The sequence below is a fragment of the Serratia sp. LACPHL-BACT-2024-00286 genome, from assembly GCF_043109535.1.
GTDB classification, from domain to species: Bacteria; Pseudomonadota; Gammaproteobacteria; order Enterobacterales; family Enterobacteriaceae; genus Serratia; species Serratia sarumanii.
This window is the reverse complement of record NZ_JBICNA010000004.1, coordinates 402260-620786: the sequence shown is the minus strand read 5'-3', so window position 1 is coordinate 620786 and position 218527 is coordinate 402260. Positions and strand designations below refer to the sequence as shown.

The window sequence follows — 218527 nt, the reverse complement described above, 5'->3', positions numbered from 1 at the left end:
AGCCCAGAAAAATTTGGAAACCAGAACCTCGCTTAGAGACTGTGTCCACATTACCTAGGTAGGCTCAAGTCGCATTGCTTGATGTGGCGTAGCCACTTGATAGTTTGTGAGCATATCCACAATCTGGCGAAGTCTAAATTGTATAAAGGCCAGAGTTTCTGTTTGAATACCAATTCTTATAGTCTATTGCTGGTATATTGGGCTGTGTCTTTATAGGTAACTTATTATGCGAATAAAAAAGGTCATTATTAATAACTATCGGAGCTTTCGTTATTTTGAAGCCGAGCTACAAAACCTGACTGTTGTTATTGGTGAAAATGATACTGGTAAAACGAATTTCTTTACTGCACTTTCGTTACCATTGAGTGGCAACCAAATAGATTTCAACCAGAAGCGTTTGGGTATTTCTGATATCAATAAAGATGCTGTTATTGATTTCTTGACATCAGTAATTAAAAACGATGCAGATCTGCTTCATAAGATCCCAAAAGTGTCAGTGACTATAGAGTTTTCAGATCCAAAAGATAGCTATGAAACCGCATTGCTTGCTAAGTGGCTAGTTTCTGAAGGTACTGAAGAAACCTATAAAATCAGATATGACTTCAAACCCAAAAACGACAACGACTTGCTTGAGGTCGTGAAAAAAACTCTTAATGGTAAAACTATCGATGACATTAGCTGGTTCACTCTACCAGTCGAACTATATGACTACCAAATTGTGTCTGTGAATAACGAAAAACCTATTTCATATAGTGACCTAAAAAATGTCAGTATTCATAGTATTAATGCTGAGCGAGACGATTTCTCCGAGAGTAGTTCAATGAAGTCTAATAGCATTTTTACAAAGCTACTTATGAACACTCTAGACGATGATGATAAAAGCCAAATCAACGCTGCATACTCCGAATTCTTTAATGCTATTGAGGAAACAGAAACATTCGAAAAAATCATCGGAACCAATCCAGACTTTGACAACTACGGTAGTATTATAAAACAGCTAGAATGTACTCCTAACCTGCCTAACTTAAAGAATATCTTGTCCAATATCACTCTTAAGTACGGTAATGAATTCCTTTATCAAAAAGGTTTGGGACAAAGAAATCTTATCTATATACTGATCCTTTTTGCTTACTACAAATCTTGCAGCGATACTTTTAACTTATGTTGTATAGAGGAACCGGAAGCACATCTGAGTGTAAACAATCTTCGTTTGATTAGAGACTTTATTGAGAAAAGTGCAATTAACAGTGGCTCGTTAGTACAAACCATTATTTCGACTCATAATCCGTCAATAATCAACAAGCTCAAGATATCTAATGTGCTGGCTTTCACTGGTGATAAAGCAATTAGTTTATCCGATACTCCCACTCAGTTAGTAGATTATCTAAGAAAGAGACCAAATTTCGATATCCTTAAGCTTTTGTTCGCCAATAAAGTCATTCTTGTTGAGGGGCCAACAGAAGAAATGTTGATTAGTACTTATCTTTCTAAACAAACAACCCTGAATGACATTGATATTATTGCTGTTGGCCAGCGCGGTTACGCTATATTCTTAGATATATGGCTTATGCTAAATAAAGATAACCCAAACAAAAAAATCGGTATTATTCGTGATTTTGACAATTCAGAGCCAGCAAAAGCAAGGCATGACGCTTACGATGCAGAACATGGAAATGTCACAGTAAGAACAACAACGAATTACACACTTGAGATTGACTTAGTAGAAGCGGGGAATAATTTGGCTTTACTAAATGGTTTGTTCGATATGACGGGAGACGTAGAAGCAGTATCTGGTCATATGATCAATGGAAAAACAGCAAGAATGTTGGATGTGTGTGATGCGATGGTGGACGAGGACAACCCACTGGACATCAAGTTGCCAGCTCACATCGCTGAGGTTATTGAGGCTTTATCATGATTGAAGTACAGATTGCTGGAGCTGGCGCGGGGAAAACATATGGGTTGGCTGCGACCTTGATAACTCACATCAAGGCTTGCACTAATCATAAAAAGACGTTTGCTTTGACTTACACAAACTCAGCGACAGCAAAGATTGAAAAAGAGATAATCAAACAACATGGATTTATCCCGTCAAATCTATGCATACAGACAGTACATAGCTTCTTATTGAACGAAATTATCTACCCATTTTCTTCATTTTCTCTCGGTGATGTTTATAATGATACTTCCATTATGATATTGCCAAGTGACCCTAGATATAAAAATAATGTTTTTGCACGATTGAAAAATAGAAATGTTATTCACGCAGAAAAAGTCTACAATATCGCTAAACAAGTCGTTGATGAAAAAGTAAGTAAGCACAACACGATAGCTAAGAAGGCTAAAGTCCAACGACTCTTAGCTATTCTTGAGAGCTGCTTTGACAAGATATTCATTGACGAAGTTCAAGACTTAGACAGCGATGCGTTGAGAGTATTTGAGGTGTTAGGTAGTAATGGTATTGGCGTATATATGATTGGGGATCCTAAGCAAGCTATCAAATATCCAAAAGCACTTGATGATTTCGTTAAAATGGTATCAAAAAGAGAATATGCAAAAATATTAGAAATCAATAATCAAACTAGACGAGTGCCAAAGGAAATTCTAGTGCTATCGAATAGCTTCTGCTATGAGAACCAGCAGCAAGAATCATTGTCTGAAATTGTTGGTGAGTTAATGTACATTGAATCAGTTGAGGCTCGGTACGACGTTCTAATAAATGACTACATAGAAACGAAACAGATTGTTTGTATCGACAAGAAAGCTGGGCGCTATTCAACATCATCCAGACATAAGTATTCATTTCCTAGAGAGATAGAGGATATGATTCGCGAATCAAACCACAAGAAAGACAAGGAGTTATTTGTTAAGGCTGCTTTTACTGAGTTTATAGATGATATTGCTAGAACTAATGAAAAAAGAGCAATTGGCAGACTAATAGATAGGCATTCACTGATGCTAGAGAAAAATCATTTTGCTCAACTATATGAACTGTGCGGAAAGTTTAAAGAAGATAAGGTGCAGTTTATTGTCAAAAGCATTGATTCAGTTAAAGGACTGGATGCTGATACGTGTGTGTTCATACTAAGCACTAATACACTGAAATATTTGACTAAAAATGGTATAGCCGCAACTAGCCATTTCAACAAAGAGTGGAAGAAAATTTATGTTGCTCTGACTCGAGCTAAGCAACGGCTTGTTTTGGCTTTAGATCATGATCTATTGAATGGTGCGGATATGGCAGCGGTTAGAGATTCTATCAGAGCATTGGGATTCGTCAATCACGATTGATTTAAATGCAAATATCCGATGAGTCCGATTTTCTGTTGAAGTGTTTAAGCAGGAACTTCTTAGCTTTACATAGAGTTTTATAATCAATCACTAGCATATAATAAGCTAGGGTTGCTTCTGATCGAAAGTTAACCACTGCAAGTGTTGTATTTTATGGCAAGTTAGTTGATTTTAATAAAATATAAAAACAGTGTTTCACCCAGTGCTGGGTTTTACATAAAGTTAATAAATTTGATGATTTAACAGAAGATTACAATATCTATATTAACAGAGTCTAGTAATTGCGTAGGTTGTTGGTCGGGCGAGCTTGATGTTTTAAAAGTCGTGAGCCTTCCTCATTATTATATCCGGCCGTTTGCAGCCAACAAAAAAGCCCCTTCACGGGGCTTTTGCATTTCAGGGGCAGTTACGCCGAGAAGCCGCCGTCGATGCTCAGGCTGGCGCCGGTGATATAACCCGCCTGCGGGCCGGCGAGGTAGGCGACGAAGCCGGCGATCTCTTCATCTTTGCCGTAGCGGCCGATCGCCATCAGCTGCTTGAGCCGATCGGCGAACTCGCCGGCATCCGGGTTCATTTCGGTGTCCACCGGGCCGGGCTGCACGTTATTGACGGTGATGCCGCGCGGGCCGAGATCGCGCGCCATGCCTTTGGTCAGGCCGACCAGCGCCGATTTGCTCATCGCATACACCGCCGCGCCGCCGAACGGCACGCGCTCGGCGTTGGTGCTGCCGATGTGGATGATGCGGCCACCGTCGTTCATGTGGCGCGCCGCCTCCTGGCTGGCGACGAACACGCTGCGCACGTTGACCGCCAGCATGCGATCCAGGTCTTCCAACGCCAGTTCCTCGGTGCTGCCCAGCGTAAACACCCCGGCGTTGTTCACCAGAATATCCAGATTGCCGAACTGGCTGACCGCCTGGCGCACCGCCTGCTGCAGCGCCGCCGCATCGGCGCTGTCGGCCTTGATGGCGAGGGCTTTGCCACCGGCGGCGGTGATGGTGCTTGCCACCGCTTCGGCGCGATCGGCCGAGGCGGCGTAGGTAAAGGCGACCGCGGCGCCTTCACTCGCCAACCGTTTAACGATGGCGGCGCCGATGCCGCGTGAACCGCCTTGAACGAACGCGACTTTGCCTTGCAGAGGGTGTGCTGTGGTCATGTTATTTCTCCAAAGTGGGTGAGGGTAAAGTAAAGTGCCGGCATTCAGTATCGGAGATCGCCGGCACGGCCACTAGCCACAAAGAGCTATAATCAGTTCAAACCATTAGTTTGAAATCCATAGAGGAAAAGTATGCTGGGACATCTGGAATGCTTCGTCAGCAGCGCGGAAAACGGCAGCTTTTCCGCCGCCGGCCGCAAGCTGGGCCTCAGCCCGGCGGCGGTGGGCAAAAACGTCACCCGGCTGGAGACGCTGGTTGGCGTGCGCCTGTTCCAGCGCAACACTCGCCAGCTGATCCTGACCGAAGAGGGCGAGCGTTTTTTGCAGGAAGTCAGCGGTGGCCTGCAGTCGATTCAGTGCGCGTTGAAGGGCCTGAGCAGCAGCGGCGGCGTGGCGGCCGGCAGCCTGAGGATCAGCATGGGCACCGCTTTCGGTCTGAATTTCGTGTTGCCGATGTTGCCGGATTTTCTGGCGCGTTATCCGGCGATCGTGCCGGACTGGCATTTCGATAATCGCCAGGTGGATCTGATCGGCGAGCACTTCGACGCCGCGTTGGGCGGCGGCATCGAACTGGCTCAGGGGATGATTGCGCGCGAGCTGGCGCCCGCACACGGCGTGTTGGTGGCTTCGGCGGATTATCTGCGGCAACGGCCGCCGCTGCGGCAGCCGGAACAGCTGGCGCAACACACCGGGATTTTCATCCGTTCGCCACAGACCGGGCGCATCCGCCATCAGCCGCTGCGCAATGCGGAAAACGAGCAGCATGCGCCGGCGATGGCGATCGGCATGACGGTAAACGAGCCGGAGGCGGCGGCGCGGGCGGCGGAAATGGGCTTGGGCATTGCCTTGATCGCCATGCCGAATGCGGTGCCCTATCTGGAAAACGGCCGTCTGGTGCGGGTGTTGCCGGGTTGGTATGTCGATCGCGGCAGCATGCACCTTTATTTTCCCACCACCAAATTCTTACCGACCAAAACCCGGGTTTTTGTCGATTTCATCACCGAGCAGTTTCGCCTGCAGAAGCTGGCGACACGCTTCGACGCCCGCTAAAACGAGAAAAGCCCCTTGCGGGGCTTCTTTCTTCCGTCGGTTGGCTGTTCGACGATCAGTTGAAGATTTCTGCGGTGCCGTACAGTTTGTTCTGGCCGCCGGCGGCGACGATGCGGTATGAACTGGCGCCCGATGCGGCGGCTTTGCTGGCCAGTTCGCTTTCCAGCGCGCTCAGGTTGGTGGCGCCGCTAACGGAAACTACGCCGATTTTCTGGGCGTCTGCAGCGGGTTGGCTGGAAGGCATATCGGCGGCGAAGGTAGCAAAAGAAGCGGTAGCCAGCAGTGCAGCGGTAGCAAAAATTTTGACGTTTTTCATGATGTATTCCTCAGCGTATTGATTGGATGAGAGCCCGTTGTCTCTCGATGTGTTAAATAGTAGTGCGGCAGGCTGGAATAAAAAATCGGAGAGTTTTGAGTATCTCTGTCAAATAAACTGATTATTTTTTCATCCGCTGGCGTGCGGTAAAAATCGCCACTACCCTATACAGACGATCCTTAACCGGAGAAGCGTAATGACGGTAAACGCGTTTATCGGCAGTTGGGCGCTGGTGTCGTCGGTGTTCAAAAACCAGAACGGCGAGCTGAATTACCCGCTGGGCGAGCAGGTGTTGGGGCGAATCCACTATGAGGCCAACGGCACGATGGCGGCGCAGCTGTACAGTGCCGTGCGGCCGCGTTTCGCCGCCGACGATTTGGCGCAGGGGTCCGAGCGGGAGATCCGCGCGGCCTTCATCAATATGATTTGCTACTTCGGCCGCTATCAGGTGGAGGAAAGCGAACAGCGGGTGGTGCATCAGGTCGAAGGCTGTTCGTTCCCCAACTGGGTAGGCAGCCGTCAGGTGCGTTTTTACGCTTTCAGCGGCGATCGGCTGACGTTGCGCACGGTGCCCTTGCAGCTCGGCAACGGCGTGCAGGTGGGCGAACTGGTGTGGCAGCGGACAGGAGCTTCTTTATGATCATTGTTCATCATCTCAATCATTCGCGCTCGCAGCGCATTCTGTGGTTTCTGGAAGAGCTGGGCGTGCCCTATCAGGTGCAACGCTACGAACGCGATCCGCAGACCATGCTGGCGCCGGCGGCGCTGAAAAAGATCCACCCGCTGGGCAAATCACCGGTGATCGTCGACGGCGATCTGACGCTGGCGGAATCCGGCGCCATCATCGAATACCTGCAGGAAGCCTATGACGCGCAAGGGATGTTCATGCCGACCGACTTCCACGCGCGCCAGCAATACCGCTACTGGCTGCACTACGCCGAAGGATCGCTGATGCCGCTGTTGGTGATGAAACTGGTGTTCAGCCGCCTCGGCCAGCCGCCGATCCCCTGGCTGCTGCGGCCGGTGGCCGGCGCGATCGGCAAGGGCGTGCAGCGCGAATATCTCGACAAGCAGATCGCGCCGCACTGCGAGTATCTCGAGCAGCACCTGAACAAGGGCAGCTGGTTCGTCGGCAACGACTTCAGCGCGGCGGACATACAGATGAGCTTCCCGCTGGAGGCGATGGCGGCGCGCGGCGCGTTGGATGATTGCCCGAAACTGCGCGGCTTTCTGCAGCGCATTCACGCCCGGCCCGCCTACCAGCGGGCGTTGGAGCAGGGCGGCCCTTACGACCTGCTGAGTTAACCGGATGGGCTATACTCGATGGGGTCATTCTTCATCGGAGGTAGCCCATGGCTACGCAAATCTTCGTTAACCTGCCCGTACGCGATCTGCCCGCCTCGATGGCGTTTTTCACCCGCCTGGGTTTCACTTTCAACCCGCAATTTACCGATGACACCGCCGCGTGCATGGTGGTCAGCGACACGATTTACGTGATGCTGCTGACCCATGACAAATTCAGGGGGTTTACCCCGAACCCGATCGGCGACGCTAAACAGGCCACCGAAGTGCTGGTGTGCCTGTCGCAGCCCAGCCGGGCGGCGGTGGACGAACTGGTGCGCAAGGCGGTCGCCGGCGGCGGCAACACCTACCACCCGCCGCGGGACTACGGCGTGATGTACGGCCACGGTTTTCAGGATCTGGACGGCCATATCTGGGAGTTGATGTATATGGATCCCGCGGCGGTGCAGGCGCAATAACCCCGCCGTGACGGAATTCGCGGGGCGCCCGTCACCCCGGTTTTATCATGCAGGCGCCATTTCCGCCGCTTTCTGCATAAATTGCCGCGATCTTTAGTTGATTAGACGCTAGGGAAGGCAGGATAATCGTTTGCCTTGAATAAACCACCATAAATCACCCGTACCGCGCGCTGCGAGTTAAACGTTTGCCTTGGTGCGCATCGCCGTTGGCGCTGCGACGGAAGGGCACGGATGCGGAACGTGACGTAAACGATTACGTGACGATCGGGCGCGGGCGAGATTACAGGCCTGCTGCGACGGGCCGATTCATGAAACACAGGGGAAGTAACCTATGTCGAACTCTCAAGCGAACCACGCCGCAAAACCAACCGGCGGGCTTGATGGCTATTTTAAAATTTCCGCGCGCGGCAGCAGCGTGCGCCAGGAGGTGGTGGCGGGGCTAACCACCTTCCTGGCGATGGTGTACTCGGTGATCGTGGTGCCGAGCATGCTGGGCAAAGCGGGCTTCCCGCCGGCGGCGGTGTTTGTCTCCACTTGCCTGGTGGCCGGTCTGGGCTCGCTGCTGATGGGGTTGTGGGCTAACCTGCCGATGGCGATCGGCTGTGCGATCTCGTTGACCGCCTTCACCGCCTTCAGCCTGGTGCTGGGCCAGCACATCAGCATTCCGGTGGCGCTGGGCGCGGTGTTCCTGATGGGCGTACTGTTTACCGTCATCTCGGTCACCGGTATCCGCGCCTGGATCCTGCGCAACCTGCCGATGGGCGTGGCGCACGGCACCGGCATCGGTATCGGTCTGTTCCTGCTGCTGATCGCCGCCAACGGCGTCGGCCTGGTGGTGAAGAATCCGCTGGATGGCCTGCCGGTGGCGCTCGGCGCGTTCACCTCCTTCCCGGTGGTAATGACGCTGGTCGGCCTGGCGGTGATCTTCGGCCTGGAAAAACTGCGCGTGCCCGGCGGCATTCTGCTGGTGATCATCGCCATTTCCATCATCGGCCTGATCTTCGACCCGGCGGTGAAATACCAGGGGCTGTTCGCCATGCCGAGCCTGGCGGACGCTGACGGCAAATCGTTGATCTTCAGCCTGGATATCATGGGCGCGTTGCAGCCGGTGGTGTTGCCGAGCGTGCTGGCGCTGGTGATGACCGCGGTGTTCGACGCCACCGGCACCATCCGCGCGGTGGCCGGGCAGGCCAACCTGCTGGATAAAGACGGGCAGATCATCAACGGCGGCAAGGCGCTGACCTCGGATTCCCTGAGCAGCATCTTCTCCGGCCTGGTGGGCGCCGCGCCCGCCGCGGTCTACATCGAATCCGCCGCCGGCACCGCCGCGGGCGGCAAGACCGGCCTGACCGCCACCGTGGTCGGCATCCTGTTCCTGCTGATCCTGTTCCTGTCGCCGCTGGCCTATCTGGTGCCGGTCTATGCCACTGCACCGGCGCTGATGTACGTCGGCCTGCTGATGCTGAGCAACGTCACCAAGCTGGACTTCAACGACTTCGTCGACGCGATGGCCGGCCTGCTGTGCGCGGTGTTCATCGTGCTGACCTGCAACATCGTTACCGGCATCATGCTGGGCTTCAGCTCGCTGGTCATCGGCCGCATCTTCTCCGGCGAATGGCGCAAGCTGAACATCGGCACCGTGCTGATCGCCGTGGCGCTGGTGGCGTTCTACGCCGGCGGCTGGGCGATCTAAGCCCTCGGGTTTCCCTCGCCCGGCGGGCGAGGGAAGCTGTCACGGCAATTCCCTTCTTAAGATAAGTCTTCTTCTGCTCTGCACCGCGTTTTGAAAGGCACAACAAGCTTTAACGGCTGTAAAAAAAGTGATCTACTATCGGGACCAACGCAGGCCCTGAGCCGATGTCGTCTGAATCGTAGAGTCTAAGGAAAGCATGGAAATCTTTTTTACAATCCTCATTTTGATCCTGGTGGTCTCCCTGTCCGGGGTGGTGACGCGCATGTTGCCGTTCCAGGTGCCGCTGCCGCTGATGCAAATCGCCATTGGGGCCCTGTTGGCCTGGCCGCATTTCGGGCTGCACGTCGACTTTGATCCCGAACTGTTCCTGGTGCTGTTCATTCCGCCGCTGCTGTTCGCCGACGGCTGGAAAACGCCAACGCGCGAATTCCTGCACCACGGGCGTGAAATTCTTGGCCTGGCGCTGGTGCTGGTGCTGATCACCGTGGTCGGCGTCGGCTATCTGATCTACGCCATGGTGCCGGGCATTCCGCTGGTGGCGGCCTTCGCGCTGGCGGCGGTGCTGTCGCCGACCGATGCCGTGGCATTGTCCGGCATCGTCGGCAAAGGGCGCATTCCCAAGCCGATCATGGGCGTGCTCGAAGGCGAGGCGCTGATGAACGACGCGTCCGGCCTGGTGTCGCTCAAGTTCGCCATCGCGGTGGCGATGGGCACCATGGTGTTCACCGTGGGCGGCGCAACCCTCGAGTTCCTCAAAGTGGCGATCGGCGGCCTGCTGGCCGGCGTGGCGGTCACCTGGACCTACAGTAAATCGCTGCGGGTGATGAGCCGCTGGAGCGGCGACGATCCGGCGACCCAGATCGTGTTCCTGCTGCTGCTGCCGTTCGCTTCTTATCTGATCGCCGAACATATCGGCGTTTCCGGCATCCTGGCGGCGGTAGCGGCGGGGATGACCATCAGCCAGTCCGGCGTGATCCGCAACGCGCCGCTGGCGATGCGCCTGCGCGCCAACAGCGTATGGGCGATGCTGGAATTCGTATTCAACGGCATGGTGTTCATCATGTTGGGCCTGCAGCTGCCGGGCATTCTTGAGACCTCCATCCTGCAGGCGGAGCTGGATCCGACCATCCAGACCTGGTACCTGTTCGCCGACGTGGCCACCATCTACGCCGCGTTGCTGGTGCTGCGTTTCACCTGGCTGTGGGTAATGAAGAAGGCCAGCAACCGCTTTATGAAAAAGCGCCCGCTGCAGTTCGGCGATTACAGCACGCGTGAGCTGTGGGTGGCGTCGTTCGCCGGGGTGCGCGGGGCGATTACCCTGGCCGGTGTGCTGTCGATACCGCTGTTGCTGAGCGACGGCACCGCCTTCCCGGCGCGCTATCAGCTGGTGTTTATCGCCGCCGGGGTGATCCTGCTGTCGTTGATCGTCGGCGTGCTGGCATTGCCGCTGCTGCTGCGCGGCGTGCAGGTGGCCGACAAGAGCGCCAGCAAGCAGGAAGAACGCATGGCGATCGCCATGGCGGCCGAAGTGGCGATCGAGAGCGTGAATAAAATGGAAGAGCGCCTGGTTGCCGATACCGAAGAGAACCTCGATCCGCAGGTGTTGAAAGAGGTCAGCTCGCGGGTGACGGGCATGCTGCGGCGGCGTATCGCCTCGAAAGACGACATCGAGAATGCGCTGGCGATGGAAAACCTCGAGCGGCGTTTCCGCCTGACGGCGCTGCGCGCCGAGCGCGGCGAGCTGTACCACCTGCGCGCCACGCAGAAAATCAGCAACGAGACGCTGCAAAAACTGCTGCACGATCTCGACTTGCTCGAAGCGCTGCTGATCGAGCGCGAAGGGTAAACATCAGACGAGGAATTAACGTTTTTCCTCTCTATTTCTGTCCTGAAGGGCCGCCTGTGCGGCCCTTGTTTTTTGGCTACTTGAGCGGCGGCCAGTAGTCGCGGCAGCAGGCGATCCAGGCCTGCGCGCTGTGCGACAGGTAGCTGCCCTGGCGCCAGATCAGGCCGATTTTCCACTCCATGCGTGGCTCCAGCGGCAGCCAGACCAGGTTTTCCTTGTCCAGCCAGCGGCAGACCGGCTCCGGCAGCATGGCGATGCCCACGCCGGCCTGCACCATCGAGGCGAGAAAGTCCCATTGGCCGCTGCGCACCGCGATTTGCGGTTCAAAACCGGCCTGGCGAAACGCCTTCATCAGCATCTTGTACAGCGCAAAGTCTTCGTTATAAATCAGGATCGGGCTGTCGGCCAATTCGGCGATATTGATGCGGGTGCGGTTGAGCCACTGCGGCGTGCGCGGCGCCACCACGCACATCGGGTGGCCCAGCAGCGGCAGAAAGGTCAGCGGCTGTTCCGAATCGAAGGGCAGCACCGTCATCGCCAGATCCAGTTCGCCGGACATCACCGCCTGTTCGACCGACAGCCCGCCCAGCTCGGAAATTTTCAATTCGATGCCGGGATAGGTCTGGCGAAAGCGGCGGATCAGATCGGCGATCTGCCTGCCCACCATCGGCGGAATGCCCAGCCGCAGCACGCCCTTTTTCACCGAGCTGATGTCTTCCAGCTCCGCCTCCAACTGGCGGAATTCGTCGAGGATCGTCAGGCCGCGCTGATACACCGCCTGGCCGCTGTCGGTCAGGCGCAGCTTGCGGCCTTCGCGGATCAGCAGCGTGCATTCCAGCTCCTCTTCCAGATGCCGCAGCATCTTGCTGATGGTGGGCTGGGTGACGAACAGTTTTTCCGCGGCGCGGGTGAAGCTTTGCTGGCGCACCACTTCAACGAAGTAGCGCAGGGTGCGGACATCCACGTTAGGGGCCTCCTTGAGGGCGCTACCGGCGGGAAACTATTCCCAGCCGGCATGATGTCGATAATTTTAATTCATTTCAGGCGTGGTTTCCCGGCTGCGTATACTGTAGGCCGTCAATTTATTGTTTGAGGTCATCTTTCATGTCTCTGGCGTTACGCCGCGTTGCCCCCTCCCTGCTGACCCGTTTGCAGGTGCCGATTCAGGTGGCGTTGTATGCGGCGCTGTTCCTGATCGCCGATCGCCTGGTGCAACAATTCCACCTGCCGCTCCCCGCCAATATCGTCGGCATGCTGATGCTGCTGGCGCTGATCCTGCTGCGCATTCTGCCGCTGAGCTGGGTCAAGGCCGGTTCCCGCTGGCTGCTGGCGGAAATGCTGCTGTTCTTCGTGCCGGCGGTGGTGGCGGTGGTCAACTATGCTCAGTTGCTGATGGTCGAGGGCTGGAAGATCTTTCTGGTGATCGCGGTCAGCACCATGCTGACGCTGGGCGCTACCGGGCTGGTGGTGGACAGGGTGTATAGGCTGGAGATTTGGCTGCAGCGGCGGAAGCAGCGCCATGAATGATTTTATCCTCAGCCTGGCCTGCTTCCTGGCGACGCTGGCGCTCTACTTCGCCAACAAGAAGCTGTACCGCCGCCGCCGCACGTTACTGCTGATGCCGCTGGTGCTGACGCCGATGATCCTGGTGCTGCTGCTGGTGGTCACCCACATCTCCTATCAGGACTATATCGGCGAAACCCACTGGCTGCTGTGGCTGCTGGGGCCGGCGACCATCGCCTTTGCGGTGCCGGTGTACGAGAATTTGCACATCATCCGCCGCCACTGGCTGTCGCTGACCGCCGGGGTAACGACGGCGGTGCTGGTGGCGGTGTACAGCTCGGTGTGGCTGGCGCGCCTGCTGACGCTACCGGAAGAGGTGCAGCGCAGCCTGGCGGTGCGTTCGATTACCACGCCGTTCGCGCTGGAGGCCGCCAAACAGATGGGCGGGCAGCCGGATCTGGTGGCGCTGTTCGTGGTGATCACCGGGGTGTTCGGCATGGCGGTGGGCGACATTCTGTTTCTGCGGCTGGCGGTGCGCAGTCGCCTGGCGAAGGGGGCCGGATTTGGCGCCTCGTCGCACGGTGCCGGCACCGCCCGCGCTTATGAACTGGGGCCGCAGGAGGGCGTGGTGTCGAGCCTGGTGATGATGTTGGCCGGCATTATCACGGTGGTGGCCGCGCCGCTGATCGGCCGGCTGATGTGGTAAGACCTCTCGGGGCGGGCTCTGCCGCCCCGTTTTACGTTGTCTGGCATTGGGAACGATGCCGTTGATTGACGCCCGAAAAAACGAAGAAATTTTTCAGCATAATTTTTCCCATCGTTATAACAAAAAACGATAGATGCGCCGCGAGCAAAATTGCCGTTCATTTTAAATGCCAATGAATTAATTAAATAATAAATTATTATCATAAAAACAATAAAGTATAACTTATTGATATGGAGAGGCTCTTATCGTAAGCATTGCTGCACATTAACTGCGGTGAATAATACAAAAGAATATGAGTTCCTCTCTAATTATCTCAGATTAATACAAGCGGAATACGCTCGTCATCCCTGAGTAATATCGGGGAAATAAAATGGTCATTTATTCCCTTTCGCACATTTCGCCAAAAAAAATATCCTCTCCTATACTTCACAGCTCAACAAATTGAGGCACAGGGGGAACCTCTGGATTAACCATTTCATCCTTTCTTAGTTGGGGGGAGACCCAACTTTTCTACGGTTTTTTTATTCTGACCTGAACTGTCGGACGGCCAGGCTTTGCCTAAATCCGGACGGTCCCTTTCATTAACGTAATGAAAACGTGCTAGAGAATATTATGAACAAACAAACTGATGTGAAGAGTGGGGAACTCCGTACGGGTGCTCAGGCCGCGGCGGAGAAAGTCGAACTGCATGAAATGACTATCGCCCAGCGTGAACTCTGGCTGGGGGAAAATATTTCCAAAGAGTTGTCGTTCAATATCTGGGGCTATGGGCAGGTTGACGGGCCTCTCGACGTTAAGCTGCTGCGGCAAGCCATCGATGCTATCGTCGAAGAAACGCCGGCTCTGCAAGCGCATTTTGTGGAAAAAGACGGTGAGCTTTATCAATACCGCGCGCCACGCACACATGAGCCGCTGTTCACACTCGATCTCAGTAAGGAACCCGATCCTCTGCAGGCTGCCAGACGCTGGATGGTGGCGGATGCGGCGCTGCCGCGCCGCGCCACGGGAGAGGAACCTTTTAGTTTTTATGTGATTACGCTCGCTCCGCAGCGCTATGTCCTCTATCGGCGTTTCCACCATATGATCACCGACGGCCGCAGTGCCGAGGAAGTGATGCGGCGCATCGCGGCTTACTATAACGCGCTGGCGTCCGGCGGTGTCATCCCTGAATTCGCCAACTGCAATTTCTCTCTGCTTTATGAAAACGACATCAAATACCGCGACTCTTCACGCTTTTCTTCCGATCAGGCTTTTTGGCGGGAATATACTGCCGCTGCGCCGCAGAGTTTGTCGCGTAGAGCCATATTGACCCCGGACGCCGCGATGAACCGCAACACGCAGCTGCTGGAAAAAGAGGCATTGGATCAGCTGCAGCAACAAGCTGACAATATCGGCGTACACCGCGCACATATATTGGCCGCCGCCGTAGCATTATGTTTCTACAGCCTGACCGGCAGTGAATATCTTAATTTCAGCATGCCGGTGACCGGAACGAGAGAACGAAACAGTATTGGTATGACCTCTAACGTTGTCCCTTTGATTATCAAGGTTGAACCCCAGCTGAGTCTGGCCGAATTTATCCAAAAGGTCGCAGCCGAAATAGCAAAAGTGGTTCGTCATCAATTATATCGTGGGGAGGACATTCGGCGTGACAATGGCGCGACGGATTCCGCCTGGTTTGGCCCTTCAATTAACATTGTTTCTTTCGACCACGGCGATCCTTTCTGGGGATGCCGCACCCGTTGGTATTATGGCGGGAATATTCCGTCCGGCGATCTACAGATTATGCTGTATGAAGACCAGCAGGCGAATGAGCTGGACGTCACTTTTTCTGACGCCGATTATGCAAATTCATTAGGCGATCTGGATGTTTTGCAGCGCCGTTTCCAGTTTATTTTACGGGCGCTGAACGCATCAACGGCGGGGACGATCGAGGCGTTGGATCGGCAAGTGGCGGCGCTGGCGGATGCCGAGGCCGGCGGCAGCTTTTACACCAACCGTCGGCAACCGCCTGCCGGCGGCATCATTCGTTGGGATCGCCCGGCTGAGGCGCTGCAGCGCCTGGTGAGCTCGCTGAGCCATGGCGCGGGATGCGCGGCGAAGATGCTGCTGGCGGAGCGCGTGTTGGGCGTGACGGCGCTGCAGGCGGTGAGCGATGAGCGGCAGGCCGAACCCGGTACCCTGCTGCACGTCGAGGCCGACGGCTGGGTAATTGCCGCGAACCCCGGCGTGGTGCGCGTCGGGCCGTTCTTGCGCGCCGACGGCTCGGCTCAGCCAGGCGATGCGCTGGCGCAGGCCTGCGGCCTGTCTGTCGGCTCGGTCTTGCCGACGATTAACGCTGCCGAAGCCTCGCTGTTAGGCGCGGCGTATGGCGCCAGCGCCGATAGCGCCGCTTTTTGGCAACCGCGCCTGACGCGTTATTATCCGGCGCCGTTCCCGCCGGGGCCTGGCCGCCAGGCGGATCTTCCCGCACGCTGGCAGGCGACGGCCTGGCAGCGCCTGGAAAAAATTGCCGGCGAGCAGGTGCTGGCGGCAGCAACCCTTTATCTGGCGCGCATGTGCAATGAAACCGATTTTCAGCTGGGGTGGATCACCCCGGACGATCGGAATTGGGGGCGTTGGGCTCACCTGAGCGCGCGCGTGCTGCCGCTGCAGGTCTCTGTTGATCACACCGGCAATTTCCAGCAGGCGTTGGCCGCGCTGGAACAGGAATATAGCCAGCTGCGCGCTCATGCCGATTATCATCCCGCGTTGCTGACGCGCGATGCGGACCTGCGAGCGTCTCAGACTTGGCCGACGGCGGTATCGATCGTCAGCCGGCGCTCGGCGCAGGGGTTGCAGCCTGAAGACGAGGGGGTTGCCGCCATCATGGCTTCCGGCTCGCGCGCGGTATTGCAAATCTGCAAGGCTGACGGCGCTTTCCGTTGGGTCTACGACGCCGCCTCCGTGGCTGACGAGCAGATGTTGCGGGCGACGCAACATCTGCTGATGCTGCTCAACGACGCGGTGAGGGCGGGTTCTCATCGTCGCACCGTCGGCGAACTCAGTCTGGTTTCCGAGGAAGAACGCGCGCAGTTGCTGCAGGGCCTCAACCACACCGTCGCTTCACATTCGCCGACGGCCTGTCTGCACCGGTTGTTCGAAGCACAGGTCAAACGGACGCCGGAGGCGATCGCGGTGACGTATGGCGATGACAGCCTGACCTACGCGGAATTGAATACCCAGGCGAACCGTTGGGCCCATCGGCTGGTACAGCTTGGCGTGCAGCCGGACAGCTTGGTGGCGCTGTGTGCCGGGCGCGGGCTGCCGATGCTGGTCGGGCTGCTGGGGATCCTCAAAGCCGGCGGCGCCTACGTGCCGCTGGATCCCGCCTATAGCGGCGAGCGGCTACAGTACATCCTGGCGGACTCAGCGCCGGTGCTGCTGTTGGCGGATGAGCTCGGCCGACAAGCGCTGGGTGACTGCGAGGTGCCGGTGCTGGCGCTGGAACAGCCACTGAGGGGAGAAAGCGACGATCTGCAGGACGTCGGGGTGCGCCCGGCGCACCTGGCATATGTGATTTATACCTCCGGCTCGACCGGCAAACCCAAAGGGGTGATGGTGGAGCACCGGCAGGTCGCGCGGTTGTTCAGCGCGACGAACGCCTGGTTCAACTTCAGCGCCGCCGACAGGTGGTGCCTGTTCCACTCATTCGCCTTCGACTTCTCGGTCTGGGAGATCTGGGGCGCCTGGCTGTATGGCGGCCAGCTGTTCATCGTACCGCAGGCGATCGCCCGCTCGGCGCCGGATTTTTATCATTTCGTCTGCCGCAGCGGCATCACGGTATTGAACCAGACGCCGAGCGCCTTCAAAGCCTTTATCCAGGCTCAGGCGCACAGCGAAGCGCGCCAGCAGCTACGCGAGATCGTGTTCGGTGGCGAAATGCTGAAGCCTTGCGATCTTGCGCCGTGGTTTGCTCGTCCAGAGAACCGGCAGACACGGTTGATCAACATGTACGGTATCACCGAGACCACGGTGCATGTGACTTATCGACCGCTGTCGGCGCAGGATACGGCGATCACCACCAGTCCGATCGGCAGCCGCATCCCGGATTTGCGCTTGTATCTGCTGGGCGCCGACGGCGAACCGGTGCCAATGGGGGCGATCGGCGAACTGTACGTCGGCGGCGAAGGGGTGGCGCGGGGTTACCTGAACCGGCCCGAATTGACGGCGGAACGTTTTCTCGATGATCCTTTCAACCGGGCGCCGGGTGCGCGCATGTATCGTACCGGCGATCTGGCGCGCTATCTGCCGGGTGGCGATATCGAATACCTGGGGCGCAATGACCAGCAGGTAAAAATCCGCGGTTTCCGTATCGAATGCGGCGAGGTGGAGGCTCAGCTGAGTACCGATCCGCGCGTGCGCAGCGTAGCCGTGGACGCGATTGACGATGGCGACGGGGGCAAGCGACTGGTGGCGTGGGTGGTTCCGGCACCGGAAGCCGAACGCGCTACGCTGGCGACCGGGCTGCGTCAGCATCTGCAGGCGCGGCTGCCGGATTATATGGTGCCGGTGGCTTACGTTTGGCTGGAGGCGTTGCCGCTGACCGGCAACGGCAAATTGGACAAGCGGGCTCTGCCGGTGCCGCAGGTCGACGCCTATGTGCGTGAAGCCTATGCGCCGCCGCAGGGCGAGGCGGAAAATCTGCTGGCGGCTATCTGGCGCGAGCTGCTGGGCGTAGAGCGCGTCGGTCGCTATGACCACTTCTTCGAACTGGGCGGGCATTCGCTGATGGCGGTGCGCTTGGCTAACCGCGTGCAACAGGCCGGATGGCAGTTACCGTTGCAGGCGCTGTTCGCCAGCCCGGTACTGCACGTGCTGGCGCAGGCGCTGGAAGTTGCGCCGGCTCAGGAACCGCTGCCGATACTGCCGGTGGCGCGCGACGGCGATTTGCCCCTGTCGTTCGCCCAGCAACGCCTGTGGTTCCTGACCCAGTTGGAGGGGATGAGCGAAACCTACCATATCCCCCTGGCGCTGCGGCTGCACGGCCGGTTGGACCGGCAGGCGCTGCAACATAGTCTGGATGTGCTCTATGCGCGTCACGAATCGCTGCGTAGCCGGTTCATCACCCGGGAAGATCGGCCACAGGTGCAGATTTTGCCGGCAAACGGGCTGCCGCTTGCGTTCCACGATCTGCGACGTCACCCCGCGCAAGCCGACACGCTGTGCCGTCAGGCGGCCACTCAACCGTTTGATTTGACGCAGGGGCCGCTGGTGCGCGCCGCGCTGATCCGCCTGGCGGATGAGGAGCACCTGTTCCTGCTCACCTGTCATCACATCATTTCCGACGGTTGGTCGACCGGCATTCTGCTGCGTGATTTGGGGGCGTTGTACGGCGCATTGCGTCGCGGCGATGCCGATCCGCTGCCGCCGCTGCCGCTGCAATACCCGGATTATGCCGCCTGGCAGCGTCGCTATCTGACGCCGGAGCGGCTGGCGGCGCAGGCGCAATACTGGCGCGAAACGCTGATCGGTGCGCCGGCGCTGCTGACGCTGCCGACTGACCGGCCGCGTCCGACGGTGCAGTCTTTCAGCGGCGGGGAGGTGCCGATCGCGATCGACGCCGAGCTGACGCAGGCACTGCGGCAATTCAGCCGGCAGCATGGCGGCACGCTGTTCATGACGGTGCTGGCGGCCTGGAGCCTGGTGCTGGCGCGCATGGCCGGGCAGCAGGAGCTGGTGATCGGCACGCCGGAGGCCAACCGTGGCCGGCTGGAAACCGAATCGTTGGTCGGCTTCTTCGTCAGCACGCTGGCGCTGCGCATCGATCTTCGCGACGATCCGGATCTGCCGACGCTGATCGCGCGGATCCGCCACACGGTGCTGACGGCGCAGGAAAATCGCGATCTGCCGTTCGAGCAGGTGGTGGAACTGGTCAATCCGCCGCGTCATCTGGGCTATACCCCGCTGTTCCAGGTGATGCTGGCCTGGCAGGACGGCTCGGTGCGCGATATTCCGCTGCCTGGGCTGCAGGCCGAGCTGGCCGGGCTGGAATACAGCGCGGCGAAGTTTGATCTGACGCTCGATCTGGCCGATACCGGCGAAGGCATCAGCGGTACGCTGAACTTCGCCACGGCATTGTTCGATCGCGCCACCGCCGAACGCTACGGCGTTTACCTGGTACAGGCGCTGCGGGCGATGACGCTGAATAGCCCACGGTCAGTATCCCATATCGATTTGTTGCCGCCCGCCGAACGGGAGCATCTGCTGCATGGCTGGAACCGCACCGAGCGTGACTATCCGCTGGATCAGACGCTGGCGGCGCTGTTCGAGCAGCAGGTGCGCCGCACGCCGGACGCCACCGCGCTGGTGAGCGGAGCGGAAAGCCTGAGCTACGCCCAGCTGAACGCCCGCGCCAACCGGCTGGCGCACGCGCTGATAGCGCGCGGCGTCGGCCCGGACAGCCGGGTGGCGGTGTGCGCCGAACGCGGCCTGAACATGGTGACGGCGCTGTTCGGTATCCTCAAGGCCGGCGGCGCCTATGTGCCGCTCGATCCAGCCTATCCGGGCGAACGCCTGCAGTACATCCTGCAGGATGCCGACCCGGTGCTGCTGCTGGCGGACGCCGCCGGCCGGGCGGCGCTGGGCGAACCCGTGACGCCGCAGCTGGCGCTGGAGGCGGCGTCGCCGGAGACGCTGAGCGCCGAGAACCCGGCACCGCGCGCGCAGGCGTCGCACCTGGCGTACGTGATTTACACCTCGGGCTCGACCGGTAAACCGAAGGGCGCGATGAACGAACACCGTGGGGTGGTCAACCGGCTGGTGTGGATGCAGGAGGCCTACGGCCTGACGGCGGCGGACACGGTGCTGCAAAAAACGCCGTTCGGCTTCGACGTCTCGGTGTGGGAGTTCTTCTGGCCGTTGATGGTCGGCGCGCGCCTGGTGATGGCGAAGCCGGAAGGGCACAAGGATCCGGATTACCTGAGCCGCGCCATCGAACAGTATGGCGTCACCACGCTGCACTTCGTGCCGTCGATGCTGCAAAGCTTCCTGGCGGACGGGCAGGCGGCGACGCGCTGCGGGCAGGTGGTGCGGGTGATGTGCAGCGGGGAAGCGCTGCCGGCGACGCTGGTGGCGGAGTTTTACCGCCGGCTGCCGCAGGCGGAGTTGCATAACCTGTATGGGCCGACGGAGGCGGCGGTGGACGTCACCGCCTGGCACTGTTCGCGGGAGGCGGAGCGGGCGTCGGTGCCGATCGGGCGGCCGATCGCCAACACGCGCATCTACCTGCTGGGCGAGCGCGGGCAGCCGGTGCCGCTGGGGGCGGTGGGCGAGCTGTATATCGGCGGGGTGCAGGTGGCGCGGGGCTACCTGAACCGGCCTGAACTGACGGCGGAGCGCTTCTTGAGCGATCCGTTCGCGCCGGGCGGGCGGATGTACCGCACCGGCGACGTGGCGCGTTATCTGGCGAACGGCGACATCGAGTACCTGGGGCGCAACGATCAGCAGGTAAAAATCCGCGGCTTCCGCATCGAATGCGGCGAGATAGAGGCGGTGCTGGCGACGCACCCGGCGGTGCGCGAAGCGGTGGTGGATGCACGGGCGGTGGGCGACGACAAACGGCTGGTGGCGTGGGTGGTGCCGGCCGCGGACGTGGCGGAAGAAACGCTGGCGGGCGCGCTGCGGCAGCATGTGAGCGCGGCGCTGCCGGACTATATGGTGCCGTCGGCCTGGGTGGTGGTGGCGGCGTTGCCGCTGTCGCCGAACGGCAAACTGGATCGGCGGGCGTTGCCGGAGCCGCAGGGGGCGCAGAGCCAGGCAGCGTACGAAGCGCCGCAGGGTGAACACGAAACGCTGCTGGCGGCGATCTGGCGCGAGCTGCTGAACGTGGAGCGGGTCGGGCGCCACGATAACTTCTTCGAACTGGGGGGCCACTCGCTGCTGGCGGTGAAGTTGATGGCTCAGCTGCGGCGCGCCGGTTGGGGAGCGAACGTGCAGACGCTGTTCTCAACGCCGACGCTGTCGGCGCTGGCGCAGGCGATGAGCGCGCAAGGTGAGGTCGACATACCGGAAAACCGGATTTTACCGGGCGGGGCCTCCATTACGCCGGAGATGTTGCCGCTGGCGACGCTGAGCCAGCCGGAAATCGACGCGGTGGTGGCGCAGGTGCCGGGCGGCGTGGCCAACGTACAGGACATCTACGCCTTGTCGCCGCTGCAGGAGGGGATTTTGTTCCACCATCTACTGGCGGAACGGGGCGACCCGTACCAGCTGTCCGCGGTGCTGCGTTTCGACAGCCGTGCGCGCCTGGACGCCTGGCTGGCGGCGATGCAGCAGGTGATCGATCGCCATGACATTCTGCGCACTGCGTTCATCACGCAGGGCATGTCCTCGCCGGTGCAGGTGGTGTGGCGCAAGGCTGAGCTGGCGCTGAGCGAGCGGCGTTTCGATCCGGCTGATGGCCCGATTTGGCAACAGCTGGCGGCCAGCTTTGATCCGTTGCAGCAGCGGCAGGATCTGACCCGCGCGCCGCTGCTCAACTTTACCGTCACGCAGGAGGAGGACGGCAGCTGGTGCGCCTTGCAGCAGTGGCATCATCTGATTGGCGATCACTCCACGCTGGCCTTCATGGAGCAAGAGATCGGCGAGATCCTCGCCAGCCGTGGGGCACAGCTGGGCATCGCCCAGCCGTTCCGCAATGCGGTGGCGCAGGCGCGCCTGGCTCTCAGCGAGGCTGAGCACGAAAGCTTCTTCCGCGACATGTTGGCGGATATCCGCGAGCCGGTGCTGCCGTTCGGCCTGAGCGACGTGCATGGCGAAGGGCGGCAAATTGCCTGCCGCTACCAGGCGCTCTCTTCGGCGCTGAACCTGCGGTTGCGGCGACAGGCGCGGCGGCTGGGCGTCAGCCTGGCCAGCCTGTGCCATCTGGCCTGGGCGCAGGTGCTGGCGAGCGTCAGCGGGCGAGACGCGGTCGTGTTCGGCACCGTATTGCTGGGGCGTCTGCAGGGCGGCGAAGGCGCGGAACGGGCATTGGGGGTGTTTATCAACACGTTGCCGCTGCGTCTGGACATCGATCGGCGAGGCGTGGAGACGGCGGCAAGAGAGGCACACGTGCGGCTGAGCGGGCTGCTGGCGCATGAACATGCGCCGCTGGCATTGGCGCAGCGCTGCAGCGGCGTCAGCCCTGGGGCGCCGCTGTTCAGCGCCTTGCTCAACTATCGCCACAACAACGGCGAAGCAGTGGCGTTGCCAGAAGGTGTCAGCCTGCTGAGCGCCGAAGAGCGCACCAACTATCCGTTCGTGTTATCGGTGGAGGACGGCGGCGATTCGCTGGGCGTGACGGCGCAGGTGACCGAGACGGTCGATGCCCAGCGGGTGTGTGACTATATGGTGCAGGCGCTGAGCTCACTGGCGCAAGCGCTGGAGCAGGCGCCGGAGACGCCGGTGTGTTCACTGGCGGTGGTGCCGGAGGCGGAACGCGAACTGCTGCTGCATGGCTGGAACCGCACCGAGCGTGACTACCCGCTGGATCAGACGCTGGCGGCGCTGTTCGAGCAGCAGGTGCGCCGCACGCCGGACGCCACCGCGCTGGTGAGCGGAGCGGAAAGCCTGAGCTACGCCCAGCTGAACGCCCGCGCCAACCGGCTGGCGCACGCGCTGATAGCGCGCGGCGTCGGCCCGGACAGCCGGGTGGCGGTGTGCGCCGAACGCGGCCTGAACATGGTGACGGCGCTGTTCGGTATCCTCAAGGCCGGCGGCGCCTATGTGCCGCTCGATCCGGCCTATCCGGGCGAACGCCTGCAGTACATCCTGCAGGATGCCGACCCGGTGCTGCTGCTGGCGGACGCCGCCGGCCGGGCGGCGCTGGGCGAGCCTGCGACGCCGCATCTGGCGCTGGAGGCGGCGCTGCCGGATACGCTGAGCGCCGAGAACCCGGCACCGCGCGCGCAGGCGTCGCACCTGGCGTACGTGATTTACACCTCGGGCTCGACCGGCAAACCGAAGGGCGCGATGAACGAACACCGCGGGGTGGTCAACCGGCTGGTGTGGATGCAGGAGGCCTACGGCCTGACGGCGGCGGACACGGTGCTGCAAAAAACGCCGTTCGGCTTCGACGTCTCGGTGTGGGAGTTCTTCTGGCCGCTGATGGTCGGCGCGCGTCTGGTGATGGCGAAGCCGGAAGGGCACAAGGATCCGGACTACCTGAGCCGCGCCATCGAACAGTACGGCGTCACCACGCTGCACTTCGTGCCGTCGATGCTGCAAAGCTTCCTGGCGGACGGGCAGGCGGCGACGCGCTGCGGGCAGGTGGTGCGGGTGATGTGCAGCGGGGAAGCGCTGCCGGCGACGCTGGTGGCGGAGTTTTACCGCCGGCTGCCGCAGGCGGAGTTGCATAACCTGTATGGGCCGACGGAGGCGGCGGTGGACGTGACCGCCTGGCACTGTTCGCGGGAGGCGGACCGGGTGTCGGTGCCGATCGGGCGGCCGATCGCCAACACGCGCATCTACCTGCTGGACGAGCGCGGGCAGCCGGTGCCGCTGGGGGCGGTGGGCGAGCTGTATATCGGCGGGGTGCAGGTGGCGCGGGGCTACCTGAACCGGCCCGAACTGACGGCGGAGCGCTTCCTTGCCGATCCGTTCGCGCCGGGCGGGCGGATGTACCGCACCGGCGACGTGGCGCGTTATCTGGCGAACGGCGACATCGAGTACCTGGGGCGCAACGATCAGCAGGTAAAAATCCGCGGCTTCCGCATCGAATGCGGCGAGATAGAGGCGGCGCTGGCGACGCACCCGGCGGTGCGCGAAGCGGTGGTGGATGCACGGGCGGTGGGCGACGACAAACGGCTGGTGGCGTGGGTGGTGCCGGCGGCGGACGTGGCGGAAGAGACGCTGGCGGGCGCGCTGCGGCAGCATGTGAGCGCGGCGCTGCCGGACTATATGGTGCCGTCGGCCTGGGTGGTGGTGGCGGCGTTGCCGCTGTCGCCGAACGGCAAACTGGATCGGCGGGCGTTGCCGGAGCCGCAGGGGGTGCAGAGCCAGGCGGCGTACGAAGCGCCGCAGGGTGAACACGAAACGCTGCTGGCGGCGATCTGGCGCGAACTGCTGAACGTGGAGCGGGTCGGGCGCCACGATAACTTCTTCGAGCTGGGGGGCCACTCGCTGCTGGCGGTGCGTCTGACCAACCGTCTGCAGCAGGTGGAATGGCAGCTGCCGTTGCAGGTCCTGTTCGCCAACCCGACGCTGCTGGCATTGGCGCAGCAACTGCGGAGAACCGATGAGGCGCTGCCGCCGATCGAGGCTATGCCACGCGGCGCCGCGTTGCCGCTGTCGTTTGCTCAGCAGCGTTTGTGGTTCCTGACGCAGTTGGAAGGCCTGAGTGAAACTTACCATATTCCCCTGGCGCTGAGCCTGCGCGGCGAGCTGGATCTGCCCGCCTGGCGGCAGAGCCTGGATGCGCTCTATGCCCGCCACGAAGCGTTGCGCAGCCGGTTTGTCACCGTCGAGGGGCAGCCGCAGGCGCACATTCTGCCGGCAGACGCGCTGCCGTTGACGGTTCACGATCTGCGTGGGCGGCAGGATGCTCAGAGCCAGGCGCGGCAACTGGCGCAGCGCCTGACGGAGGCGCCTTTTGATTTGACGCAGGGGCCGCTGGTGCGCGCCGCGCTGATCCGCCTGGCGGATGAGGAGCACCTGTTCCTGCTCACCTGTCATCACATCATTTCCGACGGTTGGTCGACCGGCATTCTGCTGCGTGAACTGGGGGCGTTGTACGGCGCTTTGCGTCGCGGCGATGCCGATCCGCTGCCGCCGCTGCCGCTGCAATACGCAGATTACGCCGCCTGGCAGCGTCGCTATCTGACGCCGGAGCGGCTGGCGGCGCAGGCGCAATACTGGCGCGAAACGCTGAGCGATGCGCCGGCGCTGCTGACGCTGCCGACCGACCGGCCGCGTCCGACGGTGCAGTCTTTCAGCGGCGGGGAGGTGCCGATCGCGATCGACGCCGAGCTGACGCAGGCGCTGCGGCAGTTCAGCCGGCAGCATGGCGGCACGTTGTTCATGACGGTGCTGGCGGCCTGGAGCCTGGTGCTGGCGCGCATGGCCGGGCAGCAGGAGCTGGTGATCGGTACGCCGGAGGCCAACCGTGGCCGGCTGGAAACCGAATCGCTGGTCGGCTTCTTCGTCAGCACGCTGGCGCTGCGCATCGATCTTCGCGACGATCCTGATCTGCCGACGCTGATCGCGCGGATCCGCCACGCGGTGCTGGCGGCTCGGGAAAATCGCGATCTGCCGTTCGAGCAGGTGGTGGAGCTGGTCAATCCGCCGCGCCACCTGGGTTATACCCCGCTGTTCCAGGTGATGTTGGCCTGGCAGGACGGCTCGGTGCGCGATATCTCGCTGCCTGGGCTGCAGGCCGAGAGTGCCGAGTTGGGCTATCAGATCGCCAAGTATGATTTGACGCTCGATCTGGCGGAGCGCGACGAGCAAATCAGCGGGACGCTGAACTTCGCCACGGCGCTGTTCGACCGCGCTACCGCCGAACGTTACGGCGTTTACCTGGTGCAGGTGCTGCGGGCGATGGCGACAAATGCTACGCAGCCTGCGTCGCATCTCGATCTGCTGCCGGCTGCCGAGCGCGAACTGTTGTTGTACGGCTGGAACCGAACCGCGGAAGTTTATCCGGCGCAGAGCAGTGCCCACGTCCTGTTTGAACAGTGGGTGCAGCGTACGCCGGACGCCGTTGCGGTGGTGAACGATCGGGACAGCCTGAGCTACGCCCAATTGAACGCCCACGCCAACCAACTGGCGCACCAACTCATCGCGCAGGGCGTGCGCCCGGGCGATCGCGTGGCCACGTCGCTTGAACGCAGCGTTTCTCTGGTCATCGCCCAACTGGCGATCCTCAAGGCGGGGGGCGCTTATGTGCCGCTCGATCCGCACCTGCCCGTAGCGCGGCAGGCGTGGATCATCGGCGACAGCGGGGCGTCGTTGATCTTGTGCGATCGCGATATCGACCGCGAGATAGCCGGCGAGATCGCCTGCCTGCGTATCGATCGGCTGCGGCAGAATCCGACCCACGATCCGGCGGTGCCTCGCGCCGGCGACGCGCCGGCCTACATCATGTATACCTCGGGCTCGACCGGTACGCCTAAAGGCGTCATGGTGACGCACCAAGGCATCCTCCGGCTGGCGATCAACAATCGTTTTGCGTCGTTTGAACGCGGCGATCGCTTCGCTTTCGCCGCCAATCCGGCGTTTGACGCCAGCACGCTGGAAATGTGGGGAGCCCTGTTGAATGGCGCCAGTCTGGCGATCATTGCGCCGGAAGTGTTGACGGAAGCCGAGGCGTTGGCGGCGGCGCTGGTGCGGCAAGGGATTAACGTCTTGTTCCTGACCACCTCGTTGTTTAACCAATATGCCCATAGCATCGCCGCGACGCTGGCGCAGTTGAAATATCTGCTGAGCGGCGGTGAAGCGGCGGATCCGCACGCCTTTGCCCGCATGCTGAAAGAGGCTGGGCCGGTACGGCTGATCAACGCTTATGGGCCGACCGAGTGTACGGTGTTCGCCACGACGGCCACGATCGAGCGAGTGGATCCATGGCAGCGTTTGCCTATCGGGCGGCCGATCGGCAATACCCGGATTTATCTGCTGGATGAGCACGGGCAACCGGTGCCGCTCGGCGCGACCGGCGAGATCTACATCGCCGGCCCCGGGGTGGCGCTGGGTTATCTCAACCGCGCAGAGTTAACGGCAGAGCGATTCCTGGCGGATCCGTTTAACCCAGGCGAGCGGATGTATCGCACCGGCGATCTGGCACGCTATCTGCCGGACGGCAATATCGACTACCTGGGACGCAACGATCGGCAGGTGAAAATTCGCGGCTTCCGCATCGAATGCGGTGAGATCGAGGCGCGAGTGGCCGGTCATTCGGCGGTGCGCGAAGCGGTGGTGGATGTCCTCGGCGAAGCGGACAATAAGCGACTGGTAGCTTGGGTGGTGCCGGAGGCTGACGCGGATCGCCAGACGTTGGCGGTGACGCTGCGACAGTATCTGGCGGGGATGTTGCCGGAGTTTATGCTGCCGGCGGCCTGGGTGGCGCTGGATACGCTACCGCTGACGCCGAACGGCAAACTGGATCGGCGCGCGCTGCCTGAGCCGCAGGAGGACGCCTACGTGCGTGAGGTTTACGCCGAACCTGAAGGCGAACTGGAAACGCTGCTGGCGGGGATCTGGCGCGAGCTGCTGGGCATTGAGCGGGTCGGGCGCCACGATAACTTCTTCGAATTGGGCGGCCACTCGCTGCTGGCGGTGAAGTTGATGGCGCAGCTGCGCCGTGTCGGGCTGAGCGCCGGGGTGCAAACGCTGTTCACCGCGCCGACGCTGTCAACGCTGGCGCAGACGTTGGTCACGCAGCAGGAAGTGAGCGTGCCGGCCAACGGTATCCTACCGGGCTGCGTAGCCATTACGCCGGAGATGTTGCCGCTGGCGACGCTGAGCCAGCCGGAGATCGACGCGGTGGTGGCGCAGGTGCCGGGCGGCGTGGCCAACGTACAGGATATCTACGCCTTGTCGCCGCTGCAGGAGGGGATTTTGTTCCACCATCTGCTGGCGGAACGGGGCGACCCGTACCAGCTGTCCGCGGTGCTGCGTTTCGACAGCCGTGCGCGCCTGGACGCCTGGCTGGCGGCGATGCAGCAGGTGATCGATCGCCATGACATTCTGCGCACCGCGTTCATCACGCAGGGCGTGTCATCACCGGTGCAGGTGGTGTGGCGCAAGGCCGAGTTGTCGCTGCGAGAACTGCGGCTCAATCCGGCAGAGGGCGAGATCGGTTCGCGGCTGACGGCGTTGTTTGATCCGCGCCGCGTGCGGCCTGATCTGACGCGCGCACCGTTGCTGAGCTTTGTCGCCGCACAGGGGGAAGAAGGCAGTTGGTGCGTGCTCCAGCAATGGCATCACCTGATCGGCGACCACTCGACCCTGGCGGTGATGCAGGAGGAGATCAACCTGATCCTGGCCGGGCGCGGGGACGAACTGGCCAAGGCACCGCCGTTCCGCAACGCGGTGGCGCAGGCAAGGCTCGGCGTCAGCAAGGCAGAACACGAACGGTTCTTCCGCACTATGCTGGCGGATATCGATGAACCGTCGCTGCCGTTCGGCCTGAGCGACGTGCATGGCGAAGGGCGGGATATCTCGACGGCGCACCTGGCCTTACCGCCTGCGCTCAACCAACAGCTGCGGCGGCAGGCGCGGCGGCTGGGCGTCAGCCTGGCCAGCCTGTGCCACCTGGCCTGGGCGCAGGTGTTGGCGCGCGCTACCGGCCGCGATGAGGTGGTATTCGGCACCGTATTGTTGGGCCGCATGCAGGCCGGAGACGGGGCGGAACGGGCGCTCGGATTGTTTATCAATACGTTGCCGCTGCGGCTGGATGTCAACGAGGTCGGCGCGGAATCGGCGGTGTTGCAGGCGCACATCCGGCTGAGCGGGCTGCTGGCCCATGAGCATGCGCCGCTGGCGTTGGCGCAGCGCTGCAGCGGCGTCGCCGCGGGCACGCCGCTGTTCAGTGCCCTGCTGAACTACCGGCATAACAGCGGCGAGGATACCGCATTGCCGACCGGCGTGACGCTGCTCGATAGCCAGGAACGCACCAACTATCCGTTCGTGCTGTCGGTCGAGGACGGCGGTGATTCGCTGGGCCTGACGGCGCAGGTCAGGCAGCCGATTGAAGCGCAGCGCGTGTGTGGCTATATGGCGCAGGCGTTGAGCGCATTGGCGCAGGCATTGGAGCAGGCGCCTCAGACACCGGTCTGTGAACTGGAGGTGATGCCGGATGAAGAGTATGCGCTGCAGCTGTGCCGCTGGAATCATACGGCGGAAGCTTACCCGGCGGATACCTGCGTGCACGAACTGTTTGAACAGCAGGCGCGGCAGACGCCGCAGGCCATCGCTTTGATCCAGGATGCGCAACGGCTCAGCTACGCACAGTTGAATGCGCGCGCCAACCGGTTGGCGCATCGGCTGATTGAGCGCGGCGTACAACCGGGCGACCGGGTCGCGGTGCGGCTGGCGCGCAGCATCGAACTGGTCTGCGCCCAATTGGCGGTAATCAAGGCCGGGGCGGCGTATGTGCCCATCGATCCGCAACTGCCGGCCGCGCGTCAGGCGTGGATCGCCGATGACAGCGGCGCCTGCCTGATGCTGACGGACGCCATCGGCGACGAGGAGATCCCGCAGCTGACGGTCGAGGATCGCGAAGCTGAAGATCATAACGGTAACCCGGCGTTGCGCGTGTCGAGCGGCGCGACGGCTTACATCATGTATACCTCCGGCTCGACCGGTACGCCGAAAGGCGTCATGACGCCGCACCAGGGTATCACGCGTCTGGTGCGCAACAACCGCTACGCCGCCTTTGACGCCGACGACCGCATCGCCTTTGCCGCCAACCCGGCATTTGATGCCAGCACGATGGAGGTTTGGGCCGCCCTGTTGAATGGCGGTGCGCTGGTGGTGATCGCGCCGGAGGTGATGATGGAGGCCGAGCGTCTGGCGGCCGAACTGCAACGCCATCGCATCACCACGCTGTTCTTGACCACTGCGCTGTTCAATCAGTATGTGCATAGCATCAGCGGCGCACTGGCGCAGTTGAAATATCTGATTAGCGGAGGGGAGAAAGAGGATCCGGGCGCTTATGCGCGGTTGTTGCAAGAGCGGGGGCCGGTGCACCTGATCCATGCCTATGGGCCGACGGAGACCACCACCTTTGCGACAACGGCACGTATCGAGCGGGCTGAAGGGGAGGCGCGCTTGCCGATTGGGAAACCGATCGGCAATACCCGCGCTTACTTGCTGGACGCCCGCGGGCGCCCGGTGCCGATGGGGGCGGTGGGGGAATTGCACATCGGCGGCGTGGGGGTGGCGTTGGGCTACCTGAACCGACCGGAACTGACGGCACAGCGCTTCCTGAGCGATCCGTTCAATCCGGTCGGTGGCGGCCGCATGTATCGCACCGGCGATCTGGCGCGTTATTTGCCGGACGGCAGTCTTGAATACCAGGGGCGATGCGATCAGCAGATCAAGCTGCGCGGGTTCCGCATCGAACCGGGCGAGATTGAGGGGCAGCTGGCGGCAAGCCCGTGGGTGCGGGAAGCGGTGGTGCAGGTTTGTTCGACGGAACATCATCCGCGCCTGGTCGCCTGGATCGTACCGACGGCCGACGTTGACCACAGCGCGTTGCAGGGACAGCTACGGGCCTATCTGAGCGAACGTTTGCCGGAGTATATGGTGCCGTCGGCTTATGTCTGGCTGGATGCGCTGCCGTTGACCGCCAACGGCAAGCTGGATCGGCGTGCCTTGCCGGAGCCGGAGCGTGCGGCAGTCGGCACTCGGGAATATGCGGCGCCTCAGGGGGAGACCGAAACGACGCTGGCGCGGGTATGGTGCGAGCTGCTCGAGATTGGCCAGATAGGGCGCCACGACAATTTCTTCGAGCTCGGTGGCCATTCGCTGCTGGCGGTACGTCTTTCCAGCCAGCTGCGTCAGCAAGGCATCACCTTGCCGGTACAGGCGATCTTCAACCATCCGATATTGGCCGAGCTGGCCGAGCAGATAGATCGTCGCACCGCAGAGGCTCCGCTGCGCAAAGCGGTGCCGGCTCGCAGCAGCGGCAGCCGGCCGCCGCTATTCTTCGTCCCGACCGGCTTTGGCGACCACTCCTACGTGTTTGAATTGGCCAAGGAGATCGACGAGACCTTCCCGGTCTACGCCGTGCCGTGGCCGGCGGTGGAGGAGAAGCCGGCCACCATGTCCGATATGGCCGCCAGCGCCGTGGCGTTGATTCGCGAAGTGCAGCCGCAGGGGCCATACCATCTGGCGGGGTACTCTTCCGGCGGGGTGTTGGCCTATGCCATCGCCGAGCAGCTGCAATCGGCCGGGGAAGCGGTCGCCTTCCTGGGGTTGATCGACACGTTGCGGCCGGTGGAGGCGATGCACAGCCCGGTCCAGCTGTTGCTGAACTGGGTGGAGTCAACGCAGGAAAGGCCGGATCCGCAGTTCTGTCAGCAGTTGGCCGAGCTGCCGTTGCCGGAGGCGATCGCGGCCGTGCAACGCGCCGGGATCAAGACTCAGCGTGAGGAAGTGGCCGACGAGGCGGCGCTCTGGCAGCAGCGGCACCACTACGCCAAACTGGTGGAAGCGACCCTGGTGCAGCCCGCATCGCTGAAAATCCATCTGTTCAAGGCGAAGCAGGAGCAGGTTTCCGTCAATTCGCAGAACGCACAGTTCCAGGCGTATTGGCAGAGGATCAAGCAGGCGGGATATTGCCGCGAAGACGCTTCCGCGTTGGGATGGGATAAGCTGCTGCCGCCGGCGACCGTCCGCGTCAGCCAGGTCAACGGCGACCATGTGTCGATGATGGAGCATCCGGTTCATCGGCGTGAGCTGGGGCAACACTTCAATCTGGCGTTGCGCGAGCTCGGACAGGCGTAAGCCGGCGGGATGTATCCGATGAGAAAGCCCTCGCAAGAGGGCTTTTTTTTTACCCGTTGGCGGCGGTTTTGACGAGTTCCACCACCAGCGGTGAAAGCTCGCCGCGCAGCGCGGCGCGTTCCGACTGGAACAGCGTGGCGACGTAAAAACGCCGGCCCGGCAGTTCGATGGCGCGCACGTCGCCTTCGGTGTCGTGGCCGCTGACGATCAGCGGGAAGCGCTCAAGATCGGCGACGAACTCCGGATTCACGCCGAAGTTGCAGTGGTAGCCTTCATGGGTGTTCAGGCTGCCGTAGGCCTGCGCGACGCGGGTGTCAGGCTGAAAAACGATGTCGCCGGTTTTTTCCACCAGCGAGCAGCTCAGCGGGGCGATCACCAATCGGCCGCCGCTGTCGGTTTCCGCATGGCCGGCGTCGTGCCAGCCCATCACGTTGCGGGCGTACTCGACGATGGCGTATTGAAAACCGCCGCAGGAGCCGAGGAACGGCACGTCGTTTTCCCGCGCATGGCGGATCGCCATAAAGGCGCCGTCGTCGTAACGATACGGGCTGCCCGGCACCACCCAGATGGCGTCGAAATTTTGCAGCACGTCGGGGGAGGTCAGGGTTTCTGTCGGTAGCCATTGGGGCTGCACGTCGATGTCGAGATGGGCGGCGGTGAGCTGGAGCGCCACGGGGATAGCCTGATGGGCCACGGCTTGCGGGTTGTAATCACCGACCAGAGCAATGCGAACTTGAGCTTTCATCATTTCCTTTCCTGTGCGGGTAAAAAAGGAGATTACAGGAAAGTAGAGTGTCGAGCCGCCGCTTTTTAAACGTGGCGCACAAAAAAGCCCGGCGTTGGCCGGGCTGGAAAAAAGAGGGTCAGTACAGCGAGGGCGCGCCGGCCGGTCGGGTTTTGAAGCGGCGGTGCAGCCACATGTATTGCTCCGGCGCCCGCATGATCTCTTTCTCGATCACTTTGTTCATGTAAGCCGCCGCCGCCTGTTCGTCGCTGAGCGGGTAGTCTTCCAGGGCCGGTTGAATCAGCAGGTCGTAGCCGCGGCCGCCTTCGCGGCGGATCAGCACCACCGGCACCAATGCCGGGTTGGCCATGCGCGCCAGCATGAAGGTGCCGCTGGTGGTGGCGGCCTGATCGACGGCGAACAGCGGCGCGAATACGCTGCCGCGCGGGCCGTAGTCCTGATCCGGCGCGAACCATACCGCCTCGCCGCGCTTGAGCGCGTGCACCATGCCGCGCAGATCCTTGCGATCGATCATCGCCTTGTTGGAGCGCATGCGGCCCTTGGTCTGCGCCCACTCCATCGCCTTGTTGTTGTGCGGGCGGTACATCGCCATCATCGGTTGGCACAGGCCCATCGCCCGGCCGCCCAGTTCCAGCGACATAAAGTGCACGCCGATCACCAGCACGCCGCGATCGTCGCGCTGCGCCATTTTGAGGTGGTTGATGCCGGAGACGTTGAACCAGCGCTTGACGCGTTTATCCGACCAGAACCAGGCCATGCCGGTTTCCAGCAGGCCCATGCCGAGCGATTCGAAGTTGCCCACCACTTTACGTTCGCGCTGCGCTTCGTCCATCTCGGGGAAGCACAGTTCGAGGTTGCGGCGGGTAATGGTGACGCGACGCTTAAGAAAACGCATCGAAGTGCGCCCCATCCACACCCCCAGCCGATTGAGCAACGGGTAAGGGAGCTGTACCAGCAGGAACAGCAGGGCCAGGCCGAACCAGGTCAGCCAGTAGCGCGGGTGCAGCAAGGAAAGTTGAAATCTCTTTTGGCGTTTCATAGCAGCTCGTTTATGCGTTAGGGGGGTAGCAACCTGTAACGCATAAAGGATCCACTCGATAGCGATACGACTACTCAGACACCCGAGTACGGCCAGGGTTTAGTCGGAATTCCATAATTGACTAAACATTTACATTCGAAGGGCGGTTTGCGCTGCTATCAGGCTTCGGAGGGATAGCTGTTGGCCAGCGGAGGCGGCTCTAGGAACGTGTATGTTAACACAGGGTACGGGGTGTGGCGGAAGAGGGGCATGCGAATATTCTCATTCGCGTTGCCCCCGAGTTGAAGATTGGCGCGTTTTATAGGCTGGGAATGATAATCGCGGCGAAAATCGCAGCGATCACCAGCCATTTCAGCAGGTAGTAACCGCGGCGGTTGCGCGCCTTCAGGCGCTGGCCGGCATCGCGCACCGCGTTGACGTATTTGAAGATGCGGTTGATGCCGCCGGTGCGGTCCTGATCGTCGTTTGGCGAGCTGGCCGCCGACATCAGCGTGGCGCCGACCCAGTGGTTGACCGCCTGCGCCCAGCGCCATTTCATCGGCCGCTCGACGTCGCAAAACAGAATGATGCGCGTCTGATCGGTGGCGTTCTGCGCCCAGTGCACGTAGGTTTCGTCGAAGATCACCGCCTCGCCGTCGCGCCAGCTGTGCTGCTCGCCGTCCACCTCGATGAAGCAGCGATCGTCGTTGGGCGTCATCAACCCCAGGTGATAGCGCACCGAGCCGGCGTAAGGATCGCGGTGTTTACCCAAATGGCTGCCGGGCGGCAGCTCGGCGAACATCGCGGCCTTGACCGACGGGATGCGGTTGAGCAGCTCGACGGTTTTTGGGCACAGCGTCTGCGCCGAAGGGTGGCTGTCGCTGTACCACTTCAGATAGAAACGTTTCCAGCCGCGTTTGAAGAAGGTGTTGAACCCCGCATCGTTGTGCGACTGCGCCTTTTTGATGTGATGCTGCAAGCGCACCGCTTCCTCGCGGATCACCTGCCAGTTGTCGGTCAGCGTCTGCAGCTCCGGGAAAACTTTTTCGTCGAAATAGGGCTGCCTGGCGGGCAAACGGGAGAAACCGGTCATAAACATATTGATCGGCCCCATAAAGGTGGAGTGATCGAACAGTTGGCGGGTAAGCTTTTGTTTCTCCTTGCCGCGGGAGTGTGCGTAAAGGAAGCTGACGATAAAAACGCCTATGATGATGACGGCAACCATAGAATCCATCCCTGTCATTACTGATTATTACGAGGTAAAAAACGTAAAAATTATAGTTTTGTGACAGATAAAATTTAACTTTTTCGTGCCATTTCGCCATTGTTGAACGTAGATGGCATGAAAAGTTAATAAAGATGTGAGTGTTGATATTTTATGTTGGTATTTTTGATTTTCGTACTATTCTTAGGTTTCTTTAACGGGATTGTGTGCCATATTATTTCATGACGAATGGCACGTATCTGAGAAAAGAGGGACTTATGAAGAAATCAATCATTGCCTTGTCTGCACTGCTGCTCGCTTCCCCGGTGTTCGCCGCTGAGACCGCGACCGACACCGCCGCTCACGCCAGCAACGAGGTCGTTGCCGAAGCGCACAAAGGAGCGGATACCGCCAAAGAAAAGCTGCACCAGTCTCAGGACAAGGGTGAAGAGCTGAAGCTGAAAGCCAAGCACGCCGCCGAAGGCAAGAGCGACAGCGTCGGCAGCAAAGTGAGCGAAGGCTCGCAAAAGGCCTGGCACTCCACCAAGCAAGGTTCGGAGAAGGCTTGGGACAAGACCAAGCAAGGGGCGGAAAGCCTCAAGAACAAAGTGACCGAATAAGGTCTCCGCTTTGCCACAAGGGCCGCGCTGCGGCCTTTTTTATTGCCCGCAAACCGGGCGCGCCCCAAAAGAAAAAGGCGCTTATCAAATGAGATAAAGCGCCTTTTCAACACGTTAACTGACTAGTATCAGTTCATGCCGTATTTTTTCAGCTTCTTGCGCAGCGTGCCGCGGTTGATGCCCATCATCAGGGCTGCGCGGGTCTGGTTGCCACGGGTGTATTGCATCACCATGTCCAACAGTGGCTGTTCAACTTCAGCCAGTACCAGCTCATACAGGTCATTTACGTCTTGACCGTTCAGTTGAGCAAAATAGTTCTTCAGTGCTTGTTTAACCGAGTCACGCAGAGGCTTTTGAGTCACCTGATCTTGTGAGTTAACGGTAGAAACGGTCAGTACGTCAGAATTTACGCGTTGTTCGAACATAGTTCTGTCAGCTCTTTTTTTACGCTAAGATTTTCGAAATATGCCTCCAACGCCTCCAGCTGTTCGCTGGCATCCTCTATGGCGTTGAATGTGCGCCGAAACTGGTCATTCGGAGCGTGTTCCTGGAGATACCAGGACACGTGCTTACGAGCAATCCGGAATCCCTTGCCTTGGCCATAGAAGCCGTGCAATTCCCGAATGTGCCCAATCAACAAGCGCTTCACCTCGCCAAGCGGCAGCGGCGGCAGCAACTCCCCAGTGTCCAGATAATGCTGGATTTCCCGGAAGATCCAGGGTCTCCCCTGAGCAGCGCGGCCTATCATCAGGGCATCGGCCCCGGTGTAGTCGAGCACTGCTCTGGCTTTATGCGGGTCAGTAATATCCCCATTCGCGATAATCGGAATGGAAACACTCTGCTTAACTGCCCGAATGCTGTCGTATTCCGCGTCGCCGTTAAACAGACAGGCGCGGGTTCGGCCGTGAATCGTCAGGGCCTGAATACCACAGTCTTCGGCCAGTTGGGCAATCTCTACACAGTTACGATGCTCTGGCGCCCAGCCGGTGCGAATCTTCAGCGTTACCGGCACATCCACCGCGTCAACCACCGCGTGGAGGATCCGTTTAACCAGATCCGGGTACTGCAACAAGGCGGACCCGGCAAGCTTCCGGTTCACTTTTTTGGCCGGGCATCCCATATTGATGTCGATGATCTGCGCGCCGCTGGCCACGTTGATACGCGCGGCGGCGGCCATATCATCAGGATCGCATCCGGCAATCTGCACGGAGCGGATCCCTGGTTCATCGCTATGCACCATACGCAGACGCGACTTATCCGTCCGCCACACCTCCGGGTTGGAGGAGAGCATCTCGGATACAGCCATCCCAGCACCCATTGCATGACAGAGGGTTCTGAACGGGCGATCTGTAATACCGGCCATCGGGGCCGCAATCAGGCAATTAGTAAGCTGGTGGTGTCCAATGCGCATAGACAAAGAGTGACCATACTGTGTCCGCAAGGGCGCGTATATTACGCATTTTTGCGCCGAGATGAAAGGCCAAACTTTAACCAATTGGCGCGATATTAGGGCAAAAAATGCGCTGCGCAGTGATTCATAAAAATATTGTATATATTTTACAATGAGTTGACGAAAAGTGCTTATTTTGTGTGCGGTAAAATATTCGCCTTTGCGCAGAATATTATCTGCATTCACCCGCGTTTTTTGCCGGGATAGCCTGCCTGGAAGGCGCATTGTCAGGGCGATCCGTCGTTGAACGGCGAAAAATTGCATAAAATTTTGTCTCGCCCGCGGGCCGATCGCCAGGCAAAAAAAATCCACCGGCGCAGGGCCGGTGGATGAGGGAGCAATAGACCGTGACGCTTACTTGCGGCGGCCGGTGATGCGGCACCACTCTTCACGCTCGGCGACCGGGTCGAGCGTGAACTTTTCTTCGTAGGCTTGCGCAACGCTGCTGGCCTGGCTGGCCAGCACGCCGGACAGCCCCAGATGGCCGCCGGCCTTCGGCAGGCAACCGATCAGCGGCGCCAGCTCGCGCAGCGGGCCGGCGAGGATGTTGGCGACCACCACGTCCGCCAGCAGGTCCGCCGGCTGGTCTTTCGGCAGATACAGCTCCAGACGCTCTGAAACGCCGTTACGCTGCGCGTTGTCGCGGCTGGCCTGAATGGCCTGGGGATCGATGTCGATGCCGATAGCGCGCGCCGCACCCAGCTTCAGCGCGGCGATCGCCAGGATGCCGGAACCGCAACCGAAGTCGATAACGGTTTTGCCGGCCAGATCGAGGCCGTCCAGCCACTGCAGGCACAGCGCCGTGGTCGGGTGGGTGCCGGTGCCGAACGCCAGGCCCGGATCGAGCATCACGTTGACCGCGTCGGGATCCGGCACGTCGCGCCAGCTCGGGCAGATCCACAAACGCTCGCCGAAGCGCATCGGGTGGAAGTTATCCATCCATTCGCGCTCCCAGTCCTTATCTTCCAGCTGCTCTATCTTGTGGCGGAAACCGGCGCCCAGCAGCGGGTGCTGTTCCAGCATCGCCACCACCTCGGCCATATCGGTTTCCGCGTCGTACAGGCCGATCACGTCGGTATCGCCCCACAGCAGGGTTTCACCCGGCAAGGGTTCGAACACCGGGTTGTCGTGGGTGTCCTGGAAGGTCACCGACACGGCGCCGCTTTCCACCAGCGCGTCGCTCAGGTCTTCCGCCTGGCTGCCGGTGGTGTTCAGTTTGAGTTGGATCCAAGGCATAGCAATTCTCTTCAAGAGGGTAATGATGACGCCGTCCGGCGCTTTTCGCCGACGACGTTACCGAGACAAAACGCCAACAGGCTGAGCAACAGCGAAGGCACGATAGGGTGCAGCCCCGCCGGCTGCAGGTTGAAGCTGGCCAATAGCGTATAGCATACCGCACCCGACACCATTGAGCTAAGCGCTCCCTGAGCATTGGCGCGTTCCCAGTACAGGCCCAGCACCAGCGGCCACAGGAACACCGCCTCCAACCCGCCGAAAGCCAGCAGGTTGAGCCAGATGATCATCTCCGGCGGCCGCCAGGCCGCCAGCAGCACCAACAGACCGAGGATCAGCGTGGTCAGGCTGGAGAAGCGCTTGATCAGCCGCTCGTTGTGGATCTGCTGCGGCCGTACGCCAAGGTAGAGATCCTTGATGATGGTGGCGGAGGATTGCAGCAGCTGGGCGTTGATGGTCGACATGATCGCCGCCATCGGCGCCGCCAAGAAAATCCCGGCGGCGTACGGCGGCAGCACGGTGATCATCAGCGTCGGGATCACCTGATCGGGGATCTTGAGATCCGGCAACACCGCGCGGCCGAGCGCGCCGGCCAGGTGCATGCCGAACATCAGCACCGCCACCACCACGGTGCCGAGCAGAATGCCGCGGTGCACCGCCTTGCTGTCCTTGTAGGAGATACAGCGCACGGCGGTGTGCGGCAGGCCGATCACCCCGAAGCACACCAGGATCCAGAACGACGCCATAAACGGCAGGCTGAGGATCTGATCGCCGCCCTGCGGCGACACCAGCGCCGGATCGATCTGCTGCAGTTTGCTGACTGCGCTGTCCAGTCCGCCGGCGGCATGGATCACCGCCACCAGCAGCAGCACGGTGCCGAGCAGCATCACCAGCCCCTGCATGGCGTCGTTCAGCACGCTGGCGCGGAAGCCGCCGAAGGCGGTGTACAGCGCGATGCTGATGCCGAAGATCAGCAGGCCGGTGTCGTAAGGAATGCCGGCGGCGGTCTCCAGCAGGCGTGCGCCGCCGATAAACTGCACCGTCATGGCGCCGAGGAACGCCACCAGCAGGCTGAGGCTGGCCAGCCACACCAGCAGGCGGCTTTGGTAGCGGCCATACAGCATGTCATTGAGGGTGATAGCGTTGTAGCGCCGCGCCAGGATGGCGAATTTCTTGCCCAGCACGCCGAGCGACAGCCACACCGCCGGCAGCTGGATCATCGCCAGCAGCACCCAGCCCAGGCCGTATTTGTAGGCGGCGCCGGGGCCGCCGATAAACGAACTGGCGCTGATGTAGGTGGCGGTCAGGGTCATCGCCAGCACAAAGCCGCCCATCGAGCGGTTGCCGAGGAAATATTCGCTGAGGAAATTTCCATTCTGACGGCGGCGATAGGCGTATACCGACAGGCCGAATACCAGCAACAGGTAGGCGACCAGCGGCAGGATCACTTCAGTTTGCATCGCTGTCCTCCAGCGAAATGTCGCGGAACACCGTGCGCACCATCAGCCAGCACAGGCCGATGAACAGCAGCGGCACCAGCAGGCAGGCCATTTCGAACCAGTGCGGCAGGCCGGTGACGCCGATAGCGCTGTCCGGCAGATAGGCCGCCAGCCCCCAGGCCAGCAGGTAGAGCAGCGTCAGCCCCAGCGCCCAGCGCGCTTCGCGGTGCGCCTGAATAAAGCGTTTGTCCATCCGTGTCTCCCATAGGTTTACGGTGATGGATTCATCAAAGGTAGGGAATTTTACGGCATGACGGCGTTTTGCCAAGCCGTTACTGGCGGCAACGCCAAAGAAAAAGGCCGGTGATTAACCGGCCTTTCGTCAGACGATGCTGCGTGCTGCCTTAGGTTTCCTGCAGACCCAGCTTCTTCTCCAGATAGTGGATGTTGGTGCCACCGTGCTGGAAGTTTTCGTCGTTCATGATCTTCTGCTGCAGCTCAACGTTGGTTTTGATGCCGTCGATGATCAGTTCAGCCAGGGCGTTTTTCATGCGGGCAATCGCCACGTCACGGTTTTCGCCGAAGGTGATCAGTTTGCCGATCATGGAGTCATAGTACGGCGGTACGGTATAACCGGCGTAGATATGAGATTCCCAACGCACGCCGAAACCGCCTGGCGCGTGGAAGCGGGTGATCTTGCCCGGGCTCGGCAGGAAGGTGTTCGGATCTTCGGCGTTGATGCGGCATTCTACCGCGTGGCCGTGGATCTTCACTTCTTCCTGTTTGATCGACAGCGGCTGACCGGCAGCGATGCGCAGCTGCTCTTTGATCAGATCCACGCCGGTGATCATTTCGGTAACCGGGTGCTCTACCTGAATACGGGTGTTCATTTCGATGAAATAGAACTCGCCGTTTTCATACAGGAACTCGAAGGTGCCCGCGCCGCGGTAGCCGATTTCCACGCAGGCTTTCGAGCAGCGCTCGCCGATGTAACGGCGCATTTCGCTGGTGATGCCCGGCGCCGGCGCTTCTTCGACCACTTTCTGGTGGCGGCGCTGCATGGAGCAGTCGCGCTCGGCCAGATAGATGGCGTTGCCCTGGCCGTCGGCCAATACCTGAATCTCGATGTGGCGCGGATTCTCCAGGTATTTTTCCATGTACACCATGTCGTTGTTGAAAGCCGCTTTGGCTTCCGCTTTCGTCATGTTGATGGACTGCTCAAGGTCTTTGTCGCTGCGCACCACGCGCATGCCGCGACCGCCGCCGCCGCCGGAGGCCTTGATGATCACCGGATAACCGATGCGCTTGGCGAAGGCACGGTTTTTATCCATGTCGTCGGTCAGCGGGCCGTCGGAGCCAGGTACGCACGGCACGCCGGCTTTCTTCATGGCGTTGATCGCGGAAACCTTGTCGCCCATCAGGCGGATGGTCTCGGCTTTCGGGCCGATAAAGATGAAGCCGGAGCGTTCAACCTGCTCGGCGAAGTCGGCGTTCTCGGACAGGAAGCCGTAGCCCGGGTGAATCGCCACGGCGCCGGTGATTTCCGCCGCCGAGATGATGGCCGGGATGTTCAGGTAGCTTTTTACCGATGGCGCAGGACCGATGCAGACGGTCTCGTCGGCCAGCAGCACGTGTTTCAGATCGCGGTCGGCCGCGGAGTGAACCGCAACGGTCTTGATGCCCAGTTCTTTACAGGCACGCAGGATGCGAAGCGCGATCTCGCCGCGGTTGGCGATAACAATTTTATCAAGCATGGGGGCGCCTCGTTATTCGATGACGACCAGCGGCTCGTCATATTCGACCGGCTGGCCGTTTTCCACCAGGATGGCTTTCACGACGCCGGACTTGTCCGCTTCGATCTGGTTCATCATTTTCATGGCTTCAACGATGCACAGGGTATCGCCGGCGTTCACTTTCTGGCCCACTTCCACGAAGGCTTTCGCGTCCGGGCTTGGGGTGCGGTAGAAGGTGCCTACCATTGGGGAACGAACGACGTGGCCACTCACGGCCGCCGGTGCTGCAGGGGTTTCTGCCGCAGGCGCGGTGGCAACGGCGTTAGCCAGGGCTGGCTGCTGCTGTGCCGGCATCGCGTAGGCCTGCTGCATGACGGGATAAGCCTGCGCCGGTGCGGCACGGCTGATGCGAACCGATTCTTCGCCTTCAGAGATTTCCAGTTCAGAAATGCCTGATTCTTCAACCAGTTCGATCAGTTTCTTGATTTTACGAATATCCATGAGTGTGATTCCGTACTCTTTTTGTGGAGCAATTAGTGGGTTTTCGACAGACGGTTAACCGCTGCCTGTAAAGCGAAAGCGTAGCCATCCGCGCCGAGGCCGCAAATCACGCCTACCGCTACGTCCGAGAGATAAGAGTGATGGCGGAAAGGTTCGCGGGCGTGCACGTTGGACAGGTGGATCTCGATGAACGGGATCTGCACCGCCAGCAACGCATCGCGCAGCGCCACGCTGGTGTGCGTGAACGCCGCCGGATTTATCAGAATGAAATCGGTGTTGCCGCGCGCCTGATGAATGCGATCGATCAGCTGATGCTCGGCGTTGGACTGCAGATGGCTCAGGGTAATATCCAATGCGGATGCCTGGTTTTCCAATCCGTTAACAATCTCTGTCAGCGTCGTGCTGCCGTACTTCTCCGGCTCACGCGTCCCCAGCAGATTGAGATTGGGGCCGTTCAGAAGCAAAATGTGAAACTTATCCGCCATTGTGCTGGTATCTCCGGCAATAAAACCATCATCGTAGAAAATAACCCGATGTTATCGATTTGTCACCTGTTAAGGGGCAAATTCACCCTGAGAACAGAAACAAGGTCGGGCATTATAACGATATCGTAGCAATTCGCAGCTAAATACTGGTCTTATCAGCGAAGATATTCAACCCCAAATCGACGAACTCGGGGATCCGTGACAGGAATATGAGCGCTGGAACACAGAAAAAGTTCCCGCCGGCGGCGCGCGTTTTTCCGTACCAATAACGCGCGCCGCCGCGTAGTTCAGCGCCACCAGGCGCGGAATTTCTTGTAACGCAGGCCCAACAGCGCCACCGCCAGCAGCGCGTAGATGAACGGCTGGGGGGAAAACGTTTTGACCGACCACAGGTAGTGGATGGGGGCGAGGATCGCCGCCAGATAGACGAAGTTGTGCAACAGTTGCCATTTGGCGCCCAGTTTGCGCATCGCCCAAAGCGTCGAGGTGGCCGCCAGCGCCAGCAGGATCAGCCAGGTGAGGATGCCGAGCGTCAGATAAGGGCGGTTCACCAGCTCGCTGCCCAGCAGGCCGAGGTTGCTCAGCCCCAGTTCCAGCGTGGAGTAGCTTATCAGGTGCAGCGTGCCCCAGGCAAAGCACCACAGCCCCACCAGGCGGCGGCAGCGGATCAGCAGCGGCTGGCGGGCGTAGCGCGCCAGCGGGGCGATAGCCAGCGTGGCCAGCAGCAGTTTCAGGGTCATCCTGCCGGTAAAATGCTGGATGTCCTTGGACGGATCGGCGCTGAACCAGCCTTGATCCACCGCCAGCACCAGCCAGAGAAAGGGCAGAAACGCCGCCAGATGCAGGGCGGCTTTCAGCCATTTGATATGAACAGGCGTCAGGCGCACTTAGAAATTCTCCCGCAGATCCATGCCGCGATACAGCGACGCCACCTGGTCGGCATAGCCGTTGAACAGCAGCGTCGGTTGGCGTTTGACGTCGAGAATGCCGCCGGAGCCGATGAAACGCTCGGTAGCCTGCGACCAGCGCGGATGATCGACGTGCGGGTTCACGTTGGCGTAAAAACCGTACTCGTTCGGCGCGGATTGGTTCCAGGTGGTCGGCGGCCGATCGCGCACCAAACGGATATGCACGATCGATTTGATGCCTTTGAAGCCATATTTCCACGGCGTGATCAGCCGCAGCGGCGCGCCGTTTTGCGGCGGCAGGGTTTTGCCGTACACGCCGACGGTCAGCAGCGCCAGCGGATGCATCGCCTCGTCCAGCCGCAGCCCTTCGACGTAGGGGTATTTCAGGCCGCCGCCGATAAAGCGATCTTTCTGGCCGGGCATCTGCTCCGGATCGTACAGCGTCTGGAAGGCCACGTAGCGCGCGTTGCCGTTCGGTTCGGCCAGCTTGATCAGCTTGCCCAGTTCGAAACCGATCCACGGCACCACCATCGACCAGGCCTCGACGCAGCGCATGCGGTAAATGCGCTGTTCCAGCGGGAAACGCTTCATCAGATCGTCGATATCCAGCGTTATCGGCTTCGCCACTTCGCCGTCGATGCGCACTTTCCAGCCTTCGGTTTTCAGCCCGCCGGCGTTGGCGGCCGGATCGGCCTTGTCGAGGCCGAACTCATAGAAGTTGTTGTAGCCGGTGACCTTGTCTTCCGGCGTCATCGCCAGCTGCGCCTGCCAGGCGGCCGGTTTGCTGAATTCCAGCGCTTTGCCCGGCGGCGCCTTGGGGCGATCGTTGCCCTTGAACCACGACAGCAGGTCCGCCTGTGCGCCGGTGGGCAGCGCCAGCGAAGCGGCGGTGATGCCGAGCGCCTGCAGCACCTTGCGCCGCTGGTGGAATACGCTCTCCGGCGTGACGTCGGCCTCGGTCAATTTCGGGTGTTTGTTCATGCTTATGTTCTCCGCGACTGATTCCCGCCGCCTGCGAGCGGCTAACGGGTCTCCATGAAATAAGCATGGCGCTAAAGGCGGCCGGAAGCGAGGGGACGCAGGAAAATATGAAATTTCGCAGAAGCGGGCGATCCCCCCGTCGCCGGGGGGAGAAGGTCAGCGGATTTTCACCAGGGTGCGGCCGGTGATTTGGTTGTTCAACAGCGCGGCGGCGGTGGCCGGCGCCTGCTCGAGGGAGATTTCGTGCGTGGCCTGCTGATAGAAGCTGTCCGGCAGAATGCCGGCCAGCCGTTCCCAGGCGGTTTGGCGGCGATGCAGCGGCGTATGCACCGAATCCACGCCCTGCAGGCGCACGTTGCGCAGAATGAACGGCATCACGGTGGTCGGCAGTTGATAACCGCCCGCCAGGCCGCAGGCGGCGACGGTGCCGTTATAGTTCATCTGCGCCAGCACCCGCGCCAGCAGTTTGTCGCCGACGGTGTCCACCGCGCCGGCCCACAGCTGTTTCTCCAGTGGACGCGGCATGTCGATATAGCCATCGCGCGGCATCACCTCTTTGGCGCCGAGCGCTTTCAGGTAGTCGGTATTGCTGTCGCGGCCGCTGATGGCGGTCACCCGGTAACCCAGCGCCGCCAGCAGGGCGATGGCGGTGCTGCCCACGCCGCCGCTGGCGCCGGTGACCAGGATATCGCCGTCGTCCGGGTGCACGCCGCCTTCCTCCAGCGCCATCACGCACAGCATGGCGGTAAAGCCGGCGGTGCCGATGATCATCGCCTTGCGCTCATCCAGGCCGTTCGGCAGCGGCACCAGCCACTCACCGGAGACGCGCGCCTGCTCGGCCAACCCGCCCCAGTGGTGTTCGCCCACGCCCCAGCCGGTGAGCACCACGCTTTGCCCCTCTTTAAAGCGATCGTCGCGGCTGTGGCGCACGGTGCCGGCGAAGTCGATGCCCGGCACCATCGGGAAGTTGCGCACGATCTTGCCTTTGCCGGTGATCGCCAGCGCGTCCTTGTAGTTCAGGCTGGACCAGTTGATGTCGACGGTGACATCGCCTTCCGGCAACCGATCGCTGTCGATATCTTTGATATGAGCCAGAGTTTGGTCGTCTTGTTGTTCCAATAACAGTGCACGCATGTCACTCTTCCTCTCGTTTACACTTTTCTATTCAATGGCTGAATCACAGTTATTTGACTATATGCATAATAAGCGGCCCAAGTCCTGATAAAGGACAAAAATGGCGCTTGCAGGTTTAATTCCTCGGCAAGGCTTGTTAGGGTTGGACGGCCCCTTTTAGCTAAAGGGTGAACACTCACTTAACCATAGCGGACAAGGCACAGGGATGCGATTTACCACCAAACTCTCTGCATTGATCACTCTGTTGGTCGCGCTGGCGATGTTTTTGATGCTGATGGGATGCTCATACAGCTTCTTTTACGTTACCCAGGATCGCCAGGAGCGCCGCTTGGATTCGCTGGTCACCACTCTCGATCAAGCCATGCTGAGCGAGCCGCCGCAGGAGCAGGAAAAATGGTTGCCGATCGTCATGCGCACGCTCGGCATCGTGTCGATCCGCATAGAGGCCGGTAGCAGCCAACTGCTCGACTATCAATTGCCGACGCAGGAAAAAGAGCACTGGGATGCGCTGAACGGCTATCGTCAGGTCTCGCGTCCCCTGTTGCAGCATCCGGGCAGCACGCTGCACATCACCTACCGCGACCCCTTCGCCAGCGACGTGCGCACGCTGCAATCCACCGCCGCCGTCACGCTGTCGATCGTCGTGATGGTGGTGGTTTTGCTGTTCAGCCTGCGCTGGCTGCGTGAGCAGGCCGACGGCGAAGATCGTCTGGAACGCCGCGCGCGGCGCATTCTGAACGGCGAGCGTGAAAACGTCATGCAGGGCGACGTGCGTGAGTGGCCGGCCAATGTCAGCGGCGCGCTCGACCGCCTGCTGGCCGATCTGGCGGAAGCGCGGGAAGAGCGCAGCCGGGTCGATACGCTGATCCGCGCCTTTGCCGCGCAGGACGCCAAAACCGGGCTGAATAATCGCCTGTTCTTCGATAACCAGTTGACCACTCAGCTGGAAGACGAAGGCTCGCACGGCATCGTGATGATGGTGCGGCTGCCCGATTTCGAGACCCTGCGCGAGACGCACGGCAGCGTGGCGGTGCAGGAGCTGATGTATTCGCTGGTCAATCTGCTGTCTACCTTCGTGATGCGCTATCCGTCGGCGCTGCTGGCGCGCTACTTCCACAGCGATTTTACCGTGTTGTTGCCGCATCGAACCCTGAAGGAGGCCGACGGCATCGCCTCACAGCTGGTCAACGCCATCGATGCCTTGCCTTCCACGGCGCTGATCGACCGCGAGGCCTTCCTGCACATCGGCATCGTGGCGTACCGCAGCGGTCAAACCACCGAGCAGGTGATCGATTATGCGGAGCAGGCGACGCGCCACGCTACGCTGCAGGGCGAAAACGGGTGGTATGTGTACGACAGTCAGGTGCCGGAAAAGGGGCGCGGCAGCGTCAAATGGCGCACGCTGCTGGAACAGGTGCTGGCGCGCGGCGGCCCGCGGCTGTATCAGAAACCGGCGGTGACCGTGGGGGGCGAGGTGCACCATCGCGAGATCATGAGCCGGATCTATGACGGCACCCAGGAATTGCTGCCGGCGGAATATATGCCGCTGGTGCAGCAGCTCGGGCTGGCGGAAAGTTACGATCGCCAACAGGTGAGCCGCATCATTCCCTTGTTGACGCAGTGGCCCGAGGAAACGCTGGCGTTTCCGCTGTGCGTGGACTCGATTTTGCAGCGCTCTTTCCAGCGCTGGCTGCGCGATACATTGCTGCAGTGCGAAAAAAGTCAACGTCGGCGAATTCTGATTGAACTTGCGGAGGCAGATGTGTGTCAACATATCGACCGTTTGCGTCCGGTGCTGAGGCTGTTGTCAGGGCTGGGCTGCCGCCTCGCGGTGTCCAAAGCGGGTTTAACCGTGGTCAGTACGTCCTATATCAAGTCGCTGCAGGTGGAGATCGTCAAGCTCCACCCGGGGTTGGTGCGGAGCATCGATAAACGGGACGAAAACCAGCTGTTCGTGCAGAGCCTGACCGGCGCCTGCGCGGGCACGCGCGCGCAGGTGTTCGCCGCCGGCGTACGCACGCGCAACGAGTGGCAGACGCTGAAAGAGCGCGGGATCCACGGCGGGCAGGGCGACTTTTTCGCGCCGCCGGAACCGATCGACGCGGGGCGTAAAAAATATTCACGTCGTTATCGCGTTTAAGCTGATTGCCGGACAAAAATTGACGTAGAATGAGCGCCGGATCCATCTGGGCCATGTCACCCGTCATTTTGGAGTTTTCTCCAATCTGCCTGCGACAACGACGCCTATTTGAGATAGGCTCTTGTCAGCTTTTATCTGGTTGGCGTTGGTAGGTGCTTACCATCGGCGGCAATCAGGGAATATGTTAGATTTTATGAGCTGTGTTACGCCGTTTCGTGCGTTGACAGGGTGGTAAACTGAGCCTTTGTTCAGGGAATTCAGGCCTCATCCAATTTCCGTGCATTCGAGCAGAAACAATACAGACTATTTTTCACCGAAGTAGAACGTTTTTGCGCCTTGTCGCTGCTTCGTGTGGTTGGTAAAGTAGGCGGATTTTATTTTCCGCCCCCAGCTTGCAGGATTATCCTTTCGTTATGTTTAAGAAATTTCGTGGCATGTTTTCCAACGACTTGTCCATCGACTTGGGTACCGCCAATACCCTGATTTATGTTAAAGGGCAAGGCATCGTACTGAATGAACCTTCGGTGGTTGCCATTCGTCAGGATCGTGCCGGCTCCCCAAAGAGCGTCGCGGCCGTCGGTCATGACGCCAAACAGATGCTGGGCCGCACCCCCGGCAACATCGCGGCTATTCGCCCGATGAAAGACGGCGTGATCGCCGATTTCTTCGTGACCGAAAAAATGCTGCAGCACTTTATCAAACAGGTTCACAGCAACAGTTTCATGCGCCCAAGCCCGCGCGTGCTGGTCTGTGTGCCGGTCGGCGCGACCCAGGTTGAACGCCGCGCTATCCGCGAGTCCGCCCAAGGGGCCGGCGCGCGTGAAGTGTTCCTGATTGAAGAGCCGATGGCGGCGGCGATCGGCGCTGGTCTGCCGGTCTCCGAAGCGACCGGTTCCATGGTGGTGGATATCGGTGGTGGTACCACTGAAGTGGCGGTGATCTCGCTGAACGGCGTGGTGTACTCCTCTTCCGTGCGCATCGGCGGCGACCGCTTCGATGAAGCCATCATCAATTATGTGCGCCGCAACTACGGCTCGCTGATCGGCGAAGCGACCGCCGAGCGCATCAAGCACGAAATCGGTTCTGCCTATCCGGGCGATGAAGTGCGCGAAATCGAAGTCCGCGGCCGTAACCTGGCCGAAGGCGTACCGCGCGGCTTTACCCTGAACTCCAATGAAATCCTCGAAGCCCTGCAAGAGCCGCTGACCGGCATCGTCAGCGCGGTGATGGTTGCGCTGGAGCAGTGCCCGCCAGAATTGGCCTCCGACATTTCCGAACGCGGCATGGTATTGACCGGCGGCGGCGCGCTGCTGCGCAACCTCGATCGCCTGCTGATGGAAGAAACCGGCATCCCGGTCGTGGTGGCGGAAGATCCGCTGACCTGCGTGGCGCGCGGCGGCGGCAAGGCGTTGGAAATGATCGACATGCACGGCGGCGATTTGTTCAGCGAAGAATAGTCAGCCCCTGGAAGGAGGAATCGTATCGGATGAATGCGCACAGCGAGAATCGGGTACGGTTCCTCTTTCTGTTGTCGAGGAACTCGCATAATTTATGAAGCCGATTTTTAGCAGGGGGCCTTCCCTGCAACTGCGACTTTTTTTGGCGGTGATTGCGGCCATTGGCCTGATCGTTGCCGACAGCCGGCTCGGCACGTTCGTGAAGATACGCAACTACATGGACACCGCAGTCAGCCCTTTCTATTTTCTGGCCAACGGGCCGCGTAAAGTTTTGGACAGCGTGTCAGAAACGCTGGCCACCCGCCAACAGCTGGAGCTGGAAAACCGCGCTCTGCGGCAGGAACTGCTGCTGAAAAACAGCGATATTCTTCTTCTTGGCCAATTTAAGCAGGAAAATGCCCGCTTGCGCGAGCTGCTGGGTTCTCCGCTGCGCCAGGACGAACACAAGATGGTCACCCAAGTGATCTCCACCGGCTCCGATCCTTACAGCGATCAGGTGGTGATCGACAAAGGGTCGGACAACGGCGTCTATGAAGGCCAGCCGGTGATCAGCGACAAGGGCGTGGTCGGCCAGGTGGTGGCGGTGGCGAAAGTCACCAGCCGCGTGCTGCTGATCTGCGACGCCTCGCACGCGCTGCCGATCCAGGTGCTGCGCAACGATATTCGGGTGATCGCCGCGGGCAGCGGCTGCGCCGACGATCTGCAGCTGGAGCACCTGCCGAACAACACCGATATCCGCGTTGGCGACGTGCTGGTCACCTCCGGCCTCGGCGGCCGCTTCCCGGAAGGCTATCCGGTGGCGGTGGTTTCCTCGGTCAAGGTCGATAACCAGCGCGCTTACACCGTGATTCAGGCGCGGCCGACCGCCGGTCTGCAGCGCTTGCGCTACCTGCTGCTGCTGTGGGGCGCCGATCGCAACGGCGACATGCCGCTGCCGCCGGACGAAGTGCACCGCGTGGCCAATGAACGCCTGATGCAGATGATGCCGCAGGTGCTGCCGCCTGCCGGCTCCGTCGGGCCGCAGCTGCCGGCTCCGGCCACCGGGGTGGCGCCGCAAACCGCGGCTCCGGCCTCTGTCCAGCCCCAAGCTCAGCCTGCCGCGGCGGGAGTGGTGCCATGAACAGCTACCGCAGCCACGGGCGCTGGATAATCTGGCTGTCGTTCCTGGTGGCGTTGGTGCTGCAAATCATGCCGTGGCCGGAGCAAATCTACATGTTCCGGCCTTCCTGGCTGGTGCTGATCCTGATCTACTGGGTGATGGCCTTGCCGCACCGGGTCAACGTCGGCACCGGCTTCGTGCTGGGGCTGATCATGGATCTGATCCTCGGCTCTACGCTGGGCGTGCGCGCGCTGGCGCTGGGCATCATCGCCTATCTGGTGGCGTTCAAATTCCAACTGTTCCGCAATATGGCGCTGTGGCAACAGGCGCTGATCGTCGTGCTGCTGTCGCTGTCGATGGACGTGGTGGTGTTCTGGGCTGAGTTTTTAGTGATCAACGTCTCTTTCCGCCCAGAGGTGTTCTGGAGTAGTGTGGTAAACGGCATTTTGTGGCCGTGGTTATTCCTGTTGATGCGCAAAATCCGCCGTCAGTTCGCCGTACAGTAAGGGTATCTCAATGACTTCGCTTTATCTGGCCTCCGGCTCCCCACGTCGACGTGAACTGCTGACCCTGCTCGGCGTGTCGTTCGACATTTTGCTGACGCATACCGAAGAGCAGCGCCGGGAAGGCGAAGCCGCCGAAGCCTATGTGCGCCGCCTGGCGCAGGACAAGGCCAAAGCCGGCGTAGCGCTGGCGCAGGAAGATCGGCCGGTGCTGGGCGCCGACACCATCGTGGTGCTCAACGGCCGGGTGCTGGAGAAGCCGCGCGACGAAGCCCATGCGGCGGAAATGCTGGCGGCGCTGTCCGGCAAGCAGCATCAGGTGATGACGGCGGTGGCGATCGCCGATCGCCACGACGTGCGCTGCCAGCTGGTGGTGACCGACGTGACGTTCCGCAGCCTGTCACAACAGGATATCCGCGACTATATTGCTACGGGCGAACCGATGGATAAGGCGGGCGCCTATGGAATTCAAGGAAAGGGTGGTTGTTTCGTCAGAACGATAACCGGGAGTTATCACGCGGTGGTTGGTCTGCCGCTGGTCGAAACACATGAGCTGCTCAGTAATTTTGTCGCATTACGTGATGTAAGAACCGGTTGATGGGCGCTGCCATTATCGACCGGCTCTGAGGAGAAGGCATGACAGCTGAGCTACTGGTTAATATCACACCGTCTGAAACGCGGGTCGCCTATATCGATGGCGGCATTCTGCAAGAGATCCATATCGAACGCGAATCCAAACGCGGCATCGTCGGCAACATCTATAAAGGGCGCGTCAGCCGCGTCCTGCCGGGGATGCAGGCGGCGTTCGTCGACATCGGCCTGGACAAGGCCGCCTTCCTGCACGCCTCCGACATCATGCCGCATACCGAATGCGTCGCCGGCGACGAGCGGAAAAACTTCCACGTGCGCGACATCGCCGAGCTGGTGCGCCAGGGGCAAGACCTGATGGTGCAGGTGGTGAAAGATCCGCTCGGCACCAAGGGCGCGCGCCTGACCACCGACATCACGCTGCCTTCGCGCTATCTGGTCTTCATGCCGGGCGCGGCGCACGTCGGCGTTTCGCAGCGCATTGAAAGCGAAGCCGAGCGCGAGCGCCTGAAAGCCATCGTTGCGCCGCACTGCGACGAGCTGGGCGGTTTTATCATCCGCACCGCGGCGGAAGGCATCGGCGAGGAAGAGCTGGCGCAGGACGCCGCGTTCCTCAAACGGCTGTGGACCAAGGTGATGGAGCGCAAGAAGCGCAACCAGACCAAATACAAGCTGTACGGCGAGCTGGCGCTGGCGCAGCGCATCCTGCGCGATTTCGCCGGCGCGGCGTTGGATCGCATCCGCGTCGATTCGCGGCTGACGCACGATCTGCTGGTGGAGTTTACCGGCGAGTACATTCCGGACATCACCAACAAGCTCGAGCTCTATACCGGCAGCCAGCCGATTTTCGATTTGTACGATGTGGAAAACGAGATCCAGCGCGCGCTGGAGCGTAAGGTGGAGCTGAAGTCCGGCGGCTATCTGATCATCGATCAGACCGAGGCGATGACCACCGTTGACATCAACACCGGTGCCTTCGTCGGCCACCGCAACCTCGACGAAACCATCTTCAATACCAACATTGAGGCGACGCAGGCCATCGCTCGCCAGCTGCGGCTGCGTAACCTGGGCGGCATCATCATCATCGACTTTATCGATATGAACAACGAAGAGCATCGCCGCCGGGTGCTGCACTCGCTGGAGCAGGCGTTGAGTAAAGATCGGGTAAAAACCACGATCAACGGCTTCTCTCAGCTAGGCTTAGTTGAAATGACGCGTAAACGCACGCGTGAAAGCATTGAACATGTGCTCTGTCACGATTGTCCTACTTGCAATGGGCGCGGCACCGTGAAAACGGTGGAAACCGTGTGCTACGAGATCTTGCGCGAGATTGTGCGCGTGCACCATGCTTACGATTCCGATCGCTTCCTGGTGTACGCCTCCGCGGCGGTCGGCGAAGCGCTGAAGAGCGAAGAGTCGCATGCGCTGGCCGAAGTGGAGATCTTCGTCGGCAAACAGGTGAAGGTGCAGATCGAACCGTTGTACAGCCAGGAGCAGTTCGACGTCGTCATGATGTAGCCCGTCCGACATCGTAAGGGCCCGGCATGCCGGGCCCGTCAGTGCATAGATATTCCCGTTGCCAGGCAGCGGAGCAAGGAGAACTGCGTGAGGCGACTGCCTGGGATTCTGTTAGCAACAGGCGCCACCCTAATCGTGATTGTGGCGCTGCTGATCAGCGGGCTGCGCCTGATGCTGCCGAAGCTGAACGACTACCGTCCCCAACTGCTGGCGCAGGTGGAGAAGCTGTCCGGCGTGCCCGTGCAGATGGATTTCCTGCAGGGCAGCTGGGAAACGTTTGGCCCACAGCTTGAAGTGCGCAACCTGAGCGCCACGCTGCCCAAAAGCGATGTGCATATCGAACGCGTGACGCTGGCGCTGGACGTGTGGCAATCGCTGCTGCACTGGCGCTGGCAGTTCCGCGATCTGACCTTCTATCAATTCCGCCTCGATCTGAACGCCACGCTGGGCGGCGACCGGCAGGGCGAAGGCCTTGAGCCGGGCAAAATCGGCGATCTGATGCTGCGTCAGCTCGACCATTTCGATCTGCGCGACAGCCGTATCTCATTCCTGACGCCTGCCGGCGCGCGCGCCGAATTCGACATTCCCCAACTGACCTGGCTTAACGGCCGCGAGCGCCATCGCGCCGAGGGGCAGATCAGCCTGTCGACGCTGAACGGCCAGCACGGCGTGGTGCAGCTGCGCATGGACCTGCGCGATAATCAGGGCCTGCTGGACACCGGCACGGTCTATCTGCAGGCCGATAATATCGACATGAAACCCTGGTTTACCCGCTGGCTGCGCGCCAACACCGGGCTGGAAAGCGCCGACTTCAGCCTGGCGGCCTGGCTGCAGGTGCAGAACGGCGAGATTGCCGGCGGCCATGCGTTGCTCAAGCAGGGGGCGGCCAACTGGGATACCGGCGCCGCGCAGCACCGGCTGGACGTGGACAATCTGGCGCTGTCGCTGCGCCGCCAGGGCACCGGTTGGCAGCTCGACGTGCCGCAGCTGCGGTTGAGCACCGACGGCCAGGCCTGGCCGCAGGGCGCGCTTTCCGCCCTGTGGCTGCCGGAAAACACCGAGTTCATGGGGCCGGCGCAGAATGAAGAGCTGCGGGTGCGCGCGACTAACCTTCAGCTGGAGCGCCTGTCGGCGCTGCTGCCGACCTTCTCGTTCCTCAGCCCGGACGTGCTCGATCGCTGGAACGATCTGCAGCCGCAGGGGAAGATGGAAGCCTTGGCGCTGGACATCCCGCTGAAGCAGCCGGAAAAGAGCCGTTTCCAGGCGCTGTGGCGCGATGTCAGCTGGCAGCGTTGGGAGCTGCTGCCCGGCGTCAACCACTTCTCCGGCGCGTTGAGCGGCGGGGTGGAGAACGGCCGCCTGACGCTGGGGCTGGCAGGCAGCACCTTGCCTTACGGCGATATGTTCCGTGCGCCGCTTGAAATCAGCAGCGCGCGCGGCGCGCTGACCTGGCGTTACAACGATCAAGGCTGGGAGCTGGCGAGCCAGGGGCTGGACGTCAAGGCGAAGTCGCTGTGGGTCAACGGCGATTTCCGTTATCAGCAGCCGGCCAAGGGCGATCCGTGGCTGAATATCCTGGCGGGCATCCGCCTGTATGACGGCGCCGAGGCCTGGCGCTATTTCCCGGAACCGCTGATGGGCAAGCATCTGGTGGACTACCTGAGCGGCGCCATTCAGGGCGGCCGGGTGGATAACGCCACGCTGATTTATTCCGGCGATCCGCAGCACTTCCCGTACCGTAAGAACGAAGGGCAGTTCGAAGTCTTCGTGCCGCTGCGCCACGCCACTTTCCAGTTCCAACCGGGCTGGCCGGCGCTGACCGATTTGGCGATCGACCTCGATTTCGCCAACGAGGGATTGTGGATGCATGCGCCGCAAACCCGGCTGGGCAAGGTGGCGGGCAAAAATATCAGCGCGGTGATCCCGGATTACCTGAAAGAGCGGCTGCTGATCGACGCCGAAGTCGCGGGTGCGGGCAGCGACGTGCACGACTACTTCATGCAGACGCCGCTGCACGATTCGCTGGGGGCTGCGCTGGATCAGCTGCAGATTGGCGGTGATGTCAGTGGGCGCTTACATCTCGATATTCCCCTGGACGGCGAGCAGGTCAGAGCCACCGGTGAAGTGGCGCTGAACAACAATTCGTTGCTGATCAAGCCGCTGGACAGCGAACTGCAAAAGCTCAGCGGCAAGTTCCGCTTCGACAACGGCAACCTGCAGAGCGACCCCCTGTCGGCCAACTGGTTCGGGCAGCCGGTGGCGGTCAACTTCACCACCCAGGAAGGCGAGCGTGACTACAAGGTCAACGTCGGCCTGAAGGGCGACTGGCAGCCGGGCAAGTTCCCCGGCCTGCCGAAAGAGGCCGCCGATGCGCTCAGCGGCAGCGCGCCCTGGCAGAGTCAGGTGGCCATCACGTTGCCGCATCAGGGCTCGGCCAGCTACGATATCGGCCTTGACGCAGACCTAAGGAAAGTGAGCAGTCACTTACCTTCGCCGTTGGACAAGGCGCCGGGCGAAGCCTTGCCGGTGAGCGTCAAGGTCAAAGGCGGTCTTAACGGCTTCATGTTGACCGGCAGTGCGGGCAAGCAGAACCGCTTCAACAGCGAATGGAACTTCGACAAAAAACAGGTGAATCTGGCGCGCGCCGCCTGGCAAACCAACGGTGGCGGCACGCCGCCGCTGCCGGCCGGCAAGTCGATGACGCTGAACCTGCCGGCGCTGGACGGCGAGCAATGGCTGGCGCTGCTGGCGCCGGCGCTGAAACAGGGCGGCGGCAGCGGTCAGGTGGGCGGTTTCAGCTTCCCCACCACCGTGGCGCTGACCACGCCGCAGCTGCTGTTGGGCGGCCAGGCCTGGCATAAGCTGACGCTGTCGGCCGAAAAACAGCTGGGTGCCACCGTGGTGAGCGCCAAGAGCGATGAAGTGGACGGCAGCCTGCGGGTGGCCGATCGCGGGCCGTGGCGCGCCGATATCAACTACCTGTACTACAACCCGCAGTTCGCCGAGACGAAAAGCGCGGCGGGTTCGCCGCCACCGCCGCCGGAGAAAGTCAGCTTCCGCGACTGGCCTTCGCTGATGCTGCGCTGCAAGTCGTGCTGGGTGCTGGGGCAGAACCTCGGCAAGGTCGAGGCGGATCTGAGCAATCGGGGCGATACCCTGACGCTGGATCACGGCCTGGTCGATACCGGCAAAGGGCGCATGAGCGCCACCGGCCTGTGGAAGCAGAACGCGCAGGAAGAGCGCAGCTCGCTGAAAGGCAAGCTGCTCGGCGGCAAGATCGATGAAACCGCCGCCTTCTTCGGCATCACCATCCCGCTGAAAGGCGCGCCTTACGACGTGGACTTCGATTTGTACTGGCGCGGCGCGCCGTGGCAGCCGCAGGTCAATACGCTGAGCGGCGCGCTGCAGGTCAAAATGGGCAAGGGCGAGATCGACAGCATGGGCGGCGGCCGCGCCGGCCAGCTGCTGCGACTGGTCAGCTTCGACGCCTTGCTGCGCAAGCTGCAGTTCGATTTCAGCGATACCTTCGGCAAAGGCTTCTACTTTGATTCCATCCGCAGCACCGCCTGGCTGAAAGATGGCATAATGCATACTGATAATCTATTGATCGACGGCCTGGCGGCGGATATCGCCATGAGTGGCCAGATCGATCTGGCGCGCCGCCGCATCGATATGGAAGCGGTGGTGGCGCCGGCGATTTCGGCGACGGTCGGCGTGGCCACGGCGTTTGTCGTTAACCCGATCGTCGGCGCGGCAGTGTTCGCCGCCTCGCAGGTGCTGGGGCCGCTGTGGAGCAAGATTTCGCTGATTCGTTACCATATCAGCGGCGATCTCGATCAGCCGAAGATCAATGAGGTACTTCGTAAGGCAAAGGAGGATAAGGCGTCATGAGGAATGCTAACGTTGCGTTGTTGCAGTTGTGCAGTGGCGATCAGGTGCGCGATAACCTGGCCCAGATTGAACAGCAGATCAAGCAGCTCAATGCCGGGGTAAAACTGGTCATGACGCCGGAGAACGCGCTGCTGTTCGCCAACTCCGCAGCCTATCGCCAACAGGCGGAAAAACAGGGCGATGGCCCGCTGCAGAACGCGGTGCGCGAACTGGCGCGCCGCTATGGCGTGTGGTTGTTGGTGGGCTCGATGCCCTTGATCAGCCGCGAAAACCCGGAGCTTATCACCACCAGCAGCCTGTTGTTCGACGATCAGGGCGAGATCCGCGCCCGCTACGACAAGCTGCACATGTTCGATGTGGACATCAACGACGCGCACGCCCACTACCGCGAGTCGGATACCTACCAGCACGGGCAGCATCTGACGGTGGTGGATACGCCGGTCGGGCGTTTGGGCATGACCATATGCTACGATCTGCGCTTCCCCGCGCTGTTCCAGGCGCTGCGGGCGCAGGGCGCTGAACTGATTTCGGTGCCGGCGGCCTTTACCCGGGTCACCGGCGAGGCGCATTGGGAAATCCTGCTGCGCGCCCGGGCGATCGAAAACCAGTGCATGATCCTGGCGCCGGCGCAGGTGGGGCGCCACGGGCCGACCCGCCGCACCTGGGGCCACACGCTGGCTGTCGACGGCTGGGGCAAGGTGCTGGCCGAGAACCCGGACGCCGTGGCGGCGCTGAAGGTGCGCGTGGACACCACAAGCCTGCAGCCCCTGCGGCAACAGATGCCGGTGCTGCAGCACAACCGATTCCAGACGTCGCTGACGGCGCCGTCTGACACGTTATCCTCCAATCAAGAGTGAAACCATTATGAGCCTGACGTTTGTCAGTGAGCAGTTACTCGCTACCAACAAGCTGAGTCATCAAGACCTGTACTCGGTACTGGGTCAACTGGCAGAACGCCGTATCGACTACGCCGATCTCTATTTCCAGTCCAGCTATCACGAAGCCTGGGTGATCGAGGACGGCATCATCAAGGATGGCTCTTATAATATCGACCAGGGCGTCGGCGTGCGCGCCGTCAGCGGCGAGAAAACCGGTTTCGCCTATGCCGATCAGATCACCCTGAATGCGCTGCAGCAGAGCGCCCAGGCGGCGCGCAGCATCGTGCGCGAGCAGGGCGACGGGCGGGCGCACACCCTGGGCGAAATCGGTTACCGGGCGCTGTACCCGCTGCTCGATCCGCTGCAAAGCCTGCCGCGCGAAGAGAAAATCGCCCTGTTGCACCGCGTCGATAAAGTGGCGCGCGCCGCCGATGCGCGGGTGCAGGAAGTGAACGCCAGCATCACCGGCGTTTATGAGCAAGTGTTGGTGGCCGCCACCGACGGCACGCTGGCGGCGGACGTTCGCCCGCTGGTGCGGCTCTCCGTCAGCGTGCTGGTGGAGCAGGACGGCAAGCGTGAGCGCGGCTCCAGCGGCGGCGGCGGCCGTTTCGGTTACGACTATTTCCTGGAAACCGTCGACGGCGACGTGCGCGCCGATGTCTATGCCAAAGAAGCGGTGCGCATGGCGCTGGTCAATCTCGGCGCGGTGGCGGCGCCGGCCGGCAATATGCCGGTAGTGTTGGGAGCCGGCTGGCCTGGGGTGCTGCTGCACGAGGCGGTGGGGCACGGCCTGGAAGGCGATTTCAACCGGCGCGGCACCTCGGTGTTCAGCGGCCATATGGGCGAACTGGTGGCTTCCGAGCTGTGCACCGTGGTGGATGACGGCACCCTGCAAGGGCGCCGCGGCTCGCTGGCGATCGACGACGAAGGCGTACCGGGCCAGTACAACGTGCTGATCGAAAACGGCGTGCTGAAAGGCTACATGCAGGACAAACTCAACGCGCGGTTGATGGGCGTCGCGCCGACCGGCAACGGCCGCCGCGAGTCCTACGCGCATCTGCCGATGCCGCGCATGACCAATACCTACATGCTGGCGGGCCAATCGACGCCGGAAGAGATCATCGCCAGCGTCGAGTACGGCCTGTACGCGCCGAACTTTGGCGGCGGCCAGGTGGACATCACCTCCGGCAAGTTCGTGTTCTCCACCACCGAAGCCTACCTGATTGAGAAGGGCCGCATCACCAAACCGGTGAAGGGGGCGACGCTGATCGGCTCCGGCATCGAGGCGATGCAGCAGATCTCGATGGTCGGCAACGATCTGGCGCTCGATAAAGGCGTGGGCGTGTGCGGCAAGGAAGGCCAGAGCGTGCCGGTGGGCGTCGGCCAACCGACGCTGAAACTGGATACGCTGACCGTCGGCGGCACGGCGTAATCTTTCCTCAAGGGGCCACGCGCTGGCTCCTTTATCCATTCCCCATGTTGCGGCCCTTGCAGGCGCGCCTGCGCCCAGTGATGGAATGAAATTGACGTGGCGAAAAAACGGAACAATACGAGGATGGCGCGTTGGGCTTTCTCCGCCCGGCGTTGGCTGCTGTTGCTGGGCGTTCTGTCCCTGATGGGCTGCGCCCGTTCCGATGCGCTGTGGGGCGTGGTCGATAAGCTCTGCATGGCCAACTATCAGCAAAAGCGCGATCCGGCCCCGTGTGAGCAGATTTATATGCCGCAGGGGAAAGCGCAGGGCTTTAGCGTGCTGCAAAACCCGCGTTATCCCTATCATTTCATTCTGGTGCCGACGGCGCCGCTTTCCGGCATTGAAAGCCCGCTGCTGCTGGCCGGAGAACGAACGGACTATTTTGGCTATGCATGGCTGATGCGTTACCGGCTGGCCGCCGAGTATGGCGGGCCGGTGCCGGACGACAGTCTGGGCATGGCGATCAACTCCGCTTACGGCCGCAGCCAGAACCAATTGCACATTCACCTGACCTGTCTGCGCGAGGATGTGCGGCGCCAGCTGCAGGCGGAACGTCCCTACATACAGGAACAATGGCGCCCCTTGCCGGATAAGCTGTTGCGCCACACCTACTATGCCCGCCGCGTGATGCAGCCGACCGCGATGGGCATCTACCCGATTAAGGATCTTGCGGATTATTTTCATCTGTCGCCGCCGCAGCTGGCGGAGTATGGCGTGGCCGTCGTCCCGACCACGTTTGCCGGCCAACGGGGTTTTATCTTGCTGGCCTCGAAGCGCGGCTGGGATGTCGGCAACCGCGCCTCGGTAGAATCGCTGCTGGACAAAACGTGCGCGATTTTGCCGCATTAATCTCAAGACGACAGGTGAGAGCGACGCGCTCTCACCTTATTCTTCCTACCTAAACCGCGCATCCCGCGCAAACAGGAAAGCGGCTTCCCGCTGGCGGGCGTCTGCTTCCGCCTGAGCGCCCTGATAACGCAAAATCATGATCAGCGTGGCATAGACGTTGGCGTCGATACGGCGCTGCAGATAGGCATTGGCCCACTGCCGATAGCCGGTCAGCAGGGCATCATCGCGCGTTTGGTTATAGACCAGCAGCGCGTGAGATTGCTCGTCGAAGGTTTTGCGCTCCCGGTAGATCCAGGCGGCCGGCGGCGGCATCTGCTCGATGCTGTCGATGGTGGCCAGCATGGTGCGCTCCGATTGGGTGAGCGCCATGCGCCCTTGCCAGGCGAAGACCGCCATCACCAACATGCCGACTGCCGCCATCGCCACCGGCAGGCTCAGGGCTTTAGCGAACGGCAGCGGGCGCGGCTCGCCGGTTTGGCCGTCCAGCAGCGCCAGCAGCAGCAGAAACGCCAGCCAATGCGGCGCAGACAGATAGAAAGGGTATTCCAGCTGGGTGTGTACCAGCATTGGCAGCAGCACCAGAAACAGCCCGACGCGCGCACCGCCCGGCTGTTCGCGATCCCGTTGCCAGGCGCGTTTCAGCAGCAGCGCGCCGGCGGCGAGGACGATAACGATCCCCGCCAGCGCCGGCAGGCCGCCCTCAACCCACCACAGCAGGATTTCATTGTGCGGATGCCCGGCGACTTCCAGCACTTCTCGCCAGGGCATTTCCTGCAGACGGAAGTGCGCGAAGCTGTATTCAAAGCCGCCGTAGCCCCAGCCCAGCAGCGGTTTGGCCAGGATCATAGCGCCAACGTCATGCAGCATGGTGAGGCGAGCGCTGTTGGAAACCTCCCGCCCGATCAGGCCGGCGCGGCCATCCAGACCGAAACCGGTGAGCAACACCGTAGTACCGATCGCCACGCCCAGCAGCAGCGCGCCGCCGGCCCAGCGGCTTGCGCCTGGGCGCTGACGGGCAAAACGCCACAGCAGCAACGCCGCCGCCAGGGCGCCGCCCAGCCAGGCGGCGCGCGACTGGATCAGCACCAGCAGGGCGGAGAAAGCGGCCAGCAGGGCGAGCAGCGGGAGCTGCCGCCGCCGCGTCGGCGCGCAGAGGGGGGCAAGCAGCAGCCAGAGTGCCAAAGCAAGCCCGGTGGCGATAAAGCTGCCGAGCACGTTTGGTTGCTGAAAGACGCCATAGACCCGGCTGCCTCTGTGGGCAACCCAGGCCAGCGCGGGGGCGAACAGCTGCAGCGCCGCCAGCAGTGCCTGAACGCTTACGGCGAACAGCAGGCCGTACAGCAGCAGATCGCGTTGCCGGGCGGAGAGGCGCAGCTGCAGGCAGGCGACATAGAACAGCCAGCCGCCGAGCAAACCGGCGCAGCGCCACAGGGCATCTTCGCGCCACTCGGGGCGGGTATACAGCAGCGGCAGCGCCAGCACCACGATACCGAAGAATAACAGACGCGCGGTGGGGGTGAGCAAAAGGCGGGTGCGGCCGATGCAGATGACGCAAGCCGCCATCAGGACGGTAAGCGCCATGGCGCTCCAGGCCAGAATGTTTTGCGGCAGCGCCAGGCCGCCGCCGCCCATGTTGGGGTGATAAAACGGCAGGATCACCGCCATCCAGATCAGCAGCAGGGGCAGCACGGCGATCGCCGGTGCGTTAATGGCGGTTTTATCGGTCATGGTGAACCTGCCATGTTTCGATATCGTTCATTGAATGCATGTTATTAGGATTCCCTATCCTTATCCTTGTGTTTAAATTCGTTGAAGCTTCAATACCTAAAATTTTTATGGAAATTGAAAAGACTTCCTGCTGAAGCGATAAATAAGTTTTTCCCCTGTGAGCGCGGGGACGGTTTATATAAAAAGGGGTAAGCCGTATTTCAGTTGCCTGCAAAGGGGGTTTTATTTGTTTGAAAAAACAGGGTTGTCATTTTCTCAAATTCATCTTGCTCCAGTCAATTTTTAATCTTTTATTTTATTTTTGCATTTAAATCAAAATATTGGGGTTTTTTGTGCGTAGTAAAACGCCGTGTGTGCGACAACGAACGCCTGGGTCGACCGGCGATGTAGCCAATAAGATAAGCATTTTCTTGTTAAATCGTTGTTGCCAATGACGGCACGGCGATCGTGGTTTTATTTACCGCTGTTTTTTATTTTTATTTTATATTTTCTTTATTGAGCCTGTATTTGTTTTTATTAAGATTCTTCTTGTTTTTTATTGGTTGTTTTTAAATTTTATTTAACTCCATTTTATTAAGATTGTTCTGTTACTGTGGAAATAAAGGGGTGATGATCCCCCTATCCCTGTTGCTGTGCCGCAAGACGGATTAACGCGCCTGTAAAAGCGCGTTAATCCACGCTTCACAGACCTCACTCCACTTCGCCAATCCGTTCCAGCGCATCCACCACCAGATCCCAGAATTTATCCTGATCCAGTTTGACCGCGACCTGGGTGTGGCAGTCCGGCGGCGGCGGCGCGCGGAAGTCCGCGACCGTCATGCCCAGCGTCAGGGTGCCGGTGAGTTCGATATCCACCGGCGCTTTGCGCACCGTCATCACGCTCGGATCGATCACGTAGGCGACGGCGCAAGGATCGTGTACCGGCGGGGCGCTGAAGCCCTGCGCCTGTTGGTACATACGGCCAAAGAATGCCAGCAGTTCGCCGACGAAGGCGGCCGGCCGGGTGCCGAGGGCGGCGATACGCGCGCAGACTGCCGGCGTGGCCAAAGCCTGGTGGGTAAGATCCAGCCCGACCATGGTCAGCGGCCATTTTTCGTTAAACACGATGTGCGCCGCCTCGGGATCGATTTTGATATTGAACTCCGCCACCGCGCTCCAGTTGCCCACATGGTAGCCGCCGCCCATCAGCACCACTTCCTTGACCCGCTCGGCAATGCGCGGCTCTTTGCGCACCGCCATGGCGATATTGGTCAGGCCGCCGGTCGGCACCAGCGTTACGCTGCCGGGCGGGTGGGCCATCACCGTATCGATGATCAGATCCACCGCGTGGCGCGAGTCCAACTGCAGGTGAGGTTCCGGCAGCACCGGGCCATCGAGGCCGGAATCGCCGTGGATATCGGGCGCCACTTCGATATTGCGCACCAGCGGGCGCGGGCAGCCGGCGGCGAAGGGCACGCCGGTGATATTGGCGATGCGCGCCACCGCCAGCGCGTTGCGCGTCACTTTGTCCAGCGTCTGATTACCCACCACGGTGGTGACCGCCAGCAGGTCGATCTGCGGATTGCCCCAGGCCAGCAGCAGGGCGATGGCGTCGTCATGCCCCGGGTCACAGTCCAGTATGATTTTTTTCATGGTTATTCCTGATGCAGGGAGAGGTTCCCGCAGCATAACGCAGCGTGGCGGCGTGGGATAATGCCGATGGTGCTTTTGTTAGCGGCATCAAAGCCTTGCCACTTTTACGATGTAATGAAACGTAAAGCCTGCTCGCCGGGCTTTACCCTAGAGGTTACTCCAGGGTTTACAGTGAGGGTCAGCGTCAATGCACAGAGGAGAGGCGGGATGAGCTTACTGAAAAGGTTGTTGGGGCAAGGCGGTATTAACCGCGGTCATCAGCGCGCGGGCCACGGCGGCGGGCATCATGGCAACCGCTATAACCAGCATGGCGAGCCGGGGCCGCAGTGTCCGGAATGCCAGGCGGTGAATAAATCGGGCGCGCGTTATTGCCACCGCTGCGGTCAGCCGTTTGCCGCGCTGAGCGCCACCTGCGGCCAGTGCGCCGCGCCGCTGCCGTCGGGCAGCCGCTTTTGCCCGCAGTGCGGCGGCGGTGTGCCGTGAACCGGGGCGGTTGGACGCTAGCGCTGCTGCTGGGCGCCATGGCGCTATGGACGCTGCTGGCCTGGGGCGTAGCCGGCGTGCTGGCCTGGCTCCCGGCGTTGGCGGAAGCGGCCGGCGGCGCATCGCTGCCGGTGAACGGCGCGCTGAGCCTGGTGCCGCAGGCGGTGCTGGACGCCTGGCTGCCGTGGCTGAAACAGCTGGGCAGCGGGCTGGCGAGCTATTTTCCTCTGCTGCTGAACTGGGCCGGCTACGCCGTCTGGCTGCTGTGGGGCCTCGGCATGCTGGCGTTGATACTGCTGGGCGCGCTGGCGCACCGCTATTTGAGCGCCGCTCAACGATAGCCCTGATAGACCGCCGCCACGCGTTCGAAATAGTCGGTTAGGTAGTTGATGCACACCTGCACCTTCAGCGGCAGTTTGTCCTTCTCGGTATAGAGCGCGTAGATCGGCCGCGGATCCGAATGGTAGCTTTTGAACAGGATCTCGATCTCGCCGCGCTTAATCTCTTCGATCACCCACATCAGCGGGGCGTAGGCGATGCCGGCGCCGTTTTTCAGCCAACGGATCATGGTGGAGGAGTCGTTGGTGACGAAGCGCCCCTGCGGGGAAATGCGCGTGGTGATGCCCTCCGGCGACATCAGTTCAAATTCGCTGTCGGGCCGCACGCTGTACTCGAGCCAGGAAAAGTTGACCATGTCGCTCGGCTTTTGCGGCGTGCCGTGCTGGCTGAGGTAGCTTTTGGCGGCGCACACCACCATCGGCATCTGCCCCAGGCGGCGGGAGAACAGGCTGGAGTCCTGCAGCTCACCGGTGCGGATCACCAGATCCAGCCCGTCGGTGATCAGATCCGGCGCCGGAATGCCGGTCACCAGGTTGACCGTCAGGCCAGGGTACTCTTTCATCATCTCGGCGGTCATGTTCGCCAGCACGTTTTGCGCCATGGTGGATGAGCTGCCGATGCGCAGCGTGCCGGCGGGGGTATTGTTAAACGCATACAGCTGCTCATGCACTTCGCTGACTTCCTGCAGCATGCGTCGGCAGCCCTGATAGTAGATTTTGCCGGCCTCGGTCAGGCCGATGCTGCGCGTGCTGCGGTTCAACAGCTTGACCTGCAGCTCATTTTCCAGTTTCGAGACGGTTTGGCTGATCGATGAAACGCTCATGCCGAGTTGGCGCGCGGCCGCGGTAAACGACCCGAACTCAACCACTTTGGCGAATACCGACATCCGTTTTAATCTTTCCATTATTCACTCTGGCTTAAAAGTGATTTAGATCACAGATTGTTGATGCCTTGATAGTAAGCAGGCTAATATAACGTGGTCGGGTGAATAGACCTTACCAACGTGCGAGAGCGATCGGCAACGCAATCCTGCCGCTCCTCCGGCACCCTCGCAATCCCTGTCGTGGATGTCTGCCCCAAAGTTTAACCTTTTTTCGGGTTCGTGACCTGGACAAGCTGCCTGGTCAAGATTTGTGGCGCGCGCACGCTAAAATGTAAAGAGAATGTGAATGGCGAGACCTGTCTTTCCCCGGCGCAGTGAACAATAAGGAAAAAGTGATGAGTTTGCTTCCGGTTATGGTCATCTTCGGACTGTCGTTTCCGCCGGTGTTTTTCGAGCTGCTGGTGTCGCTGGCGCTGTTTTTCCTCTTGCGCCGCCTGCTGCAGCCGACGGGGATTTACGATTTTGTCTGGCATCCGGCGCTGTTTAACACCGCGCTGTATTGCTGCTTGTTTTATCTGATTTCATGTCTTTTTGTTTGAGGTCGCTGTGAAAAATTTTTCGATAAAAATAACCCGAATCGCGATCACTTTGATTCTTGTGCTGCTGGGCATCGTCGCGGTATTCAAGGCCTGGGTGTTTTACACCGAGTCGCCGTGGACGCGTGACGCCAAGTTTACCGCCGACGTGGTGGCGATCGCGCCGGACGTCAGCGGCCTGCTGACCGACGTGCCGGTGGTGGACAACCAGCTGGTGAAGAAAGGCCAGGTGCTGTTCGTGGTCGATCGGCCGCGCTATGAGCAGGCGCTGGCGGAAGCCAGTGCCGACGTCGCCTACTATCAGACGCTGGCGGCGGAAAAGCGGCGCGAGGCCGGCCGCCGCGTGAAGCTGGGCGTGCAGGCGATGTCGCAGGAAGAAATCGACCAGTCGAACAACTCGCTGCAGACCGTGCAACACCAGCTGGCGAAGGCCGTGGCGACGCGTGAGCTGGCGCAGCTGGATCTGGAACGCACCACGGTGCGCGCTCCGGCCGATGGCTGGATCACCAACCTCAGCGTACACGCCGGCGAATACATCACCCGCGGTTCGGTGGCGGTGGCGCTGGTGAAGAAAGACTCCTTCTACATCCTGGCGTACCTGGAGGAAACCAAACTGAACGGCCTGAATAAGGGCGATCGCGCGGAGATCACCCCGCTCGGCAGCAACCGCATCATGCACGGCACCGTCGACAGCGTGGCGGCGGCGGTGAACAACAGCAGCAGCACGGTGAACAACAAAGGATTGGCCTCGATCGACAGCAACCTGGAGTGGGTGCGCCTGGCGCAGCGCGTGCCGGTGAAGATCCTGCTGGACGCCAAGGATCAACAGCATCCGTACCCGGCCGGCACCACCGCCACCGTGGTGATCGTCGGCAAGAACGATCGCAATGCCGACAGCGGCTCGCCTTTTGTGCGCCTGATGCACCGGCTGCGTGAGTTCGGCTAATGAACAGCCCAACCTTTATCCGGCTGAGATTCGCCTTCAAGCTCAGCTTCGCGATTGTGTTTGCGCTGTTCGTCGGCTTCCATCTCAATCTGGAAACCCCGCGCTGGTCGGCGATGACCGCCGCCATCGTCGCCGCCGGCCCGGCCTTTGCCGCCGGCGGTGAACCCTTCTCCGGCGCCATCCGCCACCGCGGCTGGCTGCGCATCATCGGCACCTTTATCGGCTGCTTCGTCGGCCTGCTCATTATCATCACCACCGCCCGCGCGCCGGTGGTGATGCTGCTGTTGTGCTGCATCTGGGCCGGTTTCTGCACCTGGCTCTCTTCACTGATCAAGGTCGAGAACTCCTACGCCTGGGGCCTGGCCGGCTATACCGCGCTGATCATCATCGTGACGGTCGCCACCAGCGAGGCCCATCTGCTGGAAGCGCCGCAGTTCGCCATCGAGCGTTGCAGCGAGATCGTGCTGGGGATCGTCAGCGCCGTATTGGCGGATCTGCTGTTCTCGCCGCGTTCGATCAAGCAGGATATCGATCGGGCGGTGGATCAGCTGCTGGTGGATCAATATCGCCTGATGCAGATGTGCATCAGCAACGCCGACAAAGAAGACATCGACCGCGCCTGGAGCAATCTGGTGAAGAGCACCACGGCGCTGGACGGCATGCGCAACAACCTGATGATGGAGTCTTCGCGCTGGCAGAAGGTCAATCGCCGGGTGAAGGCGCTGCATACCCTGTCGCTGACGCTGATTACCCAGGCTTGCGAAACCTACCTGATCCTGGTGAATCATCCGGACGTGCTGCAAGCGAGCCTGCGGGAGCAACTGATGGTGCCGGCGGAAACCCCGCAGGAGATCCACAGGCGCATGAAGCTGTTGCGCCAGGTGCTGACCACGCATCGCTCCGAAGAAACGCTGCCGACCCTCACCGGCTGGGTCGGCGCGGCAACGCGCTACCTGCTGCTGTCGAAGGGCGTACACACCAACGGTAGCATCAGCGCGGTGGAAGAGGACGTGTTGAGCAATGAAACCGTGGTCAAGCCGACCTCGGCGGAAGGGCATCATGCGATGATCAACGGCCTGCGCACCTTTGTGGCCACGGCGTTCGGCTGCCTGCTGTGGCTGTGGACCGGCTGGACGTCCGGCAGCGGCTTTATGGTGATCATTGCGGTAATCACCTCGCTGGCGATGCGCACCCCGGCGCCGCGCATGGTGGCGATGGATTTCGTGCTGGGCATGCTGGCGGCGATCCCGGTCGGCTCCCTGTTCTTCATGGTGATCCTGCCGGCGACGCAGCAGAGCATTTTGCTGCTGTGTCTCAGCCTCGGCCTGCTGGCGTTCTTCATCGGCATCGAGGTGCAGAAGCGGCGGCTCGGTTCGCTGGGGCTGCTGGCGGGGACCATCAACATTCTGGTGTTGAGCAACCCGATGGAGTTCAACGTCACCCAGTTTCTCGACGGAGCGCTCGGCCAGTTCCTCGGCAGCTGCGTCGGGCTGATGGTGCTGCTGTTGATCCGCGACAATTCGCGCGAACGCACCGGCCGCACGTTGCTCAACCAGTTCGTCAGCAGCGCGGTGTCGGCGCTGACCACCAAGGCAGCGCGCCGTCGGCAGAACCACCTGCCTGCGTTGTATCAGCAGCTTAACCAACTGCTGATGATGTTCCCGAACGACATCGCCAAATATCGTCTGGCGCTGAACCTGATCATCGCCCACCAGCGGATGCAGCGGGCGGAGATTCCGGTCAGTGAAGAGCTGTCGGCTTTCCACCGCCAGATCCGCAGCACCGCCGATCGGGTGGTCTCGGCCAAAAACGACGTCAAGCGCGCCTATTACTACGATCGCTTGCTGGGTGAAATGAACGAGTACCAGCAAAAATTGGTAGACAATCAGGCGCCGCTCAGCGTCACCGGGCCGGTGAAGCGCCTGGCCGACATGCTGCATCGCTATCGCCACGCCTTGATCGATTGATGCGTTCCCGCCTGTTGCGCCGCGTTGTGTGGCGCCTTCCCCGACTATACTGAAAGCAGCGCCTGGCACGGCGGGCCGTCTCATGTGGGGCGGCCCGTTTTCAGAGCGACTCCGAGTGCCAGAGCGGCTGGAAAGTGGCATCATTGTCATGAATGGATGAAACTCTTACCGCCGCGAAAATGTGACGTGCCGGTCATCTTAGTTTCATCCAGGTCGACTATATAGCTAACTAGCCTGGGGGCGCTGCGGTGCCTTCGGCGGCATAATTTCAGGGAATGTCATGAACAAGCGGATTCTGTTGGCGATTGTCATCGCCGTGGTCATCGCCGTCTTCAGCGCGCTGCGCGGCAACGAGCACCGTGCGATCGACGGCAACGCAGCGGTGGCGCCGGCGGGGCAGCAGCAGAGCATCGATCGGCTCACGCAGCAGCAAACGGTGGTGAGTTACCTGCAGCAGCATCAGCGGCTGCCGGGCTATTACGTCACCAAGAAGCAGGCGCGCGAGCAGGGCTGGGATCCGCGTTCAGGCAACCTCTGTGCGGTATTGCCGGGCAAGGCGATCGGCGGCGATCGGTTCTCTAACCGTGAAGGGCAACTGCCGAGCGCCGGCGGCCGGGTCTGGCGCGAAGCGGACATCAATTATCAGTGTGGCCGGCGCGGCGCCGATCGCCTGCTGTATTCGAGCGACGGTCTGACCTTCGTCACGCGCGACCATTACAAAAACTTCATTCGTGTGGAGTGAGTTTGATGGCAAAAGTAGAGTTTGATTTCGAACAGATCCAGGATGTGCCGACCTTCTACCGCGATTTCGCGCACAAGTTTGCGCTGGACGAGGGGTTTGGCGCCAACCTCGACGCGCTGTGGGACGTGGTGACCGGCGATATCGGCCTGCCGGTGGAAATCGAGTTCACTCACCTGAATGCCCGCAGCAAGCGTCGTTTCGGCGCGATCATTCTGCTGTTTGAAGAGGCGGAAGAAGAGCTGGAAGGCAGCCTGCGTTTCAATATCCGCGAAAGCAGCGGCGAACCGGCCCATCACCGGGGATGAAACGGGTTCATCCCGGGAGGGCGGCGGCGCTTAGTCGGCCGCTTCGGCCAGCTCGCGCAGGTATTGGAAGATCTGGCGGTAAGCCTTAGGCGGCTTGTTGGCGGCCTTCTCTTTCTGCGCGTTGCGCACCAGTGAACGCAGCTGTTGGCGATCGGCGGCCGGATACAGATCCAGGATCGACGGAATCACGTCATCGCCTTCTTCCACCAGACGGTCGCGCAGCGCTTCCAGCTTGTGGAACAGCGAAACCTGCTGGTTGTGGCGGTTTTTCAGCTTGTCGAGTGCGGTCTGGATCGGCTCGATATCGCGGGCGCGCAGCATCTTACCGATCAGCTGCAGCTGACGGCGACGACCCTCTTTCTTGATCTTCTGCGCCAGCTCGATGGCGGCGCGCAAATCTTCGTCCAACGGGATGCGATCCAGCGCGTTTTTGCCCAGATCGACCATTTCGGCCCCCAGGTCTTTCAGCGCTTCGGCATCACGTTTAATCTCACTTTTACTGACCCAGATAATCTCGTCATCGTCCTCGTTTTCATTCTCCGGGACATCGTCGAGCCAGTCTTCAGGCTGTTTGTTCATGGTAGGCTCCGTTAAAAAGAGGCTAATCCTAACAGGTTGTCCGGCAACCCGCCAATTGCGTGCCTTGAGCAAACTGAGTATAGCTGCCACGTTGGGGGATTATCGCGCCTGGCTGCCCGTCTTGGGAATTTGCACGGTTGTTTTTATCACCCTGTCTGTATAAAATTTTATACAAAAGGAGGTGGTATTCATGGATGATGGCATCGAGAAAGCCATTGATTGGCGTGGCTCATCGCTAGAGGATTTGCTGGCCTTCCCAATCGATGCGCGAAAAGCGGCAGGATTTGAACTGAGTAAAGTGCAAAGAGGTCTGGAACCCGGTAATTGGAAACCGATGGCCAACTGCGGAAGCGGCGTTATCGAAATCCGTTTATATGCCATCGGTGGGGCATTCAGGGTGGTCTATGTGGCAAAGTTCAGCGAAGCGATCTATGTCTTGCACAGCTTTCAGAAGAAGGCGGAGAAAACCAGCCGCCACGATATTCAGATAATCAAAGCGCGTTATGACGCGGTCATTAATGAGCGGAGTAAAGGTCATGACCAAGCCGATTGATAGCGATTCGCGCCACGTTACGCCCGCAGGCGGCAATGTGTTTGTGGATCTGGGATTTTCCGCCGACGAGGCTCGGCAATTGCAAGCGCAGTCCAATGCGGAAATTGCGCAGCTTATCGCACTGAAAAAACAGCTGATGGGTGAGATCAGCGCGTGGATTGAGGAAGAAGGTTATCGCCAGGAGGAGGCGGCGCGTTATCTGCACACTTCCCGGCCGCGCGTGTCCGACGTGGTGAATCAGAAAACCGAGAAGTTCACGCTGGATGCGTTGGTCAACATGATGGCGAATATTGGCAAGTCGGTAAAACTGATCGTCGAGTGATGCACGGCTTTTGCATGTTATCCCGGCTTTGCCGTTCGGCTTTATGCGAAATTCAATGCGGTTCCTGTTAGACTCAACGGCAGAGATCTCAGGATTTTTGCGCGCCGCTCCGCGTGCACAACTACGCCGCTCCGGCACTTTTCTCAACGATTTTCTGATTAATTATGGCAGATTGATGAAAGTAGTCACTCAAGTTGCAGAACAGCGCAAGGCGCTGGAACAGGCCGTCTCTCAGGCGCTGGAGCTGGCCCGCGCCGGTTCCGACGCGGCGGAAGTCGCGGTCACCAAATCGACCGGCATCAGCGTCAGCACCCGCTTCGGCGAGGTGGAAAACGTCGAGTTCAACAGCGATGGCGCGCTGGGCATCACCGTGTATCACCGCCAGCGCAAAGGCAGCGCCTCTTCCACCGATCTCAGCCCGGACGCCATCGCCCGCACCGTACAGGCGGCGCTGGATATCGCGCGCTACACCTCTGAGGATCCTTGCGCCGGCCCGGCGGAGAAAGATCTGCTGGCGTTCGAGGCGCCGGATCTCGATCTGTTCCACCCGATCGAGCTGGACGCCGAGCGCGGCATCGAGCTGGCGGCGCGCGCCGAGCAGGCTTCGCTGGCGGCGGATAAGCGCATCACCAACACCGAAGGCGGCAGCTTCAACAGCCACTACGGCATCAAGGTGTTCGGCAACAGCCACGGCATGCTGCAAAGCTACTGTTCCAGCCGCCACTCGCTGTCCAGCTGCGTCATTGCTGAGCAGGACGGCGATATGGAGCGGGATTACGCTTACACCATCGGCCGTGCGATGGGCGATCTGCAAAGCCCCGAGTGGGTGGGGCAGGAGTGCGCCCGCCGCACGCTGGCGCGTCTCGCGCCGCGCAAACTGTCGACCATGAAGGCGCCGGTGCTGTTCGCCTCCGAGGTGGCCACCGGGCTGTTCGGTCATCTGGTGGGCGCCATCAGCGGCAGCAGCGTTTACCGCAAATCGACCTTCCTGCTGGACTCGCTCGGCAAGCAGATCCTGCCGGCGTGGCTGACCGTCGAAGAGCATCCGCACCTGCTGAAAGGGCTGGCGTCGACGCCGTTCGACAGCGAGGGCGTGCGCACCCAGCGGCGCGATATCGTCAAGGACGGCGTGCTGCAAACCTGGCTGATGACCAGCTACTCGGCGCGCAAGCTGGGCCTGCACAGCACCGGCCATGCCGGCGGCATCCATAACTGGCGCATTGCCGGGCAGGGCGCCGACTTCGCCGGCATGCTGAAACAGCTTGGCACCGGCCTGGTGGTCACCGAGCTGATGGGCCAGGGCGTCAGCGGCGTCACCGGCGATTACTCGCGCGGCGCCGCCGGTTTCTGGGTGGAAAACGGCGAGATCCAATATCCGGTCAGCGAGATCACCATCGCCGGCAACCTGAAAGACATGCTGCGCAACATCGTCAGCGTCGGCAGCGATATCGAAACCCGCAGCAATATCCAGTGCGGTTCGGTGCTGCTGCCGGAAATGAAGATCGCCGGTCAGTGATCCTCTGCGCGGCCGGCGCCCGCCGGTCGCGCGTTATCCCGTCTCAACCTTGCTTACAAATCTCCGGTTTCGGTTTTGCCCGGCCTTGCCTATGGTAACGGTGGGTTAATTAAAACAATAACTGGAAGGTGAGCAAACATGCAGAATACCCTGAAAGCGCTGGCGGCGTTGACGCTGCTGGCAGCCAGCTCGCTGGCGGTCGCCGCCGATTTGGGCGACGATATGGACACCCTGGCGGAAAACTACAAAACGGTGCTGAATACCGATTCCGCCGCCACCCTCAAACAGAGCCTGCAAAACATGCGCGCCGCCGCGCAGGACGCCAAACAGGGCACCCCGCCGAAGCTGGAAGACAAAGCCGCCGACAGCCCGGAGATGAAAGATTTCCGCAGCGGGTTGGATACCCTGATCGGCCAGATCGATCAGGCGCTGGCGCTGGCTAACCAGGGCAAAGTCGCCGAAGCGAAGCAGCTGGCGCAGGGCTTCAAGCAAACCCGCGACGCCAACCACAAGAAATTCCGCTAACCCGTCAACCGTCGCGCCCGTCTTCCGTCAGATAGGAGGAGGGCGCCTGCCCCAGCACGCGGCGAAACATCGTTGAAAACGCCGCGCTGCTGTCATATCCCATCTCCATCGCCACCTGCGTTACGCTGCGCCCTTCGGCCAGCAGCGCCAACGCCAGCACCACGCAGGCGCGCTGGCGCCATTGCGAAAACGGCAGGCCGGTCTGCGCGCGAAAGAAGCGGCTGAAGGTGCGAATGCTCATGTACAGACGAGGGGCCCACCGCTGCGCGGAGTCGTGGGCGTCGGGGTGTTGCAAAAAGGCGCGGCACAGCTCGCCCAGCCGGGGATCGGCGGGCAGCGGAATGTGCAGGGGCAAGGGCTGCAGCCGAGCCAGCTCATGCAGCAGCAGCGTCGCCAGCGCTCCGTCGCGCCCCTCTTGTGCATACTCCAGCGGCATATCCACCGCGGCCATCAACAGCTGGCGCATCAGCGGAGTGACGCTGACCACCTGACAGACCTGCGGCCGTTCGGCGGGCAACGCGCCGGGTTCGAGGTACAGGCTGCGGGTGGTGACGCCGACCATCCTCACCGCGTGCGGCATCTGCGGCGGCAGCCACACCGCGTGCTGCGGCGGGACGACCCAATTGCCTTGCTGCGTGAAAACGTGCATGACGCCGGTGGCGCCGTACAACAACTGCGCGCGCCGGTGGCTGTGCATCGGCAGCAGGTGCCCCGGCGGATAATCGGTGCCGATGGCGATCACCGCGCGCGTTACGTGGTCGATGTCATCAATGCGGACGTTGCGCATGTGTTCCCTTTGGCGGGCAGATTGGCCGAAATGCAATGATAGTTGGCCCTTCATATAAAGCAAGCCAACGGCCGTCGCCCTACTATCGGAGCAGAAAAATAACGCTTGTTCGGGGCGCCGCTATTTTATCGGCCATATAGCCCGTGCAAGTTTTCACACCGGGGTGGGACGAAGATTTTCGTTCTCGCAATACAAGAAGTTAATAAGGAATAAAGCGTCTTTTTATTCCAACACCTGAAGCAATAGTTCTTAGCGCAGTTCAATGACTATAAGGTGATATTTCATGTATAAGTTCGGTGTGGTTGGCGGCGGAGCCGCCGGGATCGCTTTTGCGTATAACTTTATAAAAAATAAGTCGGTTAATCATTGCAAAAGGCCGCTTTCCCTGACGGTGTTCGACAAGCAGGGCTTCAAGGGCGGTATGGCATACAGCAGCGATTTTGACAGCCATATATTAAATATGACGCCGGAAAATATGTCGGCGGATATTTTCGACGATGCGCACTTCGTCGATTGGATCGCCATGCATTTCCCGCAATTTTGCCAGGATCGTTATCCGCCGCGCTGGCTGTATCGGGAATATCTCGATTTTATTCGCGACATGACGATTTATATGGCGGCGGACAGCAACGTAGCGCTGAATTTCATGACCGCCGAAGTGAATACCATCGCGCCGCTGGAGGCCGGCTACCGGCTGACCACCACCTGTGGCGGTGCCGAACAGATGAACGCGCTGGTGCTATGTTCGGGGCACAACCCGCCGGAATGTCTCTATCCGGTGGATGGGGTGATCGCTTATCAGGCCCACCAGGATCTGCCGCCGATCAACCCTTATTCGAGCATCGGCGTGATCGGCTGCAGCCTGACGGCGATTGACGCCATCGTTGAGCTGATGGAGCGTCTGGGGGCGACCGACATCTGCGCCCTGTCGCGCTCGGGCCTGTTCCCCAGCGTGCAGCCGGCGCTGATGCGTCCGCCGCCGGAGGCGTTTGTGGAGGGGGTGCGGCGCTTTGTCGCCGGCCGCGATTTCATTGACGCGCACCAGCTGGTGCATGCGATCAACGCCGCGCTGGCGCGCCACTATCCGGGGCCGGAGCGGTTGACGGTGCTCTCGGCGCTGGGGGAAAGGCGCGATTGTTACCGCGATCTGGCGGAAAGCCTCGATCGCGCGCGTTTTGCCCGGGAGCATATCTGCAGCTATCTGGCGGCGATCCACCCGGCGGTGTGCGCCGCCTGGGTCAAGATGGATGCCAACAACCGGCAGGTCTTCATGCGCTTTTACAACTCCTCCTGGATGCGCAATCGGCACGCCATGCCGATCAAGAACGCCAACAAGATCGTAGCGGCGCTGGAGAGCCAACGCCTGCGCGCCTGTGGCGGCCTGGCGGATATCAGCAAGGGAACGGACGGGTTTATCCTTCGTTGCCATGAGGCGCGGGTGCATGCGCAGTATCTGTTCAACTGCACCACGCCGTCCTATCAACTGCCGCCCAACCGGCTGAGCCAGCAACTGCTGCAAGACGGGCTGGTGCAAGAGAACCTGTTCGGCGGCGTGAAGTGCAACCCGCACACGCTGAAAATCGCCGACCGGCGCGGCCGCGAGCAGCATCTCTACTCGCTCGGCGCGCCTGCCAAGGGCGATCTTTTTTACACCTCGGCGATGGAGTCCATCACGCGAGATATCAGCAAGATCGTGTTCAACAACCCTATTTTCAACGCAAAGAAGGCTGAAGCATGAAAAACGTAGCGCTCTTTGTCGGCAACGACATTTTCTCCTGGCTGGTGTGTCAGGATCTGATCGCCACCCTGAAGGGCGAGTGTGCCTTTACGGTGTATTTCCCCCTGGCGAAAAGCGCCGGGCGCACGCAGGAGCCGGCGGTTCGCCGCCTGGGGCTGTATGAGCGCGAAGTGCTGAACGATTTCGTGTTCCCGTTCGTTGGCCGCAACGCCGCCGCCTGCGAGGGGGCCTATCAGCCGCCGGCCCTGTTCCTGGCCGCCGCCGGGGTCAAAGCGCATCGCGTTCTCGACATCAATGACGCCGCGTTTATCAGCAGCCTGGGGCATATGGATGGGGTGATCTCCCTGCGCTGTTATCAGAAATTCTCCGCCGACTATGTGCGCGCCTTCAGCCGACGTGGCAAGCTGCTGTGGAACCTGCATCCGGGGGACTTGCCGCGTTATCGCGGGGTGATGACGCTGTTCCGCGCGTTGATGAACGGTGACAGGGACTGTGCGGTAACGCTGCATGAAATGGATGAGCACTGGGATGCCGGCCCGGTTATCGCCCGCCTGCCCGCCGAGCTGCGTCACGATCTGTCGTTCCTGGAAAACATGATGCTGTTGGGCGTGCAGAGTGGCTCCTTCCTGGCGCGTCAGCTGATGCGGGCGGAGCACAGCGAAGCGATAGCGGCGGAAAAGCAGGGCGATTCGCGCTATTGGGGCTTCCCGGACGCGCAGACGCTGGCGCAGGCGGAACAGGCGGGCATTGAGCTGGTGGACCATGACGCCGTGCGCGAGCAGTATCTGGGGTTGTTCGTCGGCGATCGTTTCCACCCGCTGGCGGGGCAGTTCTGCGCCGGGTTCGACGACTTCGTGCGGGCGCACGGCCATGATTGAAACCTTGATTGTACTGGGTGCCGGTTTTCTGACCGGCATCACCACCATTCTGTTCGGCTTCGGCGGCGGCTTTGTGGTGGTGCCTTTCGTCTATCACCTGATCTCCGCGTCGGGCGAGCAGCCCGGCCAGGCGATGCATATCGCGGTGGCGACCTCGACGGCGGTGATGATCCTCAACGCGAGTTACGCCACGCTGACCAACTGGCGCAGCGGCAACCTGCTGCGCGAAACCATCGTGCCGCTGATCTTTTTCATCGGCATCGGCGCGGCGCTGGGCGCGTTCGCCTCCTCGCTGCTGGCGGACGGCGTGATCCGCGGGCTGTTCGTGGCCTATATGGCGGTGACCATCGCCGACTGTCTGTTCCGCCGGGGCTTCCTGATCAAACCGGCGCGCGCCGAACTTTCCCCCGCCACGCTGTGGGGCGGCGGGCCGCTGATCGGCGGCATCGCCACCCTGCTGGGGGTGGGCGGCAGCGTGATGACGGTGCCGCTGCTGCGCCGCCATGGCTACGACATGAAGTATTGCGTCAGCGCCGCCAACCCGCTGTCGATCCCGGTGGCGGTGATCGGCGCGCTGATGTATATCGTGTTGGGGTGGCGCGAGATGAGCGGGCCGCAGTATCTGGGCTACGTCAATCTGAACATTCTGGGGTTGCTGGTGGCCGCGGGAATTGCGGGGATCGTATTTGCCAGGCGCTGTTTGCCTAAGGTGAGCGATGCGCTGCATGCCAAAATCTACGTGCTGCTGCTGATCGCCGTGCTGATCGCTATCTGCGTCTGAAACAGAAAGGGCGGCCGGATGCCGCCCTGAGAACCGCTTAACGGTGGTATTCGCCCGCCGCTTCCGGCTGGTACAGCAATTCCAGCACTTCAATCCGCGCTTCTTCACCGTTCGGCAATTGCCAGGAAATCTGCTTGCCGACGTGCATGCCGAGCAGCGCTGCGCCCAGCGGCGCCATCACCGACAGCTGATCGTGGCTGTCTTTCAGCGATGCCGGGTAAACCAGCGTGCGCACGTGCTCTTCATCGGTGTGCAGATCGCGAAAACGCACGCGGCTGTTCATGGTCACCACGTTGGCCGGCATTTTTTCCGGCGGCAGGATTTCCGCGCGATCCAACTCGTCGTTCAGCGCGGCGGCGACGTCGGTGTTGGCAAAGGCCGGTTGTTCCAATAGCGCATCCAGGCGTTCCGCATCCAGCTCATTAATAGTAATGATGGGTTTGGTCATTCCACTCTCCAGTCAAATCAAAGGGTGCCAGTCTGTGCACCCATAAATTCGGAAAAACAACACAAAGCAACACCCCCGCGCCAGAGGAGCGGGGGTGTGGGTAATGTCGATTTGTCCCATTGATAGTAGGCGGTTGGGACGAGAAAAGAAAGAGATCCCGATCACGAAGGCTTTTATCGTCAATTGTGGCGAAAGAAACGGTTAGCCCGGTTATCTATTTGTTATCTCATTAACTTTTTCACCGCAGCGCCGTTTTGCGAAATGGATCCCCGCGCGTCATGCGATTTCCACTTCGAACTGGAAAAAACCGGTCTACACAGAAAATCCTACCGGGGGTAGGGTAAAGACATCACAGAAAGCGGGTTATTCAGGTGATGCGCTTTACGGCTTACTGATTAATGTGGGATCTAGGGGTACTGAAAAGTGAATGATGGATCTGCTTCGATAAAAGAAATTGAACAATCCGATGTCAGCGCAGCCGGTGAGATCACCGCTCGGGTGTTGGCGGATATTGCCGCGATGCTGAATGCTGAAAATATTTATACCAATGCGGTGCAGCAACAGATGCTGGAATCGCATATTCGCGCCATGGTGCTGCGTTCAATAACCGGCGAGCCGTTGCCGGAGGTGGATAAATCGTTGTTCGACGAAATCTCCGCCGAATCCATGCAAATGGCGGAGCGCGTGGTGAATCAGTTTGGCACATTGCCTATCGAAGAAGCCTATTTATTGTCAGTGCACTTCGAAGTGGCGAAAGATAATAACGCATAGCGGTTAACGCATCGATTTCAATCAGGAGAATATACCATGGGTCAAATTACCGTAGTGATCGGCGATCGTTTGGGTAAAGGGCAAAAAGTCGGCCAGGGCGTTGAAAACGCAGGCGGAAAAGCGGTGGTTATCCCCGGCGTGGCGGCGGATATGAAGCTGGGTGACGTCATGAAAGCGGAAAACGCGCAGCTGGGCATCTCTTTTTGCGGCAGCGGCGGCGCCGGCGCGATTACCGCGCAAACCAAACACGGCTACAAAGCCAAATACGGCATGCGTTCGGTAGAAGAGGGCGTGACGGCAATTAACGAAGGCTGCAACGTGCTGGGCTTCGGCTTTATGGATAAAGAAGAGTTGGGCCAGAAATTGGTGGAAGCCTATATCAAAAAACATGGCAATCCATAATGAAAGAGCAATATACCACATCGGTAAAGGTGGAGGGTAAAGGCGACAGCAAAGCGAAAGCTTTTGCTTCCGCCTTGGCTAATGTGCAGGGTGCGGTATTAAAGTCCACCAACAATATTCTGCTGCGTATCGAGCCGCAGGACGTCAGCGTCGTGAGAGCGGAAGAGAAAATAACTAAAGAGAAATTTCTTTTCTTCTTTTTGCCGCGTGAAAGAAAGAGCTATGCCGTTTCTCTGGAAATAACCGTGAGCGTAACCATTATCAATACCGAGAAGGTTGTCTTCGTCACGAAATAAAAACGTTAGCATAAATGAAAGGGTATACTGATGTTTTTAATCATCTTATTTAAATCGATTATTATCGGTGGGCTGGTGGGGGTCGGCGTAGGGGCCGGCGCCGCACGCATGTTCCACGCGCCGACAACACAGGGCATGGGGGCGTTTCGCACCCTGGGCGAGCTGAATTCCTGCGAGGGCGATCCGGCTTCCCACTTCTCATTCGGTCTGGGCTTCTTCTTCAACGCCTGGGCGTCTTCCGTGGCGGCGGGTTCCTTCACGCAGGACGTCGACCACCGCATCATCCCGCACTGGGGCGCGGCGGCCCTGATGGTCAAGAACCGCAATCTGGCGCAAACGCTGCACGATCCGAAAAAAATGGCCATCGCCTGCGGCATCATCGGCATGCTGGTGGTGGCCTTCCTCAATACCACCGCTTCCGCCGTGCCGGCCGCGCTGCAGGTCACCGCGATCAAGGTGCTGGTGCCGGCGGCCAACCTGCTGGTGAACACCGTGATGCCAGTGATCTTCTGGCTGGCGGCGATCGACGCCGGGCGCCGTTCCGGCTTCTGGGGCACCATCTTCGGCGGCCTGGCGCAGCTGATCATGGGCAACGCCGTGCCGGGCCTGGTGCTGGGCATTCTGATCGGCAAAGGCGTGGAAGAGAGCGGCTGGAACAAGATCACCAAGATCATGATGGCGGTGATCGTGCTGCTGTTCGTGCTGAGCGGCTTCTTCCGCGGCTTCGACATGAAAGTTCTCGAGTCCTTCAGCCTCGGCGTGCCGGGCTGGCTGGACGCCATTCACAACACCCTGAGCGGTAAATAAGGAGCGGGATGATGGAAGAGCAAACCCAAAAAGGCTTCTGGTACGCCGACTGGTCATTCCCGATTTTTGTTGGCCTGCTGTCCTCCGGCGTGTTCGCCGGGACGCACATGTATTACCTGTACGGCATCGGCGCCTTTAACGAAGTGGCGTTCGTTTCCATGCTGCGGGCGGGGATGGATACCGGCGTATACGGCGCGGTGGCGGCGTTCGGCGCCAGCTTCCTGTTCGCGCGCATCATCGAAGGCTCGCTGGTGGGCATCCTGGACATCGGCGGCGCGATCCAGACCGGCGTCGGGCTGGGCGTGCCGGCGCTGCTGCTGGGAGCCGGCATCGTGTTCCCGGTCGCCAACTTCGCCGCTTCGCTAGTGACCGGCCTGGTCATCGGCCTGGCGATCGGTTACGTGATCATCCTGGCGCGCAAATTCACCATCAATCAGAGCAACTCCACCTACGGGGCGGACGTGATGATGGGCGCGGGCAACTCGTCGGGCCGTTTCCTCGGGCCGTTGATCATCCTGTCGGCGATGACCGCCTCGATCCCGATCGGCATCGGTTCGCTGCTCGGCGCGCTGCTGTTCTATATCTGGGGTAAACCGATCACCGGCGGAGCGATCCTCGGCGCGATGATCCTGGGGGCGATCTTCCCGGTAGCCATTTCTTGAGAGGCCTGCGCCAGGCGCCGCCCGATGCGGCGGCGCCCGGGCTAACAGGAGCAATGCGGTATGTATGACTTAGTAATCAGAGGCGCCAGACTGGCGGACGACACGCTGATCGATCTGGCGGTGAAAGACGGCAAAATCGCCTCGGTGGGGCGGCTGGCGGCGGACGTCAGCGCCGTTCGCCAACTGGATCTGGCGGGCAACTGCCGCCTGAGCGCCGGTTGGATCGATGCGCACGTACACTGCTATCCCGACTCGCCGATTTACCATGACGAGCCGGATCGGGTCGGCGTCGCCAGCGGCGTCACCAGCGTGGTCGATGCCGGCAGCACTGGCGCCGACGATATCGACGCCTTTTATCAGCTGACGCGCAGCGCCAAAACCAACGTGTTCGCCTTCCTCAACATCTCGCGCATCGGCCTGCTGCGGCAGAACGAGCTGGCGGAGTTGACGGACATCGACAAGCGCGAGGCCGGCCAGGCCATCGCCAACCACCCCGGTTTCATTATCGGCATCAAGGCGCGCATGAGCAGCAGCGTGGTGGGCAAGAACGGTACCCGGCCGCTGGTGTTGGCCAAAGAGATCCAGCGGGAAAACCGCCAGCTGCCGCTGATGGTGCATATCGGCAACAACCCGCCGAATCTGGACGAGATCGCCGATCTGCTGACCCGTGGCGACATCATCACCCACTGCTACAACGGCAAACCGAACCGCATTCTGACGCCGGCGGGCACGCTGCGCGAGTCGATCCAGCGCGCGCTGCGGCGCGGCGTGTTGCTCGACGTGGGGCACGGCACCGCCAGCTTCAGCTTCGAGGTGGCGCGCCAGGCGATCAAGCTGGGCATTTTGCCGCACACCATCAGCTCCGATATTTACTGCCGCAACCGCATGAACGGGCCGGTGCACAGCCTGGCGACGGTGATGTCCAAATTTTTCAGCGTCGGCCTGACGCTGCCGCAGGTGATCGCCTGCGTGACGGAGAACGCCGCGTCGGCGCTGCAGCTCAGCGGCAAAGGGCGGCTGGAGCCGGGCTATGACGCCGATTTCACGCTGTTTGAACTGCGCCGCGAACCGCAGGTGTTCGCCGATGCCGAAGGGCAAACCGCCGAGGGCGACCAGCTGTTGGTGCCGCTGGCCGCGGTGGTGGCCGGGGAAATCCTATTAACCGAACAAGGGGAGGCAAGCGATGTCTTCGATTTATGAAAAATACGGTTTGAAGCAGGTGATCAACACCTCCGGCCGCATGACCATTCTCGGCGTTTCCACGCCGCGCCAGGATGTGATCGACGCCGTTGACTACGGCCTGAATCACTATTTCGAAATCAAGGATCTGGTCAACAAGACCGGCGCCTACATCGCCGATCTGCTCAACGTGGAGGACGCGGTGATCGTTTCCTGCGCCTCGGCGGGCATCGCCCAGTCGGTGGCGGCGGTGATCGTCAAAGATAACGCCAATCTGTTGGTGAACCTGCACTCGGCGCCGATCGCCGTGCCGCGTGAGATCGTGTTGCCGCGCGGCCACAACGTCAACTTCGGCGCGCCGGTGGACACCATGGTGGCGCTGGGCGGCGGCAAGGTGGTGGAAGCGGGCTACGCCAACGAATGTTCGCCGGAGCAGATTGAAGCCTGCATCACGCCGCAGACGGCGGCGATCCTGTACGTCAAATCGCACCACTGCGTGCAGAAAAGCATTCTGTCCGTCGAACAGGCGGCGGTGGTGGCGCGCAAGCATAACCTGCCGCTGATCGTCGACGCCGCGGCGGAAGAAGATCTGATGTGTTACTACCAGATGGGAGCCGATCTGGTGATCTACAGCGGCGCCAAAGCCATCGAGGGGCCGACCAGCGGCTTGGTTATCGGCAAGAAACAGTACGTCGAGTGGGTGAAGCTGCAGTCCGGCGGCATCGGCCGGGCGATGAAGGTCGGCAAAGAGGGCATCCTCGGCCTGACGCAGGCGATCGAAAGCTATCTGACGCTTGAGAAAACCACCGGGCAACAGATGGTGGCGCGGATGACGCCGTTCCTCGACAGCCTCAACACCCTGACCGGCGTCAGCGCCAGAACCGTCTGGGACAGCGCCGGCCGCGATATCGCCCGCGCCGAGATCGCCTTCGACGAGGCGGTGCTGGGGCGGTCGACCTATGACATCGTCCAGGCGCTGAAAACCGGCGACATCGCCATCTACTTCCGCGGCTACAAGGCCAACGAGGGCAAGATTGAGGTCGACGTGCGCAGCGTCGATGAGCAACAGCTGATGACCGTCTTTACCTGTATCAAAAACCTGTTTACGGAGAAACAAGCATGAAGCTGCAGCCTAACTACTATCGTGACCGCGTCTGCCTGAACGTGCTGGCCGGCTCCAAAGCCAACGCGCAGGACATCTACGCCGCGGCGGAAGGCCATGTGCTGGTGGGCGTGCTCTCCAAGAACTACCCGGACGTCGACAGCGCGGTGACCGACATGCTGCGCTATGCGCGCCTGATCGAAAACGCGCTCTCGGTCGGCCTGGGCGCCGGCGATCCGAAGCAGTCGGCGATGGTCAGCCTGATCGCTCAGCAGGTGCAGCCGCAGCACGTCAACCAGGTGTTTACCGGCGTTGGCGCCAGCCGCGCGCTGCTGGGCCAGAACGACAGCGTGGTCAACGGCCTGGTGTCGCCAACCGGCCGCGTCGGTTGGGTGAAGATCTCTACCGGCCCATTGAGCGCCGCGGCGCCGGACGGCATCGTGCCGGTGGAAACTGCCATCGCCCTGCTGAAAGACATGGGCGGCAGCTCCATCAAGTATTTCCCGATGGGCGGCCTGAAGTGCAAGGACGAATATCAGTACGTAGCCAAGGCCTGCGCCGAGCATGACTTTATGCTGGAGCCGACCGGCGGCATCGATCTGGAGAACTACGAGCCGATCGTCGAGATCGCGCTGGCGGCCGGCGTGAAACGCGTGATCCCGCATATCTACAGTTCGATCATCGACGCCGCCAGCGGCGACACGCGCCCGCAGGACGTGAAAACCCTGCTGGCGATGACTAAAACGCTGGTGGGCTGAACGCGCAATGGGATGAGGTAAAGGCTGGGAGGCGAAGGTTTTCCCCTGGCGCGGCATGCCGCGCCGTTACCTATACTCAGGTCTGAGGATAACTATGCGAAACTGGCAGGCTCCAACCCGACGCACCGCGTTGTTCCTGGCGCTGCTGGCCGTGACCGGCCCGGCGCTGCATGCTGAGGATGCAATGAATTCCACGTCATCTCATTTCGCCTATATCGGCACCTACAATCCCAACGGCGAAGGCGTTTACCGGGTGCAGGTCGATCCGGCCAGCGGCGCGCTGAGCCACACTACGCTGGTCAGCAAAGTGCCGAATCCGGCGCAGCTGACGCTGGGCGCCGATGGCAAGACGCTGTATGTCGCCAGCGAAGTGGCCGATTTCAACGGCGGCAAGCGCGGCGGCATCACCGCTTACCGGGTCAATCCGGCCGACGGCGGCCTGACGCAGCTCAACCAGGTGGATTCGCAGGGAGCGGGGCCGGTGTATCTCTCATCGACACCGGACGGGCGCCATCTGCTGGTGGCCAACTACGTCAGCGGCAGCGTGGCGGCTTTCCCGATCGAAGCGGACGGCAGCCTGGGCGCCGCCAGCTCGGTGCAGCAACAGCAGGGCCCGGCGGGCGCGGCCAAACCGGCGGCGGCGGTGAACGGCAGCTTCGCCATCAGCGATCACAATGGCCCACATGCCCATATGATCGCCAGCGATCCGAGCGGCAAGTTCGTGTTCTCCACCGATCTGGGGTTGGATCGCATCTACCATTGGCGCTTTGACGCCGTGAGCGGCCGGCTGACGCCGAACGATCCGCCGTGGATCGCCGCCTCTTCCGCCGGCGCGGGTCCGCGTCACTTTGTGTTCCATCCGGACGGCGAAACCGTGCTGCTGGTGAACGAAGAGGCCTCGACGTTGACCAGCTACCGTTTTGATCGCCAAAAAGGTACTCTGAAACAACTGCATGCGGTTTCCGCGCTGCCCGCCGACTATCAGGGCACCAGCTTCGCTTCGGGGCTGGCGCTCAGCAAGAACGGCGACACGCTGTACGTCGCCAACCGGCTGCATAACAGCATTGCCCAGTTCAGCGTGGGCGCCGGCGGTGAGTTGAAACCGGTGGCGGAAACCTGGACGCGCGGCGATTATCCGCGTTCGCTGGCGCTGAGCCCGGATGGCCGCTATCTGTATGCGCTGAACCAGCGCAGCGATAACGTTACCCGCTTCAGCGTAAACCCGACGGACGGCAAACTCAGCTTTGTGGGCGGTTATCTACCGATCGGCAGCCCCTCGCAAATGGCGTTTCTGCCGCCGCCGAAGTAACCCGTGGCCCGCCCGGTTCGCCGGGCGGGTCGCCTGATTGACGGACACAGAATGGTGCGATTTCCTTACCCGCGTTTGGCTTACTTGTTCGATGCTTTGCAAACCGAGACTTTGCCGCAGGATGAGCTGGCGAAGCGTTTCGCCGTGTCCACCCGCACGGTGCGGGCGGACATCACCGCGCTGAACGAGATTCTGGACAAATACGGCGCGCGTTTCGTGCATAACCGCGGGGCCGGCTATCGCCTGCAGGTCGATAACGCCGCGCTGTTCAGCGCCCTGCAGCATCAGGAGCGCCGCAAGCATGCCACCCCGCGCAGCGCGCAGGAGCGTGTGCATTATCTGCTGGTGCGTTTTTTGACCTCAGCCTTCTCCCTTAAACTGGAAGATCTGGCCGACGAGTGGTTCGTCAGCCGCGGTACGTTGCAAAACGACATGGCTGAGGTGAGAGAGCGTCTGGCGCACTATCAATTGACGATTGAAACCAAGCCGCGTTACGGCATGAAGCTGTTCGGCACGGAGATGGCGATCCGCGCCTGCCTGACCGATCTGCTGTTCCAACTGCAGCTGGCCGACGCCGAGAACCCGCTGCTCAACAACGAGATCCTGCTGCAGCCGCAGGTAGCGGCGTTTGCCGGATTGCTGCACCCGCTGCTGTCGCAATACGCCATTCGCCTGACCGACGAGGGCGAGCAGTACCTGATCTTCTACTGCGCGGTGGCGCTGCGGCGCATCAACGACGGCTATCCGCTGCCGGACTTCGAGGTGGAAGACGGCGACGACGCGGTGCGCCAGGTATCGACCCGCCTGGCGGCGGAACTGCGTTCGGCCTCCGGCAAAGAGATCTCGATGGCCGAAGAGGCCTATCTGCGGGTCAATATCGCCGCGCGGCGCGTGCAGGACGTGCAGCCGACCGAGATCAACGCCGACGATGAAGAAGCGCTGGTGGACTACATCCTGTCCTATATCAACGCACACTATAACTACAACCTGCAGGGCGACGAGCAGCTGCGGGCCGATCTGCTCACCCATATCAAGACCATGATTACGCGGGTGAAATACCAGATCAATATCCCCAATCCGCTGTTGGCCAACATCAAGCAGCACTATCCGATGGCTTACGACGTGACGCTGGCGGCGGTTTCCAGCTGGGGCAAATACACCCCCTATACCCTGAGCGAGAATGAGATAGGCTACCTGGTGCTGCACATCGGCGTGGGGCTGGAGCGGCATTACAACATCGGTTATGAACGCCACCCGCAGGTGATGCTGGTGTGCGATACCGGCAACTCGACGGTGCGCATGATCCAGGCGCAGATTGCGCGTAAGTATCCGCAGTTGGTGATGACGCGTATCGTCTCGCTGCGCGATTACGAGATGCTTGCGCATATCGACGAAGACTTCGTGATTTCCAACGCCCGCATCGGCGAAAAGAACAAGCCGGTGGTGGTGATGTCGCCGTTCCCAACCGATTACCAGCTGGAGCAGCTGGGCAAGCTGGTGCTGGTGGATCGCACCCGACCGTACATGCTGGAGAAGTTTTTCGACGCCCAGCATTTCATGGTGCTCAACGAGCCGCTGACGCAGGCGGAACTGTTCAGCCGAGTGTGCGGCCAGCTGGAGCGGGAAGGGTACGTCGGCGCGGACTTTTATCCGTCGGTGGTCGAACGCGAGGCGATCGTCTCCACCTTGCTGGGCGAGGGCATCGCGCTGCCGCACTCGCTGGGGCTGCTGGCCAAAAAAACCGTGGTGGTGACGCTGCTGGCGCCGCAGGGCGTCGCCTGGGGAGAAGGCGAGGTCGCGCACGTGATTTTCCTGCTGGCGATCAGCAAGAGCGACTATGAAGAGGCGATGGCGATCTACGAGCTGTTTGTCACCTTCGTGCGTGAACGCTCAATGAGCCGCCTGCTGAGCAGCGACAGCTTCGACAGCTTTAAAGCGGTGGCGCTGGACTGCCTGAGCCGGAGCTGAGTGGCTAATCCGCTTCCGGCAGGAAGAGGGCCGGGGGCAGATTGAAGCGTTTGGCCAGCGCCATAATGTGCGGAATGGTCAGCGATCTTTTGCCACTCAGGATTTGGCTGACCAACGACTTTTTACCGATCTCATGTTCAAAATCACTTTGGCTAAGTTGGTGTTGTTCCATCAATACGCGAAGCGCGGCCACTCCTTGCGGGAGTTGGGCGATACGCTGGTTGAATGCGGTAAATTCGGCGCTGTTATCTTCATATTCGGCGATTTTTTTTGCCAGCATGTCAATCAGCGGATGGTGTTCATCGTTTTCCAGCAAATATTCCACCAATTCGAGCGCTTCCCGGTAGTCTTGCTGAGAGCTGCTGCCCTGCAATAAGGGCACGGCGCGCAGCAGCGCATCGGCGGCCTTAATGGCATCTGTAATCATGATGAACTCCTTCGATAGTGCTGCATCAGCTTGTCGTACTCGGCGTGGCTAACGATATGCTTTATGAAGACTTTCTGTGTCTCGAAGCTGGCGAAGAACAAAATCCGCAGGTGGTTGCCGCCGACGTCAATGACCCACCATTTCTCTTTGTATTTCATACGATCGAGCGAAGGAAAAAGCGCTTTTAACTCGTCCGGCGTGCGGAACTCGCCGCGTCGCAACGCTTTATAAATGGCCTCGAGAGCAGCGGCTTCATTAGGGTATTGCTTGGTTGCGTTATTGAACGGCTCCCTGGAAATGATATGCATCGCTCCCTCGATTCCTGCCTGGTGAACATTATAGCGACTGTCTTAGGTGTTCACAAATTGTAAACTTATCATCCCCGCTCACAGTGAGAGGGGAATACCCGGCCGCAGCCCGTTTTTGTCGTTGCATACTATTGCGGTTAGCGCCGTGCGGGTAAATCAATACTTCGCATTTACAGGCGGTTACGGCTGACTTTGGAAGCGGATACGCAAAGTGAAAAGCGGGAGATCGTGTCAGGGAGAGAAGGCAAAGAGAACGAACGCGTCGGTGCGACGCATTCGCGGGAGGGCTTCAGCGGCTAATCTTCATCAAATCCGGAGTTGAACAGCTCGACCACCGCCTCCAGCGCGTTGACTTCGTCGGGGCCGGTCGCTTCGACTTCGATATGCCGGCCCTGGGCGGAGTCCAGCATCAGCAGCGCGATGACGCTGCTGGCCTCGGCTTCGGTGCCGCTTTCGTTGCGCAGCATCACTTCGGCGTCGAAGCTTTGCACCAGCTCGAACAGTTTCATCGCCGGGCGCGCGTGCATGCCCAGCTTGTTTTTGATTTCAACCGTCTGTTTGACCGTCATTGTTTGCGCTTTTCCAGCGTGCGGTGGCGCGACTGCACGTTCTTGCCGCGCGAGCGGAAGTAATCGGCCAGCTGTTCCGCCACGTACACCGAGCGGTGCTTGCCGCCGGTACAGCCGATGGCGACCGTCAGGTAGCTGCGGTTGTTGGTTTCCAGCATCGGCAGCCATTGCTCCAGGTAGCTGCGGGTCTGGTAGATGAAGTTGTGCACTTCGGTATGGCGATCGAGGAACGACGCGACCGGCTTATCCAGACCGGTCATCGGCCGCAGCTTCGGATCCCAGTGCGGGTTCGGCAGGAAGCGCACGTCGAACACGTAGTCGGCGTCGATCGGGATGCCGTGCTTGAAGCCGAAGGATTCGAACACCATGGTCAGCTCGCGCTCACGCTTGCCCAGCAGGCGGGTGCGCAGCATTTCGGCCAGCTCGTGCACCGACATTTCCGAGGTGTCGATAATCAGGTCAGCCCGCGAGCGCAGCGGTTCGAGCAGATCGCTCTCTTCGTCGATGGCGCTTTCCAGCGACAGGTTTTTGCTGGAGAGCGGGTGCAGGCGGCGGGTGTCGCTGTAACGGCGGATCAGCGTGTTGCGATCGGCGTCGAGGAACAGCAGCTGCGGCGAGAAGCTGTCCGGCAGCTGAGTCATCGCGTATTCGAACACTTCCGGCGATTCCGGCATGTTGCGCACGTCGATGCTGACCGCCGCGGAGATATTGCGTTCCGCCAGCGTATTGGCGAGCTGCGGCAGCAGCACCACCGGCAGGTTGTCAACGCAGTAAAAACCCATGTCTTCCAGCGCCCGCAAGGCGACGGATTTTCCGGAACCGGAACGGCCGCTGACAATCATCAGCACCATGTGGCAACTCCCCTGGCATCGCGGCGGCGTTCATCGCCACCGGTGGAAACTTTGTTATTCCGGCCGAGGCCGGATCCATCATCGTGAAACAGTAACGTTATCCGGACTGGAAGTCACGCCGGCCGGGCATCACTCGGTGATGATTTGGTAAAGTTCTTCGTCGCTTTGCGCGGCGCGCAGGCGGCGGCATACGGTTTTGTCGGCCAGGCGTTTGGCGACCAGCGACAGGGTATGCAAATGGGTTTTGCACTGATCGGCAGGCACCAGCAGCGCGAACAGCAGGTCGACCGGCTGGTTGTCGATAGCGTCGAAAGCGATGGGTTGGTCGAGACGGATAAACACGCCAACGGCCCGCAGTGTGTCCTCTTCCAGTTTGCCGTGGGGAATGGCGATACCGTTGCCGATACCGGTGCTGCCCATGCGCTCCCGGGTGAGAACCGCGTCAAACACCACCTGCGAAGGCAGATTGAGCTGTTTGGCGGCCAGTTCGCTGATAATTTCCAAAGCCCGCTTCTTGCTGGTGCAGTGTACCGAGCTTTTGGTGCACTCGATGTTTAACACCGAGCTTAATTGCATATATTCGTTGTTCATCTCATCTTCACTTAAAACCGCGCCGCCGGGCGCACCCGGCAAGGCGGTTTTTCGTCGGTTTTAACCCTGATTACCGTTCGGCGCGTCACCCATGCGGGTCACGCGCCGAACGGCGAGGCGGCGACGGATGCCGGCTCATGGAGTGGGTTAGGGTGTCAGTGTTGCTTCAATTTGTCTTTATGTTTGTTCAATTGACGTGCCAATTTGTCGATCAGCGTGTCAATTGCGGCATACATATTCTCGTCTTCCGAGGTGGCGTGCAACTCGCCTCCATTCACGTGCACCGTTGCTTCCGCAATTTGCTGCACTTTTTCCACACTTAATACAACATACACCTGATTGATGCGATCAAAATACTGTTCGAGTTTGGCGAACTTGTTGTTCACGAACTCGCGCAACGGATCGGTGATTTCGATGTGGTGTCCGGTAATGTTGAGCTGCATAGTGTCTTCCTTCTCAATAGAGGTCAAACCAACTGTTTACGCTGGTTCGACGGCGGGATGGACAAAGACTCTCGGTACTTGGCGACGGTGCGCCGCGCCACGATGATCCCCTGATCGGCGAGCAGGGTGGCCAGCTTGCTGTCGCTGAGTGGCTTGGCGGGGTTTTCCGCCGCAATCAATTTCTTCACCAACGCGCGGATCGCCGTCGAGGAGGCTTCGCCGCCGCTGTCGGTATTCACGTGGCTGGAGAAGAAATATTTCAATTCGAAAATGCCGCGCGGGCTGTGCAAAAACTTCTGCGTGGTGACGCGCGAGATCGTCGATTCATGCATCTCCACGGCCTGGGCGATATCCGCCAGCACCATGGGTTTCATAAACTCTTCGCCTTGCTCGAAGAACGCCTGCTGTTGGCTGACGATGCAGCGGGTGACCTTCAGCAGCGTCTCGTTGCGGCTTTCCAGGCTTTTAATCAGCCACTTGGCTTCCTGCAGGTTGCTGCGGATAAACTGGCCGTCGGCTTCGCTGCGGGCGCTGTTGCCCAGCGCGGCGTACTGCTGATTGATCTTCAAACGCGGCACGCTGTCGCCGTTGAGCTCGACCGTCCATTTGTTCTGCGTCTTGCGCACCAGCACGTCCGGGATCACGTATTCCGACTCGCCGGTATTGATCGACTGCCCCGGGCGCGGATCGAGCGACTGAATCAGCAGCATCGCTTCTTTCAGTGTATCTTCTTTTAGCCGGGTTGATCGCATCAGGCTGCGAAAGTCGTGGTTGGCCAACAGATCCAGATGGTCGCTGATGATCAGCCGCGCTTCGGCCAGGTAAGGGGTGTCTTTGGCGTATTGGGAGAGCTGCACCAGCAGGCAATCGCGCAGATCGCGCGCGGCGACGCCGATCGGATCGAAACGCTGCACGCGCTTCAATACCGCCTCGACTTCCTCGAGGGTCACGTTCTCGTCGCCCAGGCTTTCCAGAATGTCTTCCAGCGGCACGGTGAGATAGCCGGTGTCGTCCACCGCGTCGACGATGGAGGTGGCGATGGCGGCGTCGGTATCGGAGAACGGCGTCAGATCCACCTGCCACATCAGGTAATCCTGCAGCGTTTGGGTGGTCTCGCCCTGATAGACCGGCAGTTCGTCGTCGCTGTAGTCGGTGCCGGTGCCGGACGGCGTGCCGGCGGTGTAGATCTCATCCCAGGTGGCGTCCAGCGGCAGCTCTTCCGGCATGTCTTTCTGTTCCAGCGCCTCGCGGGTATCGAGCCCCTCGGTCTCCTGGGTTTCTTTGGCGTCGATTTCGTCGTGCAGATCGGTCTGTTCAAGCAGCGGATTGCTCTCCAGCGCCAGCTGGATCTCTTGCTGAAGCTCAAGCGTGGACAACTGCAGCAGGCGGATCGCCTGCTGGAGCTGAGGAGTCATGGCCAGCTGTTGGCTGAGCCTGAGTTGCAAACCTTGCTTCATAGTTTTCTGTCTACTTCCGTTAACGGTGTCGCCCCACAGGGCGCGCCGGCGCTTAGAGGCGGAACTCTTCGCCCAGATAAACGCGTTTAACCTGCTCGTCGGCCAGAATAGCATCCGGCGTGCCGTGGGCAATCAGTTTGCCCTGGCTGACGATGTAGGCGCGTTCACACACGTCCAGCGTCTCGCGCACGTTGTGGTCGGTGATCAGCACGCCCAGGCCGCTGTCACGCAGGTGCTCGATAATTTTCTTGATATCGATAACGGAAATCGGATCCACCCCGGCGAAGGGTTCGTCCAGCAGTATGAATTTCGGGTTGGCCGCCAGCGCGCGGGCGATTTCGACGCGGCGACGCTCACCGCCGGACAGCGCCTGGCCGAGGCTGTCGCGCAGATGGGAGATATGGAACTCTTCCATCAGCTCCTTGGCGCGGTCTTCACGCTGTTCGCTGGTGAGGTCGGGGCGAATCTCCAGCACCGCCATCAGGTTGTCGTACACGCTCAGGCGACGGAAGATCGACGCTTCCTGCGGCAGGTAACCGATACCGCGGCGCGCGCGGGCGTGCAGCGGCAGCAGGCTGATGTCTTCTTCGTCGATCACGATGCGCCCGGCGTCGCGCGGCACGATGCCGACCACCATGTAGAAGGTGGTGGTTTTACCGGCGCCGTTCGGCCCGAGCAGGCCGACGATCTCGCCGGATTTCACTTTCAGGCTGACGTCTTCGACAACTTTACGGCCCTTGTAGGCTTTCGCCAGGTTTTCTGCGATGAGTGTTGCCATAAGTGATTAGTTACTCTTTTTCTGCTCGTTTTTGTCTTGCAACTGCGACGGTACCAGAACCGTTGTCACGCGTTTGCCTTTGTCGCTAAACGCCTGCATTTGCTGCTGTTGCACCAGATAGGTGATGCGATCGCCTTTCACGTTGCTGTCGAGCTGCTCCAGATAGGCGTTGCCCGTCAGGGTCACCAGCTGGGTCGCCACGTCGTAACGCACTTTCTGCGCGTGGCCTTTGACCGGCTTGCCGCTGTCCTGCATCTGGTAGAAGGTTACCGGGTTGCCGAACGCTTCAATATAGGTCTTATTCTGATCTCCGCCCGGGCGGGTGACCACCACCTTGTCGGCGCGAATATCGATGGTGCCTTGCTTGATCACCACGTTGTCGGTGAAGGTACTGACGTTGCTCTGCATGTCCAACGACTGCTTGAGCGAGTCGATGCTGACCGGCTGGCTGGAGTCGGATTTCAGCGCCAGAGCGGGGGCGCTGGCGGCCAAAACTAAGCTGCCGAGCAACAGGTTACGGAGTTGGTTTTTGGTTCTGAATTTCATAGTTGGTCTTAACCTTATCAATCAGCTCAGCGGTTTTGGTCCGCAGGTTCCCACGCATTTTCATGCCGTTAGAGGTAAAATTGGTCCCGTAAAGCGTGACTTCGTCATCGGAGGTGACGTCCTGGGTGACCAGGTTTACCTGAGCGTTGTCCGTCTTAATTTTTTCCAGCTGCGAGGTGGTGGTCAGGCTGTTTACCTCGACGTGACCATACAGATACAGCATCCGGTCTTTAGTCAGTTTGGCGCGATCGGCGCGAACTGACCAGGTGGCCACCGCATTCTCATCGAACAGCGTCATTACCGGCTGGGTGAACCAGCTCAGCTCGCCGGCGGTGTAATACTTCGCGTCTTCCGCCACCAGTTTGTAATTCAGCTTGCCGGCCGGGTTGTACACCACGGTGACCGTGTGCTGGCTCTGGTAGGTCGGATCCTTATCGTTGACCGGGCCAGGGGCCGTGTCGTCGCTAAAATCCGTCATGTTCCAGCCGATCAGCGCCAGAACGATCACCGTCAACAGGATGGTGATCCACAGTTTGGTTTTACTCATATCGACAGCCCTTTGGCGTCCTCCAGCTTATTTTGAGCCAAAAGAATGATGTCGCACAGTTCGCGCACCGCGCCGCGGCCGCCGGCAATGCGGGTGACGTAGTGGGCGCGCGGCGTCAGCAGCGGGTGGGCGTCCGCCACCGCGACCGCCAGGCCGACCTGCGCCATCACCGGCCAGTCGATCAGGTCATCGCCGATATAGGCGACCTGATCCGCCGTTAACGACAGTTTATCCAACAGTTCGCGGAAGGCCAAAAGCTTATCGGACTGCCCCTGATACAGATGGGTGATACCGAGCGTCTGCGCGCGGTCTTCCAGCAGCTTGGCGGAGCGTCCGGTGATGATCGCCACCTCGATGTCCGAGGTTTTCAAGCAGCGGATGCCGTAGCCGTCGCGCACGTTGAACGCCTTCAGTTCTTCACCGTTGTTGCCCATGAAGATCAGGCCGTCCGACAGCACGCCGTCAACGTCGCAAATCAACAGGCGGATGTTCCCGGCACGCGCCATAACCTCTTGTTCTACCGGCCCGTAGCAGGTTTCTACCATACCCATTCCGTTCTATTCCTCAATTAAACGACGCCGGCGCGCAGCATGTCATGCATATGTACCACACCCAGCAACTGGTCGCCATCGGCAACCAGCAGCGCGGTGATGTGGCGTTGTTGCATCAGGTTCAATGCATCGACCGCCAGGATGTTGGGGCGCACCCGTATGCCGCCCGGCGTCATGACGTCGGCGATCTTCGCCTCGTGCAGGTTGATGCCCATGTCGAATACCCGGCGCAGGTCGCCGTCGGTGAAGATGCCGGCGATTTTCATCAGATCGTCGCAAATCACCGTCAGGCCCAGATTTTTGCGGGTAATTTCCAGCAGCGCGTCGCGCAACGAGGCGTCGGCGCTGACGTGGGGCATTTCGTCGCCGCTGTGCATGATATCGCTAACCCGCAGCAGCAGTTTGCGGCCGAGTGCGCCGCCCGGATGCGACAGCGCGAAGTCTTCCTGCGTGAAACCGCGCGCTTTCAGCAGCGCGACGGCCAGCGCATCGCCCATCACCAGCGTGGCGGTGGTGCTGGTGGTCGGCGCCAGCCCCAGCGGGCAGGCTTCCTGCGGCACCTTGATGCACAGGTGGATATCCGCCGCCTTGCCCATCGAGCTTTCCGGATTATTGGTCATACAGATGAGGGTGATCTGTTGGCGTTTCAATACCGGGATCAGCGCCAGGATTTCGCTGGACTCGCCGGAGTTGGAGATGGCGAGCACGATGTCCTGCGGGGTGACCATGCCCAAATCGCCATGGCTGGCCTCCGCCGGGTGAACGAAGAATGAGGGGGTGCCGGTGCTGGCGAAGGTCGCGGCGATCTTGCAGCCGATATGGCCGGATTTGCCCATGCCCATCACCACCACTTTGCCGCCGCAGGCGGCGATCGTTTCGCAGGCGCGGGTGAAGTCTGCGTTGATGTAGCTGTCGAGCTGAGCCAGCCCTTCACGCTCTATCTGAAGCACTTCTTTGCCGGCCTGCTGAAAATCGAAGCCCGGTTGCAACTCAATGTTCGACATACTCATTCCCGTCGGTTTAGCCGAAAGTACTGAAAGGGTTAAAGAACAGCACCGCAAGATACGCAATAAAGCCGCATAATAACAGCGCGCCCGCCAGGTGGCCGATGCGATGCTTGCGGCCGATGCACAGTACGCTCAGCAGCACGCTGGCCGCCAGCATCACCCAGTAATCGCGCTGGAAGGCGGCGGCGTCTACGCTGCCCGGCGACAGCAGAGCGGGGACGCCCAGCACGATCACCGTGTTGAAAATATTGGAGCCGATGATATTTCCAATCGCCATATCATCCTCGCCCTTCAGCGCCCCGGCGATGGAGGTGGCCAATTCGGGCAAGCTGGTGCCGATGGCGATAATGGTCAAGCCGACCACCAGTTCGCTCAGGCCGAAATAGTGCGCAATCACCGTCGCGTTATCGACCACCATTCTGGAAGAGAGCGGCAGAATGATAAACGCCAGCACCAGCCACAGCACCGCCACGGTGTTGCTGCTGTCCTGCGGGAGCTCGGCGATCTGCTCCATGGTCAGGCTGTCGCTGCCCTCGCGCTGCGCCAGCCGGGCGATTTTCAGCATCAGCAGGATGAAGCCGGCGGCGGCGGCCAGCAGCAGCACGCCGTCCAGCCTGCTCAGGGTGCCGTCCATCAACACGAAACCGCACAATACTGTGACCGCTAACATCAACGGCAGTTCGCGCCGCAGTATCTCGGAACGCGCGGCCAGCGGGTGAATCAGCGCCGCCACACCCAGGATCAATAAGATGTTGGTGATGTTGGACCCTAATACGTTGCCAACGGCCATATCTATCTGCCCGTTCAGCGCGGCGGTGGTGGACACGATCAGCTCCGGCAGCGAAGTGCCGATGCCGACGATGGTCATGCCGATGATCAACGGCGGGACGCCGAGCGAGCGGGAAATCACGGCAGCACCATAAACTAAGCGGTCTGCACCATACACCAGTAGAAATAAACCAACGATTAATAATGCTATCGCGAGAAACATGCAGGGTCCTTTGTCGGGTATTATCCCGGTTCGTTGGTTAAAGCCGTCAATGCGGCGGTATTGCTTGCCCTCCGTTGCGCGCGCGTGAGCCGCAGCAACGGTTTTTCCCGGCTAATAGTTGAACAGTTTCGTTTTTTTTCGTTATGGCGCCAATTTTGACCGGGTGGCGCGGAAAAGTAAAACCAATGGCACCATTGGTTGCGAAATGGCAGTAAGTTTTTGTAAAGATGAGACGGATTGTGCCCATTGCTTTAACATCACGGGTAGATTCAGCAAAAGATGAGTCGTAAAGGGTCCATTAACATGCTCCAAAAGGCAGATAATTTGGTCGAAGTGCGCGACATGAGCTTCTCGCGCGGCGACCGACGGATATTTGAAGACATCAACCTGACGGTGCCTCGCGGTAAGGTCACGGCGATCATGGGGCCATCGGGCATCGGCAAAACCACGCTGCTGCGCCTGATAGGCGGCCAACTGGCGCCGGACAGCGGGGAGATTTGGTTCGACGGCGACAACATTCCCGCGTTGTCCCGCCGTCAGTTATACGACGCGCGCAAAAAGATGAGCATGCTGTTCCAGTCGGGCGCGCTGTTCACCGATTTGACCGTGTTCGAAAACGTGGCCTACCCGCTGCGCGAGCACAGCAACCTGCCTGAACCCCTGCTGCGCAGCACGGTGCTGATGAAGCTGGAAGCGGTGGGGCTGCGCGGCGCGGCCCAGCTGATGCCCAATGAGCTTTCCGGCGGCATGGCGCGCCGGGCGGCGTTGGCGCGCGCGATCGCGCTGGACCCGGAGATGATCATGTTCGACGAACCTTTCGTCGGCCAGGATCCGATCACCATGGGGGTGCTGGTCAAGCTGATCGATGAGCTGAACCATGCGCTGGGCATTACCTGCATCGTGGTGTCGCACGACGTGCCGGAGGTGCTGAGCATCGCCGACTACGCCTATATCGTGGCCGATCACCGGGTGATCGCCGAAGGCACCACGCAGCAATTGCAGAACAATCCTGATGCGCGCGTGCGCCAGTTTCTGGATGGTATAGCGGATGGGCCGGTGCCGTTCCGCTATCCGGCCGGGGATTATCAGACCGAACTGCTAGGCTTAGGGAGTAAATAAGCTCATGTTATTAAGAGCGTTAGCGTCGTTGGGGCGCAGTGGCATCAACACCAGCGCCAGCTTCGGCCGCGCCGGGTTGATGCTGTTCAACGCGTTGATTGGCCGGCCGGAACCCGGCAAGCAGTGGCCGCTGTTGTTGAAACAGCTCTACAGCGTCGGCGTGCAGTCGCTGCTGATTATCATGGTCTCCGGGCTGTTCATCGGCATGGTGCTGGGCCTGCAGGGCTATATCGTGCTCACCACCTACAGCGCCGAGGCCAGCCTCGGCATGATGGTGGCGCTGTCGCTGCTGCGCGAGCTGGGGCCGGTGGTGACGGCGCTGCTGTTCGCCGGCCGCGCCGGTTCCGCGCTGACGGCGGAAATCGGCCTGATGAAGGCGACGGAGCAGATCTCCAGCCTGGAAATGATGGCGGTCGATCCGCTGCGGCGCATCGTGGCGCCGCGCTTCTGGGCGGGGCTGATCAGCATGCCGCTGTTGACCATCATTTTCGTGGCGATCGGCATTTGGGGCGGCTCGGTGGTCGGCGTGGACTGGAAGGGCATCGACAGCGGCTTCTTCTGGTCGGCGATGCAGGGCGCCGTAGAGTGGAAAAAAGATCTGCTCAACTGCCTGATCAAAAGCGTGGTATTCGCCATTACCGTAACCTGGATTGCCATTTTCAACGGGTACGACGCCGTGCCTACCTCTGAAGGGATTAGCCGGGCGACGACGCGTACCGTGGTGCATTCGTCACTGGCGGTGTTGGGATTGGATTTCGTGCTGACAGCACTGATGTTTGGGAATTGATTCGATGCAAACGAAGAAGAGTGAAATCTGGGTTGGGGCATTTATGCTGATCGCGCTGTGCGCCATCGTGTTTATCTGCCTGCAGGTGGCGAACCTTAAATCGATCGGCAGCGAGCCGACCTACCGCATTTACGCGACGTTCGACAACATCGGCGGCCTGAAACCGCGTTCGCCGGTGAAGATTGGCGGCGTGGTGATCGGCCGCGTGGCGGACATCGAACTCGATTCGAAAACCTACACGCCGCGCGTGGCGCTGGATATCCAGAAAAAGTACGACCAAATCCCGGATACCAGCTCGCTGGCGATCCGCACCTCCGGCCTGCTGGGCGAGCAATATCTGGCGCTTAACGTGGGCTTCGAAGATCCTGATATGGGCACCGCCATCCTGAAAGACGGCGGCACCATTCAGGACACCAAATCAGCCATGGTTCTGGAAGACCTGATCGGCCAGTTCCTGTATAAAAGCGGCGGTCAGGACAGCGCCAAACCGGGAGACGCGGCCGCTGAGCCGGCTGCCGGCGCCGCACCGCAACCCGCTGTTCCAAATCATTAAGAGAGGATACCTGCATGTTTAAACGTTTACTGATGGTGGCTCTGCTGGTGGTTGCACCGCTGGCGAGCGCAGCCGACCAAACCAATCCTTACAGCATGATGCAAGAAGCGGCGCAGAAGACCTTCAGCCGTTTGAAGAACGAACAGCCGAAGATCAAGCAGGACCCGAACTACCTGCGCTCCATCGTGCATCAGGAACTGATGCCGTTCGTGCAGGTGAAATACGCCGGCGCGCTGGTGCTGGGCCGTTACTATAAAGAGGCGACGCCTGCACAGCGCGAAGCTTACTTCACCGCCTTCCAGGCTTACCTGGAGCAGGCTTACGGCCAGGCGCTGGCGATGTACCACGGCCAGACTTACCAGATCGCGCCTGAACAGCCGCTGGGCAATGCCGACATCGTGGCCATTCGCGTCACCATCATCGACAACGGCGGCCGCCCGCCGGTGCGTCTGGATTTCCAATGGCGCAAGAACAGCAAAACCGGCTACTGGCAGGCCTATGACATGATCGCCGAAGGAGTCAGCATGATCACCACCAAGCAGAACGAGTGGGCGTCTACGCTGCGTACTCAGGGCATCGACGGCCTGACCAAACAGCTGCAGGCCGCCGCCGCGCAGCCTATCACGCTGGACAAGAAAAACTGATGTCGGCAGCGCTCAGCTTCGAATCAGAGCAGCAGACGCTGATCCTGCGCGGTGAACTGGACCGGGAAACGCTGCAGCCGCTGTGGCGGCAGCGCGACGCGCTGATGGCGGATAAAACCGCGATCGACGTGGCGCAACTGCAGCGCGTAGACTCCGCCGGGCTGGCGCTGTTGCTGCATCTGCAGGAAAAGCAGCGCGAGCGCGGCGTCGCGCTGAAAATTTTCGGCGCCACCGAGCGCCTGAAAACGCTGATTGCGCTCTACAACCTGCAGGCGATAATGCCTGTCGATACCGCCGGTTAGCGGCGTTTTACGCCGCCCTTGCGTGGTAAAACGATACAAAGCCCCTGTTATGCAGGGGCTTTTTCTTTAGTTTAAGAAAACATCGTATTCCACTAAGATACTAGGCTGTTTATGATCCTTTAGCGGCAGAACTGGATACTATGGAAACCAACGAGATTAAAGACGTGCTGATGCAGGCATTGGCACTGGATGAAGTACATGTGACGGGCGACGGCAGCCATTTTCAGGCGATCGTGGTCGGCGAATTGTTCGCCGGCATGAGCCGCGTCAAAAAACAGCAGACGGTTTACGCACCGCTGATGGAATACATTGCGGACAACCGCATTCATGCCTTGTCTATCAAGGCGTACACCCCTGAAGAGTGGCAGCGAGACCGCAAACTCAACGGATTTTAAGGCTGTTTGCCCTGCCGGGCGGGCAGCTTCAGATTAGATAACAGAGAGTAGTCAGATGGATAAATTTCGTGTGCAGGGTCGGACCCGCCTGAGCGGTGAAGTGTCTATTTCCGGGGCCAAAAACGCCGCCCTGCCGATCCTGTTCGCCGCCCTGTTGGCGGAAGAGCCGGTCGAGCTGCAGAATGTTCCCAAGCTGAAGGACATCGACACCACCATTAAACTACTCAACCAGTTGGGTACCAAGATTGAGCGCAACGGTTCGGTCTTCGTGGACGCCAGCGGCGTGAACGAGTTCTGCGCCCCTTACGATCTGGTGAAAACCATGCGCGCTTCCATCTGGGCGCTGGGGCCGCTGGTGGCGCGTTTCGGCCGCGGTCAGGTTTCCCTGCCGGGCGGCTGTGCGATCGGCGCGCGTCCGGTCGATCTGCACATCACCGGCCTCGAGCAGCTGGGTGCCGAGATCAAGCTGGAAGAAGGCTACGTCAAGGCGTCCGTCGAGGGCCGCCTGAAGGGCGCACACATCGTCATGGACAAGGTGAGCGTGGGCGCGACCGTAACCATCATGAGCGCCGCGACCCTGGCGACCGGCACCACCGTTATCGAGAACGCCGCGCGTGAGCCGGAAATTGTCGATACCGCCAACTTCCTCAATACGCTGGGCGCGAAGATCAGCGGCGCCGGCAGCGACAAGATCACCATCGAGGGCGTCGAGCGTCTGGGCGGCGGCGTGTACCGCGTGCTGCCTGACCGCATCGAAACCGGCACCTTCCTGATCGCCGCCGCGGTTTCCGGCGGCAAAGTGATGTGCCGCAACACCCGTCCGGACACACTGGATGCGGTGCTGGCCAAGCTGCGCGAAGCCGGTGCCGATATCGAAGTGGGCGAAGACTGGATCAGCCTGGACATGCACGGCAAACGCCCGAAAGCGGTCACCGTGCGCACCGCGCCGCACCCGGGCTTCCCGACCGACATGCAGGCCCAGTTCAGCCTGCTGAACCTGGTGGCGGAAGGCACCGGCGTCATCACCGAGACCATCTTCGAAAACCGCTTCATGCACGTGCCGGAACTGATCCGCATGGGCGCGCACGCGGAAATCGAGAGCAACACCGTGATCTGCCACGGCGTTGAGCAGCTGTCCGGCGCTCAGGTGATGGCGACCGATCTGCGCGCTTCCGCCAGCCTGGTGATCGCCGGCTGCATCGCCGACGGCGTGACCGTCGTCGATCGCATCTACCACATCGATCGCGGCTATGAGCGTATTGAAGACAAGCTGCGCGCGCTGGGTGCGAACATCGAGCGAGTGAAAGGCGAGTAAGTCATTAGCGCCGGCGCGGCTGCGTCGGCAGGATGAAAATCAAAGGGCCGGCTATCAATGCCGGCCCTTTTTTAATTGTTGTCTTCCGGGAATTCGCCCACCGTCATTTTCAACGTAATGCGTTTGCCGTCGCGCAGCACGATAACCGGTATCTCGGTGCCCGGCCTGATCTCCGCCACCTGATCCATGGTCTCCAGCACGGACACCGCCGGTTTGTTATCCACGTTGATGATGATGTCGTTGATCTGGAAACCGGCGCTGCTCGCCGGGCCGTTCGGCGTGATTTCGGTCACGATGATGCCCTGCAGGCGATCGATGCCGGAATTGGAGGAACGCAACGGAATGATTTCTTTGCCCTGAATGCCGAAATAGCCGCGGATAACGCGGCCGTCGCGGATCAGCTTGTCCATGATTTTGGTGGCCAGTTCGATCGGAATGGCGAAGCCGAGGCCCTCCGGCGTTTCGCCGTCGGTGATTTTGTCATAGGTCAGGGTATTGATGCCGATCAGCTCGCCCAGCGAGTTGACCAGCGCGCCGCCGGAGTTGCCGCGGTTGATTGAGGCATCGGTCTGCAGGAATGTCTGCCGGCCGGTGGTGCTCATACTGATGCGCCCGGTGGCGCTGAGGATGCCCTGAGTCACGGTCTGCCCCAGGTTGTACGGGTTGCCGATTGCCAGCACCACGTCGCCGACGTGGGCAACGCGATTTTTATTGGTCGGGATCACCGGCAGGTTGCCGGGATCGATCTTCAGCACCGCCAAATCGGTCAGGCCGTCGGAGCCGACCAGCAGCGCTTCGTAGCGGCGGCCATCCTGCAACACCACGGTGATCTGCTGAGCGTCTTTGATCACGTGGCGGTTGGTGATGATATAGCCGCGTTCGTTCATGATCACGCCGGAACCGAGCGACAGCACGTTGGCGGCGCCGTTCAGGTTGCGGTTGTAGATGTTCACCACGGCGGGCGCGGCGCGGCGCACCGCTTTGTTGTAGCTCACCGGCGTTTCGTCGCTGGTATTCTCGGTTTTCTCTGCAAACAGGCCGTTGGAAGAGCGCAGCACGGGCAGAGCGGCCAACAGCAGGCCGGCAACGATGAGACCGATAACGACAGAACGCAAGAGCTTAGCAAACATGGAGTTTTCGTGGTGTGGTGAACGATGTTCGGAGGATAGCATGAGTTAACCGGGCGCAGTATGTCACCGAGCCCGGTTTTTGCACAAATTAACGCAGCAGCAGATAAATGGTTTCGTTACCGCGCACGATATTGAGCGCCATCACCGGCGGTTTGGCTTCCAGCACCTTGCGCAGCGCGGTGATGCTGTCCACGCGCTGGCGGTTGACGCCGATGATCACGTCGCCTTTTTGCAGGCCGATTTGCGCCGCCGTCGAGCCTTTATCCACGTTCTCCACCTTCACGCCCTTGTCGCCGCTCGGCAGCGCGCCGTTGCTGAGGGAAACCCCCTGCAGCGCCGGCGACAGCGTTTCGGCATTGGTCGAGGCGCTCTCGCTGTTGTCCAGCGTGACCGAGACTTCCTGCGGTTTGCCGTCGCGCAGCAGGCCCATCTTGAGGGTTTTGCCCGGCGCGGTGGTGCCGACCTTGGCGCGCAGTTCGGCGAAGCTGTTCACCGGCTTGCCGTCGACGGAAACCAGAATATCCCCGGCTTTGATGCCGGCCTTGGCGGCGGCGGATTTCGGCAGCACTTCGCTGACGAAGGCGCCGCGCTGCGCGTCGGTGTTGAAGGCTTTGGCCATGTCCGGGGTCATTTCACTGCCCTTGATGCCGAGCAGGCCGCGTTTCACTTCGCCGAATTCGATCAGCTGCTGGCTCAGGTTCTGCGCCATATTGCTCGGAATGGCGAAGCCGATGCCGACGTTGCCGCCGCTCGGCGCCAGAATGGCGGTATTGATGCCGATCAGCTCGCCGTTCAGGTTAACCAACGCGCCGCCGGAGTTGCCGCGGTTGATCGAGGCGTCGGTCTGAATGAAGTTTTCCAGCCCTTCCAGATTCAGGCCGGTGCGGCCCAATGCCGAGATGATGCCGGAGGTGGCGGTTTGGCCCAGGCCAAACGGGTTGCCGACCGCCACGGCGAAGTCGCCGACGCGCAGCTGATCGGAATCGGCCATCTTGATGGCGGTCAGGTTTTTGGTGTCGCTGAGCTGCAGCAGGGCGATGTCGGATTGCTCATCACGGCCGACCAGTTTGGCGTCCAGTTCGCGGCCGTCGTTCAACTGCACGCGGATTTTATCGGCGTTGTTGATGACGTGGTTGTTGGTAAGCACGTAGCCTTTGGCAGCGTCGATGATGACGCCGGAGCCCAGCCCTTCAAACGGGCGAGAGCTCTGCTGCTGACCGGGGAAATTGGGGCCGAAGAAGCGTCTGAACTCTTCCGGCAGCTGTTGACGCTGCACCTGGGTGCCGGCGACATGCACGCTCACGACGGCGGGCAAGACTTTTTCCAGCATCGGCGCCAGGCTCGGCAGCGGCTGCCCCTGAACGGCGACGGGCAGGGCCGCGTTGGCCACCGGTGCGGCGCTGAGCGCCAGGCCGAGGCTCATTGCCAATGCACTAAGAATTAACGACTTTTTCTTCATTGATGATAACTCTCTCAATACCTGCCGATGAAAATTTGATGATAAGGCAATCACCTTGTCATAGTGAAGGGTAAGACCGTGAATTTGCGTGCAAAGTTCAGTAAAGGTAATGCGAAGGAAGGTCAATAAGGCACAAACGGGGTAAACCCGCGGGTGGCCCCGCGGGTGAAGAAGGGGTATCAGTCGCGGCGTGCGCTTTGGCCGCGCAGCAGGCCGGAGGCCCCTTCAGAATAGTCGCGCGGCATTTCCACCGGCGCCTGATCGTTGTCCGCTTCCGCTTCGGTCAGGCGATAGCGGAACGGGTTCTCCTGCATCGGCAGATCCGGCAGCAGGTTGTTGGAGCTTTTCGCCATATGCTGATACAGCTGACGATAATCGCGCGCCATGTTGTCCAGCAGCTCGGCGCTGCGGGCAAAGTGGCCGACCAGCTCCTGACGGTACTCTTCCAGCTCGGTTTTGCTCTTGTCCAGCTCGTTCTGCAGGACTTGTTGTTGACGTAATTTACGGTTGCCAAAACGCATCGCCACCGCACCAATCACGATACCGACGACCAAACCAATCAGCGCATACTCCCAGGTCATGATGACTCCTATTTTGACTTCGTTGTTCCGCAGGGATTTTTCACTTAATAATATCCACTATAACCGTTAACCTTGTCAGAGTGGAATCCTGATGCGCTTCCACCCAGTGTTTACAGGGTTTTCAGCGGCGCCCGCAGCGGGCATTTGTGGCGATAACGGTGCGAATCGGCATCAACTTGCCGCCAACGTTGGCTAAATAATTTCTAAGCGTTCTTAGGGAACATCGAACAGATGCAGGCACTATCACCGTTATCTCGCTACCAGCAGGCGCTGGAGGCGGGGGAATATCAGGCCGATGAGGTTCAACGCCGGGCCGTCACTCAACTGGATCGCATTTATCAGGCCTTGCTGCAAAAACCGGCGGCGAGCGCGCCGGCCGGCGGGCTGCGCGGCAAGCTCAGCCGTTTGCTGGGCAAAGGCGGCGAAACGGCGCCGCAGCGCCCGGTGCAGGGGCTGTATATGTGGGGCGGCGTCGGGCGCGGCAAAACCTGGTTGATGGACATGTTCTTCCACAGCCTGCCGGGCGATCGCAAAATGCGTCTGCACTTCCACCGCTTCATGCTGCGGGTGCATGAAGAGCTGACCGAGCTGCAAGGGCGGGAAAACCCACTGGACATCGTCGCCGACGGCTTCAAGGCCGAAACCGACGTATTGTGCTTCGACGAATTCTTCGTGTCCGACATCACCGACGCCATGCTGCTGGCCACGCTGCTGCAGGCGCTGTTCGCCCGCGGCATCACGCTGGTGGCTACGTCGAACATCCCGCCGGACGATCTGTATCGCAACGGCCTGCAGCGGGCGCGTTTCCTGCCGGCTATCGATCTGATCAACGAGTTCTGCGACGTGATGAACGTCGACGCCGGCATCGACTATCGTCTGCGCACCCTGACCCAGGCTCACCTCTATCTGACGCCGCTGAACGACCAGACGCGCGCGACCCTGGATCGGATGTTCGTCAAACTGGCGGGCAAGGCGGGGGAGGAGGAGGCGGTGCTGCAGATCAACCATCGGCCGCTGCAGGCCATTCGTTCGGTGGACGGCGTGCTGGCGGTGGATTTCCACACGCTGTGCGAAGAGGCGCGCAGCCAGCTGGATTACATTGCGCTGTCGCGGCTGTATCACAGCGTGATCCTGTATAATGTGCAGGTGATGGGGCCGCTGAAAGAGAATACCGCGCGCCGTTTCCTGGCGCTGGTGGACGAATTCTACGAGCGGCACGTCAAGCTGGTGATCGGCGCCGAGGCGTCGATGTTCGAGATCTACCAGGGGGAACGGCTTAAGTTCGAGTACCAGCGCTGCCTGTCGCGCCTGCAGGAAATGCAGAGCGAAGAGTACCTCAAGCTGCCGCATCTGCCCTGAGTCCGCCGGGCCTATCGCCGGTTGCCTGCCGCCGGCGATAAATTTATTTTCCATTCAAAAACCGTTCGATCTTTGTGAGCGACTTCTCTATAATCTTGCGACCCCACGTTACAACAAAGTTTTTTTTCCCAAAAACTTTATAGTGCCGGCAATGGCTATTCGAAGGGGTAGGTTTGCTGGACTTGTATGGTCGTGTGAGCCTCAACTGTTTTCGAGCGTTTGGGTGTTCACCAACGTGTAACTAATTATTGGGTAAGCTTTCTAATGAAAACTTTTACAGCTAAACCAGAAACCGTAAAACGCGACTGGTACGTTGTTGATGCAGATGGTAAAACTTTAGGCCGTCTCGCTACTGAACTGGCTCGTCGCCTGCGCGGCAAGCATAAAGCGGAATACACCCCGCACGTGGATACCGGTGATTACATCATCGTTCTGAACGCTGACAAAGTTGCTGTAACCGGCAACAAGCGTACAGACAAAGTGTACTACCACCACACCGGCCACATCGGTGGTATCAAGCAAGCGACCTTTGAAGAGATGATTGCCCGCCGTCCTGAGCGCGTGATTGAAATCGCGGTTAAAGGCATGCTGCCAAAGGGCCCGCTGGGTCGTGCTATGTTCCGTAAACTGAAAGTTTACGCGGGCACCGAGCACAATCACGCGGCACAGCAACCGCAAGTTCTGGACATTTAATCGGGATTAATGGCAATGGCTGAAAATCAATACTACGGCACTGGTCGCCGCAAAAGCTCCGCCGCTCGCGTCTTCATCAAGCCGGGCAACGGTAACATCGTTATCAACCAGCGCAGCCTGGAACAGTACTTCGGTCGCGAAACTGCCCGCATGGTAGTTCGTCAGCCGCTGGAGCTGGTCGACATGGTTGGCAAACTGGATCTGTACATCACCGTTAAAGGTGGTGGTATCTCCGGTCAAGCTGGCGCTATCCGTCACGGTATCACCCGTGCACTGATGGAGTACGATGAGACTCTGCGTTCTGAACTGCGTAAAGCTGGCTTCGTCACCCGTGACGCTCGTCAGGTTGAACGTAAGAAAGTCGGCCTGCGTAAAGCACGTCGTCGTCCGCAGTTCTCCAAGCGTTAATTTTCGCTGCTTCGGCAGTGCGATTTACGCAAAAAACCCGGTGCTTCACCGGGTTTTTTTATGCCTGAAATCCGCCATCCCCGACTAAAATCTGTGGCATATCAGACAATTCAACATGAATTCGCCGCACCGCCCCCACAAAACAAGCAAAATCTGGTAAACTATCACCCACTTTTGCGCCTGTTCGCCGTGCAGTTGACCCCCTGGGCCGGTTTTTCATGGGCTCGGGTCGCGCTGCGTGCTGCCGGCCTGCGGCAAGATTATTCAGGATAGCAGCCTGTCAGTTGGCTATTCGCAGTATTTTCTAGATAACTTGGAGGTTTTCATGGCTGTCGCTGCCAACAAACGTTCGGTAATGACGCTGTTCTCTGGCCCGACCGACATTTTTAGCCATCAAGTACGCATCGTACTGGCGGAGAAAGGTGTCAGCGTCGAGATCGAGCAGGTCGAAATGGATAACCTGCCGCAAGATCTGATTGACCTCAACCCTTACCAGACGGTGCCTACGCTGGTCGATCGCGAACTGACCCTGTATGAATCCCGCATCATCATGGAATACCTGGATGAGCGTTTCCCGCACCCGCCGCTGATGCCGGTTTACCCGGTTGCCCGTGGCGAGAGCCGTCTGATGATGCTGCGCATCGAGAAGAACTGGTACTCGCTGATGGACAAGATCGAGAAGAGCAGCGGCCAGGAAGCGGAATCCGCCCGTCGCCAACTGCGCGAAGAGCTGCTGGCGATCGCGCCGATCTTCGGTCAGACGCCGTATTTCATGAGCGAAGAGTTCAGCCTGGTGGATTGCTACCTGGCGCCGCTGTTGTGGCGTCTGCCGCAGCTGGGCATCGAATTGAGCGGTGCCGGCTCCAAAGAGCTGAAAGGCTACATGACCCGCGTCTTCGAACGCGACGCCTTCCTGGCTTCCCTGACCGAAGCCGAGCGTGAAATGCGCCTGCAGACCCGGGGCTAAGCGCGATGGACATGTCTCAGATGACGCCGCGTCGCCCGTATCTGCTGCGGGCGTTCTACGACTGGCTGCTGGATAACCAGCTGACGCCGCACCTGGTGGTCGACGTGACTCGCCCGGATGTGCAGGTGCCGATGGAGTTCGCGCGTGACGGCCAGATAGTGCTGAATATCGCGCCGCGCGCGGTAGGCAACCTGGCGTTGGGCAACGAAGACGTGCAGTTCAACGCGCGCTTCGGCGGCGTGCCGCGTCAGGTTTCGGTGCCGATGGCCGCCGTGCTGGCAATCTATGCGCGTGAAAACGGCGCCGGCACGATGTTCGAACCGGAAGCCGCCTACGACGAGAGCGAAGGCGTGTTCGAAGGCCTGGACAATGAGACGATCCCTTCGGAAACGCTGATGTCGGTGATCGACGGCGATCGCCCGGACACCGCGGAAGACAATGGCCCGGACGACGAACCGCCGCAGCCGCCGCGCGGTGGCCGCCCGGCGCTGCGCGTGGTGAAATAAGCCCACGCGAACAAACGAAAAAGCACCTCATGGGGTGCTTTTTTTTTGCCCGGCAGAAATGAATCAGCCTTTCAAGGCGGCAATGCAGGCATCGCGCGGCGCGCTGAGATCGCCTACGCGCACGGTGGACAAGGCGCGGGTTGCGCGCTGGCGGAAACTGGTGACGGCGGTGTCGCCTTGCACTTCCGGCGGCGCGGTGCAAATGTCATTGAGCGGCAGATCGTTGCCTTTGTTGAGCGCCTGCAACACCGCCGCCGGATTGTAGATCAGGGCGGCGGAGAGGGCCGATTTGATGCCGGCGGTAAAGCCGGCATTGCCGCCGCCGGCCAGCTTGGGCGCCAGGGCAATCCAATTGTCGTCCCCCAGCCGGATGCTGTTTTCCACGGCGTTGAACTGCCCGGCCTTGCCTAACTGAGCCACGACCGGCCGCGCGCCGCGCGCTTCGATATTGTAACCAACCTCCTGCGAATCCAGCGCCATGGCTGAAGCGCTGAAACTGACGGCCAGCAGCGCGCCGGCCAACAGGGAAATGGAGCATTTCATGTCCGCTATCCTTATTTCGGTGTCAGGCGCAGCCGCGCCCCGCAATGGTGCCAACTCAATACTATAGCGCGTTGAGACGGTGAGGAGAGGGGGAGGGGTGACAAAGCGTGGCAGGCTAAAAACGGAGGCCCGGCAATATGCCGGGCCTCCGATGGTACGGAAGGTTTACACTTCCAGGTAGTTCATGATGCCATCTGCCGCTTTGCGGCCTTCGGCAATCGCTGTCACCACCAGGTCGGAGCCGCGCACCGCGTCGCCGCCGGCGAAGATTTTCGGGTTGCTGGTCTGGAACGCGTTGTCTCTGCCCTCCGGCGCCAGGATGCGGCCCTGTTTATCGAGCTGCACGTCGTGCGCCGCCAGCCAGTCCATGCGGTGCGGGCGGAAGCCGAACGCCATCACCACCGCGTCCGCGTCGATCACGTGTTCGGAACCCGGTACCTGCTCCGCCGCCTGACGGCCGTTGGCATCCGGCGCGCCCAGCTGGGTGCGCACCATTTTCACCCCGGCCACGCGGCCGGCGCTGTTCAGTTCGATGCTCAGCGGCTGCAGGTTGAACTGGAAGTCCACCCCTTCTTCCCGGGCGTTCTTCACTTCGCGCTTGGAGCCCGGCATGTTGGCTTCGTCGCGGCGGTAGGCGCAGATGACCTGCGTCGCGCCCTGGCGCACCGAGGTGCGCACGCAGTCCATGGCGGTATCGCCGCCGCCCAGCACCACCACCCGCTTGCCTTCCATGCTGACGTAAGGCTCGTGCTGATCGGCTTCATACCCCATCAGCTGCTTGGTGTTGGCGATCAGGAACGGCAGTGCGTCGTACACGCCCTGCGCTTCCTCGTTCTCCAGGCCGCCGCGCATCGACTGATAGGTGCCGACGCCGAGGAATACCGCATCGTACTCGCTCAGCAAGGTCTCCATGCTGACGTCTTTGCCCACTTCGGTGTTCAGCTGGAACTCGATGCCCATCTCGCTGAAAATGCCGCGGCGTTTGACCATCACTTCCTTTTCCAGCTTGAAGGCCGGGATGCCGAAGGTCAGCAGGCCGCCGATCTCAGGATGACGGTCATACACCACCGCTTTGACGCCGTTGCGGGTCAACACGTCGGCGCAGGCCAGCCCGGCAGGGCCGGCGCCGACGATCGCCACGCGCTTGCCGGTCGGCTGCACGTGCGACATGTCCGGCTTCCAGCCCATTTCGATGGCCTTATCGCTGATGTAGCGCTCGATATTGCCGATGGTGACCGCGCCGAATTCGTCGTTCAGGGTGCAGGAGCCTTCGCACAGGCGATCCTGCGGGCACACGCGGCCGCACACCTCCGGCAGGCTGTTGGTCTGATGCGCCAGGTCCGCCGCTTCCATGATGCGGCCTTCGTTGGCCAGCTTCAGCCAGTTCGGGATGTAGTTGTGCACCGGGCACTTCCACTCGCAATACGGGTTGCCGCAGGACAGACAGCGGTCCGCCTGGGCCTTGGCCTGGGTTTCCGAAAACGGTTCGTAGATCTCGACGAACTCGATTTTGCGGATCTTCAGCGGTTTCTTTGGCGGATCAACACGCTGCAGGTCGATAAATTGGTAAACGTTCTGGCTCATTAATGACCTACCTCTTACTGCGCCTGCACCCGCAGCTCGGCTGCGGAACGGCTACGGTGACCCAACAGCGCTTTGACATCGCTGGACTTCGGTTTGACCAGGGCGAACTTCGGCGCCCACTCCGGCCAGTTGGCCAGGATCTCTTCCGCGCGGGAAGAGCCGGTCGCCTGCACGTGTTCGGTGATCAGGCCGCGCAGGTGCTCCTCATGGATCGCCAGCTGATCGACATCCAGCACTTCCACCAGCTCCGGGTTCACGCGCTTGCGGAACTCGCCGTCTTCGTCCAGCACGTAGGCGAAGCCGCCGGTCATGCCCGCACCGAAGTTGATGCCGGTTTTACCCAGCACGCAGACGATGCCGCCGGTCATGTATTCGCAGCCGTTGTCGCCGATGCCTTCCACCACGGTGATGGCGCCGGAGTTGCGCACCGCGAAGCGTTCGCCCGCGCGGCCGGCGGCGAACAGCTTGCCGCCGGTGGCGCCGTACAGGCAGGTGTTGCCGACGATGCTGGCTTCATGGCTGCGGAAGGCGGAGCCGATCGGCGGACGCACCGCGATGCTGCCGCCGGCCATGCCTTTGCCGACATAGTCGTTGGCGTCGCCGGTCAGGGTCAGCTCGACGCCGCCGGCGTTCCAGACGCCGAAGCTCTGCCCGGCGGTGCCGGAGAAGTGCGCCTTGATCGGATCGGCCGCCATGCCCTGATCGCCGTGCACGTCGGCGATAGCGCCGGACAGCATGGCGCCCACGGAGCGGTCGGTGTTGCGAATGTCGAAGTAGAAGGTTTTACCCTGCTTCGCTTCGATATGCGGCTGCGCCTGCGCCAGCAGCTCTTTGTTGAGCAAGCCCTTGTCGAACGCCGGGTTGCTGCTTTCGGTGCAGTACACCGCTTTGCCCGGATGCGGCGTGGCGGTTTTCAGCAGCGGCGACAGATCCAGCTTGTTCTGCTTGGCGGAGATGCCGTCCAGCTCGGTCAGGAACTCGGTGCGGCCGATCAGATCCACCAGTTGGCTCACGCCCAGCTGCGCCATGATCTCGCGGGTTTCACGCGCGATAAACTGGAAGTAATTCGTCACGCGTTCCGGCAGGCCGTGGTAGTGATCGCGGCGCAGCTTGTCGTCCTGAGTCGCGACGCCGGTCGCGCAGTTGTTGAGGTGGCAGATGCGCAGGTATTTACAACCCAGCGCCACCATCGGCCCGGTGCCGAAGCCGAAGCTTTCCGCGCCCAGGATCGCCGCCTTGACGATGTCGACGCCGGTTTTCAGGCCGCCGTCCACCTGCAGGCGGATCTTGTGGCGCAGGCCGTTGGCCACCAGCGCCTGCTGGGTTTCCACCAGGCCCAGTTCCCACGGACAGCCGGCGTATTTCACCGAGGACAGCGGGCTGGCGCCGGTGCCGCCGTCGTAACCGGCGATGGTGATGAGATCGGCATAGGCTTTTGCCACGCCGGTGGCGATGGTGCCGACGCCCGGTTCGGACACCAGTTTCACCGAGATCACCGCCTTCGGGTTGACCTGCTTCAGGTCGAAGATCAGCTGCGCCAGATCTTCGATCGAGTAGATGTCGTGGTGCGGCGGCGGGGAGATCAGCGTTACGCCCGGCACCGAGTAACGCAGTCTGGCGATGTACGGAGTCACCTTGTCGCCCGGCAGCTGGCCGCCTTCGCCCGGCTTGGCGCCCTGCGCAACCTTAATCTGGATCACGTCGGCGTTCACCAGGTAGGCCGGCGTCACGCCGAAGCGGCCGGAGGCCACCTGTTTGATGCGCGACACCTTGTTGGTGCGGTAGCGCGCCGGATCTTCGCCGCCTTCGCCGGAGTTGGAGAAGCCGCCGAGGCCGTTCATGGCGATCGCCAGCGATTCGTGCGCTTCCGGGCTCAGTGCGCCGATCGACATCGCCGCGGTGTCGAAGCGTTTGAACAGCGACTCCGCCGGTTCAACCTGATCGACCGGGATCGGTTCGCCTTTCGGCGTGATGGCCAGCAGATCGCGCAGCATGGCGACCGGCCGCTCGTTCACCAGCTTGGCGTAGGCCTGATAGTCGCTATATTCCCCGCTGTGTACCGCTTTTTGCAGCGAGTTCACCACGTCCGGGTTGTAGGCGTGGTATTCGCCGCCGTGCACGAATTTCAACAGGCCGCCTTGCTCCAGCGGTTTGCGTTTCAGCCAGGCGCGCTTGGAAAGGTTCTGCAGATCCTGCTGGAAGTCGCTGAAGCTGGCGCCGCCGATGCGGCTGACCACGCCCTGGAAGCACAGATCCGCCAGATCGCGATGCAGGCCGACCGCTTCGAACAGCTTGGAGCAGCGGTAAGAGGCGATGGTCGAGATGCCCATTTTGGACATGATCTTGTACAGGCCTTTATTGATGCCGTTGCGGTAGTTCAGCATCACGTCGCGGTATTTCTTGTCGATCGCCTGGCTGTCCACCAGCTTGGCCAGGGTTTCATAGGCCAGGTACGGGTAGATGGCGGTCGCGCCGAAGCCGAGCAGCACGGCGAAGTGGTGCGGATCGCGGGCGCTGGCGGTTTCAACGATCAGGTTGGCGTCGCAGCGCAGGCTTTTCTCAACCAGGCGGGTTTGCACGGCGCCGACCGCCATCGGGGCCGGGACCGGCAGGCGGCCGGGCGCGATGGCGCGGTCGGACAGCACCAACAGCACCGCGCCTTCGCGCACCTTGCGTTCCGCTTCGTCGCACAGGGCGCGAATGGTCTGCTCCAGATCCTGCTGCTGCGGATCGAAGGTCAGATCGAGCGTCTCGGCGCGATAGTATTCGCCTTCCAGCGTGGTGAGCTGTTTGAAATCGGAGTACAGCAGGATCGGCGATTTGAAGCTCAGGCGGTGCGCCTGGCCTTCGGCTTCGCAGAACACGTTCATTTCACGGCCGATGCTGGTGGCCAGCGACATGACGTGCGCTTCGCGCAGCGGATCGATCGGCGGGTTGGTGACCTGCGCGAACTGCTGGCGGAAATAGTCGTAAACGATGCGCGGCCGGCTGGAGAGCACGGCGAACGGGGTATCGTCGCCCATCGAACCGGTGGCTTCCTGGCCGATCTCGCCCAGCACGCGGATCACCTGATCCAGCTCTTCGCTGCTGTAGCCGAACTGTTTCTGGTAGGTTTCGAGCTGCGCGTCGTCGAGTTCGCGGCTGCCGACCTGATCGTCCGGCAGATCTTCGAACGGCACCAGACGTTTGACGTTTTTCTCCATCCACTCTTTATACGGGTGGCGGCTTTTCAGATCGTTGTCGGTTTCCGCCGAGTGCAGGATGCGGCCGCTGCGGGTGTCGATCACCATTAGCTCGCCGGGGCCGACGCGGCCTTTTTCCACCACTTCATCCGGCTGGTAATCCCAGATGCCGACTTCGGAGGCGCAGGTGATCAGCTTGTCTTTGGTGATCACATAGCGCGCCGGGCGCAGGCCGTTGCGATCGAGGTTACAGGCGGCGTAGCGGCCGTCGGACATCACGATGCCGGCCGGGCCGTCCCACGGCTCCATGTGCATCGAGTTGAAGTCGAAGAAGGCGCGCAGATCGCCGTCCATGTCCGGGTTGTTCTGCCAGGCCGGCGGCACCAGCAGGCGCATGGCGCGGATGAGATCCATCCCGCCCGCCAGCAGCAGCTCCAGCATGTTGTCCAGCGAGCTGGAGTCGGAGCCGGTTTCGTTGACGAACGGCGCGGCGGCCTGCAGATCCGGGATCAGCGGCGTTTGGAATTTGTAGGTACGGGCACGCGCCCATTGGCGGTTGCCGGTGATGGTGTTGATTTCGCCGTTGTGCGCCAGGTAGCGGAACGGCTGCGCCAGCGGCCAGCGCGGCACGGTGTTGGTGGAGAAGCGCTGGTGGAACAGGCAAATGGCCGATTCCAGGCGCAGGTCCGCCAGATCGAGATAGAAGCGCGGCAGATCCGCAGGCATGCACAGGCCTTTATAGATCGTCACCAGATTGGAGAAGCTGCAGACGTAGAAGCTGTTGTCCTGCACGCGTTTCTCGATGCGGCGGCGCGCCACGAACAGGCGGCGCTCCATATCGCGCGGGCGCCAGCCGGCGGGGGCGTTAACGAAGATTTGCTCGATGCGCGGCAGGGAGGAAAGGGCGATTTCACCCAGCACGTCCGGGTTGGTCGGCACTTCGCGCCAGCCGACGATCGACAGCGTTTCGTTTTGCAGCTCTTCTTCCACGATGCGGCGGCTGAGGCGCGCTTCCTCTTCATTCTGGCTGAGGAACATCATGCCGACGGCGTAGTTCTTGGCCAAACGCCAGCCGCGCTCTTCCGCCACCATGCGGAAGAAGCGATCGGGTTTTTGCAGCAACAGGCCGCAGCCGTCGCCGGTCTTGCCGTCGGCCAGGATCGCGCCGCGGTGCTGCATGCGGGCCAGCGCGTGAATGGCGGTGCGCACCACCTTGTGGCTAGGTTCGCCTTCTATGTGGGCGATCAGGCCGAAACCACAGTTGTCCCTCTCTTGGGATTTATCGTACAACATATCGTGAACCTCCCCAGGCTCTGCGTGACTCTCACAACCTACTGCGAGGGGGCTTCCCAATTTCAGGCAGAAGTCCAATCAGCAAGTTAACCCCGCCAATCTGCTTTTCCGCCCTCCATCAATGGCCTCTCGTGACGGTCTCACAAGTGGTATAGGACTTGTTTTAAGAGGGAGTCTTCAATTACTGCATAAATATGACGAGACGTTTGCCCGTCCAGAAAGCTTCCAGCGGACTTCCAACTTAGCGAGAAAGAATTCGCAGGTCAAATGTGGGCTTAAGATAGATTCTTATCGAATTTACGGTATTTATTTATTTGAAAAATAAGGTGTTTAATGCATTTTTGCACTATCGTGGGGCAACGCCGATCCCCGCAGAAGTGTGAGCTGTCTCACTATAGTGCAACCCCTTAATCTCTGCACCATGCTAGTGCGGGGGTTAATGGCAGAGTTTTATTCTATAAGATATTGCTTAGTTGATGTTTATGACTATTTTTCACCGTATTGTCATATTGCCGTTAACGGTTGCGTGACGATTAGAATAATTCATCAGAATTATAGTGAATTGATTTGCGTTTATGATGAATAGTTATGCCTGGTGGCGCCTTGCGGGGAAAGCGTTGATCTCTGTCATCGCGGGAAAAGCCGTTTCTTATTAGCATCGCGGCTTTGAACACAGAGAATCACCAAGATTATGCAGTTGCCGCAATTAGTCAATATGTTTGGCGCAGATCTCCAGCGCCGCTATGGCGAAAAGATCCATAAACTCACGCTGCACGGCGGATTCAGCTGCCCTAACCGCGACGGCACGTTGGGGCGCGGCGGCTGTACGTTCTGCAACGTCGCTTCATTCGCCGATGAGGCGATGCAGCGGCAAAGTATCGCCGAACAGCTGGCGCAGCAGGCCGCGCGGGTCGACCGGGCGCGGCGCTATCTGGCCTATTTTCAGGCCTATACCAGCACCTATGCGGAGGTCGAACTGCTGGCGTCGATGTATCGGCAGGCGTTGGCGCAGAGCGACATGGTCGGCCTGTGCGTCGGCACTCGCCCGGACTGCGTGCCGCCCGCCGCATTGGATCTGCTGACGGGGTATCGCGAAGAGGGTTATGAAGTGTGGCTGGAGCTGGGGCTGCAGACGGCGCACGATAAAACGCTCAAACGCATCAACCGCGGCCATGATTTCCGCTGCTATCAGCAGACCGCGCAACGTGCCCGGCAGCGCGGGCTGAAGGTGTGCTGCCATCTGATCGTCGGGCTGCCGGGAGAAACCCAGCGCGATCATCTGCTCACGCTGCAGCGGGTGGTGGAGAGCGGCGTGGATGGCATCAAGCTGCATCCGCTGCACGTCGTTACCGGCAGCACCCTGGCCCGCGCGTGGCGCGCCGGGCGCTTGTCCGAACTGGCGCTGGAAGATTACGCCGTCAGCGCCGGGGAGATGATCCGCCACACGCCGGGCGAGGTGGTGTATCACCGCCTGTCCGCCAGCGCCCGTCGGCCTACGCTGCTGGCGCCGCTGTGGTGCGAAAACCGCTGGCGCGGCATGCAGGCGGTGGGCGCTTATCTGCAGCAATACGGCGGGCAGGGCAGCGCGCTGGATGCCGCCCTGCATTATTCACCGACGTTATAACTGCAGGTTGGCGCGCACCTCCACGCGGGCGCGCTGCAGATCGGCCTGCAGCTGCGGATTCGCCAGCAGTCGTGCGGCGAGCGCCGTCGCCGCCAACTTGCCGCCTTCAAGATCGCTCGGGTAGTGAACGCCGGCAATCACCCGGCTTTGCGCATTGCTTGCCGCCCGCTCAAACAGCGCGCTGCGTTTTTCCGGCACCATCTGCGCCAACAGGAGCGCCGTCAGGTAGCTGTCCATCGCGTGTCCGCTAGGGTAGGAATCGCCTTCCGGCGGCGGCAGCAGCGGTTTCACGCGGCTGTCGGCCTCATAGGGGCGCGGGCGGCCATAGAAGGCCTTGGCGGGCATCAGGCTTTGTTCAAAGTCCTGATAGACCCGGCGGAACAGGGCGGCGGTGAGCGGATGGCGATCGACGGTAAAGGTCGGGCCGAAGATCTCGCGGGCGAAGGGGAAGGCGGCGTCTTCCAGGTGGTCATCCCGCTTGGCTTTGGCGATTTGTTCCGCCGTGCGGTTAGCCTGAATGGCCAGCACCGCCTGCAGATCCGCCCGATTCTGCGGCGTATCCGTTGAAGGCGGCGGCGGCAACAGCGTGGCGATTTGCCGTTGCTCTGCATTCAGGTAGCCGGTCACGGCAGTGGCGGCCTTCAGGGGCAAAATAACGGTCAAAGACAGGACGAACAGGGTAGTGCGATAGATGGTTAACATGGTCAATCCTCACGTCAGGGAAATGAGGAAGCCTGCCGGGCTGGCCACAACGCTGCTGCCGGTGAAAGTAAACCGCGGGATAACATCCTTTCCCTTACTTCAAGCCTCAGGGCTTCGCTATCCGTGTCTGCTAAAGCATGCGTCATGCACGGTGCATCATTAATATATTAACGGAAAGGCCTTCTCAAGCGGCTGAGGTGTGGGGTGCGTCACATAAAAAGTCTTTTAGTTACAAGTGATTAATCCCTAAGTATGAGCGGATTGATCAACGTGCTTTTCCACGGTGTCGACGGCAATGAACCGCCCGATGCACGCCAGACGCCGCTATTTTCCGTTAGCAGGACTTGACTCTCAGACACGGCGGAAAAATTTACGGTATGATTCAAAAGATTGTGTCTGATGGGAGCCGCTATGAAGCAAATCCGGGTGTTGGCCCAGTACTACGTTGATTTAATGGTGAAACTGGGGTTGGTGCGCTTCTCGCTGCTGCTGGCCTCGGCGCTGGTGGTGCTGGCGATGGTGGTGCAGATGGCGGTGACCATGCTGCTGCGCGGCGAAGTGGAAAGCATCGACGTGGTGCGTTCAATCTTCTTCGGCCTGTTGATCACCCCGTGGGCGGTCTACTTCCTCTCGGTGGTGGTGGAGCAGCTGGAGGAGTCGCGCCAACGGCTGGCGCGGCTGGTGGACAAGCTGGAAGAGATGCGCCACCGCGATCTGGAGCTCAATCAGCAGCTCAAAGACAATATCAGCCAGCTGAATCAGGAGATCGCCGATCGCATCAAGGCGGAAGAAGAGCGCCTGCAGGTGATGGAGAAGCTGACGGAAGAGATGGAACAGCGCGAGCTGGCGCAGATTGAGCTGGGCCAGCAGTCGGCGCTGCTGCGTTCCTTCCTCGACGCCTCGCCGGACCTGGTCTACTACCGCAACGAAGACAAAGAATTTTCCGGCTGCAACCGCGCGATGGAGCTGCTGACCGGCAAGAGCGAGAAGCAGCTGATCGGCCTGACGCCGTTCGACGTCTACGGCCAGGAGATCGCCGAAAAGGTCATTGAGACCGACGAGAAGGTGTTCCGCCACAACGTCTCGCTGACCTACGAACAATGGCTGGTGTATCCCGACGGCCGCAAGGCCTGTTTCGAACTGCGCAAGGTGCCGTTTTACGACCGGGTGGGCAAACGCCACGGGCTGATGGGCTTCGGCCGCGATATTACCGAGCGTAAGCGCTACCAGGACGCGCTGGAGAACGCCAGCCGGGAGAAGACCACCTTTATCTCCACCATCAGCCACGAGCTGCGTACGCCGCTTAACGGCATCGTCGGCCTGAGCCGCATCCTGCTCGATACCGAGCTGAACGACGAGCAGCTGAAATACCTGAAGACCATTCACGTCAGCGCCATCACCCTCGGCAATATCTTCAACGACATTATCGAAATGGACAAGCTCGAGCGGCGCAAGGTGCAGCTCGACAACCAGCCGGTGGACTTCACCGGTTTCCTGGCGGATCTGGAGAATCTCTCCGGCCTGCTGGCGCAGCCGAAAGGGCTGCAGTTCATCATGGAGCCGCAAACGCCGCTGCCGCAGCAGATCGTGACCGACGGCACGCGCCTGCGGCAGATTTTGTGGAACCTGATCGGCAACGCGGTGAAATTCACCCAGCAGGGGCAAATCGTGGTGCGCGTGCGGCGCGAGGCGCAGGAGAAGCTGGTGTTCGAGGTGGAAGACTCGGGCATGGGCATCCCGCAGGACGAGCAGGACAAGATCTTCGCCATGTATTACCAGGTGAAAGATCAGCGCGGCGGCCGCCCGGCCACCGGCACCGGCATCGGGCTGGCGGTCTCCAAGCGGCTGGCGCAGAGCATGGGCGGCGACATCACCGTGCGCAGCGAACAGGGGCACGGTTCTTGCTTCACTCTGACCATCCAGGCGCCGGCGGTGCAGGAAGCCGTCAGCGCGGCGCCGGAGGAAGAGGAGCTGCCGTTGCCGGCGCTGCACATCCTGCTGGTGGAGGATATCGAACTGAACGTGATCGTGGCGCGCTCGGTGCTGGAGAAGCTGGGCAACAGCGTCGAAGTGGCGATGAACGGCCACGATGCGCTGGCGATGTTCGATCCGGACGAGTTCGATCTGGTGCTGCTGGACATTCAACTGCCGGACATGACCGGGCTGGACATCGCCCGGGCGCTGCGTGAGCGCTATGCCGGTCAGGCGCTGCCGCCGCTGGTTGCGCTGACCGCCAACGTGCTGAAAGACAAAAAAGAGTATCTCGAGGCGGGCATGGACGATGTGCTGAGCAAGCCGCTGTCGGTGCCGGCATTGACCCAGGTCATCAAACACTATTGGGATCATCAACCTTCTCACACTTCAAAGAAAACGGAGCACAAGGCGATGCAGATTAATGAGTCGTTACTCGATACCGCGATGCTGGAACAGTACATGGATCTGGTTGGCCCGCAGCTGATCCACCAAAGCCTGGAGATGTTCGAACAGATGATGCCGGGCTATCTGGCGGTGCTGGACTCCAACATGACGGCGCGCGATCAGAAAGGCATCACCGAGGAAGGGCACAAGATCAAGGGCGCCGCCGGTTCGGTCGGTCTGCGCCATCTGCAGCAGCTGGCGCAGCAGATTCAAACGCCGACGCTGCCGGCCTGGTGGGATAACGTGCAGGACTGGGTGGATGAGTTGAAGCAAGAGTGGCGCAACGACGTGCAGGTACTGCGGGCTTGGGTAGAGAACGCTGAAAAAAAATGACCCCGACCTAAGCCGGGGTGCGCGAATATTGCGCCAACACCAGGGAAATTGTGAACCTGCGTATTGGTTTCAGTGTTCTGGTCGAGCAGGTTGTAGCGAATTCCTAAACATCATACAGCCAACAACATAGCAAATGTAAGCGCTCTTGTTAGAAGATTCATTAAAATGTGTGATGTAGATTAGTGTTTGTCAACTCCGAGCACGAACCAGTTGACAGCAGCGACAGGAGTAAGAGTGATGAAAAAGGTGGGTGTAGTCCTCAGCGGCAGCGGCGTTTATGACGGTACGGAGATCCATGAAGCGGTGCTGACGCTGCTGGCGTTGGATCGTGCCGGCGCGCAGGCGGTGTGCTTTGCGCCTGATAAACCACAACGCCATGTTATTAATCACTTATCGGGTGATGAGATGGCGGAGACGCGCAATGTCCTGATTGAGTCGGCGCGCATTGCTCGCGGCGCGGTGCAGCCGCTGGCGCTGGCGGAGGCCGCGCAGCTGGATGCGCTGATCGTGCCCGGCGGCTTTGGCGCCGCCAAGAACCTCAGCAATTTCGCCGAAGCCGGCGCGGAATGTTGGGTCGATGAAGATTTGGCGCGCCTGACGCGCGAGATGCATAAGGCCAACAAACCAATTGGCCTGATGTGCATCGCGCCGGCGCTGTTGCCGAAACTGCTGGATCAACAAGCGCGGCTGACCATTGGCAACGATCCGGACCTGGGAGAAGTGATTGACGCCATGGGCGGCGAACCGGTGATTTGCCCGGTGGACGACATCGTGGTGGACAGCGATCACAAGATCGTGACCACGCCGGCCTATATGCTGGCGCCGTCGATCGCGCAGGCGGCCCTCGGCATCGATAAGCTGGTGGCGCGGGTGCTGGAACTGGCCGAATGAGAAAATCGCTCGGCGGATGGCGGCGGCTGCGCCCGTGGTATTGGCTGAAGCGCGGCGTCATCGCGATCCTCGGCCTGTGGGCGTTGGGCATTGTGCTCTTCGCCTTCCTGCCGGTGCCGTTTTCCGCCGTGATGGCGGAGCGGCAAGTCAGCGCCTGGCTGAGCGGCGACTTCGGCTACGTCGCCCATTCGGACTGGGTGTCGATGGACGACATCTCGCCGCAAATGGCGCTGGCGGTGATGGCGGCGGAGGATCAGAAGTTTCCAGACCATTGGGGCTTCGACGTGGCGGCCATTGAAAAGGCGCTCAGCCACAACGAGAAGCGCCCGACGCGCATCCGCGGCGCCTCCACGCTGTCGCAGCAAACCGCCAAGAACCTGTTTCTGTGGGATGGCCGCAGCTGGCTGCGCAAAGGGCTGGAGGCCGGATTGACGTCGGGCATCGAGCTGGTGTGGACCAAACGGCGCATTCTGACGGTGTATCTGAACATCGTCGAGTTCGGCGACGGGGTATTCGGCGTGGAGGAGGCTTCACAGCGCTTTTTCCATAAGCCGGCTAAACGTCTGAGCGCGGCCGAGGCGGCGCTGCTGGCGGCGGTATTGCCGAATCCGCATCGTTTCAGGGCCGATGCGCCGTCCGGCTATGTGGTGCAGCGTCAACAGTGGATCATGCGCCAGATGCGGCAGCTGGGCGGGGAAGCGTTTTTACGCGAGAACTCGCTGGATTAAACGGGCGGGAACGGCAGGGCGCCGTTCCCGCCAAGCGGATTATTTCACATAGGTAAAGGCGGTGGTGACGTGCTTCACGCCGCTGACCTGGCTGGCTATCTGCGCCGCCGACTGCCCTTCCTGCTGCGTGACCAGGCCCAGCAAGAACACTTCGCCGTTTTCGGTAGTGACCTTCACGTTGGACGATTTCACCGTATCGCTGGTCAACAGCTGCGAACGCACCTTGGTGGTGATCCAGGTGTCGGAGGACGCGGTGCTCAGGCTGACCGGCGTGCCCTGACGGATTTCGTTATACACTTCGCTCGTGCCTTCCACGCCCATGGCGATCTGCTTGGCGCGCGCGGTGAGATCGGCGTTAGGCGACTGGCCGGTCAACAGCACCTTGCCCTGATAGGCGGTGGCGACCACCCGGGCATCTTTCTTCAACTGCTGGTCTTTGCTCAGGGCGTTTTCGACCCTGGCTTCCAGCGTGCCGTCATCCACCTGGGTCCCTACGCTGCGCGGGTCGGTGGCGGTTTTGGTGGCGACGGCCGCACTGCCGACGACGACGCCGGCGATACAGCCTTGCAACAGCAGGGCGCTGGACAGCACTGCAAATGTGGCTTTTAGCTTCATCTCAGTTCCTTAATCGTCCTGGTGGGGGAATAACGTGTTGTCTATCAGGTCGCACAGGCAGTTTACGGTCAGCATATGCATTTCCTGAATGCGTGAGCTGCGGTGCGACGGGATGCGGATCTCGACGTCCTGCTGGCCGAGCAGCCCGGCCAGCTCGCCGCCGTCGTAGCCAGTGAGCGCGACGATGGTCATATCGCGCGTGACGGCCGCCTCGACCGCTTTCACAATATCACGGCTGTTGCCGCGGGTGGAAATCGCCAGCAGCACGTCGCCGGTGTGCCCGAGCGCGCGCACCTGCTTGGCGTACACTTCGTCGTGCAGCCGATCGTTGCTGATCGCCGTCAGCACCACGTTGTCGGCGTTGAGGGCGATGGCCGGCAGGCTGGGGCGCTCGGTTTCAAAACGGTTGATCATACTGGCGGCGAAGTGCTGCGCGTTGGCCGCCGAGGTGCCGTTGCCGCAGCACAGGATTTTGTTGCCGTTGAGTAAGGATTGAACCAGCGTCATCGCAGCGCGGGAAATGGCGTCCGGCAATGCTTCCGCCGCCGCGATCTGGGTTTGGATGCTTTCGGTAAAACAGACTTTAATTCTATCCAGCACGTTGTATTAATCCACTAAGTCAAAGGGCCGGTCTGCGCCGCAAAACCCCGATTAATCCGCATTGAAGGCGTTGGGTATCCATTCTAACTGGCTACCGGTAATGGCCAAAACATCAAAACGGCAAGATGATGTGTCAAAACTGGCTCCGCGCCCCGCCAGCCAGACGGCGGCGGCGTGCAGCAACCGCCGTTGTTTGCGAAAGGTGACGCTGGCGGCCGCGCCGCCGAAGGCGTCGTTGCGGCGGTAGCGCACTTCGACGAATACCCAGGTAGCGCCGTCGCGCATGATGAGGTCGAGCTCACCGCCGCGCACCGCGACGTTGGCGGCGCAGAAGGTGAGCCCGGCGTGTTCCAGGTGACGGCGGGCCAGTAACTCATAGCCCGCCCCTGAGGCGCGTGGGTTCAAGAGACCGGAACGACCGTGCCCTGACGGTATTGCAGCCAAGGCAGCTTACGGTTGATCACGCAGTTCGGCGACGCGCTCAGCATACCGGTGGTGCCGGAAACCTGGAAGCCCGGCAGCTGGCGCATTTCAGCAAAGTGGTTGGCCAATGTCCAGGCATCCATCCCCATCGCATACAGGCGCACCAACGAGTAGTCGTTGCGGAAGCGCGCGCTGGCCTGCTGCAACAGCTGAGGGTTTGAACCGGCCAGCAGCGGGATATCGCTGAACTGCAGGCCTTCCATTTCCAGACGGAAGTCCGGGCCGGCGCCTGCCTGGTAGCTGCGCGAGCTGGCGTACATCGCCGGCTTGCCGCGCGAGCTGGTGGCCATGTCGATCATCGGTTTGATCAGCGTCAGCTGAGACTGCGTGGCGACGATATACACCGCGTCGACGCCGCCGGTTGCGGCGGGCACGTCGCTCGGCGGCGCCGGAATGGTCAGCCCGGCGATGGTCACGCTCTGCGGCGCCGGGGCGCTCGACATCGGCGTGCCGGTCATGCGGATGCCGCCGCTGTTCACCATCTGGCGCAGCTCGCCGGCGGAGCCGATGTCCTGACGCAGCACGGTTTGCCCGCCTTGCTTCTGCCATTCCTGGTTAAAAGCCTTGGCGACGCGATCGCCGAAGGCGCCACGCGGCACCAGCAGCAGCGGTTGACGCTTCTGCTGTTCCCAGATGTGGCGAGCGGCGTCGCGCGCTTCATCTTCCGGCGACAGGGCGAAGTAACAGATGTTCAGGTTGTCCTTCGGCGTTTCCGGCTGGTTGAGCGCCAGCACGTTCAGCGTAGTGGTGCTGGCGGACAACTGATCGACGTTCTCTTTCAGCAGCGGCCCGACCACCAGGGTGGCGCCATCCTGCTGGGCCTGGCTCAGCAAGGCGGCCAGCGGCTGGCTGGTGGTGTCGTACACTTTGACCTGCGCGTTGGCGGCCTGCGGCGGCGTTATCGGCGCGCTGGACGGCGCAGCGGGTTGCGCGGCGGTCACGGCAGGCTGGCTCTCTTGCGCCGAAGGGCTGACCGCGCCGTTGGCGTTGATGTCACCCGTGGCGGCCTGATCGGCCGGCGCCGTTTGGGCCGGTGCGCTGGCCGGTGGCGCGGCTTGAGGCTGCGGCGCCGGCATGGAACCGCCGTTTTTCGCCGCTTCGAAGCCTTGCTGGATGGCGTCGGCGAACACTTTCGCCTGGCCGTTCAACGGCAGCAGCAGGGCGATTTTCGAGGTGGAGGCCTGGGTGAAGTTCAGCACCTGGTTCAGGCGAGCCGGCAGCGTTTTGGCCGCCGGGTTCTTCGGATAACGGTTCTGCCAGTCTTTGATGCCGGCCTTCAGCAGATCGGGATCCTGCTTGTTGTCCTGATAGACGCGCAGCAGATCCAGCCAGCCTTGCAGCACGTTCTCGTCGGCGTTGATCACCAGGCTGTTCATCTCCTGCGGCGTCAGCTGCAGCAGCGCCTGCCAGGTCTGATCCAGGTTGTCCTGATGCGGTTTGCCGGTCAGCAACGGCTCCTGAGCGATATAGGCGCGGATCAACGGCAGCGACGCTTTGCCCTGATTGGCGGCGATCTGCGCCTGGTAGTAGCGCACCTTCTGATTCGGCGACAGCGAACCGCTGTCCAGGTGGCCCAGCGTGCTGCGGGCGCTGACGTAGCTCTTGTTGGCGATCTGCAGTTCGGCGGTCAGCAACTGGCGTTCAGTCTGCTGCGCGCCGCTGAGGTTTTTCGGCAGCTGATTCAACTGGTCGCCGGCCTGCGGCAGTTTTCCTTCACGCAGCAAGGCGCGAATAGCAAGTAATTGCCAGTCAGCCTTGTTATCATCGCTGCTTTGCTGCAACTGCTGCAGGTAGTAATCGGAGCTGGCGCTCGCTTCGTCCTGTATATTGGCGGGCGGCGTTTGCGGGGCCCGACTTGGACAGCCTGCCAGGAAAAGGGCGGCCGCGATGACTGCGGTAAGTCGGACAGGCTTGGAACGCCCTGCTTTGGTACGAACGAATGTTGAGGAAAGCATACTGTATCCAGTGATGTTTTTTTCAAGATGCTCAATATTAAATCGGCAACCCGGATGAAACAATGAATCAACACCAACAATCAGTCATTTCTGCATCAACGCTGTATGTGGTGCCCACCCCAATCGGCAATCTGGGCGATATCACCCACCGTGCGTTAGAGGTACTGAAAAGCGTTGATCTGATCGCGGCGGAAGACACGCGCCATACCGGATTGCTGCTGCAACACTTCGCGATCAACGCGCGTCTGTTCGCGCTGCATGACCACAACGAACAGCAAAAGGCCGATCAACTGCTGGCGAAACTGCAGGAGGGCCAGAGCATCGCGCTGGTGTCCGACGCCGGCACGCCGCTGATCAACGATCCCGGTTATCACCTGGTGCGCCGCTGCCGCGAGGCCGGCATTCGCGTGGTGCCGTTGCCGGGCGCCTGCGCCGCCACCACCGCGCTGTGCGCCGCGGGCGTCGCTTCCGACCGTTTCTGCTACGAGGGCTTCCTGCCGGCGAAAACCAAGGGGCGCAAGGATACGCTGATGGCGCTGGCGGAGGAACCGCGCACGCTGATTTTCTACGAGTCCACTCACCGCCTGCTGGAAAGCCTGCAGGACATGGTCACCGTCTGGGGGCCGCAGCGCTATGTGGTGCTGGCGCGCGAGCTGACCAAAACCTGGGAGTCCATCCACGGCGCGCCGGTGGGCGAGCTGCTGGCGTGGGTGCAGGAAGACGAAGTGCGCCGCCGCGGCGAGATGGTGCTGATCGTCGAAGGCCACAAGGCGCAGGAGGATGCGCTGCCGCTCGAGGCGCTGCGCACGCTGGCGCTGCTGCAAAAAGAGCTGCCGCTGAAAAAGGCGGCGGCGCTGGCGGCGGAAATCCACGGCGTGAAGAAAAATGCGCTGTATAAGCACGCGCTGGAGCAACAACAGCCGTAAAGCGGTTGACCTGCCGCCGCCGCGACGCTACTATCCGCGCCGGAGTTGACCAGACAGTCGCCGCTTCATTGCCGTCCTCTTCGGGGAGACAGATGGAGGGGAGGAAAGTCCGGGCTCCATAGGGCAGGGTGCCAGGTAACGCCTGGGAGGCGCAAGCCTACGACTAGTGCAACAGAGAGCAAACCGCCGATGGCCCGCGCAAGCGGGATCAGGTAAGGGTGAAAGGGTGCGGTAAGAGCGCACCGCGCGGCTGGCAACAGTTCGTGGCACGGTAAACTCCACCCGGAGCAAGGCCAAATAGGGGTTCACATGGTACGGCCCGTACTGAACCCGGGTAGGCTGCTTGAGCCAGTGAGCGATTGCTGGCCTAGAGGAATGACTGTCCACGACAGAACCCGGCTTACCGGTCAACTCCCTCGACAAAAGAAAACCCCGCGCAACGCCAGTTGCGCGGGGTTTTTCGTTTTCCGGCCGGCTTACACCGGCAGGTCAATCAGCAGTGCGCGCAGCGGCGTCTCGGCGCGGATCGTCAGGCGATTCTCCTCGCGCACGAAGGCGCCGTCGCCGCAGGTCAGGCGTTGTTCTTCGTGGCGCTCGCCGGTGGCGGCGATGGTGCCGTGAATCGACTGCAAATAGGCGCGCGGCCCGTTAATCGTCAGCGTTTGTTCTTCGCCCGGCTGCAGATCGAGATGGTGGATCCAAACCTGCTGGCGCAGCTGCAGGCTGCCCTGCGCGCCGTCCGGCGAGGCCAGCAGCAGGTTGCCCGCCGCCGGCAGCGTCAGGCGCTGCACCCGCTCGTTGTTGCGTTCCGGGCAGGCGTCCAGCCACAGCTGCAGGCGAGTCAGCGGCGTATCGCTGCTGACGTTCTGTTCGCTGTAGCTCAGGCTCGGCTGGGTGGCCAGCAGCAGCGCTTCACCGGCTTTGGCGCGCGCGGTGTTGCCGTCGCTGTCGCGGTATTCCGCCTCGCCCTGCAGGATCAGGTTCAGGATATCCACGCTGGGATAGGTGCGCGGCTGGAACGACGCGCCCGGCGCCAGCACCTCCTGATTCAGCACCCGCAGCGACGCGTAGCCCATCAGTTTGGGATCGAAGTAGTGACCAAAGGAAAAGGTGTAGCGAGCCTGCAGCCAACCAAAGTCAGCTTGCCCGCATTGTTGTGCTGTTCTGCATGTGATCATGGCAATCGGCTCTCTAAATTCATTATCCAAATGGTAAGCATCTGGACGTCGGATTGTTAGCCAGTTAATCTGGTCGGCATATTCAAATTTCCTGACAGAGGGATGTGATGGCCAGAGATCGGGCGCTCACGCTTGAGGCGCTGAGAGTGATGGACGCGATCGACCGGCGCGGCAGCTTCGCCGCGGCCGCCGACGAATTGGGCCGGGTGCCGTCGGCGCTCAGTTACACCATGCAAAAATTGGAAGAAGAATTGGACGTGGTGCTGTTCGACCGTTCGGGCCACCGCACCAAGTTCACCAACGTGGGGCGCATGTTGCTGGAGCGCGGGCGGGTGCTGCTGGAAGCGGCCGACAAGCTGACCACCGACGCCGAAGCGCTGGCGCGCGGTTGGGAAACCCACCTGACCATCGTCAGCGAAGCGCTGTCGCCGCCGAGCCTGCTGTTTCCGCTGGTGGACAAGCTGGCGCTGAAGGCCAACACCCAGGTGTCGATTTTCACCGAGGTGCTGGCGGGCGCCTGGGAACGGCTGGAGCAGGGGCGCGCCGACATCGTGATCGCGCCGGACATGCACTTCCGCGCGTCGTCGGAGATCAACACCCGCAAACTGTACAAGGTGATGAGCGTTTATGTCGCCGCGCCGGATCACCCGATCCACCAGGAGCCGGAGCCGTTGTCCGAGGTGACCCGCGTGAAGTACCGCGGCATCGCGGTGGCGGATACCGCCCGCGAGCGCCCGGTGTTGACCGTACAGCTGCTGGATAAACAACAGCGCCTGACGGTGAGCACCATCGAAGACAAACGCCTGGCGCTGCTGGCCGGGCTGGGGGTGGCGACCATGCCGTACCCGATGGTGGAGAAAGATATCGAAGCCGGGCGGCTGCGCGTGGTGGGGCCGGAATACAGCCGCGAAGCCGATATCATCATGGCCTGGCGGCGCGACAGCATGGGGGAGGCGAAGGCCTGGTTCCTGCGCGAAATTCCGCGCCTGTTCGCACAGCGTTAACGCCGGTTGGATGACATCCCCTTGCCGGGCGGCAAGGGGATTTTTTTGCCTTAGCCGAAGCGCCGATCGCGGCCGTGCGGCTCGTCCAGATCCTGCGCCGGCCCGATGGAAATGATGCCGTGCGGGTTGATGGTGGCGTGGCTGCGGTAGTAGTGGTTGCGAATGTGCGGCAGGCTGACCGTCTCGGCGATGCCCGGCATCTGGTAGATGTCGCGCAGGAAACCGTACAGGTTCAGGTAGTCGCTGATGCGGTGTTTGTCGCACTTGAAGTGGGTGACGTACACCGGGTCGAAGCGCACCAGCGTGGTCCACAGACGCAGATCGGCTTCGGTCAGCCGATCGCCGGTCAGGTAGCGGTGCTGCCCCAGGATCTGCTCCAGGCGTTCGAGCGCGCTGAAGACCCCGCTGACCGCGTCGTCATACGCTTCCTGGCTGGTGGCGAAACCGGCCTTGTACACGCCGTTGTTCACTTGATCGTAAATCCAACCGTTCAGCTCATCGATTTTGCCGCGCAGATCGGCCGGGTAGTAATCGCCCGCGCGGGCGCCCACGCCGTCAAACGCGCTGTTGAACATGCGGATGATATCGGCGGATTCGTTGCTGACGATGGTTTGCCGCTGTTTATCCCACAGCACCGGCACGGTTACGCGCCCGCTGTAGTGCGGATCGGCCCGCAGGTAGATTTGGTACAGGAAATCGGCGTGATACAGCGGATCGCCGGTGGTTTCAGGAAAATCCTGGCCGAAGGTCCAGCCGTTTTCCAGCATCAGCGGGTGCACCACCGAGACCGGAATGATCTGCTCCAGCCCTTTCAGTTTGCGCATCAGCAGCGTGCGGTGCGCCCAGGGGCAGGCGAGAGAAACGTACAGGTGATAACGGCCCGCTTCGGCCTGGAAGCCGCCCGCGCCGTGTTCGCCCGGCTGACCGTCGGCGGTCACCCAATTGCGAAACTGAGCGGTTGAACGTTTGAAACGGCCGCCGGTAGATTTGGTGTCATACCAGATGTCTTGCCAAACGCCATCGACGAGTTGTCCCATGGGAGTCTCCTTGGTGTCCGAGTGAAAAGCGACAGGGCCCGGCATGCCGGGCCCTGAATGACAGTTTAGATTACCATTTCTTGTTCAGAAGACGGTCGATGCTAAAGCCGCCAGGGCCTGCGACCGCCAACACGATGAAGCCGCCGGCGATGGTCAGGTTTTTCATGAACATCAGCTGGTTTACGCCTTCCGCAAAGTCAGTGTGGAACAGCAGCGCGGTCAGAATGGTGAAACCGGCAGTGAACAGCGCCACGGTGCGGGTCAGGAAGCCGAACAGGATCGCCAGACCGCCGCCAAATTCCAGCAGGATGGTCAGCGGCAGCAAGAAGCCAGGCACGCCCATCGATTGCATGTACTGTTGGGTACCGGCATAAGCGTCACCCATTTTGCCGTAGCCTGCCACGATAAACAGGATTGGCATCAGAATACGAGCAACCAACAAACCTGTATCTTCTAATTTTTTCATCATCTACTCCAACGTGTTTTTGTGTGCCTGTTCGGCGGTAGTCATATCAACGGGCGGTATATTGGGTCTCTCACCCTGTTCGGCCCATATCGTATTGATGGAGTGAATGTTAAGCGGGAAGTGCTCAGGTTGTTAGCAAGTAAAACTGTCGTAATTTTTCAAAAAATCTGAATCTTTAGCGTGCTAATAAACTGACGCTTGTCAGCAGGTTGCCCGGCCCTCGGGATAAGCAGCGCTGTTTTAGGGGGAAAACGAGGGCGGAGCAACAGGATGTTTGAAGGAAAAGCGCGGGGCTTACTTGGCGGAGAAGGTCTTTTTAAACAGGCGGATAGCGCTCCAGGCGCCGAAAGCGCGGCGCGACCAGCGGATCATCTTGCTGGGGTGGCGGATGCCGTACAGCGCCATGACGCTGGAACCGAGCACCAGATAGCGGCGCAGGCCAAACACCGTCTGCCAGCCGCGGTCGATGCGTTCGGTCTTTTCCAGCCATAAAGACTTGTGTTCGGCCAGATCCAGACGCTGTTGCTGGATCTGGCGAATCAGCCTCTCTTTTTTCCATTCCAGATAGCGGCGGCGGCTCATGGCTCGCGCTCCAGTTCGGCACGATCGAGTTCCAGCTGCTTGCGCGTGGCGCCGAGCAGCGTGGTGCGACGGGCCTTGACCAGCGTCCAAATGGTGCCGACCACGGCCAGGAACAGCAGCACGCCGGTCGTGGCACCCAGCGCCATCAGCCGATAGACCGGATCGATGGCCCAGAAGATCAGGATCAGCAGGCTCATCAAACCGAAGGCGGTGAACAGCAGCGTCATACCGGCCATGATCAGCAGCTGAATGAGGTTGGCTTTCTCCTCTTCCAGCTCGACCACCGCCAGCCGGACACGGGTTTCCACCATGCCGACCAGGATCGTGATGATGCGCTGACCGATATCCAGGACCCCTTTAGCGGGGCCCTGCGCGCGCACTTGCGGTTGTTCAGCCATGATTAACGACGCGCGAGCAGCACGCCCAACACCACGCCGACCGCCGCGCCGATGCCGATGCCGGTCCACGGGTTGTCGCGCACATAGTCGTCGGCCTGGCCGGCGATCTGCTTGGTTTGCGAAGCGAGCTTGTCACCGGCGTCGCTCAGGCGAGCGCGGGTCTCTTTCAGCGCGCCTTCCGCCTTCGAGCGCAGCTTCTCCAGCTCGGCTTTCGGCTTGTCGGTAGAGGAGTTCAGCACTTCCTCCAGCGTATCGGCTAAGGACTTCAGTTCAGCGCGTAAGTTTTCTGCATTTGAATCATGTGCCATGTGATTATTCCTTAACGTTTATTTCGACAGACTTTTAACATAGCGGATTTTTTCGCCGGAGCAAAGGGGTGATGGCCAGCAGATAACACCAGGCATCAATCCCATATGCTTAATAAATCCCGTGTGATGGGGCTCTCATCGATAAATCCGCTGGTACAAAAAAATTATTCCGCCTGAGCGCGTTTCAGCTCAGCCTGCGCTTCCGCCAGCTTCTGCTGCTTCTTGGCGACCTTGTCCAGCTTGCCGGTTTGCTGCGCTTCTTTCAGCTCCTGCCGGCGCTCGTCGACCTTGCGCTGTTTCTCCGCGATATTTTTCTGGCGTTCGGCCTGCAGGCCGGCTTCGGTGCAGTGAGTCTGCACTTCGCTCAGCGCTTTTTTCAGCCCGTCCACGCGGTGGGTGTTGCCGTGCTGGGTGGCATAGTCGATTTGCTGCTGGATGTCTTGCGCTTTGGCGGCGCAGCCGCCCTCAGCGGCCGAAGCGAGGGCCGGCAGCGTGCAGAGTGGCAGCAGCAGTAACAGTGAATGGCGTAATTTCATCTTTCAGTTCCTTTTCATGGGATGCCTGAACAGGCACCCGCTTTCCTGACTGCCGAAGGCGGCAGCGCGAGAGGAGGGCGTTCATCGCCGGCTGAAGTTACCCTTCAGCATAGTCATGAAACCGGCGCGCCCCCAAAGAATCAGCCGTGACTCGGTGCTGACTGATTAATTCTTGAGCTAATCGGTGCGAATGAAAATGAAAATAATGCAATGAAAGGAAACCCCTTCATATGAAGGGGGATTATCCCAGATTGAGTGGGGAACGCGCAAATTCGCGTACCCAATGCGACGGCACGGGGGATTCGCTCAACGCGATGTGGTAACCGGGCGGCAGGATGGTTTGCAGCGCTTCGCGCGCCAGCAACTGCTGCTCCGGCGAATCCAGACGGATGACCAGGCCATCGCCTTCCGGCGTGATGCTTTTGATGCGGATGCCGCGCTCATCCAGGCGCTGGTAGACGTAAAAACCGTCGGGCAGCGACAGCCCTTGCTGGCTGGCGCGAATGCGCAGCTCGCTCTCGGTGCGCACCATGCAGGGCACCAACAGCGTCGCCAACGCCAGCAGGGCGAGCGCGATCATCAGGACGTATTGCCAGCGCGGGCGCTTTGCTGTCACGCCCCTTTCCCCGGGTTCTGGCCGCTGGCGCGTTTCTTGCGCCACAGCACGATCAACGAGCCGATCAACCCGACCACCAGCAATACCAGCGGCAACATCATCAGGCAGAACATCAGCTGATCTTCATACTTGCGGAACACCGGGGTTTTGCCCAGCGCGAAGCCCAGCGTCGTCAGGATCAAGACCCACAGCAGGCCGCTCATCCAGTTGAAGAACTGGAAGCGCGCGTTGCTCAGGCCGGACAGGCCGGCGATGGTCGGCAGCAGGGTGCGCACGAAGGCCAGGAAGCGGCCGACCAGCAGGGCGGAAAGCCCGTGGCGGTGGAACAGGTTGTGAGCGCGTTGATGGTAGTGGGCCGGCAGGTGCGAAAGCCAGCCTTGCACCGTTCGCGTATTGCCGAGCCACCGGCCCTGTATGTAGCTGACCCAGCATCCCAGGCTGGCGGCGACGGTCAGTATGACGATGGTCAGCGGGAAGCCCATGGTGCCTTTGGCGATCAGCACGCCGACCAGGATCAGCAGGCTGTCACCCGGCAGGAAAGCGGCCGGCAGCAGGCCGTTTTCCAAAAACAGAATCATGAACAGCAGGATGTAGAGGGTCCACACCAACGAAGGGTTCGCCAGCGTCTCAAAATCCTGCTGCCACAGGGCATGTATCAGTTCTTTAATGATGTCCATCCGGTGTTCCTAAAACGTCATTGTTTATTTTTATCTCAGCGGCGGAACGGGCGTGGGCTGAAAGCGCGCGGCGATCCTGAATGCTGATAACGATGAAACGGCGTTGCTTTAAGGTTTTTAGCGGTGCGACACCGGTCATAGGTGATAAGTCAGCGTGCCACGGTACTGCATGTTACTTTCTTTCCAGCCGGCCTGCCGACTCTGTTGCCTGGAGGCGTCCAGCATCCAGTCGACCTGGGCAAGCCGGTTGGGAGCCGGAGTGTCCTGGCGGGGGAAGCGAATTCGGTAGCCCGGCTCTGCGGCCAAGGTATAGACCGGCGCCGGCAGGGAGGATGCGAGCAGCGAACCGGGGAAAGAGTGCGCTCTGGGCAGCAGCAGCGGCAACTTGCCGGGGGCTTTGCGGCGCGCTTCGGCCGGTGCCCGATACACATGATCATAGGGGGAAAGCGCCGGCTCCGCCAGCAGCGGCAGGCTGCTCAGCGCGCTGGGGGTTGGCTTGGGTGACGCCACGCATAGCTGTTGGCCGGAGACCGAACCGGTCCAGCAAAAAACAGCAATCAGCATGGCAAACAACCAGCGCATTTATTCGCGTCCCGCCCCCGCAGCAATGGGTAAAAAAGTGGGCTAACTCTACCAAAATAGCACGATTGGCAACAGGGAAATCTACGTTGCCGACGGTGAAATAGTACACGGCAAACGGCGGTTCCGGCATCGATTCAGCGGATTTTACATTACCTGACATAAGCCGACGGTTTTTGACCGCCGTGGCTATTTCGGTTCGTGGCTCACGCCATCCAGATGCACCACCGGATTCTCGGCGAACAGATAGCGGTCGGCATTGTATTCGAAATCGTCGCTGGTGGCGTTGAACAGCATCTGCTTGGTGTTTTCCAGGTGTTGCCACATCGCCAGTTTGGCGGCGTAAGGATCTTTGCGCATCAGCGCCTTGAGGATCTGATCGTGATCGTCGCACCAGCTGGCGATCGAACGTTCGTCGATATGTTCGTGCAGTTTCTTCCAGTAAGGGTTGTTGACCCGCTGCACCCACATTTTTTCCACGATGGTGGCCATGGCGGTGTTCTGGGTGGCCAGCGCCACCTGCACGTGGAACTTCAGATCCCACTGCGAGTCGCGAAAGCGATCCTCTTTGCGGGCGTGCTCCTGGATCTCCATCAGCTGCACGATATCTTGCTTGGTCACCTGGGTGGCGGCGAATTCGGCGATGTTGCTTTCGATCAGCTGGCGCGCCTGCAGCAGCTCAAACGGGCCGGCGGTGGCGAACTCGATGCTGTCGCCCGGCACCACCAGGTGTTTTTGCTGGTTGGACACCACGTGGATCCCGGATCCCTTGCGCACGTCCACATAGCCTTCCACTTCCAGCATGATGATCGCTTCGCGCACCACGGTGCGGCTGACATTCATCTCTTCGGCGATGTATCGCTCGGCCGGCAGCTTGTCGCCCACCGGGTAGCGGCCGCTTTCGATGCGTTGTTTAAGCTCGGCGGCCAGTTGCTGATACAGGCGTCTGGTTTCAGTGAATTCCATAGTGAATGCTCTATACGGTGCGGTGGGAAGGGGCGCGTGGCCATCGGATTTGTTATACCACTTATTCGGCACCGCTGCCAGAGGAGCAGAAGGCCCGGCGCGGGGGCCGGGCGACGGGATCAGCTGCGCGCCGGAGACGGCTGCAGCGCGGCCGGTTGCGCTTCGGCGGCCGGGCGGTTTTGCAGCACCGTCCAGATGACGATGGCGCCGAGAATATCGAAGACCGACAGCGCGGCGAACAGCGGGCTGAAGCCGAGAGTGTCCGCCAGGGCGCCGACCACCAGCGCGAACAGCGTGCTGGCGGTCCAGGCCGCCATGCCGGTCAGGCCGTTGGCGGTCGCCACCTCATTGCGGCCGAACACGTCGGAAGAGAGGGTGATCAGCGCGCCGGACAGCGCCTGATGGGCGAAGCCGCCGACGCACAACAGCGCAATAGCCGCGTAAGGGCTGGTGAACAGGCCAATCATGCCGGGGCCGATCATCAACACCGCCCCCATCGTCACCACCAGCTTGCGCGAGACGATCAGATTGACCTTGAAATACTTCTGGAACAGCGGCGGCAGGTAGCCGCCGACGATGCAGCCGAGATCGGCGAACAGCATCGGCATCCAGGCGAACATGGCGATCTCTTTCAGGTTAAAACCGTAGGCCTTGAACATGAACAGCGGGATCCAGGCGTTGAAGGTGCCCCAGGCCGGTTCCGCCAGAAAGCGCGGCAGCGCGATGCCCCAGAACTGGCGGTTGCGCACGATCTGCCAGGCGGACATTTTTTTTGCGTTAGAGGTCTGGTGCTGCGCTTCCTGGCCTTCGAGGATGTAACGGCGTTCTTCCTGGCTCAGTTTCTTCTGATCTTTCGGGTGCTTGTAGAACAGCAGCCAGCAGATGGCCCAGATCAGGCTCAGCACGCCGGTGATGATGAACGCCATCTCCCAGCTGTGCGCCACGATGGCCCATACCACCAGCGGCGGGGCGATCATGCCGCCGATCGACGAACCCACGTTGAAATAGCCGACGGCGATCGAACGCTCTTTGGCCGGAAACCACTCGCTGCTGGCCTTCAGCCCGGCGGGGATCATCGCCGCCTCGGCCATGCCGACCGCGCCGCGCGCCAGCGCCAGGCCGCCCCAACTGTTGGCCAGCGCGGTGCCCATACAGAACAGCGCCCACAGAATGGCGAACATGGCGTAGCCGACCTTGGTGCCCAGCACGTCCAGCACATAGCCCGCCACCGGCTGCATCACGGTGTAGCAGGCGGAGTAGGCAGCGACGATGTAGGAATACTGCTGGGTGGTGATGTGCAGCGTATCTTCCAGCGTCGGCGCCGCCACGGCGATGGCGTTGCGGGTCAGGTAACCCAGCACGGTGCCGACGGTCACCAGCCCGATCATGTACCAGCGTAACCCTTTAATTTTACGCATCCGAAATGTCTCCCCGTTTGAAGGTATGGCCGACGATGCGGCTGGCGAGACAATAACCTGTCATACAGGTTTAAAAGTTGAGTGATATCACAAAAGGAATTATTCGCCTGAGCGATACTGTCGCCGATGAAATAGCGCATTTATGGCGCAAGTTTGCCGTAAAAACGAGCAGAAAAGGATTAAGGGACAGCAAAACGGCAGGCGTCGAGAAAAATTTGCTGGACGCTCATTAAAATTGGTGTGATAACTTTTGTAATTCGATCCCCATGCCGCACGGCAAGTAAGGTAAGGAGCCCGAGATGGCGACGTTTTTGAGCGAAGATTTCCTGCTGGACAGCGAATTTGCCCGGCGTTTGTATCATGACTACGCGGCGGACCAGCCGATTTTCGATTACCACTGCCATTTGCCGCCGCAGCAGATCGCGGAGAATACCCGCTTCAGCAACCTGTACGATATCTGGCTGCGGGGCGATCACTATAAATGGCGGGCGATGCGCACCAACGGCGTGGCGGAGCGGCTGTGCACCGGCGATGCGGGCGATCGCGAGAAATTCGACGCCTGGGCCGCCACGGTGCCGCACACCATCGGCAATCCGCTCTATCACTGGACGCATCTGGAGCTGCGCCGGCCGTTCGGCATCACCGGAACGCTGCTGTCGCCGGCCACGGCGGATGAGATCTGGCAGCGCGGCAATGCGCTGCTGGCGCAGGATGAGTTTCGCGCGCGCGGCATCATGCGGCAGATGAACGTGAAAATGGTCGGCACCACCGACGATCCGATCGACGATCTGCGCCACCATCGGGCGATCGCCGACGATCACAGCTTCGATATCAAGGTGTTGCCGAGCTGGCGGCCGGACAAGGCCTTCGCCATCGATGCGCCTGGCTTCAACGACTATCTGCGGCAGCTGGAGGCGGCGGCGGACACCGCCATCGGCCGCTTCAGCGCGCTGTGCGACGCGCTGTACAAGCGCATGGATCACTTCGCCGCCCACGGTTGCAAGGTGGCCGATCATGCGCTGGACGTGGTGGTGTTCGGCGAGGCCGACGAAGCGGCGCTGGATGCGATCCTGCTGCGCCGCCTGAACGGCGAGCTGCCGACCCCGGAACAGAACGCCCAGTTCAAAAGCGCAGTGCTGCTGTTCCTGGCCGGCGAATACCGGCGCCGCGGCTGGGTGCAGCAGTACCATATCGGCGCGCTGCGCAATAACAACAGCCGCATGCTGGCCTCCGTCGGGCCGGATATCGGCTTCGACTCGATCAACGATCGGCCGCTGGCGGAGCCGCTGTCGCGGCTGCTGGATGCCCAGGCGCGGCAGGGCGGCCTGCCGAAAACCATTCTCTATTGCCTCAACCCGCGCGATAACGAAGTGATCGGCACCATGATCGGCAATTTCCAGGGGGAAGGCACGCCGGGCAAGATGCAGTTCGGCTCCGGCTGGTGGTTCAACGATCAGAAGGACGGCATGCAGCGCCAAATGACGCAGCTGGCGCAGCTCGGGTTGCTGAGCCGCTTCGTCGGCATGCTGACCGACAGTCGCAGCTTCCTGTCATATACGCGGCATGAATACTTCCGCCGCATTCTTTGCCAGATGATCGGCCGCTGGGTGACGGACGGCGAAGCGCCGGCGGATCTCGCGCTGCTGGGCGAGATGGTGAAAAACATCTGTTTCGACAACGCCAAAAACTATTTCGCCATTGAACTGGCGTAGCCGTTATCCGGGACCGGTTTATGCAAAGTACGATAAAGATTCACGAGCAGGATAACGTGGCGGTGGCGCTGCGCGATCTGGCCGCCGGAGAAACGGTTGAGCTGGACGGGGAGCGCGTTCAACTGGCGCAGCCGGTGGCGCGCGGGCACAAGTTTGCGCTCGGCCCGATCGCAAAGGGCGAGGACATCATCAAATATGGCCAGCCGATCGGCCACGCGCTCGCGGCCATCGGGCCCGGGGAACATATTCATTCGCAAAACGCCAAAACCAACCTGAGCGATCTGGACAGCTACCGTTACCAGCCGCAGTTCCCGGCGTTGCCGCCGCAGGCGGCGGATCGCGAGGTGCAGCTGTACCGCCGGGCCGGCGGCGACGTGGGGATCCGCAACGAACTGTGGATCGTGCCGACCGTCGGCTGCGTCAACGGCATCGCCCGCCAGATCCAGCAGCGCTTTTTGCAGCAAACGCAGGCGGAGGGGATCGACGGCGTGCATCTGTTCAGCCATCCGTTCGGTTGCTCGCAGTTGGGACAGGATCATGCCAACACCCGCATCATGCTGCAAAACATGGCGCGCCATCCCAACGCCGGCGCGGTGCTGGTGATCGGGCTGGGGTGCGAGAACAATCAAGTGGAGGCCTTTCGCGCCACGCTGGGGATGGCGGACGAGCGGCGGCTGCGCTTTATGGTGTGCCAACAGCAGGACGACGAGGTGGAGGCCGGGCTGGGGCTGCTGCACGAGCTGTACCGTGAGATGCGCCACGATCGCCGCGAGCCGGGCCGCCTGAGCGAGCTGAAGTTCGGCCTTGAGTGCGGCGGTTCGGACGGATTGTCGGGCATTACCGCCAACCCGCTGCTGGGACGGTTTTCCGATTATGTGATCGCCAATGGCGGCACCACGGTGCTGACCGAAGTGCCGGAGATGTTCGGCGCCGAGCGCATCCTGATGAGCCGCTGCCGCGATGGGGAGACTTTCGACAAAACCGTCGACATGATCAACGATTTCAAACGCTATTTCATCGCCCATCAACAGCCGATATACGAGAACCCGTCGCCGGGCAACAAGGCCGGCGGCATTACCACGCTGGAAGAGAAATCGCTCGGCTGCACCCAAAAAGCGGGCCTGAGCCAGGTGGTGGACGTGCTGAAATACGGCGAGCGGCTGCGCGTGCCGGGGTTGAATCTGCTCAGCGCGCCGGGCAACGACGCGGTGGCGACCAGCGCGCTGGCCGGCGCCGGCTGCCATATGGTGCTGTTCAGCACCGGGCGCGGCACGCCGTACGGCGGCTTTGTGCCGACGGTGAAGCTGGCCACCAACAGCGAGCTGGCGGCGAAGAAACCGCACTGGATCGATTTCGACGCCGGCGGTCTGGTTCACGGGGTGGCGATGGAGACCTTGCTCGGCCGCTTCGTCGATCTGATCGTCGAGATCGCCAACGGCCGTCCGGCGCGCAATGAAGCCAACGATTTCCGCGAGCTGGCGATCTTTAAAAGCGGAGTGACGCTGTAAGGCTGACAAAAAAGGCGCTCGAAAGAGCGCCTTTGCAATGCAGCCAGGGTGGGATTAACGCACCTTCAGCGGGTCTTCGTTCGCCAGCCGCTGGTCTTCCGCCTGGCAGGCCGCGGCGGTGAACAGCACGTCGGTGGAGGAGTTGAGGGCCGTTTCCGCCGAATCCTGCAGCACGCCGATGATAAAGCCGACCGCTACCACCTGCATCGCCACGTCGTTCGGAATGCCGAACATGTTGCACGCCAGCGGGATCAGCAGCAGCGAGCCGCCGGCCACGCCGGAGGCGCCGCAGGCGCAGAGGGCGGCCACCACGCTCAGCAGCAGGGCGGTCGGAACGTCCACCGCGATGCCCAGCGTGTTTACCGCCGCCAGCGTCAGTACGGTGATGGTGATCGCCGCGCCGGCCATATTGATGGTCGCGCCCAACGGGATGGAAACCGAGTAGGTGTCCTCATTCAGGTTCAGCTTCTTGCACAGCTCCATGTTCACCGGGATGTTGGCGGCCGAGCTGCGGGTGAAGAAGGCGGTTACGCCGCTCTCGCGCAGGCAGGCGAACACCAGCGGATACGGATTGCGGCGGATCTTCCAGTAAACGATCAGCGGGTTGAGCACCAGCGCCACCAGCAGCATGCAGCCGATTAACACCATCAGCAATTGGGCGTAGCCCCACAGCGCGCCGAAACCGGTTTCCGCCAGCGTGGAAGCCACCAGGCCGAAGATGCCGAGCGGCGCACAGCGGATCACCGCGCGCACCACCAGCGTGACCGCATGGGACATGTCGTTGATCAGCCCCTTGGTGGTTTCGGAAGCGTGGCGCAGCGCCAGCCCCAGCCCGACGGCCCACGCCAGAATACCGATGTAGTTGGCGTTAATCAGCGCATGGAACGGGTTGGCCACCACGCTCATCAACAGGCCCTTCATCACCTCCACAATGCCGCCCGGCGGGGTAATGTCCGTCGCGCCGGTGCTCAGCGCCAGCGTGGAAGGGAAGATAAAGCTGACGACGACCGCCACCAGCGCCGCGGCGAAGGTGCCCAGCAGGTAGAGGAACAGGATCGGGCGAATGTTGGTCTTCTGCCCCTGTTTATGGTTGGCGATCGAGGCCATCACCAACACCAGCACCAGCACCGGCGCCACCGCCTTCAGCGCGCCGACGAACAGGGAACCGAGCAGGCCAACGGCGGAGGCCGCCGCCGGCGAAACCAGCGCCAACAGAATGCCGGCCACCAGGCCGACCATGATTTGTTTGACCAGGCTACCCTGCGTGATCTTTTGTAGTAGTTTTTGCATAGTGCTTTCTTCCTGATGTTATCTGGCCGCCGCGGCGGGAACGACGCCGGGTGGCTTTATATGATTCTGTAACTAAGTGTGTTTGCCGAATCAGTATTCAGCAATCGAATGATGTTGGAAAGAGGCGAAGGTGAAATTCTAAGCGCGGATCAACACTTGATAACATACTGGTTACATTTGTGTGATCGCAATAACGTTTGGCGTTTTGGGGGAATTGCCAAACAATCACGGGGCGACTAGCGCCCCGGATAACAGATTATGGTTGTTTATTCGCCAGGCGATCGTTGCGACGGTTGACCCAGGCGTTAATCAGCAAGGTGAGCGTCAGGATGCCCGCCACCACGCCCAGCGATACGCCGATCGGGATGTGGAAGAAGTCGATAATCAGCATCTTGATGCCGATAAACACCAGGATCACCGAGAGGCCGTATTTCAGCATCGAGAAACGCTCCGCCACGTTGGCCAGCAGGAAGTACATGGCGCGCAGGCCCATGATGGCGAACAGGTTGGAGGTCAGGACGATGAACGGGTCAGTGGTCACGGCGAAGATCGCCGGAATGCTGTCCACCGCGAAGATCACGTCGCTCAGCTCTACCAGGATCAGCACCAGCACCAGCGGGGTGGCGAACAGGATGCCGTTGCGGCGCACGAAGAAGCGCTCGCCTTCCAGGTTGTCGGTCATGCGCAGGTGGCTGCGCAGCCATTTCACCAGCGGCTTGTCGCCGATCGCCGAGTCATCTTCCTTCGCCAGCGCCATTTTGATACCGGTGAACAGCAGGAAGGCGCCGAACAGATACAGCAGCCACTGGAATTGGCTGACCAGCCAGCTGCCGGCGAAGATCATGATGGTACGCAGCACGATCGCCCCCAGCACGCCGTAGATCAGCACCCGCCGCTGCAGGTTGGCCGGCACGGCGAAGTAGCTGAACAGCATCAGCCAGACGAACACGTTATCCACCGCCAGCGCTTTTTCGATCAGGTAGCCGGTGAGGAAGGCCAGCGCCTGGGTATCGGCGACGGCGCGCCCGGCGGTTTCATTCAGGTAGTACCAGAAACCGAAATTGAACAGCAGGGAGAGGCTGACCCACACCAGCGACCAGCTGGCGGCCTGCTTCATAGACATGGTGTGCGCGCCTTTACGGCCCTGCAACAGGAGATCGATTGCGAGCATCACGACTATGACGGCGGCGAAGCTGCCCCATAACCACGGTGTGCCAACGGAATTCATCATCAGAGGTATCCTTCAAAAACAAAAACGGCCAACGTCGGAAGACGCCAGCCGCTCTGTGAACGCTGCAAGCAAACCTCGCCTTCCGGCAAGGTCTCACTTACAACGTTGATGAAGGTGGTTACACCTTTGACATCAGGTTGCCCGGTAACCGGATGCTTGCGCATCGTAATGACGATTGACCGGCAATGAAGTTACTCCCCTTTGCAGAGCAGAAAGTAATGCAAAATGTGTCGGCGGTCAACGTGAATCGCGTTAGCCGGCCATCGCTTTTTGCGCGCCGAGGCTGACGACGAATCCCTGCAGCAGCAGGCGGCTGAACGGCGTGTCGCTAACCTGTTGTTGTTGCTGTTGATAGCGGGCTTGCTGCTCGGGATGCAGTTCGCCGAGCCACTGCAGATACTGGCTCATCACCGCGCCGTTGAATTCCGGGTGGAACTGGGTGGTCAGAGCGTGATCGCCATAGCGCAGGATCTGGTGCGCGTCCTGCTGCGAACGCGCCAGCGTCTGCGCGCCGGCGGGCGGCGTCAGCACGCTCTGCGAGTGGATAAGATTGGCCTTGAATCGCGGCGGCAGCAGGGTGAGCCGCCGATCGTCGGCCGCGGCGGGCAGCAGTTCGATCTCCAGCGTGCCGACCTCCATGCCCTGCGGGTGATAGCCCACTTCGCCGCCGAGCGCGTAGGCCAACAGCTGGTGGCCGTAGCAGACGCCGAACAGCGGCAGTTTGATCGCCATCGCCTGACGCAGCCATTCGGCGGCCGCCTCGCTCCACGGCAGCCGTTCGGTCACCATCGCCGGCGAGCCGGTGATGACCACGCCGCAATAGGCGGCCGGCGGCAACGGCCGGTCGCCGGCGGGCAGATGCACGATGTGCGCGCGTTCGGCGTCGATGTTGCCCTGTTGCAGGAACATGCTATCAAAGTTGGCCAATTCCTGACGAATGGCCTGCGGCGCGTCGCCGGTTTGCATCACGAGCAGCGGTTTCATCTCATTCTCCGTCGGCGGGGAAGACGACGCCGGTCTGGCGGCGGATGTCGGTCAGCAGGCGGGCGACGATCAGCGAATTCTCCAGCCCCGGATGTTCCACCTGACGCTGCTCAACCCGCTCGGCGAAGGCCAGCGCTTCATACAGCATGGTGTTGATGTGCTGAGTCTGGCTCAGGTCCTGCCGGTTGCCGCCGCGCGGCGTCAGCGCCACGCCCTGACACTCGGAAATCTTGTCGATAATCAGCGTGCCTTCTTCCCCCTGGATCTCGCTGGGGATCGCCGAGTCGCTGACCTTGGAATGGGAAAGCGTGACGTCGAAATCGCCGTAGTTCAGGCAGACGGTGCCGTGGGCGTCCACGCCAGTATCCAGCAGCGTGGCGCTGGCCAGCACCGACTGCGGCGCACCGAACAGCGCCACCGCGCTGGCCAGGCAGTAGTAGCCGATGTCCATGATCGAGCCGTTGGAAAACTGCGGGTTAAAGGTGTTGGGATTCTCGCCGGCGAGATAGCGCGGATAGCGCGAAGAGTATTGGCAATAGTTGATAAAGGCTTTGCGCAGCCGGCCGACTTTAGGCAATACCTGCTGCAGCGCCAGGAAATTCGGCAGATAGGCGCTTTTGAACGCCTCGAACAGCACCACCTGGTTTTCCCGCGCGCAGGCGACCAGCTGTTCCGCTTCGCGCTGGTTGGAGGCCAGCGGTTTTTCGCAGATCACGTGCTTTTTATGGCGCAGGAACAGCAGCGATTGCGAGCAGTGCAGGGAGTTGGGGCTGGCGATATACACCGCGTCTATGGCGTCAGACTGCGCCATCGCCTCGAGCGAGTCGAAAAACTGCGTGACCTGATAGTTGGCGCCAAACGCCTGCGCCTGTTCCAGCGAGCGTGAATACACGGCGCTCAGCTTGAGTTTGCCGCTTTCATGGGCGGCATCGATAAAACGTTCCGTAATCCAGTTGGTGCCGACGACGGCAAAGCGAATCATGGCGAGCTCCGGTCCAGGCCTAAAACCGCAGATTATCACGCCCTCACTCGCTATGCATACAGCTCGCCGAACAGCGAAAGGTGCGTCAGATACAGCCGGGTATCGAACTCCAGCTGGTGGTAATCCGGCTCCATATGGCAGCACAGGCTGTAGAACGCCTTGTTGTGATCTTTCTCTTTCAGGTGCGCCAGCTCATGCACCACGATCATGCGCAAAAAGGGTTCGGGCGCGACCTTGAACACCGTCGCCACGCGGATTTCCGCCTTGGCCTTCAGTTTGCCGCCCTGCACGCGCGAGATGGCGGTGTGCAGGCCAAGCGCGTGCTTCATGACGTGGATCTTGCTGTCGTAGGCCACCTTGCTCAGCGGCTGGGCGTTGCGCAGATACTGGTTTTTCAGATCTACGGTAAACTGATACAGCGACTTGTCGGTGGTGCAGCCGTGCACCTGCGGGTAGCGCTGCAGCAGCACGTCTCCCAGCCGGTTTTGATGGATCAGTTGCTGCACCTGGCTTTGCAGATGCGTTGGGTAGCCTTGCAGGTAGGCGAGTTCGGTGTCATGCATGAGTGATATTGCGCCCCAGTATTTCTTTGATTGGCCGCAGCCGCACACGCTGCGCATCGGACTGTCTGGCTTCCCAGCGATCGTGTGCCGCCTGCAGGTTTAGCCAAAAGTCAGCGGTCGTTTCGAACAGATCGGCAAACAGATTGGCCTCGGCAACGCTCATGCGTCGATGCCCATTGCACAGGCGATTGACGGTGGCGCGGGTGACGCCCAATACCTTTGCCAATTCCTCCTGGCCGATGCCTAGCGGCGTTAAATATTCTTCCTGCAGCACTTCTCCCACCGTGGTGGGTTCGCGAGTCGTGGTTTCCAACATAGGTTCCCCCTCGTTCAGGTATCTTGGTGAGGATCGAGGTAAATTTTTTCAGCGGCATCATGCCGCCACTGGAACATCAGCCGCCAGTGCATATTGACGCGCAGGCTTGACCACCCCTGAAATGGCCCGGATAGCCGTTTGTAATAGTTACCCGTTGGGTGATGCAAATCACGCTCTTGCTGCGCGGCGGCCAACATATCGAGTTTTCTGGCCAACTGCCGCTCGAGCGCACCGGGGATCAGACGGCTGCGTCTGCCTCCCAGATAGAACTGCTCCAGATAGCGATCGCGGAAAGATTTAATCATGCTTTCCCCCCTTCCATAGGGACTGGCAGTGTAACATTTAAAGTTACACCCCATCAGGTTAAAAAAACGTCGACATGGGTGCTCGGGAGGGAAAGGTTAATGTTGTTGAAGGAGAAAAGGAGCGCGGGTTTTCAGATACGCGGCGCAATACGCAATTTATCCGAAAAAACATTTTACTGACGGGCGTTTTTAGGGGATAAACAGCCCAAATTTTATCAGTCAGGAGGGGCAATGAGCCAACTCGATCTGGGAACACAGCAACTTGAGCTGGAGCGTTATCCCCAACAGGAAGAATCCACCCAACTGCAGGCGTGGGAAGCGGCGGACGAATATCTGCTGCAACAGCTTGAAAACGTAGATATCGGCGGCCGTCCGGTGCTGATTTTCAACGATAACTTCGGCACCCTGGCCTGTGCGCTGCACGCGCATCGTCCTTACAGCGTCAGCGACTCCTACATGAGCCAGCTGGCGACGCGCCACAACCTCAAGCTCAACGGGCTGGATCCCGAGCAGGTTACGCTGCTGGACAGCCTGGCCGAGCTGCCGGCGGCGCCGGCGGTGGTGTTGATTCGCGTGCCGAAGGCGCTGGCGCTGCTGGAGCAGCAGCTGCGCGCGCTGCGCCACGTCGTGACCGAAGACACGCTGATCGTCGCCGGCGCCAAGGCGCGCGACGTGCACACCTCGACGATGCAGCTGTTTGAAAAGGTGCTGGGCCCGACGCGCACCAGCCTGGCGTGGAAGAAAGCGCGCCTGATCTTCTGCCAGGCGGCGGACATCGTCCCGCCGGCGGCGGCGGAAACCACCGACTGGCCGCTGGACGGCACCGATTGGCTTATCCATAACCACGCCAACGTCTTCTCGCGCGGCAGCCTGGATATCGGCGCGCGCCTGTTTATGGAGCATCTGCCGCGCGGCCTGAACGGCCATATCGTCGATCTGGGCTGCGGCAACGGCGTGATTGGCCTGACGGCGCTGGCGCAAAACCCGGAAGCGCAGGTGACCTTCGTCGATGAATCTTACATGGCGGTGGCCTCCAGCGAACTGAACGTGGAGCACAACCTGCCGCAAGAGCTGGATCGTTGCCAGTTTGAGGTGAACAACGCGCTGGCGGGCATCGAGCGCGAAAGCGTGCAGGCGGTGCTGTGCAACCCGCCGTTCCACCAGCAGCACGCCATTACCGATCACACCGCCTGGCAGATGTTCTGCGACGCCAAGCGCTGTCTGCAGGTGGGCGGCGAATTGCGCATCGTCGGCAACCGCCACCTCGACTATCACCAGAAGCTCAAGCGTCTGTTCGGCAACTGCACGCTGGTGGCCTCGAACAAGAAGTTCGTGATCTTGAGAGCGGTGAAATCCGGCGCGCGTCGCTGAGCGTGAATAACAAGGGGCGCTGTGCGCCCCTCATGCTGTTGACAAAGGGGGGAAAAAGCGTGGTTTTTCCCCCTTTGTGGTTATCAGCCGAAAATCAATAAATTGATTTTCCTTGTTTTCTATTCGCTGCTCTCTGCCACCCGGCATGGGGATGAGGTTTATCATCAATGTCAGGGGCGCTGTGCGCCCCTTTTTTACAGCGCCATCGCCAGCCGCGTCCCCTGATCGATCGCGCGGCGGGCGTCCAGCTCGGCGGCCACGTCGGCGCCGCCGATCAGATGCACGGTTTTCCCCATCGCCAGCAGCGGCTGCTGCAGCTCGCGGCGCGGTTCCTGCCCGGCGCAGATGACCACCGTGTCCACCGGCAGGCAGCTGTCCTGCTCGGCGCGGGTGATGTGCAGCCCTTCGTCGTCGATCAGCCGATAGCTGACGCTGTTGAGCATCTTCACGCCGCGCATCGCCAGGCTGGCGCGATGGATCCAACCGGTGGTTTTCCCCAGGCCTTCACCCACTTTGCTGGTTTTGCGCTGCAACAGGTAGATTTGCCGCGCGGCGCGCGGTGCCTGTGGCCCTTGCGCCGCCAGCCCGCCGCGCTGCTCAAGGCGGCCGTCGATGCCCCATTCGCGGTTGAATTCCGCCTGATCCAGGCTGCTGGACACGCCGTGCTGGCTGAGGTACTCGGCGGTGTCGAAGCCGATGCCGCCGGCGCCGACGATCGCCACCCGCTGGCCGACCGGTTTTTTATCGCGCAGCACGTCCAGATAGCTCAGCACCTTGGCGTGGCCGATGCCGGGGATGTCCGGGGTGCGCGGCACGATGCCGCAGGCGAGGATCACTTCGTCGAATTCGCTTAAATCCGCCGCCTCGACCTTGACGCCCAGCCTGACCGTCACTTCGCGCAGCGCCAGCTGGCGACGGAAGTAACGCAGGGTTTCATGGAATTCTTCCTTGCCGGGGATCTGCTTGGCGATGTTGAACTGGCCGCCGATCTGCTCGGCGGCGTCGAACAGCGTCACCTGATGGCCTCGGCTGGCGGCGGTGGTGGCGAAGGCCAGCCCGGCGGGGCCGGCGCCGATCACCGCCAGTTTTTTCGGTTTCTCCGCCATCGTCAGCGGCATTTCGGTTTCGCGGCAGGCGCGCGGGTTGACCAGACAGGAAGTCAGCTTGCCTTCAAAGATCTGGTCGAGACAGGCCTGGTTGCAACCGATGCAGGTATTGATCTCGTCGGCGCGCCCCTCGGCGGCTTTCTGCACAAAGGCGGCGTCGGCGAGGAACGGACGCGCCATCGACACCATGTCGGCGCAGCCGTCCGCCAGCACTTGCTCGGCCACCGCCGGATCGTTGATGCGGTTGGTGGTGATCAGCGGGATGCCGACCTTGCCCATCAGCTTGCGGGTCACCCAGCTGAATCCGGCGCGCGGCACCATGGTGGCGATGGTCGGGATGCGCGCTTCGTGCCAGCCGATGCCGGTATTGATGATCGTGGCGCCCGCCTGTTCGACCGCCAGCGCCAGCTGTTCGATCTCCTGCCAGCTGGAGCCGTCTTCCACCAGATCGAGCATCGACAGCCGGTAGATCAGAATGAATTCCGGGCCCACGGCCTGGCGCACTGCCCTGACGGTCTCGACGGCGAAGCGCATGCGGTTGGTGAAGCTGCCGCCCCATTGGTCGTCGCGCTGATTGGTGCGCGTCGTCAAGAATTGGTTGATCAGATAGCCTTCGGATCCCATCACTTCCACGCCGTCGTAGCCGGCCTGCTGCGCCAGCGCCGCGCAGCGGGCGAAGTCGGCGATGGTCTGCTCGATCTCCGCTTCGCTGAGCGCGCTCGGCGTAAACGGGTTGATCGGCGCCTGCAGGGCGGAAGGGGCGACCAGCTTGGGTTGATAGCTGTAGCGGCCGGTGTGCAGGATCTGCAGCGCAATTTTGCCGCCCGCCCGGTGGACGGCTTCGGTCACCGGGCGGTGGTGAGGCAATTGCTCCTCGCTGTTGAGGATCGAACCGCCGCGAAAAACCACGCCCTGTTCGTTCGGGGCGATGCCGCCGGTGACGATCAGCGCCACGCCGGCGGCGGCGCGCTCGGCATAGAACGCGGCCAGGCGCTGCGGGCCGTCGGGCAGCTCTTCCAGGCCGGTATGCATCGATCCCATCAGCACCCGGTTTTTCAGGGTAGTGAAGCCGAGATCCAGCGGCGCCAGCAGGTGAGGGTAATTGCTCATTGCACTCTCCATCGGGTGAAATCGGGGCCCGTTGTTATAATTATGTGAACACAAGTGGTCGGATGAGATAAATCTAGCCGTTGTCGCGCCGCTTGGGAATCTGCGTTGCGCCGAATGTGATAGACGTCATGAATCTCAGACACTGTTTGCATAACGAACAAAAGATCGGTTAACCTTTGCGCGTTGCAAATTCCTTCTCTCTGCGGAGCCATAACCGAAAATGAACAACCACACCTGTTGATATCTGGTCCCACGCCGTGCGCTCTCGCGCCCTGTGGGGATGTTTTGATCTCATTCAGGAGTGCTTATGGCTCATTTTGCGCAGTCCCCTTATTTCGTTTTACATCAACTGACCTGCCAATTTGCTGACGGCGAAACGCTGTTCGGCCCGCTGGATCTCGCTTTCGATCGGCAGCGCTGCGGCCTGGTAGGACGCAACGGCGTCGGCAAAACCCAGCTGCTGCGCCTGATCGCCGGGCGGGATCGGCCGGGCAACGGACACGTCGAATCCCATGCCGCATTGGCTTACGTTGCGCAGCAGCCGGAGATCGCGGCCGACACCACGCTGGCGCAGCTGCTGGGCTACGGCGAGGTGTTCGCCGCGCTGGCGCGCATCGAGCAGGGGCTGCCGCTGGCGGACGACATCGATCGTCTGGAAGGGCGCTGGGATCTCAACGATCGCCTGCAAAGCGCCTTCGCCGCCGCCGGGCTGCCGGCCTTCGATCCGTTGCGATCCGCATGCGACTTGAGCGGCGGCGAACGGATGCGCGCGGCGCTGTGCGGCGCTTTTCTGGGGGAGGCGGATTATCTGCTGCTGGACGAACCGACCAACCACCTCGACAGCGCCGGGCGCGCCTGGCTGTATCAGCAGCTGGAGCGGTGGCAGGGCGGGCTGCTGATCGCCAGCCATGACCGGCAACTGCTGGGGCGTATGGAGCGCATCGTCGAACTGACGCCCGGCGCGCTGCGCAGCTACGGCGGCAACTACGACGACTACCGCCGCCAGCGCGACACGGAGCAGCAGGCGGCGCGCGCCGATCTGGAGCATGCGCGCGAGGAACGCCGCCGTACCCGCGCGCGTCAGCAGAAAGAGCACGACATGAGCCAGCGGCGCTCGGCGCAAACGCTGCGCGTCGTCGATACGCTGAATATCGCCTCTTTCGAGCGGGTGGCCTACAAATCGGCGGCGAAGGAGAGCCTCGGCACGCTGCGCAAACAGCATCAGGACCAGCGCGACAGCCTCGATGCGGCGGTGCGCGAGGCCTATCAGCGGGTGGAAGAGGAACAGCCGGTGTTGCTGGCGCTGCCGGGCAGTGAAGTGAGCGCGAACAAGCAGGTGCTGGTGCTCGAACAGCTGCAGCTGCCGTTCGTCAGCGCGCCGCCGCTGGATCTGCGGATCGACGGCCCGATGCGCGTGGCGTTGACCGGCCCTAACGGCTGCGGCAAGTCCACCTTGCTGAAGACCGTTCTCGGCCAGTTGGCGCCGCTTGCCGGCCATTGTCATTGCCCGCTGTCGACGGCCTATCTCGATCAAACCCTGTCGCAGCTCGACCCGAGCCTGTCGGTGATGGAGCATCTCGGGCTGCAGGATTCGCCGCTGGTGGAAGGCGCGTTGCGCACCCGGCTGGCGCAGTTGCAGCTTGGCGCCGATCGCATCGCGCTGCCGCTGGGTTCGCTGAGCGGTGGCGAACGGCTGAAGGCGGCGCTGGCCTGCGCGCTGTGGCGGCGGCAACCGGCGCAGCTGCTGTTGCTGGACGAACCGACCAACCACCTGGATCTGGCGTCGTCGCTGGCGATCGAAACCGCCCTGGCGGATTTCCCCGGCGCGATGCTGGTGGTGTCGCACGACGAAGACTTCCTGCAGGCGCTGCGGCCGACGCACCGTCTGCACCGGCAGGCGGACGGTTGGCGGCTTCAGGCCTGGTAACGCGCGAAGGCGGCCCTAAGGAGCCGCCTTTTTCATTTCGGGCGCGTTGATGCACGCCAGCAACTGGGTGAAGGCGGCGGCCATCTGCTCTTCCGGTACGCAGGCAAACCCCATCAGCAGGCCGCGCCGGCGGTTGGGCTGCATGTAGTAGCGCGACAGCGGCCGCACCAGCACCCCGCGCGCGCCGGCGGCGGCGGCGATCGCCACGTCGTCGGCCTCGTCCGGCAGGTTGAGGATCAGATGCAGCCCGGCGTTGCTGTTGAACTCGCTGAGCGCCTGTTTGCCGAGGTGCTGTTCGATCAAGCCGGTCAGGAAAGCGCGCCGCCGGGCATACAGTAGCCGCATGCGTCGGATATGCGCGGTGTAATGCCCCGCCTGAATAAACTCCGCCAGCGCGCTCTGGATCAGCAGGTGCCCGCCGCGGTACAGCTCGGCGTGGGCGGTTTTCAGCGCCTGCACCAGCGGCGGCGGCAACACCACATAGCCGAGGCGCAGCGCCGGATAGAGCGTTTTGCTGAAGGTGCCGATGTAAATCACCGGCGCGTCGGCCTCCAGCCCTTGCAGCGCCGGGATCGGTTGGCCGGAAAAGCGGAATTCACTGTCGTAATCGTCCTCGACGATCCAACCGCCGGCGTTGCGCGCCAGCGCCAGCAGCCGTTGGCGGCGCGCCAGGCTCATCACCGAGCCGAGCGGATACTGGTGCGACGGAGTGACGAAAATCAGGCGGGGCGGGGTGGTCGGCTGCTCCGGCGGCACCAGCCCGGCTTCGTCCACCGCCAGCGGGCAGATGTTCAGCGCATTGATGCGCAGGATATTGCGGATCCCCCAATAGCCCGGCTCTTCGATCCAGGCGTCATCCCCCGGATTACACAACATGCGCGTCACCAGATCGATCGCCTGATGAATGCCCTCGGTGATCAGGATTTGTTCCGGCGAACAACGCACCGAGCGCGCCACCCGTAAATACTCCACCAACGCATGCTGCAGCTCCGGGCTGCCGCCCTGATTGCTGTAGGTCAGCCGCTGCGGCGCCGGGCGGCGGCTGAGGCGCGCCTGGATCTTGCTGAACAGCTGATGGGGAAAGGCGTTGACGTCGGGCACACCGGGAATGAACGCCCCCCACTGTTTGGGGCTGGCGCTGGCGTGGTGCAGCAGCGTGGCGCCGCGCTCGGACAGTTCGACGCGCCGCGGTTGCCCGCTGCCGTCGGCCGGCGCGCCGCCGGTGGAGAGGCAGCTGTCCGGTACCGTGTCGGCGACGAAGGTGCCGCTGCCGGCGCGCGCCGATACGTAGCCTTCCGCCAACAGTTGTTCATAAACGGTTAATACGGTGTTGCGGGACAGGGTGAGCTCCTGCGCCAGATCGCGCGAGGCGGGCAAGCGGCTGGAGGGCGGCAGGCTGCCGTCGAGAATGCTGGTGCGGATCGCGTTGTAAAGCCGCTTGTGCAGCTTGTCATCGGGCTGCTCGCCGAGGCGCTGCAGCAACAGATCACCACTCAATGAGCGCAATTGGATCCCTCAATTATTCGTAACTGGCACTCGATTATAGGGCCACATCCTGTGTAAATAAACGGCATTGTTTCACGAATGTGAACGAAACGTGTAACTGGCACCGACCGGAGAGAACAGCATGAAAAACGCAGAATTGAACCAACGCCGTCAGGACGCCACCCCGCGCGGAGTGGGCGTGATGTGTGGTTTTTACGCCGAGCGCGCAGAGAACGCCACGCTGTGGGATGTGGAAGGCAGAGAAGTGATCGATTTCGCCTCGGGGATCGCCGTGCTGAACACCGGCCATCGCCACCCGAAGGTGATCGCCGCGATTGAAAAGCAGCTGCAGGCCTTCACCCACACCGCCTATCAGATCGTTCCTTACGAAAGCTATGTCTCGCTGGCGGAGCGCATCAACCAGCGCGCGCCGATCGCCGGCCCGTGTAAAACCGCCTTCTTCACCACCGGCGCGGAGGCGGTGGAAAACGCGGTGAAGATCGCCCGCGCTTACACCGGCCGTCCGGGCTTGATCACCTTCGGCGGCGGTTTCCACGGCCGCACCTATATGACCATGGCGCTGACCGGCAAAGTGGCGCCTTACAAACTGGGCTTCGGGCCGTTCCCCGGTTCGGTGTTCCACGGCCAGTACCCGAATGCGCTGTACGGCGTGACTACCGAAGACGCGATGAACAGCCTGGATCGCTTGTTTAAAGCGGATATCGATCCCAAGCAGGTGGCGGCGATCGTGCTGGAGCCGGTGCAGGGCGAAGGCGGTTTCAACGTGGCGCCGGCCGACTTTATGCAGGCGTTGCGCGCGCTGTGCGACCAGCACGGCATTCTTCTCATTGCCGACGAAGTACAGACCGGCTTCGCCCGTACCGGCAAGCTGTTCGCCATGGAGCACTACAGCGTTAAACCGGATCTGATCACCATGGCGAAAAGCCTGGCGGGCGGCATGCCACTGTCGGCGGTGGCGGGCCGCGCCGAGGTGATGGACGCGCCGGCGCCGGGCGGGCTGGGCGGCACCTACGCCGGCAACCCGCTGGCGGTGGCCGCGGCGCACGCGGTGCTGGACGTGATCGACGAAGAGCAGCTGTGCCAGCGCGCCCAGCGTTTGGGGCAGCACCTGGTGGAAGTGCTGCAGCAGGCGCGCAAAACCAGCCCGGCAATTGCGGATGTGCGGGCGCAAGGTTCGATGGTGGCGGTGGAGTTCAACGATCCGGCTACCGGCAAGCCTTCGGCGGAGATCACCCGTCAGGTGCAGCAGAAGGCGATGGAGGAAGGGCTGCTGCTGCTGAGCTGCGGCGTGAACGGCAACGTGATCCGCTTCCTGTATCCGCTGACCATCCCGGACGATCAGTTCACCAAGGCGATGGGCATTCTGACCCGCGCGCTGGCTCACTAAGGAGCGAACGGCATGAAATTGAACAATCCCGAGCTGCTGCGCAGCCAGTGTCTGATCAACGGCGAATGGTGCGATGCCCTGAGCGGCAAGCGCGAAGCGGTGATCAACCCGGCCACCGGCGCCGAGCTGGCCAGCATTCCGCTGGTCAGCGAAGAGGAAACCCAGCAGGCGATCGCGGCGGCGCAGCGGGCGCAAAACGACTGGAAACAACTGACCGCCAAGCAGCGTTCCGCGCTGCTGTTGGCCTGGGCCGACAAGGTGCTGGCCGCACAGGAAGATCTGGCGCAGCTGATGACCGCCGAGCAGGGTAAATCGCTGGCGGAAGCGCGCGGCGAAGTGGCCTACGCCGCGTCGTTCATCACCTGGTTCGCCGAAGAGGCCAAGCGGGTGGACGGCGCGGTATTGCAGGCGCCGCAGGCTTCGCAGCGCCTGGTGGTGGTGAAGCAGCCGATCGGCGTGTGCGCGGCCATCACACCGTGGAATTTCCCGGCGGCGATGATCACCCGCAAGGTGGCGCCGGCGCTGGCGGCGGGCTGCACCATCATCGTCAAACCTGCCGAGCAAACGCCGCTGACCGCGCTGGCGCTGGCCAAGCTGGCGCAGGACGCCGGCATTCCCGCCGGCGTGTTGCAGGTGGTGACCGGGGAAGCGGCGCAGGTGGGCAAGGTGCTGTGCGACAGCCCGGTGGTGCGCAAGCTGAGCTTTACCGGTTCGACCGAGGTCGGTCGCATTCTGATGGCGCAGTGCGCGCCGAGCATCAAGAAGCTGTCGCTGGAGCTGGGCGGCAACGCGCCGGTCATCGTGTTCGACGACGCCAATCTGGACGCGGCGGTGGCGGGCATCATGGCCTCCAAGTTCCGCAACAGCGGCCAGACCTGCGTTTGCGCCAACCGCATCTACGTGCAGGACGGCATCTACGAGCGGCTGGCGGAGAAACTGGTGGCGGCGGTCGAGCAGTTGAAAGTCGGCGACGGCAGCCAGGAAGGCACCACCCAGGGGCCGCTGATCGACAGCGATGCGGTAGCGAAGGTGCAGAGCCATATCGACGACGCGCTGATCAAAGGGGCGCAGATCGCCACCGGCGGCCAGCCGCACGCGCTGGGCGGCACCTTCTTCCAGCCGACGGTGGTGACCGGCGTGACGCAGAAAATGCGCTTCGCCAAAGAAGAGACCTTCGGGCCGGTGGCGCCGCTGTTCCGCTTCCATGACGAGGCGGAAGCCATCGCCATGGCCAACGACACCGAATTCGGCCTGGCCGCCTACCTGTTCACGCAGAACGCCGCGCGCCAGTGGCGCGTGCCGGAAGCGCTGGAGTACGGCATGGTCGGCATCAACACCGGGCTGATTTCCAACGAAGTGGCGCCGTTCGGCGGCGTGAAACAGTCAGGGCTCGGGCGTGAAGGATCGCGCTACGGGATAGAAGAATATCTGGAGCTGAAATACCTGTGTATCGATGTGAGCCGTTGAGCGTCAGGACGTTAACCCATCCCGGCGGCCAGCGTCGCCGGGCGATAAAGGATGATGCATGTCTGATAATACCTCTGTTTCTCCGGCGCTTGCCGCCGGGGTGCGAGCACCTGCACCCGCCAAATCGTTAAGTTTCCTTGAAGGGGTGGCGATGATCGTCGGCACCAATATCGGCGCCGGGGTGCTCTCCATCGCCTACGCCTCCAGCAAGGCCGGTTTCCTGCCGCTGCTGTTCTGGCTGGTGCTGGTGGGGAGCCTGACCACCATCACCATGCTGTACGTCGCCGAATCCACGCTGCGCACCCGCGCGCATCTGCAGCTGAGCGGGCTGGCGAAGCGCTACGTCGGCGGCCTGGGCGCCTGGTTGATGTTCGCTTCGGTGTGCGTCAACAGCGTCGGGGCGCTTACCGCCTACATGACCGGCAGCGGCAAGCTGCTGCAATCGCTGTTCGGCATCTCGCCGGCGCTGGGCAGCCTGCTGTTCTTCGTGCCCGCCGCCGGCGTGCTGTATCTCGGTTTGAAAGCGATCGGCCGCGGCGAGAAGTTCATCAGCATCGGCATGGTGGTGATGCTGACCGCGCTGGTGGCGGCGACGCTGCTGAAAGACACCACCCAAATGCGCAACCTGCTGGACGGCGACTGGCGCTTTATGGTGCCGGTGTTCAACGTGGTGGTGTTCTGCTTCTCGGCGCAGTACATCGTGCCGGAAATGGCGCGCGGCTTTGCCGACAAGCCGGAGCAGCTGCCGAAGGCGATCATCGTCGGCATGGCGGTGACCTTCATTTTGCTGGCGGCGGTGCCGATGTCGGTGATCGCGCTCAGCGGGCTGGATGGCATCTCCGACGTGGCCACCATCTCCTGGGGCCAGGCGCTGGGGCAGTGGGCGTTCTTCTCCGCCAACATCTTCGCGCTGTGCGCGATGCTGACTTCCTACTGGGGATTGGGCGGCAGTTTCCTGACCAATATTTTCGACAAGTTCCGGCTGGGCAACGACGAGCTGCCGCTGCGCCGCTTTGGCGTGCTGCTGCTGGTGGTGGTGCCGCCGTTCGCGCTGGCCTACAGCGGGCTGGTGTCGTTCGTCAACGCGCTCTACTTCGCCGGGGTGTTCAGCGGGGTGATCCTGTCGATCATGCCGATGCTGATCCTGCGCGGCGCACGCAAACATGGCGACCAGACGCCGCGCTGGCAGTGCAACTGGATCACGCACCCGCTGCTGCAGATCAGCATTGTGCTGCTGTACCTGGCCAGCGCGGTGTACGCCATCGCTTCATTGTTAGGCTATCTGCCCTCTGGATGGTGATTTGCCTTCCCTCAAGCAGTGATGTTGTTTCTCGGCATTGAGAACGGCGGCGTCGTGGCCGCCGATTTTTTTCTCAGGCGCGCCGCTTTGCCGACAGCGCCAGCCAGGCCTGCACCGACGGGCGCTGCCACTGCTTGTGCGCATAGTGGCGCAGGCGCTCCGGCACCGGATCGCCGTGCATCACCAGCCGGTTGAGCATCAGCGCCAGATCGGTGTCGGCGATGCACCACTCCCTGAACAGATTATCCTGCCCATGGCTCAACAGCTTTTCGACGGCGTCGATCAGCTTGCGTGCGGCCCCCTGTGCGGCTTCGGACAGCGGCGGGAACTTGCCGTTGTTGAACACCACTTCGGTCGAGCGCTCGGCGCGGATCGGCAGCAGATCGCTGCGCAGCCAGGCCTGGATCTCGCGCGCCTTGGCGCGCAGCTTCACGTCGCGCGGGTACACGGCGTGGGCCGGATGGATGTCCTCCAGGTATTCGGCGATCGCCGAAGACTCCGAGAGCTGAAACTCGCCGATGGCCAGCGTCGGCACCCGGCGGGTGAGCGACAGCGCCGCGTAGGCCGCCTCTTTATTCTCTTCTTTCGCCAGATCCACCGTCTTCACGGTGAACGGAATGCCTTTTTCCGTCAGCACGACAAAGGCGGACATGGCGTACGGGCTGAAAAATTCACTGTCGGTGTAAAGCTCGGTGATCGGTTGAGACATCGGCGGTTCCTCGGGGTTAAGGGGAGAACATTCATCATTGTCGAGGGATGGCTAAAAATCAATCTGTTAGGCCAAAAGTTGTTTGATACCGCGGCCTACGGCGCCGTGAGTTCCTTCCGGATGATGTGATATATTTGTTGCCAACACGTGAATTGAGCCGTATTGGGTAACATGAAGACGCAGTGGATAGAACGAGTAAAAGTGGGATGCGCGCGCCTGTGGCCGCACCCGCTGGCGGTGGGCAAGCGAGAGATGCTGATTTCCAGCGTCGGCGCCGGTTTGGGGCTAATGCTCGCCGGCTGGATCAGCCACTTTATTTTGGGCGAGGTGAACCTGTGGTTTATCGCGCCGATGGGCGCCTCGGCGGTGCTGCTGTTCGGCGTGCCCAACAGCCCGCTGGCGCAGCCCTGGTCGATCGTCGGCGGCAATGCGCTGGCGGCGACGGTGGGCGTCAGCGCCGGCCTGCTGATCCCCGATCCGGGCCTGGCCTGCGGCGTAGCGGCGGCGGTGGCCATCGGCCTGATGTTCAAGCTGCGCTGCCTGCATCCCCCGGGCGGCGCGGTGGCGCTGACCGCCATCCTCGGCGGCCCCGGCATTCACCAGATGGGCTACCACTTCGTGCTGTACCCGGTGCTGCTGAACTCGGTGCTGCTGGCGGCGCTGGCCATTCTGTTCAATAACCTGGCCGGGCGACGCTACCCGCACGCGCTGGCGCCGGCGGAGGCCAAGCCGGCCAATCTGCCGATCGATGCCGTGTCCATCACCCGCGGCGATCTGCACGAGGCGCTGATGGAGGGGGATCTGTTCGATATCGACGAGGACGATTTGCAGGAGATCCTGCTGCGCGCCGAGCAGCTGGCGCATCAGCGGCAAAGCAAAACTGCCTGATCAGCCCAGCGTTTTGCGGTAAAACACTACCCGCTCCGTTTCGGCAAAGCCCAGCGCCGCATGCAGGCGCTGGGAGTCCAGATTGGCGATATCGGTATCCGACGCCAGCTCGCTGCACCCCTGTTGCTTCGCCCACTCCTGCACCTGCGCGATCAGGCGCGCGGCCCAGCCCTGGCGGCGGGCGCGTTCGGCGGTATAAATCCCTTCCAAAAACGCCACCGGCGACGATTCGCAGCCGTTGACGTAATCGTAGCGCAGCGCGACCTCGGCAAAGGCAACGAAAGCGCCGTCCAGCCCCCGCGCCATAAACGCGGTATGGTGCGGCGAAGCCAATATCTCGCGCATTTCCGCGCGGTGCTCTTCAGGCGAGCCGGACGGCCACAGCGCGGTGCGCAGCGCCAGCCAGGCGTCGAGGTTGTCGTGGTCGCAGATGACGATCATGCGGGATCCTTATGAGTCGGAATAAATCAGGAATGCCGAGAGAGAAGTGTGGCACGCAGGCGGGAAACAAAAAAGCCACCCCGGACAGGATGGCTTGTAAGGCTGTGAAAACAGCAAAAATTTGGTGGCCCCTGTTGGGTTTGAACCAACGACCAAGCGATTATGAGTTCCTACAAAAACAACCGAAAATCAATAGATTGCCTTTGTTTTCAGTGACATATTGGGCCAATGTAGGCCATTCATATGACATCATGTGCCAGTTCTACCGCCATTCTATCGCCATTTGTAGCCAGAGGATTTAACCGTACTGCGTCCTCTAAATGGTCGGGGGCAAAGTGAGCATAACGCATTGTCATTTTTATGTCCGTATGACCTAAAACTCTTTGTAGTACCAGTATGTTACCTCCATTCATCATGAAGTGGCTGGCGAACGTGTGCCGTAGAACGTGAGTTAACTGGCCCGCGGGAAGTTCTATGCCAGTTCTTTCTAGGGCGGCTCGGAACGCCCCATAGCAACTAGTAAAAAGCCCCGTCTGTGGTTTGTTCTGGCTAGGTAGAGAATCGTACAGCTCTTTACTGATAGGCACTGTCCGGTTTTTCCTGCCTTTAGTATTGATATATGTGATTTTGTATTTTGACAGCTGGCTTTTTCTGAGCCCTTCGGCTTCTGACCAGCGTGCGCCGGTAGCAAGACAAATTCTTACAACCTTTTCGAGATCAGTATTCTCGTGACGTTGGCATTCAGCCAGCAGGAGGGCAATCTGATCTCTATTGAGCCAGGCCATCTCCATTTCTTCAGTACGAAAAGGGCGTATGTTTTTTAACGGATTATCGCCTTTCCACTCACCAAGGCGGTTTAGTTCATTGAATACGGCCCGAAAATAGGCCAACTCGAGGTTTAGCGTGCGAGGGGAAACCTCTTTCACTCTGTTGGAACGGGCATATTCACCTTTCAGCCTTTTTTCCCTGTAACGGGAGAACATTTGAGCATCGAAATCGCGAGCCAGTGGTTCCCCCATACAGTTAAAAGCATGATGCATGGATAATTGTCGTTTTAACCCATCTTTCAGGGTTATGCCGTGGGCGCTATACCATGAGTCCACGAGTTCTTTGACTGTGCGCCGATCCTCTTTCTCTTCTTGCCACGGGTTTTGTATGGTGTATTGCTCAAAGGCTAAGGCTTCACCTTTGGTTGCGAACTTTTTTCTGATCCGCTTACCCCTAGCCCCATTCGGATATAGCTCGCATACCCATCCGCCAGCAGGAATCTTACGGACAGCCATTAGTTAACCTCGCTGTAAATGCCAGCAATACGTCCAAGTATGCGGATCTCATCAGTTAAGCACTCAAACGGAACCTTCCCGCCAGCCACATGGAGCTTTTTACCGGGTAATACGGTTAGCTCTCGGATGCTAATTGCCCCCTCAATGTCTACCAGCCAAGTCCCATCTGCTAGCGAGGCTGATTTATCTATGAAGTGCAGCTTTCCATCGGTTCGAACTGCAATACCGTCAGTAGGTTTCTTACGGAAAAAGTTAGGATCGATGCTCAAGCGGTCATCTTCTCTTAGCTCGCCGTCCTCAAGAGTGAATAACTCAATCTCAAGTGGGGATTCTTCCGTGGTTTTATTCTCAAATTTCGAGCCTTCACCAGTAAGAAGCCATTTAAGACTTGCACCAGTCTCTATGGAGCAGAGAGCTGCATAGTCATAAGAGATAGTGCCTCTCGTATAGCGATTTTGGAGAGAACTTGCAGAAATATCAAAGTGATGGGCTAGCTGAACTTTCTGCGTGAAACCATAGACATCGCAGATGCGCTCGAGGATTTTGATAGGTTCAAAACTAGTCTCTCTGATACTCATAAGTTAATCCAAATGTTGACCAATGCTAAAAAGTTCATTAGATTGCTCGTTAGTGAATTGTCTGTATTGGCCTACATTGGCAAATGGGCGGTCAATACTGGTTAAAGTTGGCAAATAGGGAATCATGCATTATGGCTTCTGAGATCGCAATCTTCAAAATCGCCTCCCCCATTGTGACGTTAAAGGAATTCGCGGAGCTAGAAGGCGTTTCTACTCGTACTGCTCGTCGCTGGAGTACTGGTGAAACCCCGTGTTTACCTATTGAACCCCGCGTTATCCGTAAAGGATGCAAGAAAGCAGGCGGCCCGATCCGTATCTACTACGCACGCTGGAAAGAAGAGCAGTTGCGTAAAGCGTTAGGGCATTCACGTTTTCAACTCGTCATCGGTGCGTGATTCACTTTAAGTGAATTCATAGGGGTAAAGTATGTTTGATTACGCCATTTCTAAACATCCGCACTTCGATGAAGCCTGCCGACAGTTTCCAGCTCGCCACAATGTGACGGCGCTTGCTAAACAGCTCGGCATGAACGCCCAGACGCTGCGCAACAAATTGAGTCCGGGCCAGCCGCATCAGCTCACGTGTGCCGAACTGCTGGCGATCACTGACGCTACAGAGGATTCCAGCCTGATTGATGCCTTGCTGGCACAAATCAACTGCATGCCGTCCGTGCCTGTCAATGAGGCTTGCGCCGGAAATATTCCAACGTATGCACTGCAGGCCACGGCCGCAGTTGGCAGCATCGCCGCCGCCGCCGTGCAGGGCGACCACAAAACGCCGGTACGCAAAAGCGCACTGCTTGAAAGCGTCAACACGGCGATCCGCCATTTGTCGCTGATCGGCTTGACCGTTCAGAACCGCATCCAATCCACCCCGGCTCTGGCCTCCACCGTTGACGTGATCAGCGGGCTGAGTGCTGTTGCTGGTTTAAGCTGAGGTGATCACCGTGGTTATTTCTATCGCTCCACTGCTGAAACAACAAAGTCCATCGCGGCATTTTGAACACGGTTTCATTGAACTGCCGGGCGGCAAGCGCTGGCGCCCACGTCACGATCAGGCGGCCTTACTGCGTGGCCTGTCAACGGTTAAGCCAGTTTCACCGCTGCGCCGTTTTTTCTGTCGTTAATTGGGGCTGTCATGTTGTTGGCTACTGAAACACAAAAAGCGATCGGCATTAAGCGCATTTCACAGATTAAGCGTGAGCTGTTCCCGCATAAGCGGAATCAGGCGCAAGAGGCTTTTGATAAGTCGCCGGAACATATCCGCAGAACTGTTTGTTTTCATGCCGGGCTTAAAGAGCGGCATATAAAAATGAAGTTTGCAGAAATGAGTTATTCAGAGCGTAAACAAATTGTGTGGGCGCTGAATGACCTGATTGATTTATCAAAAACCTTGCCGCGATTTATCAGTGATGATGATTGCGAATTAAACGTTAATTAACCGCATTGCGTAATTCTGGCGTTAACCCGCCGGGCATCGCTTTGCCTGAAATAAGGAATTTACGATGAAAGAATCTTTGCTTCTTACTCCAACTTTAACCAGCTCGGCAAATAATGCCTTTCAGCGTGGTGTTGTCGCTGGTACTTGCCGCGCGGTTTCTGCCTTAACGAATGAGTTTCAAGATTTGTTAGATAGCGCGCGTGTTGATGAACGTAAAAACCAATCACAGGTAGCTGCTGCGCGTTTGGTTCGGCTGGCGGCCCACATCACCCAAGAGGGGTTAACCGCGGTCGAGGCTGTGGAGCTGTTGCGCCAAGAGGCTGAAGCCATCGAGCATCAAGCGCAGGAGCTGCACTAATGGCCGACTTGATGGACTACGAACAGGAGCGGCAAGCGCTGGTACTAAACGCGCAGATCGCCAACGCCCGCAAATCCTCCGCGCTGCCTTCTGCTTTCGTTTGCGAAGAATGTGACGCGCCGATTCCAGCCGCGCGCCGCGCTGCCGTTCCCGGCGTTGATACATGCGTAAGCTGTCAGCAGATCCGCGAGACGCAAAATCACCTTTACGCGGGGAAGGCATGACGGAGTTCTTTATTTTGTTCGGCCTGCTGGCGTTGCTGGCAGGTCATTTTATTGCGGCTGATTTGAGCGATTCAGAATTTGCACGCAGACCAGAAAACCAAAATTACGATTAAGGAAATAACATGGAAATTAAAATCGGCTCTGAGTTTGTTATCACCAGCGATAACCTGCAATTCATTCTTAATACGGTGAAGGTAGGGAAAACAGGAAAAAGCGAAGGTCAAGAGCGTTACGAGGCTATCGGCTATTACCCTACGATTAACCAGCTTGTGAACGGCCTTATTCATCACAGCGTCCGTAATTCCAGTGTTAATAGCATTGCATCATTGGGCGCGGAAATAGGTCGCATTGGCAACCTGTGCCAAGAGGCTTTTGCGGTGTGTGAGGCTGCAAATGGACAATAAGCTGAGCAAGCCGGTGGCGTGGACTGACGCTGAAGAGCTGCGCGACCTAAGCAAGCATCGTTGTGCGTACATGTTCATTATCGACCCTGCAAATCCATATCACGATCCACGGCGCCAACAGATGCTCTACTCGCACGAGTACGTATCCGCCTTGCTACAGCGCATCGCAGGCCTTCAAGAAGTTGTTGTGGCGCTGCGCGAGTGGATCGATGCGGTGCCGGATGAAGTAGCCGCAAGCCTGCCAACAATGCCGGGCGTTGATCGCGACTGGGTGGATTCAATTATCGGGGAGGTGGCGCAAAAGCTGGCAACGCCGCTAAAAGTAGGCTTCACCGTAAAGGGTGATTTCTGCTCTGCTTGCAATGAGCGTTACTGCGGCAACTGCGCCCACGCCAACGGCGCGAAAGTGCAATGAGCCAAGCGGCTACCGCCTACGCTTACCCATGGAACGAACCGCGCCCGGCAGTTGCCGGGCCGGTAAGACCGCTTACCCGTGAGGAACTCGCTCAGGGGCAAGCTGTTTTAACCAATATTCGTCGCCTGCCGCGCTTCCTCAGCGCCATGTTCCTGACGCGTTACACCAACTTGCTCAAGAGCAAAGGGCTGCACGACGCCAACAAATGGCTGGTATTCCAGTTCGATCGCCGCATCTGGCCGCGCCTGCAAACGGTGAGCGCCAAAAATGCGATGAACCTCGCCGCGTCAATGCGGTTTTCTGCTGAAGTTGATAATTACGCAGCTCTGCCCGGCATGGATGACAAAGAGTTACGCCGCCTTGCCGATCGCGTGGCCGGTCAGCTTCTGCAGAATTACGAAGATTACTGCGATGAGTTTGTGGCGGAGAACGGCGGCGACAATGCCGGGCTTTTCGAAGATGCCACCCAATCCGAATTTTATGGCCGCATTGCCGGTATGGCGCGCGCCTTCAACATCACCCCTATGCACTGGCGCAAATACCGCAAGGGCAAACTGGATGCTCGGTCAGCGATTGCCAGCCTGTCACGGTTGGTTAATTCCGAGTGGTGGGAACGCCAGCTGAAGGCCCAGCGCACGCGCTGGCGCGAGGCGTTGCTGATCGCCCTGGGTAATGTGAACCGCGGGGCGTCGTCGTATGCCAGTAAGCAGGCTATTCGAGATGTGAAAGCGCGCCGCCAGTCCAATTTTGATTATCTGAATAGCCGCGAGCTTGAGAACGTCGAAACTGGCGAACGCTTCAGCCTCATCGACAAGGTGATGGCAAGTATCTCTAACCCGGAAATTCGTCGTATGGAGTTAATGGCGATGATCGCCGGTGTTGAGCAGGCCGCCGCTATCCGTGGCGATAAAGGGATGTTTATCACCATCACCACCCCATCCAAATATCACCCGACGCGCGCCGTCGGCAAGAACAGCCCGAAGGTGCATTTTAATCACAAATGGGATGAAGAGGCGTACACGCCAAAAGACGGCCAGCGCTATCTTGTGAAGCTGTTTAGCAAGATCCGCACAGCGTTTAAAGATGCGGGCCTGCAGGTCTATGGCGTGCGCGTTGTCGAACCGCACCATGATGCGACGCCGCACTGGCATATGATGCTGTTTACCCCCAAAAAACAGCGCCAGCAGGTGATCGACATCATGCGCCGTTATGCCATGGCTGAAGATGGGGACGAGCGCGGCGCCGCCAAAAACCGGTTTGACTGCAAGCACCTGAACAAAGGCGGTGCGGCGGGCTATATCGCCAAATACATTGCAAAAAACATCGACGGCTACGCGCTGGACGGCGAACGCGATCATGAAACCGGCGAGCTGTTGACTGATACGGCGGCCGCCGTCACCGCGTGGGCGTCAACATGGCGTATCCCTCAATTCCACTTTATCGGCCTGCCGTCGCGCGGCGCATGGCGTGAGTGCCGCAAGATCCGCTCTGTCAGTTTGGCCGATGAGTTCGACGAAACCGTTGAGGCGGTGCGCGCTGCTGCTGATGCCGGTGACTTTGCCGCTTACATTCTGGCGCAGGGTGGCCCTAACGTTGCCCGCGACGATCAGACTGTGCGTGTAGCCCGCAGGGTTGCCGACGAGCGCAACGCCTATGACGAAGAAGTGCAGAAAATCGCGGGAATTTTTGCCCCGCATATCGGCGCCGATCGCGTTTATGAAACCCGCACCACGCAATGGCGCATCGTCGCTAAAGCCGTTGCAGTTGAGCCTTTGACTTTGAAAAGCGCCTCCGGCGCGCCTCGGAGTCCTGTCAATAACTGTGGGTTGGTCGGCAGCGGTGACGCCGAAAATATGCAGGATGGGGAGCCTGTAGAGGCCGTGGCGGTGCTGGAGCACGCACCGGAAACCCCAATTGACTGGGATGACATGACCGTTGCACGGTGTGTTATGGCGCGTTTACGGGCAGATGCCCCGCAGATAAACAGGCAACAGAGAAGCATTGACCTATATAGCAGGCCGGAGCCAGCTCCTTCAGCAAGATTAACCGCTGCTGAACGCGATCGCGTTCCCAGAATTTACTCAGAGCTGGCACTACACGGCATCGAGCCAACACGCTCGGAACTGGAAGCACTGGCACGCGGCGCTAAAGTCAAATTTGGTGATATTTCAATGCACTATCCAGCGGTTAATGATTGGTCAGGCTTTTAATAATTAGTTGCGGATGCAAAATTTATGGGTAATACTGTATATGCATACAGTAATTAAGCATCGGAGGAACAGGGTGCATTTACCAGCAGCGGAAGAAATTGTTTTTTTAGAACGTATTGAACTCATCGCCCGTCTGGGGGTTTGTTATGAGAGCCAACCAAAAGATAAAGAGATTGCGTTGATATGGATTTCAGAACTGGCGGGGGAGATGAAAACCAGCATTGCCCCTGAAAAAGCAGAAGTGATCAGGCAGCTTGCCACGATCTCTTAATCCATAGGTGACGTATGAGACGAGATTTAAACTTAGCCGGGGCGTTTATGGATGCGCTTAACTTCAATGAGAACGGCAAGGGCCGCCGCATAAAGACCGTTGATTTCATTCAAGCTGCAAACCGGCTCGGTACACACCTAACGCCTGAAGAGGCGAATTACTACATCAAGCACCAGTCCGGCCACGTTTTCCGGCTGATTGACGAGGGGCGTTATCAGCACAACACATACCTCTATCTGGGTTAAAAATTGTATTTTCTCAGACTTGATTTTACATTGTCACAGCACAGAGTGTAACCTAACAGGACAGCTTTGTGCCAAGAGCAGACGTTGAGGAGAAGATTATTTTGATGCGAAATATTTGCGTAATATTTTTTCTAATAGCGAAAAAACGACAGTCACCCTTTTGGGAGTAATCAGCTGGTAAGGCCGATATAAATAAAATTGCCATTTCTCCTGTCGCAGTTCAGGCAGTGGGAGAACAAGTTGGCCGCTTGCTAAGTACTCCCTACAGATAAAATCGCTGGATTGTACAACCGTTTTCCCGGCCAATGCAGCCTGAATCTCGGCGTATGGGTCTGTAGTATAAAACTCAATATGACGAGGGACAAAAGTATTCACTGCGTCACTCATAAACTCAAATGATTTTCCCGTCTCAGGATTAATTAAACCACTGAATGGATAACGCTGTCGAAGATCTTCTAAATCAGTTGGTGCTCCCAGGCGCGCAATGAGTTCAGGGGACGCAACCAGAATATGTTCAACTTGCCCGATATTTTTAATTATAAAGTTTGGATTAGGTTCTCGCCCTACACGTATACCTATATCGATACGATGCTCGATAGTATCAAGTTTCATCATGTCTAAACGCCAGTCGATAAATAACTCAGGATATGGACGTAGTGCAGTCAATAGTTCATACAAGATTTGTTCATGATTTGGAAATCGAAGTAATGTGATACGAACAATACCCTTAATTTTATTATCATCTTTCGCTGTCTGAAATAGTTTTTCAGAATCTTCCAGCAGGCGCTTCGCTTGGGGTAAAAATAACTCACCGAAACTGGTGAGAAAGATCGAACGAGTATTGCGTTTGAAAAGAGGTTCACCAAGCTGTTTCTCCAACTCAGCGACTGTTCGGGTTACTACTGATGGTGAAACTGACAGCTTTATGGCTGCTTCGCGGAAGTTCAGGGTTTCAGAGGCAATGATAAAAAACTTTAGAGCATCAAGTTTGTTCATGATTGTTGTGAAAATTGCAATAATGTATTTTGATAATAGCAATTAATTTGCAACTATTCCAGTCATATAATCGAACAATCAAATAAGTAACCTGTCTTACTTTTTATCAGAACTCAAAAGAGTAATTTATGTCAATTCAACCAGTAGAGTTAAACAAAGCCTATCGTTTATTGCAGGTCGGGCCAACGACGATGATATCGGCTAAAAATGATGGCATTGAAAATGTCATGGCAGCGGCTTGGGTGGGATTAGTAGGCAATAACAAAGTAATGGCTTTTATAGGTCCACAGGCATTTACTCGCGGGCTTGTCGAAAAAAGTGGATATTACGTTGTCCAGATCCCAGTAGTAAATCAGATGGAAATGGTTTTATATGCTGGAGGCCACAGTTATTCTGACACACCAGATAAAAACAGTAAAATTCCACTGTTTTATCAGAATGAGTTTGATCTGCCTTTAGTTGAAGGTTGCGCTGGCTGGCTAGTCTGTAAAGTTATACCCAATGAAGAAAATGAAAAGCAGCACAACTTGTTCATGGGGGAAATTGTCGGAGCATGGAGTGATGACCGCGTTTTCAGAAATGGGCACTGGATTTTTGATGATGCGCCTGATGAATTACGTACTGTCCATTATGTAGCTGGTGGACAGTTTTACGCTATTGGCAAAGGTACTAAATTTAATTATGGTCCGGGAAAAGACTAACCCTTACTTCTGTATAAATGTAGCCATAGAAAATGGCTACATAATAGAGGTAAGAGCATCAAAATCAACCCACTAAAGATGTCCGCTTTTCGCTCAGAGCGGACTGTCTGATTTGATTGTGCGCTGTTAGGGAATGTTGCCAGTTTCATTCTAAATAACCTATGCATGCATTAGGTGCATGAAATCGCATGATGATCCGGTGTTATTTTTACCCCCACAGCGCCAGCACTGGCGCGGATCGCGCCGGATCATGCAACTGCATTAAAAGCGACACATAAAGCGCGCAGGCGAGGCGGGGATAGCATTGCGCGCAAGCCGTGTTGAACCCCTCCCAAAAGAGCCGCCAGCGTCCCGTCACGGCGATTTATCGCAATACTTGTATGAGAATGGGGTTTGATGTCGTGGCGCCATGATGGCGCTCTCAGGCGCTTACAGCGCACTGCATAATATCGCCAATCAGTGACACCAAAAAACGACACCATAATATTCTTGCAATAGTGTCATAAAGTGATACTATAAACCCCATGAACAAACGACACCAAAAAACGCTGTCAGATGTGTTTGCCCGGCCTGTCAACGGTTCTATAAAGTGGTCTGATATTGAGGCGCTTTTTACCGCATTAGGGGCGGAGATTCACGAAAGGGAAGGTTCTAGGATCGCGGTGCTGTTGAAAGGTGAAAAAAGAGTCTTTCACCGGCCACACCCCAGACCTACCACTGACAAGGGGGCGGTTAACTCCATTCGGATCTGGTTGGATAGCTTAGGAATAAAACCATGATGAATAACACACTGAAAATTGACGGCCATACGGCCGTCATCAACTTCGACCCTGAAATTGAAATGTTCCGGGGCGAGTTTGTCGGGCTGAATGGCGGCGCCGACTTCTACGCCTACAGCGTGGACGAGCTGAAGAAAGAAGGCGCGATCTCACTCGCGGTCTTTCTCGATGAGTGCCATAAAGACGGCATCGAGCCTTACAAGTCGTACAGCGGCAAAGTAACCACCCGCCTGTCGCCGGAACGCCATCAGGCGTTAGCCATTGCCGCACAGGCTACCGGGCAGTCGATTAATGAACTGCTGAATGAAGGTGTTGATCTGGTTATCGAAAAGCATTCCTGATCCAGCGCCAACAAAAAAGCCGCCAATCATTGGCGGCTTTTTGCTTATTCGGTCGGCAACTCATACGGCGCGAATCTAATCACCTCTTCCCCGATCCAGTCGTTCACCTCCTTCATGCGTTCTTGCAGCGGTGTTAGCTCGTTGCGTACAAACACCTGAGCGGCTTTTTTAACGTCCCCGAAGCCGCCGGTATTGTTCGGGATAATCCCCATCATCTGCGGCGGTACGCGGTGTGCGCTTAGCAGATCGTCGCGGCTGGCGTTCTTGATATTGAAAAAGTCGTCCTTGGTGGCAACCTCGGACAGCGGCAAAATCTTAATGCCGTCCGGTTTGCCATTCGGGGCGTACATGAACAGATTGCGGAAGTTCCCCAAGCCCTTAGTGTCGGCCATGGCTTTGCGCATTCTGTCAACGTCGCTGGTACTCTGCGACGCGTCGGTCACATACAGGATGTAACCGGCGTGCGCCCCGTTCTGGTAATACTTACGGCGGAACAGCGTCGCCGCCTCATTCAGCCAGGCGGAGTTAAGCGCGCTGAGGTACTCCGGCAGGCCGTACAGTTCCTGATTGATGTCCGGCTCAATCAGGTGGAAAACGCTGTCGGTCTTGAAGCGATGCGCCTCTTTCCAGTCCTGCACAAACCAGTAAGCGCCGCGCTCCACCCCGCGCCGCGTGTATTTGGCCGGGGAGGATTTCAGCTGCAGCGGCGCGCCGAGCCGGTTTTGGCGCTCTTCTAAATAGGCGTTGCCGAACACCAGATAATCCAGCGCATAGCGGCTAAACTCCTGCTGACTTAACAGCCGGTGCGGGATAAACGTTGACGCTAAAATGTTGCGCTTAACGTACATCGGCGAGCTGTGATGCACGGCGGCGCGCACGCTGCGCGCCAGCCCATCGAAGCTGATCGGCGGTTCGTACCACTTGCCATTTGTCGTGCATTCGATGTAATCCAGAATTTCCCGTTTATCCAGCACAGCGGACGGCTCGCCAAAGGTGAACGCCTCAAAATCCTGCTTCTGCTCTGCTGGCTGGGCTGGCGTCGGGGTGGTAAATGCCTTGCGGCCTTTGCGCTTACTCATCAGTAAAACTCCAAAATGTTCGGGCTGCTGTGGCCGCTGCCTGCGGTCAGCGGTTCGTTTAAGAGGGCGTGCATGATTGCCCACGCGACATCTGCGTGGCTGGCTTCTTCGCTGCGGCTGGCGGTGTAGGTGGAGCGCGCGCCGCTGGCGGTCATGGTTTTGCGGATCGCCATAAAGGCGGCGGTGATGTCGGTGTGGCTGGTGTCGTATTCCAGACAGCCGCGCCCGATGGTGTCTTTTGCCTTCAACACCATGGCGGTTTTGATTTCCGGCGTGTATTTGATTTCTCGCGCGGCCGGGAAGAACTCGCGCACCAGCTGGAAAACACCTTGGCCGACGGTGGTTGCATCGATGCCGATGTATTCCACGCAGTATTTTTCGGTCAGGTCTTTAATCTTCTGGGCCTGCGCGGCAAAGTTCATGCCCTGCCACTGGTGGCGCTCGAGCACGCGGAACTTGCCCCCGGCCACTATTGGCGGCGCGATCACCGCGCATCCGGCGCTGTCGCCGCCGTTGGCTTCCGATGGGTCGTAGCCGATCCACACCGGGCGATAGCCGAATGGCCGCACGGCGTAAGGGTTGAAGTCTTCCCATTCTTCCAGCGCATCGACCATGCAGCCTTGCAGCTCGGCGAACGGGAATACCGACGCGGTATCGTCCACAAATTCGCACATCAGCAGATTCTGATACTCTGCCGGGCTGTATTCGAGCGACAGCTGATCGAGGTCGAACAGGTTACAGCCGCCGGTCAGCGCATCCTCAACCGTGACAATCTGGCGCCATTGCCCATCACCGCACAGCACGCCTTTTGACAGGTGGCTGTGGCTGAGGTCGAGCTGAACGTGATCGGCTTTACTGCGGCGGCCTTTGTTAAAGAGTTCCCCCGACCAGAACGGATAAGCGGAGTGCGCCAGACTCGACGGAGTGGAAAAGTAGGTGGTGCGCCACCGCTTGTGCAGCGACATCCCGCTGGCGACTTTGCGCAGCTCCTGAAACTTCGGGATCCAGAAATACTCATCAAGATACAGATTGCCGGTGTAGCTCTGCGCGGTGCGCACGTTGGTGCCGAGGAACATCAGGCGGGCGCCGTTCGGCAGCACCATCGGATCGCCTTTCAGGTCAACCTCGACCAGCCGCGCAAAATCAATGATGTAATTGCGGAATACATGCGCCTGCGCCTTACTGGCCGACAAGAAAATCTGATTGCGGCCGGTGGTCAGCGCATCGAGCAACGCCTCGCGGGCAAAGAAGAACGTGGCGCCGATCTGGCGCGATTTCAGGATGTTGCGGATACGGTGTTGCAGCCCGGCGCGATACCACCCCATTTGATACTCGAAGGTGGTTTCCGTGAAGATACTTTGCAGTTTCTCCACGGCGGCCTCGCTGAACACGTTGCGCTCGGCGGGCTTGCGCTCGCCTTTGTTGCGGTTGGCGACGTTCGGGTTTAAGTCCGCCTCGTTGCCAGTCGCCGAATAGCGATTGACCCGCGCCAGCCGTTCAATCTGGCGGCCTAACAGGTCGATTTCTTTGAAGTCTTTCCCCTCCTTGACGTCTTTCATGATGAGCTGAATCAACCGTGCTTCCATGCTTTGCTCCACGCGGGAAATGGGCGCGATGTCGTCCCATTTATCGCGCAGCTTCCAGCTCTGCACGGTCGGCCCCTTGAGGTTCAGCGTTTCCGCAATTTGGCGCACAGAAAAGCCCTGCCAGTAGAGCAAGGCAGCTTGGCGTCGCGGATCGCTGATGATGGTTGTTGCTTGTGTCGTATTCATGCCGCCAAGGCTACGAAAGCGCCGGGCGGCTCGCATTAAGCCCTTGTTGTGCCTCAGATCTTCCAACCGCAACGCGTTGAGACGCGCCGCCATTCCCCCGAAACTAGCACCGAACCCAATCACCACAACCGGAGCCGTTTACATGGCAAAGAAAGTTACTAAGTTTTTCCGCATCGGCGTTGAAGGCGACACCGTTGACGGCCGCGAGATCGGCGCTGCGGATATTCAGCAGATGGCCGCGACCTACAGCCCGAAGGTGTACGGCGCCCGTATCAACATGGAGCACATCAAGGGGATTTTGCCGGATGGCTATTTCCGTCGTTACGGCGGCGTGGTTGAGCTGAAGGCCGAAAAAATCGACGAGCCGGACGAACCGCTGTTGCACGGCAAGTGGGCGCTGTACGCCAGTCTGGCCCCGACCGCCGATCTGGTGTCGATGGTCGGCGCGGGCCAAAAGGTTTTCACCTCGATGGAGATCCGCCGCGATTTCGCCAAGACCGGCAAGTCGTATCTGGTCGGGTTGGCCGTCACCGATGACCCGGCGAGCCTCGGCACTGACATGCTGGAGTTCAGCCGCCGCCACGAGAACGTCGAGTTCTCCGCGCCGCTGGAAGTCCATTTCGATTTTGAGCCGGTCGCTGACCCGGAAACCTCATTCTCTGCCCGCATCAAAGCGATGTTTAGCCGCAAGCAGGCCACCGACGATGTGCGATTTGGTGAGATGGAAGGCGCCGTGATGACCGTGGCCGAGCAGTTGCAGGAAGCGGACACCCGCTTTACCGAGAAATTCGCTGCACTGAGCGAGCAGGTTGCCGATCTCAAGCAACAGGTAAAAACCGGCAGCGATGCGTTCAGCGCGCTGCAAGCCCAGCTTTCCACCTCGGAAGATTTCAGCCAGCAGGCCCGCCCGGACGCCACCGGCGGCAACAGTGCGCAAGACGTGCTGACCGACTGCTAAGGCAGTCAAACCCGATAAAACCGAACAAAAACAGGAAGAAAAATGCGCAAGCAAACTCGTTTTAAATTTAATGCGTTTATGTCTCGCCTCGCCGAACTGAATGGCGTAGCAACCGGCGATCTGGATAAAAAATTCAGCGTTGAGCCGTCCGTCACGCAAACCATCATGACCCGCGTACAGGATTCCTCCACGTTCCTGACCCGTATTAATATCCTGCCGGTTAAGGAAATGAAGGGAGAGAAAGTCGGTTTAGGTGTGAGCGGCTCCATCGCCAGCACCACCGACACCGCCGGCGGCGATGAACGCGAAACGGCCGACTTTGCCACGCTGGACAGCGATGACTATTTCTGCCAGCAGGTGAACTACGATTTCCACATCCGCTACAACACCCTCGACCTGTGGGCGCGTTATCAGGATTTCCAGACCCGCTTACGCGATGCGATTGTGAAACGTCAGGCGCTCGACCGCATCATGATCGGCTTTAACGGTACGCACCGCGCCAAAACCTCCAACCGCGTCAAGTTCCCGCTGCTGCAGGACATTGCGCCGGGCTGGTTGCAGAAGTACCGCGAGAACGCGCCGAGCCGCGTGATGAACAAAATCGTGGGTATGGACGGCAGCGTGGTGTCTGAAAACATCCGCGTGGGTGCCGGTGGCGATTACGCCAACCTCGACGCGCTGGTGATGGATGCCACTAATACCCTGATTGCACCGTGGTATCAGGAAGATCCTGAGCTGGTAGTGATCTGCGGTCGTCAGCTGCTGGCCGACAAGTATTTCCCGCTGGTCAATCAGGAACAGCCCAACACCGAAGCGCTGGCCGCCGATCTGATTATCAGCCAGAAGCGCATCGGCAACCTGCCCGCCGTGCGTGTGCCGTACTTCCCGGCGGATGCGCTGCTGATTACGCGCATGGATAACCTGTCGATCTACTGGCAGGAAGACACACACCGCCGCCATATGGTGGAGAACGCCAAGCGCGACCGCATCGAAAACTATGAGTCCATCAACGAGGACTATGTGGTGGAGGATTACGCCTGCGGCTGTCTGGTGGAGAACATCGAGCTGTTGGCCGTCAAGCCGACCGAGCCAAAAACCAAGGCCGCACTGCCGACCTCCGGCGATGACATTAAGGCGCTGGCCGGTGCCATTGTTGAAGCGGTGAAGGTTGCCACCGCTCCAGCGGAGCCAGTCGCCGAAGTGAAAGACCCGGAGGAAGCACCGGCAGACGACAAAGCGAAAGGCGGTAAATAACCATGACCAGCCCTGCCCGCCGTCACCTTATGCGCCAGTCAGCGGTCGAGGCCGCGCAGCGGGAGAATGACCCGCTGCGCCACGCCAACGGCTATGAACGGATGATGCTTAAACTCAATGAAGATAAGCGAAAGCTCAAACAGGTGCGCTCACAAGAGCGTAAGGCCGAACTCAAGCGCCAACTGCTGCCGGACTATGCCCCCTGGGTTGCCGGTGTGCTGGCCGAAGGTCGCGGCGCGCAGGACGCCATTCTGATGACGGTCATGATCTGGCGTCTGGATGCCGGGGACATTCCCGGCGCGCTGGACATCGCCCGCTATGCGCTGCGCTACCAGTTGGCGCCGCCGGGCAATTTCGCGCGCTCCACGCCATACCTCATCGCAGAAGACGTCGCCGAGTCTGCCACCCGCGCCTTTGAGGCTGGGGAGCCGGTCAACATTGACCACCTCACGCAGACGATGGAACTCACCGACGCAGAAGACATGCCCGACCAAGTGCGCGCCAAGCTGCACAAAATCACCGGGTACGTCTTGCGCGCGGCGGGCAGGGCTGAACTGGCATTGAACCACCTTAAGCGTGCGCTGCAGTTGCATAACGGCTGCGGCGTGAAAAAAGACATTGAACGGCTGGAGCGGGCAATACGCACCGCCGCCAGCCGCTGACAGAACGCGCCCCGCGCCGGGCGGCACGACGGCCGCGACAGGTTTCACCTCGTCAACGCCGTCGTCCACCGCCCCCTAACTTTCTGAGGTCATATGAGCACCGTTGTGATCCAACGGCCACGCCCGGACGCGCCAGCACCGCGCCCGGAGGATGAGCCGATCGTTAAAAACGTCTTTTTCTGGCCGGACATTGACCCGGCGGACGTGCGCGACGTGATGCGCATTGAAGGCACTATCACCGCCCCGCGCCTGCGGCTGGCAATTAAAAGCGCGATCGCGGAGGTCAACGCCGAGCTGTTCACTTTCCGCCGCGACCAGATGGCCGACGGCTATCAGCGGCTTGAGGATGTGCCGGGCGAACAGCTTGACGGCGAAAGCGTGCGGGTGAGCGAATACCGCAACGCCGTTAGCGCGATGACCATGGCGACGCTCTCGGAGCAATACCGCAGTTTCGACACCACCGCCACCGGCGGCCGCAAGGCTGATGTGGTCGAAGCCTCGATCGGCGAGCTGTGGCGCAACGCCCGCAACGCGATCAGTAACGTGGCCGAGCGTAGCCACTGCATCATCGGGCTGCTCTGATGAGAGTCTACGCCCTGCAGGGCGACACCGTTGACGCGATTTGTTGGCGCTACTACGGGCGCACGCAGGGCGTGGTTGAGCAGGTCTATTCGCTAAATGAAGGGCTGGCCGCTGCCGGGGCGATTTTGCCCCACGGCCACCCGGTTGAGCTGCCGGACGTGACCGCCGCACCGCAGCGTGAAACCGTCAATTTATGGGATTAAAAACATGGAGCGCATCACATCATTTTTAGCCTACGCGGTGGCGATGTTCCTCGCGTGGATCGGCAAATATTCGCCGCAGGACATCGCTTTTATGGTTGGCGCCGCCGTCGGTGTCGGCACATTTCTCGTTAACTGGTACTACCGCCGCAAAAGCTACCAGCTGTTGAACAAGCTAGGCGTTAGCCGGAGGGTTTACGATGAACTCAATCGCTAAACGCTGCAGTGTGGCCGCCGTGCTGGCGCTGGCGGTGCTGCTGCCGCAATTCAGCGCGCTGCAGATCTCTGAGGCTGGGTTGCGACTGCTGGCCGATTTCGAGGGCTGTCGTTTATCGCCGTACCAGTGTCAGGCGGGCGTCTGGACAAGCGGCATTGGCCACACGGCCGGGGTAAAGCCCGGCAAGGTTATCAGCGAGCGCCAAGCTGCCGTTAACCTCATCGCCGACGTGTATCGCGTGGAGCGCGGCATAGGGCGCTGTATGCCTGTCACGATGCCGCCGCCGGTTTATGACGCGGTGGTGTCCTTTGCCTTTAACGTTGGCGTCACGGCCGCCTGTGGCTCTACGCTGGCCGGTTTCATCAAGCGGCAGGACTGGCGCAGCGCCTGCCAACAGTTGCCGCGCTGGGTGTTCGTCAACGGCGTCAAATCGCCGGGGCTGGAGCGGCGCCGGGCGGCGGAGCTGGCCCACTGCCTGATCGGGGCCGCGCCATGAGCCGCGCGATCGGGTGGTTTCTGGTGCTGGCGCTGGTCGTCGCCGGTTGGATGAAATGGCAGGTTGTCACGTTGGGTGAACGGCTGGAGAGCGCCCGGCAAGAAAACGGCCGGATAGCGGCGGCGCTGACGGATACCCGCGCGGCGATCGACACGCTGCAGGCGGCGGCCGGTCGGCTGGCGCAGGAAGAGGAAAAGTTAAGGGACGATCTCGCCGCCGCGCACCGGCTGGCACTGACGCGCGAGCAGAAAATACAGAGGTTACTCAATGAAAATCAGCAATTACGGGACTGGTTTAACACTGCTTTGCCTGCTGACGTTGCCCGGCTGCACCAGCGCCCCGGCTTCACCGGCGCCGCGGATTATCTACGTTGGCTGTCCGAAAGTGAGTCTGTGCCAAATCCCGGCCAGCCGCCCGGCGACTAACGGCGATCTGAGCGCCGATATTCGCCAGCTTGAAAACGCCTTGGCGGCCTGCGCGGTGCAGGTCGAAACGATAAAACACTGTCAGGAACAACACGATGTTAAAACCGCAACAGCTCCGCGCTGAGCTGACAAGCTGCCTGCCGTGGCTACAGCGCAACCCTGAAAATCTGCAAGTGCGGGTAGAACGCGGCAATGTGGCCGCCACGCTTGCCGCCTCGCTGTCCCATGAGTACCGCTATACGCTTAACCTGCTGTTTTTGGACTACACCGGCGATCTGGATTTAATCATGGTGCCGATTCAGGCATGGCTACGAGAGAACCAGCCGGACATCATGGCAACCGAGGAAAAGCGCCGCACCGGGATCACCTTCGCGAGTGACTTCAACAACAACGGCTCTTACGATTTCAGCGTATCGCTGCAGCTGACCGAGCGTGTCGTGGTCAGCGAACAGAACGGAGCACTACACGTTAAGCACCTGCCGGAGCCGCCGTTACCGGAGGACATCACGCGGCCGATGCAGCTCTTTGTTCACGGTGAATTAGTGAGTGAATGGCATGAGCGAGCTTAATCCCTTTGACACCCGGCTTGCCGGGCTGATTGCCAAGCTGTCGCCGCAGTCGCGAAAGTCGCTGGCCGTTGCCGTGTCAAAGCGCCTGCGCGCCGGTCAACAGCAACACATCAAACGCCAGCAGGCGCCGGACGGCACACCCTACGCGCCGCGCAAAACTCGGCTTCGAAACAAAAAGCGCCTGCGCGATCGGGCAATGTTCTCCAAGCTGCGCACGGCCCGTTACCTGAAAGCCCAGGGCAACAGCGATGCGGCCGTGGTTGAGTTTGTCGGGCGGGTTCAGCGTATGGTCAATGTGCATCATTTTGGCCTGCGCGATCGGCCGACGCCGCACAGCGATGCGGTAAAATATGAGGCCCGTCCGTTGCTGGGATTTGGCCCGGATGACGTCAAAATCATAGAAACGGCCGTGATAGAACACCTCGCAGAATAACCCCCTGTTGTGCCTCCGATCTTCCAACCTCATCGCGTTGTCGCCGCCCGCGCCGGGCGGCATCCTTCCAGCATGAACAATCAACACGACATTTTGCGCCTGCTGCGCAACCTGATCCGCATCGGCACCGTGAGCACCGTTGACCTTGATAACGGCCTGTGCCGCGTCGAAACCGGCGGCAATCTTACCGACTGGCTCAACTGGCTAACCTGTCGCGCCGGGCGTACTCGCAGCTGGTCGGCGCCTTCTGTCGGTGAGCAGGTGCTGATCTTTGCGCTGGGTGGCGAACTCGATACCGCGTTTGTGCTGTGCGGCATTTTCTCTGACGACTTCCCGGCCCCGTCTGCGTCGGCGGATGCGCTGCATATCGCATTCCCTGATGGCGCGGTTATCGAGTACGAACCGGAAACCGGCGCGCTGAGCGTGTCAGGGATTAAAACCGCCGACGTGCAGGCGTCGGAGTCCATCACCGCCAGCACCAAAGTGGTGATCGTTACGGCTGACAAAATCACGCTCGATGCGCCGGAGGTGGTCTGCACCAACAAACTCACCACCGGCACGCTGGAAGTGAAAAAAGGCGGGGCGATGCACGGGAACATTGAGCACAGCGGCGGCTCGTTCTTATCCAACGGCGTTGTTGTTGATATGCACACCCACGGCGGCGTCCAGACCGGCGGCGGGAGAACCGATAAACCCTCATGAGGACACCAGTATGAAAACCCTATCAGTAATTTTGGCCGCTCTTGTTTCTCGATTGGGTGCTGCGATTGCCTTATCGGGCGCTGTCATGCTGGCACTTAATGGAGTCTCCGGCTGGGGCTGGTTCTTGTTTATCGGGCTGCTGCTGTCATGAACAGCGCTAAATATATCGGCATGAACCGAGGCACCGGCCGCACGCTGACGGACATCGAGCATATTCGCCAGTCCGTGGCGGACATCCTGATCACGCCGCAGGGTTCGCGCACGATGCGCCGGGCTTACGGCTCGTTGCTCTCTGAGCTGCTCGACCAGCCGCAGAACGACGCGCTGCGCCTGCAGATTATGGCCGCCTGCTATAGCGCGATTTTGGCGTGGGAGCCACGCGTCAAGCTGACCGGCATCGCTTTTAATACCACTTTTGACGGCAAGATGGTGATCGACATCACCGGCACCCGCACCGATGCCCCCGGCGCGCTGTCGCTGTCTGTTCCTGTGAGCTGAAACCATGGCAACGATTGACCTTTCACAGCTGCCCGCGCCGATCGTCGTTGAGGTGCTGGATTATGAAGACATTTTGGCAGAGCGTAAGGCGACGCTGATTTCGCTTTACCCGGAGGAACAGCGGGAGGCCGTCGCGCGCACGCTGGCGCTGGAGTCGGAGCCGATCGTTAAGCTGTTGCAGGAAAACGCCTACCGCGAGGTGATTCTACGCCAGCGCGTCAACGATGCCGCGAAAGCGGTGATGCTGGCGTATTCCACCGGCGAAGACCTCGACCAGCTCGGCGCCAACTTCAACACGCCGCGACTGGTGATCGCCCCGGCGGATGAGAGCACCATTCCGCCGACACCTGCAGTCATGGAAGCGGATGAAGATTACCGCCTGCGCCTGCAGGATGCTTTTGAAGGCATGAGCACAGCGGGATCGGCCGGTTCCTACCGTTTTCACGCCCGCTCGGCTGATGGCCGGGTGGCCGATGTGACGGCAATCAGCCCATCACCGGCTAATGTGACCGTCACCGTGTTGTCACGAGACGGCGACGGCACCGCCAGCCCCGAACTGCTGCAGGTTGTCCGCGATGCGCTGAATGATGAGGACGTGCGCCCGGTTGCCGATCGCGTCATCGTGCAAGCGGCAAAAATAACCCGCTATGGCATTGTTGCCACGCTGTTTCTCTATCCCGGCCCGGAGGTTGCGCCGATCCTCACGGAGGCCAAACAACGTTTGCAAAATTATGTACTGACCATGCGCCGCTTAGGCCGCAGTATCCGGCGCTCCGGCATCATTGCGGCGCTGACCGTGGAAGGTGTTGAACGTGTTGAGGTTGCTCAACCGGCCACCGACATCGTGCTGGATAAAACGCAGGCGGGTTACTGCACTGGCGTGAACATTACCCCAGGGCGCGCCGATGACTAACCGTCTATTGCCTGTCGGCTCATCACCGCTGGAAGTTGCCGCCGCCGCCGCGTGTGCCGAGCTGGAGCGCGTGCCGGTTCCTCTGCGTGATTTGTGGAACCCGAAAACCTGCCCGGTGCATCTGCTGCCCTATCTTGCGTGGGCGTTCTCTGTCGATCGCTGGGATGAGGCGTGGCCGGAGGACGTCAAGCGGGGCGTGGTTTCGGCCGCGTTCTATATCCACCGGCACAAGGGCACCATCGGCGCCGTGCGCCGCGTTGTGGAGCCGCTTGGCTACCTGATCAACGTTATCGAGTGGTTCCATACCGACGGCGCCGATCCGCCCGGCACCTTCCGGCTGGATATTGGCGTGCTGGAAACCGGCATCACCGAAGAAATGTATCAGGAAATGGAGCGACTGATCGCCGACGCCAAGCCCCTGAGCCGCCACCTGATCGGCCTCAACGTTTTGCAGGACATCCCCGGCCGGATTTACACCGGCGCGGCCGCCATTGATGGCGATGTCATTACCGTTTACCCCGGGTAAGAGAAAATCATGAACAAATACAAAGCGATTATTACCACCGCCGGGGCGGCTAAGATTGCCGCCGCCAGCGCGGGCGGCACGCAGTTGAAAATTGTCCGTATGGCCGTCGGTGACGGGAACGGCACGCTGCCGACACCTAACCCGGCCCAGACCAAGCTGGTCAACGAGAAATACCGCGCCGCACTCAACGGGCTGACTATCGATAAGGCGCTGAAAAATCACATTCTGGCCGAGATGATTATTCCGGCGAACATCGGCGGGTGGTGGTTGCGTGAAATGGGCCTCTATGACGAGGCCGGGACGCTGATTGCCGTCAGCAACATGGCGGAGAGCTACAAGCCGAAGCTGGAAGAGGGCAGCGGCCGCACGCAGACGCTGCGCATGATCCTGATTGTCAGCAGCACCGAGGCGGTGCAGGTGATCGCCGGTGGCGACACCGTGCTGGCGACCAAGGATTTTGTGGCCGACGCGATCGCCGCGCATGAGAAAACCCGAAACCACCCGGACGCCAGCACCACGGCGAAAGGGCTGGTGCAACTGAGCAGCGCGACGACCAGCACCGATGAAACGAAAGCCAGCACCCCGAAGGCGCTTAAAACTGTCAGCGATGCCAGCATGAAAAAGGCCGCCAATCTGTCCGACTTGCCCGATAAGGCCGCCGCGCGTGGCAATCTGGCGTTAGGTACGGCCGCGACGAAAAACGTCGGGGTGGCTGGCGGGCAGTTGATGGAGGTCGGTGCGTTTGGATTGGGAAGCGGCTCACGCCACCGGGAAGATGCTTATTGTAATCAGGGGGAAATCTATCGGGTTAATGGCTCATCAAAGAATGCACCGGGCGGCGATGTTTATGGCGTGCTGAGTTTGCCCTGCGACGGTGGCCCGTCGGGCGCGTATATGGCAGTACAAAACAACGGAAACGCATTCTTTGGCCGTTCAAATATCGCGGAAAACGGTGTGACTTGGTTTCAGGCTTACACCACCAAATTTAAGCCGACTGCGGCAGACGTCGGGGCATGGAGCAAAACAGAAGCCGATGGCCGTTTTCTGATGCTTTCCGGCGGCACAGTAAAAAAACTGGCGATTAAGTCCGGCAACGCGGAAACAGAGGGGAGCACACTCAATATTGAGGGAAATCAGCATACGCCCTTAGTGATGAGCCGTCTTTCTGCTCAGGGAAATTTATCTATCGGCTTCCAAGTCGCCGGAAAGGCGTTAATGCGACTTGGTGTTGGGGCTGATGACGAGTTGCACTGGGGGGCTGAAGCTAATCAGGCGTCGAACCCGCGCATTTATACGACGGCGAAGCCACCGACCGCCCAAGAAACAGGGGCGTTGACGGATGCGCAGGCCGTGCAGAAATACGCGCTGCGCTCTATCAAAGTCAACGGTAAGCCGCTGAGCGGCGATGTCAATCTGTTGGCCGGTGATGTCAAGGCATGGAACAAAACCGAAGCGGATGGCCGCTATGTAAAACAGACCGGCGACACGATGAAAGGGGCGTTAACTCTGCCGCGTATCGTATTCCCGAACGAAAATACCGCCAATGCTGACGATGACTTAAATCGCGAAAATGGCTTTACCGTTGAGTCATTGGTTGCCACTACCAATAAAGGCTATCCCGTGCCGGGCGGCATGGGGGTGTTGTTTACTGGGAAAGTGAACGAGTTCCGCAATGTGCAATTTGCCGTAGGCTCCGGCGATATGGCGTTTTATTTGCGCTCGATGCGAAAAGACAGTGCGGCTTCGCTCCGCTGGGCGCGAGTTTATACGACGGACTACAAACCAACGGCGGCCGATGTTGGCGCCCTGACTGACGCGCAGGCCGTCCAAAAATACGCACTCCGATCCATCAAGGTGAACGGTAAGCCACTGTCCGCTGATGTGAATTTGTTGGCCGGTGACGTTAACGCGTGGAATAAGACAGAAGCGGATGGCCGCTATTTGGCTAAAACCGGCGGCAATATTACGGGCGGGGTATCGTCAAGCTCCTGGGTATCTGCTGCGGCGCTGACATCGGATTATCACGGCACCGGCGATAACACGAATAAAGCCCCGGAAGGCGCCGGAGCGTACAGCAATCAGCTTGGCACGCGCGCGCCTTTTTACCAGACTGATTTTCAGTGGGAAGCAAACAGCGGCGCGATTTATGTGCCACTGGTGAAAGGTAAATCGACGCGTAAGGGCAAGGGCTGGCCGACCGCAGTTAGCTATGGCTATTTGATGCCGGGCGAGAATATGCATGCTCACCCCGTTATTCATGCGCTTGGTGATGGAGTGGAAAGTATTTGGCAGTTTAATACTCAAACTGGCGGCATTATTAGTGGGAAAATGGGCGAGTTCGCCAGTCAGGCATGGGTTAACAATGGGTTGAATGGTCGGGTTGACTGGCCCTCCTTTAATCAGCATGTGGGCGCCAGAGCGACAATTGACTGGGTTAATCAGAACTTTATTCAAAATGTCAGATACAGCGCGGAAATGCATGTCGGCGCGACCGGGATTTATACCTATCACGATAATACCGTACTAACCGGTTTCAATAACAAAGACGGCGATTACTCTGCTGAAGAGCTGTTTTGGAGCTACATCCAAATTTATAAAAATGGTCAGTGGATCACAGTAGGACGATAACATGAAGAATATTAAAAACTTTCAGCTCGGCGAGCCAAAAACACCGGAGCAATTAAAATTACGCAATCAGCATAATGCCATGTTCCTTTTCTCTGAAGATGGTAATGAGTGGTATCACTGCCAGAAAGATTTTGCGGAGGATACGATAAAAGTTGCCTACGATGAAAAAGGGATTATCCGCAGCATTGCCGCCAACAACGATATTTCTACGTTGTGGCCTGTCGGGTTAAGCGTCGCGGAAGTGGCAAACACAACCGCCAATCGCCGGGCCGATATTTCCGGTGGTTGGGTATTTGATGGGAAAGCCATTGTTAAACGCAGTTATTCGCCTGACGAATATCAGGAACAAGCGAAAAAGGAACGGGTTGCCCGCATTGCGGCGGTGGCGCGGCATATCGCGCCATTACAGGATGCGGTTGATTTGGACATGGCGACCGAGGAAGAAAAAGCGCTGTTGGCGGACTGGAAAAAATACCGTGTGATGCTAAATCGTCTTGATATGACGTCGGCCCCGGAAATTGACTGGCCGGTGGCGCCCGGCGCCTAAGAAAAAAGCCCGCAGCGATGCGGGCTTTGTGTTTGCGGCTTTCCCTGATGTTGCCGCGTCTTTGCCTTTCGACCTTACCCCGCCCGGCTAAAATCCGTCCAATTGATTGCATAGATCAATAAGGCGTTATTGATCGGCGCAAACGATCGTCATTCCCTCAAAAATCCCCAATCCGTCCCGGCCTGTTGTCTGGTCGGCCTTCCAGCACCCACCGCGTGCGGCCCGGCGCGCCGGGCGTCATCATGCCTGCACCTACTCACCACCCGGAGCAAATTAATGGGCGATTATCATCACGGCGTGCGCGTCGTCGAAATCAACGACGGCACCCGCGTTATTTCCACCGTATCGACGGCAATCGTCGGCATGGTCTGCACGGCGGAGGATGCCGACGCGTCGGTTTTCCCGCTTGATACCCCGGTACTGATTACTGACGTGCTGGCCGCCTCCGGCAAGGCCGGTAAAAAAGGCACGCTGGCGGCGTCGCTGCGGGCGATCGCCGAACAGGCGAAGCCGGTCACGGTAGTTGTCCGCGTTGCCACCGGCAAAGACGCGGCGGAAACCACCTCCAATATCATCGGCGGCGCGAACGCTGAAGGCCGTTACACCGGCATGAAAGCGCTGTTATCTGCACAGGCTGAGCTGGGCGTTAAGCCGCGCATCCTCGGCGTGCCGGGGCTGGATAATCAGGAGGTCGCGACGGCGCTCGCCGGGATTTGCCAGCAGTTGCGCGCGTTCGGCTATATCAGCGCCCACGGCTGCAAAACCGTGCAGGAGGCTACAAAGTACCGCGACAATTTCAGCCAGCGCGAGCTGATGCTGATCTGGCCGGATTTTGTCAACTGGAACACCACCGCCAACCAGAGCGACATCGCCTACGCCACCGCCCGCGCGCTGGGCCTGCGTGCCAAAATTGACACGGAAACCGGCTGGCATAAGACGCTTTCAAACGTCGGCGTTAACGGCGTGACCGGCATCACCGCCAGCGTGTTCTGGGATTTGCAGGCGCCTGGCACCGATGCTGACCTGTTAAACCAAGCGTGCGTCACTACGTTGATCCGCAAAGACGGCTTTAAATTCTGGGGTTCCCGCACCTGCTCTGATGATCCGTTGTTCCTGTTCGAGAACTACACCCGCACCGCGCAGGTGCTGGCCGATACAATGGCCGAGGCGCACCTATGGGCCGTTGACCGCCCGGTAACGCCTACGCTGGTGCGCGACATGATTGACGGCATCAACGCGAAATTCCGCGAGCTGAAATCCGCAGGGCTGATTATCGACGGTACTTGCTGGTACGACGAAAGCGCCAACACCAAGGAAACCCTGAAGGCGGGCAAGCTGTTTATCGATTACGACTACACGCCGGTGCCTCCGCTGGAAGATTTAACCCTGCGCCAGCGTATCACCGATCGCTATCTGGCGACGTTTGCGGCATCCGTGAACCGCTAAAGGAGACGTTAGAACATGGCACTGCCGAAAAAACTGAAATACCTGAACCTGTTCAACGACGGCTACAGCTATATGGGCGTCGTGTCCTCGCTGACGCTGCCGAAGCTCACCCGCAAGCTGGAGAAATACCGGGGCGGCGGCATGAACGGTGCGGCCTCCATCGATATGGGGCTGGACGATGACGCGCTGGCCGTTGAATGGTCGATGGGCGGCATTGATGAGCTGGTGTTGAAGCAGTGGGGCGCCGTCGATGCTGTGCCGCTGCGCTTTGCCGGTTCCTTCCAGCGTGACGACACCGGCGAGGTGTCCGCTGTGGAAGTGGTGATGCGCGGCCGCCACAAGGAAATTGACTTTGGCGAGTACAAGCAGGGCGAGGATACCGAAACCAAGGTATCTACCGAGTGTACTTACTTCAAGCTGACCGTGGACGGCAAAGAGCTGATCGAAGTCGATACCGTGAACATGGTCGAAAAGGTCAACGGCGTTGACCGGCTGGCCGAGCATCGCAAGGCGATCGGCCTGTAATTTTTGCGCCAGCCCGCCGGGCTGGCCCTTTTCCCCCCTGATTTGAGAGAACACCATGAAAGACGCAAAAGAAAATACCGTTACCCTCGAAACCCCGATCCAGCGCGGTGAAACCACCATCACCGAGGTGCAGGTGATTAAACCTAACGCGGGCGCGCTGCGCGGCGTCGGGCTGGCGGCGATCGCCAACGCCGACGTTGACGCGCTGCTGGTTGTGCTGCCGCGTGTGACCGTGCCGAACCTGACAAAAGAAGAATGCGCGCGCCTTGAGCTGCCGGATTTGGTGGCGCTGGCCGGGAAAGTGGTCGGTTTTTTGTCGCCGAACTCGGCGGCGTAATCCCCGACGCCCGGCTGGGCGTTGATGACCTGATGGCGGACATCGCGGTGATCTTCCACTGGCCGCCGTCTGAAATGGCCGGAATGACGCTCACGGAGCTGTTGAACTGGCGCCATTTGGCACTGCAACGCAGCGGAGTTAATCACGATGAGTAAAAGCCTGCAGCTACAGGTGCTGCTGAAGGCCGTAGACCAAGCCACCCGCCCGCTAAAGAGTATCCAACAGGCAAGCAAACAGCTTGCCGGTGACATCAAAACCACGCAGCAAACCCTCAAGGCTCTGGACGCGCAAAGCGCCCGGATTGACGGGTTTCGCAAGGCGCAGGGCCAGCTCGCTGTTACCGGACGGGCCCTGAAAAACGCCAAGGCTGAAGCGGCGGCGCTGGCCGTCCAGTTCAAGGCGACGGAAAAGCCCACGGCGCAGCAAGCGCGCTTGCTGGAAGCATCAAAGCGCGCCGCCGCCGAGCTGCAGACGAAATACAACGGTCTGCGCCAGTCGGTGCAGCGCCAGCGTGACGCGCTCAACGCTGACGGCATCGCTACCCGGAACCTGAGCGCCGAACAGCGCCGGTTGAAGGCCAGCGCCAGCGAAGCCACGACAGCGCTGGGCCGCCAGCGCGGCGAGCTGGATCGCCTGAGCAAGAAGCAAGAGCAGGTTAACCGCGTCAGTGCGCGTTACCGTGCCGGGCAATCGGCAACCGCGGCTGTCCGTAATACCAGCGCGGCCGGGCTGGGTATCGCTACCGCCGGGCTGGTCGCTGAAGGGGCGTTTATTGCGCCGGGGGTGCAGTTCGACAGGCAGATGTCAGACACGCAAGCCACGTTAGGGCTGGCGAAGGATGACCAGCAACTGGCCGCCATTCGCCAGCAGGCGCGGGATATTGGCGCCACCACTGCGTTTTCGCCGACGGACGTCGCCCGCACGCAATCCGTATTGGCAAAATCCGGCTTTAACGGCGATGCCATTCTGAAATCGACCGAATCAACGGTAAATTTGGCGCTGGCCTCTGATCTGGACATCGCCGACGCGGCCGACATCATCACCAACATGCAATCGGCGTTTAACATGCCGATAGACGAGATCCAGCGCGTCGCGGACGTGATGACCAAAGGTTTCACCAGCTCGAACAGCAACCTGATGGATTTTGGCGAAGCGATGAAGTACGTCGCGCCGATCGCCGAGGCTGCCGGGGCCAGTATCGAGGACACCACCGCCTTGCTGGGCGTGTTGGCTGATAACGGCATCAAGGGGTCTATGGCCGGTACGGCGGCCAGTGCGATGTTTACGCGGTTACAGGCGCCCGTCGGGCAGGCGGCTGATGCGTTGTCAGAATTGGGCGTAAAAACAAAGGACGGCAAAGGGAACATGCTGCCGATCGCGAACATCCTCAAGAAAATTAACGGCTCGTTTAAAACCAACAAGCTCGGCACCGCGCAGCAGGCCGAATACCTGAAAGTCATTTTCGGCGAAGAGGCGATGAAAGGCGCTATCAAGCTGATTGATGCCGCCGGTAACGGCAAGCTGAGCGAAAAACACAGCACCGTCACCCAGTCAAAAGGGGCTACGGCCCAGATTGCCCGAGTGAAGGTGGACAACCTCGACGGCGACCTGAAAAACCTGTTTTCGGCGTGGGAAGATGTTCGCATTGAGGTGTTCGACGGCCAGAATTCAGCGCTGCGCAAACTCACGGTTTCCGCCACTGAATGGCTGACCAAGGCCGGGGCATGGGTGAAGGCTAATCCTGAGCTGGTCGGCACGCTGGTGAAAGTCACGGCGGGCGTTACGGCCCTGATCGGTGGCCTCGCTGCGCTGGGCCTTATTGCATGGCCGGTGATGGCCGGGGTCAATATGTTGATCGCCGGGGCCGGGCTGCTGGGAACGGTCTTTACCACCGTCGGCGCCGGGATTGCGGCCGCATTCAGTGTGATCACCTTGCCGGTGGTTGCGGCGGCGGCGGTGATTGCCGGTGTGGCGTTGACTATCCGTAAATATTGGGAGCCTATCAGCGCCTTTTTGACGGGCATCGGCGAAGGCTTCAGCGCCGCTTTCGCGCCGATGCGCGCCGCGCTTGTCCCGCTGGCAGGCGCATTTACGCCGCTGCTTAGCATGGTGCGCAACGTGTGGCAGTGGTTCGGCAAGCTGATCGAGCCGGTGAAATCCTCACAGGCCGAACTTCAGACCGCCGCGCGCTATGGCCGCATGTTTGGTGAGTGGATCGCGGCCGGATTGAGCCTGCCGCTGCAGCTGTTGGGCGGATTGCCCGGCCTGCTGACCGGCATCTGGGGCGTTGCGAGCGGTATCGCGGAGCGTGCCGCCGCCGTCTGGGACACCATCGGCGAGCGTGTTAACGCGGCATGGCTGGCGCTGAGCGCCGCCACGGTTCAGGCATGGGATCGGCTGACTGGCTGGCTTAATGGCAAATGGGAGGGGCTGGTAAATGGGGCTAAAGCGCTGCCGGGGCAGTTCAAAGAAGCCGGGATGAACATGATTAACGGGGTCATTGACGGCATTAGCGAGCGCTGGCAGGCGCTGAAAGACAAGTTTTCCAGCCTCACGGATATGCTGCCGGACTGGATGAAATTTGGCGACGATGAGGCGGAGGTTAACCCGTCGATTTCATACAATCGCCCGGCGCCTGAGCTGATGCCGGGGCCGGGCTATGCGGGGGCATTCGACAAGGGCGGCATCATCCCGCGCGGCCAGTTCGGCATCGTCGGCGAGCGTGGCCCGGAGATTGTCAACGGCCCGGCCAACGTCACCGGGCGCCGGAAAACGGCGGCGCTGTCGGCGGCGATGTTATCGCTGTCAACGCCGGTGATGGCGTCGGCCCCGGCTGCCGCATCCGCTACGGCGCCAGCCCCGATCACGATTCAGGTGTACGGCGCCCCCGGTCAAGACGCGGCATCTATTGCGCGCGAAGTCTCGCGCCAGCTTGAGGCCGAACGACGCAAACACGCGGCTGCCGCGCGCAGCCGCATGAACTACGAAGGGTAAAACCATGATGTTAACGCTGGGCCTGTTTGTTTTTATGCTGCAGACGCTGCCGTATCAGTCCATGAGCCGCAACGCGGAATATCGCTGGCCGAGCAACGCCCGCGTTGGCCTGCGCCCGGCGGCGCAATTTCTGGGGATGGATGAGGAAAAAATCACGCTGTCCGGGGTGCTGCTGCCGGAGATCACCGGCGGCCGCTGGTCACTGCTGACGCTGCAACTGATGGCCGAGCAGGGCCGGGCGTGGCCGCTGATTGAAGGCACCGGCACGATTTACGGCATGTTTGTGATCGAGTCGATTTCTGAAACGCATTCCGAGTTTTTCGCCGACGGCAGCCCGCGCCGCACAGAGTTCACGCTCAACCTGAAGCGGGTCGATGAATCCCTGTCTGCGATGTTTGGCGATCTGCGCCAGCAGGCCGGGGAGCTGTACGATAAAGCCGGAGAGATGGCCGGGAAGGCCGCCGGTGCTATGGGAGGGTTGTTATCATGATCACCGGCGTAAGCCTGCCAGCGGGGGCGCGAGTTGCCCCGGATTTTTCGCTGTTGCTGCAGGATAACAACATCACGCAGAACATCCGCAAGCGGCTGATTTCGCTGTCGCTGACGGATAACCGGGGCTTTGAGGCCGACCAGCTCGACATCGAGCTGGACGACAGCGACGGACTTATGGCGATGCCTCAGCGCAATGCGGTACTGTCGCTGGCGCTCGGCTGGCAAGGCTCGCCATTGACGCCAAAGGGCCAGTTTACGGTCGATGAAGTCGAACACCGGGGCGCGCCGGACACGCTGACTATTCGCGCGCGTAGTGCGGATTTTCGCGGCTCGCTGAACACCCGGCGCGATGAGTCCTACCACGACACCACCCTGGGCGACATTGTGCTGAAGGTGGCTGCGCGCAATAAGCTGAAAGCCTCGCTGGCCGCCGGTCTGGGCACCATCAAAATCAGCCATATTGACCAGACGCAGGAGACGGACGCGGCATTTATTACCCGGCTGGCAACGCTCAACGGCGCGGTGGCGGCGGTGAAAAATGGCGTTCTGCTGTTGTTGCGACCGGGGAACGGCGCCACGGTAGGCGGGAAGCCATTGCCGGTGTATACCATCACCCGGCAGGATGGCGATCAGCACAGTTTCAGCATTGCCGATCGGGATGCCTACACCGGCGTGACGGCGAGCTGGCTTAACACAAAACAGCCGAAGCCGAAGAAAGTGAAGCTGCAGCGCAAGCCAAAAGAGCAGCATTTGCGTGCGCTGCAACACCCGAAGGCGAAGCCGGGCAGCAGTAAAAAACCGGGGAAACCGGCGGAGGCGGCGAAAGGCGACTATCTGGTGGGGGCTGACGATAACGTGTTTGCGATCACCAAAATTTACGCCACCAAGGCCGCCGCGATGCGCGCCGCACAGGCCAAGTGGGAAAAGCTTCAGCGCGGTGTGGCTGAGTTCTCTCTGTCGCTCGCCATGGGGCGGGCTAACATCACCCCAGAGACGCCGGTACGCGTCAGCGGGTTTAAAGCGGCGATCGATGCGCAAGACTGGATAGTGAGCAAAGTTACGCACAATTTGAGTAACGGCGGTTTTACGACGGCGCTGGAGTTTGAGGTTTTGCTGTCGGATGTGAATTATGAAGTCACATAAAGTGAATTGTAAATTCACTTAAAGTTTATTCTGTTTCTAGTCCTGAGAGGTATTATCGGCGGCAACAGTGTTAGTGACGAGGAATTAATCATGTTTCATTGCCCGTTATGCAGAACAGCGGCACATGCCCGCACTAGTCGTTACCTGAGCCAACACACGAAAGAGCGTTATCATCAGTGCCAAAATATTAACTGCGGTCACACGTTTAAAACGATGGAAACCTATGATAGCGCGATCATGACGCCGGGGCAGGTAGATGCAGTGCCGCCGCATCCGGTCGGTGCCAGTGTGGCAGGACAGCAACAGGTTATGTGGATGTAATCAGCCCATAGAAAAATAGCCCGCTTAGTGCGGGCTTTTTTATGTCTAAAGCAAAGTGGCGGCAAAAACCCATCGCCATTTCATCGCCACTGTGATTTGTGATAATAAAAAAGCCACCTCAAGAGGTGGCTTAACTATATGATTTTAAAGCTAAAATTTGGTGGCCCCTGTTGGGTTTGAACCAACGACCAAGCGATTATGAGTCGCCTGCTCTAACCACTGAGCTAAGGGGCCAAGCCGCGAGATTATAGGGAATCCTTAAGCGGCGGTCTACTGTTACTCGCCCGTATGTTGCTTTTCTGCACAGTTCTAGCCTGTTGTAATTGCTGGCGGATTTTGCGATAACCGCAGTAAATCCCTGCAATGGACTCACGACACTCATGGAACTTCTGGCGCCCAATCTGCGGGTGGTGTTTTGCGGCATCAACCCCGGTCTTTCTTCCGCCCATCAGGGCTATCCTTTCGCCAACGGCAGCAATCGCTTCTGGAAGGTGGTCCATCAGGCCGGCTTTACCGAGAGCCAGCTGGCGCCGGAGCAGTGGCAGCAGTTGAAGGACAACGGCTGCGGCATTACCGCGCTGGTGGCGCGCCCGACGGTGGCGGCCAGCGAGCTGTCGCGCGACGAGCTGCGCAGCGGCGGCGAGGCGCTGCAAGAGAAGATCCTGCGCTACCAGCCGCGCGCGCTGGCGATTTTGGGCAAGCAGGCGTTCACCACCGCCTTCGGGGTGAAAAACGCGCCCTGGGGCAAGCAGACGCTGACGTTGGGGGAAACCGAGGTGTGGGTATTGCCCAACCCCAGCGGATTGAACCGCGCCACCCTGGAGCAGCTTACCGCCAGCTATCGCGAGCTGTTCCTGGCGCTGCAATGATGCGGCGAGGCGTATTCAGGGCATAAAAAAACCCCGGCAGGCCGGGGTTTTTGTTTTTGCTGCGGCAGCCGGACTTAGTCGTCCAGGAAGCTGCGCAACACTTCGGAGCGGCTTGGGTGACGCAGCTTGCGCAGCGCTTTGGCTTCGATCTGACGGATACGCTCACGGGTAACGTCAAACTGCTTGCCGACCTCTTCCAGCGTGTGGTCGGTGTTCATGTCGATACCGAAACGCATGCGCAGCACTTTCGCTTCGCGCGCGGTCAGGCCGGCCAGCACGTCGTGGGTGGCGGAGCGCAGGCTTTCCGAGGTCGCGGAATCCAGCGGCAGCTCGAGGGTGGTGTCCTCGATGAAGTCGCCCAGATGCGAATCTTCGTCGTCGCCGATCGGCGTCTCCATCGAGATTGGCTCTTTGGCGATCTTCAGCACCTTGCGGATCTTGTCTTCCGGCATCAGCATGCGCTCGGCCAGCTCTTCCGGCGTCGGTTCGCGGCCCATCTCTTGCAGCATCTGGCGCGAAATACGGTTGAGCTTGTTGATGGTCTCAATCATATGCACCGGAATACGGATGGTGCGCGCCTGGTCGGCGATGGAGCGGGTGATAGCCTGACGGATCCACCAGGTGGCGTACGTCGAGAACTTGTAGCCGCGGCGGTATTCGAACTTGTCTACCGCTTTCATCAGGCCAATGTTGCCTTCCTGAATCAGATCCAGGAACTGCAGGCCGCGGTTGGTGTATTTCTTGGCGATGGAAATAACCAGACGCAGGTTGGCCTCAACCATTTCTTTCTTCGCGCGGCGCGCTTTCGCTTCACCGATCGACATGCGACGGTTGATGTCTTTGACCTGCTCAATGGTCAGGCCGGTTTCTTCTTCGATCTGACGCAGTTTCTGCAGGCTGCGCTGCACGTCTTCGGCCACGTCTTTCAGCTTTTCCGACCATGGCTTGGCCATCGCCAGCGCGGCTTCGAACCAGGAATCGCTGGTTTCGTTGCCGGCGAACAGGGTGACGAAGTTTTTCTTCGGCATTTTGCACTGTTCAACGCACAGCTTCATGATGATGCGTTCCTGGGTGCGAACGCGGTCCATCATGGTGCGCATGCTGTTGACCAGGAAGTCGAACTGTTTCGGCACCAGGCGGAACTGCTTGAACACTTCGGACAGCTTCAGGATCTCGTCCGCGGCGCTGGCGTGGCTGCGGCCGTTCTTCTTGATCACCAAGCGCGTCGCTTCATACTGATCGCGCAGCTCGGCGAACTTCTGACGCGCCAGCTCAGGATCGATGCTGTTGTCGTCTTCGGTGTCGTCCTCTTCGGCATCCTCATCTTCTTCGTCGTCGTCTTGCTCTTCGCTCGACAGTTCGGAACCGATGTGGGTGGCGGTTGGGGCGATGTCCTCTTCCGCGTTAGGATCGACGAAGCCGGTGATCAGGTCGGACAGGCGCGCTTCGCCCGCTTCGACGCGATCGTACTGTTCAAGCAGGTAGGTAATGGCTTCCGGGTATTCGGCAACCGAGCACTGCACCTGGTTGATGCCGTCTTCGATGCGCTTGGCGATGTCGATTTCGCCTTCGCGCGTCAGCAGTTCGACGGTACCCATTTCGCGCATGTACATGCGCACCGGGTCGGTGGTGCGGCCGATTTCGGATTCCACGCTGGACAGAACCTGTGCGGCGGCTTCTTCCGCATCTTCGTCCGTGCTGTTCGAGTTTTCGGCGAGCAGCAGGTCATCGGCGTCCGGTGCTTCTTCCATCACCTGGATGCCCATGTCGTTAATCATCTGGATGATGTCTTCGATCTGATCGGAGTCGACGATATCTTCCGGCAGATGGTCATTGACCTCAGCATAGGTCAGATAGCCTTGCTCCTTACCACGGGTGACAAGTAGCTTCAGCTGTGACTGCGGGTTTTGCTCCATAAGACGGTATCCACACTTCAGAGTATTTAGGTTGGTGTCGGTCGGCGAAACCGCCAACAATAGCATTTGGGGCGTTTTCGTTATCGCCGCGGCCCACTATGGCGGCACTGTGCAGGGCTCTGCCCTCGCAATTATCGGCACTTAAGCCGTTTGGTATTCAGTTTTTCTTCGCTAAAACCTGGTTGAGGGAACGGACTTCTTCACGTTCCTCCGGGCTCAGGCCGCGCGTTCTGGCCTGGGCGATCAGCGTTTCCAGCCGTTGCTCGAGCACCGAGTCGTACAGGCTGGCCAACGTATCCAAAAAGGTCTGCTCGACCATATCCTCAACGATCATATGGTTCCAGGTCGCCAAGGTTTCAAGCTGCTGGCTGAATTTGTTGTCGCGATACAGCTCCAGCAATTGCCCGGTCGTCAGGCCCGGCTGCGCCAAACAGGTCTGCACCAGTTCGACGAACAGCGGCAATCCCGCCTGTTTGGTCTGCTCCAGCCCTTCAAGCGAAGGGATAAGTGTAGCCAACTGCGGATTTTGCACCAGTAGCCCTATCAGTATACGCATGGTTGTGCGTTTTAGCTGGGGCGCCTGATAAGGATTCGCATTTTCCGCCTGCTTGGGCATCAGCTTGTCGAGCTGGCTGTCGTCCAGCAGCCCCAGCTTGTTGCCGAGCTCCTGGCGCAGGTACAAGCGCAACGTTTCGCCCGGCACCTGAGTAATCAGCGGCAGCGCCAGCGTGCTCAGCTTAGCGCGCCCGTCCGGGCTGCTCAGATCCACCTGCGGCAGCAGGCTTTCGAACAGGAAAGTGGACAGCGGCTGCGCCTGCTCCATTCGCTGTTCGAAGGCTTCTTTGCCTTCCTTGCGCACCAGGGTGTCCGGGTCTTCGCCGTCAGGCAAAAACATGAACCGCAGCTGGCGCCCGTCGTTCAGGTACGGCAACGCGGTTTCCAACGCCCGCCATGCCGCTTCGCGGCCGGCGCGGTCGCCGTCGTAACAGCAGACGACGTTGTCGGTGGCGCGGAACAGCAGCTGAATGTGTTCAGCCGTCGTCGAGGTTCCGAGCGAGGCGACGGCATAATCGATGCCGAATTGCGCCAACGCCACCACGTCCATATACCCTTCCACCACCAGCAGCCGCTGCGGGGTAGGGTGGTTCTGCTGTGCTTCATACAGGCCGTAAAGCTGGCGGCCCTTATGGAAAACTTCGGTTTCCGGCGAGTTCAGGTACTTCGGCATGCCATCGCCCAATACGCGGCCGCCGAAGGCGATCACGCGCCCGCGTTTGTCGCGGATGGGGAACATCACCCGTTCGCGGAAACGGTCGTACGAACGCCCCTGATCGTTAGTCACCAGCATGCCGGCATCGTTCAATGCGCGGCGCGAGTCGGCGTCGCGGCCGAAACGCTTCAGGGCGTTGTCCCATCCCGCCGGCGCGAAGCCGATGGCGAAATGGCGAATAACGTCGTCACTTAATCCGCGCTGCTGCAAATAGCTGCGCGCCGGTGCCCCGGAGGACTGCTGCAGTGACTGTTGATAGAACGCGCTGAGCTGCTCCATCAGTTGGTACAGGCTCTGGCGCTGATGGCGTTCGATCTGGGTTGGCCCGGTGCCCGCTTCGTAAGGCACTTCCAGCCCGTGCATGGTCGCCAGCTCTTCGATGGTTTCGACAAACTCAAGCCGGTCGTAATTCATCAAAAAGTCGACGGCGTTACCGTGCGCACCACACCCAAAACAGTGATAAAACTGCTTTTCGCCATTAACGGTAAATGAAGGCGTCTTTTCGTGGTGGAACGGACAGCACGCGTGGTAGTTCTTGCCTTGCTTCTTGAGCTTCACGCGGGCGTCGATCAGATCGACGATGTCGGTGCGAGCCAGCAAGTCATTGATAAATACGCGCGGAATTCGTCCAGCCATAAGCCCTTACTTCATTAGCCTATAAACGAGAACAAGCCGCGCATTCCTTTCGGAAAGCACGGCCTTCGTATGCAACTACTCGGTCTGCGCGATTTTGAAAATCAGAAATTCACGCGGTGGGGTTGCCCCCGAAGAATTAATACAGACGAGTGCGGCGTGCGTTTTCGCGAGCCAGTTTCTTCGCGTGACGTTTCACAGCAGAAGCTTTAGCGCGTTTACGTTCGGTAGTTGGTTTTTCATAAAACTCACGACGACGAACTTCAGCTAAAACACCCGCTTTTTCGCAAGAGCGTTTGAAACGACGCAGAGCAACGTCAAATGGCTCGTTTTCACGTACTTTAATTACCGGCATGTGCCTCTCACCTCAATAAAATTCGGTTTGTTGCTGGCCAAGCGCCAGCCTTTTCAAAATGGTGCGGAATTTTACTCCAATGGATGCTGCTTTGTAAAGCACCACAGCAAATTGAAACCCGCGTCGCTCTGCCGCAACGTGCGCAATTTTGCACCGGGCGCTGATTATAGACTAATCAGAAAAAAATGCTCGTGTTTAATCGCATGGGCATTTTCTGGACGAATCATCGACATAGGTGCGAGCCGGTGACAAGATGCGCCGCGCCGGCGGTAAATGCGGCGGAATGTGGTAGACTGGCGGCCGCACGTGAATGATGGGAAATGTAATGCGAGTACTGGGTATAGAAACGTCCTGCGATGAAACCGGAATTGCAGTGTATGACGATCAAACCGGTTTGTTGGCCAACCAATTATACAGCCAGGTGAAGCTGCACGCCGACTACGGCGGCGTGGTGCCGGAACTGGCCTCCCGCGATCACGTGCGCAAAACCGTGCCGCTGATTCAGGCGGCGCTGAAAGAGGCCAACCTGACCCCGGCCGACATCGACGGCGTGGCCTACACCGCCGGGCCGGGTCTGGTGGGGGCGCTGCTGGTCGGCGCGACCGTCGGGCGCGCGCTGGCGTTCGCCTGGAACGTGCCGGCGGTGCCGGTGCACCATATGGAAGGCCACCTGCTGGCACCGATGCTGGAAGACAATCCGCCGGCATTCCCGTTCGTCGCGCTGCTGGTCTCCGGCGGCCACACCCAGCTGATCAGCGTCACCGGCATCGGTGAGTATGAGCTGCTGGGCGAGTCGATCGACGACGCGGCCGGCGAAGCGTTCGACAAGACCGCCAAGCTGCTCGGCCTGGATTATCCCGGCGGGCCGATGCTGTCGAAGATGGCGCAGCAGGGCACGGCGGGGCGCTTCACCTTCCCGCGGCCGATGACCGATCGTCCGGGGCTGGACTTCAGTTTCTCCGGGCTGAAAACCTTCGCCGCCAACACCATCCGCTCCAACGGCAACGATGATCAGACGCGTGCCGACATCGCCCGCGCCTTCGAGGATGCGGTGGTGGATACGCTGGCGATCAAATGCAAACGCGCGCTGGAGCAGACCGGCTTCAAGCGCCTGGTGATGGCCGGCGGCGTAAGCGCCAACCGCACGCTGCGCACCAAACTGGCGGAGATGATGCATAAACGCGGTGGGGAAGTGTTCTATGCCCGCCCGGAATTTTGCACCGACAACGGCGCGATGATCGCCTATGCCGGCATGGTGCGCCTGAATAGCGGCGCCAACCCGGAGCTGAGCGTTTCGGTGCGGCCGCGCTGGCCGCTGGCGGAATTGCCTGCGGTATAAAACAAAGGGCCGGATTATCCGGCCCTTCTGCTATTCGTCTTTCGGCTGGTCGCCGTTATCCGCGTCGTTTTTCTTCTTGCGCAGCTTGCCCCAAATCTTGCCTTCCTGGCCGCGCCACAGGCGCTGAATATTGTCGTGATGCCGCATCAGGATCAGGCAGGAGAGCATCGCCACCGGGAAGGTGAACTGCGGTTTGAACCACCAGACGTAGAACGGGGCGATCAGCGCGCTGACGATGGCGCCGAGCGAAGAGTAACCGCTGAGCAGCACCGTCAACAGCCAGGTACCGGTCATCAGGCCGGTCAGATCCCAGCCGATAGGCGCGATGGCGCCAAATGCCGTCGCCACGCCTTTACCGCCACGGAAGTGGAAGAACACCGGATAGATGTGCCCCAGACAGGCGGCGATCGCCGTCAGGCCGAGGTACAGCGGCGGCACATCGAGTTTGTAGGCCAGCCAGACCGGCAGCATCCCTTTCAGAATATCGAACACCAGCACCGCCGCCGCCGCCAGCCGGCCGCCGATGCGCAGGACGTTGGTCGCCCCGGGGTTTCCTGAGCCATGTTCACGCGGATCCGGCAGCCTGGCGATCCGGCAAACCAGGATCGCACTGGAAATCGAGCCGCACAGATACGCGAAGATAATCATGCCAAGCGCGGTAGCACTCATAACGCGGTTCCGTTTAATAATGGTCGTTTTACTCGCAACATCCATGGATAATACGCACATTCCGCTGGAAGTGGTATCCGGCAAGGCCAAAAACAGAGAATGACGTGATGGATATCGTATTTATTGAAGAGCTTACCGTAATTACCACCATTGGCGTTTATGAGTGGGAACAGGGTATTCGTCAGAAGCTGGTGTTCGATATCGAAATGGGCTGGGATAACCGGCCGGCCGCCGCCAGCGACGACGTAACTGACTGTCTGAGCTATGCCGACGTGAGCGACGCCGTGATCCGGCACGTTGAATCGAACCGGTTCGCGCTGGTGGAACGCGTGGCGGAGGAAATATCCGAAATTTTGCTTCAGCGCTTCAATTCCCCGTGGGTCCGTATTAAGGTCAGCAAACCGGGCGCTGTAGCACATGCCAATCGGGTCGGCGTGATCATTGAGCGCGGCACTCGTCCCGCATGATTTTATGTCATCTGCTTGCAACGAAAGACCGTTAAGCTGGTCTTAATCCTGAGAATTGTTTTAGCGGCATTGTCTTTAAGCACTGCCGCTTTTTTATGTTTATGTTAGTCGCAAATTTATGGGGTGAGCGAAGCACATGACGGACATGCATTCACTGTTTATTGCGTTTGTTCTTGGGGTTGTTGAGGGATTAACCGAATTTCTGCCGGTGTCTTCCACCGGGCATATGATCATCGTTGGCGAGTGGCTGGGCTTTACCGGCGACAAAGCCAAGACCTTTGAAGTCATCATCCAACTGGGGTCGATCCTGGCGGTGGTAGTGATGTTCTGGCGCCGGTTGTTCGGCCTGATCGGCATCCATTTCGGCGGCAAGCCGGTGGAGCACGAGGGCAAAACCCGCGGCCGGCTGAAGCTGGGGCACATCCTGTTGGGGATGATCCCGGCAGTGGTGCTGGGGTTGATATTCCACGATGTCATTAAATCGCTGTTCGCGCCGAAAAACGTGATGTACGCGTTGGTGGTCGGCGGCCTGCTGCTGTTGACGGCGGAATGGCTGAAGCCGAAGAAGCCGCGTGCGGAAGGGCTGGATGACATCACCTACCGGCAGGCGTTTTTGATCGGTTGCTTCCAGTGCCTGGCGCTGTGGCCGGGCTTCTCCCGTTCGGGAGCGACCATCGCCGGTGGCATGCTGGTGGGCGTAAACCGCTATGCGGCGTCCGAGTTCTCCTTCATCCTGGCGGTGCCGATGATGATAGGCGCCAGCGGCCTGGATCTGTACAAGAGCCTGCACTTCCTGACCTGGGGCGACCTGCCGATGTTCGCCGTCGGTTTCGTTACTGCCTTCGTGGTGGCGCTGATTGCGATCAAGACCTTCCTGTCGCTGATCAAACGCATCTCGTTCGTGCCGTTCGCCATCTACCGCTTTATCGTGGCGGCCGTGGTTTACATGGTGTTCCTGTAAGCCCGATGCCAGGAAAAAAACCCGCTCCGCGGGGTTTTTTTATGCCTGATCGTTGAGGATGGTTTGATTGAGCTTCCAGTCGGCCAGCGCCTGCTGGCGACGGCGTTTGAGCTCGTCGCGGATCGCGGTGCCCTGCAGCCCGCTGGCTACCACTTCTTTAATAGATACCGCGTTCGCCACCTGATACGCCTGGCGCAGATAGTCGCCCTGCGGATAAGGATTCTCCTCAAAGCCGGTGCGGCCGCGCGCATCCGCTTCGCTGGTCAGGATCATCTGCTCCAGCCGTTGCGGTTTGCGCCAGACGTCGATGGCGTCGAACAGCTTCAACAGGGTCTCCGGACGCAGCTTGTTCACGGTGTGGATCAAATCATGGTACTCGGCCACCAGCTTGCTCAAATCCCGTACCGGGTTGGGCACCCGCAGCCGCTGGCACAGCGCTTCGACCAGCCGCACGCCCGCCGGGCCGTGGCCGTGGTGATGCGGCCAGAACTCTTTCGGCGTCAACCCTTTGCCGAGATCGTGGCACAGGGTGGCGAAGCGCACGTCCACCTCCGGCGTGAGGCGGGCGGCAATCGCCAACGCCATCAGCGTGTGTACGCCGGTGTCGATCTCCGGGTGCCACTTGGCGGGAGCCGGCACGCCGAACAGCGCATCGATTTCAGGGAACAGCACCGCCAGCGCACCGCAATCGCGCAGCACCTGAAAATAGACCTGCGGGCTCTGGCTTTGCAGCGCCTTTTCGGTTTCCTTCCAGACGCGTTCGGCGGTCAGCGCGGCCAGTTCACCGCTGTGCGCCATCTGGCGCATCAGGGCGAGCGTTTCGTCGGCGATGCGAAAACCCAGATGGGCGAAGCGGGCATTGAATCGCGCCACGCGCAATACGCGCAGCGGATCTTCGCCGAACGCGTCGGAAACGTGGCGCAGCACGCGCGCCTGCAGATCGGCCACGCCGCCGTAAGGATCAATCAGCTCTCCTTCGGCGGAGCGGGCGATGGCGTTGATGGTCAGATCGCGCCGCAGCAGATCTTCTTCCAGCGTCACGTCCGGCGCGGCATAGCAGGTAAAACCGGTGTACCCCTGGCCGGATTTGCGCTCGGTGCGCGCCAGCGCGTACTCCTCGTGGGAGTCGGGGTTGAGGAACACCGGAAAATCTTTACCGACCTGCTGGTAGCCCAACGCCAGCAGCTCTGCCGGCGTGGCGCCCACCACCACCCAATCATGATCGACCACCGGAATATTGAGCAGGCTGTCGCGAACGGCGCCGCCGACCAGATAAATCTGCACTGTTGACTCCTGAATATCGTGTAAGGCTCTGTCTATCAGATTACATGAATTGGCCGCGGGATGTCGGCGCCAATGAAAAGGGCGCCCGCAGGCGCCCATACTCAAACTGAACGATACTGAGATCAGTTCATCCAGCGGTTGTTGTTCTTGCGGCGCGGGATCAGGTGCGGCAACAGCAGGCCCAGCAGCAAACCGACGCCGGCGACGCCGCCGCCGTACATGAACCACTGCAGGATAATGGTGCGCTGCTTGTCGTCGAGCTGCAGGTTAACGGCGTTGACCTTCTTCTGCGCGACCACCAGCTGGTTTTTCAGATCCTGGTTTTCCTTCTGCAGGCTGCTGATGGTGCTGTCGCTGCCCGCGACTTTTTCCTGCATTTCCGAGGTACGCTGGTTCCAGGTGTTGTCGATGTTGGCCAGCTTGTCGGTCAGGGTTTTCACCTGCTGTTCCAGCTCGGGCACGCGGGTGCGCAGGCTTGGCGTCTGGCTGAGCTGGTCGAGCGGGATCCAGGTGGTGCGGCCTTTCGGATCGCGGATCTGGCCGTAGTTGGTGCTGTCGTTGACGCTCAGCAGGGTCACTTCTTCACCGGCGTTGAGAGTGCCGACAATACGGTACTGATTACCTGGGCCGCTATGGACGTAAGTGCTTAACTCATCGGAGATATAGCGTTTATCTTCGGCATGTGCGGCCCAAGTGATGCTGAAGCTCAGCGCGGCAAGGCAAATCAGGCGTAATTTCTGCATTAGTTCATCGTTTCTGGGTGAATTTATGGAACGATAGTAGAGGGTTCAGTCTGACGACGCAACGCCAAAACCGGAATGAGAACTATCTTACTGTGGCTGATTCTGTGAGTTGCGCAGTGTTTTATAACGTAACAGGTTTTTTCTACAGTTAGCAGGGTTAAGGCGCCGGGAATCGCGGTAAGATAACGGCAACTGTGCGTCAGTGGGCAGCATACGGCGGGCCGAACGCGCCGCGCTGAAACCGACGTGAATGCATAACTTATTGGTGTTAAAGAATTATGACCGTTGAAATTGAACTGAAATTCATCGCCGCGCCGCAAGCGGTGGCCGCTCTGCCACACTGGCTCGCCGCCTGGCCGCATCAGCATTCCGCGCCGCAAAAACTGACCAACATTTACTTCGAAACGGCCGACAACTTCTTGCGCCGTCACGACATGGGGCTGCGCATTCGCGGTTTCGACGATCGCTATGAGATGACCATCAAAACCGCCGGTAAAGTGGTGGGCGGCCTGCACCAGCGCCCGGAATACAATGTCGCTATCGCCGAGCCGCAGCTGGCGCTGGCGCAGTTTCCTGCCGACATTTGGCCGCAGGATTGCGATATCGCAGCGTTGCAGCAGGCGTTGCAACCGCTGTTCCGTACCGATTTCGTGCGTGAGAAGTGGGTGGTTACTTGCGGCCAAAGCGAGATAGAGATTGGCCTGGATCAGGGCGAGGTGCGCGCCGGTGATCTCAGCGAAGCCTTGAGCGAGATCGAGCTGGAGCTGCTGAAAGGCAATACCGCCGATCTGCTGGCGTTGGCCGGTGAGCTGGCGGCGCACGACGGGCTGCGTCAGGGCAGCCTGAGCAAGGCGGCGCGCGGTTACCACCTGGCGCAGGGCAATCCGCCGCGCGAGGTGCGCCCGCTGCGGGTGCTGAAGCCGGCGGCGAAGGCGACCGTGGAGCAGGGGATGATCGCCGCCTTCGAGCTGGCGCTGAGCCACTGGCAGTACCATGAAGAGCTGTGGCTGCGCGGCGACGCGCAGGCGCGCGCTTCGGTGATTGAGGCGGTCGGCACGATCCGCCAGGCGCTGGTGATCTTCGGCGGCCTGGTGCCGCGCAAGGCCAGCGCCGATCTGCGCGCCCGCCTGACCGAGCTCGAGCCGCTGTTGGCGGACAAAGCCGCGCAACCAGAGAGCCTGTGCTACAGCGCGGCCTACCTGCAATGTAAGTTAGCGCTCACATCATGGCTGGTGAGCGGCGCCTGGCGGCCGTTTATCGACGCCAAAGGGCAGGCCAAGCTGGACGGTTCTTTCAAACGCTTCAGCGACATCATGCTGGGGCGCAGCGGCGCGGAGCTGAAAGAGGCCTTCAGCCGTACGCTGAACGAAGATGAATATCAGGAACAATTGCCGCGCCTGACGCGTCAGATTTCGGCGCTGGTCCTGCTGTCGGGCGCCTACCCCGACGAGCAGACCGGCCCTTATATCGAGGCCTGGCGCGAACTGCAGGCGGCGCTGAGCGAGCGCCGCCAGGGCTGGTATGAAGCCAGCCGCAAACAGGCCTTATCGCATGCGCCATTCTGGTTAAACGGCGCGCTTCGTTAATCAAGCCGGCCCGCCAGCCGTGGGCCGCAGAACGGGTCATACACTATGTCGCCACTTTCAGCCGCGTTACAGGCTCAGGCACAGCAGGTTGTGCAGCGTTTTCAGGAAGTTCACGGCGCGGACAGCGCCTTTAGCGAGCAGGAGCAGTGGGTGCTGGCGTCGAGCGACTTCGTCAGCGACGCACTGCTCGCCCAGCCGGCCTGGCTGGCGACGCTGCGCGAACAACCGCCGGCGCCCGGCGAGTGGCAACACTATGCCGCCTGGCTGCAGGACGAGCTGGAAGAGGTGCGCGATGAGGCGCAGCTGATGCGCACGCTGCGTCTGTTTCGCCGCGAAACGCTGGTGCGCATTGCCTGGGCGCAGGCGCAGGGGCTGTGTTCGACAGAAGAAACGCTGCTGCAGCTGAGCGGGCTGGCGGAGACGCTGATCGTCAGCGCGCGCGACTGGCTGTACCAAACCTGCTGCCGCGAGTGGGGCACGCCGTGCAATGCCGACGGTGAACCGCAGCCGCTGCTGATCCTCGGCATGGGCAAGCTGGGCGGCGGCGAGCTGAACTTCTCGTCGGACATCGATCTGATCTTCGCTTATCCGGAAAACGGCCAGACCCAGGGCGGGCGGCGCGAGCTGGACAATGCCCAGTTCTTCACCCGCCTGGGCCAGCGGCTGATCAAGGCGCTGGATCAGCAGACCATCGACGGCTTCGTCTATCGCGTCGACATGCGGCTGCGGCCGTTCGGCGACAGCGGCCCATTGGTGATGAGCTTCGCGGCGCTGGAAGACTACTATCAGGAGCAGGGGCGCGACTGGGAGCGCTATGCGATGGTGAAGGCGCGCCTGATGGGCGGGGCGGAAGACGCCTACAGCCAGGAGCTGCGCAAAACGCTGCGGCCGTTCGTGTTCCGTCGCTATATCGATTTCAGCGTCATCCAGTCTTTGCGCAACATGAAGGGCATGATCGCCCGTGAAGTGCGGCGGCGCGGCCTGAAGGACAACATCAAGCTGGGCGCCGGCGGCATTCGCGAAATCGAATTCATCACCCAGGTATTTCAGCTGATCCGCGGCGGCCGTGAGCCGGCGCTGCAGGGGCGTTCGCTGCTGCCGACGCTGCAGGCGGTGGGTGAGCTGGGGCTGCTGGAGGCCGAGCAGGTGCGGGCGCTGAGCGCCGCCTACCTGTTCCTGCGGCGGCTGGAGAATCTGCTGCAGGCGATCGGCGATCAGCAAACCCAGACGCTGCCGCAGGATGCGCTCGACCAGGCGCGGCTGGCCTACGGCATGGGGCTGGCGGATTGGCCGGCGCTGATGGCGACGCTGGAGGTGCACATGCAGGCGGTGCGGGCGGTGTTCGACGATCTGATCGGCGACGATAGCCCGGATGTCGGCGAAGATCCCGACTACCAGCACTATCACAGCCTGTGGCAGGACGCGCTGGAGGAAAACGAGCTGGCGCCGCTGACGCCGCACCTGGACGAAGAGGGGCGCCGACAGATGCTGCGCACCATCGCCGATTTCCGCCATGACGTCGACAAGCGCACCATCGGCCCGCGCGGCCGCGACGTGCTCGATCAGCTGATGCCGCGCCTGCTGGCGGAAGTGTGCCCGCGCCAGGACGCGCCCACCGCGCTGGTGCGGCTGGCGCAGCTGCTGCTCAGCATCGTCACCCGCACCACTTACCTCGAACTGCTGGTTGAGTATCACGCGGCGCTCAGCCATCTGATCCGTCTGTGCGCCGCTTCGCCGATGGTTGCCAACCAGCTGTCGCGCTACCCGCTGTTGCTGGACGAACTGCTGGATCCGGCCACGCTGTATCAGCCGGTGGCGCTGGACGCCTACCGCAGCGAGCTGCGCCAGTACCTGCTGCGGGTGCCGGAAGACGACGAAGAGCAAAAGCTGGAGGCGCTGCGCCAGTTCAAACAGGCGCAGCAGCTGCGCATCGCCGCAGCGGATATCGCCGGCGCGCTGCCGGTGATGAAAGTGAGCGACCACCTGACTTATCTGGCGGAGGCGATCATCGACGCGGTGGTGCAACAGGCCTGGAGCGACATGGTGGCGCGCTACGGCCAGCCGACCCATCTGCAGGAGCGCGAAGGGCGCGGCTTTGCGGTGATCGGCTACGGCAAGCTGGGCGGCTGGGAGCTGGGTTACAGTTCCGATCTCGATCTGGTGTTCCTGCTGGATTGCCCGCCGGAGGTGATGACCGACGGCGATCGCTGCATCGACGGCCGCCAGTTCTACCTGCGGCTGGCGCAGCGGGTGATGCATCTGTTCAGCACCCGCACTTCCTCCGGCATTCTGTATGAGGTGGACGCGCGTCTGCGGCCTTCCGGCGCCGCGGGGATGCTGGTCAGCACCGTCGAGGCGTTCGCCGATTACCAGCAAAACGAAGCCTGGACCTGGGAACATCAGGCTCTGGTGCGCGCGCGCATCGTGCATGGCGACCCGGCGCTGCACCAGCAGTTCGACGCGATTCGGCGCGAAATCCTGTGCAAAACGCGTGATGCGGAGACCCTGAAGCGCGAAGTGCGCGAGATGCGCGAAAAGATGCGCAACCATCTCGGCAACAAGCAGCGCGATCTGTTTGATATCAAAACCGATGAGGGCGGCATTACCGACATCGAATTTATCGCCCAATATCTGGTCTTACGCTATGCGCCGGATGAACCGCGGCTGACGCGTTGGTCGGACAACGTGCGCATCTTCGAGCTGATGGCCAATTACGACATCATGCCGGAAGAGGAGGCGCGCGCGCTGACCCAGGCCTATGTCACCATGCGCGACGAGATCCACCATCTGGCGCTGCAGGAGCATTCCGGCAAGGTCGGCAGCGAGCTGTTCACCGCCGAGCGCGAGCAGGTGCGCGCCAGCTGGGCCAAATGGCTGGATTAATACCTTTTTGCGGGTATTCCGGCGGTCTGTGGTAATATCTGCGCCACTAAAATTTTGTTCTTTTTTGGAGTTATCGGATGAAAGTTACGCTGCCTGATTTTCGCCGCGCCGGTGTGCTGGTGGTCGGTGACGTCATGTTGGATCGCTATTGGTATGGGCCGACCAGCCGCATTTCACCGGAAGCCCCGGTGCCGGTGGTCAAGGTCGACACCATCGAAGAGCGTCCCGGCGGCGCGGCTAACGTGGCGATGAACATCGCTTCGCTGGGCGCCAATTCCCGCCTGGTGGGCCTGACCGGCATCGACGATGCGGCGCGGGCGCTGAGCGCCAAGCTGAATGAAGTCAACGTGCGCTGCGACTTCGTCTCGGTGCCGACCCATCCGACCATCACCAAGCTGCGCGTGCTGTCGCGCAACCAGCAGCTGATCCGTCTCGACTTCGAAGAAGGCTTCTCCAACGTCGATCCGCAGCCGATGCTGGAGCGCATTCAGCAGGCGCTGCCGCAGATCGGCGCGCTGGTGCTGTCCGATTACGCCAAGGGCGCGCTCAGCCAGGTGCAGGGCATGATCCAACTGGCGCGCGCCGCCAAGGTGCCGGTGCTGATCGATCCGAAAGGCTCTGACTTCGAGCGCTATCGCGGCGCGACGCTGCTGACGCCGAACCTGTCCGAGTTCGAAGCGGTGGTGGGCCACTGCAAGGATGAGGCGGAACTGGTGGCGCGCGGCATGAAGCTGGTGGCGGATTTCGAGCTGTCGGCGCTGTTGGTCACCCGTTCCGAACACGGCATGACGCTGCTGCAGCCGGGCGTTGAGCCGCTGCACCTGCCGACCCAGGCGCAGGAAGTGTTCGATGTGACCGGCGCCGGCGACACCGTGATCGGCGTGCTGGCCGCTTCGCTGGCCGCCGGCAATTCGCTGGAAGAGTCCTGCTTCCTGGCCAACGCCGCCGCCGGCGTGGTGGTGGGCAAGCTCGGTACCTCTACCGTGTCGCCAATCGAGCTGGAAAACGCGGTGCGCGGCCGGGCCGAAACCGGCTTTGGCGTGATGACCGAAGCGCAGTTGAAAACCGCTGTTGCTCAGGCGCGTCAGCGCGGCGAGAAAGTGGTGATGACCAACGGCATTTTCGACATTCTGCACGCCGGCCACGTCTCCTATCTGGCCAACGCCCGCAAGCTGGGCGACCGCCTGATCGTGGCGGTGAACAGCGACGCCTCGACCAAACGCCTGAAAGGGGAAAAACGCCCGGTCAACGCGCTGGAGAATCGCATGATCGTGCTGGGCGCGCTGGAAGCGGTGGATTGGGTGGTGCCGTTCGAAGAGGACACGCCGCAGCGCTTGATCGCCGACATTCTGCCGGATCTGCTGGTGAAAGGCGGCGATTACAAACCGGAAGAGATTGCCGGCAGTGCGGAAGTGTGGGCCAACGGCGGCGATGTCAAAGTGTTGAACTTTGAAGACGGGCTGTCGACCACCAACATCATCAAAGCGATCAAAGACGGGCGCGGCTAACGCCGGGCGACCGAAAGAACAGGGGCGCGCGGTTCAGGTGCGCGCCCTTGGCGGGAATTATTCGTCTTCCTGTTTGGCGGCCGGCGCCGCGCTCAGCTTGCTTTCCAGCTCGGCCAGGCGCTGTTCCAACAGCGCCAGCTTCTCGCGGGTGCGCAACAGCACCTGAGTCTGCACGTCGAACTCTTCGCGGTTAACCAAATCCAGGCGGGTCAGCTGCGACTGCAGCACCTGACGGATTTTTTTCTCAACGTCTTCCCCGAATTCACGAACGCCTTTAGGCATGGACTCATGAACCTGGCGTGCGATTTGTTCGATTTTTTTCGGGTCAATCATGGCGTATCCCTTTCAGAGTTTAATTGCTGCCGCTTAGTGTAATGCGAGTTGCCCGCCGGATAAACACCATTAAGCGCATTCGCCGCGCGTGGCCGAATTGTGCTTTTGCCAATTGCCCTGCCTACCCATTAGCGTTATAGTCATCCTGCTTATTCTCAGGGCGGGGTGAAAGTCCCCACCGGCGGTAAATCACCTTCTACGGTGAAAGCCCGCGAGCGCTCAGCCAGCCTGTAAAGGCCGGTTAGAGGTCAGCAGATCCGGTGCAATTCCGGGGCCGACGGTTATAGTCCGGATGGGAGAGAGTAACGGTATCTGCCGGGCTTGCGCCCGCTTGCGTTATTTTTTTAGCTATTGCTAGCTACTCCTCAAGATCGCCCTGGTTCTGGTAATCCATAATTTTTAATGAGGTTTTTTACCATGAATCAGACGCTACTTTCAGACTTCGGCACGCCGACAGAACGCGTTGAACGCGCGATCGACGCACTGCGCAACGGGCGCGGCGTAATGGTGCTCGATGATGAAAACCGTGAAAACGAAGGTGACATGATCTTCGCCGCGGAAACCATGACCGTTGAGCAGATGGCGCTGACCATTCGCCACGGCAGCGGTATCGTGTGCCTGTGCATCACCGAAGAACGCCGTCAGCAGCTTGAGCTGCCGATGATGGTGACCAACAACTCCAGCCAGTTCCAGACCGCCTTCACCGTGACCATCGAAGCGGCGCAGGGCGTGACCACCGGGGTTTCCGCTTCCGATCGCCTGACCACCATCCGTGCGGCGGTGGCAGACAGCGCCAAGCCGAGCGACCTGAACCGTCCGGGCCACGTGTTCCCGCTGCGCGCGCAGCCGGGCGGCGTGCTGAGCCGTCGTGGCCACACCGAAGCGACCATCGATCTGGTTTCCATGGCCGGTTTCAAACCTGCCGGCGTGCTGTGTGAACTGACCAACGACGATGGCAGCATGGCGCACGCGCCGGAAGTGATCGCCTTCGCCAAACAGCACGACATGGTGGTGCTGACCATCGAGGATCTGGTGGCCTACCGCCAGGCGCACGAGAAAAAGGCCAGCTGATAGCCGGTCGCTTTCAACGATAAAAAAAGCCGCGTAACGCGGCTTTTTTGTGGCTATCGTTCTGACAGGCGTTCGCCGATGCGGCTGGCGTAATTCATCACGTGGAAGGTGTAGTTCTCTTCCACCGTACCCTGGAACAGATGGGCCCAGGGGCCGATGGCGTAGATGCCGAGATCTTCCCCGCCGTGGGTCTCGCTTTTCAGCGGCACCAGCGCCGGCTGAATAAAGTCGGGCGCGGTGGCCTGTTCCATGGTCAATGTCGGGCGTTCGGTCAGCGGGATCGTGCCGCCGGGGCCATTGGCGAAGCCGACGGTGGTGTAAGGTTTCCCGTCGCTGCCCAGCCGCGGTTTGCCGTCGACGCCGACGGAAATGCCGAGGATAGGATTACCCCGCTTGGCATAGCCGGCGATGGTCAATGTGTGGCTGTGATCGCCGGTCACGATCACCAGGGTTTCGTCCAGGTTGACCTTGTCGACGATGGTTTTCACCGCCTCGTTCAGGGCGACCGCGTCGCTCAGCGTACGGTAGGCGTTACCGTTGTGGCTACCGTGATCGATGCGTCCGCCCTCCACCAACAGCAGGTAGCCTTCGGGATTCCTGGCCAGAATATCGATGGCCTTACCGGTCATTTCCGCCAGCGAGGGTTCTCCCGCTGCGTCTTGCCGCCGATCGTGCTCGAAGTTCATGTGCGACGGCTCGAACAGGGCCAGCAGATGATCGACCTTACCCGGTTCGATTTTGTCGAACTGCGCCTGATTCCAGACGTATTGCCCGCGCTCGCCATAGCGTTGCAGCCAGGCCTGCGTCAGATCGCGGCCATCCTTTCTGGCGCCTTTCTTGCCGGGGTATTCCGGATCGCTCACGCTATCGGGCAGGAAGTTGGCGCGCCCGCCGCCCATTGCCACGTTAAGGCCGTCGCCGTACTTCATTTCCACCAGCTGGCGCGCGATATCGCGGCAGCCTGCGGCCAGAGCCGCTGCCGGCATTTTGGCGTCGGATTCCCAATCGCGGTTGGCGATATGGGCATAGGTCGCGCCCGGCGTGGCGTGGGTGATGGTGGCGGTCGTCACGGCGCCGGTGGCCATGCCGAGCGTTGCGGCCATCTCCCACAGCGTGGTGACGGTCTTGGTTTGCTGATCCTCGCAATTGTTGAGGGTGGCCGTATGGTTGAGGCCCATCAGATCGTTGATGGTTTTGACGCCGGTGGTCATCGCCACCGCGCTGGGCGCGGAGTCGGTGATTTGGGCGTCGGCGGAGTAGGTTTTGGCCGCCGCCAGATAGGGGAAGGCCTCCCAGGCCAGCACGTTGGATTCGCCGTCCACGCCGCGCTGCTGCCCTTCAAAAATGCGGGCAGCGGTCACGGTGGAAAACCCCATGCCGTCGCCGACCACCAGAATGACGTTTTTGGCGCGGTTGGTGTTTGGCGTCTGTTTCAACCGCTGTTGCAGCTGAGCTTGCGCCTGAAGGAAGTAAGGATCTTCGCGCTGCGTCAGCTGCGCGTTGTCCGCCGCGCCGGCGGTGGCCGTCCAGCCGGCGAGTAAGGATATGGAAAGCGCCAGGCGGGTTGCCAGTGTGAGTCTGAACATGAATTCCTCCTTGGTGAGACGTAATTCCCATCGCGCGGCGGGGTTGCCTGCTCCCGTCGGCAGAGGAGGAGTGTATAGATCGCGTTAACAAAAAATACATAAATTATTCACAAATTAGATCTGTGTGGCAGTAATGTCATGGCATTCACTGATATTATTAATCTATTGAAATATATTAAATTTTTATCTTTCTGTCTGCCGGCGCATTCCTCCGCTTTTAATTCAAATTTATTGAAGATCTTCATCACGGTTATCCGGCTGTGTTGGCGCGGCAAAGCGCGTAATGTAGCGGCATAGCACAATTTGAACTAAGGATCTCCCTATGAACACCTCTCGTATGCCGGCACTGTTTCTTGGCCACGGTAGCCCGATGAACGTGCTGGAAGACAACCGCTACACCCGGGCATGGCGTGCGTTGGGTGAGTCATTGCCGCGCCCGAAGGCGATCGTGGCGGTTTCCGCGCATTGGTATACCCGCGGCACCGCGGTCACCGCGATGGAAAAACCCAAAACCATTCACGACTTCGGCGGGTTCCCGCAGGCGCTGTTTGATACCCGTTATCCGGCGCCGGGCTCTCCCGCGCTGGCTGCGCAGCTGCAGCAAATGCTGGCGCCGGTGCCGGTGACGGCCGATCTCGGCGAGTGGGGGTTGGATCACGGAACCTGGGGCGTCTTGATCAAGATGTACCCCAATGCTGACATCCCGGTGGTGCAGCTCAGCGTCGACGGCACGCAGCCGGCGGCCTATCACTATGAGCTGGGGCGCAAACTGGCGGCGCTGCGCGATGAGGGCGTGATGATCGTCGCCAGCGGCAACGTGGTGCACAACCTGCGCATGGTGAAATGGCAGGGCGATACCAGCGCCTACCCGTGGGCGGAATCGTTCAATAACTTTGTCCGGGATAACCTGCGTTATCGGGGTGAAAACCATCCTCTGGTGGATTTCATGCGCCATGAGGGGGCGGCGCTGTCGAATCCGACGCCGGAACACTATCTGCCGTTGCTGTACGTGCTTGGCGGCTGGGATGGCAAAGAGGCCATCAGCGTGCCGATCGACGGTATCGAAATGGGAGCGCTGAGCATGCTGTCGGTGCAGGTGGGCTAAAGAAAAAACGCCAGTCAGAGACTGGCGTTTTGGTCTCGGCGGGGCTATCAGCCGAGGATGGTGTGCGGATAGAAGCGCGACAGATCCTGCGTGATCAGTTCGCGATCTTCGCGCAGGCCGATGCCGCAAGGTTGATCGTTCACCAGCCAACTGCCGATCAGCGTGTAGCTGTCTTCGAACTTCGGCAGCGGATGGAACTGCTGCACGATCATGCCTTCTTCACCGTACGGCCCATCGACGCGCGCCACTTCCTGACCGTTTTCGACGATCTGGATATTGGCGCCTTCGCGTGAGAACAGCGGCTTGGTGACGTAATGATCCATCGGCGGATGCTCGTCTTGCGCGAAATAAGCCGGCAACAGATTCGGGTGGTTCGGGAACATTTCCCACAGCAGCGGCAGCAGCGCTTTGTTGGAGATGATGCTCTTCCAGGCCGGCTCCAGCCAGCGCACGCCGGCGTCTTCGAGCTTGGTGGAGAACATCTCGCGCAGCATGAATTCCCACGGGTAGAGCTTGAACAGGTTGCCAATCACCTGATCCTGCAGATCGGTAAACTGGCCTTTTTCGCCGAGGCCAATCTCTTCCATGAACAGGAACTCGGTCGGCAGACCGGCTTCCTGCGCGCAGTCCTGCAGATATTGCACCGTGCCGCGATCTTCTTCGCTGTCCTGGCAGCACGCCAGGTGCAACAGGCCGAAGCCGTGATGCGCTTTCAGTTCGGCGAAACGCTCGATCAGCTTCTCCTGCAGGCTGTTGTACTGATCCGATTCCGGATCCAACTTGCCGGCGTTGGTCTGGTCTTCCAGCCACAGCCACTGGAAGAAGGCCGCCTCATACAGCGAGGTTGGCGTATCGGCGTTGTTCTCCAGCAGCTTCGGCGGGTTGACACCGTCGTAGGCCAGATCGAGACGCGAATACAGCGACGGCTGATTGGTGCGCCACGAACTGCGCACGAACTCCCAGGTGTGTTTCGGGATGCAGAACTTGGCCATCAGCTCGTCGCTGCCGACCACTTTTTCCACCACCTGCAGACACATCTGGTGCAGCTCGGCGGTGGCGCTTTCGATCTCTTCAATCTGCGCCAGCGTGAACTGGTAATAGGCGTCTTCACACCAGTACGGCTCGCCGTACATGGTGTGGAAACGGAAACCGAACTCGGTTGCTTTTTCACGCCAGTCCGGGCGCTCGGTAATAGCAATACGTTTCATGCATCAACCGCCCATGCTGCGGGAGCCGGAGTTGGAGGTGGCGCTGCTGCGCTGCATGCTGGTCTGCTTGGCTACGGTCTCGCCGAAGCCGCCGCGGGTCACGGTGTTGGTGACCGCAGGCTTCGGCGCCATGGCGGTTTTCGGCACCGTCATGGTGCGGCCGCCGGCGGTGGCCGGGCCGTAGCTCTTGCCGCTGGCGTCGACAAACTTGCCGTTCGCCGGGCTGGCGGCGTTCTTGGAGGTGAACAGCGGCTGCTGCGCGAAGCCGGAACCGCCCATCAGGCGACCCATCATGTAGCCCGCCATCAGCGGCATCCAGAAGCTGCCGCTGCTTTGCGATTCCGCCGCCATGCCGGCCTGCGCCGGCGCCTGGGTGCACTGCGCTTCGCCGAATTCGGCGACGCAGTCTTCGCGGGTGGCGTATTTCGGCGCGGTTTTCGCCGCTTCTTGCAGGGCGTTGTTGTAGGAGGTGGTGCACTGCTCGCTCATCGAAGGATTGGCGCGCGAACAGTCATCGGCATTCTGATACAGGGAGACCGTTTCATCGCTCTTCTCGCAGCCGGCCAGCATAAAGACGGCGCTGATCGCCAAAGCCACGGGCGCGACACGGTAGCTGCGCCAGGATTTGCGGAACGTCTCTTGGTTGATGTTTTTTGTCCGTTTCATCGTTATCAATCCCATCATGCGGGCTGTTTTCGCCCTTTCCCAGTAGTGGCGCTAAGGATAGGGGAAACATGGTCAAAATTAAAGCTGAAACGCCCGCAGAATCGACTCTTTACGCAGTTATACGTTGGGGTGTGCGCCAGTTCGCTTTCGCGGCGAAAAAACGCGCGTTGGCGTTTCATCATGAAACGTTGTCGCTATGATGATGTTCCATAATGGAACAAAATCGCGAGGCTCGCCAGGCGGGCGGCGGGCGCTCATAGTCGAAGCACAACAACAAGCCGGCGGCGAAGTCGGCGCGTCATCACCTGATATCTGAACGTTACCATCGCCAACTCCCTACAAGGATCCGGTTATGTTGAGAATCATCCAGTCACCAGGCAAATATATTCAGGGCGCCAATGCGCTGGCCGCCGTCGGCGAATACGCCAAATCCCTCGCCGATCATTACCTGATGATCGCCGACGACTTCGTGATGCAGCTGGCGGGCGACACCCTAATGGGCAGCCTGCAGCAGCACGGCGTGAAACATCATGCGGCCCGCTTCAACGGCGAATGCTGCCGCAAGGAGATAGACCGGCTCGGCCATGAGCTCCAGGCTCACGGCTGCCGCGGGGTGATCGGCGTCGGCGGCGGCAAGACGCTCGACACCGCCAAGGCCGTGGCGCACTACCAACAGCTGCCGGTGGTGCTCATTCCCACCATCGCCTCCACCGATGCGCCGACCAGCGCGCTGTCGGTTCTCTACACCGAACAGGGCGAATTCGCCGAATACCTGATTTACCCGCGCAACCCGGACATGGTGGTGATGGACAGCGCCATCATCGCCAAGGCGCCGGTGCGCCTGCTGGTGGCCGGCATGGGCGACGCGCTCTCCACCTATTTCGAAGCCCAGGCCTGCTTCGACGCCCAGGCCACCAGCATGGCCGGCGGCAAATCGACGCTGGCGGCGCTCAGTTTGGCGCGGCTGTGCTATGACACGCTGCTGGCGGAAGGGGTGAAAGCCAAACTGGCGGTCGAGGCCGGCGTGGTGACGGAAGCGGTGGAACGCATCATTGAGGCCAATACCTATCTGAGCGGCATCGGCTTCGAGAGCAGTGGGCTGGCGGCGGCGCACGCCATTCACAACGGTTTTACCGTGCTCGAAGAGTGCCACCACCTGTATCACGGTGAGAAAGTGGCGTTCGGCACTCTGGCGCAGCTGGTACTGCAGAACAGCCCGATGGCGCAGATTGAAACCGTGCTGGCGTTTTGTCATGGCATCGGCCTGCCGATCTCGCTGGCGCAGATGGGCGTCACCGGCGATGAGGCGGCGAAGATGATGGCGGTGGCCGAAGCCAGCTGCGCCGCCGGCGAAACCATTCACAACATGCCGTTCAAGGTTACTCCCGCGGGCGTGCAGGCGGCGATCCTGACGGCGGATCGGCTGGGCGCCGCCTGGCTGCAGCGTCATTGATATCGTTGGGGCGCGGTGCGCCGCGCCCCTGTTCTTACAGAGGAAACCATCGTGAAAAAACTGATTAATCAGGTCGAGTCGGTGTTGGAAGAGCAGTTGCAGGGGCTGGCGGAGGCCCATCCCGAGCTGCTGGTGCACGCGGATCCGCTGTTCGTGACCCGCGCCGACGCGCCGGTGGCGGGCAAGGTGGCGATCCTGTCCGGCGGCGGCAGCGGCCACGAGCCGATGCACTGCGGTTTCGTCGGCGAAGGGATGCTCGACGGCGCCTGTCCGGGCGAGATTTTCACCTCGCCGACGCCGGATAAAATGTACGAGTGCGGCCAGGCGATCGACGGCGGCGCCGGGGTGCTGATGCTGATCAAGAACTACACCGGCGACGTGCTCAACTTCGAAACCGCCACCGAGCTGCTGCACGACAGCGGCGTCGCGGTGGCGACGGTGCTGGTGGATGACGACGTGGCGGTCAAAGACAGCCTGTTTACCGCCGGGCGGCGCGGGGTGGCCAACACCGTGCTGATGGAGAAACTGCTGGGCGCCGCCGCGGCGCGCGGCGACGATCTGGACAGCGTGGTGACGTTAGGGCATCGCATCAATAACCACGGGCATTCGATCGGCATCGCGCTGGGCGCTTGCACCGTGCCGGCCGCCGGCAAGCCGTCGTTTACCCTGGCGGAGAACGAAATGGAGTTCGGCGTCGGCATTCACGGCGAGCCGGGCATTGCGCGCCGCCCGTTCACCACGCTGAACGCGGCGGTGGACGACATGTTCCATACGCTGATCGACCACGGCCACTATCAGCGCACGATCCGCGTCTGGGATCGTCAGCAGGGCGAGTGGCGCGACGAGATGCAGACCAAGCAGCCGTTGACGCGCGGCGATCGAGCGATCGCGCTGGTCAACAACCTGGGCGCCACGCCGCTGTCTGAGCTGTACGGCGTATACCATCGGCTGGCGGAGCGCTGCGCCGAGGCGGGCATCATCATTGAGCGCAATCTGGTGGGCTCTTACTGCACTTCGCTCGATATGCAGGGCGTGTCCATCACGCTGTTGAACGTGGACGACGAGCTGTTGTCCTTGTGGGATGCGCCGGTGAAAACGCCTGCGCTGCGTTGGGGTTGCTGAGGAGGAATCATGGCGTTGACCAAACAACAGGTTGTCGATTGGCTGATGCGTTGCGGCGAGGTGTTCAGCCGGGAGCGCGATTTTCTGACCCGGCTCGACACCGAGATCGGCGATGCCGACCACGGTTTGAACATGAATCGCGGTTTCAACAAGGTGGTGGAAAAGCTGCCGTCGGTGGCGGACAAGGACATCGGCTTCATCCTGAAAAACACCGGCATGACGCTGCTGTCGAGCGTGGGCGGCGCCAGCGGCCCGCTGTTCGGCACCTTCTTCATCCGCGCGGCGCAGGCGGCGAACGCCAAGCAAAGCCTGGATCTGGCGGAGCTGCATCAAATGATGCAAGAGGGGGTTGAAGGCGTGGTGATGCGCGGTAAGGCGGAGCCGGGCGACAAGACCATGTGCGACGTCTGGTGGCCGGTAGTGGAAAGCCTCGGGCAGTCCGCGCAGCAGAACCTGAGCGTGGCGGAGGCGTTGCAGCGCGCCGCCGACAGCGCCGAGCGGGCGGTGGAGAGCACCATTACCATGCAGGCGCGCAAGGGGCGGGCCAGTTACCTGGGCGAGCGCAGCATCGGCCACCAGGATCCCGGTGCCACTTCGGTGATGTTGATGATGAAAACGCTGGCCGAGGTCGCCGGCAGCTAGCAGGAGGCGAGATGATTAATATCGTGGTGGTTTCGCACAGCGCGTTGTTGGCGCGCGGCGTTGAGCAACTGGCGCGGCAGATGATGCGCGGCGACGGCTGCAAACTGGCGCTGGCGGCGGGCGTGGATGACGAGCAGCACCCGATCGGCACGGACGCCGTCAAAGTGATGGAGGCGATCGAAGCGGTCGCCGACGGCGACGGCGTTCTGGTGCTGATGGATCTGGGCAGCGCGCTGCTCAGCGCCGAAACCGCGCTCGATCTGCTGGACCCGGACGTGGCTGTCAAAGTGCGGCTGTGTGCGGCGCCGCTGGTCGAAGGCACGCTGGCGGCGGTGGTGGCCGCCAACTCCGGTGCCTCGCTGGAGCAGGTGGTGGCGGAGGCGCAGGGCGCGCTGCAGGCCAAACAGGCGCAGCTGGGCGAAGGCTCGCCGGCCGCAAAAAGCGCGGCCTTGCCGCTGGCGCAGGGCAAAAGCGCAACCTGGACGGTGCAGAACCCGCACGGGCTGCACGCGCGCCCGGCGGCGCGGCTGGTCGAGACGCTGGCGCCGTTCAAGGCCGAGCTGGTGCTGGAAAAGCAGGGGCAGTGCGTCGATCCGCGCAGCCTCAATCAGCTGGCGCTGCTGCAGGTGCGCCACGGCGATACTATTCGCCTGATCGCCGACGGCGCGCAGGCGGACGAAGCGCTGGCGGCGTTTAAAGCGCTGGCGGAACAGCATTTCGGCGAGACGGTTTCCGAGCGGCAGCAGCCTTCGCTGCATGGCATTCCGGTGGCGGAAAGCGTCACCAGCGGGCCGGTGTTCCAGGCCCACAGCTTCTGGCCGCCAACCGTCGATCGACGAATCGGCGCGGACGAGGTGTTGGGCGAACAGCAACGCCTGCGTGAGGCGCTGCAGCGCACGCTGAGCGATCTGAACCGGCTGGCAGAGCGCACCGGCACGCTGATCGGCAAGCCGCAGGCGGCGATCTTCGGCGCCCACAGCATGCTGCTGGACGATCCGGATCTGCAGCAGGCGGCGTACACCCGCATCGCGCAGCAGTTGTGCAACGCCGAGCAGGCCTGGCGACAGGTGCTGGAGGCGATCGCCGAAGAGTACCGCGAGCTGGATGACGACTATATGCGGGCGCGCGAACTGGACGTGCGCGACATGCTGCGCCGCACGCTGTGCCATCTGCAGGGGCTGCCGTTACCGACGATTGCGCTGGCAGAGCCGTCGATACTGGTGATGGACGAACTGATGCCTTCGGAGGTGGTGATGCTCGACAGGCGGCTGGTGCTCGGCATCTGCCTGAGCGGCGGCAATGCCCTGTCGCACAGCGCCATTCTGGCGAAGGCGATGGGCATGCCGATGGTGGTCGGCATGCAGGATTGCCTGAGCAAAACCCGCAGCGGGCAGAAGGCGATGCTGGACGCCGCGCGCGGGGTACTGCAGCTCAGCCACTAGGCGTTCAGGCGCGCAGCTTGAACTGGCGGATGTCGATCCCGTGCTGTTTGATCTTCCGCCACAGGGTGGTGCGGCCGATGCCCAGCAGCTGCGCCATTTCCGTCAGCTGGCCGCGGCTGACGGTCGCCGCGCGCAGGATCGCCTGGCGCTCCATGTCCGTCAGCGTCAGCAGCGGCGCGCCGGGCTGCGGATCGCTTTCCAGCAGCGACGGCTGGCCGAGCAGGTGCGCCGGCAGATCCGCCAATTGGATGTGGTGGCCGTGGCAGATCATTGCCGCGCGCTCCACCACCCCTTTCAGTTCCAAATCGTTGCCCGGCCACAGGTAGAGCGCCAGCTGGGCCATCACTTCGTCATCCACCCGAAAGCGACACTGAAAATGCTGCTCCAGCGTGCGCAGATGGTGTTTGACCAGCAGCGGAATATCGCTCAGCCGCTGGCGCAGCGGCGGGATCTGGATCTCGAACGCCTGCAGGCTGTAAAACAGCTGGCGGCGGAAGCGGTTTTGCTGCACCAGCAGCGGCAGATCGGCGGCGCTGCCGGCGATGACTCGGACATCGACCGGGATCACCCGGCTGGAATTGAGGCGGATCACCACGCCGGTTTTCAGCACCTGCAGCAACGCCGACTGCATCTCCGCCGGCAGGTATTCGATCTGTTCGAGGTACAGCGTGCCGCCGTTGGCCAATTCGAATTTACTCAGCTGGCCCGCCTCTTCTTCGTTGGCGTCGCTGCCCAGCAGTTCACGCAGCCCCTGCGCCTGCGGCAGCAGCTGGCAGTTGAGGGCGATATACGGCCCGGCGGCGCGTTCGCCGGCGTTGTGGATAGCCTGGCTGAGCCGCTCTTTGCCAACCCCTTCCTCCCCGCGCAGCAGGATTGGATGCTGGCCCTTGGCCGCCTGCTGCCCGTAACGGATCAGCCGCCGCATCTCCAGCGAGGCGGAGGGCATTTGCTCGAAGCTGTGGCTGACGCGCCCCAACTGGCTGCTGACATACTGGCGTAGCCGCTCGAGCGGGTGCAGCAGGGCGATGAAACTGCAGCGATCGCCGTCGAAAATCGGCTTTAGCGTCAGCAGGGCGGCGATAAACTGCCGCTGGCTTTCGAAGGTGACTTCGACGTGTTGCAGCGGCTGCCGGTCGGCGATAGCGCGCTTGAGCAGGGCGGGCAGCGTCAGCAGCTGCGCCAGCGGTTTGCCCTGGCTCTGCTGCTCGTCCAGCTTCAGCAGGGCGGCGGCGCGCTGGTTGATGTATTGCAGATAGCCGCGGTGATCCCAGGCCATCACGCCGTCGTCCACGCCGTCCAGCAGGCCGTAAAGCTGATTCAGATGGCGGTTGGATTCCGCCAGCAGGCCGTCGGCGTTCAGCGAGTTGCCGATTTCGCGGGCGATGGCCAGCGTCAGCGACAGATCGCCGGCGGCGCAGTCGGCCAACAGACAGCCCAGCGCGATCGAACCGCGCTGGCGGCCGCTGTTGTCGTAGACCGGCGTAGCGCAGAACGACCAGCCGTGCAGCGCCCGGCGCACGTGCTCCCCGCCGCTCACCCGCACCGGGTGGCCTTCCGTTGCTGCCAGCGTCGGGGCGTTGGTGCCGATCTGCCCTTCGGCCCAGTAAGCGCCGGGGGCGAACCCCAGTTGCTGTAAATGTTCCCAGGTTTGGGCGTCGCCGCAGCGCCACAGCATGCAGCCGCTCTCGTCGAGGATCATCAACAGACAACGACGCGGCTCCATGTACTCGCAGGCGTCTTCCAGCGCCGCCTGGCCGAGCGTCAGCAGATCGTTCTTGCGGCGGCAAATCGATTCGAAGGTGGCGCCCTGAGCGCGGTGCGGTGCTTGCCAGACGTCGGGCTGCATCAGG

General features: G+C 60.3%; 212 protein-coding genes, 1 tRNA gene, 1 other RNA gene and 1 riboswitch (1 of these 215 only partly in view). Of the genes, 127 read left to right on the top strand and 87 right to left on the bottom strand.

What is annotated here, in order from left to right; genetic code table 11:
- Positions 1-226 precede the first annotated feature (226 nt).
- Positions 227-1918 carry an ATP-dependent endonuclease gene (locus tag ACF8MC_RS15570; RefSeq protein ID WP_164105800.1) on the top strand — a complete coding sequence of 564 codons (1692 nt, stop codon included), beginning with the start codon at positions 227-229 and terminating at the stop codon, positions 1916-1918.
- Positions 1915-3291, top strand: coding sequence for a UvrD-helicase domain-containing protein (locus ACF8MC_RS15565; protein WP_164105799.1), 1377 nt, complete (start codon positions 1915-1917; stop codon positions 3289-3291). Before ACF8MC_RS15570 ends, ACF8MC_RS15565 begins: the two co-directional genes overlap by 4 nt.
- A gap of 406 nt (positions 3292-3697) precedes the next feature.
- On the opposite strand, the gene ACF8MC_RS15560 is transcribed toward ACF8MC_RS15565, so the two are convergent.
- Positions 3698-4447: a 3-oxoacyl-ACP reductase family protein gene (locus ACF8MC_RS15560; protein WP_164105798.1), complete on the bottom strand. Its 750-nt coding sequence runs from the start codon at positions 4445-4447 to the stop codon at positions 3698-3700.
- A gap of 132 nt (positions 4448-4579) precedes the next feature.
- Between ACF8MC_RS15560 and ACF8MC_RS15555 the strand changes: the two genes are divergently transcribed.
- Positions 4580-5497: a LysR family transcriptional regulator gene (locus ACF8MC_RS15555; RefSeq protein WP_049201481.1), complete on the top strand. Its 918-nt coding sequence runs from the start codon at positions 4580-4582 to the stop codon at positions 5495-5497.
- 55 nt (positions 5498-5552) lie between these two features.
- Here ACF8MC_RS15555 and ACF8MC_RS15550 read toward each other — a convergent pair whose 3' ends face one another.
- Positions 5553-5813: a YdgH/BhsA/McbA-like domain containing protein gene (locus ACF8MC_RS15550; protein ID WP_060440954.1), complete on the bottom strand. Its 261-nt coding sequence runs from the start codon at positions 5811-5813 to the stop codon at positions 5553-5555.
- Positions 5814-6009: 196 nt separating this feature from the next.
- Here ACF8MC_RS15550 and ACF8MC_RS15545 point away from each other — a divergent pair, with 196 nt between their 5' ends.
- The 5 genes from ACF8MC_RS15545 to ACF8MC_RS15525 all read left to right on the top strand — a co-directional run bounded on the left by ACF8MC_RS15545 (position 6010) and on the right by ACF8MC_RS15525 (position 11112).
- Entirely contained in the window at positions 6010-6453 is a 444-nt protein-coding gene (locus ACF8MC_RS15545) for a lipocalin-like domain-containing protein (protein WP_047570370.1), read from the top strand.
- Positions 6450-7118 carry a glutathione S-transferase family protein gene (locus ACF8MC_RS15540; RefSeq protein WP_033649718.1) on the top strand — a complete coding sequence of 223 codons (669 nt, stop codon included), beginning with the start codon at positions 6450-6452 and terminating at the stop codon, positions 7116-7118. Before ACF8MC_RS15545 ends, ACF8MC_RS15540 begins: the two co-directional genes overlap by 4 nt.
- Before the next feature lie 47 nt (positions 7119-7165).
- Entirely contained in the window at positions 7166-7573 is a 408-nt protein-coding gene (locus ACF8MC_RS15535; protein WP_033649719.1) for a VOC family protein, read from the top strand.
- 331 nt (positions 7574-7904) lie between these two features.
- On the top strand, positions 7905-9266 hold the full coding sequence (locus ACF8MC_RS15530) for an NCS2 family permease (RefSeq protein ID WP_033636185.1): 1362 nt from the start codon (positions 7905-7907) through the stop codon (positions 9264-9266).
- A 196-nt stretch (positions 9267-9462) separates the two neighbouring features.
- Entirely contained in the window at positions 9463-11112 is a 1650-nt protein-coding gene (locus ACF8MC_RS15525; protein ID WP_033636184.1) for a Na+/H+ antiporter, read from the top strand.
- Positions 11113-11188: 76 nt separating this feature from the next.
- Here ACF8MC_RS15525 and ACF8MC_RS15520 read toward each other — a convergent pair whose 3' ends face one another.
- A complete protein-coding gene (locus ACF8MC_RS15520) occupies positions 11189-12076 on the bottom strand; it encodes a LysR family transcriptional regulator (protein ID WP_025304429.1) in 888 nt (295 codons plus the stop codon).
- Positions 12077-12216: 140 nt separating this feature from the next.
- On the opposite strand from ACF8MC_RS15520, the gene ACF8MC_RS15515 reads away from it, so the two are divergent.
- From ACF8MC_RS15515 to ACF8MC_RS15505, 3 genes are all read left to right on the top strand, one after another.
- Positions 12217-12639: a CidA/LrgA family protein gene (locus tag ACF8MC_RS15515; RefSeq protein WP_004936830.1), complete on the top strand. Its 423-nt coding sequence runs from the start codon at positions 12217-12219 to the stop codon at positions 12637-12639.
- Entirely contained in the window at positions 12632-13321 is a 690-nt protein-coding gene (locus tag ACF8MC_RS15510; RefSeq protein WP_004936833.1) for an LrgB family protein, read from the top strand. The genes ACF8MC_RS15515 and ACF8MC_RS15510 overlap by 8 nt, the downstream gene beginning before the upstream one ends.
- A gap of 612 nt (positions 13322-13933) precedes the next feature.
- Entirely contained in the window at positions 13934-31786 is a 17853-nt protein-coding gene (locus tag ACF8MC_RS15505; protein WP_392423538.1) for an amino acid adenylation domain-containing protein, read from the top strand.
- A gap of 49 nt (positions 31787-31835) precedes the next feature.
- Here the strand turns inward: ACF8MC_RS15505 and ACF8MC_RS15500 are convergent, their stop codons facing one another.
- The 3 genes from ACF8MC_RS15500 to lpxO form a co-directional block, all read right to left on the bottom strand.
- A complete protein-coding gene (locus ACF8MC_RS15500) occupies positions 31836-32534 on the bottom strand; it encodes a CTP synthase (protein ID WP_223182021.1) in 699 nt (232 codons plus the stop codon).
- Between the two features lie 115 nt (positions 32535-32649).
- Positions 32650-33570, bottom strand: coding sequence for a kdo(2)-lipid IV(A) palmitoleoyltransferase (lpxP, locus tag ACF8MC_RS15495; protein ID WP_033648968.1), 921 nt, complete (start codon positions 33568-33570; stop codon positions 32650-32652).
- 298 nt (positions 33571-33868) lie between these two features.
- Positions 33869-34774 carry a lipid A hydroxylase LpxO gene (gene lpxO, locus ACF8MC_RS15490; protein ID WP_049212963.1) on the bottom strand — a complete coding sequence of 302 codons (906 nt, stop codon included), beginning with the start codon at positions 34772-34774 and terminating at the stop codon, positions 33869-33871.
- A gap of 257 nt (positions 34775-35031) precedes the next feature.
- Here lpxO and ACF8MC_RS15485 point away from each other — a divergent pair, with 257 nt between their 5' ends.
- The gene (locus tag ACF8MC_RS15485; protein WP_004936850.1) at positions 35032-35373 is read left to right on the top strand and encodes a hypothetical protein; all 342 of its coding nucleotides are present in this window, start codon (positions 35032-35034) and stop codon (positions 35371-35373) included.
- A gap of 128 nt (positions 35374-35501) precedes the next feature.
- On the opposite strand, the gene fis is transcribed toward ACF8MC_RS15485, so the two are convergent.
- The 11 genes from fis to ACF8MC_RS15430 form a co-directional block, all read right to left on the bottom strand.
- Positions 35502-35798 (bottom strand): DNA-binding transcriptional regulator Fis, encoded by a 297-nt coding sequence (fis, locus tag ACF8MC_RS15480; RefSeq protein WP_000462905.1) that lies wholly within the window; start codon positions 35796-35798, stop codon positions 35502-35504.
- Positions 35780-36784, bottom strand: a complete 1005-nt coding sequence (gene dusB / locus ACF8MC_RS15475; protein ID WP_004936856.1) for a tRNA dihydrouridine synthase DusB — start codon at positions 36782-36784, stop codon at positions 35780-35782. Before dusB ends, fis begins: the two co-directional genes overlap by 19 nt.
- A 393-nt stretch (positions 36785-37177) precedes the next feature.
- Positions 37178-38059, bottom strand: a complete 882-nt coding sequence (prmA, locus tag ACF8MC_RS15470) for a 50S ribosomal protein L11 methyltransferase (protein ID WP_033636181.1) — start codon at positions 38057-38059, stop codon at positions 37178-37180.
- Positions 38060-38070: 11 nt separating this feature from the next.
- Positions 38071-39516, bottom strand: coding sequence for a sodium/pantothenate symporter (gene panF / locus ACF8MC_RS15465; protein WP_161727286.1), 1446 nt, complete (start codon positions 39514-39516; stop codon positions 38071-38073).
- Positions 39506-39748 carry a YhdT family protein gene (locus tag ACF8MC_RS15460; RefSeq protein ID WP_033644445.1) on the bottom strand — a complete coding sequence of 81 codons (243 nt, stop codon included), beginning with the start codon at positions 39746-39748 and terminating at the stop codon, positions 39506-39508. Before ACF8MC_RS15460 ends, panF begins: the two co-directional genes overlap by 11 nt.
- 151 nt (positions 39749-39899) lie before the next feature.
- Positions 39900-41249 (bottom strand): acetyl-CoA carboxylase biotin carboxylase subunit, encoded by a 1350-nt coding sequence (accC, locus tag ACF8MC_RS15455; protein ID WP_004936886.1) that lies wholly within the window; start codon positions 41247-41249, stop codon positions 39900-39902.
- A gap of 12 nt (positions 41250-41261) precedes the next feature.
- A complete protein-coding gene (accB, locus tag ACF8MC_RS15450) occupies positions 41262-41729 on the bottom strand; it encodes an acetyl-CoA carboxylase biotin carboxyl carrier protein (RefSeq protein WP_033636178.1) in 468 nt (155 codons plus the stop codon).
- 32 nt (positions 41730-41761) lie between these two features.
- Positions 41762-42214 carry a type II 3-dehydroquinate dehydratase gene (aroQ, locus tag ACF8MC_RS15445; protein ID WP_004936891.1) on the bottom strand — a complete coding sequence of 151 codons (453 nt, stop codon included), beginning with the start codon at positions 42212-42214 and terminating at the stop codon, positions 41762-41764.
- A gap of 287 nt (positions 42215-42501) precedes the next feature.
- The gene (gene msrQ, locus ACF8MC_RS15440) at positions 42502-43101 is read right to left on the bottom strand and encodes a protein-methionine-sulfoxide reductase heme-binding subunit MsrQ (protein ID WP_041036869.1); all 600 of its coding nucleotides are present in this window, start codon (positions 43099-43101) and stop codon (positions 42502-42504) included.
- Complete coding sequence (gene msrP, locus ACF8MC_RS15435; RefSeq protein ID WP_033636176.1) at positions 43102-44103, bottom strand: protein-methionine-sulfoxide reductase catalytic subunit MsrP; 1002 nt, start codon at positions 44101-44103, stop codon at positions 43102-43104.
- A gap of 156 nt (positions 44104-44259) precedes the next feature.
- Positions 44260-45237, bottom strand: coding sequence for an MDR family oxidoreductase (locus tag ACF8MC_RS15430; RefSeq protein WP_047570383.1), 978 nt, complete (start codon positions 45235-45237; stop codon positions 44260-44262).
- A gap of 205 nt (positions 45238-45442) precedes the next feature.
- Between ACF8MC_RS15430 and csrD the strand changes: the two genes are divergently transcribed.
- The 10 genes from csrD (at position 45443) to ACF8MC_RS15380 (ending at position 59631) form a co-directional block, all read left to right on the top strand.
- The gene (gene csrD / locus ACF8MC_RS15425) at positions 45443-47377 is read left to right on the top strand and encodes an RNase E specificity factor CsrD (RefSeq protein WP_033636174.1); all 1935 of its coding nucleotides are present in this window, start codon (positions 45443-45445) and stop codon (positions 47375-47377) included.
- 413 nt (positions 47378-47790) lie between these two features.
- Positions 47791-48834 carry a rod shape-determining protein MreB gene (gene mreB / locus ACF8MC_RS15420; protein ID WP_003855260.1) on the top strand — a complete coding sequence of 348 codons (1044 nt, stop codon included), beginning with the start codon at positions 47791-47793 and terminating at the stop codon, positions 48832-48834.
- A gap of 94 nt (positions 48835-48928) precedes the next feature.
- A complete protein-coding gene (gene mreC / locus ACF8MC_RS15415) occupies positions 48929-49954 on the top strand; it encodes a rod shape-determining protein MreC (RefSeq protein ID WP_033636173.1) in 1026 nt (341 codons plus the stop codon).
- A complete protein-coding gene (gene mreD / locus ACF8MC_RS15410; RefSeq protein ID WP_004936918.1) occupies positions 49951-50439 on the top strand; it encodes a rod shape-determining protein MreD in 489 nt (162 codons plus the stop codon). The genes mreC and mreD overlap by 4 nt, the downstream gene beginning before the upstream one ends.
- Before the next feature lie 10 nt (positions 50440-50449).
- Positions 50450-51034, top strand: coding sequence for a nucleoside triphosphate pyrophosphatase (locus ACF8MC_RS15405; RefSeq protein ID WP_048321988.1), 585 nt, complete (start codon positions 50450-50452; stop codon positions 51032-51034).
- 38 nt (positions 51035-51072) lie between these two features.
- Positions 51073-52542, top strand: a complete 1470-nt coding sequence (rng, locus tag ACF8MC_RS15400) for a ribonuclease G (protein ID WP_016930237.1) — start codon at positions 51073-51075, stop codon at positions 52540-52542.
- Between the two features lie 87 nt (positions 52543-52629).
- Positions 52630-56433 carry an AsmA2 domain-containing protein YhdP gene (gene yhdP, locus ACF8MC_RS15395; RefSeq protein ID WP_041036855.1) on the top strand — a complete coding sequence of 1268 codons (3804 nt, stop codon included), beginning with the start codon at positions 52630-52632 and terminating at the stop codon, positions 56431-56433.
- Positions 56430-57290, top strand: coding sequence for a deaminated glutathione amidase (nit1, locus tag ACF8MC_RS15390; protein WP_033636170.1), 861 nt, complete (start codon positions 56430-56432; stop codon positions 57288-57290). The genes yhdP and nit1 overlap by 4 nt, the downstream gene beginning before the upstream one ends.
- A 7-nt stretch (positions 57291-57297) precedes the next feature.
- Entirely contained in the window at positions 57298-58743 is a 1446-nt protein-coding gene (tldD, locus tag ACF8MC_RS15385) for a metalloprotease TldD (RefSeq protein ID WP_049234162.1), read from the top strand.
- A gap of 123 nt (positions 58744-58866) precedes the next feature.
- Positions 58867-59631 carry a CDP-diacylglycerol diphosphatase gene (locus ACF8MC_RS15380; protein ID WP_164105338.1) on the top strand — a complete coding sequence of 255 codons (765 nt, stop codon included), beginning with the start codon at positions 58867-58869 and terminating at the stop codon, positions 59629-59631.
- Between the two features lie 45 nt (positions 59632-59676).
- Here ACF8MC_RS15380 and ACF8MC_RS15375 read toward each other — a convergent pair whose 3' ends face one another.
- Together ACF8MC_RS15375 and ACF8MC_RS15370 are read right to left on the bottom strand one after the other, a co-directional pair.
- Positions 59677-61359: a PglL family O-oligosaccharyltransferase gene (locus ACF8MC_RS15375; RefSeq protein WP_164105336.1), complete on the bottom strand. Its 1683-nt coding sequence runs from the start codon at positions 61357-61359 to the stop codon at positions 59677-59679.
- A 690-nt stretch (positions 61360-62049) separates the two neighbouring features.
- Entirely contained in the window at positions 62050-62991 is a 942-nt protein-coding gene (locus ACF8MC_RS15370) for a nucleoside hydrolase (protein ID WP_033636166.1), read from the bottom strand.
- Between the two features lie 207 nt (positions 62992-63198).
- Between ACF8MC_RS15370 and ACF8MC_RS15365 the strand changes: the two genes are divergently transcribed.
- Both ACF8MC_RS15365 and ACF8MC_RS15360 read left to right on the top strand, forming a co-directional pair.
- On the top strand, positions 63199-63474 hold the full coding sequence (locus tag ACF8MC_RS15365; RefSeq protein WP_033636165.1) for a zinc ribbon domain-containing protein: 276 nt from the start codon (positions 63199-63201) through the stop codon (positions 63472-63474).
- Complete coding sequence (locus ACF8MC_RS15360) at positions 63471-63815, top strand: hypothetical protein (protein WP_049234169.1); 345 nt, start codon at positions 63471-63473, stop codon at positions 63813-63815. Before ACF8MC_RS15365 ends, ACF8MC_RS15360 begins: the two co-directional genes overlap by 4 nt.
- On the opposite strand, the gene aaeR is transcribed toward ACF8MC_RS15360, so the two are convergent.
- A complete protein-coding gene (aaeR, locus tag ACF8MC_RS15355; protein WP_033636163.1) occupies positions 63806-64717 on the bottom strand; it encodes an HTH-type transcriptional activator AaeR in 912 nt (303 codons plus the stop codon). The genes ACF8MC_RS15360 and aaeR overlap by 10 nt on opposite strands.
- Before the next feature lie 314 nt (positions 64718-65031).
- Here aaeR and aaeX point away from each other — a divergent pair, with 314 nt between their 5' ends.
- The 5 genes from aaeX to ACF8MC_RS15330 all read left to right on the top strand — a co-directional run bounded on the left by aaeX (position 65032) and on the right by ACF8MC_RS15330 (position 69192).
- On the top strand, positions 65032-65235 hold the full coding sequence (gene aaeX, locus ACF8MC_RS15350; RefSeq protein WP_004936952.1) for a p-hydroxybenzoic acid efflux pump operon protein AaeX: 204 nt from the start codon (positions 65032-65034) through the stop codon (positions 65233-65235).
- Positions 65236-65242: 7 nt separating this feature from the next.
- Positions 65243-66178, top strand: a complete 936-nt coding sequence (aaeA, locus tag ACF8MC_RS15345; protein WP_164105334.1) for a p-hydroxybenzoic acid efflux pump subunit AaeA — start codon at positions 65243-65245, stop codon at positions 66176-66178.
- Complete coding sequence (gene aaeB, locus ACF8MC_RS15340) at positions 66178-68145, top strand: p-hydroxybenzoic acid efflux pump subunit AaeB (protein WP_049234171.1); 1968 nt, start codon at positions 66178-66180, stop codon at positions 68143-68145. The genes aaeA and aaeB overlap by 1 nt, the downstream gene beginning before the upstream one ends.
- 280 nt (positions 68146-68425) lie before the next feature.
- The gene (locus ACF8MC_RS15335) at positions 68426-68887 is read left to right on the top strand and encodes a ribonuclease domain-containing protein (protein ID WP_164105332.1); all 462 of its coding nucleotides are present in this window, start codon (positions 68426-68428) and stop codon (positions 68885-68887) included.
- A gap of 5 nt (positions 68888-68892) precedes the next feature.
- Entirely contained in the window at positions 68893-69192 is a 300-nt protein-coding gene (locus tag ACF8MC_RS15330; RefSeq protein ID WP_004936963.1) for a barstar family protein, read from the top strand.
- 30 nt (positions 69193-69222) lie between these two features.
- Here the strand turns inward: ACF8MC_RS15330 and yjgA are convergent, their stop codons facing one another.
- Positions 69223-69771, bottom strand: coding sequence for a ribosome biogenesis factor YjgA (gene yjgA / locus ACF8MC_RS15325; protein ID WP_004936968.1), 549 nt, complete (start codon positions 69769-69771; stop codon positions 69223-69225).
- A 190-nt stretch (positions 69772-69961) separates the two neighbouring features.
- On the opposite strand from yjgA, the gene ACF8MC_RS15320 reads away from it, so the two are divergent.
- From ACF8MC_RS15320 to cybC, 4 genes are all read left to right on the top strand, one after another.
- Positions 69962-70324: a type II toxin-antitoxin system RelE/ParE family toxin gene (locus ACF8MC_RS15320; protein WP_033648984.1), complete on the top strand. Its 363-nt coding sequence runs from the start codon at positions 69962-69964 to the stop codon at positions 70322-70324.
- Positions 70308-70646, top strand: a complete 339-nt coding sequence (locus tag ACF8MC_RS15315) for a helix-turn-helix domain-containing protein (protein WP_074026961.1) — start codon at positions 70308-70310, stop codon at positions 70644-70646. Before ACF8MC_RS15320 ends, ACF8MC_RS15315 begins: the two co-directional genes overlap by 17 nt.
- Before the next feature lie 175 nt (positions 70647-70821).
- On the top strand, positions 70822-72162 hold the full coding sequence (pmbA, locus tag ACF8MC_RS15310; protein WP_033648986.1) for a metalloprotease PmbA: 1341 nt from the start codon (positions 70822-70824) through the stop codon (positions 72160-72162).
- A 138-nt stretch (positions 72163-72300) separates the two neighbouring features.
- Positions 72301-72687 (top strand): cytochrome b562, encoded by a 387-nt coding sequence (gene cybC, locus ACF8MC_RS15305; protein WP_015379185.1) that lies wholly within the window; start codon positions 72301-72303, stop codon positions 72685-72687.
- 4 nt (positions 72688-72691) lie between these two features.
- Here cybC and ACF8MC_RS15300 read toward each other — a convergent pair whose 3' ends face one another.
- The gene (locus ACF8MC_RS15300; protein ID WP_041036839.1) at positions 72692-73474 is read right to left on the bottom strand and encodes a helix-turn-helix domain-containing protein; all 783 of its coding nucleotides are present in this window, start codon (positions 73472-73474) and stop codon (positions 72692-72694) included.
- Between the two features lie 283 nt (positions 73475-73757).
- Here ACF8MC_RS15300 and ACF8MC_RS15295 point away from each other — a divergent pair, with 283 nt between their 5' ends.
- From ACF8MC_RS15295 to ACF8MC_RS15285, 3 genes are read left to right on the top strand one after another with little or no spacing between them, the layout of a single operon-like run.
- Positions 73758-75212, top strand: a complete 1455-nt coding sequence (locus ACF8MC_RS15295) for an FAD/NAD(P)-binding protein (RefSeq protein WP_049196172.1) — start codon at positions 73758-73760, stop codon at positions 75210-75212.
- The gene (locus ACF8MC_RS15290; protein WP_033648989.1) at positions 75209-76090 is read left to right on the top strand and encodes a formyltransferase family protein; all 882 of its coding nucleotides are present in this window, start codon (positions 75209-75211) and stop codon (positions 76088-76090) included. Before ACF8MC_RS15295 ends, ACF8MC_RS15290 begins: the two co-directional genes overlap by 4 nt.
- Positions 76083-76871 carry a sulfite exporter TauE/SafE family protein gene (locus ACF8MC_RS15285; RefSeq protein ID WP_049212952.1) on the top strand — a complete coding sequence of 263 codons (789 nt, stop codon included), beginning with the start codon at positions 76083-76085 and terminating at the stop codon, positions 76869-76871. Before ACF8MC_RS15290 ends, ACF8MC_RS15285 begins: the two co-directional genes overlap by 8 nt.
- 37 nt (positions 76872-76908) lie before the next feature.
- On the opposite strand, the gene rnk is transcribed toward ACF8MC_RS15285, so the two are convergent.
- Complete coding sequence (rnk, locus tag ACF8MC_RS15280; RefSeq protein ID WP_004936993.1) at positions 76909-77319, bottom strand: nucleoside diphosphate kinase regulator; 411 nt, start codon at positions 77317-77319, stop codon at positions 76909-76911.
- A 444-nt stretch (positions 77320-77763) separates the two neighbouring features.
- Here rnk and ACF8MC_RS15275 point away from each other — a divergent pair, with 444 nt between their 5' ends.
- The 10 genes from ACF8MC_RS15275 to ACF8MC_RS15230 all read left to right on the top strand — a co-directional run bounded on the left by ACF8MC_RS15275 (position 77764) and on the right by ACF8MC_RS15230 (position 86573).
- On the top strand, positions 77764-78090 hold the full coding sequence (locus ACF8MC_RS15275; protein WP_089185451.1) for a glycine dehydrogenase: 327 nt from the start codon (positions 77764-77766) through the stop codon (positions 78088-78090).
- 36 nt (positions 78091-78126) lie between these two features.
- Positions 78127-78492, top strand: coding sequence for a glycine-rich SFCGS family protein (locus ACF8MC_RS15270; RefSeq protein WP_033636151.1), 366 nt, complete (start codon positions 78127-78129; stop codon positions 78490-78492).
- The gene (locus ACF8MC_RS15265) at positions 78492-78788 is read left to right on the top strand and encodes a DUF4312 family protein (protein ID WP_041036832.1); all 297 of its coding nucleotides are present in this window, start codon (positions 78492-78494) and stop codon (positions 78786-78788) included. The genes ACF8MC_RS15270 and ACF8MC_RS15265 overlap by 1 nt, the downstream gene beginning before the upstream one ends.
- Positions 78789-78818: 30 nt before the next feature.
- Positions 78819-79595 carry a DUF4311 domain-containing protein gene (locus ACF8MC_RS15260; protein WP_004937006.1) on the top strand — a complete coding sequence of 259 codons (777 nt, stop codon included), beginning with the start codon at positions 78819-78821 and terminating at the stop codon, positions 79593-79595.
- A gap of 11 nt (positions 79596-79606) precedes the next feature.
- On the top strand, positions 79607-80257 hold the full coding sequence (locus tag ACF8MC_RS15255; RefSeq protein ID WP_033636148.1) for a DUF4310 family protein: 651 nt from the start codon (positions 79607-79609) through the stop codon (positions 80255-80257).
- Positions 80258-80317: 60 nt separating this feature from the next.
- Positions 80318-81457 (top strand): amidohydrolase/deacetylase family metallohydrolase, encoded by a 1140-nt coding sequence (locus ACF8MC_RS15250; protein WP_164105330.1) that lies wholly within the window; start codon positions 80318-80320, stop codon positions 81455-81457.
- Positions 81441-82559: a DgaE family pyridoxal phosphate-dependent ammonia lyase gene (locus ACF8MC_RS15245; RefSeq protein ID WP_033636145.1), complete on the top strand. Its 1119-nt coding sequence runs from the start codon at positions 81441-81443 to the stop codon at positions 82557-82559. Before ACF8MC_RS15250 ends, ACF8MC_RS15245 begins: the two co-directional genes overlap by 17 nt.
- Positions 82556-83296: a KDGP aldolase family protein gene (locus tag ACF8MC_RS15240; protein WP_060429148.1), complete on the top strand. Its 741-nt coding sequence runs from the start codon at positions 82556-82558 to the stop codon at positions 83294-83296. The genes ACF8MC_RS15245 and ACF8MC_RS15240 overlap by 4 nt, the downstream gene beginning before the upstream one ends.
- A gap of 94 nt (positions 83297-83390) precedes the next feature.
- Positions 83391-84605, top strand: coding sequence for a lactonase family protein (locus ACF8MC_RS15235; protein WP_164105328.1), 1215 nt, complete (start codon positions 83391-83393; stop codon positions 84603-84605).
- Between the two features lie 51 nt (positions 84606-84656).
- Entirely contained in the window at positions 84657-86573 is a 1917-nt protein-coding gene (locus ACF8MC_RS15230) for a transcription antiterminator (RefSeq protein WP_164105326.1), read from the top strand.
- 4 nt (positions 86574-86577) lie between these two features.
- Here ACF8MC_RS15230 and ACF8MC_RS15225 read toward each other — a convergent pair whose 3' ends face one another.
- The 13 genes from ACF8MC_RS15225 to ACF8MC_RS15165 all read right to left on the bottom strand — a co-directional run bounded on the left by ACF8MC_RS15225 (position 86578) and on the right by ACF8MC_RS15165 (position 95639).
- Positions 86578-87000, bottom strand: a complete 423-nt coding sequence (locus tag ACF8MC_RS15225) for a type II toxin-antitoxin system HigA family antitoxin (RefSeq protein WP_033636138.1) — start codon at positions 86998-87000, stop codon at positions 86578-86580.
- A complete protein-coding gene (locus tag ACF8MC_RS15220; RefSeq protein ID WP_033636137.1) occupies positions 86997-87308 on the bottom strand; it encodes a type II toxin-antitoxin system HigB family toxin in 312 nt (103 codons plus the stop codon). Before ACF8MC_RS15220 ends, ACF8MC_RS15225 begins: the two co-directional genes overlap by 4 nt.
- Positions 87309-87604: 296 nt before the next feature.
- On the bottom strand, positions 87605-87877 hold the full coding sequence (gene npr / locus ACF8MC_RS15215) for a PTS phosphocarrier protein NPr (RefSeq protein ID WP_033648996.1): 273 nt from the start codon (positions 87875-87877) through the stop codon (positions 87605-87607).
- Positions 87874-88728 carry an RNase adapter RapZ gene (gene rapZ / locus ACF8MC_RS15210; RefSeq protein WP_015379177.1) on the bottom strand — a complete coding sequence of 285 codons (855 nt, stop codon included), beginning with the start codon at positions 88726-88728 and terminating at the stop codon, positions 87874-87876. The genes npr and rapZ overlap by 4 nt, the downstream gene beginning before the upstream one ends.
- Before the next feature lie 129 nt (positions 88729-88857).
- The gene (gene ptsN, locus ACF8MC_RS15205; protein WP_016930212.1) at positions 88858-89319 is read right to left on the bottom strand and encodes a PTS IIA-like nitrogen regulatory protein PtsN; all 462 of its coding nucleotides are present in this window, start codon (positions 89317-89319) and stop codon (positions 88858-88860) included.
- 155 nt (positions 89320-89474) lie between these two features.
- A complete protein-coding gene (hpf, locus tag ACF8MC_RS15200; protein ID WP_004937038.1) occupies positions 89475-89762 on the bottom strand; it encodes a ribosome hibernation promoting factor in 288 nt (95 codons plus the stop codon).
- 23 nt (positions 89763-89785) lie between these two features.
- Positions 89786-91219 (bottom strand): RNA polymerase factor sigma-54, encoded by a 1434-nt coding sequence (rpoN, locus tag ACF8MC_RS15195; RefSeq protein WP_033648997.1) that lies wholly within the window; start codon positions 91217-91219, stop codon positions 89786-89788.
- Positions 91220-91271: 52 nt separating this feature from the next.
- Entirely contained in the window at positions 91272-91997 is a 726-nt protein-coding gene (gene lptB, locus ACF8MC_RS15190) for an LPS export ABC transporter ATP-binding protein (protein WP_004937040.1), read from the bottom strand.
- A 6-nt stretch (positions 91998-92003) separates the two neighbouring features.
- Positions 92004-92543 carry a lipopolysaccharide ABC transporter substrate-binding protein LptA gene (lptA, locus tag ACF8MC_RS15185; protein WP_004937045.1) on the bottom strand — a complete coding sequence of 180 codons (540 nt, stop codon included), beginning with the start codon at positions 92541-92543 and terminating at the stop codon, positions 92004-92006.
- On the bottom strand, positions 92512-93090 hold the full coding sequence (gene lptC, locus ACF8MC_RS15180; RefSeq protein WP_063988600.1) for an LPS export ABC transporter periplasmic protein LptC: 579 nt from the start codon (positions 93088-93090) through the stop codon (positions 92512-92514). Before lptC ends, lptA begins: the two co-directional genes overlap by 32 nt.
- Entirely contained in the window at positions 93087-93641 is a 555-nt protein-coding gene (gene kdsC / locus ACF8MC_RS15175) for a 3-deoxy-manno-octulosonate-8-phosphatase KdsC (RefSeq protein ID WP_021505108.1), read from the bottom strand. The genes lptC and kdsC overlap by 4 nt, the downstream gene beginning before the upstream one ends.
- A gap of 17 nt (positions 93642-93658) precedes the next feature.
- Positions 93659-94645: an arabinose-5-phosphate isomerase KdsD gene (gene kdsD, locus ACF8MC_RS15170; RefSeq protein ID WP_164105324.1), complete on the bottom strand. Its 987-nt coding sequence runs from the start codon at positions 94643-94645 to the stop codon at positions 93659-93661.
- A 16-nt stretch (positions 94646-94661) separates the two neighbouring features.
- Positions 94662-95639, bottom strand: coding sequence for a calcium/sodium antiporter (locus ACF8MC_RS15165; protein WP_025160120.1), 978 nt, complete (start codon positions 95637-95639; stop codon positions 94662-94664).
- A 303-nt stretch (positions 95640-95942) separates the two neighbouring features.
- Between ACF8MC_RS15165 and mlaF the strand changes: the two genes are divergently transcribed.
- The 7 genes from mlaF to murA all read left to right on the top strand — a co-directional run bounded on the left by mlaF (position 95943) and on the right by murA (position 100754).
- On the top strand, positions 95943-96758 hold the full coding sequence (gene mlaF, locus ACF8MC_RS15160; RefSeq protein WP_028127533.1) for a phospholipid ABC transporter ATP-binding protein MlaF: 816 nt from the start codon (positions 95943-95945) through the stop codon (positions 96756-96758).
- A 4-nt stretch (positions 96759-96762) separates the two neighbouring features.
- The gene (mlaE, locus tag ACF8MC_RS15155; protein WP_004937059.1) at positions 96763-97545 is read left to right on the top strand and encodes a lipid asymmetry maintenance ABC transporter permease subunit MlaE; all 783 of its coding nucleotides are present in this window, start codon (positions 96763-96765) and stop codon (positions 97543-97545) included.
- A 4-nt stretch (positions 97546-97549) separates the two neighbouring features.
- Positions 97550-98098 (top strand): outer membrane lipid asymmetry maintenance protein MlaD, encoded by a 549-nt coding sequence (gene mlaD / locus ACF8MC_RS15150; RefSeq protein ID WP_033636129.1) that lies wholly within the window; start codon positions 97550-97552, stop codon positions 98096-98098.
- A 14-nt stretch (positions 98099-98112) separates the two neighbouring features.
- Positions 98113-98742 carry a phospholipid-binding protein MlaC gene (gene mlaC, locus ACF8MC_RS15145; RefSeq protein ID WP_033636128.1) on the top strand — a complete coding sequence of 210 codons (630 nt, stop codon included), beginning with the start codon at positions 98113-98115 and terminating at the stop codon, positions 98740-98742.
- Positions 98742-99044: a lipid asymmetry maintenance protein MlaB gene (gene mlaB / locus ACF8MC_RS15140; protein ID WP_164105323.1), complete on the top strand. Its 303-nt coding sequence runs from the start codon at positions 98742-98744 to the stop codon at positions 99042-99044. The genes mlaC and mlaB overlap by 1 nt, the downstream gene beginning before the upstream one ends.
- Positions 99045-99184: 140 nt before the next feature.
- Positions 99185-99439, top strand: a complete 255-nt coding sequence (ibaG, locus tag ACF8MC_RS15135) for a BolA family iron metabolism protein IbaG (protein ID WP_004937066.1) — start codon at positions 99185-99187, stop codon at positions 99437-99439.
- 55 nt (positions 99440-99494) lie between these two features.
- On the top strand, positions 99495-100754 hold the full coding sequence (murA, locus tag ACF8MC_RS15130; protein WP_004937068.1) for a UDP-N-acetylglucosamine 1-carboxyvinyltransferase: 1260 nt from the start codon (positions 99495-99497) through the stop codon (positions 100752-100754).
- Positions 100755-100825: 71 nt separating this feature from the next.
- Here the strand turns inward: murA and degS are convergent, their stop codons facing one another.
- The 3 genes from degS to zapG form a co-directional block, all read right to left on the bottom strand.
- The gene (gene degS / locus ACF8MC_RS15125) at positions 100826-101884 is read right to left on the bottom strand and encodes an outer membrane-stress sensor serine endopeptidase DegS (protein ID WP_033636127.1); all 1059 of its coding nucleotides are present in this window, start codon (positions 101882-101884) and stop codon (positions 100826-100828) included.
- An 88-nt stretch (positions 101885-101972) separates the two neighbouring features.
- Positions 101973-103343, bottom strand: a complete 1371-nt coding sequence (gene degQ, locus ACF8MC_RS15120) for a serine endoprotease DegQ (RefSeq protein ID WP_164105322.1) — start codon at positions 103341-103343, stop codon at positions 101973-101975.
- Between the two features lie 179 nt (positions 103344-103522).
- Positions 103523-103924, bottom strand: coding sequence for a Z-ring associated protein ZapG (zapG, locus tag ACF8MC_RS15115; RefSeq protein ID WP_004937074.1), 402 nt, complete (start codon positions 103922-103924; stop codon positions 103523-103525).
- Positions 103925-104155: 231 nt separating this feature from the next.
- Between zapG and zapE the strand changes: the two genes are divergently transcribed.
- From zapE to sspB, 5 genes are all read left to right on the top strand, one after another.
- Complete coding sequence (gene zapE, locus ACF8MC_RS15110) at positions 104156-105283, top strand: cell division protein ZapE (protein ID WP_164105321.1); 1128 nt, start codon at positions 104156-104158, stop codon at positions 105281-105283.
- 264 nt (positions 105284-105547) lie between these two features.
- Positions 105548-105976: a 50S ribosomal protein L13 gene (gene rplM, locus ACF8MC_RS15105; RefSeq protein WP_004937079.1), complete on the top strand. Its 429-nt coding sequence runs from the start codon at positions 105548-105550 to the stop codon at positions 105974-105976.
- A gap of 15 nt (positions 105977-105991) precedes the next feature.
- On the top strand, positions 105992-106384 hold the full coding sequence (rpsI, locus tag ACF8MC_RS15100; protein WP_004937080.1) for a 30S ribosomal protein S9: 393 nt from the start codon (positions 105992-105994) through the stop codon (positions 106382-106384).
- Between the two features lie 325 nt (positions 106385-106709).
- Positions 106710-107351 (top strand): stringent starvation protein SspA, encoded by a 642-nt coding sequence (sspA, locus tag ACF8MC_RS15095; RefSeq protein WP_025304366.1) that lies wholly within the window; start codon positions 106710-106712, stop codon positions 107349-107351.
- Between the two features lie 5 nt (positions 107352-107356).
- Positions 107357-107857, top strand: coding sequence for a ClpXP protease specificity-enhancing factor (gene sspB / locus ACF8MC_RS15090; protein WP_004937084.1), 501 nt, complete (start codon positions 107357-107359; stop codon positions 107855-107857).
- Between the two features lie 63 nt (positions 107858-107920).
- Here sspB and ACF8MC_RS15085 read toward each other — a convergent pair whose 3' ends face one another.
- The 3 genes from ACF8MC_RS15085 to gltB form a co-directional block, all read right to left on the bottom strand.
- Positions 107921-108400, bottom strand: a complete 480-nt coding sequence (locus ACF8MC_RS15085; RefSeq protein ID WP_033649000.1) for a hypothetical protein — start codon at positions 108398-108400, stop codon at positions 107921-107923.
- Between the two features lie 165 nt (positions 108401-108565).
- On the bottom strand, positions 108566-109984 hold the full coding sequence (locus ACF8MC_RS15080) for a glutamate synthase small subunit (protein WP_033636122.1): 1419 nt from the start codon (positions 109982-109984) through the stop codon (positions 108566-108568).
- A 14-nt stretch (positions 109985-109998) separates the two neighbouring features.
- The gene (gene gltB / locus ACF8MC_RS15075; protein ID WP_033649002.1) at positions 109999-114459 is read right to left on the bottom strand and encodes a glutamate synthase large subunit; all 4461 of its coding nucleotides are present in this window, start codon (positions 114457-114459) and stop codon (positions 109999-110001) included.
- A gap of 691 nt (positions 114460-115150) precedes the next feature.
- Here gltB and ACF8MC_RS15070 point away from each other — a divergent pair.
- A complete protein-coding gene (locus ACF8MC_RS15070) occupies positions 115151-116083 on the top strand; it encodes a TIGR01212 family radical SAM protein (protein WP_164105320.1) in 933 nt (310 codons plus the stop codon).
- On the opposite strand, the gene ACF8MC_RS15065 is transcribed toward ACF8MC_RS15070, so the two are convergent.
- Positions 116078-116785 carry a phosphatase PAP2 family protein gene (locus ACF8MC_RS15065; RefSeq protein ID WP_049196177.1) on the bottom strand — a complete coding sequence of 236 codons (708 nt, stop codon included), beginning with the start codon at positions 116783-116785 and terminating at the stop codon, positions 116078-116080. The genes ACF8MC_RS15070 and ACF8MC_RS15065 overlap by 6 nt on opposite strands.
- A gap of 411 nt (positions 116786-117196) precedes the next feature.
- Between ACF8MC_RS15065 and arcB the strand changes: the two genes are divergently transcribed.
- From arcB to mtgA, 3 genes are all read left to right on the top strand, one after another.
- On the top strand, positions 117197-119536 hold the full coding sequence (gene arcB, locus ACF8MC_RS15060; RefSeq protein WP_033649005.1) for an aerobic respiration two-component sensor histidine kinase ArcB: 2340 nt from the start codon (positions 117197-117199) through the stop codon (positions 119534-119536).
- Between the two features lie 237 nt (positions 119537-119773).
- On the top strand, positions 119774-120427 hold the full coding sequence (gene elbB, locus ACF8MC_RS15055; RefSeq protein ID WP_047570433.1) for an isoprenoid biosynthesis glyoxalase ElbB: 654 nt from the start codon (positions 119774-119776) through the stop codon (positions 120425-120427).
- A complete protein-coding gene (gene mtgA / locus ACF8MC_RS15050) occupies positions 120424-121155 on the top strand; it encodes a monofunctional biosynthetic peptidoglycan transglycosylase (protein ID WP_060430954.1) in 732 nt (243 codons plus the stop codon). Before elbB ends, mtgA begins: the two co-directional genes overlap by 4 nt.
- Before the next feature lie 39 nt (positions 121156-121194).
- Here the strand turns inward: mtgA and dolP are convergent, their stop codons facing one another.
- From dolP to ACF8MC_RS15030, 4 genes are read right to left on the bottom strand one after another with little or no spacing between them, the layout of a single operon-like run.
- Complete coding sequence (gene dolP / locus ACF8MC_RS15045) at positions 121195-121770, bottom strand: division/outer membrane stress-associated lipid-binding lipoprotein (RefSeq protein ID WP_033636114.1); 576 nt, start codon at positions 121768-121770, stop codon at positions 121195-121197.
- Positions 121771-121779: 9 nt separating this feature from the next.
- The gene (gene diaA, locus ACF8MC_RS15040; RefSeq protein WP_004937103.1) at positions 121780-122370 is read right to left on the bottom strand and encodes a DnaA initiator-associating protein DiaA; all 591 of its coding nucleotides are present in this window, start codon (positions 122368-122370) and stop codon (positions 121780-121782) included.
- Positions 122371-122421: 51 nt separating this feature from the next.
- Positions 122422-122775: a YraN family protein gene (locus tag ACF8MC_RS15035; protein WP_086556960.1), complete on the bottom strand. Its 354-nt coding sequence runs from the start codon at positions 122773-122775 to the stop codon at positions 122422-122424.
- Positions 122772-124808, bottom strand: a complete 2037-nt coding sequence (locus ACF8MC_RS15030) for a penicillin-binding protein activator (RefSeq protein ID WP_041036809.1) — start codon at positions 124806-124808, stop codon at positions 122772-122774. Before ACF8MC_RS15030 ends, ACF8MC_RS15035 begins: the two co-directional genes overlap by 4 nt.
- Positions 124809-124870: 62 nt before the next feature.
- Here ACF8MC_RS15030 and rsmI point away from each other — a divergent pair, with 62 nt between their 5' ends.
- Positions 124871-125734, top strand: a complete 864-nt coding sequence (gene rsmI / locus ACF8MC_RS15025) for a 16S rRNA (cytidine(1402)-2'-O)-methyltransferase (protein WP_004937108.1) — start codon at positions 124871-124873, stop codon at positions 125732-125734.
- A gap of 41 nt (positions 125735-125775) precedes the next feature.
- Positions 125776-126153, top strand: an RNA gene (gene rnpB / locus ACF8MC_RS15020) — RNase P RNA component class A.
- A gap of 57 nt (positions 126154-126210) precedes the next feature.
- Here the strand turns inward: rnpB and ACF8MC_RS15015 are convergent.
- Positions 126211-126912, bottom strand: a complete 702-nt coding sequence (locus ACF8MC_RS15015; RefSeq protein ID WP_033636111.1) for a pirin family protein — start codon at positions 126910-126912, stop codon at positions 126211-126213.
- Positions 126913-127019: 107 nt separating this feature from the next.
- Here ACF8MC_RS15015 and ACF8MC_RS15010 point away from each other — a divergent pair, with 107 nt between their 5' ends.
- Positions 127020-127916, top strand: coding sequence for a LysR family transcriptional regulator (locus ACF8MC_RS15010; protein WP_004937113.1), 897 nt, complete (start codon positions 127020-127022; stop codon positions 127914-127916).
- 50 nt (positions 127917-127966) lie between these two features.
- On the opposite strand, the gene ACF8MC_RS15005 is transcribed toward ACF8MC_RS15010, so the two are convergent.
- From ACF8MC_RS15005 to ACF8MC_RS14955, 11 genes are all read right to left on the bottom strand, one after another.
- Positions 127967-128953, bottom strand: a complete 987-nt coding sequence (locus ACF8MC_RS15005; protein ID WP_164105319.1) for a glutathione S-transferase family protein — start codon at positions 128951-128953, stop codon at positions 127967-127969.
- A gap of 70 nt (positions 128954-129023) precedes the next feature.
- Positions 129024-129419 (bottom strand): DoxX family protein, encoded by a 396-nt coding sequence (locus ACF8MC_RS15000; protein ID WP_004937119.1) that lies wholly within the window; start codon positions 129417-129419, stop codon positions 129024-129026.
- 294 nt (positions 129420-129713) lie between these two features.
- Positions 129714-130001, bottom strand: coding sequence for a YqjK-like family protein (locus ACF8MC_RS14995; protein WP_004937121.1), 288 nt, complete (start codon positions 129999-130001; stop codon positions 129714-129716).
- Positions 129998-130399: a phage holin family protein gene (locus tag ACF8MC_RS14990; RefSeq protein WP_033636106.1), complete on the bottom strand. Its 402-nt coding sequence runs from the start codon at positions 130397-130399 to the stop codon at positions 129998-130000. Before ACF8MC_RS14990 ends, ACF8MC_RS14995 begins: the two co-directional genes overlap by 4 nt.
- Positions 130400-130401: 2 nt before the next feature.
- On the bottom strand, positions 130402-130707 hold the full coding sequence (locus tag ACF8MC_RS14985; RefSeq protein ID WP_004937125.1) for a YqjD family protein: 306 nt from the start codon (positions 130705-130707) through the stop codon (positions 130402-130404).
- Positions 130708-130871: 164 nt separating this feature from the next.
- Positions 130872-131243 carry a DUF1090 domain-containing protein gene (locus tag ACF8MC_RS14980; protein WP_033636105.1) on the bottom strand — a complete coding sequence of 124 codons (372 nt, stop codon included), beginning with the start codon at positions 131241-131243 and terminating at the stop codon, positions 130872-130874.
- Between the two features lie 241 nt (positions 131244-131484).
- Positions 131485-131859: an EnvZ/OmpR regulon moderator MzrA gene (gene mzrA / locus ACF8MC_RS14975; RefSeq protein WP_004937130.1), complete on the bottom strand. Its 375-nt coding sequence runs from the start codon at positions 131857-131859 to the stop codon at positions 131485-131487.
- The gene (locus ACF8MC_RS14970; RefSeq protein ID WP_033636104.1) at positions 131856-132536 is read right to left on the bottom strand and encodes a DedA family protein; all 681 of its coding nucleotides are present in this window, start codon (positions 132534-132536) and stop codon (positions 131856-131858) included. The genes mzrA and ACF8MC_RS14970 overlap by 4 nt, the downstream gene beginning before the upstream one ends.
- Positions 132537-132671: 135 nt before the next feature.
- On the bottom strand, positions 132672-133118 hold the full coding sequence (locus ACF8MC_RS14965; protein ID WP_033636103.1) for a hypothetical protein: 447 nt from the start codon (positions 133116-133118) through the stop codon (positions 132672-132674).
- A gap of 186 nt (positions 133119-133304) precedes the next feature.
- Positions 133305-134081 carry a transcriptional regulator ExuR gene (gene exuR, locus ACF8MC_RS14960; RefSeq protein WP_033636102.1) on the bottom strand — a complete coding sequence of 259 codons (777 nt, stop codon included), beginning with the start codon at positions 134079-134081 and terminating at the stop codon, positions 133305-133307.
- A gap of 119 nt (positions 134082-134200) precedes the next feature.
- A complete protein-coding gene (locus ACF8MC_RS14955) occupies positions 134201-135499 on the bottom strand; it encodes an MFS transporter (protein WP_033636101.1) in 1299 nt (432 codons plus the stop codon).
- Between the two features lie 77 nt (positions 135500-135576).
- Between ACF8MC_RS14955 and ACF8MC_RS14950 the strand changes: the two genes are divergently transcribed.
- The 3 genes from ACF8MC_RS14950 (at position 135577) to ACF8MC_RS14940 (ending at position 138719) form a co-directional block, all read left to right on the top strand.
- Complete coding sequence (locus tag ACF8MC_RS14950) at positions 135577-135732, top strand: hypothetical protein (protein ID WP_164105318.1); 156 nt, start codon at positions 135577-135579, stop codon at positions 135730-135732.
- A gap of 66 nt (positions 135733-135798) precedes the next feature.
- Positions 135799-137211, top strand: coding sequence for a glucuronate isomerase (gene uxaC / locus ACF8MC_RS14945; RefSeq protein ID WP_049196181.1), 1413 nt, complete (start codon positions 135799-135801; stop codon positions 137209-137211).
- 20 nt (positions 137212-137231) lie between these two features.
- Complete coding sequence (locus ACF8MC_RS14940; RefSeq protein ID WP_060424570.1) at positions 137232-138719, top strand: UxaA family hydrolase; 1488 nt, start codon at positions 137232-137234, stop codon at positions 138717-138719.
- A 54-nt stretch (positions 138720-138773) separates the two neighbouring features.
- Here ACF8MC_RS14940 and sstT read toward each other — a convergent pair whose 3' ends face one another.
- The 7 genes from sstT to ACF8MC_RS14905 all read right to left on the bottom strand — a co-directional run bounded on the left by sstT (position 138774) and on the right by ACF8MC_RS14905 (position 144390).
- Entirely contained in the window at positions 138774-140009 is a 1236-nt protein-coding gene (gene sstT, locus ACF8MC_RS14935; RefSeq protein ID WP_033649012.1) for a serine/threonine transporter SstT, read from the bottom strand.
- 256 nt (positions 140010-140265) lie between these two features.
- Complete coding sequence (locus ACF8MC_RS14930; RefSeq protein ID WP_033649013.1) at positions 140266-141240, bottom strand: TerC family protein; 975 nt, start codon at positions 141238-141240, stop codon at positions 140266-140268.
- 252 nt (positions 141241-141492) lie between these two features.
- Complete coding sequence (locus ACF8MC_RS14925) at positions 141493-142224, bottom strand: glutamine amidotransferase (protein ID WP_164105317.1); 732 nt, start codon at positions 142222-142224, stop codon at positions 141493-141495.
- Between the two features lies 1 nt (position 142225).
- Complete coding sequence (locus ACF8MC_RS14920) at positions 142226-143206, bottom strand: Gfo/Idh/MocA family protein (protein ID WP_164105316.1); 981 nt, start codon at positions 143204-143206, stop codon at positions 142226-142228.
- A 50-nt stretch (positions 143207-143256) separates the two neighbouring features.
- A complete protein-coding gene (locus ACF8MC_RS14915; RefSeq protein WP_033636094.1) occupies positions 143257-143769 on the bottom strand; it encodes a M48 family metallopeptidase in 513 nt (170 codons plus the stop codon).
- Positions 143762-144085 (bottom strand): HigA family addiction module antitoxin, encoded by a 324-nt coding sequence (locus tag ACF8MC_RS14910; protein WP_033636093.1) that lies wholly within the window; start codon positions 144083-144085, stop codon positions 143762-143764. Before ACF8MC_RS14910 ends, ACF8MC_RS14915 begins: the two co-directional genes overlap by 8 nt.
- 14 nt (positions 144086-144099) lie before the next feature.
- Positions 144100-144390, bottom strand: coding sequence for a type II toxin-antitoxin system RelE/ParE family toxin (locus tag ACF8MC_RS14905; protein ID WP_033636092.1), 291 nt, complete (start codon positions 144388-144390; stop codon positions 144100-144102).
- Positions 144391-144621: 231 nt separating this feature from the next.
- On the opposite strand from ACF8MC_RS14905, the gene rlmG reads away from it, so the two are divergent.
- Complete coding sequence (gene rlmG / locus ACF8MC_RS14900; RefSeq protein ID WP_033636091.1) at positions 144622-145761, top strand: 23S rRNA (guanine(1835)-N(2))-methyltransferase RlmG; 1140 nt, start codon at positions 144622-144624, stop codon at positions 145759-145761.
- Between the two features lie 194 nt (positions 145762-145955).
- Here rlmG and ACF8MC_RS14895 read toward each other — a convergent pair whose 3' ends face one another.
- The gene (locus ACF8MC_RS14895; protein ID WP_164105315.1) at positions 145956-147977 is read right to left on the bottom strand and encodes an FAD-dependent oxidoreductase; all 2022 of its coding nucleotides are present in this window, start codon (positions 147975-147977) and stop codon (positions 145956-145958) included.
- Positions 147978-148284: 307 nt separating this feature from the next.
- Between ACF8MC_RS14895 and ACF8MC_RS14890 the strand changes: the two genes are divergently transcribed.
- Positions 148285-149904, top strand: coding sequence for an ABC-F family ATP-binding cassette domain-containing protein (locus tag ACF8MC_RS14890; protein WP_060438210.1), 1620 nt, complete (start codon positions 148285-148287; stop codon positions 149902-149904).
- Positions 149905-149919: 15 nt separating this feature from the next.
- Here ACF8MC_RS14890 and ACF8MC_RS14885 read toward each other — a convergent pair whose 3' ends face one another.
- A complete protein-coding gene (locus ACF8MC_RS14885; protein ID WP_121535485.1) occupies positions 149920-151410 on the bottom strand; it encodes a PLP-dependent aminotransferase family protein in 1491 nt (496 codons plus the stop codon).
- Positions 151411-151531: 121 nt separating this feature from the next.
- Here ACF8MC_RS14885 and ACF8MC_RS14880 point away from each other — a divergent pair, with 121 nt between their 5' ends.
- The 3 genes from ACF8MC_RS14880 to ACF8MC_RS14870 are packed head-to-tail and all read left to right on the top strand — an operon-like array spanning position 151532 to position 155564.
- Entirely contained in the window at positions 151532-152797 is a 1266-nt protein-coding gene (locus ACF8MC_RS14880; RefSeq protein WP_121535488.1) for a 4-aminobutyrate--2-oxoglutarate transaminase, read from the top strand.
- 12 nt (positions 152798-152809) lie between these two features.
- Positions 152810-154264: an NAD-dependent succinate-semialdehyde dehydrogenase gene (locus tag ACF8MC_RS14875; protein ID WP_033649022.1), complete on the top strand. Its 1455-nt coding sequence runs from the start codon at positions 152810-152812 to the stop codon at positions 154262-154264.
- 58 nt (positions 154265-154322) lie between these two features.
- The gene (locus ACF8MC_RS14870; protein WP_039569357.1) at positions 154323-155564 is read left to right on the top strand and encodes an amino acid permease; all 1242 of its coding nucleotides are present in this window, start codon (positions 154323-154325) and stop codon (positions 155562-155564) included.
- Between the two features lie 73 nt (positions 155565-155637).
- On the opposite strand, the gene yfcF is transcribed toward ACF8MC_RS14870, so the two are convergent.
- Positions 155638-156273, bottom strand: a complete 636-nt coding sequence (yfcF, locus tag ACF8MC_RS14865) for a glutathione transferase (protein WP_033636084.1) — start codon at positions 156271-156273, stop codon at positions 155638-155640.
- Between the two features lie 171 nt (positions 156274-156444).
- Between yfcF and ACF8MC_RS14860 the strand changes: the two genes are divergently transcribed.
- A complete protein-coding gene (locus ACF8MC_RS14860) occupies positions 156445-157161 on the top strand; it encodes an HPP family protein (RefSeq protein ID WP_164105348.1) in 717 nt (238 codons plus the stop codon).
- Here the strand turns inward: ACF8MC_RS14860 and aac(6') are convergent, their stop codons facing one another.
- The 3 genes from aac(6') to ACF8MC_RS14845 all read right to left on the bottom strand — a co-directional run bounded on the left by aac(6') (position 157162) and on the right by ACF8MC_RS14845 (position 159463).
- A complete protein-coding gene (gene aac(6') / locus ACF8MC_RS14855; protein WP_047570454.1) occupies positions 157162-157602 on the bottom strand; it encodes an aminoglycoside 6'-N-acetyltransferase in 441 nt (146 codons plus the stop codon).
- A 239-nt stretch (positions 157603-157841) separates the two neighbouring features.
- Positions 157842-158885 carry a tyrosine-type recombinase/integrase gene (locus ACF8MC_RS14850; protein WP_033649027.1) on the bottom strand — a complete coding sequence of 348 codons (1044 nt, stop codon included), beginning with the start codon at positions 158883-158885 and terminating at the stop codon, positions 157842-157844.
- Positions 158885-159463 (bottom strand): phage repressor protein CI, encoded by a 579-nt coding sequence (locus tag ACF8MC_RS14845; RefSeq protein WP_033649028.1) that lies wholly within the window; start codon positions 159461-159463, stop codon positions 158885-158887. The genes ACF8MC_RS14850 and ACF8MC_RS14845 overlap by 1 nt, the downstream gene beginning before the upstream one ends.
- A 131-nt stretch (positions 159464-159594) precedes the next feature.
- Between ACF8MC_RS14845 and ACF8MC_RS14840 the strand changes: the two genes are divergently transcribed.
- From ACF8MC_RS14840 to ACF8MC_RS14790, 11 genes are all read left to right on the top strand, one after another.
- Positions 159595-159858 (top strand): hypothetical protein, encoded by a 264-nt coding sequence (locus ACF8MC_RS14840; protein WP_071998162.1) that lies wholly within the window; start codon positions 159595-159597, stop codon positions 159856-159858.
- 31 nt (positions 159859-159889) lie between these two features.
- On the top strand, positions 159890-160399 hold the full coding sequence (locus tag ACF8MC_RS14835; protein WP_033649029.1) for a phage regulatory CII family protein: 510 nt from the start codon (positions 159890-159892) through the stop codon (positions 160397-160399).
- A 10-nt stretch (positions 160400-160409) separates the two neighbouring features.
- Positions 160410-160589, top strand: coding sequence for a phage filamentation protein Fil family protein (locus ACF8MC_RS14830; RefSeq protein WP_049279101.1), 180 nt, complete (start codon positions 160410-160412; stop codon positions 160587-160589).
- 11 nt (positions 160590-160600) lie between these two features.
- Positions 160601-160903, top strand: a complete 303-nt coding sequence (locus ACF8MC_RS14825) for a hypothetical protein (protein ID WP_031221632.1) — start codon at positions 160601-160603, stop codon at positions 160901-160903.
- 64 nt (positions 160904-160967) lie between these two features.
- Positions 160968-161261 (top strand): DUF2732 family protein, encoded by a 294-nt coding sequence (locus ACF8MC_RS14820; protein WP_033649030.1) that lies wholly within the window; start codon positions 160968-160970, stop codon positions 161259-161261.
- Positions 161261-161485: a TraR/DksA C4-type zinc finger protein gene (locus ACF8MC_RS14815; RefSeq protein ID WP_023460307.1), complete on the top strand. Its 225-nt coding sequence runs from the start codon at positions 161261-161263 to the stop codon at positions 161483-161485. Before ACF8MC_RS14820 ends, ACF8MC_RS14815 begins: the two co-directional genes overlap by 1 nt.
- A gap of 122 nt (positions 161486-161607) precedes the next feature.
- Positions 161608-161889 (top strand): DUF5405 family protein, encoded by a 282-nt coding sequence (locus tag ACF8MC_RS14810; protein WP_015379131.1) that lies wholly within the window; start codon positions 161608-161610, stop codon positions 161887-161889.
- Positions 161879-162304 carry a hypothetical protein gene (locus ACF8MC_RS14805; RefSeq protein WP_033649031.1) on the top strand — a complete coding sequence of 142 codons (426 nt, stop codon included), beginning with the start codon at positions 161879-161881 and terminating at the stop codon, positions 162302-162304. Before ACF8MC_RS14810 ends, ACF8MC_RS14805 begins: the two co-directional genes overlap by 11 nt.
- On the top strand, positions 162301-164514 hold the full coding sequence (locus ACF8MC_RS14800) for a replication endonuclease (protein WP_140926695.1): 2214 nt from the start codon (positions 162301-162303) through the stop codon (positions 164512-164514). Before ACF8MC_RS14805 ends, ACF8MC_RS14800 begins: the two co-directional genes overlap by 4 nt.
- 73 nt (positions 164515-164587) lie before the next feature.
- Positions 164588-164785, top strand: a complete 198-nt coding sequence (locus ACF8MC_RS14795; RefSeq protein ID WP_033649105.1) for a hypothetical protein — start codon at positions 164588-164590, stop codon at positions 164783-164785.
- Between the two features lie 47 nt (positions 164786-164832).
- Positions 164833-165030: a hypothetical protein gene (locus ACF8MC_RS14790; RefSeq protein WP_139818298.1), complete on the top strand. Its 198-nt coding sequence runs from the start codon at positions 164833-164835 to the stop codon at positions 165028-165030.
- A gap of 96 nt (positions 165031-165126) precedes the next feature.
- Here the strand turns inward: ACF8MC_RS14790 and ACF8MC_RS14785 are convergent, their stop codons facing one another.
- A complete protein-coding gene (locus ACF8MC_RS14785) occupies positions 165127-166026 on the bottom strand; it encodes a LysR family transcriptional regulator (RefSeq protein ID WP_033649106.1) in 900 nt (299 codons plus the stop codon).
- A gap of 128 nt (positions 166027-166154) precedes the next feature.
- On the opposite strand from ACF8MC_RS14785, the gene ACF8MC_RS14780 reads away from it, so the two are divergent.
- The 3 genes from ACF8MC_RS14780 (at position 166155) to ACF8MC_RS14770 (ending at position 167847) form a co-directional block, all read left to right on the top strand.
- Positions 166155-166727 (top strand): flavin reductase family protein, encoded by a 573-nt coding sequence (locus ACF8MC_RS14780; RefSeq protein ID WP_019843167.1) that lies wholly within the window; start codon positions 166155-166157, stop codon positions 166725-166727.
- Between the two features lie 524 nt (positions 166728-167251).
- Positions 167252-167506, top strand: coding sequence for a type II toxin-antitoxin system HicA family toxin (locus ACF8MC_RS14775; RefSeq protein ID WP_071605322.1), 255 nt, complete (start codon positions 167252-167254; stop codon positions 167504-167506).
- Positions 167503-167847 (top strand): type II toxin-antitoxin system HicB family antitoxin, encoded by a 345-nt coding sequence (locus tag ACF8MC_RS14770; protein ID WP_223294898.1) that lies wholly within the window; start codon positions 167503-167505, stop codon positions 167845-167847. The genes ACF8MC_RS14775 and ACF8MC_RS14770 overlap by 4 nt, the downstream gene beginning before the upstream one ends.
- A gap of 44 nt (positions 167848-167891) precedes the next feature.
- On the opposite strand, the gene ACF8MC_RS14765 is transcribed toward ACF8MC_RS14770, so the two are convergent.
- Together ACF8MC_RS14765 and ACF8MC_RS14760 are read right to left on the bottom strand one after the other, a co-directional pair.
- On the bottom strand, positions 167892-168926 hold the full coding sequence (locus ACF8MC_RS14765; protein ID WP_033649034.1) for a phage portal protein: 1035 nt from the start codon (positions 168924-168926) through the stop codon (positions 167892-167894).
- Positions 168926-170698, bottom strand: a complete 1773-nt coding sequence (locus ACF8MC_RS14760) for a terminase ATPase subunit family protein (RefSeq protein ID WP_033649036.1) — start codon at positions 170696-170698, stop codon at positions 168926-168928. Before ACF8MC_RS14760 ends, ACF8MC_RS14765 begins: the two co-directional genes overlap by 1 nt.
- Before the next feature lie 142 nt (positions 170699-170840).
- On the opposite strand from ACF8MC_RS14760, the gene ACF8MC_RS14755 reads away from it, so the two are divergent.
- The 26 genes from ACF8MC_RS14755 (at position 170841) to ACF8MC_RS14630 (ending at position 189566) form a co-directional block, all read left to right on the top strand.
- Entirely contained in the window at positions 170841-171656 is an 816-nt protein-coding gene (locus ACF8MC_RS14755; protein WP_033649037.1) for a GPO family capsid scaffolding protein, read from the top strand.
- A 42-nt stretch (positions 171657-171698) separates the two neighbouring features.
- On the top strand, positions 171699-172910 hold the full coding sequence (locus ACF8MC_RS14750; RefSeq protein ID WP_033649038.1) for a phage major capsid protein, P2 family: 1212 nt from the start codon (positions 171699-171701) through the stop codon (positions 172908-172910).
- Positions 172911-172912: 2 nt separating this feature from the next.
- Positions 172913-173572, top strand: a complete 660-nt coding sequence (locus ACF8MC_RS14745; protein WP_033649039.1) for a terminase endonuclease subunit — start codon at positions 172913-172915, stop codon at positions 173570-173572.
- A gap of 93 nt (positions 173573-173665) precedes the next feature.
- Positions 173666-174154: a head completion/stabilization protein gene (locus ACF8MC_RS14740; RefSeq protein ID WP_033639340.1), complete on the top strand. Its 489-nt coding sequence runs from the start codon at positions 173666-173668 to the stop codon at positions 174152-174154.
- On the top strand, positions 174154-174357 hold the full coding sequence (locus ACF8MC_RS14735; protein ID WP_015379118.1) for a tail protein X: 204 nt from the start codon (positions 174154-174156) through the stop codon (positions 174355-174357). Before ACF8MC_RS14740 ends, ACF8MC_RS14735 begins: the two co-directional genes overlap by 1 nt.
- A gap of 4 nt (positions 174358-174361) precedes the next feature.
- Positions 174362-174571, top strand: a complete 210-nt coding sequence (locus ACF8MC_RS14730; RefSeq protein WP_031231709.1) for an HP1 family phage holin — start codon at positions 174362-174364, stop codon at positions 174569-174571.
- A complete protein-coding gene (locus ACF8MC_RS14725) occupies positions 174555-175067 on the top strand; it encodes a lysozyme (protein ID WP_033649040.1) in 513 nt (170 codons plus the stop codon). Before ACF8MC_RS14730 ends, ACF8MC_RS14725 begins: the two co-directional genes overlap by 17 nt.
- Positions 175064-175492: an Rz-like lysis system protein LysB gene (lysB, locus tag ACF8MC_RS14720; RefSeq protein ID WP_033649041.1), complete on the top strand. Its 429-nt coding sequence runs from the start codon at positions 175064-175066 to the stop codon at positions 175490-175492. Before ACF8MC_RS14725 ends, lysB begins: the two co-directional genes overlap by 4 nt.
- Complete coding sequence (gene lysC / locus ACF8MC_RS14715; RefSeq protein WP_230199994.1) at positions 175386-175616, top strand: Rz1-like lysis system protein LysC; 231 nt, start codon at positions 175386-175388, stop codon at positions 175614-175616. The genes lysB and lysC overlap by 107 nt, the downstream gene beginning before the upstream one ends.
- Complete coding sequence (locus ACF8MC_RS14710; protein WP_033649042.1) at positions 175588-176061, top strand: phage tail protein; 474 nt, start codon at positions 175588-175590, stop codon at positions 176059-176061. The genes lysC and ACF8MC_RS14710 overlap by 29 nt, the downstream gene beginning before the upstream one ends.
- The gene (locus ACF8MC_RS14705) at positions 176048-176494 is read left to right on the top strand and encodes a phage virion morphogenesis protein (protein WP_033649043.1); all 447 of its coding nucleotides are present in this window, start codon (positions 176048-176050) and stop codon (positions 176492-176494) included. Before ACF8MC_RS14710 ends, ACF8MC_RS14705 begins: the two co-directional genes overlap by 14 nt.
- Before the next feature lie 72 nt (positions 176495-176566).
- Entirely contained in the window at positions 176567-177196 is a 630-nt protein-coding gene (locus ACF8MC_RS14700) for a phage baseplate assembly protein V (RefSeq protein ID WP_033649044.1), read from the top strand.
- 10 nt (positions 177197-177206) lie between these two features.
- Entirely contained in the window at positions 177207-177347 is a 141-nt protein-coding gene (locus ACF8MC_RS14695) for a hypothetical protein (protein ID WP_154231760.1), read from the top strand.
- Positions 177344-177694 (top strand): GPW/gp25 family protein, encoded by a 351-nt coding sequence (locus ACF8MC_RS14690; RefSeq protein ID WP_033649045.1) that lies wholly within the window; start codon positions 177344-177346, stop codon positions 177692-177694. The genes ACF8MC_RS14695 and ACF8MC_RS14690 overlap by 4 nt, the downstream gene beginning before the upstream one ends.
- Positions 177695-177698: 4 nt before the next feature.
- Positions 177699-178607: a baseplate assembly protein gene (locus tag ACF8MC_RS14685; protein ID WP_033649046.1), complete on the top strand. Its 909-nt coding sequence runs from the start codon at positions 177699-177701 to the stop codon at positions 178605-178607.
- Complete coding sequence (locus ACF8MC_RS14680) at positions 178600-179133, top strand: phage tail protein I (protein ID WP_033649047.1); 534 nt, start codon at positions 178600-178602, stop codon at positions 179131-179133. The genes ACF8MC_RS14685 and ACF8MC_RS14680 overlap by 8 nt, the downstream gene beginning before the upstream one ends.
- Before the next feature lie 9 nt (positions 179134-179142).
- Positions 179143-181761, top strand: a complete 2619-nt coding sequence (locus tag ACF8MC_RS14675; protein WP_050438975.1) for a phage tail protein — start codon at positions 179143-179145, stop codon at positions 181759-181761.
- A 1-nt stretch (position 181762) separates the two neighbouring features.
- Positions 181763-182308 carry a tail fiber assembly protein gene (locus ACF8MC_RS14670; RefSeq protein ID WP_033649048.1) on the top strand — a complete coding sequence of 182 codons (546 nt, stop codon included), beginning with the start codon at positions 181763-181765 and terminating at the stop codon, positions 182306-182308.
- 276 nt (positions 182309-182584) lie between these two features.
- Positions 182585-183754: a phage tail sheath protein gene (locus ACF8MC_RS14665; RefSeq protein ID WP_140926691.1), complete on the top strand. Its 1170-nt coding sequence runs from the start codon at positions 182585-182587 to the stop codon at positions 183752-183754.
- Between the two features lie 15 nt (positions 183755-183769).
- Positions 183770-184279: a phage major tail tube protein gene (locus ACF8MC_RS14660; RefSeq protein ID WP_023447563.1), complete on the top strand. Its 510-nt coding sequence runs from the start codon at positions 183770-183772 to the stop codon at positions 184277-184279.
- 55 nt (positions 184280-184334) lie between these two features.
- Positions 184335-184616, top strand: coding sequence for a phage tail assembly protein (locus ACF8MC_RS14655; RefSeq protein WP_033639350.1), 282 nt, complete (start codon positions 184335-184337; stop codon positions 184614-184616).
- Positions 184617-184648: 32 nt separating this feature from the next.
- Positions 184649-184771 carry a GpE family phage tail protein gene (locus tag ACF8MC_RS14650; RefSeq protein ID WP_023456045.1) on the top strand — a complete coding sequence of 41 codons (123 nt, stop codon included), beginning with the start codon at positions 184649-184651 and terminating at the stop codon, positions 184769-184771.
- On the top strand, positions 184764-187610 hold the full coding sequence (locus ACF8MC_RS14645) for a phage tail tape measure protein (RefSeq protein WP_033649050.1): 2847 nt from the start codon (positions 184764-184766) through the stop codon (positions 187608-187610). Before ACF8MC_RS14650 ends, ACF8MC_RS14645 begins: the two co-directional genes overlap by 8 nt.
- 4 nt (positions 187611-187614) lie before the next feature.
- Positions 187615-188100, top strand: coding sequence for a phage tail protein (locus ACF8MC_RS14640; protein ID WP_015379102.1), 486 nt, complete (start codon positions 187615-187617; stop codon positions 188098-188100).
- Positions 188097-189245, top strand: coding sequence for a phage late control D family protein (locus ACF8MC_RS14635; RefSeq protein ID WP_033649051.1), 1149 nt, complete (start codon positions 188097-188099; stop codon positions 189243-189245). The genes ACF8MC_RS14640 and ACF8MC_RS14635 overlap by 4 nt, the downstream gene beginning before the upstream one ends.
- 90 nt (positions 189246-189335) lie before the next feature.
- The gene (locus ACF8MC_RS14630; RefSeq protein ID WP_071998163.1) at positions 189336-189566 is read left to right on the top strand and encodes a DNA-binding transcriptional regulator; all 231 of its coding nucleotides are present in this window, start codon (positions 189336-189338) and stop codon (positions 189564-189566) included.
- A gap of 158 nt (positions 189567-189724) precedes the next feature.
- Here the strand turns inward: ACF8MC_RS14630 and ACF8MC_RS14625 are convergent.
- Positions 189725-189800, bottom strand: a tRNA-Ile gene (locus ACF8MC_RS14625).
- Positions 189801-189946: 146 nt separating this feature from the next.
- Here ACF8MC_RS14625 and mug point away from each other — a divergent pair.
- A complete protein-coding gene (gene mug / locus ACF8MC_RS14620) occupies positions 189947-190435 on the top strand; it encodes a G/U mismatch-specific DNA glycosylase (protein WP_033654812.1) in 489 nt (162 codons plus the stop codon).
- 74 nt (positions 190436-190509) lie between these two features.
- Here mug and rpoD read toward each other — a convergent pair whose 3' ends face one another.
- The 3 genes from rpoD to rpsU form a co-directional block, all read right to left on the bottom strand.
- Positions 190510-192351: an RNA polymerase sigma factor RpoD gene (rpoD, locus tag ACF8MC_RS14615; protein ID WP_033636080.1), complete on the bottom strand. Its 1842-nt coding sequence runs from the start codon at positions 192349-192351 to the stop codon at positions 190510-190512.
- A 157-nt stretch (positions 192352-192508) separates the two neighbouring features.
- Positions 192509-194257: a DNA primase gene (gene dnaG / locus ACF8MC_RS14610; RefSeq protein WP_164105314.1), complete on the bottom strand. Its 1749-nt coding sequence runs from the start codon at positions 194255-194257 to the stop codon at positions 192509-192511.
- A gap of 136 nt (positions 194258-194393) precedes the next feature.
- Positions 194394-194609, bottom strand: coding sequence for a 30S ribosomal protein S21 (gene rpsU / locus ACF8MC_RS14605; RefSeq protein ID WP_001144069.1), 216 nt, complete (start codon positions 194607-194609; stop codon positions 194394-194396).
- 325 nt (positions 194610-194934) lie between these two features.
- Here rpsU and tsaD point away from each other — a divergent pair, with 325 nt between their 5' ends.
- On the top strand, positions 194935-195948 hold the full coding sequence (gene tsaD, locus ACF8MC_RS14600; RefSeq protein ID WP_164097517.1) for a tRNA (adenosine(37)-N6)-threonylcarbamoyltransferase complex transferase subunit TsaD: 1014 nt from the start codon (positions 194935-194937) through the stop codon (positions 195946-195948).
- Positions 195949-195978: 30 nt separating this feature from the next.
- Here the strand turns inward: tsaD and plsY are convergent, their stop codons facing one another.
- Complete coding sequence (gene plsY / locus ACF8MC_RS14595) at positions 195979-196617, bottom strand: glycerol-3-phosphate 1-O-acyltransferase PlsY (protein WP_033636078.1); 639 nt, start codon at positions 196615-196617, stop codon at positions 195979-195981.
- Positions 196618-196724: 107 nt separating this feature from the next.
- Between plsY and folB the strand changes: the two genes are divergently transcribed.
- The gene (gene folB / locus ACF8MC_RS14590; protein WP_033636077.1) at positions 196725-197084 is read left to right on the top strand and encodes a bifunctional dihydroneopterin aldolase/7,8-dihydroneopterin epimerase; all 360 of its coding nucleotides are present in this window, start codon (positions 196725-196727) and stop codon (positions 197082-197084) included.
- A 136-nt stretch (positions 197085-197220) separates the two neighbouring features.
- Positions 197221-198045, top strand: a complete 825-nt coding sequence (gene bacA / locus ACF8MC_RS14585) for an undecaprenyl-diphosphate phosphatase (RefSeq protein WP_033654814.1) — start codon at positions 197221-197223, stop codon at positions 198043-198045.
- A 39-nt stretch (positions 198046-198084) separates the two neighbouring features.
- Here the strand turns inward: bacA and ACF8MC_RS14580 are convergent, their stop codons facing one another.
- Both ACF8MC_RS14580 and ACF8MC_RS14575 read right to left on the bottom strand, forming a co-directional pair.
- A complete protein-coding gene (locus tag ACF8MC_RS14580; protein WP_033649056.1) occupies positions 198085-199329 on the bottom strand; it encodes a multifunctional CCA addition/repair protein in 1245 nt (414 codons plus the stop codon).
- A 122-nt stretch (positions 199330-199451) separates the two neighbouring features.
- Entirely contained in the window at positions 199452-200072 is a 621-nt protein-coding gene (locus ACF8MC_RS14575; RefSeq protein WP_019453078.1) for a TIGR04211 family SH3 domain-containing protein, read from the bottom strand.
- 278 nt (positions 200073-200350) lie between these two features.
- On the opposite strand from ACF8MC_RS14575, the gene ACF8MC_RS14570 reads away from it, so the two are divergent.
- From ACF8MC_RS14570 to hldE, 3 genes are all read left to right on the top strand, one after another.
- Positions 200351-201658: an inorganic triphosphatase gene (locus tag ACF8MC_RS14570; RefSeq protein ID WP_164105313.1), complete on the top strand. Its 1308-nt coding sequence runs from the start codon at positions 200351-200353 to the stop codon at positions 201656-201658.
- Positions 201659-201703: 45 nt separating this feature from the next.
- Positions 201704-204541 carry a bifunctional [glutamate--ammonia ligase]-adenylyl-L-tyrosine phosphorylase/[glutamate--ammonia-ligase] adenylyltransferase gene (glnE, locus tag ACF8MC_RS14565; RefSeq protein ID WP_164105312.1) on the top strand — a complete coding sequence of 946 codons (2838 nt, stop codon included), beginning with the start codon at positions 201704-201706 and terminating at the stop codon, positions 204539-204541.
- A 77-nt stretch (positions 204542-204618) separates the two neighbouring features.
- Positions 204619-206049 (top strand): bifunctional D-glycero-beta-D-manno-heptose-7-phosphate kinase/D-glycero-beta-D-manno-heptose 1-phosphate adenylyltransferase HldE, encoded by a 1431-nt coding sequence (gene hldE / locus ACF8MC_RS14560; protein WP_033636072.1) that lies wholly within the window; start codon positions 204619-204621, stop codon positions 206047-206049.
- Positions 206050-206106: 57 nt separating this feature from the next.
- Here hldE and ACF8MC_RS14555 read toward each other — a convergent pair whose 3' ends face one another.
- Complete coding sequence (locus ACF8MC_RS14555; protein ID WP_033654817.1) at positions 206107-206382, bottom strand: accessory factor UbiK family protein; 276 nt, start codon at positions 206380-206382, stop codon at positions 206107-206109.
- Positions 206383-206529: 147 nt separating this feature from the next.
- A riboswitch (FMN riboswitch) is annotated at positions 206530-206690 on the top strand.
- A 109-nt stretch (positions 206691-206799) separates the two neighbouring features.
- Between ACF8MC_RS14555 and ribB the strand changes: the two genes are divergently transcribed.
- Complete coding sequence (gene ribB / locus ACF8MC_RS14550; protein WP_033636071.1) at positions 206800-207453, top strand: 3,4-dihydroxy-2-butanone-4-phosphate synthase; 654 nt, start codon at positions 206800-206802, stop codon at positions 207451-207453.
- Positions 207454-207506: 53 nt separating this feature from the next.
- Here the strand turns inward: ribB and ACF8MC_RS14545 are convergent, their stop codons facing one another.
- Entirely contained in the window at positions 207507-209039 is a 1533-nt protein-coding gene (locus ACF8MC_RS14545) for an alkaline phosphatase (protein ID WP_164105311.1), read from the bottom strand.
- Positions 209040-209361: 322 nt separating this feature from the next.
- Between ACF8MC_RS14545 and ygiD the strand changes: the two genes are divergently transcribed.
- Complete coding sequence (ygiD, locus tag ACF8MC_RS14540; RefSeq protein WP_033654819.1) at positions 209362-210144, top strand: 4,5-DOPA dioxygenase extradiol; 783 nt, start codon at positions 209362-209364, stop codon at positions 210142-210144.
- Positions 210145-210191: 47 nt separating this feature from the next.
- Here ygiD and ACF8MC_RS14535 read toward each other — a convergent pair whose 3' ends face one another.
- Complete coding sequence (locus tag ACF8MC_RS14535; RefSeq protein WP_041036739.1) at positions 210192-211352, bottom strand: glutathionylspermidine synthase family protein; 1161 nt, start codon at positions 211350-211352, stop codon at positions 210192-210194.
- Between the two features lie 3 nt (positions 211353-211355).
- Positions 211356-212018, bottom strand: coding sequence for a DUF1190 family protein (locus ACF8MC_RS14530; protein WP_025304315.1), 663 nt, complete (start codon positions 212016-212018; stop codon positions 211356-211358).
- Between the two features lie 352 nt (positions 212019-212370).
- Here ACF8MC_RS14530 and ACF8MC_RS14525 point away from each other — a divergent pair, with 352 nt between their 5' ends.
- Genes ACF8MC_RS14525 through dhaM form a run of 4 tightly spaced genes read left to right on the top strand, consistent with a single transcriptional unit; the run spans position 212371 to position 216677 of the window.
- A complete protein-coding gene (locus ACF8MC_RS14525; RefSeq protein ID WP_041036736.1) occupies positions 212371-213471 on the top strand; it encodes a glycerol dehydrogenase in 1101 nt (366 codons plus the stop codon).
- Between the two features lie 51 nt (positions 213472-213522).
- Entirely contained in the window at positions 213523-214593 is a 1071-nt protein-coding gene (gene dhaK / locus ACF8MC_RS14520; RefSeq protein WP_041036734.1) for a dihydroxyacetone kinase subunit DhaK, read from the top strand.
- A gap of 9 nt (positions 214594-214602) precedes the next feature.
- Positions 214603-215235: a dihydroxyacetone kinase subunit DhaL gene (dhaL, locus tag ACF8MC_RS14515; RefSeq protein WP_033636066.1), complete on the top strand. Its 633-nt coding sequence runs from the start codon at positions 214603-214605 to the stop codon at positions 215233-215235.
- Positions 215236-215246: 11 nt separating this feature from the next.
- A complete protein-coding gene (dhaM, locus tag ACF8MC_RS14510) occupies positions 215247-216677 on the top strand; it encodes a dihydroxyacetone kinase phosphoryl donor subunit DhaM (protein WP_164105310.1) in 1431 nt (476 codons plus the stop codon).
- Positions 216678-216681: 4 nt separating this feature from the next.
- Here dhaM and dhaR read toward each other — a convergent pair whose 3' ends face one another.
- Positions 216682-218527 carry the 3' portion of a dihydroxyacetone kinase operon transcriptional regulator DhaR gene (gene dhaR / locus ACF8MC_RS14505; protein WP_041036731.1) on the bottom strand. The gene runs 104 nt beyond the window's last position, so 1846 of the gene's 1950 nt are visible here — the last part of the coding sequence; the start codon falls outside the window, past its right edge — the gene reads right to left on this strand; the stop codon is at positions 216682-216684.

What these genes read in the sequence shown, in the direction of transcription:
- ACF8MC_RS14535 (WP_041036739.1), bottom strand. Translation starts at nt 211,352, where the DNA reads ATGAAACGTATTGCTATTACCGAGCGCCCGGACTGGCGTGAAAAAGCA.
- ACF8MC_RS14910 (WP_033636093.1), bottom strand. Translation starts at nt 144,085, where the DNA reads ATGTTGGAAACCACGACTCGCGAACCCACCACGGTGGGAGAAGTGCTG.
- ACF8MC_RS15560 (WP_164105798.1), bottom strand. Translation starts at nt 4,447, where the DNA reads ATGACCACAGCACACCCTCTGCAAGGCAAAGTCGCGTTCGTTCAAGGC.
- ACF8MC_RS14940 (WP_060424570.1), top strand. Translation starts at nt 137,232, where the DNA reads ATGCAAAGTACGATAAAGATTCACGAGCAGGATAACGTGGCGGTGGCG.
- ACF8MC_RS14765 (WP_033649034.1), bottom strand. Translation starts at nt 168,926, where the DNA reads ATGAGTAAGCGCAAAGGCCGCAAGGCATTTACCACCCCGACGCCAGCC.
- sstT (WP_033649012.1), bottom strand. Translation starts at nt 140,009, where the DNA reads ATGCAAAAACTACTACAAAAGATCACGCAGGGTAGCCTGGTCAAACAA.
- ACF8MC_RS15565 (WP_164105799.1), top strand. Translation starts at nt 1,915, where the DNA reads ATGATTGAAGTACAGATTGCTGGAGCTGGCGCGGGGAAAACATATGGG.
- sspA (WP_025304366.1), top strand. Translation starts at nt 106,710, where the DNA reads ATGGCTGTCGCTGCCAACAAACGTTCGGTAATGACGCTGTTCTCTGGC.
- tldD (WP_049234162.1), top strand. Translation starts at nt 57,298, where the DNA reads ATGAGCCTGACGTTTGTCAGTGAGCAGTTACTCGCTACCAACAAGCTG.
- ACF8MC_RS14980 (WP_033636105.1), bottom strand. Translation starts at nt 131,243, where the DNA reads ATGAAATTACGCCATTCACTGTTACTGCTGCTGCCACTCTGCACGCTG.
- ACF8MC_RS14995 (WP_004937121.1), bottom strand. Translation starts at nt 130,001, where the DNA reads ATGAGCCGCCGCCGCTATCTGGAATGGAAAAAAGAGAGGCTGATTCGC.
- ACF8MC_RS14695 (WP_154231760.1), top strand. Translation starts at nt 177,207, where the DNA reads ATGAAAACCCTATCAGTAATTTTGGCCGCTCTTGTTTCTCGATTGGGT.
- ACF8MC_RS14890 (WP_060438210.1), top strand. Translation starts at nt 148,285, where the DNA reads ATGGCTCATTTTGCGCAGTCCCCTTATTTCGTTTTACATCAACTGACC.
- ACF8MC_RS15240 (WP_060429148.1), top strand. Translation starts at nt 82,556, where the DNA reads ATGAAGCTGCAGCCTAACTACTATCGTGACCGCGTCTGCCTGAACGTG.
- kdsD (WP_164105324.1), bottom strand. Translation starts at nt 94,645, where the DNA reads ATGTCGAACATTGAGTTGCAACCGGGCTTCGATTTTCAGCAGGCCGGC.
- lpxO (WP_049212963.1), bottom strand. Translation starts at nt 34,774, where the DNA reads ATGGTTGCCGTCATCATCATAGGCGTTTTTATCGTCAGCTTCCTTTAC.
- ACF8MC_RS15080 (WP_033636122.1), bottom strand. Translation starts at nt 109,984, where the DNA reads ATGAGCCAGAACGTTTACCAATTTATCGACCTGCAGCGTGTTGATCCG.
- ACF8MC_RS15030 (WP_041036809.1), bottom strand. Translation starts at nt 124,808, where the DNA reads ATGCTTTCCTCAACATTCGTTCGTACCAAAGCAGGGCGTTCCAAGCCT.
- ACF8MC_RS14700 (WP_033649044.1), top strand. Translation starts at nt 176,567, where the DNA reads ATGAACAATCAACACGACATTTTGCGCCTGCTGCGCAACCTGATCCGC.
- ACF8MC_RS14815 (WP_023460307.1), top strand. Translation starts at nt 161,261, where the DNA reads ATGGCCGACTTGATGGACTACGAACAGGAGCGGCAAGCGCTGGTACTA.
- accC (WP_004936886.1), bottom strand. Translation starts at nt 41,249, where the DNA reads ATGCTTGATAAAATTGTTATCGCCAACCGCGGCGAGATCGCGCTTCGC.
- ACF8MC_RS15505 (WP_392423538.1), top strand. Translation starts at nt 13,934, where the DNA reads ATGAACAAACAAACTGATGTGAAGAGTGGGGAACTCCGTACGGGTGCT.
- rsmI (WP_004937108.1), top strand. Translation starts at nt 124,871, where the DNA reads ATGAATCAACACCAACAATCAGTCATTTCTGCATCAACGCTGTATGTG.
- ACF8MC_RS14810 (WP_015379131.1), top strand. Translation starts at nt 161,608, where the DNA reads ATGGAAATTAAAATCGGCTCTGAGTTTGTTATCACCAGCGATAACCTG.
- ACF8MC_RS14545 (WP_164105311.1), bottom strand. Translation starts at nt 209,039, where the DNA reads ATGTTCAGACTCACACTGGCAACCCGCCTGGCGCTTTCCATATCCTTA.
- ACF8MC_RS15285 (WP_049212952.1), top strand. Translation starts at nt 76,083, where the DNA reads ATGATTGAAACCTTGATTGTACTGGGTGCCGGTTTTCTGACCGGCATC.
- nit1 (WP_033636170.1), top strand. Translation starts at nt 56,430, where the DNA reads ATGAGGAATGCTAACGTTGCGTTGTTGCAGTTGTGCAGTGGCGATCAG.
- rapZ (WP_015379177.1), bottom strand. Translation starts at nt 88,728, where the DNA reads ATGGTGCTGATGATTGTCAGCGGCCGTTCCGGTTCCGGAAAATCCGTC.
- ACF8MC_RS14705 (WP_033649043.1), top strand. Translation starts at nt 176,048, where the DNA reads ATGAGCGAGCTTAATCCCTTTGACACCCGGCTTGCCGGGCTGATTGCC.
- aroQ (WP_004936891.1), bottom strand. Translation starts at nt 42,214, where the DNA reads ATGGCGGATAAGTTTCACATTTTGCTTCTGAACGGCCCCAATCTCAAT.
- ACF8MC_RS15300 (WP_041036839.1), bottom strand. Translation starts at nt 73,474, where the DNA reads ATGCGCAACGTCCGCATTGATGACATCGACCACGTAACGCGCGCGGTG.
- ACF8MC_RS14730 (WP_031231709.1), top strand. Translation starts at nt 174,362, where the DNA reads ATGGAGCGCATCACATCATTTTTAGCCTACGCGGTGGCGATGTTCCTC.
- aaeR (WP_033636163.1), bottom strand. Translation starts at nt 64,717, where the DNA reads ATGGAAAGATTAAAACGGATGTCGGTATTCGCCAAAGTGGTTGAGTTC.
- ACF8MC_RS14825 (WP_031221632.1), top strand. Translation starts at nt 160,601, where the DNA reads ATGTTGTTGGCTACTGAAACACAAAAAGCGATCGGCATTAAGCGCATT.
- ACF8MC_RS14680 (WP_033649047.1), top strand. Translation starts at nt 178,600, where the DNA reads ATGACTAACCGTCTATTGCCTGTCGGCTCATCACCGCTGGAAGTTGCC.
- ACF8MC_RS15255 (WP_033636148.1), top strand. Translation starts at nt 79,607, where the DNA reads ATGGAAGAGCAAACCCAAAAAGGCTTCTGGTACGCCGACTGGTCATTC.
- ACF8MC_RS14985 (WP_004937125.1), bottom strand. Translation starts at nt 130,707, where the DNA reads ATGGCACATGATTCAAATGCAGAAAACTTACGCGCTGAACTGAAGTCC.
- rng (WP_016930237.1), top strand. Translation starts at nt 51,073, where the DNA reads ATGACAGCTGAGCTACTGGTTAATATCACACCGTCTGAAACGCGGGTC.
- ACF8MC_RS14965 (WP_033636103.1), bottom strand. Translation starts at nt 133,118, where the DNA reads ATGCGCTGGTTGTTTGCCATGCTGATTGCTGTTTTTTGCTGGACCGGT.
- ACF8MC_RS15065 (WP_049196177.1), bottom strand. Translation starts at nt 116,785, where the DNA reads ATGTTAACCATCTATCGCACTACCCTGTTCGTCCTGTCTTTGACCGTT.
- ygiD (WP_033654819.1), top strand. Translation starts at nt 209,362, where the DNA reads ATGAACACCTCTCGTATGCCGGCACTGTTTCTTGGCCACGGTAGCCCG.
- dusB (WP_004936856.1), bottom strand. Translation starts at nt 36,784, where the DNA reads ATGCGCATTGGACACCACCAGCTTACTAATTGCCTGATTGCGGCCCCG.
- ACF8MC_RS14570 (WP_164105313.1), top strand. Translation starts at nt 200,351, where the DNA reads ATGACCGTTGAAATTGAACTGAAATTCATCGCCGCGCCGCAAGCGGTG.
- mlaB (WP_164105323.1), top strand. Translation starts at nt 98,742, where the DNA reads ATGTCGGCAGCGCTCAGCTTCGAATCAGAGCAGCAGACGCTGATCCTG.
- ACF8MC_RS14665 (WP_140926691.1), top strand. Translation starts at nt 182,585, where the DNA reads ATGGGCGATTATCATCACGGCGTGCGCGTCGTCGAAATCAACGACGGC.
- exuR (WP_033636102.1), bottom strand. Translation starts at nt 134,081, where the DNA reads ATGGAATTCACTGAAACCAGACGCCTGTATCAGCAACTGGCCGCCGAG.
- ribB (WP_033636071.1), top strand. Translation starts at nt 206,800, where the DNA reads ATGAATCAGACGCTACTTTCAGACTTCGGCACGCCGACAGAACGCGTT.
- ACF8MC_RS14915 (WP_033636094.1), bottom strand. Translation starts at nt 143,769, where the DNA reads ATGCATGACACCGAACTCGCCTACCTGCAAGGCTACCCAACGCATCTG.
- ACF8MC_RS15570 (WP_164105800.1), top strand. Translation starts at nt 227, where the DNA reads ATGCGAATAAAAAAGGTCATTATTAATAACTATCGGAGCTTTCGTTAT.
- ACF8MC_RS14750 (WP_033649038.1), top strand. Translation starts at nt 171,699, where the DNA reads ATGCGCAAGCAAACTCGTTTTAAATTTAATGCGTTTATGTCTCGCCTC.
- ACF8MC_RS15295 (WP_049196172.1), top strand. Translation starts at nt 73,758, where the DNA reads ATGTATAAGTTCGGTGTGGTTGGCGGCGGAGCCGCCGGGATCGCTTTT.
- ACF8MC_RS14780 (WP_019843167.1), top strand. Translation starts at nt 166,155, where the DNA reads ATGTCAATTCAACCAGTAGAGTTAAACAAAGCCTATCGTTTATTGCAG.
- hpf (WP_004937038.1), bottom strand. Translation starts at nt 89,762, where the DNA reads ATGCAGCTCAACATTACCGGACACCACATCGAAATCACCGATCCGTTG.
- ACF8MC_RS14630 (WP_071998163.1), top strand. Translation starts at nt 189,336, where the DNA reads ATGTTTCATTGCCCGTTATGCAGAACAGCGGCACATGCCCGCACTAGT.
- ACF8MC_RS14850 (WP_033649027.1), bottom strand. Translation starts at nt 158,885, where the DNA reads ATGGCTGTCCGTAAGATTCCTGCTGGCGGATGGGTATGCGAGCTATAT.
- ACF8MC_RS15405 (WP_048321988.1), top strand. Translation starts at nt 50,450, where the DNA reads ATGACTTCGCTTTATCTGGCCTCCGGCTCCCCACGTCGACGTGAACTG.
- ACF8MC_RS14725 (WP_033649040.1), top strand. Translation starts at nt 174,555, where the DNA reads ATGAACTCAATCGCTAAACGCTGCAGTGTGGCCGCCGTGCTGGCGCTG.
- ACF8MC_RS15370 (WP_033636166.1), bottom strand. Translation starts at nt 62,991, where the DNA reads ATGAAAAAAATCATACTGGACTGTGACCCGGGGCATGACGACGCCATC.
- plsY (WP_033636078.1), bottom strand. Translation starts at nt 196,617, where the DNA reads ATGAGTGCTACCGCGCTTGGCATGATTATCTTCGCGTATCTGTGCGGC.
- aaeX (WP_004936952.1), top strand. Translation starts at nt 65,032, where the DNA reads ATGAGTTTGCTTCCGGTTATGGTCATCTTCGGACTGTCGTTTCCGCCG.
- ACF8MC_RS14760 (WP_033649036.1), bottom strand. Translation starts at nt 170,698, where the DNA reads ATGAATACGACACAAGCAACAACCATCATCAGCGATCCGCGACGCCAA.
- accB (WP_033636178.1), bottom strand. Translation starts at nt 41,729, where the DNA reads ATGGATATTCGTAAAATCAAGAAACTGATCGAACTGGTTGAAGAATCA.
- ACF8MC_RS14685 (WP_033649046.1), top strand. Translation starts at nt 177,699, where the DNA reads ATGGCAACGATTGACCTTTCACAGCTGCCCGCGCCGATCGTCGTTGAG.
- ACF8MC_RS15245 (WP_033636145.1), top strand. Translation starts at nt 81,441, where the DNA reads ATGTCTTCGATTTATGAAAAATACGGTTTGAAGCAGGTGATCAACACC.
- lpxP (WP_033648968.1), bottom strand. Translation starts at nt 33,570, where the DNA reads ATGAAACGCCAAAAGAGATTTCAACTTTCCTTGCTGCACCCGCGCTAC.
- ACF8MC_RS14805 (WP_033649031.1), top strand. Translation starts at nt 161,879, where the DNA reads ATGGACAATAAGCTGAGCAAGCCGGTGGCGTGGACTGACGCTGAAGAG.
- lptC (WP_063988600.1), bottom strand. Translation starts at nt 93,090, where the DNA reads ATGAGTAAAACCAAACTGTGGATCACCATCCTGTTGACGGTGATCGTT.
- ACF8MC_RS15510 (WP_004936833.1), top strand. Translation starts at nt 12,632, where the DNA reads ATGAATGATTTTATCCTCAGCCTGGCCTGCTTCCTGGCGACGCTGGCG.
- ACF8MC_RS15235 (WP_164105328.1), top strand. Translation starts at nt 83,391, where the DNA reads ATGCGAAACTGGCAGGCTCCAACCCGACGCACCGCGTTGTTCCTGGCG.
- yjgA (WP_004936968.1), bottom strand. Translation starts at nt 69,771, where the DNA reads ATGAACAAACAGCCTGAAGACTGGCTCGACGATGTCCCGGAGAATGAA.
- mtgA (WP_060430954.1), top strand. Translation starts at nt 120,424, where the DNA reads ATGAGAAAATCGCTCGGCGGATGGCGGCGGCTGCGCCCGTGGTATTGG.
- ACF8MC_RS15380 (WP_164105338.1), top strand. Translation starts at nt 58,867, where the DNA reads ATGGCGCGTTGGGCTTTCTCCGCCCGGCGTTGGCTGCTGTTGCTGGGC.
- degS (WP_033636127.1), bottom strand. Translation starts at nt 101,884, where the DNA reads ATGTTTGCTAAGCTCTTGCGTTCTGTCGTTATCGGTCTCATCGTTGCC.
- ACF8MC_RS14645 (WP_033649050.1), top strand. Translation starts at nt 184,764, where the DNA reads ATGAGTAAAAGCCTGCAGCTACAGGTGCTGCTGAAGGCCGTAGACCAA.
- ACF8MC_RS15555 (WP_049201481.1), top strand. Translation starts at nt 4,580, where the DNA reads ATGCTGGGACATCTGGAATGCTTCGTCAGCAGCGCGGAAAACGGCAGC.
- rpoD (WP_033636080.1), bottom strand. Translation starts at nt 192,351, where the DNA reads ATGGAGCAAAACCCGCAGTCACAGCTGAAGCTACTTGTCACCCGTGGT.
- ACF8MC_RS15000 (WP_004937119.1), bottom strand. Translation starts at nt 129,419, where the DNA reads ATGAAAAAATTAGAAGATACAGGTTTGTTGGTTGCTCGTATTCTGATG.
- rnk (WP_004936993.1), bottom strand. Translation starts at nt 77,319, where the DNA reads ATGACCAAACCCATCATTACTATTAATGAGCTGGATGCGGAACGCCTG.
- ACF8MC_RS15315 (WP_074026961.1), top strand. Translation starts at nt 70,308, where the DNA reads ATGACCAAGCCGATTGATAGCGATTCGCGCCACGTTACGCCCGCAGGC.
- ACF8MC_RS14555 (WP_033654817.1), bottom strand. Translation starts at nt 206,382, where the DNA reads ATGATTGACCCGAAAAAAATCGAACAAATCGCACGCCAGGTTCATGAG.
- ACF8MC_RS14770 (WP_223294898.1), top strand. Translation starts at nt 167,503, where the DNA reads ATGATGAATAACACACTGAAAATTGACGGCCATACGGCCGTCATCAAC.
- dnaG (WP_164105314.1), bottom strand. Translation starts at nt 194,257, where the DNA reads ATGGCTGGACGAATTCCGCGCGTATTTATCAATGACTTGCTGGCTCGC.
- ACF8MC_RS14670 (WP_033649048.1), top strand. Translation starts at nt 181,763, where the DNA reads ATGAAGAATATTAAAAACTTTCAGCTCGGCGAGCCAAAAACACCGGAG.
- sspB (WP_004937084.1), top strand. Translation starts at nt 107,357, where the DNA reads ATGGACATGTCTCAGATGACGCCGCGTCGCCCGTATCTGCTGCGGGCG.
- panF (WP_161727286.1), bottom strand. Translation starts at nt 39,516, where the DNA reads ATGCAAACTGAAGTGATCCTGCCGCTGGTCGCCTACCTGTTGCTGGTA.
- ACF8MC_RS15515 (WP_004936830.1), top strand. Translation starts at nt 12,217, where the DNA reads ATGTCTCTGGCGTTACGCCGCGTTGCCCCCTCCCTGCTGACCCGTTTG.
- ACF8MC_RS15365 (WP_033636165.1), top strand. Translation starts at nt 63,199, where the DNA reads ATGAGCTTACTGAAAAGGTTGTTGGGGCAAGGCGGTATTAACCGCGGT.
- arcB (WP_033649005.1), top strand. Translation starts at nt 117,197, where the DNA reads ATGAAGCAAATCCGGGTGTTGGCCCAGTACTACGTTGATTTAATGGTG.
- lptA (WP_004937045.1), bottom strand. Translation starts at nt 92,543, where the DNA reads ATGAAATTCAGAACCAAAAACCAACTCCGTAACCTGTTGCTCGGCAGC.
- tsaD (WP_164097517.1), top strand. Translation starts at nt 194,935, where the DNA reads ATGCGAGTACTGGGTATAGAAACGTCCTGCGATGAAACCGGAATTGCA.
- ACF8MC_RS14640 (WP_015379102.1), top strand. Translation starts at nt 187,615, where the DNA reads ATGATGTTAACGCTGGGCCTGTTTGTTTTTATGCTGCAGACGCTGCCG.
- ACF8MC_RS14800 (WP_140926695.1), top strand. Translation starts at nt 162,301, where the DNA reads ATGAGCCAAGCGGCTACCGCCTACGCTTACCCATGGAACGAACCGCGC.
- ACF8MC_RS14530 (WP_025304315.1), bottom strand. Translation starts at nt 212,018, where the DNA reads ATGAAACGGACAAAAAACATCAACCAAGAGACGTTCCGCAAATCCTGG.
- ACF8MC_RS15085 (WP_033649000.1), bottom strand. Translation starts at nt 108,400, where the DNA reads ATGAAATGCTCCATTTCCCTGTTGGCCGGCGCGCTGCTGGCCGTCAGT.
- ACF8MC_RS14840 (WP_071998162.1), top strand. Translation starts at nt 159,595, where the DNA reads ATGGCTTCTGAGATCGCAATCTTCAAAATCGCCTCCCCCATTGTGACG.
- npr (WP_033648996.1), bottom strand. Translation starts at nt 87,877, where the DNA reads ATGACGGTCAAACAGACGGTTGAAATCAAAAACAAGCTGGGCATGCAC.
- ACF8MC_RS15225 (WP_033636138.1), bottom strand. Translation starts at nt 87,000, where the DNA reads ATGATTACAGATGCCATTAAGGCCGCCGATGCGCTGCTGCGCGCCGTG.
- rpoN (WP_033648997.1), bottom strand. Translation starts at nt 91,219, where the DNA reads ATGAAGCAAGGTTTGCAACTCAGGCTCAGCCAACAGCTGGCCATGACT.
- ACF8MC_RS14970 (WP_033636104.1), bottom strand. Translation starts at nt 132,536, where the DNA reads ATGGACATCATTAAAGAACTGATACATGCCCTGTGGCAGCAGGATTTT.
- mreD (WP_004936918.1), top strand. Translation starts at nt 49,951, where the DNA reads ATGAACAGCTACCGCAGCCACGGGCGCTGGATAATCTGGCTGTCGTTC.
- ACF8MC_RS14660 (WP_023447563.1), top strand. Translation starts at nt 183,770, where the DNA reads ATGGCACTGCCGAAAAAACTGAAATACCTGAACCTGTTCAACGACGGC.
- ACF8MC_RS15320 (WP_033648984.1), top strand. Translation starts at nt 69,962, where the DNA reads ATGGATGATGGCATCGAGAAAGCCATTGATTGGCGTGGCTCATCGCTA.
- ACF8MC_RS15260 (WP_004937006.1), top strand. Translation starts at nt 78,819, where the DNA reads ATGTTTTTAATCATCTTATTTAAATCGATTATTATCGGTGGGCTGGTG.
- ACF8MC_RS14930 (WP_033649013.1), bottom strand. Translation starts at nt 141,240, where the DNA reads ATGATGAATTCCGTTGGCACACCGTGGTTATGGGGCAGCTTCGCCGCC.
- ACF8MC_RS15375 (WP_164105336.1), bottom strand. Translation starts at nt 61,359, where the DNA reads ATGACCGATAAAACCGCCATTAACGCACCGGCGATCGCCGTGCTGCCC.
- ACF8MC_RS14835 (WP_033649029.1), top strand. Translation starts at nt 159,890, where the DNA reads ATGTTTGATTACGCCATTTCTAAACATCCGCACTTCGATGAAGCCTGC.
- ACF8MC_RS14925 (WP_164105317.1), bottom strand. Translation starts at nt 142,224, where the DNA reads ATGAAACCGCTGCTCGTGATGCAAACCGGCGACGCGCCGCAGGCCATT.
- rpsU (WP_001144069.1), bottom strand. Translation starts at nt 194,609, where the DNA reads ATGCCGGTAATTAAAGTACGTGAAAACGAGCCATTTGACGTTGCTCTG.
- csrD (WP_033636174.1), top strand. Translation starts at nt 45,443, where the DNA reads ATGCGATTTACCACCAAACTCTCTGCATTGATCACTCTGTTGGTCGCG.
- ACF8MC_RS15230 (WP_164105326.1), top strand. Translation starts at nt 84,657, where the DNA reads ATGGTGCGATTTCCTTACCCGCGTTTGGCTTACTTGTTCGATGCTTTG.
- ptsN (WP_016930212.1), bottom strand. Translation starts at nt 89,319, where the DNA reads ATGAACAACGAATATATGCAATTAAGCTCGGTGTTAAACATCGAGTGC.
- rpsI (WP_004937080.1), top strand. Translation starts at nt 105,992, where the DNA reads ATGGCTGAAAATCAATACTACGGCACTGGTCGCCGCAAAAGCTCCGCC.
- ACF8MC_RS14575 (WP_019453078.1), bottom strand. Translation starts at nt 200,072, where the DNA reads ATGCAGAAATTACGCCTGATTTGCCTTGCCGCGCTGAGCTTCAGCATC.
- ACF8MC_RS15335 (WP_164105332.1), top strand. Translation starts at nt 68,426, where the DNA reads ATGAACAAGCGGATTCTGTTGGCGATTGTCATCGCCGTGGTCATCGCC.
- ACF8MC_RS14870 (WP_039569357.1), top strand. Translation starts at nt 154,323, where the DNA reads ATGTCTGATAATACCTCTGTTTCTCCGGCGCTTGCCGCCGGGGTGCGA.
- dhaL (WP_033636066.1), top strand. Translation starts at nt 214,603, where the DNA reads ATGGCGTTGACCAAACAACAGGTTGTCGATTGGCTGATGCGTTGCGGC.
- fis (WP_000462905.1), bottom strand. Translation starts at nt 35,798, where the DNA reads ATGTTCGAACAACGCGTAAATTCTGACGTACTGACCGTTTCTACCGTT.
- ACF8MC_RS14740 (WP_033639340.1), top strand. Translation starts at nt 173,666, where the DNA reads ATGAGCACCGTTGTGATCCAACGGCCACGCCCGGACGCGCCAGCACCG.
- ibaG (WP_004937066.1), top strand. Translation starts at nt 99,185, where the DNA reads ATGGAAACCAACGAGATTAAAGACGTGCTGATGCAGGCATTGGCACTG.
- elbB (WP_047570433.1), top strand. Translation starts at nt 119,774, where the DNA reads ATGAAAAAGGTGGGTGTAGTCCTCAGCGGCAGCGGCGTTTATGACGGT.
- ACF8MC_RS15070 (WP_164105320.1), top strand. Translation starts at nt 115,151, where the DNA reads ATGCAGTTGCCGCAATTAGTCAATATGTTTGGCGCAGATCTCCAGCGC.
- ACF8MC_RS15290 (WP_033648989.1), top strand. Translation starts at nt 75,209, where the DNA reads ATGAAAAACGTAGCGCTCTTTGTCGGCAACGACATTTTCTCCTGGCTG.
- ACF8MC_RS15250 (WP_164105330.1), top strand. Translation starts at nt 80,318, where the DNA reads ATGTATGACTTAGTAATCAGAGGCGCCAGACTGGCGGACGACACGCTG.
- ACF8MC_RS15535 (WP_033649719.1), top strand. Translation starts at nt 7,166, where the DNA reads ATGGCTACGCAAATCTTCGTTAACCTGCCCGTACGCGATCTGCCCGCC.
- cybC (WP_015379185.1), top strand. Translation starts at nt 72,301, where the DNA reads ATGCAGAATACCCTGAAAGCGCTGGCGGCGTTGACGCTGCTGGCAGCC.
- ACF8MC_RS14745 (WP_033649039.1), top strand. Translation starts at nt 172,913, where the DNA reads ATGACCAGCCCTGCCCGCCGTCACCTTATGCGCCAGTCAGCGGTCGAG.
- rlmG (WP_033636091.1), top strand. Translation starts at nt 144,622, where the DNA reads ATGAGCCAACTCGATCTGGGAACACAGCAACTTGAGCTGGAGCGTTAT.
- mreB (WP_003855260.1), top strand. Translation starts at nt 47,791, where the DNA reads ATGTTTAAGAAATTTCGTGGCATGTTTTCCAACGACTTGTCCATCGAC.
- gltB (WP_033649002.1), bottom strand. Translation starts at nt 114,459, where the DNA reads ATGTTGTACGATAAATCCCAAGAGAGGGACAACTGTGGTTTCGGCCTG.
- mug (WP_033654812.1), top strand. Translation starts at nt 189,947, where the DNA reads ATGGAACTTCTGGCGCCCAATCTGCGGGTGGTGTTTTGCGGCATCAAC.
- ACF8MC_RS14845 (WP_033649028.1), bottom strand. Translation starts at nt 159,463, where the DNA reads ATGAGTATCAGAGAGACTAGTTTTGAACCTATCAAAATCCTCGAGCGC.
- msrP (WP_033636176.1), bottom strand. Translation starts at nt 44,103, where the DNA reads ATGAACAAACACCCGAAATTGACCGAGGCCGACGTCACGCCGGAGAGC.
- ACF8MC_RS15015 (WP_033636111.1), bottom strand. Translation starts at nt 126,912, where the DNA reads ATGATCACATGCAGAACAGCACAACAATGCGGGCAAGCTGACTTTGGT.
- ACF8MC_RS14990 (WP_033636106.1), bottom strand. Translation starts at nt 130,399, where the DNA reads ATGGCTGAACAACCGCAAGTGCGCGCGCAGGGCCCCGCTAAAGGGGTC.
- ACF8MC_RS15220 (WP_033636137.1), bottom strand. Translation starts at nt 87,308, where the DNA reads ATGCATATCATTTCCAGGGAGCCGTTCAATAACGCAACCAAGCAATAC.
- ACF8MC_RS15010 (WP_004937113.1), top strand. Translation starts at nt 127,020, where the DNA reads ATGGCCAGAGATCGGGCGCTCACGCTTGAGGCGCTGAGAGTGATGGAC.
- ACF8MC_RS14655 (WP_033639350.1), top strand. Translation starts at nt 184,335, where the DNA reads ATGAAAGACGCAAAAGAAAATACCGTTACCCTCGAAACCCCGATCCAG.
- murA (WP_004937068.1), top strand. Translation starts at nt 99,495, where the DNA reads ATGGATAAATTTCGTGTGCAGGGTCGGACCCGCCTGAGCGGTGAAGTG.
- ACF8MC_RS14675 (WP_050438975.1), top strand. Translation starts at nt 179,143, where the DNA reads ATGAACAAATACAAAGCGATTATTACCACCGCCGGGGCGGCTAAGATT.
- glnE (WP_164105312.1), top strand. Translation starts at nt 201,704, where the DNA reads ATGTCGCCACTTTCAGCCGCGTTACAGGCTCAGGCACAGCAGGTTGTG.
- ACF8MC_RS15550 (WP_060440954.1), bottom strand. Translation starts at nt 5,813, where the DNA reads ATGAAAAACGTCAAAATTTTTGCTACCGCTGCACTGCTGGCTACCGCT.
- zapG (WP_004937074.1), bottom strand. Translation starts at nt 103,924, where the DNA reads ATGACCTGGGAGTATGCGCTGATTGGTTTGGTCGTCGGTATCGTGATT.
- mlaD (WP_033636129.1), top strand. Translation starts at nt 97,550, where the DNA reads ATGCAAACGAAGAAGAGTGAAATCTGGGTTGGGGCATTTATGCTGATC.
- mreC (WP_033636173.1), top strand. Translation starts at nt 48,929, where the DNA reads ATGAAGCCGATTTTTAGCAGGGGGCCTTCCCTGCAACTGCGACTTTTT.
- kdsC (WP_021505108.1), bottom strand. Translation starts at nt 93,641, where the DNA reads ATGGGTATGGTAGAAACCTGCTACGGGCCGGTAGAACAAGAGGTTATG.
- ACF8MC_RS14820 (WP_033649030.1), top strand. Translation starts at nt 160,968, where the DNA reads ATGAAAGAATCTTTGCTTCTTACTCCAACTTTAACCAGCTCGGCAAAT.
- bacA (WP_033654814.1), top strand. Translation starts at nt 197,221, where the DNA reads ATGACGGACATGCATTCACTGTTTATTGCGTTTGTTCTTGGGGTTGTT.
- lysB (WP_033649041.1), top strand. Translation starts at nt 175,064, where the DNA reads ATGAGCCGCGCGATCGGGTGGTTTCTGGTGCTGGCGCTGGTCGTCGCC.
- degQ (WP_164105322.1), bottom strand. Translation starts at nt 103,343, where the DNA reads ATGAAGAAAAAGTCGTTAATTCTTAGTGCATTGGCAATGAGCCTCGGC.
- ACF8MC_RS14905 (WP_033636092.1), bottom strand. Translation starts at nt 144,390, where the DNA reads ATGATTAAATCTTTCCGCGATCGCTATCTGGAGCAGTTCTATCTGGGA.
- ACF8MC_RS14525 (WP_041036736.1), top strand. Translation starts at nt 212,371, where the DNA reads ATGTTGAGAATCATCCAGTCACCAGGCAAATATATTCAGGGCGCCAAT.
- ACF8MC_RS14775 (WP_071605322.1), top strand. Translation starts at nt 167,252, where the DNA reads ATGAACAAACGACACCAAAAAACGCTGTCAGATGTGTTTGCCCGGCCT.
- ACF8MC_RS15165 (WP_025160120.1), bottom strand. Translation starts at nt 95,639, where the DNA reads ATGTTTCTCGCGATAGCATTATTAATCGTTGGTTTATTTCTACTGGTG.
- ACF8MC_RS14710 (WP_033649042.1), top strand. Translation starts at nt 175,588, where the DNA reads ATGTTAAAACCGCAACAGCTCCGCGCTGAGCTGACAAGCTGCCTGCCG.
- ACF8MC_RS15005 (WP_164105319.1), bottom strand. Translation starts at nt 128,953, where the DNA reads ATGGGACAACTCGTCGATGGCGTTTGGCAAGACATCTGGTATGACACC.
- folB (WP_033636077.1), top strand. Translation starts at nt 196,725, where the DNA reads ATGGATATCGTATTTATTGAAGAGCTTACCGTAATTACCACCATTGGC.
- ACF8MC_RS14785 (WP_033649106.1), bottom strand. Translation starts at nt 166,026, where the DNA reads ATGAACAAACTTGATGCTCTAAAGTTTTTTATCATTGCCTCTGAAACC.
- ACF8MC_RS14635 (WP_033649051.1), top strand. Translation starts at nt 188,097, where the DNA reads ATGATCACCGGCGTAAGCCTGCCAGCGGGGGCGCGAGTTGCCCCGGAT.
- mlaF (WP_028127533.1), top strand. Translation starts at nt 95,943, where the DNA reads ATGCTCCAAAAGGCAGATAATTTGGTCGAAGTGCGCGACATGAGCTTC.
- zapE (WP_164105321.1), top strand. Translation starts at nt 104,156, where the DNA reads ATGCAGGCACTATCACCGTTATCTCGCTACCAGCAGGCGCTGGAGGCG.
- prmA (WP_033636181.1), bottom strand. Translation starts at nt 38,059, where the DNA reads ATGCCTTGGATCCAACTCAAACTGAACACCACCGGCAGCCAGGCGGAA.
- ACF8MC_RS15545 (WP_047570370.1), top strand. Translation starts at nt 6,010, where the DNA reads ATGACGGTAAACGCGTTTATCGGCAGTTGGGCGCTGGTGTCGTCGGTG.
- ACF8MC_RS15330 (WP_004936963.1), top strand. Translation starts at nt 68,893, where the DNA reads ATGGCAAAAGTAGAGTTTGATTTCGAACAGATCCAGGATGTGCCGACC.
- dhaM (WP_164105310.1), top strand. Translation starts at nt 215,247, where the DNA reads ATGATTAATATCGTGGTGGTTTCGCACAGCGCGTTGTTGGCGCGCGGC.
- ACF8MC_RS15500 (WP_223182021.1), bottom strand. Translation starts at nt 32,534, where the DNA reads ATGATGAAAGCTCAAGTTCGCATTGCTCTGGTCGGTGATTACAACCCG.
- ACF8MC_RS14880 (WP_121535488.1), top strand. Translation starts at nt 151,532, where the DNA reads ATGAAAAACGCAGAATTGAACCAACGCCGTCAGGACGCCACCCCGCGC.
- ACF8MC_RS14755 (WP_033649037.1), top strand. Translation starts at nt 170,841, where the DNA reads ATGGCAAAGAAAGTTACTAAGTTTTTCCGCATCGGCGTTGAAGGCGAC.
- uxaC (WP_049196181.1), top strand. Translation starts at nt 135,799, where the DNA reads ATGGCGACGTTTTTGAGCGAAGATTTCCTGCTGGACAGCGAATTTGCC.
- hldE (WP_033636072.1), top strand. Translation starts at nt 204,619, where the DNA reads ATGAAAGTTACGCTGCCTGATTTTCGCCGCGCCGGTGTGCTGGTGGTC.
- mlaC (WP_033636128.1), top strand. Translation starts at nt 98,113, where the DNA reads ATGTTTAAACGTTTACTGATGGTGGCTCTGCTGGTGGTTGCACCGCTG.
- aaeB (WP_049234171.1), top strand. Translation starts at nt 66,178, where the DNA reads ATGAACAGCCCAACCTTTATCCGGCTGAGATTCGCCTTCAAGCTCAGC.
- mlaE (WP_004937059.1), top strand. Translation starts at nt 96,763, where the DNA reads ATGTTATTAAGAGCGTTAGCGTCGTTGGGGCGCAGTGGCATCAACACC.
- ACF8MC_RS15270 (WP_033636151.1), top strand. Translation starts at nt 78,127, where the DNA reads ATGGGTCAAATTACCGTAGTGATCGGCGATCGTTTGGGTAAAGGGCAA.
- lptB (WP_004937040.1), bottom strand. Translation starts at nt 91,997, where the DNA reads ATGGCAACACTCATCGCAGAAAACCTGGCGAAAGCCTACAAGGGCCGT.
- ACF8MC_RS14860 (WP_164105348.1), top strand. Translation starts at nt 156,445, where the DNA reads ATGAAGACGCAGTGGATAGAACGAGTAAAAGTGGGATGCGCGCGCCTG.
- ACF8MC_RS15430 (WP_047570383.1), bottom strand. Translation starts at nt 45,237, where the DNA reads ATGCGTGCACTGTTATTGGAACAACAAGACGACCAAACTCTGGCTCAT.
- ACF8MC_RS15460 (WP_033644445.1), bottom strand. Translation starts at nt 39,748, where the DNA reads ATGGACAAACGCTTTATTCAGGCGCACCGCGAAGCGCGCTGGGCGCTG.
- dolP (WP_033636114.1), bottom strand. Translation starts at nt 121,770, where the DNA reads ATGAAGCTAAAAGCCACATTTGCAGTGCTGTCCAGCGCCCTGCTGTTG.
- ACF8MC_RS14690 (WP_033649045.1), top strand. Translation starts at nt 177,344, where the DNA reads ATGAACAGCGCTAAATATATCGGCATGAACCGAGGCACCGGCCGCACG.
- ACF8MC_RS14790 (WP_139818298.1), top strand. Translation starts at nt 164,833, where the DNA reads ATGGATGCGCTTAACTTCAATGAGAACGGCAAGGGCCGCCGCATAAAG.
- ACF8MC_RS15525 (WP_033636184.1), top strand. Translation starts at nt 9,463, where the DNA reads ATGGAAATCTTTTTTACAATCCTCATTTTGATCCTGGTGGTCTCCCTG.
- yfcF (WP_033636084.1), bottom strand. Translation starts at nt 156,273, where the DNA reads ATGTCTCAACCGATCACCGAGCTTTACACCGACAGTGAATTTTTCAGC.
- ACF8MC_RS15540 (WP_033649718.1), top strand. Translation starts at nt 6,450, where the DNA reads ATGATCATTGTTCATCATCTCAATCATTCGCGCTCGCAGCGCATTCTG.
- ACF8MC_RS15485 (WP_004936850.1), top strand. Translation starts at nt 35,032, where the DNA reads ATGAAGAAATCAATCATTGCCTTGTCTGCACTGCTGCTCGCTTCCCCG.
- ACF8MC_RS14955 (WP_033636101.1), bottom strand. Translation starts at nt 135,499, where the DNA reads ATGCGTAAAATTAAAGGGTTACGCTGGTACATGATCGGGCTGGTGACC.
- ACF8MC_RS14875 (WP_033649022.1), top strand. Translation starts at nt 152,810, where the DNA reads ATGAAATTGAACAATCCCGAGCTGCTGCGCAGCCAGTGTCTGATCAAC.
- ACF8MC_RS15265 (WP_041036832.1), top strand. Translation starts at nt 78,492, where the DNA reads ATGAAAGAGCAATATACCACATCGGTAAAGGTGGAGGGTAAAGGCGAC.
- ACF8MC_RS14650 (WP_023456045.1), top strand. Translation starts at nt 184,649, where the DNA reads ATGGCGGACATCGCGGTGATCTTCCACTGGCCGCCGTCTGAAATGGCC.
- ACF8MC_RS14735 (WP_015379118.1), top strand. Translation starts at nt 174,154, where the DNA reads ATGAGAGTCTACGCCCTGCAGGGCGACACCGTTGACGCGATTTGTTGG.
- pmbA (WP_033648986.1), top strand. Translation starts at nt 70,822, where the DNA reads ATGAAAGTAGTCACTCAAGTTGCAGAACAGCGCAAGGCGCTGGAACAG.
- ACF8MC_RS14920 (WP_164105316.1), bottom strand. Translation starts at nt 143,206, where the DNA reads ATGATTCGCTTTGCCGTCGTCGGCACCAACTGGATTACGGAACGTTTT.
- rplM (WP_004937079.1), top strand. Translation starts at nt 105,548, where the DNA reads ATGAAAACTTTTACAGCTAAACCAGAAACCGTAAAACGCGACTGGTAC.
- ACF8MC_RS15530 (WP_033636185.1), top strand. Translation starts at nt 7,905, where the DNA reads ATGTCGAACTCTCAAGCGAACCACGCCGCAAAACCAACCGGCGGGCTT.
- ACF8MC_RS14895 (WP_164105315.1), bottom strand. Translation starts at nt 147,977, where the DNA reads ATGAGCAATTACCCTCACCTGCTGGCGCCGCTGGATCTCGGCTTCACT.